A 201,076-nucleotide genomic window follows, 5' to 3' on the forward strand; every position below is an offset into this window, starting at 1 on the left:
AAATACCCGACGAAGAATCCGCTCGATGTGAACGATCCCGTGAGGAACATCCAGATGAACGCCAAGAAAAAGTTAATCAATAGTTGATAAGCCATCTGTATTTCACTCCTTTATCACGGCATCGATATAGATTTCTGGATTGACGAGCGGCTCGATCGCTTGTGTGATATACGGATGGATGGCTTCTGCCCCGAATCCGTATGCGACCGCAATGATGAGCAACAAGAAGACCGGCACAATCAGACGTTTCGTATATGGTACGAGCGGTCCGTCATACTCGCGCTTCGCTTCTCCCCAGAATCCGTTCAAGAAGATCTTCATGACCGAATAGAGGACGAACAGACTCGACAAGAGAACGAGGAGTGGTCCGAACAGCTCTCCTTCGTCCATCCCACCTGAGACGATCAATAACTTCCCGAAGAATCCACTGAGTGGTGGAATCCCTGCGAGCGAGAGCGCTGCGACGAAGAATGTCCATCCGAACAACGGGAAGCGGGTGATGAGTCCACCCATATCGCGTAGTTGACCTGATTTGGTGATCCCAATCATCATCCCGACGAGCATGAAGAGGACCGCCTTGATGATCATATCGTGAATCAAGTAGTAGAGCGACCCTTCAAGGGACGTCTGCGTGTTGACGGAGATCCCGTACAAAATGACCCCGACCGCAATCATGATGTTGTAGATGATGATCAGCTTCACATCGTTATAGGCGATGGCACCTGTCATCCCGATGAAGATGGTGAGGACAGCGAGCACCATGAGGAACGTCTGTAAAAACTCACCGTTTCCGTCAAAGAGCAACGTGTACGTTCGTAAAATCGAGTAGACCCCTACTTTCGTCAAGAGTGCCCCGAACATCGCGAGAATCGGAGTCGGTGCGACCACATACGCTCCAGGGAGCCAGTAATGAAGTGGGACGAGCGCCCCTTTCATCCCGAAGACGATGACGAACATCACACCGATGACGGTGATGACATCCGGGTTGTCGACGAGTGGGATTTTCATTGCCAAGTCCGCTAAGTTGAGGGTACCTGTGACGCCATAAAGCAAGGCGACCGACATGACGAAGAGTGCCGAGGCGATGATGTTCACGAGCAAGTACTTGATGGACTCTCGCAACTGGACGCCACGTCCACCGAGTACAATCAATACGTATGAGGACATCAAGAAGACCTCGAAGAAAACGAACAAGTTGAAAATATCACCTGTCGTGAAGGCACCGTTCACCCCGACGAGCATGAAGAGCATCGAGATGTACAAGTAGTTGCCTTCATATGAATCTGAGAAGTAGTGAACGGCGAACCACACGATGAAGAACGTGAGGAGAGTCGACGTCGTCACAAGTAGGGCTGACAACATATCCGATACGAGTGTGATCCCGAACGGTGCTTGCCAGTTCCCGAGGTTGAGGGTTTGAATCCCCTCCGTGGAGACCGTGTGCACGAGAAAGAGTGACACGATCGCCGTCATGGCTAAAGCTCCAAGAGCCATCCCACGCTGCAGCTGGACCCGTTTTGGCATGAACATCATGATGATGGCCGCAAGCGCAGGAATGACGATTGGAAAGACCGGTAAGTTAATCATACGATTCTGTTCCTTTCATTTCTTCCATATTGTCCGTGCTGAGCTCCTGATACGTGCGGTAGGCAAGTACGAGGAAGAACGCCGTCACCCCGAAACTGATGACGATTGCCGTCAAGACGAGCGCTTGCGGTAACGGGTCTGTGAATTCAGTCACACCGTCGACGAGGACAGGGGCTGCCCCTGTCTTCAAACCTGCTGTCGTCAAGACAAGAAGGTGTGCCGCGTGACTGAACAAGGCTGTGCCAATGATGATGCGTAACAAACTTCTTGAGAGAACAAGATAGACGGCACACATCGTCAGGACACCGATGATGATGCTAACGAAGATTTCCATTATTCACTCTCTCCAATCGTTTGTATAATCGTCAAGGTGATTCCGATGACTACGAGATAAACCCCTAAGTCGAACGCAATCGCCGTGTGAAGCGTCTGTTCGCCGAGAAGTGGTAAATCAAACTTCCCGTAAGCATGCGTCAAAAACGGACGGCCCAAGAATACCGAGTGAAGACCTGTTAAAAGTGCGATCAATAATCCCGTCGCCGTCATGAGACGGTAGTCGATCGGGAGAACGTTCGCGAGCGTCTTCGAATCAAATGCGAGTAGCAACAAGACGAGCGCCGCGGATGTCATCAATCCACCGATGAATCCTCCACCTGGTGAATAGTGACCGGCAAAGAACAAATCGATCGAGAAGATGACGATGATGAAGAAAATGATAATCGCGGCCGTCTGCAAAATGACGTCATTGACGCGTTTGCTGTTTTGCTTCATGTTCACCTTCTCCTTTCGTACGTCGTGTTGTTCTAAATTTAATCATCGTGTAGATCCCGAAAGCCGCAATTCCAAGAACGACGATTTCAAACAAAGTATCAAATCCACGGAAATCGACGAGGACGACGTTAACCATGTTTTTCCCTGCTGCAAGCTCATACACGTTCTCTTTGTAATACTCCGAGATCGAGGTGAGCGATTTGTTCGTGAGCGCCATGAAGCTGAGTAGCGTCACGGTCGTCCCGACGAGAACGGCCACGATGGCATTCCCGACTTTGAAACGCATGCGTACTTCCTTCTTGCTGATGTCCGGCATGTGGTAGAACACGAGCAAGAACAAGGCGACCGATACCGTCTCGATGACGAGTTGGGTCAATGCCAAGTCAGGTGCACCGAAGAAGACGAAGAACAATGCCACGCCATATCCGACGACCCCGAGTAGGATGATGGACGGGAGACGCGATTTCATAAAGAGAATCGCGAGCGCACCGAGCATGACGACGGCACCAAGCACATATTCATATGGTGCGATCTCTGCCAAGTTCTCGAACGAGAATTGGTACATGTCGAACCACCAGATGCTAAAGAGCATCATGCCTGAGAGGAAGACGAAAATATAGATTAAATACGACCGGATGAATCCAGTCATGTAATTGTCTTTGAAGCGATATGCTGCTTTATTTGACCAGACGAGCGTACCATCGTACATCCCGTTGAGTGTCAAACGATGCGGGATCCGATTGTAGATCCCCATCCATTTGCCCATTTGCCAGAACAACAGCGAACCGAGGAGAACGACCCCGATTGTCATGAAGAGCTCTGGCGTCAAACCGTGCCAGAAGTAAATGTGGACATCTACCTCTTGCCCTTGTGCGACGAGTGTCGGGTAGATCGACTCGACCGCCGGTTTGATGAGCGAGTTCGACAATACGTTCGGGAAGAACCCGAGACCGACAACGAGAAGCGCGAGGATGGCTGGTGAAATCAACATGCCGATTGGCGCCTCATGCGGTTTCTTCGGCAATTGATCGAACTTCGCCTTGCCCATGAATGTCCGTGTGAACAGCATGATGCTGTAGATGAACGTGAACACACTTCCAACGAACGCAATGACCGGGAGTAAGATCCCAATCGTATCGAGCGCGAAGAAATCGGCCGAGAACACTTTCGTCGTCGCCTTCAAGAACATCTCTTTACTCAAGAAACCGTTAAATGGCGGTAGACCTGCCATCGAGAGCGAACCGATGACGGCAATCGTGAACGTGATTGGCATGACAGTCATCAGACCGCCAAGCTTACGAATGTCACGTGTGCCCGTCTCATGGTCGACAATCCCGGCCATCATGAAGAGCGAGCCTTTGAACGTTGCGTGGTTAATCAAATGGAAAATCGCTGCAATCGTCGCGACCATAAAGATGTTGTCATCCATTCCGTCATAGTGGAGCGCAGCCGCACCGAGACCGAGGAGTGACATAATCAACCCGAGCTGACTGACTGTCGAGAACGCCAGGATTCCCTTCAGGTCGGTCTGCTTCACGGCATTGAACGAGCCCCAGAACATCGTGAACATCCCGACTCCGGCAATCGTCCATAGCCATACCGATGACTCTTGGAATACCGGGCTCATACGGGCCACGAGGTAGAGACCCGCCTTGACCATCGTTGCCGAGTGGAGGTACGCACTGACCGGAGTCGGTGCCTCCATCGCGTCAGGCAACCAGATGTGGAACGGGAACTGCGCCGACTTCGTGAACGCCCCGAGCAAGATGAGAATCATCGCGACGAGGAAGAATGGACTCTCAGCGATAACGTCAGAGTTTGCGATCATATCGCGAATACTGTACGAACCAATCATCGACTCGAGTAAGACAATCCCCCCGAGCATCGACAATCCACCGAATACGGTGAGAAGCATCGACTTCTGTGCGCCGTAGCGTGAGCGTTCTTTCTCATACCAGTAACCAATCAACAGGAATGATGAAATCGATGTGAGCTCCCAGAACATATACATGACAATCATGTTGTCCGAGAGAACGACCCCGAGCATCGCACTCATGAACATCAAGAGATACACGTAGAAATGCCCGAGTGACTCTTTGTCCTTATTCAAATAGTAAATGGAATATAGGACAACGAGTGCGCCGATCCCCGTGATGAGGAGGGCGAACAATAGACTGAGTCCGTCGACGTATGCCGTGAAATTGATCCCGAGGGACGGCATCCACGCAATCGTCTCTGTCACGACGTCCCCTGCACTCGTGATCGGAATGAATCCGGCGAAGTAGGTGACGAGCACGACCGGTACGATCAGGACGAACCAACCTGTATGAATTTGTTTCATCCCCCGAAACAAGAACGGGATGAACGGTGCCGCGAGGAGCGGCAACAAAATAGCTAAATGTAACAGCGACAAGAAAATTCCTCCTTCGAACAGAGTCGTACAATGGATTGAGCCGTAAAGTAAGGTCACTTGACTCCATCATGTCTTCCTCATGAGTATAGCGTAAATTTTCAGTCTGTTTCCATGATAAAAGCTTCCAGCTCGAGCGCCCCCTCGTTAAAATTCCGAATCTTTTAAATATGAAGGAAGCCGACGGAAATTCTTCAAAAAAAATTTTGAAATCAGACGATATGTATCGGATTTTTACGTACTTGAGGGTGTGCGGAATAACTTAACCTATTCCCTACTTGCCTGTCCTTTTCCTTCTTTTCCGGTCGACAAAACAAAAAAGCAGCCGATACAGGTCGGCTGCTACGCAATTATTGTGCTGTTGCGATAAACTCTTTCAATGCTTCTTTTGGTTGGAAGCCCATTGTTTTAGAAACAGGCTCGCCATCTTTGAACATCATGAGTGTCGGGATGCTTTGGATTTGGAAAGCACCTGCGACTTCAGGGTTTTCGTCAACGTCGAGTTTCACGATTTGGACTTGGTCGCCCATTTCTTGATCGAGTTCTTCGAGAACTGGCGCGATCATGCGACATGGTCCACACCAAGTTGCCCAGAAATCAACGAGGACTACGCCCTCTTTTACATCTTGTTCAAACGATTGAGTCGTTGCGTGTTTAATAGCCATTTGTAAAAACCTCCCCAATAAGATGAGAGAGCCCTGATACAGAACTCTCATGCAATTCATGTTCAGAGTATACCACGGAGGGTAACAACCCCAAAACGTTTTGCTTATTAGCTATTGACGAGGTGCTTGCGGAACTCTTCTGTCAACATCGGAACGACATCGAACAAATCGCCGACGATGCCATAATCCGCCACGCTGAAGATGTTCGCTTCTGGATCTTTGTTGATGGCGACGATGACCTTCGCGTTACTCATCCCTGCCAAGTGTTGAATCGCTCCAGAAATCCCGCATGCGATATAGAGGTCTGGTGTGACGACTTTACCGGTCTGTCCGATTTGAAGCGCATAGTCGCAATAGTCGGCGTCACATGCTCCACGTGAAGCACCGACCGCTCCTCCGAGAAGCTCTGCTAACTCTTCAAGTGGTTTGAAACCGTCTTCGCTCTTGACGCCACGTCCACCTGCGACGATGACTTTCGCCTCCGCCAAGTCGACTTTCCCAGTCGCCTTCCGAACGACTTCTTTGACGATCATCGCAAGGTCTTTCAATTCGACCGCTGGTGTTTCAACCGATACGCTCGCACCAGCTTGACGTGCAAGTGCGTCGATGTTGTTCGGACGGATCGTGAAGAACATGACAGAGTCTTTGAACTTCACTTTCTCGAACGCCTTCCCTGAGTAGATCGGACGAACGAATTCAGCGTCACGGCCAGTCCCTTCGATTGAGACGACGTCACTGATGAGTCCGGCATCGAGACGTGCCGCGAGTTTCGGTGCGATGTCTTTCCCGAGAGCTGTGTGCCCGAGAACGATCATGTCTGGACTTTCTTGCTCGATCAACTGACGGAGCACTTGCCCGTATCCGTCTGGCGTATAGTGTTTGAGGCGATCGTCTTCAACAACGAGAACGCGGCTTGCGCCATACTCCCCGAGTTCTTGCGCGAGTGATTGCACGTGATCCCCAATCACAACTGCCGTCACATCGTCTGTCAATTGCTTCGCCGCAGCGATGGCTTCGAATGATACGTTACGTAACGCGCCTTCACGCGCTTCTGCGAGTACTAAAGCTTTCATCTATGATCTCCCCCTTAAATGACTTTCGCTTCCGTGCGAAGAAGTTGTACGAGCTCGCTCACTTGTGTCGACATGTCGCCTTCAAGGATACGCCCTGCTTTCTTCTCTTCTGGCAAGAATCGTTCGATCGTCTCGATTTTCGCTTCGATTTCATCTTCATCGAGGTCGATGTCCATGAGTTCGAGTTCTTCGAGTGGTTTCTTCTTCGCTTTCATGATGCCTGGCAAGCTTGGGTAACGTGGCTCGTTCAACCCTTGCTGCGCCGTCACGAGAAGCGGGAGTGAGACTTCGATGACTTCCGTGTCCCCTTCAACGTCACGTGTGACCGTAGCCGTCGTGCCATCGATTTCAAGAGCTGTGATCGTCGTGACGTAGTTCATGTCGAGAAGTTCTGCGACACGTGGCGCGACTTGTCCGCTACCACCGTCGATCGCAACGTTCCCTGCGAAGATAAGGTCTGCGTCTTGTTCTTTCAAATATGTTGCGAGCACTTTTGAAATCGTGACGTGGTCCGCATCCTCCACATCGTCCTCGATCGAGATACGAACGGCTTTGTCCGCTCCCATCGCAAGCGCTGTACGCAATTCTTTATCCGCGTCTTCTGGTCCTACCGTGACAACCGTGACCTCTCCCCCGAGTGCGTCGCGTTTTTGAATCGCTTCTTCGACCGCATATTCGTCATACGGGTTGATGATGAACTCAGCGCCGTCTTCTTGAATTTCCCCATTCTCGAGCTGAATCGCTTCCTCAGTATCAAACGTACGTTTCAGCAAAACAAAAATATTCATGGTTGATCCCCCTTTAGTCAATTCTTCCCATCATTCATGAATCAGCATTCATTTTTTGAGCTAGTGATAGGGCTCACTGTTAAGTAAGCCCCTTCTTTAACATATGGTGTACAGATGGAAGCGTCGACATCAAGTCGTACTTGAAGCCGCTCGCCATCCAGCTCGTCACAACCTCATCGATTGTGCCGAAGATCATCTGACGGGCGAGTCGATAGTCTAAATCCTTGTCGAACTCCCCTGTCTCGATTCCATGTTTGACGACGGAATCGATCAAATTCAAGTATGGCTTGAGTACTTCTCCGATTTTTTGGCGAAGCACCAAGTTTGACTGTCGCAATTCGATTTGCGTCACGACGGCAAGGTCGTAATCGGCCGACAGTTGTTTTAAATGTGATTCAATCAACTGATACAATTGATCCCCGGCTGTCGTCTCGTTCCCGATTTGTTGTTTCGAGTAGTCGATGAACAGCCCCATCTTCGCTTGGAACAACTCGATCAAGAGATGCTCCTTGTTTTTGAAGTACAAATAGATCGTGCCGTCCGCGACACCCGCCTCTTTGGCGATGGCTGTCACCTTTGCACCGTGATAGCCATGATTGGCAATTACTTTGACCGCCGCATCAATGATTCGGTCACTTTTCGAAATATGATTTGTCATTAACCCCAAGCTCCTTACCGCTGCAGAAAAATGAATGATGGTTCATTCATTTATTATTCTATCATGCATACGCTTGGTGTCAACTGCTTTGTTTCACTTGTTTCGCCTTCTCTTCGTCGACGAGGACGCGGCGTAAAATCTTACCGACGAACGTCTTCGGCAACTCGTCACGGAACTCATACAGCTTCGGCACTTTATACGCCGCGAGTTTCTCACGACAATGCTTGTCGAGCTCTTCTTCTGTCACGCTCGACCCGTCCCGAAGAACGATGAACGCTTTGACCGTCTCACCACGATACGGGTCTGGGACACCGATACATACCGCTTCCTTGACGGCCGGATGTTCATAGAGCACTTCTTCGATCTCACGCGGATAGACGTTGAACCCACCTGCGATAATCATGTCTTTCTTACGGTCGACAATATAGAAGAAGCCGTCCTCGCCCATGTAACCGAGGTCACCTGTCGCGAGCCAACCATCTTTCAAGACGGCTGCCGTCTCCTCCGGTTTCTGCCAATAGCCTTTCATGACCTGCGGACCGCTCAGCATGATCTCGCCGATTTCCCCGATGTCCGCTTCCGTCTCTCCGTCTGCTTTTACTATTTTAGCAGAAGTATCCGAGAGTGGCGCACCGATCGAGCCAACGATTCGTTTATCCCACAAGAAGTTCGCATGTGTGACCGGGGACGTCTCAGACAATCCATATCCTTCCACGATGCGACCGCCGGTGATCTTCTCAAATTCCTCTTGTACTTCAATCGGAAGTGGTGCCGAACCTGAGATACACGCTTCAATCGAAGACAAGTCATACTTTTTCAGCTTCGGATTGTTCAAAATCCCAACATACATCGTCGGCGCGCCCGGGAAAAAGTGTGGCTTTTTCTTTTGAATCGTTTTCAGGACATCCGTCACTTCGAAACGTGGCACGAGGACGAGTTCATAGCCGTTCGTCACCCCGAAGTTTAGACAGCACGACATCCCGTAGACGTGGAAGAATGGAACGACACACAAGACGCGCTTCTCATCCCCGCGATTGTATTTATAGAATAAGTTCGTGATTTGGTCCGCATTCGCCGTCAAATTGAAGTGAGTCAACATGACACCTTTCGGAAGTCCTGTCGTCCCCCCTGTATATTGAAGAACCGCGACGTCTTCTTTCGGGTCGATTTCGAGCGGTGTGACCGGATTAAAGTCTTTGTAGTCTTTAAACGGCGTCGAGCCGGTCGTATCGATGACAATATTGTTCTCACGTTTCACTTTGATCGGGTACAGCTTGTTTTTCGGGAACGGTAAGTAGTCAGCGATACTCGTCGTAATCACGGTTTGAATCTCCGTCTTTTCACTGACGCGAAGCGTTTTCGGATAGAGCAAGTCGAGGGTGATGACGATTTTGACGCCCGCATCCGTCACGAGATTTTCGAGCTCTCGTTCCGTATAGAGCGGGTTCGTCTGGACGACCGTTCCCCCTGCATAGAGCACGGCATAGAACGAAATGACGTATTGAGGACAGTTCGGAAGCATGAGGCTGACACGGTCTCCTTTTTCGAGACCTTTCGCTTGAAGCATCGTGGCGAGTCGACGTGCGGCGTCATCGATCTCCGCAAATGTCCACTCTTTCCCGATAAAGGAGACGGCCGTACGATTCGGATAATCCTTTGCTGCGCGAGACAATGCCTCATAGAGCGGCTTTACCTCGTAATCAATCGACTGGGGCATACCTTCTGGATAATCTTGTAACCACGGTTTGTTCATCGCTGTTCCTCCTTGGAAATGAATACTCATTCAGTTAACTCTATTATAATGCTAAGAAAACGCTTTCATCTACCCTTTACCCGATAATTTTCAGAAAATATCAAAAAAAGCGATTGGATTTGTCATCCAATCGCTGTCATACCCGCCTAAAATAGGAATTATTCGAATTCAGCTGTTCAAGCTTCTGATTCATCAATTGTTGTAACTCATTTTCGTGACGAATGTTCGAGAAATTCGTTCCGAACCACGCCTCCATCTCTGGTCTAGAGAAGGCGTACGTCCGGTTCGGAAAGGCGAAGCGGACGATCTCAGCGTTCGGAATGAGCGTGAAGTAAGCAGCCGCATTCCGAATCGCCAGACGCTCTTGCTCCGCCCGTTCCATTCCTGGATCTTCATAACGGACGGTCAACCCATAAGGACGCTTCTTCGTCTGCAGCTCGACCGATTGATAGCATTCATGTAGCGGCAAGCTTCCGGCAATCCCGACGACGGCAGCATTGTCCCCGACTTTCGACCCTCTGTATTCAAAGGCGTCCGGTTCCGGATTCGTACAACCTGCCAGTGAGATGACGAGTACGAGCAACAGACAGAAGCGTTTCACGGATATTCCTCCTTACGATTTGAGTTTTAAGTTGAAGCGGTAGAGCAGGCGTTTTGCGAGTAGGTGTGCTAGGAAGGCACCAATCACAAAACCGACAACATACAACATCACGCTTTGCGGGTAAAAAATGCCGGAGAAGAACACTCCGCCCAACATTGCGAAACAAATGATGATGACGATATGGATGAGCCACAACCAGTTCGAGAACATGAAGAAGCGACCGTTGTTCTCTTGGGGTGCTTCCTTGAACATCCATAACCCAAGACCAAATGTGAGGACGATAAAGGCAATCGAACTGGACAAACCGATCGTAAGGAATTCTGTCCACTCTGAACGAGAATCAAAGATGGAATACATTCCTGTATTGACGATATTATTCAACGGTGACAGGATTCGCATCGGCACACTTTCAAATACCTCTTCAAAAAATGTATATGAGAAATTTGGAGAAAAAGCTATGACTGACCCTTGAATGAGGGCTACAATCCCCATCGGGAAGACGAGTGCGACGAACGTCCAAACGACTTGTGAGATGGACTCTCCACCAAACGATCCCATCCACAGCGAGACCGAGAAAAATGAGATTCCCGACAAGAGTAAGAAAACAATCAATCCGAGCACTTTGACCTCATTGCCATCAAGTAGGAAGAAATAGTCAGAAAAACGGATGATGAGGAACATTAGCGCCCCCCCGACCAATGTCGCCACAGTAATACCGGCCGCACCAATCACCCACTTCGATATGTAAAGCTGGGTACGGGTGTATGGCAACGACATCGAAAAGTCCGACATTTGGCTGTTTCGTTCACTTCCAATTAACACGGACGCCATGAGCGCACCGAAGATGACAAATAAGAAGATAACGACACCCATCGGGATGAGGGATTCGAGTCCACCGAGGTATCCGTAATCTGAATTACTATTGAAAAAGTCCTCGGTATTCATCGTCTCTACATCTTCTCGCAATATATCCGAATAGTTACTCGGATTCTCTTGCATGTCGCGAATCTGTTCCTCATACACCTGCATTTGCGTCCACACCGGCACCGTGAAGGCGACGATACCTAAGAAGACAAGTAAGATCCAAAGCAACGACACTTGTTTCCAATCTTTCTTCAACAACACTTTAGACGGCATGGGCTTCTCCTCCTAACTGGATACGGAATACGTCTTCGAGAGACATCGGGATCTCTTCGATGAGCGTCGGATTGTATGAATCGATGAACGCCTCGAGTTCTTCCGTGCGTTCTTTTGCCATGAACAACACGACACGTCCTGTCACGCTGATGATTTCGATATCTTTTCGTTCGAGCAACTCAACCGGGACATGGTCGTTGAAGACAACTTGCCATTTGATGCTGAGGGCACGCGCTTCTTCGAGCGACATGATCGCTTTGACACGTCCGCTCTCGATCATGATGATGCGGTCGGCGATTCGTTCGAGCTCATGTAACTGGTGGCTCGAGACGATAATCGAACAGTTCCGCTTCTCGACTTGGGCGATCATCAGTTTCAACACGTCTGACTTGGCGACGACGTCTAAACCGTCCGTCGGTTCATCGAGCAGATAGTATTTCGCTTGGACGGCGAAAGCGAGCGATAACGTGACGAGCGCTTTCTGTCCTTTTGACAGTTGGCGAATCTTTTTGTTCTCAATGTTGTAACGCGTCAATGTCTCACGGAAGGCGGAGCGATTGAACGACGGGTAGATCGACTCATACAAGTCTGTCGCCTCGTTCACCGTATAATGTTTGAGCGCATCCGCCGAATCCGGTACAAAGATGACATCCCGCTTCAATCCAGCGTCTTTAAAGATACTTTTCGTTCCATATAACACGTCACCCTGATCTGGGCGAATGATTCCGACCATCGTCCGGAGGAGTGTCGTCTTGCCGGCACCGTTACGTCCGACGAGCGCGATGATTTCTCCTGATTCGACGGTAAAGTCAATTCCGTCGAGAATCGTCTGACGGTCGATTTGTTTACTCAGTTGCTCAACTTTCAGCATTGGCTTCCCCTACTTTCTCATATTCGGTCCGCAATACGTCGATGGCTTCTTCTAATGGCACATTCGCATAATGGCAATCAATCGCGATCTTTTTGATCGATGCGATGACCGGTTCTCTTGATGCATCATCGTCTACCCAATCCTCAGAGACGAACGTGCCGCGCCCGCGTCGCATCTCGAGGAGTCCAAGTCGCTCCAGCTCCTGATACGCCTTACTGACCGTGTTTGGATTGATGACGAGGTCGGTGGCGAGTTCGCGCACAGACATCACCTTGTCTCCCGGTCGCAAGATACCGCGGATGACGAGCTCTTTCGTTTGATTGACGATTTGTTCATAAAGCGGTTCTGAACTCTTCATATCGATTTTGTATAACATGGGTCACACCCTCTCATAGTCAATGTTACTCTTTAAGTGTATTATATGTATTAGTACACGTAATTGCAATAGTGTTTTGAGGGCACTTTCAGTTTACAGGGAAATGGAAATGATTTGAATAAGACTTTGGACCGAGGTTTATCCTCAATATATAAGGTACATTGGGAAAGAGGTGACGAATAATAAATGAGCAACCATCAGAGTGAACTTATTATGAGTATTCGACATTTTCGAATGCATATAATAAGTAAAGTGAGCGAGGCAGTACGTCAAAACTCAATTGCAGTAAACCACAAAAAAAGCCATTACCTAAGATCTGAACTGAACCCTGAATGATAGACACTTGATAGAAAGTGCTCATTCAGTTTTTTTGCGTGCGAACGAATCGATATAATGAACCTATTCATTCAGGCGGGGGAACACATCAATGAGAAAAATCATCTTAAACGAACATTAGATCAGGCAGCTCAAGTGAAACCCGAACTTGGAGTCGATCTCGGACCGGTCGATCCAGTACGCGGGCGACTTTAAGGTACGGGATGTCCTTGAGAATCAGTAAGGAAAGAGTCCTTCTTCAGGCATCTAAAGACCATGTCGACCATCGACTATTACAATTGCGAACGAAAGCAATGGAACCTAAAAAGATGACCCTGGAGCAATACCGGGGTCATCTGATCGCCACATAGAATTCGAGACACTTTTTATTAAACTGTCCGCAAAACAGGGCTCAGTTCAATCCTTAGGTAATGGGTTTTTTTAAATATTTTAGATCTATTGGTATTATGAGTAACATCATTTTTTTATTGTTCCTCTTTGTTTTGAGATGTAGATTCAAATGGTTCAACATCTTTAATATACATACTTTTATACGATTTTAAATATAAAGGATAATCCTTTATTAATTTATTGCGAATAGGTTTGTATGAAAAAGTATGAACTTTTTTTATAGAATTTTCTAAATTATTGTCATCCATACGTGATAACATTTTTAAATAAAGTGAGTAAATTCTATTTAAATCTCTTAATTTATTGGACTTAAATGTGTTTGCCGTAAAATCACCTGCCTTCACTCTCTGCCAAGCAAATGTGGCTAACATTAGTCTCAACGCAAATTCATCATCAGAGATTTCTGTATTCATCCTCTCCTCCCATTTATCAAAGGTATTTTCATCATTTTTTCTAATTTTTTCATTACCCATCTTTTCATTAACTATGAAACAAATCATATGGTATTTACCATATGTATAAATTTTATGAACGTGTTTTTTTAATGTTTCCATTTGTTCATCATTCAATCGTGAAAGTGAACTAACTAAGTCTCTAATAAGGCTTATTTTCGTTGAGAATTTATCATTTAATTTCATAGCAAAATTTACAGGAAGGTAATATGCTTTAAAAACATCTATGTAGCTTTCATTACTTTCGATGTCATTATATTTTTCTTTCTCTTTAAATATATCTTCTGATGCAAAATACAAATTTTCTATTTGATCGTTCTCTTGGTCGTCATCATTATTACTCGAAATTTCTAATAAAGAATTTTTAGATTTGGATCTAGCATCCCCTGGAGCTGAACCTAAAAATGCCTTTAGTACTCGAGACAAACTAACTAGATGATATTCATTATGAATTATGGATTCACGCTCACCTCTTCGAATAATTCTAAATAAAAATCTATTAACTTCTGTATTGTTTTCGTTATTTAACTTAAGAGAGTTGATCGCATTAACGAATCTAATAAAGTAAGCAATATCTTCATTAGTAATGGGTTTTTGTCTATTTAAAGCTAAAGAGATTCGAGAAACATCATTGTAATATTTCCCTCGTTGTGTTTCTGCATTTTTAGTCTCGCTAACTCCTTCGACCGTTTGAGACTCATTAATTTCTTCCTGATCCTTCACTTGATTAACTAGTTGTGAAGCATTGCCCTCTATGTCTTCCTTCACTTCTTGATTTTCTATACCTACCTGAGAATTTAATTCATTCTCTTTATTGTTAACCATTTCTGTTTCAACAATTCTCAGTAATACTTCTGCTTTCTCTGATCTAGCGTGCTTACTTTTTAGTTCATCAATTTCGATGTTATTCAAACCTTCTTTATACTCAGTATCAAAACTGTAAAATACTTCAGAAGCACTCGTTATAGTTTGTGCTCCATTTACAACTGTAATTCTACTTGTTGACAAATTATTAATTGTTACTTTTTCTGGATGAAAAAATGAAATACCATCTTTGGGGACGATCAAAGTTATACCATTGTTTAGAAACCAAAAATCTTCAGGTTCATTTTTTATTGTATTTTGTATTGAAGCATCAACTTCGTTTTTATCTTCAATTTTTATTCTGAGATTACTCTCGAATAAGTCATCACCCATATCACCATAAATTTCGACAACATCTCTCAGTTTTGCAGTAATAATGTGACCTTTCAAATTACCATTTTTTACATTAATATAGTTTACTCTATTCGTAAAATTAATCGAATAGCTTTCATGTTTAGGAGTAATTACACTTGTAGTTATAATATTTATTTTTATTTTACTTTGAGCGCTTTTTTTACTTCTAAAATCCGTAAAAAAGCTTTCTTGAATTTCACTTTTATAATTTTCCATATATTTTTTTAGCTGAACCATTTCTTTTACACTCTCAGCTAATAAGTAAAGAGTGATTTCTCTTTTCTCAATATCAGCTGCTTTTAACGTTGTATATCCCTCATCAAATATATTTGAAATTAAATATTCTTTAAACTCTGCTATTAATTGTTTATACATTTCATTAAGTTTTTTCGGTTCATTATACATATTCCTATAGATTCCGAATATGACTCTGTCATTAATTACAGGAGCCTCAACAAATTTTTCATCCAAAAATTTTATGTCAAATTCTGTTGTTCTCTCATCAAACAATGCCTCTAGTTTTACCGACGTTTCAGTTTGCTCTTCTAAAACCTCAACATTATGTTCTTTAAACAACCTATGAATTTTATTCGCGATAGGTACAAAATCAGTTAATGATTCTTTCATGCTCTTAACTTCCCTTCATTAATATATTTTTCAAATTTAGACAAAGTAATCTTTTGGTTAGTGTCTTTGAATTTTGTGCCTAAGACTATAAACATAATTTGTTCATGAATTTTTTCGCTTCTTACTTTATAAGAGTTAATCAACTCTAAAATCGTTCTTGTCTCTTCTTGCCCAATATTTTCTTTTACTAAAATTAAATAAGAAGCATATATGTCTCTAGATGAGCGAACTATGTAATGTTCATACGCTTTAATATCTTCAAAATAAGGTTCCATATTATTTAGGTCTTTATCCTGTCTATAATAAGTATAGAGGTCTTGTTTGAAACGTAATAAGTTTAAATAGAAACCGTTAAGCATGAATTCAAACTCCGATTTGTATGATGGCATTTCATTAACTATCTTTCTGATCCTTTGCTTTATATCAAGAATTTGATTTTCAGGCTCAGGATAAATAAAACCTTGATGGATTCCAAATAAAGTTTTCAACTCTTCTCTTATGCTATTTTTATTTCGTCCATCGATTTTTATTATCACTTTGCTTATATTTTGAATAGGGAAAAACTCATTTCCTGGAAATAAGATAAACGCTCCTTGTTGCGCAATAATCCTTGAATTTTTTTTTGAATGATCGATTAATTTATGATTATAAATACTGATTGGCAGAGTATTATATTCCTGATTTTGGCATACGATATCTTCATATGTCTTGATTGCTGCGTCAGAACTTGTAGCAAAAATTTGTTCAGGAAAAAATATATGGACCACAGCCAAATCGTCTTCCTCATGATCTTTTTTCACTTTTTCCGTTGCAAAAAAAAGTGCTACTAACGCATTATAAGATACATCTAGCAATCGGCTTGGGAACCCTCCATGTTGAGCATCAATTGCTATTGAAAGATAATCTTTTTTCTTAGTAACACCTTTTGAAATCATTTCTTCAAATAAGGTTTTTTCAAATAAAGGTATTTTATTTACGTCTTCATTTCTAAATATATTAGGGGCACATGATGTTTGCTCATAATCCTTTTTTTCCCCTCTGTAAAGTATCAAAGGATCACTAAAAGGATATTTAATTTTGTATTCTTTAATTTTCTCGTTAACAAATTGGATATATTCGTGTACAGACTTAATCAGTGGTCTTTCCCCATTACTCACTCTTTAACCCCCTGCATAATTTCTATTTTTTTACATGTTAGTATCCATATTATCAAATTCTTCATACAACTTCTATATGAGTATTAATATGTGATTTTATTTATATCACGAAAAAACTGCATATTCACACTCTTTATTATCATAACCTTTCCATTATAGAGATTGTTTCACATTTTCCAATTATGCTACCTAAGGAAACGACACATAATTTCGGTGTCGTCTTTTTTTGAGTGTTTGACTTTACACGCATTCAAAAACATTGTATTGTTTGACAAGTCAACGATTGATAAGTCAATTGAGAAAGGTGGGACGCAATGGACCTACGTGAAATCAGCCGATTACTTTACCAAATCAAGTTGGCAGAACAAAATGTCGCATCATCGTTCGAACGGGAAACAGGATTCAGCCTTACGCGCTACGAGATGCTACAAGTCGTCAAAGAACGAGGCGTTTGTTCGCAACGCGTGATTAAGGAAGAAATGAAAATCGACAATGCCGCCATCACCCGACATTTAAAAATCCTCGAAGAAAAAGGATATGTCGTCAGAGAGCGGAACGCGGAGAACCATCGCGAGATGTTCGTCCGTGTGACAGAGAAAGCAGAGCAAGACCTAGGTCATTGCGAGCGAGACGAACAGACCAACCACCTCGTCTTAAAAGCCTTGTCCGCTGAAGAGATTCATCAATTATCCGGACTGCTTCAAAAATTGAACAGTCACACCTAAACAGAGAAAGAAGGAATTCACCAATGGCAACTACATTCGAAAACAATACATTCAAAGACGTTATGTTCGGTCGTAAATCAATCCGTGTCTACGACGAGAACGTGAAAATCTCACAAGAAGAGATGCTCGAGATGATTCAGGAAGCAACAACTGCCCCATCATCGGTCAACATGCAGCCATGGCGCTTCGTCGTCGTCGAAAGCCCAGAAGCGAAAGAGACGCTCAAGCCGCTCATCAAATTCAACACGCGTCAAAACGATTCGTCATCAGCGATGCTCCTTATCTTCGGTGACATGGAGTGCTACGAGTACGGCGAACAAATCTACGACCAAGCAGTCGCAGAAGGCAAAATGCCACAAGAAGTTCGTGACCAGCAACTCGGCGCGATCATCCCTTACTACAAAAACCTCTCGAAACAAGAGATGAACGACATCGTGAAAATCGATGCGAGTCTCGCAGCGATGCAATTCATGCTCACAGCACGTGCACACGGCTATGACACGAACCCAATCGGTGGTTTCGAGAAAGACCAGCTCGCAGAAACGTTTGGTCTCGACAAAGATCGTTACGTACCAGTCATGATCTTGTCTGTCGGGAAAGCGGCAGAAGAAGGTTACGCATCAGTCCGTCTTGACGCTCAAACAGTCACATCGTTCAAATAATTCAACACACAATCGGAGGAATCAACCATGATCTTAGTCAACGCCACATTCGATATCCAAGCATCACAACGCGAGAACTTCTTGCGTGACATCCAAGTCTTGATCGACTCATCAAAACAAGAAGCGGGCTGTGTCGGATATGACCTATACGAGTCAACGTCTGTCGAGAACCGTTTCGTCATGATCGAGAACTGGGAAGACCAAGCCGCTCTCGAGCAGCACAACCAAAACCCGGTCCTCATCAACTTCGCACAAAACGTGGCGAACTACGTGTCTGCGAAACCGGTCGTGCAAGTAGCAGCGGTCAACTAATATGTCGACGCTCACCCTTGTGCTCGGGACGCTCGTCGCCATCGAGTTCTTTTATATTTTCTATTTAGAAACGATTGCGACGGCCTCTTCCTCGACGTCACGTGTCTTCCGCATGTCGAAAGACGAACTGACGAGAGACTCGGTATCGGTTTTGTTCAAAAATCAAGGCGTGTATAACGGATTGATCGGGGTCGGGCTCTTATACGGGCTATACGTCTCCCCCAATCCGTTCGAGATTGTCACCATGATGCTGACCTATATCATTCTCGTTGCCCTATATGGCAGTATCACGAGTGACAAGAAGATTATCCTGACACAAGGTGGGCTCGCCATCTTGACGTTGATCTCGATGGTGATGTGATGACAGAAAAAGCGTTCGACCTGAGAAAAGGTCGGACGCTTTTTGTCATTTCAAATTCATCAACAAAAAACCGCCCTGACCGAAGTCAGAGCGGAATGGATGTCTTATAAGACAAAAATTGCTGCAGATACACCGACGACACCGACGAGCGCCATCGCATATACCGGCACACGTGGCATTTCGCCATTGTTGTCGAGTGCTTTCCCGAACATATAGAAGACGATCGGATGCACGAGGAAAGGCATCGAGAAGATGAGCGGGATAAGAAGCGATGCTTCCGTACCGAACATACCGCCTTGGACCGCTGCGAACAAGCCGAAGTGCGAGATTGCTGACGATTGTGCCATCGTCGTGTAATCAAAGGCAATCGTGCTGAACGTCAAGATGACGAGACCACCGAAGACGGCCATCATCTGCCATCCGAACGAGAACTGCATAAGTGCTTTTACTTCTTTAAAGTCTTCTCCGTTCGCTGCACGTAAGTTTTTCAACGCGAGCGCCGTGAGCGCGAGACCGATCAAGACGATGATGGCTGTAGGCCAAATCCAGAGCGCACCGTTATCGGCACTGACTGCGAGGATTGAGAAGACGAAGATGTGTCCGAAGAACGGAATGTTGATCATGATTGGCGCACGTTTTGCCGCCACTTGACCGAAGTCCCCAGCCGTACACGCACCTGTGAGACCACTGTGTGAAAGTGAACCTGCCATACCTGGCGCGAGGTTACGGATATGACCCGTACGAGCGAACCACATGATGAGTGCGATTCCACCGAACATCCAGAACAATTGACCGAAGAAACCGTACACGAGAATCGAGTTCATGCCTTCGATGGCGAACGCATCACCGATTCGTGAACCACCGACCATGAAGTTGGCAGCCAAGACGACCGGAATTCCTGCGAAGAGAAGCGCGCGGACAGTCGGTCCATACGTCCAGTTGTGGAAGATGGCACCGAGCGCCGACGAGATCAACATCGCAAAGAAGATTTGCGGAAGTGCGATAATCGGCTGAACTGCTGTCGCAATCAAGAACGAGACGAACAAGATGACAAGCAAGAGGACTGTCTCGATGACACCTTTTTGCATGTATACTTTCTTGTCCTGAATCTGTGCTTTATGGTCGATGAGTAAGAACGACACAGCGAGACCGAGGAGTGCGAGGATTGGGTAGTAAAGCGCAATCCCTTCTGCCGTACCTGGCTCGATTGCCATACGGAAGAACCCTTCCAAACCGACGAGCAAGAAGAAAGAACGAAGGATAAAGATGAACTGCGTACGTCCTGTTCCGAGGAACATTTCCTCTTTTGCAGGGACGACGATGTCCTCCATGTCGAGCTCTTGCTTGCTTAAGATTTTACGAAGTTCCTGTCCACCTACGAAGAACGAAACGACTAACGCGATGATCGTCGTCCGTGACAAGAAGTCGACGAGCGGGAATTCAGGAAGACCCGGTGTCGCGATGCCGAGCTCGACCATACCGAACCCGAGACCGAGACCGAAGATAACGATGACGAGGATCGGCGAGAAGCGCGTCCCAGCCACGACCATACGAGATAAAATGACCATCGGAATGATGAAGGCCATAAGCAACCAGAATTGGTTGATAAGTTGCATTTGAGATAATTGTTGTACAAGTTCCATTGACTAACCCCTAACATAATTTTTAGCACACAATATCGAAGTGTACAGGAATGAACATTGTGTGACAATAGGGTGTGATGTTTTGTAAACATTGAAAGCGGAACCAAGTGAAATTGGTCCCGCTTTCGTTAGTTATTGGATTGTCTGAGGCCCCAAATGCCTTTATTTCCTGTGGAATAAAAGAGATCTTCTTTTCCGGTAAAGCTCGCTGAATCGCTAGAATGAGCACGAATCTGTTTATTGACGTGCCCTTTCCAATCTTTATAACGATCGAGCTCGAGTTGATAGTACGATTTTTCGACATACGCATAAATGTCTTTCAAAGATGCCGTCCCACCGTGGTGTTGGAGGGCGAATTGGATTTTGCGTAGTAATAGGCGTTTCACTTCTCTCATCTCCTTATGTAATATAAAAAGCAATTATGTATACCTAATTTATCCATACCCTTTCTAAAAAAGTTACAGGTTTTTAGGTGTATTTCCTTTATAATAGGAATATAGACCTGAATATCTCATGTTTGGAAGAAAGGAAATCGATATGACTCAAAAGCGTTACTCAAGTGAATTAGAAATTTTAGAAGAAGTATCTTCTCATCATCAGTTATCACCTAGTCTCCTTCAAAATATTCTCACCACTTCAAAAGCTAATTATTATGGTGAAGCAACGTCTCCTACTAAACGCCAAAAAGAATTAGAAGAGGAACTGAAATATCTAATCAAAAAAGGGAACTCATTAACTCATTCCATATCATCCAATAAAAAATCTGGGTTAAAACTAGTTCGTATTCAATTAAATAATTACAAAACATACTTAAATTCTCAAACAATTAACTTTGATACTCATACAGATGATAAAAACATCGTTCTCATCGGTGGTTTAAATGGCGCTGGAAAAACAACCATTTTAAAAGCAGTTCGTTACTTATTATATGGCAAGCGCGGCATGACCGATACGGAGTTTCAACAACAGTTTACAAATACGATTAACAATTCATTCTTCGAACAAGGTGGTCGTGAAGCTAGTGCCTCTCTCGTTTTTGAACCTGGTGACGGTCATCACTACGAAATCAAAGTCGTTTGGCAATACAATAGTAAAAAACAAGTTGTATCTGAAAGCAAGACGTTCAGTAAGCGAACGATTGGTGCAGCTCGTCCAAAACGTAATGAACAGATTGGTTCACACAACGTGGATGATTTCAACCGCACCATTGATAAATTAATCCCATTTGAAGCTTCTCAATTCTTAATCTTTGATGGGGAAGAAATCAGACGCATTATTTCTTCTAGAAATTCTGCCGACTTTAAAGCGACAATCAGACGAATGAATGGAATGTCCTATTTCAATGAGTTAAAAGGTGACTTAGACAAAATCTATTCAAAGAAAGTCAACGAATTAGCCATTGCCCAAAAAAGTACCGAGTTGTTAAAATTCAACAAGAAAATAACTACACTCAAAGATCAATTACATGAGCTTACAGAAAAACGAAATAAAGCCGAGAGTCGAGTATCAACATATAATAATCAACTTGACCACTATAAAAAACTTCGAAACGAGAAGCTCATGCAGAACAATGAGTCGAGAGAACAATTCGTTTCATCCATGAGTTCTCTAAGAGCACAGCATACCCAAGTCTTGGAGCAAATTTCTAAGTTGTTTTTTGAGAAGGGGATTCCCTCATTTGCATCTAAAAAAATTGATGCTTTAAAAAAACGACTGACTATAGAACAACAATTTATATCTGACCAACAACGTGTGGAACAGATTTTAGCACCTTATCAGCAATTTATGTCTAAACTACTCTCAGAGCCAATTGACCCACCTTTAACTAAAGAACAACTGCATCAGGTTGAGGAAATTGGTAAGAATATTTGGTTATCGAAGGAAAATTATAAAGCGTCTACCACTTCAGAAAATCAACAAATTTGGCACGACCTTTCGCCAAATGACCGTAGACTAATTATGAATGTAGACGCATCTCGCACTAAGGAAATGATTATTGAACTGATTAAGAAAGAAAAGAATATTAAACATTCAATTGTTCAACTTCAGCAGAAAATTGATTTAGCCCCTTCTGCAATCAGTGTTGATGAAGAAGATAAAAAAATTCAAGAAATTACTGAGGTGCTCGGTAAAACTAAGAGCATTTATCTCAACATTAAAAAGAAAGAACAAGAGTGTATTCAAGAAATTCGTTCTCTGGAATCAAAGCTAAAAGGAACAAAGTCTACTGCAACCAATGCAATCGACTTAGCCGATGATGTACAGCTTTATGGAAAAATCAAAGAAGCAATTGATGAGTATTCAACAAAAGTACTAGATTGGAAAATTGATTTGATCAGTGAACAATTCGATCAGATGTTGAACAAACTTATGAGAAAACAAGATGAATTCGGTCGTGCTTTCGTTGATCGCCGTAAAATGATGATACGCATTGAAAATGAGCGCGGCGCTGAAATTTCAGTCGAAGAACGTTCAGCCGGTGAAATGCAAATTATCTCATCTGCATTTATTTGGGGAATGATTAAAGCAGCTGATTTAGATTTACCTATGATTATCGATACGCCACTTGGTCGTTTAGACAGCTATCATCGCAATAATCTAGTCGAACATTTCTATAAACATCTCAGTAAACAAGTTGTGATCCTCTCAACTGATACGGAAATCACTCCGGAATATGTAGAGTTGATGAAGGAATACACTTCAAAACAAATCATGTTGGATTATAACCAAAAAGAGAAATATACGCTTATTCGCGAAGGCTATTTCGAATTAGTGAAAGGATAAGATTATGGATTCTAAAGGAATTAAATTGTCACAAGTAAGTAAGAATCGAATCGATACCATCATTGGGCACATCGAACATTACGTTCCAAAAGATACTAGACCATTTGTTATTAAATTAAGTTTGATGCACGGAATTGAAAATCATTCCATTTCATCTGAACTCCCTACCGAATTGAGTTCAAGTGCATGGGAAATGGGCTCAATCATCAATGGGAATGACTATTTACTCGCTAAACATCTCATTATCAACGAGCTCCAAAAAGAAATCGATGACGAGAAAATTATTCGAGATCATATGAAACGCTTTATTGAATTAGGTGTAAAAGACATTGCTTCGTTGCTCGAATCAGATGATGCAATCTTTGAAGAAGAATTTTTAATTAAACTTCTTTCCGTATAATCTCAGCGATTCCGCTGAGATTTTTCTTACGAAAATTTCTATATTTTGTTGAGCTGTTCGCTTTTTTCATACGAACACTTATGTTAGACTTTTTGTATAAAAACATTGTATTTATTTAAAATTACGTACGTAATTTTAAATAAAGGAGGACATCTTATGGATCCTAATTTCAGCTACAATTTCCCGGCGTTACGAGGAAAACAGGCAGAAAAAGAATATTTCGTCGTTATGTGTCCATTAAAACTGATTCCAAAAATCTTCTTATTCGATGAAGAGGAAGTTCCACCACAATATCGCTCACAGCGAATTTTGAATAAATCTAGAGTTCCAGATATCACAAATTACATTGTAGATCAGTCTAAGGATTATGTATTCTCATCCCTTACAGCTTCCATTGATGGTGAAATTCAGTTCACTCCGTTTACAGATGAGCCAAACTTCAAAGATTTAGGCAAACTCTCAATAGCACTGGATTCCCGTTTTTTAATAAATGATGGTCAACACCGAAGAGCAGCGATTGAAGAAGCTTTAAAAATCATGCCTGAACTTGGGAATGAAACAATTTCTGTTGTATTCTTTCATGACGAAGGTCTAGAACGATCTCAACAAATCTTTTCAGATTTGAATCGACATGCTGTTAATACGACATCATCTATCGGTATTTTATATGATCATCGCGATCAGTTATCGCTCCTCACTAAAGAAATCGTTGAAGAGATTCCCTTGTTAAAACGGTATACAGAAATGGAGAAAACGTCCCTCTCCAAGAATTCACCCAAACTTTTAGCGTTAAATCATATTTATAATGCAAATAAACGACTAATTAATAAGAAAAAAGGTGCTCTTTTAACTGAAGAAGACGCATTTAACATTAAAACGTTTTGGCTAACGCTATGCAATAGTATTCATGAATGGGAGCAAGTATTTAATAAAGAAATCTCTCCTCGTGATTTGCGTATGATTTCAATTGCGGGTCAAGGTTTATTTATCGAAGCGGCGGCCGAAGTTGCGCGTTCTTTGATTGAACAAAAACCTGACACTTGGACAGCCTATCTTACAAAATTTAAAGATATTGATTGGAGCCGTTCAAACGAAAAAGATTGGAAAGGTCGTGCCTTTAACGAAAACGGCAGAATTTTAAAAAATAACTACACTATTCGATTGACTGCGATACGAATAAAATCGCTAATCGGCATCAAACTCACAAAAGAAGAGAAAGATTTCGATCAACAAAGATCTAGCATGAATGTATAATGACTGTTTTGGCACGAGAGGATGACAATTTATGACACAAGGTATTATTAGTAACTTATTTACTCAGCATGAAGGAGATACTGTTTCTAGACGCTCCATCGATTTGATCAAACGTGTTTATTTAAATGATACACGTCCATGGGTCGTCGGATTTAGTGGTGGAAAAGATTCTACACTAACGACTCAACTCATTTTCGAAGCGTTGCTAGAACTTTCACCAGAACAGTTGCACAAGAAGGTATTTATTATTTCTTCTGACACTTTGGTAGAAAACCCACTCGTCGTTTCAATGATTAATGGCTCTCTACACCGAATGCAAGAAGCAGCCTTAAAATACAATCTTCCTATTGAAACACAAAAAGTTAAACCACTTACAGAAAAAACTTTTTGGACAAATATTATCGGACGTGGCTATCCTACTCCTAACCAAACGTTTAGATGGTGTACAGATCGCCTTAAGATCGATCCTGCTAACCGCTTCATTAAAGATAAAGTGTCAAAATACGGCGAAATTATTATGGTACTTGGTGTCCGTTCATCTGAGAGCACGAGCCGAGGCCAATCCATAAAAGATCATGAGATTTCAGGTAGCGAATTGATGCGACACACATCACTAGCGAATGCTTATGTATTTGCTCCAATTAAAGAATTTGTTCTAGATGATGTATGGAGCTACCTTCTTCAAAACCCAGCTCCATGGGGAGAAGACCATCACAAGCTACAGAAAATGTACATGGATTCAAGCAGCGAATGTCCATTAGTCGTTGACCAAAACATTAAAGAAAGTGCTGGTTCTTGTGGGAATAGCCGTTTTGGTTGCTGGACATGTACGGTTGTCAATCAAGATAAATCGCTTACTGGTTTTATTCAAACTGGTGAACATGACTGGTTAAAACCATTATTGAAATTCCGTAATAAAATGGTGCTCATTCGTGACGACCGTTCTAAACGAATGCATAAACGAATGAATGGTGCCTTCTATTTATTAGAAGTTCAACATGAAGTCAAAGAAGATGGAATTCATATTGTTCAAAAGAAAAAAGGCGGTCGTGCTGCCACCTCTCATAAAGTGGTTGACCGCATTGAAGATTTGACTGATGAATCTGTTCTTGCCGTTCCTAAAACACAATTAAGTCAATTTATCGCAAAACACAATATTGACTTGAGTAAACCTGAAGAGTTTAATATTCAGTTTGTCGTTACCGAAACAAACGAAGATGGGCAATCTGTATACTCACACCTTGGTCTTGGTCCTTTCACACTAGCTACTAGAACTGAACTAATGCGCGATTTATTAATTTTACAACGTGATTTGAAAGTTCCAAATTCAGTCGAGTACAAATTAATTCAGGATGATGAGTTACGAGCGATTCGTCGCTTATGGCTCCGTGAAGGTGATTGGAACGATACACTACCAGATCTTTATCGCGAAGTATTCGGCGTCGACTTGGATTGGGAACATGATGATCGTCAGATTCTAACAAGTGACCAAGCGAATGATTTAGAACTTCTTTCTCAAAAGCATGGTCTTGATTTCAATATGGTTCAAAAACTATTTACAACAGCAAATGATTTTCTAGGTGTAAAGGTTAAACGAGGATTTAATAAAGATGTCGCTGCGCTATTGAGCCAAGACTATTTAACCCTTTACAAAGAGCAAGGAGTTTTAGAGAGAGATGAAGATTGAATCGATTGTCTTAAAGAATATTGGAGCATATAAAAATCAAACATTTGATTTTAAGAATGAAAACTCTAATAAAAATGTTATTTTAATCGGCGGGAAAAATGGAGCGGGTAAAACAACCTTTTTAAACGCACTTCGCACTGGATTATATGGTAGTCAGGCGTTTGGGATTAAAGCACCCACTCCATCCTACTTCAAAGAAATTGAGAAGTTAATCAATAGCGAAGTAAGAGATCAACGAGAAAGATATAGTACCACTAAACAAGTTTCAAAAATCCAAATTACATTTACAACAACAACGAATCAAACAACATCTCGCTATTTATTTGAACGATCATGGGGTATCGACGCTAAGAATATTAAAGAATACTTTAATATTTATCGTGATGGAAATACCTTTGCACTCGCAGAGAAGGATAAGAGTCAAGTCTATTCATTATTCTTAGAACGTACTCCCCTCTACTTGTTTAACGTCTCATTATTTGATGGAGAGACAATCAATCAAATCATTAATGAAGGAAAATTATCCGAATACCTAGATGATTTGATGAAAAGTGCATTCAAATTAGAGATTCCAGATCTATTAACGGAAACAATCGAATCACTTGTTCGTGATGAAACGAAATCGAAGTTATCTAAAGATAAATCAAAACGTTTAGATGAGCTTAAAAAACAACTAAATGAATCCGAGCAAGAAATACAAAGAGTTCAAATAGATAAATCTGAGCTTATTCAAAAAATTGAAATAAGCGAAGCAGAAATCACTGCTTTTTCTGACTCTCTACGGGCACATGATGTGATTAGTAAAGAAGAAGAGGCAACATTAAAAGAGAAGATAAGAAGTTTAGAACAAGAACGACAGAAATTAAAGCAGTTCACGTCAGACTTTTTCAGTGAGTACTATGCTTTTTCTATCAATCATCACTTGCTTGAAAAAGCTGCAGAACAGGTCGAATCAGAACTATTGGTAAGAAGTGTAGAAGATTTAGAAAAAGTCTTCACCGATGAGTTTTATAAAAATGTTTCGCGTAACTTAGGTGGGTCTGTACAACATGACTCACTGAAAAAGGAATTCAATGCTGCTTTAAAAACGGCAGTCCCGAAAACTGAAATTATTCACGATGCTTCATTCAGTTCGAAGGCAAAAGTTGAAAATATGATTTCTTCAGTAAACTCTCACTCTTCCTCATCTCTCTTGGCAAACATTAATCGCGATGACGAAATCATAGAGGAACTGAAGACATTACGAAGAAAACTAGTGATTCGAGAAGAAAATCATGCAGATTTTGAAAAACAATTTGAGGAATTGAATCAACTCAAAGTTAGTCATCTTCATTTGAACGAGCAGTTAGAACGTATTGTTAAACTTGAAGAAGAGCTCCAAAATCAGTACTCGATGTTAGTGGAAGAAAACGCCTCACTTCAACAAGAAATCGAGAAAATCACTTCAAAATCGAGCTTATTATCACAAAATGCGACTTCAACATTAGCTTTACTAGAAGACTTCAAACTACAACAACGTCATAAAGTTATTCGGAGTGTTGAAGAAAATGCGTTACGCATGTTAAAAACATTGATGCGTAAAGAAGATTACGTAGATAAGCTATCGATTCTACCTGAAGATTTCTCTTTAACTTTGTCATCTAAGGACCAGTCCCAAATTTCTGTAGCAACGCTATCTTCTGGTGAAAAACAAATCCTACTTCTTTCATTAATCTGGGCAATTTTCAAAGTTTCAGAAAATCAAATGCCATTTATCTTCGATACTTTGTTAGGCCGATTAGATCGAGATCATCGTTATAATATTTTGCGTAACTTACTTCCTAATTTCGGTGAACAAGTGTTAGTGCTATCTACAGACTCAGAGATTAGCAAAGATTACTATGACGTACTCAAACCATCGATTTCTAAAGAGTATAGTCTTCAGTTTGATAATAAACATTTAGAAACACGAGTCATTCCATCGTATTTTGAATTTGAAAACGCGCAGGTGAAAAACTCATGAACTACCGTCTTAAATTAACTGAACAAACGCATCTCTATTTTAAAGAGATTGCAAACTCAACTCATATCACACCAAACATCCTAGCTCGTTTCGCCGTTGGAATATCATTAAAAAACGAAAAAACTCCATCAAGCGTTAAAGGTCAACCCATTTCAAATTTTGAAATCAATCGCGCCACCTTAACCGGAGAACACGACGAGATGTTTAAAATGATGATTCTTCAACATGCTAAACACCATATTGAGGAAGAACGATATTTTCCAGATTACTTTAATGCACATATTACTAGAGGTGCCGAAGAGCTTTATCAAATATTCCAATTTTCTAGAAGTACCAATCAATTCTTAAGAGAGTTATTGGCTCTCCAGGAGGGATAACATGCTTTATCTAGACAACAGCTCAACGACACCTGTGTATCCAGAAGTACTTGAAGCGATGCTCCCCTATTTTCTTAAAGAGTTCGGGAATCCTTCGAGCAAGTATTATTCACTGGCAGAAAACTCTAAGAATGCTGTTGAACATGCTCGAGAACAGTTAGGTAAATTTCTTAACTGCTCTTCTACCGAGCTGTATTTTACTTCAGGAGCGACCGAAAGTAACAACTGGATTTTAAAGAGTGTAAGTTCATCCTTACCAGATCATCAAGTGATTACTACGGTAACTGAACATTCATCTAATTTGGAAATCGCAAAGTATTTGAATGAGCAACTTAACATTCACGTTGAATACTTGTCAGTTGATCAATTCGGTAGAATCAATTTTTCTGAATTAGAGTCTCTACTAAAAAAACGCCCTACTTCACTCGTTTCAATCATCTGGGGAAATAACGAGTTAGGATCATTAAATGACATTCAGAGAGCTTCTGAACTAGTTGCTCAATATGGTGCACTCTTTCACACCGATGCCACACATGTCGTCGGAAAGATGAGAATCAACCTGTCAGAACTGACGAACGTTCATTTCTTATCCGCTTCTGCGCATAAGTTCAACGGTCCAAAAGGTATCGGCATCGCTTATGTACAAAAAGATGAGGATGGTATTCCAAGAAAGTTGACACCTTTAATACATGGTGGTGGCCAAGAACAAGGCATTCGAGGTGGAACGTTAGCTGTTCCTCTGATTGTGGGAATGGGAAAGGCAGCAGAAATGCATCAAGCAGCTTTGTCCAAGAACATTAAAAAGTTAGAGAAACTTGAAGAGTATTTAGTTCAACTTTTAACTCGAAAATTTGGTTCGAACATACGATTTAATAGTGATCAGACGAATAAAATTCCGGGCATTGTAAATGTTCAATTCATTGGTATTAACAACGAGGTACTTGTAAAACAGTTAGCTCCTGTCATGGCAGTCTCAACTGGATCCGCATGCAGCTCCAGTAAACCAAGCCATGTACTTCAAGCGATTGGATTAACATTGGATGAAGTGCGATCTTCAATTAGATTTTCGCTATCAACAAAAATCGACCTTGATGATTTAAATATTTTTTTGGAATTATAACAAACCTGGACTGCATTTATAAATGCAGTCCAGGTTTGTAAAGTAGTTAAATAGAGGGATATTTCCATACATTAACAGATTCCTTCGCTAAGGAATTTTGTCGTTCGCCGATTTTCTGAAAATTCCATTCCTTATTTAAAGCTACTTCTTTAGGATAATATAACCCCGATTTAGTATAACAGCCTTTTTTATGTTCGAAATCTTTATTACTAGCACTTACGTTTAAGCTACTTTCAAGAATCAGTAAATTGCCTAACATAAATTTATAAGAATCATATCTATCGTCATTTCTTACATTGGACCACTCAGTCATTCTATTCACTGCTCTAGACAATTTTTTAGGCATTATATGTTCGACGTGTTGAATTGGACTATGATCTAGCGGCACAACGCCAGAAAGCTTTATTTTTTCGAATTCATACAACAAATAAAAAGCTAAATCATTACTTTTGGTGGAGAATCTTTTAAAATTTTCAATAAAGTCAGAATTAGGTGTCAATGTTGACATATATCGAATCATATCATCAATAGTTTGAATTTTCGTGACTATATCATCTGCTTCTGTAAATTCTGCTGGATTTCTAGGGTAACGCAAATATTTTGACATGAGACCAATTTCACGTTCCAGGTCACTAACAGTCTTACTTCCGATTGTAAAATATCTAATACAGAAAGTGATAAGCGAATCAAGGATTTTTTTGAATTCTTCTTCATCATTTCCGTATTTTACTGCAGCTGTTAATAACAAAGGATTAGCGTGTGAAACGTCAATTTTTTTAAAAATTTTTAGTTTCTCAGTAATATCATTTGACCAGTATTGTGTTCCCACTAAATTAACTCTAGCATACCACTCCGACTCCATGAGAAGACTATTTAAATATGTAATAGAATTTACAGATATAATATGCTTTGAAATTTTAGTGAATAAGTCTCTAGGTTTTACACTCCCATAATGAGAAGCGTAATGGAACCTAATAAAATTGGTTAGATTATCATCTTCTATTGTATTAATAATGTTATCCCATTTTCGTTTAATTTCAGCCATTCTAGTTGAATTATCTTCTCGTTTAAATAATTCGTTTTTTATTAGATCTGACTCAGAAAGGTCCTTACCTCTTTTATTTAAAGAACCAAAAATCACATACGCCATTGCCCGATCTTCTACAACAATCTTTAAAAAAGAAAAATACTGAGTTAATGCTCTAGTATATCCATTTAGTTTGTTTGTAAGTTTTTCTTGATCCAACTCTACAGGAAATTCAGTATTCAATTTTTCAACGAAGAAATCATGAGCTTTTTTTACTAAGTCTGCTGCTGAGCCTTCTCGTGGTGTATTCTTTTCATAGTATGCTTCTCTTTCTTTTTCGTTATTGCAAAGTAATACATAGTTTTGAAAAAATTCGTCTAGAGATTCATCTAAATTTAAATATGATTCAAATTCGTTTAGAGGCTCGCTAAATGTGTATATTTGTTCAATTGCATTTTTAATAGGCGTCATACTATGAATATCTTCAATTCTAAAAGTCAAATCTCTTAGTGCCTTCAAAAATATCGTCATAGTTGTTAATCGTTGTTGACCATCTACTACCTCAAAATAGTCATCCTTTTTAGTCAACACGATACCGCCTAAAAAATATGGTCTTGCCCCTAATCTTTCGGTGTAATTCTGATTTTCGTCAAATGAAAGTTTAAAATATTCAGTAAAGTCCTGCCAAAGATCGTCTAATTCAGATTTTTGCCAAGCATAGTTGCGTTGATGCTCTGGAATATAGTATTTTTTATGATCTCTTATAAAAAAATTTCTTATATTTACTGCCTTGGGTTCAAAATAATCTTCAATTCTCATTCGTATTCTCCTTTTCAGCTCTTAATTTCATAAAATATAATCAATCCACTTTTACAATTTAACACAAATTATAACATTTAACTTGATACTAAAATAAATTCATTAATGGGTAATTACATGGGATTAAGCTTATGGTTTAAATAAGTATATTCATTTGTTTATTCTAGTAATTATTTTTATATTATATGAATTCTATCCTCTCTATTTTCAATCATCTCTTCAAAAGACTGAGAAATTTTAAAGTAACTTTGAATGTGTAAAAATAAGACCAGCTCAAATAAAAAGAGCCGGTCTTTCAAATTCAAACCTTATTGGTTTTATACGTTTCAAGCATTTCTTCTCTTGGAATATCCTTTTTCCCATCTATAATAGATTGTCGGATTTCTTCAATCGAATACGATCCACCACTTATACCATACTGTTCTGGTAAATTAAGCAACAGAATATCATCATCAACTCGTTCAATAGATGAAGTTGTTTCTTCTGTTCTAAAAGAAACGACAACTCCTTTATTAAAGTATTCGGTTAATTCATTTGAAATCTCATACTCCCCTTTCATCAATCTTTCGATGACTGAGAGTCGATTCTGCTCGAAGTCATAATTTCTCTCTCTCTCGCTCCACAACTTTCCTTCAAATAGTTTTTTAGCATTTGCTAAGAACAGATGTGCAAAGAACATTCGATAGTACTGTTGAGAGAATGTAGTTTCTGTCTCACCCACACCCAATTCAAAATCGAAGAGAGATTTTGTGCGAACAACTTGGTTTCTAGCTTTATCTATGACATTACTCAAGTTTCTACCGATTTTCACTTCAATTGGATAGAAATGCATTTTTAACTTACCGTCCGTTTCCTGCATCCCGATCAAAAGTAAATCATCTGAATAACTACCTGATTTACCTAATGCTTTCACAGTGAAAGGTGAATTCGCGTGGTTTAACCCGATTGCTTTCGCTACACGCAAAATTTCCTCAAGGGAAATCGGAACCCAAGTAATATCATCAGTTGTGAACATCGCCAATGAATACTTGACGGCTGCCAACAAACTGAATTTCTCACGACTCTTATGCACGTTACGTGCCGTCTCATTACTAAGACCTTGTTGAATCATTGAAAGTAACCATTCTCCGTTGATGACGTTGAACGTTTGAATGATTTCTTTAATACTCTCATCCGTATTCAAATCCGGCTTCTCATGATTCAAGTAATCTTTAATCACTGCCTGATATTGTGCCGTTTTCTTCGTGACGGTAATAGCATCATATCGGTAAGAAGACGACTGATCATTATAATGAATGATAATCAATTCATTGTCTGGATTTCCTTGTTTAGAAGAAAAATAGCCTAAATCAACAGTAGGTTCAATTAATGTGACCCAGTGTGAGCTCTCATAAATATTTTGCAACTTATAGCCGTCGCGTGCATCTGTAATACTAGCCAGTGCTGTAACGCCATGTGCAAATGAGCTACTCCCGTTATCTTTCATGTGTACGTTTAATTCATTAAATGATTTGGCACATCGTAGTAACAAGTCTTCTTCTTCAATTGCATAACCTCGAAGACCGAACCCCATGCTAAACTGACCATCTTTGACTGTCGGTGCAAGTGTCGAGTACAAGCCGTTCATGGCGTTACCACTCTTGATATACTCCATTTTGTCTGTGATAACTTGTTCTTCACCACTCATTTTATAGAAACTAATATGAGCATAGTCAAAATCATTAAAGTGCTCATTTTGAATATGGTAGTGATTAATCAGCGACTGAATTTTCTCCGCTACTTCTTGAGGGGAGAGAATGAAGTTTTTAGGAATAAGAGCATAAAGATATTCAAACTGTTCCCAGTCATCGTCCATAAAGTCTTTTGCTGCAAATTGATCGAAAGCACTTCGGTATCGACCTGAATCGCAGTAAAGTCTAACTTCTACAGGAATGACTTCATCTCTGTTTTTTTCATAGCTGTCTTTTAGTTGTCGGAAAATCCATTCAACAATACCTTTTAGCACCATCTCATCATTACGAATTTCAATCACATTTAAATACAGTGGTGCTCTAGTGACTTGATTTTTCTGATTAAAGAGTGACGTAAAGTGATCGACAAACTGATTTAGCTTTTCTTTAACAACTTCGGATAGAAAGCGATCGGCTTCAGCGACAACAACCTCTTCTTTTGCTCGATACACCATCCATTCTGGCAAGTCTGATTGGGATTCTGCCTTGTAAGCTTTACCTTCAAACCATAGATATGGGGCAAGTGCATCGGCACGTAGACGTTTCAGTACACTTTCCGAGATTTCCTCTTCACCAAGTTGATCATTTAATTCTAACTGAAATGCAACATTCACTGGATGGAATGGAGTAAAGTAAACAATCTGTTCTTTTTGGTTGAACAGTACACCTAATCTTAAAATCGAATGCCCTACTTCAAACAATCGATCTGCTTCTTGAATCGATTCAATCGCCTTTACATACGCTTGAACGTAATTTAAAGCAACCCGTTTGTATTCATCGTCCCAGTAAGCTAACATTGGGACAGTTTTTTTAATTTTAAAGTAGTTTAAGAACAGATTGTACGCTTCTCTTAATTCATAATATGCTCCGAACTCCAAATCAATAGGACTGAGGACGCCTGCAGAAAGAACAGCAGTTTGCATACTTTGATTGACCCATTCCATTTCGTAGTCCAAAAAGTCTTTATACTCATTTTGTGGATAGTAAATTTGATTCTTCAAAATCAATTTTCCATCTGTACTAAGTACAATGGATGCTCGCTTTTCACGCTTTTCTTTATACAATCGGATATTTGGAATCGGGTGTGGCTTTGAAGCATCAACACTCAATTTAATACTAATTGGTTGTGATTCTCCAACAACTAGTTGCATAAACTGATCTTCTTCAAACAAATCCTGATCAAAGTGATACGTCACATTTGGTTCCTCTGACACTTTAACCAGAGATTGTTCTTGGAAAATAGGTTCGTGCGAGCCGTCCCCTAAGCGTAATTCGCCTTCTTTATTACCGAGAGTCAAATATTCGGTATCGTTCTCTTTTAAACGCTTCACTTCGTATGTTCCAGCATAGTCTTTAAGAACTTCACTAGAAAACGGGAAAATCATAATATTTAGCTCTGAGTACAATGTATTTTCATTTTTCACTTTATACTTCACAGTACATTGCGCAGTATTTTGAACTTGATTTGAAGTTAGTGTTAAATAAAGATTGTTCGTTCTCACATTCGAAGTTACTTCGAGTAACGGATTGCAATATTCAACTTTTACTTGCGACTGTTCTAAGCTTTTTCGAACACCTTTACCTTCTATGAGATATTTAAACTTTAGGCTGATTTCTTTTTCCTGAGACGGATTAAAAATTGCAATGTAACGTATACGTTTTCCTGTTTTAGTCGTTTTATGTGGTCGATCCCACACAGCTACTGAAGAGTGATCATTAACATTTGTCACTTCCTCAAGTTCAAATACTTTTTTATTTTTCTCTGCTTTGAGTTTGATTACTTCTTGTAATGTTAATTCATTCCAGTGATCATGTTTGAGTTTATTAACACCTTGTTCGTTAAACTTTTTCGGTAATTGTGCTTCAGTCGTTTCATTGAAATGACTCTCTTGCACAAACTCATACAAATCTCGGTTCTCACGAAGTCTTTCACGAATCTCTTTTTTGGAGGACGTCTGGATAAATGAATCAAGCTCCTGGTCGTGGAAGAACCTTAACTTTAGAAAATCTTTTTTTGAAAGTTCTGTTTTTTGCATGAGGGAGAGAATTTCTTCAAAATCAAAGAAAGATACTCCTTTAAATGAGTTAAACTCTTCTTCAATTTCCTTCAAGTGAAAATTAATCACTTCAACTAGTGCGCCCTTATTTTCAGACATTTGCTTAAGTTCATGCTTAAGTTCTTCTAAAATCTTTTGAGGGTTTAATGGCATTCCTTCTTTTTGAAGATTTGCTCCACCACCATCGATACTATCAAGTTGCCCGTGATAAATGACGAGTAGTGAGCGATTAATTCCTTCTTCTTCTTGTTCACTAACCAAATTTCGAAGTTTGACGAAGAAATCAGGTTGAATTCCTTCGCTTTGAGTAGCAATGATTAACTCACTTGTCCCGTAGTCGATCGTAATCGTTTCATATTCAGTAACTCCGTTTAACTTATATTCAAAAGCTTTAACCTGATCTTTCGCTTCCTTCTCGAGATAGTCTTTTAAATATTGAACATGACTCTCTTCCTCTAGTTGCAAATAATACTTATCTCCAGGCTTAGGCGTGTTTACTAAAAAATGGCCATTTATTTTTTTCGTGACATACTCATAAAATTGGTTTGACATACTGCGCCTCCCCACTATCGCTCTTCTTATCGATAACATTAATTTTTTCTAATAGTTGTAAAAGGGCAGTTGATGATTCGTTATCAAAGTTGATGCCTCTTTTACTTAATCTTTCTAATAGTTCTACAAATGTAATTCGGTCATTTTTACAACTCACAGCGCACATCAGAATTAACATCTCCTGATTCAGAGACAATACATATCCAAGACGCCCGCGACGCTTCGTAAAGTGCGATTTAGCAATATTTTTTGCATGATCTCCATAACGAGACTGTGCTTCTTTCGGAGTTGTCAGCTTCATCGCATTGAATAGTTGTTTAGCTGCTTCATTGAAAGATTGAGTTTCATTGACATTATTCTCTAACCCTGCATATGTGAGAATTCGTTCAGTCTGCATATCAATATCTTTCAAAAATTGAGCTTGGTCAGCATCACTAAGCATGTTGAAGTGTTGAAAAATTTCATCATAGGTCATGATTTTAGATTTTTCATTCTCTAATGATTGGTTAATAGAGTTACAACTTAACTGAGCCATCGTCAACTCATGAACAAATAAATTTTCACTCGCACTCGTCAGCAGTCCCATACCCGAGTTCATCGTTTTTCTTCTTGATGTAACAGTCGTTTCGTTATGAATTGTGTAGTACATTTTTGATGGATGATTCCAGTTAGACGTCTCAAAGTTATTAATCTTTATTGTCGTTTGAGAAACAATATAGTGTAAGTAATACTTCAATAAATTATTAATTTCTTTCAAAAAGTATTGAGGATGTTCTGCCAAATAGACAAAATCCTCACCTAATAGTTTTACTGGTAATGAAGAATAAAGTGCATGCTCTGCTTTATATTCTTTGTTCGTTAAATTCGGTAATAAATTTACAATCATTTTGTCTAACAAAGTTTCATTTTGGCCTGCTTTAAAAACCTGTTTAATTTTTTCGATTTGCACTTCATCTAAAGCATGTTGCGTCAAATCCGCTAGAAAAGTACCTAACTTCTTCTTCGTCGCAGGATTACCTTGGATGTACATGAACATACTTGGATGGGTAACGTTCAATCCTCCATCCCGTTGTAACAGTAATTCACTAAAGAAAGTATGAATTTCATCTTCATGCTCGGGTTGATTCTCGACTCGCTCTAATACACCTTCTAACAGATAGTCCGTATTGAAAGACTTAGCTGACAGTTCTACATTCAAAAGCCTTCTAGAATAAGCACCGATTTCCTTTTCCCAATCGGAAAGAGCGTTTTTTATTGAATCACTCTTTCCTGTTGTGAAAGGGAGTATTTGATAAAAATTCGAAGTTTGTCGCTTCGTGATTTTTTTCCGACTTTTGTCTAAGACAATGACTTGTTTTTCATCGAAAATTTTCTCTGGTAATAATCTCATTATTTACACCTGCTTTCACAACTTACAATTTATTAAATACGATTTTTTCTTCATTACTAAATGGATCTGCTTCTTGTTTTAAAACGAAGGTCTCTCCAGTTTGGACAACATAAATCAACACTTCTTCGTTATTTGTATTGTGTGTTCGAATCGCATTTGCGAATTCACTGAATCGAATGGCATCATCGAAATCAATCTTGGAAGGCTGATATCCTTGATCTATTTTTGAAATCAAACTGAACATCTTATAATCGATTTCTAGCTTAATTCTTTGTTTGCGCTCACCCACTGCGAATTGAATAAATAAAGAGTTTCTGAATTGAACCACTTGCTCTTCATTTTTTATCGCCATACTGATTGGATCCAATGTAAAACTAACTGGTTTTGCTATACGATAACGCTTTGAAATTTTTGCATTCGTATCAAACAAATATTTTTTTTGATCTTTTTTAAATCCAAACCATAACATAAGAGCATTCTCAAATTTCTCGTAGAGAGTTTTAAGTTCATATTTTTGACCAGTGTAATAAGCAAATAGATATTTTGAGAATGATTCAACCGTTGTCTGTGTAATATTCATTTCTCTCGGATTAGACAAATACAGCAGTCTTAGTAATGATTGTGTGTACTCGGTAACCAATTCACGATCTAATAGATCAAGTTCATATGTTTGACGAGTCAATTCGTCAAATCTAGAGATAAACCCACTCACATCTGACTCTAAATTGATTTGAAGAATGATTTGATCTATCTCTTCGGAACGAGAAGCAACCGGATCTTCATTTCTTAGCATGATTGATATAGGTGAGTCATTTTGAGCTGTAAATATTTTTTGATGAAGACCGTGAATAAGTAACGTCTCAAGTACAATTTTCTGTTTACTAATATTTGTCCAATTTCCTGGAATCATAATTTCGTATATTAAGTTAAAAAATTGGCGCATAGATAAAACTGCTTTTTCTTTTAAAAGAGAACTTGCGATTATGTTTACGAAGTTGCGTCTCATTTGTTGATTACCCATAAGTAAAAAATTGCGGTGGATAATCGAATCGATTCCTCTCTTCACATCTTCTTGATAGGCTAAATAAAATGGGTTTTCTTCATTTGGATCGAACATCTTTGATAGAATACTCATTAAGAAATTCGATTCTACGCCACCTTTAGTAAGTTCATACATTGGATAATCTGAGAAACTGACCATGGAAAAATGGTCATGTTGCATTGCTTGGGAAATCTCATTCTCAAAAATGCCTGATTGCTCAATATATGAAATCAATGAATTGAACGTGTATTGATTATCGAGTGAACTTGCGAAGTCATATAAAAACTTATGTAGAACGCCTAAGTTGATTGCCAACACAAACTCTTCTGAACCCTCATGTAAATGTTGATCAGAAAACGGAATTAACTTCTCAAGTAATGTTTCCATTGCAGTTTTACGCGGAGAAAGGCTTTCTGTCGCATCATTCCAGATTTTATTTTTATATCGATTCATTAATTCAGGTTCAGCCGATTGAAGATGTGAAAGAATATGCGATTTCCCATCTCCTACACTACCGATTAAAAGCGTTAACCGTTTTTGTGCAGGTTGTTGCAGCATCTGAATTAATCTATTTTCGATTGGACGTTCTACGTGTAAATATTGTTTTAAAGAACTTAATGGAAGTTCTGCACTTTCAACCGCCTCTTTTGAAGATTCATTTAGTCTGGACATCAGATTGTATAGATAGCTCTCATTATCTTTTTCAATTTGAGGTAAGAAATCAAATAGTTTATTTGATTCTTTTTTCTCCACAATTATTTCTTCAGTAGGTTGCTCTTTAGGCGAAACAGAACTGAGCGCTTTTAGTTTTTCCTCTAGTTGCGCTTCTAAGATTTTTAAAATATCATCATGCCCTCTATCATTACTTTTTTCAGCTGGATGAGTAGGAGGAGCGTATCTAGGTATAGATGGTGGATTTTCATAACTAAGGACGTACGATTCTACAATGTTATATAAACTCGACCAGATTTTCGGGAGAATTTCGTGTGCCTCTTTTGTGAATAATTCATGTGCCGCACTATTTCCGTTCCTACGGACATAATGAAGATCTGAAGCTAATTCGCGGTCAATGATTTCTTCAGATTGCAACAAACGAATGTTATCGTTTAAATTATATGTATTTTGCAAACCGCTCACTTCTAACCACTCATTCACGATTGCTTCAATCATTTTTCTGGCATTCAGAAGAGCAAAATCTGTTTCTTTAGAATAGTATTTATCTTCTACAATCTGTGCCAACTCTTCCGCTTTCGGATTAATTGGTTTTAGAAATGAGAAAAAGTATTCCATGTCATTCATTCCTTTCAATCACCTTGATAACTTTTTTATTAACTATATTCTTTATTATATCTATAATAAGGGTATATGGTAGGTTTTACCTACTCCTATATATGATAAAGGAGCTATTATATGGATTCAACAATTCTATTTCCTTCTTTACCTAAATGGTTTACACCTCGAGACTATCAAATTGACGCCATACAAAGATGGACAGAAAACGGGTATCACGGTTTGCTGGAAATGGCAACAGGAACCGGAAAAACGCTGACAGCTCTCACAGCCATTACAAAGCGCTTTGAGGAAACCCAACGTTTAGTAGTCGTCATTCTATGCCCTTATCAACATTTAGTAGATCAATGGGCAAAAGATGCCAAATCTTTTGGAATGGATCCAATTCTATGCTATGGTTCAAAATCTCAATGGACATCGCTCTTGTCCGGGAAAATTACTCAATATAATTTTAAAATAAAAAATTTTATATGCGTGATCACTACCAATAACACATTTAAAAATGCTCATTTTCAAGCTCATCTCAGTCGAATATCCGATGGTGGAATGATTGTTGCAGACGAGGCACATAACTTAGGTACAAAACAATCTCTTCAGTCGCTTCCACCAACATTCAAAAATCGATTAGCACTGAGCGCTACTCCAGTAAGACACCATGATGATATCGGAACGGAACAGTTATTAAATTATTTTGGTGGGTCAATATATAAGTTTACTTTGGAAGAAGCGATTAAAAAAGGGTTTTTGACAAAGTATTATTACTACCCTCACCTAGTCTCTTTAACAGAAGATGAACTGGAAATTTATCACGACCTTACGAATAAAATTTCGAAATTAATTAACCTATCTGATCAACAATCAATCGAAGCCACTGGAAATAACACTGGTGCATTAGAGATGTTATTAATTAAACGAGCTCGATTGATTAATTCAGCTCAACAAAAAGATATTTTATTGAAAAAACAGCTCAAAATGCAAGAAACTCTTAACCATACAATTGTCTATTGTGGCGACCATTCAAAGGATGATCAACGCCATGTAGATCACATTGCACAATTTTTACATGACGATTTGAACATATCAGCGAAAACCTTTACGTCAACTGAATCAAAAGAACTACGACAGACGCTATTAAAGGAGTTTTCTGATAATACGATTCAAGCACTTGTCGCGATCCGTTGTCTAGATGAAGGCGTAGACGTTCCTTCTGCTGAGACCGCTTATATTTTAGCTAGTACCACGAATCCAAAAGAGTTCATTCAACGTCGCGGACGAATTTTGCGAAAACATCCTGGGAAAGAATATGCTTATATTCATGATTACATCGTCATTCCACGCCCTTTAACAGAAATTGATTTACTAACTGACAAAGAATTTAATATTGAACGTCGATTATTGATGAATGAGCTAAAAAGGGTAAATGAGTTTGCATCAATATCCGAAAATCACTATCAAGCACTTCAGATTTTAAATCCGATAAAAGAGGCTTTCAATCTTGTCGACCTATAAACTAACGAGGGGTGATCACGATGAATCCAAATCAATCAAACAGTGAGAATGATGTTTATGCATTATTAAGCGAGTTATCAGAAACAGAACAGCAAATTCTCCAAAATATTATTCGTTTAGAAAAAGACTACTTAGATAAAGAAGGTTCATTTACTGCTGCACAATTACCTGATGAATTTTCTAAACTAATTAAAAAGGAGTACATCTGACATGATTCTTAAGCAAGTCATCATTGAAAACTTCCGTCAATACTACGGGCAGAATACAATTGAATTTGCACATGGATCAGGAAAAAATGTTACTGTCATCCATGGCGAAAATGGAAGTGGTAAAACAGCATTACTCACAGCTTTAATTTGGGGATTTTATGGACGAGAACTCAAATTACCGAATCCTGAGTCTATTTTTAATAACAAGGCTGTCCAAGAGAGCACGAAGAGTCAAGATGATTTGATAACAGCGGTACAAATTAAATTTGAACATAATGATTATGAATACGAGTTACGACGTATTCTACACGCAAAATTTGATCAAGATCACAATATTCTCAATCTACCTAAAAACAAGACAATCAATCAAAAAATCGAATTAACTAAACGTAATATCGATACTAATCAATCTACTAAAATCAAAGATATTTCATACGAGATCAATCGCATTTTGCCATATAAGTTGCATACATTCTTCTTCTTTGATGGTGAACGAATGGACCATCTAGGAAAAAAAGAGGCTTATACTGAAATTCGTGATTCAATCAAGCGAATGATGGGATTAGAATTATTTGATAATTCTATTGAACATTTAAGCAAAACCATTATCAAACTTCGTGATGAGGTATCCAAAAACGTCAAAAGTGAATTAAGTGATAAATATTTACGCATAAATCAACTTGAAGATGAAAAGATTAAAAAGAAACAGCAACTCACTGAGACAAAACAAGAACTTGCTGCTGCTCAGACTGAATTGAAAAGTATAGAAAATGCTTTACGCAATGGCGAAGAAACAAGAACTTTCCAGGTCACACGTGATCACTTAGTTGAGTCAATCAAAGAAACAAAAAATGCCTTTGATGAGAAATTAAAAGAGTTGAGAATCCTACTGTCTCGCTCAAGTCATTTAGCATTTTCAACCTTACCAATCAAAAGATTTCTGCGGATTGCGCATACAACTGACCAAGGTACGATTGAAAAATTGATTCATCCTGATTTGATTCCGACTTTACTCTCAAACGGAAAATGCTTATGCGGACACGAACTTGAAACGACGACAATCGCATCTTTAGAAGAAGTACAACAAGAGGTCTTAAATCTATCTAGTTCAAAAAATGAAATGGACCAACTTTATTTCCAATTAAGCGGATGGGAAGTTGCTAGAACTCATTTTTATTCGGAAATCAAACGACTCGTTGGAGAGCGTGAAGAATTGAGAGAAACACTCAGAGGTTTGGAAGAGGAGTTACGAGAAATTGAAGAACGTATGAAAGCCAACTCTCGTAATATCGAAAATTCATCTAATCTAATTGAAAGAGAATCATCAGTTCGGACTGCAATCGTAAAAGCAGAGGCGAATATAGAAAATTTAATCCGCTCCATTGACGACATCTCAAAAGAAGAAGATCTCTTAAATAAAGAAGTTAGTAAACTGACTAAAGCAGAAGAAAGACAGTTAAAACTCCAACTTGCTTTGGAGTCTGCTACAAAAGTAAAAAACACTTTGATTGGTCTATTAAAACTGAGAGAGTCTCAAGTGAAAACTGAATTGGAAGAAAAGATTAAGCTCACCTATTCTCAGTTATTACGAAAAGATTATCCAATCTCGCTTACTGATAATTACGAACTCCTCGTTTCAGATGTAAACGGAGGTAGTATCGGTTTATCACAAGGAGAATCACAAATTACGAGCCTTGCTTTTATCGGAGCCATTGTTGATTTAACACGAGAGTATAAAGACAAAGAAAAAGGCCATGCTTTAGATGAAGATTTGAAACTAGGAAATATTTTCCCTCTTGTAATGGATTCTCCATTTGGAGCACTTGATGCAGATCATCGGTCTCGTGTGGCAACGAATTTACCGAAGCTATCTGATCAGGTAGTTGTCATTGTATCTACTTCACAATGGCGTGGAGAAGTAGACGAAGCTATTAATCATCGGATTGGAAAGTCATATAAATTACTCAACTACACCAATGGAGATACAGGAGAATACACTGAGATTGCGGAGGTAATGTAATGGCAAAACGTTCTGTGCGTCGGGATAGCACACAAGATCATATGTACGCAACGTTAAAAGAAGATGCTCAACTATTCGAAACTTATAAAGATGCTTTTATGGCCGCTTTGCTGTTTGGTTATAGCAATGAACGAAGAAAAAAAGTAAAGCCAGGTCCTGAAATTTTGTTAGGCATTTTTTCAGAACAAGATTTACAACTCATGAAATTGATTATGCATTTAGAAAATACATTTGAACGGTTCTCAGTCGACAACGATTCTGAGGATGAATCAGAGGTGACACTCGAAAACTACGAGATTATCGAGGAATACGCTGCGGGAGGATTAGATGCTCTTTATCAAGAGCTAGAAATCTTCTTGAGCGATCCAGAGTCTGCACAAAATGCTTATTTAGATTTAATGATTGAATACGAAAACAAAAAGTTCAATACTGAAGATTTAATCAATGAACTTCCATTTAATTAATATTAGCCGCCTACAAATCAGTATAATAATGAGTTTGTAGGCGGTTTTTTCATTCTAATATTTCTTCCAAAAACAATCCTTTATCGAATCCACCTTTAAGCTCTCGCTTGTTTCTTCGAATTACTTCTAACTCCTCATAGGATGCACCATGCATTTTACCAATTGCATAAGCAAGTTCTAAGATATCGGCTAACTCCTCTAAGCATTCTTCATCAATATTCGCATCTTCATACTCTTTTAACTCTTCGTAGAGCTTTAATCTCGCTTGTTCAAAATGTTCAGCTTGATTCAAGTGTTTAACGATAACTTGTTTCCCTTCTGCCTGAATTATTTCGGGCACACGATCACGTACTAATTTATTATAATTCACATTCATTACCTCCTACTCTACCACCTCAAACGCCTTCACATAAGCCACATGATCCAACATCACAATCAACTCGTCCTCAAATTGCACGAATCCATCGCTCGCATGTCGAAACGATTGATAAATTGACTCTAATGCCTCATATCGCGTATCCGCTTCTACCATGTACGTCAGCACTTCCCCATTGACCAAATGGAATTCAATCTCGAATGTTTTCATCGGGTTCACTTCCTTTCGCTCCACTACGTATGTATTACTCTTTTCCCTATTTCGCGATTCAATGTACTGGAACGTTTTGCTTTAACCCCACTCCGGTTTGATTGCATCAATGATTAGAGAAGGAAACACAAGCTGCTCTCCTTGATTTCGAGGGTCGTACTTCTTGGACCGAAAGATGACGCCATCGTCTCCATCCCAATCCTGTTGATGAAATTTTCCATTCTCGTCGCAGTACTCAAGTAATTTCACTTCATAGCCAGCCGTTTCAAACAGACGGATGATGGATTGATAGGTATGGACAATCTTATGACTCGCAGCGGGATGATCTTTCGGACCAGGTCCGCCGACTTGGACAATCTGTTGATAAGACTCATCTGGAAAATATCCATCTGGTACCGCACAGCGAATATAACCTAGAGGCTTTAAGTAGTTTCGGCACAGTTTCGCTGCGGCCACCCCTTCTTCATACGTGAGATGTTCCCATACATGCTCGGCTAAAATTGCTTTGATTGAATGTACATCAAAACGATTTTGCCACGCAGGTTCGTCCAATATGTTTAATTCTTCTTCCTGTGTATGGATCCAACCTGGATTGTTGTTGTACTCCCCCGCTCCAATCACAAGCTTGATTTCATCCGACTTTCGATTCGAAGATTTCATCTGCCCCACTCCTTTTCAAACAGTCCTATGCACGCTTCCTATTCCATATATCTTTCAATTACTCCTTTTGAAACCAAGATAAAAATTCTTCTAGCTATCGAAAGGAAAGATTTTCCTCTAATCTGAAAATAGTCAGAATATTACGTACTCTTACATATTTTCACTACATTATAGTCAAAGGAGAGATTTTACGATATGGCCTATCACTTCACATGCGAACACTTAACGAAACAGTTTGATACGGGTGACGTCAAAACGGTCGCCTTGCAAGACATCAACCTCCGCTTCGAACACGGAGACTTCATCTCCATCATCGGACCGTCGGGGTCTGGGAAATCGACGCTCCTCAGTCTGATCGGTACACTCGACCGTCCGACAGAGGGCACCTTACTCTTCAACGACGAACCAATCTCGACGCTATCTGCGAAACAACTCGCGGATTTCCGATTCGAGAACATCGGCTTCATCTTCCAACAGTTCCACTTGATCCCGACGTTGACGGCGCTTGAGAACGTCATGTCCCCGCTCTTCGGACGAAAAGTCGATTACGACGTCCACGAACGCGCGCTCGAACTGTTGAAAGAGGTCGGTCTCGCTGACAAGGTCGATTCGTTACCGTCCCAACTGTCAGGCGGTCAACAACAACGTGTCGCCGTCGCCCGTGCCCTCATTCATCGCCCCAAATGGCTCCTCGCCGATGAGCCGACGGGAAACCTCGACACGCACACGGGTGACGTCATTTTTGACCTTTTGATCCGCTTGAATCGCGAGAACGGATGTGGCGTCCTGTTCGTCACCCATGACCCAGAACTCGCCGACCGGGCCAACCGAAAAATCGAGATGCGCGACGGGCAGGTCGTCGCTATGAGCGACGTCCATCATGCTTAAGTTCATCTGGAACTCATGGTGGCGGAATAAAGAACGATTCATCCTGCTCATGGTCGGGATGCTCATCGTCAGCACCGGGCTCAGCTATCTTCTCGGGGTGACCCAGGCGAATAACGGAACGGTCGTCAACGAGCTGCAAAAACGTTGGGACTCGTCTTATCACATCGTCGTCCGTCCGGAAGGCAGCCGAAGCGTAACGGAAGATTTGAACTTGCTCGAGCCGAACTATATGAGCGGACTCGAAGGCGGGATCACGCGCGAACAATACGAGACGATCCAACAAATTGCCGACATCGATGTCGCGGCACCGATTGCCATGATCGGGTCGACGTATTCGAGCTCGTTCACCCAAACGCATACGTTTGATAAAGCAGGACTTTATCGCCTCAAGATGAACACGCTCATCGATACGGGCATTGAAAAAATCAATGACTTCCAAGACTTGAAAGCCTACTTTTGGGTCGGCTGGATGCCGAACGGCGATTCCACCCACATCGGCATCGGTCCGACCGCCCTATATGAAGAATTCCCACTCGATTACGGGAGCGACGTCATGCTCGCAGGGATCGACCCGGTCGCCGAAGCGAAGCTCGTCGGGTTAGACGATGCCGTACAAACGACAGAGTTCAGTCGTTACTTCAATGAAGAGGATGTCCCAGAGCCTTACGATGAAGAAGTCACGACAATCCCGATTTTGATGAGTACAAAAGACTACGTCGATGCCTCGATCAACTACACCATCGAAGAAGTCGATGCCGATACGAGCGACGCAGAAAAATTCATCAATACGTATTTAGAGAACGGAAAAGAGGAATACCTGGATAGCTTGAAAGGGACAAAAGTTGCCTCATACGACTTTACAGCACAACAAATGCACGACAATATCACAAAACATATTTTAGAAGGAAAGCCACAGCCACAAGACCCTCGTCTCACGATGGAATATACGTGGATTGCCGAGAAGGCGTCACCCCTCGTCTACGAGGGCGTGACGAGCCCGTTCCCGAAACGTTGGCCGTACTCGTATCAAATCAAGCCGTTCCTCGCTGAGGGTCGCGTCGCTTATGGTCAAGAAAGTATGTATCGCAAGTCCAATTTATATGCGGAAGACATCAACGATGCACCAAAAGTAAGATATAACTACATCGGATTATTCGACCCATAGAAACTGAAGCTGTCAAAAGATCCATTGACGGAACTTCCGATGGAGACGTATTTCCCGGCAAGCGCCGAATGGGTCATGAACTCGAAAGACGAGCCTGTCAACCCACCGACGACCGTCAAACCGACGAATAACCCGTATAGCTTCTTGACGAAGCCACCTTCGATGTTGACGACACTCGACGCGGCGTTCGCCATCGCCGGTGACAAGGCCATCTCGGCCATTCGCGTCAACGTGAAAGGCGTGGACGTCTTGAACGAAGAGAGTGAAGCGAAGCTCCAAGCGGTCGCCAAGGAGATCGAAGACAAGACCGGTCTCATCACGGACGTCACGCTCGGGTCGTCTCCACAATACGCCGTCACCTATCTCCCTGGTTTAAAAGGAGAAAGTTCGCTCGGTTGGATTCAGCAGCCATGGATTAAAATCGGGTCGTCGATCACGATCTTCCAAGAAGCGAAACTCGGCTTCTCCGGCGTCGTCGCGAGCGTCATCCTCGTCGCGATGTTGTATGTGTTCAGCTCGAACATCATCATGTTGTACGCACGGAAGAAAGAGTTCGCCATCCTCTTGTCGCTCGGTTGGCGTCCGAGTCAGCTGTCGAAACTGTTATTTTTAGAAGCCACGATCCTCGGGTCGATGGTCGCGCTCATCTCGTGGATGATTCTCGGAACGTTCCTTTGGACAGCTGCCGGCTCGACTTCGATTACCCGTATCCTATTAATTGGCCTAGCTGGTCTCTTAATTTACTGGCTCGGGACACTCATCCCGATTCGACTCGTCCGTCGCATCAAGCCATATGAGACGATACAGTCCGGTGAAGTCTCAAAAGGACGCCGTCTCGGCCGCTCACGCTCGAGCGTCGGCATGAGCTTGAACCAGCTCGTGACGTATTGGCCACGAACGTTGTTGTCGATTCTCGCCATCGCTTTACCGACGAGTCTGTTCGGCTTCTTCTTGTTCGTCACGTTCCGCCTCCAAGGCGTCTTGTATACGACGTGGATCGGGGAGTTCGTGGCACTTGAAGTCGGGACGATGCATTACGTCGCCATGGGTGTCGCCTTACTGATTGCGATGCTCACAACGACCGAGATCATGTGGCAAAACGTCTCCGAACGAAAACCACAACTCGCCGTCTTGAAAGCGCTCGGTTGGCAGAATACGTCCATCCGTCGTCTCGTCTTGACAGAAGGTGCGTTGACCGGATTCTTCGCCGGACTACTCGGTGTGACGTTCACCATCATCATCGTCACGATCATGTATCAACAGTTCCCGACGTCAGAGCTACCATTCTTGTTTGCGACCATTCTCATCCCGGTCGTGACAGGTGTCTTAGGTGCATTGCTTCCTGCTGAGCGTGCGGTCCGTATCACGCCGGCTGAAGCGATTGGTGGGCATGTCATCAACCAAAAGCAAGTCGAGAAACGCTTCCGCTTCGTCCTCGGGACGACGGCGACGGCACTCGTCGTTGGAATCATCAGCTTGTTCGTCTTCACGTCACCAGAAGTCAAGCCGGTCACAGAAGAAGCAAAAGCGACACCAACCCCGACCGCACAGACGACGGGTGCAAAACAGGCTGATTTAAAAACAGATAAACCGAAAGAAGCTAAGGCTACCACACCAAAAGAAGATGACCTTCAAAAAATCATGGACCTTGGCACGTTCCAAACGTTTATCGGTGACCCGCGATTGAAGAAACGTGAATTCCAAGTGGGTGAACCCGTTTACGCCTCTCCGGACGGAACCGAGCCGGAAGACGGAAAACGATTCGTCAGCCTACCGATTACCTTGTATGACAAAGATAAGGGCTATGGTGGCTATGCGGACTATCGTCCGAACGGATTCCGCATGTACACGTCAGATGGCACAAAGTACAGTCCGGTCGACATGGTCAACCACAATAAGAAAGCGTTCCAAGGCGGCTTCCGTTACAAGCCAGGCGAGAAGTCCGAAATTGATTTAGTCTTCCTCGTTCCAGAGAATGAGAAGACACTCGTCTTGTTCGCTTCGAGTGATGCCATGCCGAAAACCTATACCGTCAAAATTGATGTCCCATAAACGAAACAACGTCGCCCCGGAGTCGAGGCGACGTTGTTTTTTATTCGGCTTTTTCCACGATTTCGACACGTACTCCCGTGTCCCCGACTTTTCCTAAGTCTTCTACGGTCGGGTCCTCATACGCCAGGACATGAAACTCTTGCTCGATTGTACGAATGACGTAATGGGAAAGTGTCCCCCGCTCGCTGTTCACTCGATTCGTTCCCCACTCTTCATGTACGTATGACATAAACGGGACGTCGTCAGCTTTACGATCGGGTGGTCGTTCCATAATCCTTCTTCCTTCAGACCGTGTTCTTCAAGCGTCCCCAGAAAGAGAGCGTACTGTTCGAAACGAATCCGGATGCGGTCACGCTCAGCGTTCCATGTGAGGAGCATCGTCGGGTCCGATGCCCCGAAGAACGTCCACTCGAGCGGATAATACGCTTCATTTTTCATTTGAAAGGATTCCGTATCGAGTACGTAATCCGTTGTCGTCATGAGATCATGTAGGTTAATCATTTATTCGCCCCCTCATCAAAAAGCGATGCCTCACGACATCGCTTTCTCTCAATAAAAGATATACCACAGTGCCGCTGCCACTAAGAACAGCCCGGCCCCGATGAACAAGATTTTTGCCAATCGTTCATATACCATGTCTTCACCTCACCAATGCCGCGCCGACGACGAGGGAGACCCCGATCGACAGCAAGAATGCCAACAACCCGACGGCGATATTTCCTTTTTGAATCTCGTCGTTCACCTTCAGCGTCGGTGTCAAAAATTCAAACAACCAATAGGTCGCGAGAAGCAACATGAAGCCGAATCCCCCACCGACAAAGATGTCGATCGTGCTCTCATGGTAGCTCTCGACGACACGGAAGATGTTGGCGAGACCGACAATCTTCCCACCTGTCGCCAAGGCGACGGCGATATTCCCTTTTTGAATCTCGCGCCAGTTGCTGTATGGCGTCGTCACCTCGAAGATGGCGAGACCGACAATAATCATCAGCCCTGCCATCGAATAGAGGCCGAACGACTCTAGCATAATCGCAAACGTTAACGTGCCCATTCCCCGACTCCCTTTATTTTAGTTCGACGACCGTGACACCGAGTCCACCTTCACCCATTCCACCTGGGCGTTGACTCTTCACGTGACGATGTCCTTTTAAAAATTCCTGTGTCGCTTGACGCATCGCCCCGGTACCTAGACCGTGGATGATGCGGACGTTGTCGTAGCCCGACACGAGTGCTTCATCGATATACTTATCCAGACGCATGAGCCCCTCTTCGACTCGGACGCCGCGAAGGTCGAGTTCAGACTTCGTCGAACTCTGACGCTTGAGCGAGCTTCCTTTCGACTGAAGCGGCTTCTCTTTTGATGGACCGATCTTCTGAAGGTCGTCCGCTTTGACGTTCACTTTCATGATGCCGACTTGGACGTTGTACTCGTTGTCGTTGATTTGTTTCACGATGTAGCCTTTTTGGTTGAACGTCGTCACTTTCACTTCTTCGCCTTTACTGAACGTACGTTTCTGCTGGGCTTTTTGTTTCACTTTTTGGATCTTTTTCTCTTGAAGCGTCGGTTTTGCCGACTCGAGCTCTTTCTTCGCCGCGATAATCTCATGCTCTTTGACAATGCCCTGCTCCCGGAGTTTCTTCAAGCGGTCGATGACCTCGTTCGCCTGACGCTTCGCCTGTTCGACGGCCTTCTCGGCTTTCGCCTCCGCCGCACTATACAAGTTGTCGCGCTCGCGCTCAAATTCGGTCATCTTCGCTTCGAACTCGGCCTGCTCCTCTTCAAAGTCATGACGTTTGACGATGAGCTCTTGCTCGAGCTGTTCGGCGCGTTGTTTCGCCGCTTCGAGTTCGTTGATCATCGACTCGACCGATTCAGCGTCACTACCGACGTGGCTCCGTGCCTTGTCGATGACTTGCTCGGACAGTCCGAGGCGACGGCTGATCTCAAAGGCGTTCGAGCGACCCGGCACGCCGATCAAAAGGCGGTACGTCGGGCTGAGCGATTCGATATCAAATTCCATCGAGGCGTTCATGACGCCTTCACGGTTATAGGCGTATGCCTTCAGTTCCGAATAGTGCGTCGTCGCCGCGACACGTGCCCCGCGACGTTTCACCTCATCGAGAATCGCAATGGCGAGGGCGGCCCCTTCTTGCGGGTCCGTCCCGGCACCAAGCTCATCGAAGAGGACGAGTGACATGAAGTCGATCTTGTCGAGCATGCCGACGATATTCGTCATATGCGAGCTGAACGTCGAGAGACTCTGCTCGATCGATTGCTCATCCCCGATATCGGCATAGACCGCGTCAAACACGGAGAGTTCCGTCCCGAATTCTGCTGGTACGTAAAGTCCTGACTGCACCATCAACTGAAGGAGTCCAATCGTCTTCAACGTGACGGTCTTCCCACCGGTGTTCGGTCCGGTGATGACGAGTGACGTATAGCCTTCCCCGAGCTCGACCGTGATCGGCACGACCTCATCTTTCGGGATGAACGGGTGACGGGCTTGTTTCAACTTGATCTCCCGATTGTCGTTCAACTTCGGCTCGGTCGCTTTCATCTCTTGCCCGTAGGCGACTTTCGCAAAGATGAAATCGAGTTCGGCCAATACGTCGAGGTTCGTCATGATCGCATCATGCACCCCACCGACCTCATTTGAGAGCGCACTCAAAATCCGATCGATTTCGGCGCGTTCCTTCAAGCGAACTTCTTGAATCTCGTTGTTGATCGAGACAATCGCTTGCGGCTCGATGAAGAGCGTCTGACCAGAAGCCGACTGGTCATGGACGATCCCGCCGAACGCTTGACGGTACTCTTGTTTGACCGGCACGACATAGCGGTCATTTCGAATCGTGACGATGGCGTCCGAGAGCATCTTCGCGTTATTGCGGAGGATGTTGTCAATTCGTGAACGGACGCTGCCTTCAAAACTTCGGAGCTGTGTCCGAAGTCCCCGAAGTTGTGCGCTCGCCGAATCTAGGACCGTCCCTTGGTCATCGATCGCATGACGAATCGACTGTTCGACTTCGATGAGCTTCGTCAACTTGTCCACATACTCATCAAGACGTGGAATCCGAAGCTCTTCATTGTCCTCGTGAAGCTTCTCAAAGAAGTTCTTCACTTGTCGCCCGCCGTACATGACAGCCGCGACAGCGAGAAGTTCACTCGTCGAGAGGACCGAGCCAATCGCGGCCCGCTTCACTTCAGCACGGACGTCCGTTAGTCCGCCGAGCGGGAGACGGTCACGGAGACGCACGACTTCGGTCGCCTCTTTCGTCACGTTCAAATTCGAGAGCACTCGGTCGTACGAGTAGTCCGGTTGCATCTTGAGCGCCAAATCTTTCCCGAGTGAGCTCGCCGCGTGTCCGGCAAGCTGTTGGCGCAATTTTTCATATTCTAATACGCGTAACGCGTGGTCCATCTAGCATGTTCCTTTCTATCGCTTCGCCGCGAAGAATGCCTTGGCGTCTTCAAACGAGAAGCAGTTAATGATATCCGTTGGTTCGAGATAGGCTTTCCGTGCGTGTAACACACCGAGCGCCATATCTTCCATCATATCTGGGTGGTGCGTATCGGTGTTGATCATCACTTTGACGCCTGCTGCCTTCGCTTTCTTCAGCGTCGATGCCGTCAAATCGAGACGGTTCGGGTTGGCGTTCAACTCGAGCGCCGTCCCCGTCTCTTTCGCGAGCGCGATCAACTTGTCCTCGTCAATCGGATAGCCGTCGCGGCGACCGATGAGTCGTCCCGTCGGATGCGCAATCACGTTGACGTATGGCGAACGGCAGGCGTTCTCGAGACGTGCCATGATTTCGTCGACGGATTGGTCCATCTTCGAATGGATCGAGGCGACGACATAGTCGAGCGTCTCTAAAAATTCTGGCTCATAGTCGAGCGTCCCGTCAGGACGGATGTCCATCTCGACGCCACGTAACACGTTCATGTCATGTGTTTTTGCAGCTTCTCGAATCTCCTCACCTTGTGCCTCGAGTCGCTCCTCCGTCAAACCGTTGACGAACGTCAAATACTTCCCATGATCGGTGATGGCCATCCACTCATAGCCGCGCCCTTTCATCGCCACGACAATCTCGTCAACGGTCAACTTCCCGTCCGACCAGACCGTGTGCATGTGTGCGTCGGCCTTGATGTCCTCGAGCGTGACGAGTTTCGACAAATCGTGCTCGAACTCGGCATGTCCTTCCCGAAGCTCAGGTGGGATGAACGGAAGACCGTACCGTTCGAACAGTTCTTCTTCTGTTTCCGGTTGCCACAGCCCATCTGCCGTCTCAACCCCATACTCTGAGATCGACTCGCCTTTCGCTTTCGCGAGTTGGCGCATGCGGACATTGTGGTCTTTCGAACCTGTGAAATGGTGAAGCGTTGCGGCGAATGCGCCAGGCTCGACCATACGGAAGTCGACCGACACCATCTCCTCACGCTCGAGAACGAGCGATACTTTCGTCTCGCCTGCCGCGATCACTTCATTGATGAACGGCAAAGCGAGGAGTTTTTCCCGAAGCGCGATCGGCTCCTCGGTCGCGATGATGAAGTCGAGGTCTTTACACGTCTCTTCGGCTCGGCGGAAACTTCCCCCGACCGAATGACGTAAGACGAGCTCTTCCTTCTCCAACACATCGTTGATTTCCTCGACGATTGGTCGCATGACCGCATATGCGAGTCGTTCCGGACGCGACTCAAGGTTTTTTGCTGCGGCGAGTAGCTTCTCGACACTTTTCGCTCCGAATCCCGGAAGCGATGCCGCCGTCCCGTCTTCAAGCACGCGGATGAGAGATTCTAAGTCGACGACGCCGACTTCACGAAGTTTGGCGAGTTTCTTCCCTCCGAGTCCTTGAATCTTCAAGAGCTTCATCAATCCGAATGGGATCTCTTCTTGCAGCGCTTCGAGCACTTCGCTACGTCCCGTATCGCGATACTCCTCGAGGACTGCTGCCGTCCCCTTCCCGATGCCTGCGATGGACGTCAAGTCGTCGATGTTCTCGAGCTCGAGATCCGTATTCTCTAATGCCGTCGCGGCCTTGCGGAATGCATTGATTTTAAACGGGTTCTCCCCTTTGATCTCCATATATTGCGCGATTTTCTCGAGCAACATCATCGCTTCTACTTTATTCATACGTTTCCCCCTCTTCACACAGAAAAGACCGAGACACAAGCACTAGCTTGCATTCCGGCCTGTCGTGTCACAACATCTTATTTGAAAACCAATCCGATAGATATGGCGTGTCTTGAATGATAAATGTCGCAAGCGACGAATTGTCGACGGCATTTTGAACGCCTGCCATCGGTACGAACGCAATTACCCAAAGGATGAAGAACGTAATGACATACGCCTCGAAGAAACCGAGGACTGCTCCAATCAATCCTTTTAATTGGCGCAAGATTGGCAAGTCCGTCAAGAAGTCGAGCATCGCCAAGATGAGATGCAAGACGAGTTTTGTGATGAGGAACAACACTACGAACCAAAAGACGTTGTAAAACGTCATCTCAATCCCTGAAAGCGAATTGAGGTCCAACACGCCGCCTGGGAGCGTTCCATCAAGCTGAGACGGATACGGGATCCAGAGCTTGAACGCTTCGGCTAAATCTTTATAGTATGTGTTGGCGACGAGAAAACTGATGATAAGCGCGACCCAATGGCCGAGCTGTAGAATCGCGCCACGACGGAAGCCGTTGACGATTCCAATAAACAAGAAAAACAGTATAAGTAGCGTAACCATGGATTGATTTATTCTCCCATATTTCGTTTAGTTTTGACGTGGTCGCTTGCGATTTGAATCGCAGCCAAGACCGCTGCCTGACGAGCATCTAAATGAGGGGATTGTTCACGAATCTCGCGGATCTTACTGTCGACCAAAAAGCCTACTTCCCTCACATGATCAGCGGGTTCTTCGCTTACGATCGTATAGTCTTGACCCGCAATGTGAATCGTTGTTCGTTGTAACTGCACGCGCACCCCTCCTTTACGTCTGTCAGAATTAATCATAACATCGTTTTTATATTAGGAAAAGGAGAAGCCCCTTCCCTTGATATGTACAACATTTTCTATTACCCTTCTATGAAGTTGTCAAACGTCTTTCTTCAGGAAAATTACAAGACATGGTGGCAACATTTCGTAAAATGTGCGAAAATATCAACTATTCAAACAAACAGAAAGGGTGATTGATTTGAAATTACGCATTGGCCTCTTAGGTCGCATCATCATCGCGATCGCTTTCGGGATTCTGCTCGGGAGCATCGTACCAGAAAGTCAGAACTGGATCGTTCGGACGTTTGTGACGTTCAACACGGTCTTCGGGCAGTTCTTAGGCTTCGCCATCCCACTGATCATTCTTGCTTTCATCATCCCAGGAATCGGGGAACTTGGTAAAGGAGCAGGAAAGTTAGTCGGACTCACAGCACTTATCGCTTACGCTTCAACAGTTGTCGCAGGAACGCTCGCATACTTTGCAACGAGCAACTTGTTCCCGCAAATTTTGACACGTTCGACAGAAGGAGCCGAAAACCCAGAAGAAGCCTTATTGAAAGGGTTCATGGAATTTGAGATTCCACCGGTATTCGGTGTCATGACCGCACTCATTTTAGCGTTCGTCATCGGGATAGGGATTGCCGCTATCGAAAGCAAGCGGTCACTCGACCTCGCCATGGATTTCCGCGATATCATCGAGCTCTTAATCAGTAAAGTCATTATTCCATTACTCCCATTCCACATCGCCGGAATTTTCATGAACATGACGTATGCTGGTCAGGTCGCTGAGATCCTCTCGGTGTTCTCGCTCGTCTTCGTCACAATCATCGTCCTTCATTTGACGATGCTCATGATTCAATATTCAATCGCAGGTGGTCTCAACAAAGAGAATCCGTTCAAGTTGCTCAAGACGATGATGCCGGCTTACTTCACAGCCATCGGGACGCAATCATCGGCTGCGACGATTCCCGTCACACTTCGCCAAGCGAAGTTGAACAACACGGACGAGGGTGTCGCCAACTTCGTCATCCCGCTCTCGGCAACGATCCACTTGTCAGGCTCGACGATCACACTCACATCGGTCGGTGTCGCACTCATGTACTTGAACGGCATGCCGATGTCATACGCGATCGTCCTCCCATTCATCCTCGCACTCGGTGTGACGATGATTGCAGCACCTGGTGTTCCAGGTGGAGCGGTTATGGCATCACTCGGATTGTTCGGCTCAATTCTTGGGTTCGACGCGACGATGCAAAGCTTGGTCATCGCACTCTACTTGGCGCAAGATAGCTTCGGGACAGCTACAAACGTCACAGGTGATGGTGCCATCGCAAAAATTATCCACTACTTTAAACACAACACGAAACTTCTCGACAACACATCGTCGAAACAAGAAGATATCGCATAAAGCAGAAATCAAAAACGGGCAAGCCATCAGGTTTGGCCGTTTTTGTCTACATTGATAAGGAGAGATACATATGGAATGGATCGAATGGAAAGACCCGAATCACTTCTCAGAACATGTCATGAGTACATTATTGAAGGAAGAGGCAAAGCACAGCCTGATGATCGGGGTATTGAATAACGTGATTCAAGGCGTTTACGAGACGTTTCATCAGTTCACTGTCGAGGAGGAAGGTGAACTTCTCGCCATCTTACAAGTGACACCACCACATCCGCTCCATTATATCGTCGTGGATTCGGAACGTGCGGTCGAACTCCCGTCCTTCATCATCCCGCACCTCCTCGAAGCAGACATCCCCTTCACCGAGGTCGTCTCAGAACGCAAACAAGCCGAACGGTTCGCGAAGGCGTGGCAAGAGGTGACGTCCGGGTCGAGCGAGCTGTTCATGTCTCAAGGGCTTTACCGACTCGACGACGTGAAAGACATCGAGATGGCGAAAGGCCACATGCGAGAAGCGACGGTCGCTGACCAAGCCCAACTCGAAGCCTGGTATAGCGCGTTTGAAGCCGAGTCGGGACTTCGCTCTTCGCCACCTGAGAAAGTCACGAAAGCCGTCCAGACGATGCTCGAAAGGAATGAAGCCGTCTTTTGGGAAGTCAACGGACAGGTCGTCTCGTGTGCGAAGCGGGCACGTCCGACTGAGAACGGCATCACCGTCTCGTTCGTCTATACGTCACCAGACTCACGTGGGCGAGGTTACGCACGCAGCCTAGTTGCAGACCTCAGCCGCCAGTTACTCGAGACGAAATCGTTCTGTGTGCTCTATACAGACCTCTTGAACCCGACGTCGAATAAAATCTATCAAGAAGTCGGTTACGAACAGATTATGGATTCTGCTTGGGTCCGACTCGCTAGATGAAACGAATCGCCTCCCCTATACTAATAGGTGGAGGCGATTTTTCATGGCTAGATTCCGTTTTATGTTTCGTGCACTCGGTGTGGCACTTCTTCTCTATATGTTGATCGTCGGTGGACAAAGCGTCCTCGATGACCCGAACATCGACACGTTATGGCTCAGTGTGATTGGTGCTGCACTCCTGACGTTTATCGCCTATATGGCAACAAAAAAGTGATCGACGCGTTCGTCGATCACTATCTTTGTGTTGATTAGAAGAATGATGCTGGGTTGACTGTGCTTCCCGCGCTCGATGAAGAGTACGAGTAACCACCACGGTGAATCTCGAAGTGAAGGTGTGACCCTGTCGAGTTCCCTGTGCTACCCATGCCACCAAGATTTTGACCTTGTGATACGCGTTGACCCGCTTTAACTGAAACTGAGCTCATGTGCGCGTATACTGTCGTCCACACTTGTCCGTTGATGACGTGTGCGATCATGACGTGGTTTCCGTATGCGCCACCCCAACCTGCACGGAGGACCGTACCAGTTTGTGCTGCATAGATTGGTGTACCGACTGGACCTGCGATATCAAGACCGTTGTGGAACGAATATCCGTTCGCACCGCTCGCTGCGCCCCATCCTTGTGAGAGGCGACCGCTTGCTGGACGTTGGAACATCCCGCCGCTCGCTGGTGCAGATGCTACAGGTGTTGATGTTGATGCGCTAGAACCACTGTTGCTTGAGCTTGCGCTTTGTTGCTTCTTAGCAGCTGCTGCTTCTGCCGCTGCGCGACGCGCTTCTTCTTCAGCACGGCGTTGTGCTTCGATTTCTGCTTGAATCGCTTGCTCTTGAGCTTTGAGCGTATCTTCCATCTCTTTTAGGCTCATGAGTTTTGATTCGAATTTCACTTTTTCAGCTTCAAGTTTCTTGATTTTCGCTGCGCGCTCTTTCATTTTTTGATCGAGCTCTTTTTGGCGTTTTTCAAGTTCTTCTTTTTGCTTCACGAGTGAATCGCGTTCTGCTTTTAATTCAGCTTGCGCTTTCGCAAGTTTTTCTTTCGTTGCTTCATATTCTTCGAAGATCTGTTGGTCGTTCTCTTGAATCGTACCAGCTGTGATCATACGTGTGATCAAGTCGCCGAAGTCTTTTGAACCGAAGATGAACTCAGCCCAGTTGACTGACGAGCCACCGTTCTTTTGCATCGTCGCCATACGGTCTTTCATGAGTTCTTCTTGTGCTTTCATTTTCGCTTCGTATTTTTTGATTTGCTCTTGAAGCTTTTGAATTTTTTCTTCAGTTGCACGGATCTCAGCTTTTTTCTGAGCGACATCGTTGATGACGTCTTGGAGTTCAGCATCTAACTTGTTGATCTCTTGTTGCTCTTTGCTGATCGCTTGCTCACGTGATTGAATCGAAGAGTTTGCTTTCGACTGTTCACTGCTATTCTTTTGTCGTTGTTCTTGTACTTTCTTCTGCTTCTCTGTAAGTGAGGCTGCATAAGTCGGTGACGTTCCGCCGATCAAGAGTGCGCCTAGAGTGACGGTTGCTGCAAATTTCTTCAAGTTACCCAATGTGCTTCCCTCCGCTGATTCCCGTGTATTTTTTATCTATAGTCGTTCAAGTATTTTCTATAAGACGAGTTGCGAAATTTCATTCGCTCTGTGACTCATTATAGCAATCTAAACCAAAAGTTATTTTACACTTATATTTCATTCGTATGACATTGACTCAATTTAGGTTTTATCGTGTAAAAAACGTGGGTATAGACAATATTTTATTTGGTTTGTTGTCACAAAATAGTTTTTAAAATAAAAAAAGCACTTTAAGAAAGCGCTTTTCAAATAATAACCTATATCATTTTTTGACTACCTTAATGCCACATAACCGGCTCGTTTCCCTCGTTTTCGTTTCGAACGAAGTAATAAGACCCCACCGATCAGCACGACTCCAGCAATCGCCCCGCTACTATCCAATAGGACATCTTGTAGTAACGGCGTCCGTTCCGGTGTCAAACTTTGATGATACTCATCAAAGATGGCGACCGTGTTGGCGAGCGTCCAAGCAAACAATAAGTTCAGACTAGCATGAAGGTTCGTTCTCGAAATCGCCTTGACGAACAATGCCCCTAGTGCGAAAAATGTGACGAAATGGGCCGCTTTTCGCATCAAGAACTCGATCAACCCGACTGTGCCTAACGCGTCGAGTGATACTTCTTTTCCTGCATAGTCAAACTCGACGTTCGCTAACGTCGGCTCGATCCAGCTCCAATTGAATCGCTCGAGTGGCGAAACGATGGACTGATCTGAGTAAGGTGTCGCACTCGAGAAGAATAATCCGATCAAAATGAGCGCTATCCATATAAATTCATTTTTTAAAAGTCGCATAACACCGTTCCTTTCTACAACGAGTTTCATTATACGGATTGTACAACACGAAATATGTAACAGCGACATCATGATTTCATAACAATTTGATTGCACACGACGCGTTCAAAGTCGTGACGCCGTTATTCTCTTGGTATACTAAAGAAAAAGGGGGAATGAACATGATCTATGATTTTCAAGCATTGGACATGAAAGGACAGCTACAACCGTTAGCTACATATAATGGCGACGTCTTACTCATCGTCAATACGGCGAGTAAGTGTGGGTTCACGCCACAGTTCGAAGGTCTCGAGTCACTTTACAACACCTATAACGGACAGGGCCTACAAATCTTAGGCTTCCCGTGCAACCAGTTCGGTCATCAAGACCCGGGCTCAAATGAAGAAATCCAAGAGTTCTGCCAACTCAACTATGGGGTGTCGTTCCCGATGTTCGCAAAAGTCGACGTGAACGGCAAGGATGCACATCCGCTCTTCACGTACCTCTCAAAAGAGGCGCCTGGACTGCTCGGTTCGAAGGCCATCAAATGGAACTTCACGAAGTTTTTAGTCGACCGTGACGGGAACGTCGTCGAACGCTTCTCGCCACAGACGACACCGGCCGAGATTGAGGATGCGGTTAAAAAGCTCATCTAACTCAAAAAGGATGGCTCCGAGAAGGAGTCATCCTTTTATCTAGGGGTAATAAAGTTAATCGTATAGAACGGGCTGTTCTCATCGTTATAGGCGAGCCCGACTGCGGCATGGCTGAATCGAGGTTGCATGATGTTCTCACGGTGCCCTTTCGAGTTCATCAGTCCCCAATGCGCATGGAAAACGCTCATCTGCCCCATGGCCAAGTTCTCTCCGGCCATCGAGTATGAGAGTCCAGCTTCATCCATTCGGTCGAACGGGTCACGTCCTTCCGGGTCCGTATGACTGAAGAAGTCGTTTTCCGCCATGTTCTGACTGTGCGCCCGAACGACCGGATAAAGTGGCTCGTAATCGGCGAGCGCGCTCAAGTCATATTTCTCACGGTCCCAGTTCATTAAGATTCGCATCAACTGTTCGTTTGCGACGGTCCCTTCTTCGGAAAGGTCACCGTAATAGCCGTCACTCGCCTCCTCCACTCTGCGGTCTACCGACAAGACCCCTTTCAAACGGTCATCGTCATGTTGGTCGAAGAAGAGCGTGACATATTGTCCGTCGATTGCAAATACCGAGAACGATGGATCGTCCGGGATCAAGTAGCGATTCAATCCTTTGTTATACGACGTCACCTTCTCAAAGCCGATATCCTCGACTTGGTCACGTGTCGTCTCATCGAGCACGAGACCACGATATGTGCTTCCCGTCTCGAACTGATAAAACCCTTTTTTCGCCCCGTCCTCGTCAATGAGTTCAAGACCCCGGTCCCCGCCACGTTCGACTAAATACCAGTCATGTCCGGCGTATTGACTCGTGAACCTAGGTGCATCCGTCGTACGTTCCGTCGCCACTTCAGACTCGACCTGAATGCTCGTCGGGGCAGAGACGTTTGGCATCTCATATTGCCAAGCCATATAAAGTCCAATCCCCATCAATAGGATGATCAATTTTCGAAACATGGCTCCTCCTTCCTTACTGCTCGCGCTGACGCTCCCCGAAATCGTGTAGTCTCGTCTTGATATCGGTAAGCATCTCCATATACGCGACATACGTCGCTTCGTCTATATTTAGCATACCACTGACTTGTAACGGCACATCCATTGCCTGCTCACGCAACGCGCTACCACGATCGGTCAAACGGACGACGACTTTTCGTTCATCGTCTGACGAACGACTCTTTTCGACATACCCGATTTGAATCAGTCGTTTCACGAGTGGGGACAGCGTACCCGAGTCGAGTGTCAGCCTCGTTCCAAGCTGACGCAAATCAATACCGTCCTCTTCCCACAAGACGAGCATGACCAGATATTGACTATATGTCAGGTTTAACGGTTCTAAAATTGGGCGATATAAACGGGTAAGCTCTTTTGAAGCGGTATACAGTTGAAAACAGATTTGATGTTCTAGCTTTAATGTTTGTTCCATACGTAATCCTCCGTACTCTTCTTTAGCCAAGCATATCACTTGCGAAACTTTTTGACTGCTCTATAATTTAAATTGTGCACAACTTAATTGTTTAAAATGAAATGGAGGAATTTAATTATGAAATCACTATTCACAGCATCAGCAACAGCAATCGGTGGCCGCGAAGGTCATGTGAAATCAACAGACGGCGTCATCGACATGGACGTCTCTATGCCAGGCGCGAAACACGTCGACGGTGCGACAAACCCGGAACAACTTTTCGCAGCTGGGTATGCGGCTTGCTTCGGTAGTGCCCTCAACCTCATCATCGGAAAAGAACGTGTGAAGACAGACGGATCGAGCGTCACAGGTCATGTCACATTGAACCAAAACGATGAAGGGTTCTTCATTTCAGTAGAGCTTGAAGTCGAAATCAAAGGTGTCGACCAAGCGACAGCAGAACGCCTCGTTGAAGAAGCACACCAAGTGTGCCCTTATTCAAAAGCGACGCGCGGCAATGTCGATGTGAAATTGACAGCAAAAGCAGCATAATCATCCATCCCGCTCGTAGGAGCGGGATTTTTTTTTGCTTCCCCTCATCGGTAGCGGTAAGATAGAGTCACAATTAAGAAAGGAGGGAGCACGGATGAAGAAACATAAGTCGACTTTTGTTTTTGTTGCACTCGGCATCTTGCTGTTCACGGCGACATATAACGGACTGACCGTTCAGACGTACGACGTCCCGTCTGAAAAGCTGTCTGCGGATGAATCGCTTCGTATCGTGCTCCTATCTGACCTACACAGCGCCTCATACGGCTATAAACAATCAATCTTAATCGATCGAGTCCGCGCTCAAAAACCGGACCTGATTGCCTTGCCGGGGGATTTGCTCGACCGCTATCGCTCCCCTGATCCTGCTTTCGAACTCGTCGAAGGCCTTGCCGGGATTGCGCCGATGTATTTCGTGACCGGCAACCATGAAATCGATCACTCTGACGACTACATTCGTCATGATGCCAAAAACGTATTTCGTTCTCATGGTGTGACCGTTCTCGAGAACGAATGGGAACCCATCACCATCAATGGGATCGAACTCGTCATCGGTGGATTAGAAGATCCGTTACGAACATATAATGAAAATATTTATGGAAGTTGGGAAACCGATGTCTCGACGGCGATGCAAGACGTCGACCCAAACGAGACATTCAACCTACTTCTCTCCCACCGTGCCGAAGAAGTCGACACGTATGCCGACCTACCTTTCGACCTCGTCTTGTCCGGACACGCTCACGGTGGACAAGTGAGGATCCCATATTTGTTGAACGGCTTGTTCGCCCCTGACCAAGGGTTTTTCCCGAAATATGCGGGCGGCCTCTATGAACACGAGACGTTCACCCACATCGTCGGACGAGGATTCAACTATAGCTTCAACGTGCCCCGCATTTTCAACCCACCAGAGATTGTGGTGATTGATGTACACGGCAAATAACGGACACTCGGGTGAGTGTCCGTTTTACTTACCAAATGATACGCTCCTCGCAACATTGTCGCTCCCGTTCGACCTGGACCGTCGAACGCTCGAACGTCCCGTATTTCCGAATCCGCTCTGTCACTTGTCGTAATACGGCCTGATCATCTGTTTCTTCTCCGATCAACACATGGCATGTTGCCGCATGTTCACTCGACGAGATCGACCAGACATGAAGGTCATGCACTTCCTTCACTCCCTCGACTTTGGCAATCTCTTCTTGCATCGCCCGGACATCGATTTGTTCCGGTGACCCTTCCATCAGGATATGAATCGCATCGCGTGTCACGCGATACCCGCTGATTAAAATAAGGATTGCGACAAATGCACTCGCAACCGGGTCCGCCCACGTCCATCCGAACGACATGATCAAAAGCGCTGCCGTGATGGCACCGACCGAGCCGAGTAAATCTCCGAACACGTGGAGTAACGCACTCTTCACGTTCAAGTTATCTTTTTCCCCACGCATTAAAATCCATGCGGCGAGGATGTTGACGAGTAGCCCGATGATCGCGACCACAAGCATTCCCCCACTCAAAATTTCCGGCGGGGCACTCAATCGTTGATACGCCTCAATTAAGATATAGATCGAGATGACGAGTAACGTCAGCCCGTTGATGAATGCCGCTAAAATTTCAAAGCGTCGATATCCGAACGTACGGTTCGGCGTCGCCGCCTTCGCACCGAATCGGACGGCTAGGAAACTGAGTCCTAAAGCCGCTGCATCCCCGAGCATATGTCCCGCATCGGATAAGAGTGCCAAACTGTTCGTCCATAGTCCGCCGATAACCTCGACGACCATGAACGTCGCAATCAACAGAAACGCGAGGAACAGGGCACGCTGATTCGTGGAATGATGATGGTGATGGTCGTGATCATGATGATGTCCCATAACTGTCGCCTCCTTCTACTTCTTATCTTATTCCATTTTACCAAAACATTCAAACGTCCATTTGAATGATAGATCAAAAAAAAAAAAAAAAACGAGAGAGTCACCTCTCCCGTTTCTGTCTCATTTACTTTCGAGGCGGACGCGCATTACGCCGCTATATGGGAACAGTTTCAACTGAACGGTCTCCCCTTCGAACCATGTGCCTGTCGCTTGCTCACTCGTCGCTTTCACGTCAGGGCTCACGATTGCTTGGCGATCCCAATCGATGGCGCGCACTTTCTGGTCCCGTACCATCAAGAAGAACCCGTCATAGAAATGGTACTCGTTCACTTGGTCACGCTGTACGGCAGTCGGGCTACCAAGCTCAGCGCGAACGGTCGCAACATCTTTTCCAATCCAGTCGAGGACGGTCTCCGAGGCGTTCGGGACGACTTGTTGCCATGCGGCGATCACTTCATCGTCCGACAAGGCTGAAGCATCCGTTGTCACACTCTCTTCCGTGACCCATCCCGATGTCCGTTCATTCAACTGCACTTTCACAAACCCACTGACCGTCTCCAAACGTTCGAAGCGATCGCCGAGGTCGGCCTCATAGACGACCGTGACCCGATCATCTGCGTATACTTTCGTATATGGTTGACCGATATAGACCTTATCTGCCGACTTTGTTTCGTCATCGGTTGGTTGTTCCGACTCGGAATCGACCATCTCGGTCGCAATCTCGTCTGATGTGGGCAACGCCGATTCTTGTTTCTTGTCAATCAAAGCCGCGAACGCGATGATGCCGACTAAAGCGAGTATCAATGCCACTGCCGTCGTCACTCGGAACACTCGCTTACGCTTTCGCGTCGTCGCGCGCGACAATCTTCCTCCATTCATGTTCTTCACTCCTACTCGATTCGATTCATTCCACTCGTTTCGTCAAATGGTAGGAGGTTTCCTACCTCATCAAAAAAATTCAAGTCATGATTTGTCAATTCGTCCATCGCTTGCACCATCCGTTCGACATCGATCGGCTCATCATTCTCCATATTCTCACGAATCCGAACCGTTTCACCGAGTTCAATCGTCCGCGATGTCAAGCGATGAAAGTAACGATCGTGCGTAATGAGCAACAATCCGCCTGGGTAAACGGACAACGCCGTCTCAATCTGTTCCCGTGTCGCCACATCCAAATAGTTCGTCGGCTCATCGAGTGCCAACAGATGCGCGTCAGAGAAATAAAGAATCAGGAAAGCAATCCGACACTTCTCCCCCATACTCGCCTCGTTGATGGGACGGTGCACTTCATCCCGCCGGAACAGGAAATGGGCGAGTAGCGTCCGGGCCTCCGTCTCCCCGATGTCACTATGGGCAAGCAACGCCTCGAGTAGCGTCCCCGTTTCCGGCAGACGTTCAAGCGTTTGCGAGAAATAGCCGATTTTTAGACGGGGATGTCGTTTGATGACACCCGAAAATGGCGCTCGTGCACCGATCAGCACGTTCAATAACGTTGTCTTCCCGCTACCGTTCGGTCCGATAATCGATATTCGCTCTCCTTTTTCGATTGAGAAGGAGAACGGTTCGTAGAACGGCTTACCATACCCAAACGTCACATCTTCACACGTCAGCCACGTCTTCGCTTCGAGTTCATCTGCCGCAAAACGGACGGAGATGGCCTTCTCTTCTTTTGGCTTTCGTGGACGATTGTCTTCGAGCTGTCTGAGCTTCTGTTCTCTCACCTTCATTTTGACGGCGAGATTGGCCGCTCCTTTTTGCGCACCTGGGCTACGGACACTGGCTGTCGCTTTCGCCTTCAAGTGCCACCCTTTGTATTGCGCAATCATATCGAGCAGTTCTGTCTTTCGGCTCACGTAACGGGCATGGGCTCGCTCGTCACGAAGGCGTTCGTCCTCTTTTTGCCGTCGATACGCCGTATAATTACCGGGATATCTTGTGACTTCTCCGTCCGACAATTCGAGGATGACCGTCGCGACATCGTCCATCAGTTGACGATCATGGGAGATGATGAGCACTGTCCCCTCAAACCGGTTCAACCATTTCGTGAGCCAGTCGATCGATTCGACATCGAGATGGTTCGTCGGTTCGTCGAGTAGGACGATGTCCACCTGTTTCATCGTCAACGTCGACAGTTGTGCCCGCGTCTTTTCCCCACCGCTCAAGTCGTTGATGTTTTGGTCGAGCTGACCGTCTAACCCGAGACGGGTCAACGCTTTCGTCGCCTCTTGCTCCAACATGTATACATCGAGCGACAGTGCCTGTTCATACGAGGCCATGACTCGCGCCTCATCACCAGAAAAGACATCTTCATAGAGGGCGTATCGTTCAGGATCGCTCCGCATCACCCATTCAAGGAGTGACATGTCCTCCGATTCAATCGTCTGCCGGACGAGCCCGACCTCGCCGTGACATTCGATCGTCCCGGCTTGTGGCTTCAATTCCCCTGTCACGAGTCGGAAGAGCGTCGTCTTCCCGCTCCCGTTCAGCCCGAATAACACAGCGCGCTCTTTCGTTGCGACCTCAAAAGAGACTGCTTCAAATAATGGTTTCCGGTCGTAGTCAAACCGAACTTGTTTCATAACTAACATTTGTTTCACCTCGCTTATTTTTCCGATACGCGATGAAACAAAAAACACCATCCGCTCGATCGGCGGTGGTGTGAAGGAATCCGTTCAAAAGGGGAAACGAAAGCTTTCCGTATTTGAAGAAGTGGACACACTTCACCCGTGACTGTTCAAGCGAACAGTGATGATTCGTCTCATCGTTGGAGTGAACGTGTCATTTTCATTGTACGGTATACCTCTCTTTCCTAAGTTACTGCCACCTTACCAAATTGAAAGCGGATTCGCAAGCACACACCCCACAATCTCCCATTTTTTCTACTCCTTTAGGCGGATGCGAGGCATGCCTCGTCGCGTTATGATGACACTATATTCGAACAGTGAGGTGATGCATGATGCGTCGACGCATCCTCGTTCCGAGTGCCGTCTTGGCGAGCGTCGGAACGTTTCTTTATACACGATTCAAGCGACGTCTCCCCCGCCCGCGCTTTAAATGGCCGGAACGTCCAGAACTGACAACCATTGATGAGACGCATGTGCAAGCGACGTGGATTGGGCATTCGACCGTTCTCATCCACTGGTATGGACTCAAAATTTTGACGGACCCTGTCTTCTCAAAACGGATTGGTATCCATTTGGGACCACTGACGATCGGCATGAAACGTCACACGGCTCCAGCCCTCTCCATCGAGGATGTCGGGCCGGTCGATGTCATCTTGCTGAGCCACGCCCATATGGACCATTTTGACCATAAAAGTCTAAAGCGGCTCATCACACGCGAGACGATCGTCGTCTCCGCCCCGGGAACGAGTCGACTGCTCCGTCGTTACCCGAGTCTACAGACACTTGAACTGCATCCGCATGACAAAGTAACCTTGGCGAACGGGCTAGATGTCCGGGCCATTCCCGTCAAGCATTGGGGTAACCGTTTCCCGTGGGACAAACATATGGGATACAACGGTTATTTGCTCAAATACAAAGGAATCCGGATGTTGTTTGCGGGAGACACGGCTTATACGGATTCTTTCAAAGGTCTCGCCGACCGCGAACCAATCGACCTCGCCTTCTTCCCGATCGGTGCGTATCAACCGGACTCGTTCCAAGAAGCACACTGTACTCCAGAACAGGCTTGGATGATGTACAAAGAGAGCGGGGCGAAGCGTTTCTTCCCGATGCATTGGGACACGTTCGTCCTCTCTTACGAGCCCGTCGAGGAGCCGTATCATCGTCTCGTCGCGGCCGCAAAATTAGACCGTGATCAAATTGTGATCAAGTCTCACGGAGAAAGCATCCGCCTGTAGTTTTTACTTTCCCTTCATCCAAAATTTCGGTAACGTTAGAGACGAGAGGGAGGGATTTCTTATGGAATGGACGACGTTAAATAATGATGTCAACATGCCGATGCTCGGGCTCGGTGTGTACAAGGTCGAAGACGGCGCAGTGACGGTCGATACGGTCAAGGCTGCGCTCGATGCGGACTATCGCTTGATCGATACGGCCGCGATTTATCAGAACGAAGAAAGTGTCGGGCAAGCACTTCGTGAAGCAGGTATTCCTCGGGAGGAAGTATTTGTGACGACGAAGCTTTGGAATGAGTTCCACGGGTTCGACGAGGCGCTCCAAGCGTTTCAGGATAGTCTCGACCGACTCGGTCTCGAATATGTCGATTTGTTCCTCATCCACTGGCCGATGCCCCGTTTCGGGAAGTTCGTCGAAACGTACAAGGCACTCGAACAGTTATATGAAGAAGGACGTGTCCGTGCGATTGGCGTCTCAAACTTCGAAATCGAACATTTAGAACAGATTATCCAATCGTGCTCGATTGTACCGGCAGTGAACCAGGTCGAGATCCATCCGTATTTGTCCCAAAAGGAACTGATTGCTTTCTGCAAACGATATGACATTCAAATTCAAGCGTGGAGTCCACTCATGAAAGGACGCGAAGCGCTCGAAGATGACACGATTGTGGAGATTGCGAACCGTCACGGCAAGTCACCGGCTCAAGTCATCTTACGCTGGCACTTACAAAACGGGGTCGCGGTCATTCCGAAATCAGTGACACCAAGTCGAATCAAAGAGAATATACAGGTATTCGACTTCACGTTGACGAATGAAGAGATGGCGGCAATCGATGCGCTCAACCGTGATGAGCGGACCGGCTCCGACCCGAAAGAGATGCATAAAATCCATTATTGAGGAGTGAATGACATGTTCAAAAAACTGGCTTCTGATTTGACTGGCTTCAGCGATATCGGTGAGGTGATCGACCCGTCCGACTTCGATAAGGCGGATGCGGATGATTACGTCCTTCACGAAGACAATGAAAAGATTTATTTCTTGATCAAGTCAAAATCAGATGAGTATTGTTTCACCAACTTGTCGATGATTCACCTCGATGGAACGAGCGCCATCAGTTCGAAGCGCGTCCTCTATCGTTATCCGTATGCCCACTATCCAATCAAACACGTCATGTTTGAGACAGCGGGCACAGTCGACCTCGATGTCGAAGTCAAATTCTCAATCGGCGACAAAGCGTACTCGATTGACATCAACAAAAAGCAAATCGAGCACGTGAAAGATTTGTATAAGGCACTCCTTGCCATTGAAGAGATCCAGCGGGAAGGTCGTCGTATGATGGAGTATGCGAATACGTCGCTCACACACTCGGTGTCGATTTTGAGCGGGCTCCGCGAAGGCGACATGAACGTACCGAACACGTTCAAGGAATTGAACGAGCACTCGTTCGATTGGCTACAACGTCATTATCATGAGTGGAACCGAAAAGACTTCGGTACAGTTTACGAGAAATATATCAATAACTAATGGATGGTGACATATGGACCTGATGTGGATCTTGATTCTGTTTGGCTTGTTCATGTTCGTGCTATTCACTGTATTCGTAAGCAGCGCACTTCAACTCTGGTTTAAACAGATTCATCCACTTGTCCACGTCACTGTAATGATAGGATTGATCTTTTTGTATGATCGCACCCTAGATCATCCACAACTTATATGGATCCTCGTGTTTCTTGTATTCATCAGCTATAGCGCGCCACTCTTAGTGAGGAAGCTATATGCTAAAGGTGAACGCATGGAACAAGAACGATCCAAGTAAAAATGTCCCCCAGACTCTCATGAAGGTCTGGGGGACATTTTATTTCTCATCGATCAACTGCTCGGCCAATCGTTGATACAAGTGACTCATATGCACGGCGGATGCGATGGCGAGCGACCGCTGCACATCACTCTCTTTTTCGAGCGATGCATGTAACAGCGTGTCCGCCTGGGCTTCAAACGCTTCTAGATTCTTCACTTTCTGCGCCTGATACGCCTCGTAGAAGTCCTCAAGTGAGAACGTCTCGTCCGACTCGTTCAGCGGACGGAGCGTCTCCTTGATGTCACTGATCGACAAGAGACCTTTCATCTCATAGATCAAACTGAGTAACATCAGATGTTCATTCGTATACTTTTTATTTTTGACAGGGTGAAACAACTTGCCCTTGGCATAGTTGTTGATCATCGTCTTCGTCAAAATCGTCTCATCCTCGTCCCGCTTCATCTTCCCATAATGCTGCTCGAATAATTGGATGACCTGGTCCATGTATAAATCGACAGTCGGCAATACGTCCCGTGGGAGCGTCCCTTCCGTTTCGGTAATATTTTTCGCTTTCATCCGTCTCACCTCACCTTCAAGTATAAAGAAAACTCTCATTTGTCGAAAGGTACACCTTGCTGTTTGTTCCTCTTCAGTATATCATGTAGTTATCGATACTACATGATGTGATAAGGAGTGTTTTACATGAATTCGATTTTCCGTGAACCGATTAACGCGCTGACGCATCTCGCGGGTGCAGTGCTCGCTTTCATCGCGCTAATTGCAATGGTCGTCAAAGCTTCCCTACTCGGCTCGCCACTTGCGATTATGGCTGCGATTCTATTCGGGATCAGCCTCGTCTTTCTTTACTTATCTTCAGGTCTTTACCATAGCATCATCGCCTCGCCGAACGTCATCGCCTTCTTCCGGAGAATCGATCATGCGATGATTTACGCGTTGATTGCGGGTACATACGCGCCGCTCACGCTACTCGCGCTCGAGGGACCGACGCGTTGGGTTCTCTTCGGAACGGTACACGCACTCGCCCTGTTCGGAATCATCTTTAAGCTCGTCTGGTTCCATGCCCCGCGTTTCTTATCGACCGCGCTTTATATCGGCATGGGCTGGCTGTCCGTCTTCTTTATCGGGCCGCTCCATGACGTGATTGGCAACGCCGGCATCTTCTGGCTCGTTCTCGGGGGTGTCATGTATACGATTGGTGGGCTCATCTACGGGTTCAAGCCGAAATTCGTCAACTGGCGAGGATGGGGCTTCCATGAAGTGTTCCACTTGTTCATCTTGTTCGGAAGCTTCGCCCACTTCGTCTGTGTGTTCTGGTACGTCTTTTAAGTCCTCCTCCTGGAGGGCTTTTTTTATGAGCCGTTTCCTGTACTTTGAATTCAAGATTTTCTACACTAGGGATAGGAGGGATTCACTATGAAAATTGAAGTATGGTCAGATTATGTCTGCCCGTTTTGTTATATCGGGAAGCGTCGTCTAGAAGAGGCGCTCGAACAGTTCCCACAGGCGGACCAAGTGGAAGTCGAATTCAAGAGTTTCGAGCTCGACCCGAACGCCCCAACGAACGATTCACGTACCATCTATGAGGCACTCGCGACAAAATATCAGATGCCGATCGAACAGGCAAAAGGTACGACTGCACAAGTCGCCGCCCAAGCCCGCGAAGTCGGACTCGACTATGATTTTGAAAACATGGTCGTCACGGGTACGCTCGATTCACATCGTTTGACGCATTACGCGAAGACGGTCGGTAAAGAAAAAGAATTGTCAGAAGCGTTGCTTCAGGCTTACTTTGTCGATGCTAAACACATCGGGAACCACGATGTCCTCCTGGACATCGCGACAAGCGTTGGTCTCGACCGTGACGCGGTACGCGACGTCTTGACGACGGACGTATATACGGAAGACGTTCGTGCCGAAGAGAAACGTGCAAGCGACCTCGGAATCACGGGTGTGCCGTTCTTCGTATTCGATAACAAATACGGGGTATCCGGTGCTCAACCGACGGAAGCGTTCACGCAAGTGCTCGAAAAAGTCTGGTCTGAGAACAATCCGACAATCCAAGTCCTCTCGAACGGTGCAACATGCACCGACGACAACTGTGATATTTGATTGATGAAGAAGCCGACATTCGGCTTCTTTTTTGTGGTATTCTCCATCCTACTACTTGATAATAGTGATTAGCATATAAGAATCGAGGACTACATCTATGTGGAAAAATCGGAACGTCTGGATCATCTTGACGGGCGAATTCGTCGCCGGTCTTGGTCTATGGCTCGGCATCATCGGGAATTTGGAATTCATGCAAGACCGTGTCCCGTCTGACTTTGTGAAGGCGGTCATTCTCGCCATCGGCTTACTCGCCGGGGTCGCCATCGGTCCGCTCGCCGGACGTTTGACCGACCAAGGATCTAAGAAGAACATCATGCTGATCTCTAGCGTCGTCCGGGCGCTTAGTGTGCTGTTCATGTTCGTCGCGATTGAGACGAACTCGGTCGTGTGGATGGTCGTCTTTTTGATCATTTTACAAGGATCGGCCGCTTTTTACTTCCCGGCCCTGCAGGCAGCAATTCCGCTCATCGTGAAGGAACGGGAACTCCTCGCCTTGAACGGCGTCCATATGAACGTCTCGACACTATCACGCGTCATCGGGACGGCGATCGCCGGTGTGCTGTTGACGCTCATCTCTCTTCGTAACGTCTATGCCCTCTCGCTCGTCGCCTATCTGTTGCTTGCCATCGCGACATTGTTCTTGAAGCTTGATGAGACGAAGACACCGTCAGCGAAGAAAGTCGATGCGAAGGCGTCGAGCGGATTCAAAGACGTCTTCCCGATCATCAAATCAATCCCGGTCATCTTCATGACACTCGTCATGACGCTCATCCCACTCCTCTTTATCGGAGGGTTCAACTTGCTCGTCATCAACATCAGTGAGTTGCAGGACTCGACGGCGATCAAAGGATGGATTTATACGGCCGAAGGACTCGCCTTCATGACAGGTGCCTTCATGATCAAGCGGATCGGAGAAAAGTTCTCGGCGTTCTCGATTTTGTTCTCGTTCTCGTTTTTGATCGGTGTCGCACAATTGATGCTGTATTTCGCAGATATTCCGTTCATGTCGATTGCCGCATTCGTCCTCTTCGGCTTTTCGGTCGGCTGCTTCTTCCCGACGGCCGTCACGATTTTCCAGACCCGGATGCCGAAAGAATATCACGGCCGCTTCTTCTCGTTCCGTAACATGCTCGACCGGATCGTCTTCCAAGTCGTCCTACTCGTGACAGGATTCTTCCTCGACTTGATCGGACTTCAGCTGATGGTCGTCTTGTTTGGGATCAGTTCGATCGCGATGACAGCCGCGTTCCTTGTGTATACGCGTAAACATAAACTGCATATCGAAGAAGACGCTTCTGAGAAGATCTCTTCGTAACAAAAAACAAGCGATGACCGATGTCATCGCTTGTTTGCGTCTTCGAGTTCTCGCCACCACGTCGTCGTATCATTCCGACCGTCGAGCGTGATGCGCTCCCCAATCTTTGGAGTGAGAACTACTTCTTTTGGTAAGAGGGACGCCATCTGTTCCGCCGGGTCGAACCAATCGTGGAACGACAGCGTGAACGCACCCCAATGGATTGGCATCATCTGATCGGCGCGTAGATCGCGAAACGCTTGTGCCGTCTCTTCCGGTTGCATATGGACGTCCGGCCAGCGCACGTCATATTGTCCGCATTCGAGCGCGGCGAAATCAAACGGTCCGTACTGTTCGCCAATCATCTTGAAGTGAGGTGCGTAGCCGCTGTCTCCGCTGAAGAAGAGACGATCCGTCTCACCGAGGACGACCCATGATGCCCATAGCGTGCTGTTCCGATCCGTCAGCGAACGACCGGAGAAGTGACGTGCCGGCGTACATACGAACGTCCAATTCCCGAACGTGTATGACTCATTCCAATCTCGCTCCACGATTCGCTCAGCACCGACACCCCATCGTTTCAAATGACTCCCTACCCCAAGTGGTACGATGAACATGGCAACCTTGTCTTTGATTGCAAGGATCGTCCCATAGTCGAGATGGTCGTAATGGTCATGCGTTAACAAGACGACATCGATCTCAGGCAAGTCCTCAAGGTCGAACGGTAAGTCTTCACTGAAACGCTCATTTTTGGCGAATGGGAGCGGCGATGGACTGCGTCCAAACATGGGGTCAACAAGCATCGTCTTCCCGTCCATTTGTACCATCAGTGCCGAATGACCGAGCCAATAGATTCTCGTGAAGCTCGAGCCCGTCTTTTCTTCGAAATCGATTGGCACGATCGGCAGACGTTCGCTCGGCTTACGCAGCGACGTCACGTCGCGATAGTCACGAGCCATCGACACCATGTCCTCCGCGGAAAAGTTCATCGGCGTCTCGTATTGATTGCGGAACTTTCCATTGACCTGGTTCGGGGATTGAAGTGATTTCGGTTTTCTTCCGAGTGGTTTGTACTGCGTCAGAATCGTTCCTGTGACAGCCGCCATTCCGACTAATGAGAGCAACATCGTCTTTTTCATCTGGATCCTCTTTTCTACAAGTTCGTTGCATTGATTATAGCGTGCATTTCTCCATCTGATATCGGTCAGTATGCAGATTCACTTATTTTTCAAAAAAATGGCGTGTTCTTGACTTAAGTCAATGTGCGCCCTTTATTGTCCTTATATGATAGAGACAAGATCATTTGAAAGGAGTTTTTCTCATGAACCATTCATCTGTCCGTTCACAGCGACGTGCCGCGTTATGGTCCGGAATCGCCCTCGTCCTCATGGCACTCGTCGCCTTTTTCGCGCAAGGATACGTCTATCAATCCCTCGTCATCGAAAATGAAGCGATGACAACGTATGAGAACTTAGTCAGTCATCCGACGCTGTTCCGTTTCGGGATCATCGGCTGGGGCATCATTGTCGGGCTTGACTTAATCGTCGCCTACGGGCTTTACCGTTTCTTCAAACCGCTCCATGTCACCTTCGCTCTACTCATCGGGACCCTTCGTCTCGGCTATACACTCATTCTCGCGTTCGCCGTCATCCGTCTCATCGAAGCCGAACGCCTCCTCGACACATCTGCTTCAGCTAGACAAGTATATGAAACAGTCACGTCATTTGAGGTCATCTGGTCTTTCGGCTTGATTGTATTCGGGCTTCACCTCGTCGCAGTCGGATGGATGGCAGCACGGACCCGACTCATTCCTAGAACGATCGGAATCCTGCTCGTCGTTGCCGGCTTCAGCTATACGGTCGTCCATGTCCTTTATCAATTCCCTACACTTGAGGACGTGGCGATTCTACTCGAACTCATCCTCATGCTCCCGATGTTCGTCGGGGAGTTGGCCTTTGCCGTATGGTTACTCGTGAAAGGAAGAACGCTTCCCATGCATGAACTCACTCGACAATCCGAAGGTGGCGCGTCGCCCGCTTCTTGATCCGACTGAGTGATTCCGGTGTGATGCCGAGATAGCTCGCCAGTTGATACTGAGGGACCCGATGGACTAAATCGGGTCTCTTCTCCATCAAGGTCTGATACCGTTCCTCTGGTGTGGACGACATGAATGAGGCGAACGCATCTCGCATCGTCCCCATGTCTTCTTGCATCATGTCACGCGTCATCGCCTCAAGGACGGGATTCTTCTCGTATTGTTCGTGCTCTGTCGAAAGTTCGCCGACAACGAGACAGCATTCCTCCAGACACGTCAACGAATAAGGGGACCGTCCATCTGTATGATGTTTCGTCAATATGGTGATACTCTGTTCTTCCGTGATGAAATCGACGGTATGCTCGTTCCCGTCTTCGTCGACTTTATATTGACGAATACAACCGCTCAGTACGAAATAACATTTGGTCGGGACGTCTCCTTGATGCAATAAAATCGTCCCTTTCGGAAATGTGGCAATCGGCACATCGGCCGTCAATCGTGCACACTCGTCATCACTCAAATCCGTAAAACGTTTCATGTATTGAATCAAGACGTCTTTCATCCCGTTCACTCCTTTTCAGGGAAACCAATCTAGTCCCTCAAGTATACCAGGTTTCATCATTCAAAAAGACCTGCCCACCGCTTTGGTGGGACAGGCCTTCAGTTTAAGACTTTTGCAAGATCTTAATGTCGTTGATGATGTCTTCAGTCGGGACATTTTGGAAACCAGGATATGCTTTGATGATTTTCCCTTCCTGATCGACTAGATAGAAATACGTGCCATGATCGACTTGTGTGCCTTCGTCAGGCTTTCGGACGAGTGCTTTGAAGTTCTCTTGGGCGAATGTCTGAATTTCATCTTGCGAGTAACCAGACAAGAACTGCCAGTCCGCTTTCGCAAGGTCATAGTCACTCATGAATGCTTTCATCTTCTCCGGAGTGTCCACGGTCGGGTCGACACTGAACGAGACGAACTGCACGTCTTCGACACCCTCTTCCTCGAGCGCTTCATTCAGCTTCGTCATGTTGTACGTCATCGGCGGGCAGACTGTCTCACAGCTTGTGAAGACGAAGTCCGCCATCCACACTTTCCCTTTTAAGTCGTCGAGGCTGACCATTTCTTCTTCTTGGTTCATGTATTCGAACGATTCGATTTCCCAGTTGAGTGGGTCCTCAATCTCTTGTCCACATCCTGCTAGGACGATGAGCACCGTCATCAAACTACCAATCCACCATTTCTTCACACGTTCCAACTCCTTATCGCTTTTTGACATTCCACATGAGGATCGTGATGAGCGTGAAAGCCGTCAATGCGAGAAACGGAATCGTGACGAATCCGAACCAGTTGATATATTGACCGCTACACGGAACACCTTGTGCACAAGGCTGAATTTCTGCAAATCCAGGCACTTTTTGTACCAAGTAATGGTAAAGTGAAACAATACCGCCTATGATAGTAAGCGGTAACACATATTTCCGCACCGCCCGATCGTCCGTGAAGACGGCGATTCCCAAGAGGATCGTCAGCGGATACATAAAGATACGTTGAATCCAGCATAGCTCACATGGCACAAACTCGCGAATCTCACTGAAATAGAGACTCCCAAGCGTCGCCGTCAATGCGACAAGCCAAGCGAGATACAGTCCATATTTTTCGAAAAATGACTTCATCTTATAAATCCTGCTCAATCAACTGCTGAATTTGTTCGTAATCGAACGGGTCCTCGAGCATCACACCGTTAATCATGATCGATGGTGTGAATTGAACACCGTTCTCTTTTACAAGACCGTCGTCCGTGCTCACTTTCTCAAGTACGGTCGAATTTTCACCGAGGTCTTGTTCGAGTTTTGCCAAGTCGACCGATGTCGTCTCGCCCGCGATTTCTTTCAACTTCTCGACCGTCACCCATGCGTTGTCGTGTTGTTGTGAAGCCGGCTGCGCGTCGTAGAGCGCTTTATGGAACTTCCAGAACGATTCAGGATCTTGCTCGTATACCGACTCAGACGCGAGTGAAGCTAAAATCGATTCCTGTCCGTGGAACAAGACGTTAATATAACTGAAGCTGACGTCTTCCTTGTCGAGATAGTCCGCTTTTAGTTGCGGGTAAATCGTTTCACCCCACTGTTTACACGATGGACATTTATAATCTCCGAACTCGACAACCGAGACTTTCGCGTCCGGGTCTCCAAGCGTCGGCTGTCCCTCGATTGACACGTGATCGCCTCTATCAGCAACTGGCGTCTCATCTTGATTGAGCAAGACGAACACCAAAGCAATCAATGCCACAGCGACGATGGTCAAGATGACCAATAATTGATTCTTTTTCATTCTCTTCACCTCTATCTATTTTGACTCGTCTTTCATTATAGCGGAAGCTCTTCCTCCTATCATGATATCGACTCGTTTTTCATAATTCTCTTTAATTCAAGCTTTAGGAGGTTTTTTTCGCATGATCAAATCTTTTACGATGCGCCTCGGACTCATTTTGGCGCTCAGCATTGCCACGCTCGTCTTTTTACTGACAATCGCACTCACATCCCTCATCAGTCACCGAGCATCTGACTCGCTCGAACAAGAAATTGGGGAACGCCTTTCGACGACGTCACATCAATTGGCGGATAAACTCGACTTTTATATGTGGTCACGCTATCAAGAAGTTCAACTCTTGCAGGGGCTCGATTTAGAAGACCCAGACGCGACACGACGACTGCTCGATCAAGTCCAATCGAACATCCCGGCATTCTCATGGATGGGTGTCACCGATGCGGAAGGAACCGTCGTCGCTTCCACGAACGGTATACTAGAAGAGGCGTCCATCGCCGAACGTCCGGTCTTTCTTGAAGCAAAAGAAAAACCATTTATCGGAGACGTCCACGAGGCGGTCCTTTTAGCTGAATTATTGCCGAATCCGACGGGGGAACCGCTTCAATTCGTCGATATCAGTGTCCCGCTATTCCAAGACGGGACGTTTCAAGGAGTGCTTGCCACTCATTTGAGCTGGGCATGGGGAAAAGAGGTGCTCGGACATTTCAATCGGACGCTCCATGAACAAGTCGACGATACGGACCTGTTCGTTGTCAGTGAGCGAGACAACGTGGTGCTCCTCGGTCCGGACGATATGGTCGGAAAACCACTACCCGTGTCGTTTACGGAAGGGGCCTCCGTGAAAGAATGGCAAGATGGACAGGAATATTTGACGGGCATGTCAATCGGGGAAGGTTATGACGAATACCCCGGACTCGGTTGGCGTGTCGTCGTCCGTCAACCGGCAGCGGTCGCGTTCGCACCAGTCGAGACGCTAGAGACGAGAATTTTGTGGATCGGCTTATTCGCATCGCTTGTGACGGCCGTACTCGGTTGGCTACTCGCTTCCATCGTGACGAGACCGTTGAAACGAATTACTGAAACGGCTTCGCTCATGGAGCAAGGAAAAGTAGACAAATTCCCACACCAATCTGGAATCGAAGAAATCGAGTCGCTCGCATTCGCGCTAGAATCGCTCGTCACTTCTCTCACCGAGTCTGAATCGGAACGTGTGCATTTCGAGCTACTAGCGAATCGTGACGCGCTGACCGGTCTTTCAAACCGTGTCGCCTTACGTGAACAGTTGAATCAATTGCACACTTCAAAAGAGCCATACGTTTTCTTTTATATCGACCTCGATGGGTTCAAGGCGGTAAACGATACATACGGTCATGCGGTCGGGGATGAGTTGTTAGTTGAAATCGCACAGCGACTACGAGTACTCAAAATCGATGACGTGTATCCGGTCCGATTGAGCGGCGACGAATTTTTCCTCATGTTCCCGAGACGTGATTGTTCGATGGAAGAAATTCATAAAATCGGTACGTCAGTCATCGATATCATTTCACAACCCGTGATGCTCGATCTCGCCTCGGTAAAGGTCGGGGCAAGCATCGGTGCATCGATTTGGTCGCCCCCTGAACCTCCCCACTTCGCCATCGAACAAGCAGACGATGCCTTGTATCGGTCAAAAGCGAAAGGGAAGCAGCGCCTTTCATTTCATGAGTCGTTCCAATGATTGTGGGCGCCCATTATAAAAAGGAGTTCAACTTGAACTCCTTTTTGTTTTACTCTTCGGTTTCAGATGTTTTGTCTTCTTGTTGCTCATCTTCCTCTTCTGGCATCGGCTCTAAGTCCATCGTATACACGTATTCCTCTCCAAAGTTATTCAAAATGAACAACTCTTCTTCCGCTCGCGTCGCGAGTCCGCTCGAGAAACCGATGACGGCGTACATTTCCTCTAGAAGAACGTCTTGCTCTTTGTCAATCTCATCAAAGATGGCTTGTTCCCATCGTTCGATGATTTGGCCGAGTTGAAGGTAGTCTTCCATTTTGATTTTATTTTTTTCGCGCAACAACTCCAAATAGTCTCGTATCTCTTTCAAATTGTCGTGCGTCATCGGGATGGCACCCGCTTTTTCCGTCGCCAAAATCTTTTGGTGTGTCATCAAATGCATCGCATCGACGAGATTCCCTTTGTTCAATTTTTTCGCATCGTCAAAGACAAGGCCCGTCGTCTCCTGCGGGTTGATGCGGCGCGTCACATTTTGACGTCGCCCGAGCGGGTCTTCTTCTTTGATGATGTCGATCAATTCAAGTGCACGGGTATACTCTTCTTTCGTCAAATTGTCTCGGTCGAGCTCATTTTGATTCGGTCCCATCCAATATTGATAGAACGCATATGTAGCCATGATCACTACAACGAAGACAAGTCCTATCCAAGGAAGCCATTTTTTCCATTTCATTTACGATTCACACCCTTTTCTTGATTCGCTCTATCAAGGATAACATATATGCCCTGACAAAAATTCCAATAAAAGGTTTTTGGGTTGACCTCATACAAAAAAGTACCCGCCCCTGATTTAAGAGCGAGTACTTCGTTTTCATCTTATGCTTCGAACAACAATTGTTCCGGATCTTCAATCATGTCTTTGATGTGCTTCAGGAATGTGACAGCCTCACGACCATCTACGATTCGGTGGTCATACGAGAGGGCAACATACATCATCGGACGGTTTTCCATCGTGTCTGCGTCGATCGCGACTGGGCGGAGTTGAATTGAGTGCATCCCGAGGATCGCGACTTGTGGTCCATTCAAGATTGGTGTCGAGAGGAGTGAACCGAATACGCCACCGTTTGTGATTGTGAACGTACCTCCTGTGAGGTCGCTCAAACCAAGCTTGTTGTTACGGGCTTTGTCCGCAAGGTGAAGGATGTCTTTCTCGATTTCACCGAAGTTTTTACGATCCGCTTCACGGACGACCGGCACGACGAGACCGTCTGGCGCCGATACGGCAATCCCGATATCGTAATATTTCTTCAAGACGATTTCATTGCCTTGGATTTCAGCGTTCAAGTAAGGCATGCGCTTGAGAGCGGCTACCGCTGCTTTCGTGAAGAATGACATGAAACCAAGTTTGACATCGTTGTCTTTCACGAACTTCTCTTGGCGACGTTTACGGAGAGCCATGACCGCCGACATATCGATTTCGTTGAATGTCGTGAGCATCGCTGCCGTCTGTTGTACTTCTACGAGACGGTTCGCAATCGTTTGACGACGACGTGTCATCTTGATGCGCTCTTCTTCTTTCCCACTCGCAGCCGGTTGTGGTGCAGGTGCTGCGGCAGCTGGTTTTTGTTCTTTTACAGCTGGTTTGTCTTCATGTTTTGACACGTCATGGACGTTGATGCGTCCCATCGGATCATTCGTTTGAACAGCTGAGAGGTCGATACCTTTCTCACGAGCGAGCTTGCGTGCAGCAGGTGTTGCGATTGGACCTTTACCAGGGCTCGCGACGTGCTCTTCACGTTTCTCCACTTTCTTACCTTCTTCAACAGACTCCGTTTTCTTCTCAGTCGGCGCTTCTGTTTTCGTTTCTGTCGCGTTTTCTGTCTTCGTCTTCGTCGCGACAGCCGTTCCGCCACCGGAACCTGAACCGAGACGTGCGATGACGTCACCAACTTGAACCGTATCCCCTTCTCCGGCAAGTTGTTCTTCTAACACACCCGCTTCGTCAGCTGGGACTTCGATATTGACTTTATCCGTCTCGAGCTCAACGATGGCTTCCCCTTTTTCAACTTGGTCGCCTGGCTGTTTGAGCCACGTCGCGACCGTTCCTTCCGTAATGGATTCTGCTAATTCAGGTACTTTAATTTCGACCACAATGAGTTCCCCCTTAACTTATTTACGATCTTTTTGGTATGTGCTCGTGCCTGCACCGCTCGAGACGACGTCACGAGAAAGTGCTTCACGGATGATGCGTGCTTGTTCTTGTTTATGGGCTGTCGGATTTCCTTCAGCCGGGCTCGAACGACGACGACGACCGATGTAACGAACGTCGAGTCGGTTCGTTGTGACTGCTTCAAGACGAGGCTCGATGTATGTCCAAGCCCCCATGTTTTTCGGTTCTTCTTGTACCCAGACGATTTCACGTGCATTCGGATAACGGCTGATGACGTCACGAATCTCGCGTACCGGGAACGGATAAATCTCTTCCACTCGGATAATGTGCAAGAAGTCGAGTGACTCTTCTGACTTGCCGACCGCTTCCGCGAGGTCGATCGCCATCTTCCCTGTGCAGAAGACGAGACGTTCGACTTTCTCCGCATGTTCACCGAGACCTGGCTGTTCAACGATTGGTTTGAAACTCTCTTCCGTGAACGCCTCGATTGGTGATGTCGCGAGCGGATGACGAAGCAGACTCTTCGGTGTCATGATGATTATCGGACGAATCTCTTCTTTTCCGAGCATCTCGGCTTGGCGACGGAGGATATGGAAGTATTGTGCCGCAGACGAAAGGTTTGCGACTGTCCAGTTTTTCTCCCCGGCAAGCGTCAAGTAACGCTCCATCCGTGCACTCGAGTGCTCCGGACCTTGTCCTTCGTAACCGTGCGGCAAGAGCATGACAAGCCCTGATTTTTGACCCCATTTCGCGCGACCTGCCGAGATGAACTGGTCGAACATGACCTGCGCAGAGTTCGCAAAGTCACCGTATTGTGCTTCCCATAAGACGAGCGTGTCTTGGGCGAACACATTATACCCGTACTCAAATCCGAGTACCGACCCTTCAGAAAGCGGGCTGTTGTAGACAGAGAACGAAGCTTTCGCCGTCGACAGCTGATGGAGTGGCGAGAACTTCTTCCCTGACTCGACATCGTTCAACATGATGTTCCGTTGGGCGAACGTTCCGCGCTCCGAATCTTGACCGCTCAAGCGAACCGGCGTACCGTCTGAAAGAATCGAAGCGAAGGCGAGCGTTTCCGCATGACCCCAATCGATTTTCCCACCTTCACCGAATGCGTCACGGCGACGGTCGAGTACTTTTTGAAGCTTATGGAAGACTCCGAAGCCTTCTGGCCAGTCAAGTAACTCTTCATTCAATTGCGTGAGGAGTTCGAGTTTCACGCTCGTATCGACTTTCGGGAATCCTTTATGGACCGCGTCCGGTAAGACGATGTCAGCATCCTCTTCTTCAGAAGGAACGAGGTCACGAGCTGCTTTAAGTGCCTCTTCGATTTTCTGTTCGATTTGTGCTTTTTCGTCTTTTGTCATGACGCCTTCTGCCTCAAGTTGCTCGGCATATACGTGACGGACAGACTGATGTCCTTTGATCGCTTTATAAAGAACCGGGTTCGTGTTCATCGGTTCGTCCATTTCGTTATGACCGTAACGACGATACCCAATCAAATCGACCAAGATGTCTTTATGGAACTTGGCACGATATTCACTGATCAGCTTCGCGACGGCGACACATGCTTCTGGGTCATCCGCATTCACGTGTAAGACCGGGATTTCATATCCTTTGGCGATATCACTCGCGTAACGTGTCGAGCGTGAATCGTTCGGGTCCGTCGTGAAACCGATCGTGTTGTTGGCGATGACATGAACTGTCCCACCTGTACGGTAACCCGTCAAATTCGTCATGTTGAGCGTCTCCGCGACAATTCCTTGTCCTGGGAAGGCCGCATCCCCGTGAATCAAGATCGAGGCTGCCAAATCATCGTGTTGAACAGCCGATCCTTTCTCAGAACGGTCATCTTGTGCAGCACGTGTGTACCCTTCGACGACAGATCCAACGAATTCAAGGTGACTCGGGTTGTTCGCCAAGTTGAGACGTACTTCTTTTTGTTGCTCGACAACTTTTCGGTCAAGACCGAGGTGATATTTCACGTCGCCTGACCAACCGAAGTTGATCCCAATTGATCCTTCAGACGGAATCAATTCTTTGTTCGGTGCGTGCTGGAACTCCGCAAAGATCATCTCGTACGGCTTGCCGAGTACGTGAGCGAGTACGTTCAGACGTCCACGGTGCGCCATCCCGATGTTGATGTGTTCAGACCCGCTCGAGATGAGTCCGCCGACCATCGCGTCGAGTAACGGCACCATCGCATCCAATCCTTCGATGGAGAAGCGTTTCTGTCCGACGTATGTCTTATGAAGGAATGATTCAAACAGTTCTGTCTCAGCCAGACGTTTGAACAATTCGATTTTTTCTTCTTTCGAGAAGGATTGCTTCAATGCACCTTGCTCGATTTGACGGCGAATCCACTTCTTCTCTTCCATATCGTCCAAATGGCGAAGTTCAATCGCGACCGTTCCTGTGTAGACGTCGAGCAAGTGACGGAATAATTCGAGGGCACTCGCGTTCGGTTTCGGTGCATCGTCCGAAAGAAGACGAGCCGGAATTTGTTTCAAATCTTCTTCTGTCAAATCGTAACGAGACAGCTCGAATAACTCTTGTTCCCGCGGATGATCTTTCAATGGATAGATATCAGCTGCCTTATGACCGAACGCACGGATATCGTTGACGAGGCGTGTCGCCGAGACGACTTTCTCCAAGTCAAACGACGGACCCGATACCGGTACTTCTGTCGGTGATGATTCTGGTGCCCCGTTCTCGTCGAAGTAACGACGTGTCTCCTCATCGACCGAAGACGGGTCTTCCAAATATTGTTCGTATAGTTCAATGATGTAGCCTAAGTTAGGACCATAAAATGCTTGCGATTTCTCGTGAACATTCGACGACTCTCCCATTGAATAAATCCCCCTTATCCATTCCTAAACGTCCAATCTGTGAACGCTTTCATTTTAACATGTAGCCCGAAGCAGTTCACTCTTCTCTTACCCTAGTGAACAAAACCAAATCTTGCCTCTTACGCTCAACTTCATACTACACCTTTCATGCGAGAAAGACCCTTACAAATTCACAATTCGTCCATACTATTTCGATAAGTTTTGCTTATCGATAAATTGTGTCTCAACTCATTTGTTTCAACAATTTCAAAAAAGATGAAACCTTATTTCATACAAGGCCGTAGAAGGGGTGTAGGAAGCACACTAAAACTTTTAAACAGAAAGATAGGTGACCACATGTTATCCGTACAAAATGTCCATAAGAAAATGGGAAAAGCAACGGTATTGACGAATGTCAGTTTTGATGTCGTCCCAGGTGAAATCTTTGGTTTCCTCGGGCCGAACGGCGCTGGGAAAACAACGACGATCCGAATCATTACAGGCCTCATGCCTGCAACACACGGTACCGTGACGGTCGATGGGTATGACGTCGCGAACAACCGCCAAGAGGCACTTAGTCGAATCGGAGCCATCGTCGAGAATCCGGCGTTTTATCCGTACATGACCGGTCGTGAGAACTTGATTCATGCCATGAACTTGATCCCGAACTTAAAGAAAGTCGATTTGAACGCACTTGGTGCGCTCGTCGGACTCGACGGAAAGCTCGATATGAAAGTCAAACAATACTCGCTCGGGATGAAACAGCGCCTCGGGATTGCCCGTGCCTTGTTGCATAATCCTAAAGTACTTATCCTTGATGAGCCGACAAACGGTCTCGACCCAGCCGGAATCGCCGATCTTCGAAATTACTTACGTCACCTCGCTGACCATCGCGGGATTGCCATCCTCATTTCGAGTCACTTGTTGAGCGAAATGGAATTGATCACGGACCGCTTTGCCATCATCGACCAAGGACAAATCAAGTCGGTGGAAGACGGACAGACGAAAGCAGATAGCGTCATCCTTTGTAAAGTCGCGAAAGAGCAGATGAGCGATGCGCTCGACGTCGCGGCTCTCGCTTTCGATGATGTGAAAATCATTCAACAGTCTGCCGAATCGTTCATCGTGCCACGTCAGGAAACGGATATCCCTGTCTTATTGAAACAGTTGATCGAGCGTGACATCGCCGTCTACCAGATCGGGATGAAGCACGAGTCGCTCGAAGAACAATTCTTGAAATTGACGAAAAAAGAAGGAGGTACAAACAATGCGTTCATTACTCAGCAATGAATGGATGAAGTGGCGTCGCACGATTAAACCTTACGTCGCCTTAGGCGTATACACCGCGATCATTCTCATCGTATACGCCGTATTGGCGAGCGGAAATGGTACACCGGAAGCGGCATCGTTCTTTGAATTCTCAACGATGGGCGCCATCGCCTTCCTCAGCATCTTTACCATCGTCTTCACGGCCGAGATGGTCGGGAATGAGCTGAAATTTGATACGTTGAAGCATCTCTTGATGAGTCCGTATTCTCGAGACCGCATCTTATTATCAAAACTCGTCATGTCCGTCCTCGTCATGTTGCTCCAATTCGTCTTTATCCTAATCGTCGCGTTCGGGTTCTCACTCACGTTAGACGGTTCTGTCACATGGGACGTCGTGCGACCAATCCTCATCAGCGTGAGTGGACCGATCTTCATCATCTTCTTGACGCTTATGTTCTCGGTCGTCTTCAAATCGGTCGGTGTCGTCATCGGTTTCACGGTGCTCGCGAACTTTGCCTCAAGTATTATCGGTGGTCTTCTCGTCGCCTGGAAACCTGAACTCGCAAAATGGATTGTCTTCTTGCATACCGACCTTTCGATTTATGACGTTAACCCTGAGTTTATGAAAGCGATGGACGCTACGATGGGCTTCTCGATCTTCTATGTCGCCCTTCATATCATCGCCTTCTATCTCATCACGGCCTTTATGTTCCGTAGCAAAACGTTCGCGGAATAAACATTCAATCCCTTTCATTCGATTCGTTCGAGTGACAAGGGATTTTTCTTGTATGATTTTGTAAGTGTGACTCTTCTCCTTCACCTTTGTCACACAACCTCAACATTCTGTCGGAAGCCGCTTCGGTGCATACGATATGATGAAGATAACAAGTTTGGAAAAGGATGTGACAACATGGCTCTCACGATTGGGTTAGCATTGCTCGTCTGTTTGATTGCACTCATTTTCACCATCATGGTCGGTCTCGGGAAAGACCGCTCCACGTATAGCCAAAAGAAGAGCTGGTCGATGGTTTCTTGGCTCTACATCATCTTGCTCCCTGTCTCGTTTATCGGACTCGGACTTCTCTATTATTTCATTACGAAGTAACGAAAAAAATCACGATGCCAGAATATAGGCATCGTGATTTTTTCATGCGATCAAGTCGCTCCAAATTTTAACGGTACTCGCTAAGATGAGTAACGCCAAAATCCATTGAAGTGCTTTTGTATTCATATTTTTCCCGACATTTGCCCCGATCGGCGCGGCGATTAGACTCGCGATGATCATGATGATAGCTGGCTCCCAAACGATTTGGTCGGTAATGATTTTACCGAACGTCGAACCAATCGACGAGATGAACGTGATAGCGAGTGAACTGGCGATTGCCATCTTCGTCGGGATCCGTAAGACGACAAGCATGATTGGCATGAGAATGAATGCCCCCGCTGCCCCGACGATACCAGCTGCGATTCCCACGATGAACGCTGAACTTGCCGCGATCACCTTGTTGAACTGCACTTGGTCGAGTGGCATGTCGTCCACTTGTGGTTTCGGCAAGAACATCATGATCGTCGCAATCGTCGCAAGGATGGCATATACGACATTAATCATCGTCTCAGATAAAATGGTCGACCCGTACCCTCCGATGAAGCTTCCGATCAAGACCGACACACCCATGTAAAGAATCAACTGCTTGTTTAAATATCCACCTTTACGATAGGCATAAATTCCACCGATCGTCGCAAAGAACACTTGAATGGCGCTAATCCCTGACACCTCGTGCGCGCTAAAAGCGGCAAATCCTAAAAGCGGTGGAATATACAACAACATCGGATATTTAATGATCGACCCACCAATCCCGACCATTCCAGAAATGAATGACCCGATAAATCCAATTAGAAAGATTGTAATGATAAACCCGAACTCCATATAGACTCCTCCATTATTTTCGTATTCTCTTCTTATTCAGAAGCTTCCCAAGCCATCATACCGCCAGACACGTCATAGATTTCCGTATAGCCAGCATCCTGTAATTGACTAGCAGCCTGGGCACTTCGGTTACCACTCCGACAAATGACGTAAATCGGCTCGTCTTTCGGATAGGGTAATTGCTCTGCATCTAATGAAGAAAGTGGTGCGTTCACCGACCCTTCAATATGCCCCCCATCGTATTCCGATACTTCGCGTACATCAAGAAGCGTTATTTCCTCGTTTTCCAATTTGTTTTGTAGAGTTTCAACGTCAATTTTCATAATTCCATCCTTTTCTGATGTGATTACAAAGATAAAAATTGCGATAACAGCCAAAGTTCCGACAAATAAGGAAATTTTATTCATTTTTCTCCCTCCAATTCTTTTCACTTGCGCTCATTATACCTTAGGGGGTATATTAAAGCCAACGAAACATTCTCGTTGCCAAAAACCTTAAACATGAAAAGGAGATCAAAGACTCATGAAGACGATTACGACTACTGAATTAGAAGCGCTACTTCAAGCAGACGACTCACTCAACCTCATCGATGTGCGAGAGGTGGACGAATTTGCAGGAGGTCACATCAAACAAGCGAAAAATGTACCACTTTCTGAATTCGGGGCGAAAGTCGATGAGCTCGATCGCTCTAAACCGATTCACGTCATTTGCGCAGCCGGCGGACGCAGCATGAACGCATCTGCTTATCTCGACTCACTCGGGTTCGACGTCACGAACGTCGACGGTGGGATGATGAGCTGGCAAGGCGAAGTCGAATAAACGATTACTTTACTCATAGGGGGAAATTAATATGCTATTACGTTATTTTTATGATGAGAAATTAGCACAAGCTTCATATATGGTCGGTTGCCAAATGACGGGAGAAGCGATTGTCATCGATCCGGCCCGTAACATCGAGCCTTATCTCCAAGAAGCGAAAAAAGAAGGCATGAACATTGTCGCAACGGCAGAGACGCATATCCATGCGGACTTTGTATCCGGTTCACTCGAACTCGCGAAGCACACAGGTTCGAAAGCCTATCTATCAGACGAAGGCGATGCTTCTTGGAAGTATGCATTCGCGAAAGAAATCGATGCACAACTCGTCAAAGAAGGCGACACATTCAAAATCGGTAACGTGACACTCGAAGTCATGCATACACCTGGTCACACACCGGAACACATCTCGTTCCTTCTTTATGACCGCAACCAGACACAACCGATGGGAATCTTCACAGGTGACTTCGTCTTCGTCGGAGATATCGGTCGCCCTGACCTTCTCGAAGAAGCAGCAGGTGTGAAAGGAACGACGGCAATCGGTGCGGAACAAATGTTTGATTCGCTCAAGAAGTTCATGGCGCTTCCTGACTTCGTTCAAGTTTGGCCAGGACACGGCGCTGGTAGCGCTTGTGGGAAAGCACTCGGTGCGATTCCAACATCGACGGTCGGTTACGAAAAAGCGACGAACTGGGCGCTTCAAATGACGGACAAAGATGCCTTCATCAAAGAGTTGACGACGGATCAACCAGAACCGCCGAACTACTTCGCCATGATGAAGAAAGTGAACAAAGAAGGCATTCAAGTGACGACAGATATCGCTCGTCCTGAAGTCGTCGGGTCGGACCGTCTTGATACACTCGTCGAAGAGACACAGGTCGTCGACACGCGTAAAGGCGAAGACTTCGCAAATGGTCACGTACCAGGGACAATCAACATCCCATACAACAATAAGTTCGTCTCTTGGGCTGGCTGGCTCGTCAACTTCGACAAAGACATCACGGTTATCGCAAGTGCAGAGAACGTTGATCAAGTACAAACCGATCTTCAATCAATCGGTCTCGATCGCCTTCGTTTCATCGTCCCTGTCGAAGAACTCGACGCATCACTCGCGACGGAAACGTATACGGACGTGACAGCAGAGGAAGCGATCGAAGCTGCCGAAAAAGGTGACGTGTTCGTCCTCGACGTTCGTAACGCGACAGAATGGAACGCAAGCCATTACGAAAAGGCAGAGCGTATCCTTCTCGGTAAACTCACACGTGATCACGAAGGGCTTCCGAAAGACCAAACGATTGCGGTCCATTGTGCATCAGGCGTCCGCTCACGCATGGCGGCAAGTGTCCTTCAATCGCTCGGTTACAAAGATATCCACAACATCTTGGGTGGCTACGGCGCGATGAAGACTGTCTTGAACGCTCAACAAATCAAGTAATGCTATACTGACAATAAATATGGCGCCCGCTTCGAGAGGGCGCCTTTTGTTTAGGAGGGAAAGACGTGGTCGCTATCGGTCCACTCAACATTCGTTTCGATTTACTCTTTTTTTTAGTAAGCCTTGGTATCCTCTACGGGATCTTCCGTTTCCTCGGTTTGACGAGTAAGCAACGTGAAGCCGTCATCGGTACATGGTTTTATGGATTTCTTGTCTGGAAAGGAAGCGCGATCGTCATCGGTCTGTTGACGACACGTGACCTATCGCTTGCCCTCTATGCTACAGGAGGCGTATGGTCTCAATGGATTGCGGCTGCTGTCGTCCTTTTGTTCGTCTATCGACTCGATCGAGACCTTTTAGGATATTGGATGCTGAGTGGGCTCCTCATCTGGCTCGGGATGACACTCGCGGTTCCGGTATACGGGACGATTTTGAATTTTTCCGACCAGCCGATTCATCTATGGAGCGCCGTCCTCATTCTTCTACTACTCGGAACGACGTGGCGATGGATGCATGCGCCAACGCGAGGACGCATTCTTTGGACCGCATTCGGCGCATCTGGCATTTGGCTGTTTCAGTCGTATACGGTCGGGCAGGTTCAATGGTGGATGATTGGGATTGTCTTCATCCTGTTCGGGCTTTCGCTCTATGTCGCTCGCCCTTCAAAGAAAGCGATTCAAGTGAGTATCGGTGTCCTCGTCTTGCTCGCGGTCGTGAATGCTGCCCTGCCGGAACGTACTACGCAAACTGTCACCACGGAGACGGCATCGACCGGTCTAAACATCGGGCAAATCCCCCCTTCGTTTGAGTTACAACGAACTGACGGGAGTACGTTCGACTTAGCGTCGCTACACGGCCAATACGTCGTCGTGAACTTCTGGGCGTCCTGGTGTCCTCCATGTCGCGCAGAGATGCCAGATATGGCTGCGTTTGCGAAAGAGCGAGACGACGTGACCATCGTCGCCGTCAACACGACGACGAGCGAACGTGACCCGGACAATGCCATCTCGTTCGTCGAACCGTACGAAGACGCGTTTACTGTCGTCTATGACCGTGACGGTCAAGTCGGGGATGCGTACCGAATTCAGGCGATGCCGACGACGTATGTGCTCGATGAATCCGGTGTGATCATCGCAAAACAATTCGGTGCCATCGACAAGAATTGGCTCAATGCCCAACTGAACTGAACATGACAAAACCGCCGACATTGATTTGTCGGCGGTTTTGTCATTGCTTCAAATAGCCTTGTGCTTTCAAGAAATCTTTGACGTCAAGACGCGTCGATTTTGACAACATGCGCCCCATCTGTCCGGTCCACGTATCCTTACGCGGGTTCGAGCCACGAACCATATAGTAATCGTGGATCAAGGCATCGTAATCGGAAAGTGATTGTTTGATCCGTTCCGGATTCGCCTCGTATGTGTTCTCATGATAAACATGTTGGAATGGCAAGCGCGGTTTTTGATCCTCGACTGAAGCCGGTACACCGACGGCCATCCCGAAGAGCGGAATGACCCGTTCCGGTAACCCGAGCACTTCTTTGACCGCAAAGAGGTCGTTCCGAATGCCGCCGATATAACAGATGCCGAGTCCCATCGATTCTGCCGCCACTGCCGCATTTTGTGAAGCGAGTGCAGCGTCAATCACAGCGACCAAGAGTTTCTCGTCAGTCTCAAGTGTCGCCGACACTTCTGTTTCTTGCAGTTCACCAATCACTTCATGGCGATGCAAATCCGCACAAAAGACGAAAAAGTGACCGTTCTCAACGACATAGGACTGGTTGCCCGCAATCTCGGCAAGTCGTTTCTTCTTCGCTTCATCGGTCACCCCGATGATGGAATAGGCTTGGATAAAGCTAGACGTCGATGCGCGTTGGGCGCTCTCAACGATGGTCTGGATTTGTCCATCTGTTAATGTCTCGTCCGTAAAGTCACGGACGGAACGGTGGTTCAATAATGTCTCAATCACTTCGTTCATACGTTCTTCCCCCTTTTTTCAATCTTGGCACAAGCTTTATGAATCCACAAATGAGAGGAATCTATCGGGCACATTTTGAAGGGGGACGCTCACTTCTTGTTTTCTTATGCTATCATTATAGACTACATAGAAAATACGGTAGCGTAACTTCGAATAAGGGGCGAGATATATGAAAAGAATACCATTTTACATTCCATTCCTGCTTGGGGTACTGCTCCTCTCCGGTTGTACGGATGCCGATGTGAGCGTCCCGACGTCGACTGAAGAAACCGTCGAAGAGGAACAGACACAAGAAAAACAGACAACCGAGACGCCTTCACCTGAACAGGAAGAAGATTTATTTGAAGGCTATACGAAAATCGAGGTCGATGGCGGTGATCAGTCCGGAACACGGGAAGCGAACGTTGTCGTCGATATCGGCTTCGGCGACCGAGAGTACTGGGCGTTCACGAACGAGCATGGTCAATTGATTCGTGTCATTGCTGATGAAATCACCCTCCAAGACGATGAGACCGAAGACGTCAATTCTTCTGGTCGTTATTATTCAGACGAGGCAAAGGTTCCGGGCGTCGAAGACCCGAACCTCGATGAAGGTCACATTATTGCCGATTCCCTCGGAGGTGTCTCGAATGCCTATAACATCACCCCACAAAACAGTGCACTCAATCGCTATGGGGATCAGGCGTTCATGGAAGACGTCATCCGAAAAGCAGGCGGGGCGAAAGACTTCGAGGCCGTCATCACCTATCCGAACACGACGACCCAGATTCCTTCCCGCTACCAGTACACGTATACCGTACGAGGCAATACAGTGACGGATACGTATGATAACGTGGACCCGGAGGAAGTGAACGAATCGCTCGGATTGACGGATGATTCGCCACCTGCAGTGACGACGGAGCCGGTCGAGGAACGAGAATTATCCGATATCGACCTTGACGGAAACGGACAAGTGACGATCAAAGAAGCAAAAAATGCCGGATTCGAGATGCCCATCACACGTGACCATTGGTTGTATCAGTATATGGACGACCGAGACGGTGACGGGATGGTCGGTGAATAACGACGATAGACGAGACGTTTCTCCATGTGAGAGGCGTCTTTTTGCATACAAAAAACCGCGGTACGTGACCGCGGCTACTCGTTTAGTTCGACATTTGGTTCAAGAATGGTGCAAGATCAACGTTCAACTCGTTTGAGAGACGCTCCCCGAGTTCGCGGTCTGCACGATAGAAGTTACAGATCAAGAGGAGAACCGTCTTCTCATGACGAACTTCTTTGATGTGCGCAACGAGGTTACGGATGAGCGCGTCCTTCTCTTCCTGAGAATAACGACGATATACCTCTCCAGCCTGACCAAAATCGTTTGTCTTCTCAATCTTCTGACGCCCCGTCACACCTGTGATCGGTTGCGGCGTCTCGATATAATCCGCATTCGGCTTCGGTGCATCTTCATAACGGTTCGGCTCATAGTTGACTGAACTCGTCTGTTGCTTGAACGGCATCGCTCCGTCACGCTGGTTGTTCGCGACTTGGGCAAACGGACAGTTGATCGGAAGTTGAAGGTAGTTCGGTCCGATGCGGTGACGTTGCGTATCCGAATACGAGAAGAGACGTCCTTGAAGCATCTTGTCTTCCGACGGCTGGATTCCTGGGACGAGAACACCTGGGTTAAAGCCGACAGACTCTGTCTCCGCGAAGAAGTTATCGACATTCTTGTTGAGTGTCATCGTTCCGACCAATTGGTACGGGATGACGTCTTCGAACCAATCTTTCGTCGCATCGAGTGGGTCGAAGTCAAAGTTGTCCATGTCCGCCGGATCTAAAATCTGTACGTACAGATCCCATTCCGGATAGTCTCCATTTTCAATCGCGTTGAACAAATCACGTGTCGCGTGGTTGAAGTCTTCCGCTTGAATTTTCGCAGCTTCTTCCATCGATAAGTTTTGAACACCTTGCTTCGGTACCCAGCGCATCTTTATGTACACCGTGTTTCCGAATTCATTCACCCATTTGAAAGAATGGACGGATGACCCGCGCATATGGCGATACGATGCCGGGATACCTTCATCACTGAACAAATGAAGAAGCATGTTCGTCGATTCTGGCGTGAGTGACATGAAGTCGAAGAAGCGGTCCGGGTCCTGAAGGTTCGTTTGTGGATCCGGTTTGAGCGAGTGAATCACGTCCGGGAATTTAATCGCGTCACGGATGAAGAACACTGGTAAGTTGTTTCCAACGAAATCATAGTTCCCTTCTTCCGTGTAAAACTTGACGGCGAAACCACGTGGGTCACGAAGCGTCTCTGGTGAACCTAAACCGTGAATGACGGTAGAGAAACGCGCAAAGACAGGTGTCTCTTGTCCCTCTTCTTGCAAGAATGCTGCTTTTGTATATCGTTTCATACTATTTTTTACAGTGAAGACACCATGCGCCCCTGCCCCTCTCGCGTGAACGACACGTTCTGGTACACGTTCACGATCGAAATGCGCTAATTTCTCAATTAGTTGGTAGTCTTCGAGAAGCGTCGGGCCCCGACGACCCGCAGTGATGGAGTTGGCGTTATCCCCGATTGGTGCGCCTTGGTTAGTAGTTAGTTGACGATGTTGATCCATATGATTGCCTCCCATTATTTATAATCATTACAATCTTGATATTAATAAAACATTAGAATGATTACAAATAAAAAGCTCGTGAATCACGAACTTTTTTTCATGTGTCTCTTTTGTTTGGATTTTTCACGTTGATGAAGGGTGACGACGAAAAATGCGGCGAGCACTCCTCCGAGTGAACCGGCGATGATGTCGACCATTGTATCGTCGTTCCCGTTCCCTTGCATCGTCGTGTTCAAAACGACATCAGATGTGAATTCATACATCTCCCAAAGCGCCGCTCCTGCCATTGAGAAGACGACGATATAGACGAATAAAAATCGTTTCGGAATCTCGGTCCGAATGTCGTCATCGAGCCGGGAGAAGAAGTCGAACCCTAAGAATGCAAGAAAGATACCACTCAAGAGATGAAGGAACGTGTCCCACCAGCCGTTTCCGTACAATCCGACGATGGACCCTAAATACTGTGAGGCAAACAAGAACAGGATATATGCTACCTTCATCTTGCTATCGAGTTCTGTTTTAAACGTCTTTTCAATGAAAAACGGGATGAGACCTGAGATGATGCCTGCCCCCGCCACACTCGCGTCGAACCATGATTCTTCAATGATCGATGTGACAAGCATGACCGCCATGAATAAGACGAATCCGAACTCAAGGATGCGTCCTTTCGTAAGCTTCATGATACTTCGCCTTCTTTCATTTAATTTATTCTCTATAATCTCTATTCCCGACTCTCAATCGTGTTCAACCTACACAATGGAAGTTCGATGACTCGATTGCATTAAACGAACATATGTTCTATAATTAATATTATGAATCCGAGGAGGAACTTGCTATGCCGATCAATCCGTATCTCAACTTTAACGGGAATTGCCGCGACGCCGTGAACTTCTATGCCAATGTGTTTAATCATGCCACTCCAGACATCATGACGTTCGGTGACCAACCCGGTCCAGATGGTCAACCGGTCCCGAGTGAAATGGCTGATCTCGTGTTGCATACCCGACTATCGATTCACGGCTCATCACTCATGTTCTCTGATGCCATGCCTGACGGACCGGTCAACTTTGGCGATAACGTCACGCTCGCCGTCGTCACGGATGACCTTGATGCCATCCATCGCGAGTTCGATGCACTAGCCGTGAACGGACGTGTCTTGATGCCGCTCCAAGAAACGTTTTGGAGCAAGGCGTACGGCATGCTCGAAGACCAGTTCGGTGTGCAGTGGCAGTTCAGCCACGAAGCGTAACGACAAAAATCCCCGATTCGTCAAGAATCGGGGATTTGCTTATTTCTGGGCTACGAAGAAGATACGCTCAGCATCCGCTCCTGGTGCATGTTCGGTGAAATCAGATGTAACCGATTTGACGTGGAACCCGGCACCAATCAACCATTGCATGTACTGCCCTGGTTCATACGTCCGTTGTTCGTGCGTCTCCTCGATCCGTTCGTACGTCCCGTCTTCAATCGCGACGAAGAACGTCAAATCATGAACGACCGAAAGCGGAGCTTCTCCCGGATCGGCAAACCAGATATACGAGCAGTCTTCCCCGTTTGACGCGTACGTCTTTTGGTTGAAGAGCGTCTGCATCTTATTCGGGGCATGGACATCAAAGATGAACAGCCCACCTGGTTTGAGTTGGTTGTAGACGGATTCGAACGTGTCAATCACGTCTGCCTCATCCTGAAGATAGCAAAGTGAGTCACAGAGGATCGTCACCGCATCGACCGGTTCCGGTAGTTCCAACTCACGCATATCTTGTTCCCAAAGCGGCAACTCGATTTCTGCTTCAAGTGCCTTTTCTTGTGCGACTTCGAGCATCGACTCCGATAAGTCGATCCCCATGACGTCGTAATGTTCGGCGAGGCGGATCGTCGCCGACCCTGTCCCGCATCCGACATCCGCGAGTGTCGCGCCATCTTCGACGTGACGACGCACGAAAGCGACCCACTCATCATACGGCGCGTCTTTCATCAACTCGTCGTATACATAGGCGAATCCTTCGTATGCCATTAGCCGACTTCCACTTCGACGTGCGGCGCGTCAGCCCACAATTTCTCTAGGTTGTAGTAATCACGGTCGTCGCGGTGGAAAATGTGGACAACGACGTTCTCAAGGTCAGCAAGTACCCAACGCGCTGTATCCATTCCTTCAAACTTATGAAGTGGCAAGTTATTTTCGCCAGCGACGTCTTTGATTTCACGCGCGATCGCTTCAACTTGTTTCTCCGAGTTCCCGTGACAGATGACGAAATAATCCGCAATTGGCGAGATACCTTCCATGTCGAGTACGACGATTTCCTCGGCACGTTTATCGTCAGCCGCTTTCACAATCAATTCTAATTCTTCTCTTGCAGTCATATTGACCCTCCTAAGGTGTATTCACAAAATCATTATACGTATCAATCGTCAGTGGAAAAATCCGCACCGACTTCTTCAATAAAAATTCAATCGTTTGGCGCAGTGTTGCGACAACCGCCGCTTCGAGCGATTGAGCTGCTTCTGCTCGCAGGCGATCAACTCCCGGGTAATTCCGATTCGGTTCGATGGCATCGGCCACAAATAGGATTTGATCGAGACGAGACATCCCTGGCTCTCCCGTCGTATGGTTCCGAATCGCAGAGAGCACCGCTTCATCGAGGTCGTATTGACGAGCCAGCAAGACGGCTCCGACCGGCGCATGCAACAACTCGTCCCCGTATTCAAGAAGAGCTGAATCCAGTCCTTCTTCGATGACGACTTGACGCATTTCTTCGGTGTCAACATATTTTGCATAGTCGTGAAGCATTGCAGCAAGACGGGCCTGTTCGACGTTCTCGCCGTACTGAATCGCCATTCGCTCCGCTGTCTCAACAACACCGAGCGTATGGATATAGCGTTTTTCCGGTAGCGTTCGTTTAATCAACTCGTGCGCTTCTTCAAACGTCATACAGCTTATGCTCCTTCACATACGTCTCGACCAAAGTCGGGACCAGATATTTGATGGACTTGCCACGCTTCGCCCGCTCCCGGATATCAGTAGACGAAATCTCAAGTTGCGGCATATCGATTGGACGAACGTCCGCCTTCTCCGGAATCAAGTAACGTGTCCCGGGACGGGCGACCGCACCGAACGTGACGAGACCGATGAGCGTCTCATAGTCGTGCCACGATTCGAGTGCGACGAGCGAATCCGCTCCAATCAAGAAGTAGAACGTATCGTCTGGATGCCGTTCAATCAACCGCTTCATCGTCTCTACCGTGTAAGACGGTTCACTCCGTTCAAACTCAATCAGGTTCAACTTGAAGTCTGACTGACCTTGAATGGCACGACGGGTCATCTCGATTCGATGGTCTGCCGAGCTGAATCCGACTTTATGTGGCGGAATCGCGGCCGGTAAAAACCAGACTTCATCGAGTTCAAGCTGTTCGCGAGCTTGTTCGGCAATCAATAGATGACCGAGATGCGGCGGGTCGAACGTGCCCCCCATCAAACCGATGCGGCTCATGGGAGTTTGATTTGGCGATTTTCTTTCTCAGTCGCCTCTTTGTATAAGACGATGACTTTACCAATAACTTGAACGACCTCAGCTCGTGTACCTTCTGACAACTCACCGGCCACGTCTTTTGGCGTGTCCATGCAGTTTTGAAGTACTTGAACTTTGATCAATTCGCGTTTCTCGAGTGCGTCCACGATATCTTTACACATCGCTTCGCTGACCCCATTCTTCCCAACTTGATAGATTGGTGAGAGATGGTGCGCTTCTGCGCGTAAAAAGCGTTTTTGTTTACCTGATAGCATAGTATATTATTCCTCCAATAATCCTTCGATTAACTTTTTTCCGATGGTTTCGTCCGGTTTCACGCCCGTCCATTTCTCGAACGAGAGCGCGCCCTGACCGACGAACATGGCAACACCTGTCACAATTCTTGCTCCGCGACGTTTCGCTTCTTGAAGCATCGGGGTGACAAGTGGACGATATATGATATCACAAACGACCGTGTTTTGTCGTAATCCTTCTAATGAAAGTGGTGTCGATCTCTCGTCCATCCCGACAGAAGTGGTCTGAATGATGACGTCATAGCGTGAGATGTCGACCTCGTCGAACGTCGTATAGGTAACGCCGAACGTGTTGGCGAGCTCTTTTGCCCGTTCAACTGTCCGATTGACGATTGATACCTGACGCGTCGGTAACGCCTGCACGATTCCACGTGCGGCACCGCCAGCACCGATGACAAGAACGTTCCCTGACCAATCCGTGAACGGCATCAATGCTTGGACGAGCCCGGCACCGTCTGTATTCGTTCCGACGAGGCGTCCGTCCCGCTTATACACCGTGTTGACGGCACCGGCCATCTTGGCAGCCTCGTCGAGCTCGTCGACATAACGAACGACCGCTTCTTTGTATGGGATCGTTACGTTGAACCCGTCCCATTCGCCTTCCTGCATCGCTTCGAACAGGCGAGGCAGGTCGGTCTCCATCGCGTCAATGGCCTCATAACGCCCGAAAAGCCCAGACGCCCTCAACCACTGCTCGTGCAGTTGGGGAGAGAGCGAATGAGCAATCGGGTGGCCGATGACAGCCAGATTCATACGAGCGCCTCGCGGAGTGTGACAGCGACGCCTTTCGGAGCCCAAGCCGCAATGCGACCGCCTTTACCATGAATCGCGACCCATCCGAGACCGCTAAACACGATGTCTGTCTTCACACCGTCTCGTAAACTGAATTCGTGGCGTACGAGTGGTGGTAAGATTTCGAGCGTCTTCTCGTTCGGAGGATTGAGCATCTTCCCAATATGCTGGTCATAGAGCTCATCCGCGCGTTCGAGTTTCGTACGGTGTGCTTTCAACTCATTCGACATATAGATGACGAACGAACGTTTATTGCCTTCCAAGTAATCCAAGCGTGCCAAACCGCCAAAGTAAAGCGTCTGTTGCGGGTTCAATTGGAATACGTGTGGCTTGATTTCTTTTTTCGGCGTGATCGTCTTCAAATCTTTCGCATCGACATAGTGTGCCATTTGATGACGGTTGATGATTCCTGGTGTATCGTACAAGTTCGCATCATCATCGAGCGGAATGTCGATCAAGTCAAGCGTCGTTCCCGGGAAATGACTGACGGTGATGATGGCTTCATCCTCTTCACCGAAACGTTTGATCACCTGGTTGATGAGTGTCGACTTCCCGACGTTCGTACAACCGACGACAAAGACGTCTTTTCCTTTTCGGTAATATTCAATCTTTTCAGCGAGTTCGTCGATCCCATGCCCTTTTTTCGCACTGATCAAATGGACGTCGATTGGGTTCAAGCCGAGTTCTTTTGCTTCAGCCTTCATCCAGTTCGCCATGCGATTCGGGTTGACGGATTTCGGCAACAAGTCCACCTTGTTCCCGACTAACAGTACCGGGTTCGAGCCGACAGAACGTTGAAGTCCCGGGAGCCAGCTGCCATTGAAGTCGAAAATGTCGACAATCTTAATGACGAGCGCCTCTTTTGAACTGATTCCGTTCAAGATACGTAAGAAGTCATCATCAGATAACTCGACGTCTTGGACTTGGTTATAGTGCTTCAATTTGAAGCAACGTTGGCAAATGACAATTTCTCGGTCAAGTGCCGATTTCGGTGCGTAGCCAACCCCGTTCGGGTCTTCCGTTTGGATGGCTACACCGCACCCAGCGCAATATCGTTTGGTTTCTTCCATAGTTGTACTTACTGCCGTTTAGGTTTCCCCTTCTTCATTCGCCGTAGCACCTCGCTGCTACTCCTGAAGCGTTAATTCCGACGCCTTGGTCGCCGTACATGGGCAGCCTCCTTCTTCCTGTGCGTTCGAGGTCTTATTCATCTTTTTTATGTGAATCTTCGGAACGTGAATGCATCGCCTCGCCAATTTTTTCAGCGACTGCGACTTTCGCCCGCTGTGCATCCACAGCAAGCTCTTCCACTTTTTTCGTGATCAATACATACTTCCCGCGACGCTTCATGTGCGCGAAGACAACCTTCTCAAGCATCCGGTTGAATTTCGTGACGAGTCCGTCCGTCTTGACGACCGGTTGTACGTGGATGACGTGGATACCGGCCATATTCGCACCGAGCACGTCCGTGAACAGCTGATCTCCTAAGAAGATGGCTTCTTTCGGCGAATAGCCGTATTTCGAGAGCGCTGCTTTGAAACCAGAAGGTAACGGCTTCTTGGCACGAGCGACATAATGAAGGCCAAGCGGCTCCGTAAACGTTCGTACACGGTTCTCGTTATTATTTGATACGACAATCACATCGAAACCGTATGATTTCACTTTTTCAAGCCACATCAATAAAAGCTCAGGCGCATGCGGGACGTCCCAGGCCACGAGTGTATTATCAAGGTCGGTCAAAATGACGCGTACCCCACGGTCTTTCAATTCTTGTAAGTCGATGTCAAACACAGTCGCGACGAACTGTTTCGGATAAAGTCGATTAAACACGTAAAATTCCTCCAATTAGCTAAACGATTCAACTACTTATACAAGTATTGATATCCCTTCTATGGTAAACGAAAACCGACCAAACGACTAGTCTATCGTTCGGTCGGAAGAAAATTGATACAAAATTAGTTGGTTTTGATCGTTCCGATGACGTCACCGAGTCGAACCGGACCCATTTTTTCACGGTCCATTTGAATCGTATCCTTCTCAAAACAAAGGACGACAGTCGAACCGAATGAGAAGTATCCTACTTCTTGCCCTTTATCGGCTTGATCGCCATCGAGCGTCCACTCGATCGTATTCACGTTCAAGGCACCGACCATGATATGTTCATACGTTCCAGCCGGGCTGTCAAATCGTGTCACACGACGGTAGTTGCGAGAGAGCGGTCTCACCGTCTCCGTCAACCCGATCTCGTTTACTGGCGCCGAGCGGTCCCCCAGTTCATAGTGACTGAGCACACGCCCCGAAAGCGGCGTATGGACCCGGTGATAATCGCGTGGGCTGAGGTAAAGGACGACGACCGTTCCGTCAGCGTAGCGTCTCGCTTCTTGTTGAGAACCGAGCAACTCCGCAAGCGTGTAAGACTGTCCTTTTACTTCAAAGCGACTATCTTCCGTAATCGATTCGATGACCGAGAGTTTCCCGTCACATGGTGAGACGAGTGTGTCGGCTGATTCATCAATCGTACGTGCCCCCGGTTTTAGGTGACGCGTGAAAAATGCATGAAGTGACGGATAGGCGTGAAGCGGCTGTTCCGCTTCCTCCACCGCAATGTCATACACTTTGGCAAACGACGGAACCAAGTGTCGACTCACGCTCGACTCCGCGAAGCGTTTGAGGCGCGTGGCAATCCAAGGCGAGGCGTTCAACTCAAATAACGTTTGATAAAAACGACGCTTCATTCCTCTTTTGCCTCCTCATTCTTAAAGAACGTCTCGTATTGTTGTTCAGAGACAGCACCTTCAATGCGACCGACTTCTTTTCCATCTTCGAATCGGATGATGGTCGGTGTTCCGTTGATGCCGTATGTTTCCCATACGTTATGGTCTGCCAAGTTGATCGATACCGCATCATATTCTTCGATGAGCGGTTCGACATATGGTTTTACTTGCTCACAATATTCACAGCCTGTTTGCCAGAAGTAAGCGACAACCTCGCCGTCCTGGTCTAACTGTTGCTGTAATTCATCTGCAGTGACGGCATTGACGGCTTCTTCTTCATTCGCTCCGTTTAAAAAGAACAACAGGCCGATCCCGATGACGATAATCGCTCCGATGATGGCGAACGTAATAAAATTCGCGCGTTTTTCAGGGTTTTTCATATGCATGATCCTCCTCTTATTGTTAGATAAAGAAAAAAGACTGACTCATGCACGAGTCAGTTTGATTGTAGACGGCTTACTTCTCTTGTGCAACGTCGCTGATTCCCATGTCTTGGTTTAAGACATCGAGAAGCGCAACGAAGATTGTGATGGCCACGCCAAATCCTGTCGCGAGCATCGCGTTGAACTCTACACCATCAACAGCAGAAATGATAAACACCGCTGTATTTGAGAGCACAATCGCCCAGATCAATGTCACTAAATAACGCATTGAACGTCCCCTCCATCTCACAGATGATTCGTAAAAATTCATACGACATTAGTATAGCATTGTTCGAATGGAATATGCGACTTCGATTGTATATTCTTTCCGTCAAATCAAAAAATGTGATACGGTCGTAGAAACATCATTGTGAAGAAAAGAGGATGACTGATGTCACGTTATTTAATCGCAGTTGATTTAGATGGAACGTTATTAAGAGATGATAAAACCATTAGTGAACGAAATCTCCGTGCCCTTCAAGCGGCACGTGAAGCTGGTCATGAAGTCATGATCGCTACAGGGCGTCCAAAGCGCCACTCCATCATGTACTATGAGCAGATGGGCTTGACGACACCGCTCGTCAACTTTAACGGTGCCCTCGTGCATCACCCGAAAGATGCGAATTACGCGGTCACACATCGCCCGATTCCACTCAAGACCGCACACGATATCATTGAAGAGGTCGCCGACACGAAAGCACATAACATCGTTGTCGAAGTGACAGACCACGTTTACTTCCAAAAGGACCCGCAAGAGTTCTACAGCCCGTATGCAGAACGTGCGCTCAGCGTCACGTCGGGTAACTTGTTGACGCATCTGCAAGATGAACCGACATCCCTGTTGATTCATGCGACAAAAGATCATGTGGCGCACGTCCGCTCCCAACTCGACGACATTCATGCCGAGGCGGTATTGAATCGTCAGTGGCGTATGCCCGAGCACATGATCGAGGTCATGAGCAAAAATACGTCGAAGGCACTCGGACTCCAGGAAGTCTCGAAGCATTTGAACATCGATCGGAAGCAGATCATCGCGTTCGGTGATGAAGAGAACGACCTCGAGATGCTCGACTATGTCGGGACGGGCGTCGCGATGGGGAATGCCATCGACCAACTGAAAAACGTAGCCAACGAAGTGACGGCTTCGAACATGGACGACGGGATTGCCCTCTTCCTAGAAGAACGACTTGGAATCAAGGTATAAGGTATAACGAAAGCACCGACTAGAACTCAATAATTATCAAACAGAGGATTTTCTTCCTGATTAGGAAGAAAATCCTCTGTTTTCGTATCCATGCATCCGCCGCATTTCGCACGCCGCTTTAGGTATCCGAAATCCCAGGCGTACAAATGTCATTTTCGTTCAGACACTCCGACTCCTATACTCAAAGAAAACGAATCAAATAGTCATCAAAAATTTTAGTCATCACAACAGGCGTATTCTTCAAATACACTTCGATTTGTTCAGCATTCGAAACAATCGGATTTTCATGTCCCTCATCTTTTGGAAAGTCAGAAATACCTTTGATGATCACACATTCGACATGATTCTTTTTGCAGATATATGCAATGGCACCTGCTTCCGTATCAGCAATTGTGACCTCATGTTCGTTCAACTCTACATAATCCTTCCACATCACGACAGCCCGGTCAGCCGTTGCAATCGTCCCCGTCAAGTAATCACTGCCGTAGTGAGAAAGTGGTATGTCAACGATGAAAGATTGTTTAATCAATGGTTCTACCTCTTTCACCGTACAATCATATTGCACGGCACGATGTGGCACGATGATATCCAAATGATTAAACGTATCATCTATTCCGGCACACGTTCCGGCAACAATCACTTTCGTTAAATCAAAACGAGAGATCATATACTGGTTCGCCCCTACTCCGTTCGCCTTTCGAACACCTGTAAAATAAAAAATCAATTCAGTATCATTTACCTTCTTTAGAAAAAAATCTCCGTACGGGTATGCACAACGTTCTTCACCATTCACTTTAAAGTAGTCTAATGTCGCTTCATATTCCCATTTCGTCGCAATGCTGACCCCAATCATCACGTATCCTCCCCCAACCATATCTGATGTCATATATATAGAATAACCCCTACTGCGTGAACAGTAGGGGTCTAGTTAGCGACGGAACGTACCTTCGACGTCCTCTGTCGGCAAGATATTGATCCAAACCGATGGGTCTGCATCTTTACAGATCCGTGTGATTTCACGCACCTCGTGTCGTTGCGCGACCATCATGAGCGTCGCCTTCTCGACTTTCGAGTACGTGCCGATTGCCGGCATGAGCGTGATTCCGCGGAACACGTGTTGATGCAATTCTTTCGTGACTTCATCCGGATGGTTCGTCACGATGAAGAGCGTCTGACGCTGCGTATTCGTGTAAATCTCATCGATTACTTTTGATGTCACATACAAGAAGACAATTGTGTAGAGCGCTGTCGGCCATCCGAACAAGGCACCTGCTGCGAGCGCGATCATCATGTTCATCAAGAAGAGGTAGACACCGACCGAGTTGTTCGTGAACTTCGCGAGAATCAACGCGACGATGTCAAAGCCTCCTGTCGAGGCCCCATAACGAATCGTAATCCCTGATCCGATTGCCAAAAGCACACCGCCGAACACAGCGTTCAAGAGCGGGTCGTCCGAGAGGAGCTGCGATTGCGGAAGCATACGAATGAACAACGTGACCGAGGCGACACTGACAAGCGTATGGATCATCATATTCCGCCCGAGCATAAAATAACTAACGACGAGCAGTGGTGCGTTCAGAATAAAGAACCAGAGTCCTTCCCCTAGTTCAAACGGTGTACCAGCAAGTAGTGCCGTCAAGATTTGGGCAAGGCCCGTAAATCCTGTCGAATAGACACCGGCTGGAATTAAAAATAATGTCATGGATAAGGCAACGAACAATCCTCCGATGATCGAGACAACCCCGATTCGTGTATGTTCTTTAACGGCTTCCGTCAAGCTTCAACTCCCCTTTCTCAAAATAGCTAAGAATCAAGATAACATAGATTATTCATGCTGCATACAGCAAATATGCAGGAATTCCGATAAGTTTTTCACACGAAAACAAGCCGACTGAGGTCGGCTTGTTCGTACGAAGCAATTGGTCACGCTTTCACTGTTTCGATTGTAATCGATTCATTTGCAGGAACCGTTACTGCATTTCCATACACCTGAAGTGTTACATCTGTACCACCTGTTTGTTTAATCGTCACTTGTTCACGCGATGATGTGACCGTCAAGTGATGACCACGCCAGAGCATGTTGAACGAGTAGCCGTTCCAGTCCTTCGGAATCATCGGGCTGAACGAGAGGTTATCCTCTTGAATGCGCATACCCGCGAACCCGTGAACGATTGACATCCATGAGCCGACCATCGATGTGATGTGCAAGCCGTCTTCTGTATCGTTGTTGTAGTTGTCGAGGTCGAGTCGTGCCGAACGTTGATACAATTCGACCGCCTTATCCTCATAACCGACTTCTGCCGCAATGATTGAATAGACACATGGTGATAAGCTCGACTCATGAACCGTGCGTGGCTCATAGAAATCAAAGTTCGCACGTTTCTGCTCGATGGTGAAGCGATCACCGAACGTGTAGAGTCCTTGAAGTACGTCCGCTTGTTTGATGAAGTTCGAGCGGAGAATACGATCCCACGACCAGTTTTGGTTAAGTGGAAGATGTTTTGGATCGAGATCCTTCACTAAGATTTGTTCTTTATCCATGAAGCCATCCTGTTGCATAAAGACATCTGGCACGAGGTCATCTTTTGGATAGTACATCTTCGTCTGGATATCTGCCCACTTCGCGAGTTCCGCGTCCGTGATGCCGAGCGTCGACACGAGCTCTTCGAGACGTGCAGGCTCCGCTTCTTTCAAGTAGTTGTACACTTCTTGCGTATATTCGAGCGTCCACGCAGCGATCAAGTTCGTGTACCAGTTGTTGTTCACGTTGTTGTCGTATTCGTTCGGACCTGTGACGCCTAGGATCATATACACGTCTTTGTGTGGTACAAAGTTGACGCGGCTAGCCCAGTAACGCGAGATCTCGACCAATACTTCAAGCCCGTATTGTCCAAGGTACGACTTGTCGCCTGTGAAGTTCGTGTAGTTGAAGATGGCATGGGCAATCGCACCATTACGGTGAATCTCTTCATGTGTGATTTCCCACTCGTTGTGGCACTCTTCCCCGTTCATCGTGACCATCGGGTAAAGTGCACCTTCCATACCGACATTCTTCACAGCATTTTCTTTTGCCTGTGGTAACTGGTTGTGACGGTATTTGAGCAAGTTCCATGAGACCTCTGGTTTGGTCGTCGCCAAATAGAAGTGGAGGCAGTATGCTTCTGTATCCCAATACGTCGCACCACCATATTTCTCGCCCGTGAACCCTTTCGGTCCGATGTTGAGGCGTGAATCTTCGCCCGTGTACGTTTGGTACATGTTGAAGATGTTGAAACGAATCCCTTGTTGCGCTTCGATATCTCCATCGATTCGAACGTCCGCATCTTCCCAGCGTGCGAGCCATGCTTCCGTTTGTTCAGCGAGAAGCGTCTCGAAGCCTTTCTCAAATGCCGCTTCGACTCGTGTCATCCCTGCAGACTGAAGGTCGTCAATGGCGTGGTCGCGGTTCGTCACGACAGATACATATTTATAGGCTGTCGCTGTTTCGCCGGCAGTCGCACTGACCGTGAATTTGTTCGCTACGAAGAGGTCTGTCGCTTCGAGTACTTCGCAACGAGCACCTTCTACATCGGCAATCATCGACGCCGTGACGTGCCAATCGAGTTTTTTCGTTTTCGTTGTCACGAAACCAAATCGTTCTTCGATGCCACTGTCAACCGGGAGCCAGAACTTCTCATCATAGTTTGAATCTTCGTTGACGACATCGCCGTCTAAGTACGGAGTGAATTCGATTTTCGCTTCATAGTTCACCGGTGTGACATTGTAACGAATCGCCAACACTTCTTTGTCAACGATCGAGAAGAAACGGACGACCTCTACTTTTGTCTCTTCTGTACCATTCATCAATGTGAACGTCCGTGTGAGGACACCACGCTGCATATCCAATTCACGTGTAAAATCTTTCACGTCCCATTTCGCCAAATCGACGGGTGTACCGTTGATGACGACACGTAGACCGATGACGTTTGTCGCATTCAATACTTTGGCAAAGTATTCAGGATATCCGTTCTTCCACCAACCGACACGTGTTTTGTCTGGGTAATAGACGCCCGCCACATAGAATCCTTGGTGCGTATCATTCGAGTAATCTTCCTCAAAATTACCTCGCATCCCCATGTGCCCGTTACCGAGCGATGTGATCGATTCAGCAAGACGGTTTTCTTTCGGGTGAAGACCTTCTTCTGTTACTTTCCATTCATCGACTGCAAACAATCGTTTCATCTGTCTGCCACTCCTTTTTCTCTACAAGGCTACCTTCGACGGACAACAAGTTCGTGCAACCGTTTGTCTATGAAAGCGCTGTATTTAATCTCACCTTTCATTTTACACAACTGAAGAAAGAATGCAATCGTTTGCATAAAACTTTTTCTTTCTTTTTTTCGTCACATTTTTAGACAAAAAAGACTGCCTCTTGCAGAGTCAGTCTCATCCAAACTTCACTTATGCTTTTTTTCGCCCTCACCGAACGCCGCATTCGCCTCATGACCTTCGAATAGAGCGCTCCGACCATCATTGAACCCCGTATCTGGTTCATCGATCACGAGCGCATATCCACCTTGTTTAATCTGTTCGTGTGCCTGATTCACCTCATCATCTGAAATGCCTAAGTCACTCAGCGCTTGTTTCATATCTTTACCTTGTGTATCGTCTTGAAGGTTGTCTAACCAAGACGTGTCACCGTTTTCCACGCTTACGTTCGTCTCCCGTTTGAGCACGTGGACAGCGTCTTCTTGTTCGGTCACGACATATAATTCTCCTTCATCGTAGCCATTTTCATTCAGTTCGTTAATTTTAGAAAGCAAACTTTCTTTCGTATCATATGTTCCAACAAATCGTCTCTGACTCATCTCAATCCATCCTTTCGATTTATCCATTCGTGAGTGATGTTCCCCACTTCAAAATGATTCAATCAATCGGATATGCAAAAAACGACCTCGCTCTCGCGAGATCGTCTAAACAATCAGGAATTCGATTCTAATGTCTCGGTTACCTTGCTCTTCTTCTGGCCACACGATTGGCGGACGACCAAATAGTGCGGGACGATGACGCGCTTCCCGTAAGGTGGCGCATTATCGCTGATTTGTTCAATCAAGCAGTTCGTCGCCTCAAAACCGAGACCGAAAATGTTGATTTCGACCGATGTGAGTGGCGGGTTCGAGTGCTCCGCGATATAGACGTTGTTAAAACTGACGACGGCTACGTCCTCTGGGATTTTGAGCCCCATCTCACTCAATGTACTGATGACACCGAGTGCCATCATGTCATCACTGACGACGACCGCGGTTGGCGGCTCTTCATTTTGAAGCAACTCACGAACGGCCTTCGCCCCGCCTTTTGTCATGAATTCAGCCCGTGCGATATAGTCTTCACTTACTGGAATGCCAGCCTCCATGAGAGCCGTCGCGTATCCGTTACGGCGATCTTGCGTCACAGCGAGTTTGTCCGATCCCCCGATGAAGGCAATGCGACGGTGACCTAGGTTATAGAGATGCTTCGTCACTTCACGACCTGCCAAATAGTTGTCCGTATCGACGTACGTAATCGAAGAAGCGTCCCCGAACGGCTTCCCGACCACGACGAACGGAAACTTCGTTTGTCGTAAGTATTGGACGACTTGGTCGTCTTCACGTGAATAGAGGACGATGACACCGTCGACGCGGCGTCCTTGTACCATCTCGATGACACCCGACAACACTTCTTCCTCTGTCACACCGGTCGTCATATAGAGTGAATAACCATTTTGGTGCGCTTTCGTGCTGATTCCTCGTAGCACTTCTGGGAAGAATGGGTTTTGGAGAGTCTTTGTCGCCGCGCTCGGCATGACGAGACCAATCGACTGTGTCGAGCGGTTGGCGAGACTTCTCGCATGGATGTTTGGATGATAACCGAGCTCTTCCATCGAGCTTCTGACCCGTTCTTTTGTCTTTTGACTGATTCTTGGGCTGTTGGCGATGACGCGAGATACCGTCGACGGCGCGACGTTCGCATGCTTCGCAACATCTTTAATTGTGATTTGCATGGTGTTCCCCCCTGCTTCCGTGAATTCAATTCGTGCCTTTCGGCCATTCATATCTTTATTTGCGGCGCTTCCACATGACCAAACCTGTCAAGAAAATCGGAATCGTGACGACGAGTAAGCCCATCATCCACGGATTTACCGATGATTCCTCGACGATGTAAGCGTTCGCACTTTCGCCAGATAGTTCAATTGTAAACGTTCCGCGTTGATCTGTGACCAGTTGTGAGAATAATAGACCGCGAAGTCTTGTATCTTCCCCGATTTCACTGACCTCGATCTCAATCTCTCGATCCTCACTGTTCATGTTGATCGCATATAATGCGACGTCATCTCCGTCTTTACGCTCAAAGACGGCCATCCCGTCTTCCGATGCAATCATGCGCTGTTCACCTGTCGCAAAGACCGGGTATTCCTCACGCATGCGGTTCATCGTTGCGACGTATTCATGTAACTCTTCATTTCCCGGGAATTCAGTCATCACTCGGTTCGCAGGATCGGCCCCGCCCGTCTGAGCATTCTCTGTTCCCTGGAAAACGATCGGCATACCCGGTGACGCATAAAGCGCGAACAACCCGAGGCGTAACCGTCGTTCCGCTGATTCCACACCACCGAGTTCGGCCATATGCATGAACCGTTCGACATCATGGTTATCGAGGAACGTCGCCATCTGGTTCGGGTCGTTGAAGAACGTTTCGGCATAACTTGCGGCAACATCGATTTCATCAACGTTCGCCTGCTGTTGCGTCATCGTTTTCGAGACACGATCATAAAATGTAAAGTTCGTGATACTGTTGAACCCGAGGTCGTCATACTGCGCGACGTATTGTGGGTCCGGGTCAAACACTTCGGCGAGTAAGTAAAAGTCCGGATCGACCGACCGAACACCTTCGACAAAGTCTTTCCAGAACGCCTTATCGACGTGACGGACTGTGTCGAGGCGATAGCCATCGATGTCGGTTTCTTCAATCCAATACTTTGCCGCATCAATCAAATACGATTTGACTTCCGGGTCTTCTGTTTTGAAGTCCGGTAAATCGAACAACCAATGCGTCTCGACCTGTTCTTGATCTTTCCAGAATACGATCGGCAGCTGTTCATGGAACCATTCCGGCTTTTCTTCCACCCACGGATGGTTTGGACCGACGTGGTTGACGACGAAGTCGAGAATAACTTTCATGTCTCGTTTGTGTGCCTCGTCGACGAGTTCCTGCAAATCCTCTTTCGTCCCGAATTGCGGGTCGATGTTATAAAAATCTTTAATCCAATACCCGTGATAGCCGTCTGGCATATTTTCAAAAACAGGTGTCAACCAAATCGATGTGAATCCGAGTGACTCGATATAATCGAGCTTCTCGATGACCCCACGGATGTCTCCGCCATGAAATGCTTTCGGGTCATCTTTGTCGACCTGCTCATTGTTATCCGGATTTCCGTCAACAAATCGGTCGACCATAATAAAATACATGCGTTCTTGTTCCCAAGTAGCAGCTTCCTTTGCACCGACGACGGTCGGAAACAAAAGAAGCGACAGGAGCACGAGCACGACGCCTCGCCTCATATCGCTTCCTCCTTTTACGAGTATTATCCTTTCGTACCACCCGCTGTAAGGCCAGAAACGAAGTAGCGTTGGAACATGAAGAACAAGATGACGATCGGAAGGGCTGAAAGAACCGCACCTGCCGCGAACAACGTGAAGTTGTTATCGAACTGTTTCGAAATCATGTTGTAAAGACCAACTGCCAATGTTTGTTTCTCTGGTGAACGAAGGACGAGCGATGCCAAGATAAAGTCGTTGAATGGTCCCATGAAGTTAAAGAGAGCAATCGTTGCGACAATCGGCTTCGCAAGTGGCAAAATGATTTGCCAGAAGATTCGGAGGTGACCTGCACCATCCATGCGGGCTGCTTCGTCAAGTTCTTTCGGAATCGTGTCGAAGTACCCTTTCGCCAAGTACGTGTTCATCGGAATCGCACCACCCGCATAGAGCAAGATGAGCGCTGTATGTGTGTCAAGAAGGCCGAGCATGTTGAGCAATACATAAATCGCGATGATCGCAACGAACTGTGGCACCATTTGAAGGACGAGGAACAAGACGAGTGAGTTCTTACGTCCGACGAAACGATAGCGTGAGAAGACGTAACCAGTGATCGTCACCAAGACGACAGAGAGTGCCATCGTGATGAAAGCGATTTTCAACGTGTTCACATACCATAAACTATAATCCGAAATTGTTAGGTCGAACAAGTTTTTATAGTGAACAAACGTCGGGTTCGATGGAATAATCGTTGACGTAATCGTACGCCCTGGGTTGAACGATGTTCCGACAACCCAAAGCATCGGATAGAGAATGATGATCGACGCAAGCGTCAAGATGACATACGAGATCGCCAAATTGATTCGTTTTTGTTTTTTCATATCAGATCATATCCTCGTCTTTGAAAGATTTTGTCCGACGGAATTGGATCACGGCAAGCGTCATGATGAAGAATGACAAGATAAGTGTGATCGCAGCCGCAAGTCCGTATTGCGGGTTGGCACCGAGAGACAATTTGTAAATCCAAGAAATCAAGATGTCGGTACCGCCGGCCGTTTGTCCAGGTACAGCAGGGCCACCGCCATTAAAGAGATAGATGATGTTAAAGTTGTTGAAGTTGAACGTGAACTGCGTGATCAAGATCGGTGCTGTTGCGAACAAGAGCATCGGCAATGTGATCAAGCGGAACTTATCAAAGATGGTTGCTCCGTCAATCGTCGCTGCTTCATATAAGTCACCAGGAATCGATTGAAGAACCCCTGTCATGAGCGTCATGATGAACGGGAATCCGAGCCACCATTGAATGAGAACAAGTGCTGTTCGTGTTGCTGTCGGATCGGTCATCCAGTTGACTGGGTCAAGACCGAGTGCCGGTAAGATCGTCGTATTAAACACCCCGAACGATTCGTTGAACATCGAACGGAAGATCAAGATCGTGATGAATGCCGGAACTGCCCAAGACAAAATTAAGATTGAGCGGAACAAGCGACGGAAACGTAGACCCTCTTGGTTCAAGAGCACCGCAAGGAAGATCCCGATTGCGATGACCCCTGTCGTTGAAGCGACCGTCCAGACAAGCGTCCAGCCGAGTACCCCGACGAACGTGTCACGGAAGATATCGATTTCAAAAATACGCGTGAAGTTCTCGAATCCGACCCATTCGACGAGTTTCGCTGGTGGTGCGTTGTTGTAGCGATAGTTCGTGAAGGCGATCAAGAACGTGAAGATCAATGGAAGAATAACTGTAAACACTAACAAAATGAGTGATGGGATTAACATTAAGTATGGGAATCCATGGTCACGCAAGTTGCGAAGTTGCATTTGGAACGATGGAAGGTTTAGATGCTGATCACGAGCGCGACCGACACGATAGGCGTCACGAATGTTCCAAACATAGAACGCGATTCCGAAGAAAAGTAAAATTAACGCGACAATCCCCTCGACCATCAAGAAGATGGAGTGGTCGTTACGAGGTCCTGGCACTTCACCAAGCGTGATCAATCCCCAAAGTCCTCCACGGTCACCTGGTCCGGCGCCCGCCCCTTTGAAAAATAGATCATAGTTTACGGCAAAATATGATACGACGACGATAAAGAACGCTACCGCTTTCGCGTATTGTTTATTGTATAACTGTCCGAGTCCCGGAATGATGGAAAGTAGTCCCGCGTTCCGAGCATGGTTTGTAGGCTTGTCCGGGCGTTGGTCCGGTGTTTTAGGGTTCGCAATTGCAGCCATCCTCAGTTTCTCCTTTCGATTTGAGCAAATCAATCAAGCAAACGTTTGCTCAATGCTAGAAAATGAGGGGGAACGCCATATGGCGCACCCCGTCATTTCAATTCCTTATTGGTTGTTTGCTTGGATTTGTTGTTCGATGACTTTCACTGCATCGTCTGCAGATTTTTGTGCATCTTGTTTACCAGTCGCTACAAGCTGAAGTGCTTGTGCCATTGGCTCCCAAACTTGTCCCATTTCAGGAATGTTAGGCATTGGGATTGCGTTTGTTGCTTGATCGAATACCGCTTTCGCAACTTCGTTCGACGTGATTGTCTCGTTCGACTCGAGTGCTGCTACTGGTGGGATCTCGTTGTATGCTTCAAACATTGCCAATGCGTTTTCTTCATTCGTCAACTCTTGAAGGAACATTTCAGCCCACTCTTGGTTTTCTGTGTAAGCTGAAAGGGCATATGTTTTCACACCCATGAACGTCTTGATTGGCTCACCGTTCGGAAGTGTTGGCATTGGAGCCGCTCCGAGGTTCACGCCTGCATCTGTGTAACCAGCTACAGCCCAAGGTCCGTTCATGACTGAATGAGCTTTCTTCTCAGTGAAGAGTTGGTCCATCGCCTGGCCGCCAGACTCACCGATCAATCCTTTAGGGAAGAGGCCTTCTTCGTACCATTTACCGATGTACTCGAATCCTTCAACTGCGCCTTCGTTGTTCAAACCGATGTCAGATGGGTCGAGTGCGCCACCGTCTTCTTTAAACACGTATCCGCCGAATCCAGCGACAACACCGTGTGCGAAGTAGAAGTTATCCCAAAGTGCGAGGAATCCGTATTGACCGTCAGCTTTTACATCGTTTGACAACTTGTAAAGGTCGTCCATAGATGCTGGAGCTTCAGACATCAAGTCTTTGTTGTACATGAGAACTGGTGTCTCAACTGATTTTGGATATCCGTAAGCTTGACCATCGAACATAACAGCTGATTTCGCAGCGTCTGTGAATGCATCAAGTGATCCTTCGTCAGCGATCGGAGCCAAGTGACCTTGGTCAGCGATTGTACCGATTTGGTCGTGTGGTACGAGAACGATGTCTGGACCTTTACCAGCTGGACCGTCAAGCGCGAGCTTGTCTTTTTGATCCGTCATCTGTACTTCGACGACTTCAACTTTTACGCCATGCTCTTCTTCGAACGCCTTCGCAACTTCTTTCGTTGTTTCAGACTTTTCGATGTCTTCCCAGATGACGATCTTTTCAGGTTTGTTCTCGCTTGAAGAACCACCTTCGTTAGAAGATCCGTTGTCTGTTCCGCCACCACATGCAGCAAGTGCACCGAATGCGAATACTGCTGTTGAAAGTCCTGCTACCATTTTTTTCATCTTCATGATGAAAAACCTCCCCAAGGAAATAGTATGGTCAGATTTGCGCAATCGCACGACCACGTCAATTTTAAAACTCCGCTACGAAATTGACATGGTAGTGAAAACGTTTGCATCCTCACCTCAATTTTTATTATACAATTGTGAAAGCGTTTTACAAGTCTTTTTTTACACTTTTTTTACGTCTGTTGACCCATTTATGTAATTTATAAAATATTGTTCATAATTCCTCACTTTTTATGAGTTTCAGCAATTGACAAAATGTAAACGCTTTATTACCCTTTGCTTGAGCAAACGTTTTCGCAACACCTATTCTCTTTGATTCACAGTGTTGTAAAATGATGTCATCCCCTATAAAGAAAGGAATGTTTTCCTTATGATGAAAGAAGCGATTTATCATCGTGCCATGTCCCCGTTCGTTTACAAATATGATCGTGAGACGATTCACATTCGTTTCCATACGAAGCGTGGCGATATCGAATCGGTCGATTTGATTTGGAACGACCCTTACGATTGGCATTCTGAAGACCCGGCGATGTGGAACTTTGATCCAGACAAACCGAGTTACTGGCGTACATACGAGACTCCAATGGAGAAAATCGGTTTCGACGACGCCTATGACTACTGGTTTATTGCAGTTAAGCCTCCATTCCGTCGCCTTCGCTACGGATTCCGTCTGAATGACGGACAAGAGACGGCCGTCTATACCGAAAAAGGATGGTTCGAGGAAAAACCACTCGATGATACGGGCTATTACTTCTGCGTCCCGTTCATCAATCCGGTTGATATCTTCCATGCGCCGTCTTGGGTGAAAGACACGGTTTGGTATCAAATCTTCCCGGACCGCTTCGCAAATGGAGATGCTTCACTCAATCCAGAAGGCACACTTCCATGGAACTCGACAGAGCCAACGATCACAAACTTCTTCGGTGGTGATTTCCAAGGGGTGATCGACCATATTGATCACTTGGTCGAGCTCGGCATTACCGGAGTCTACTTCTGTCCAATCTTTAAAGCGACGACGAACCACAAGTACGACACGCTCGACTATATGGAAATCGATCCACAGTTCGGGACGAAAGAGAAGTTCAAAGAGATGGTCGACCTCTTACACGACAATGGCATCAAAGTGATGCTCGACGCCGTCTTCAACCATATCGGATACCATCACCCGTGGTTCCAAGATGTCGTCGAGAACGGTCCGTCTTCTGAGTACCGCGACTGGTTTTATCTTCGCGACTTCCCGGTTGTCACAGAACCGAAGCCGAACTATGATACGTTCGCGTTCGAGAAGAACATGCCGAAGATCAATACGGAGCATCCAGAATTAAAAGCTTACTTATTAGATGTTGCCCGTTACTGGGTCGAAGAGTTCGGGATCGACGGGTGGCGTCTTGACGTCGCCAACGAAGTCGACCATGCGTTCTGGCGTGACTTCCGCAAGGCAGTTAAACAAGCGAACCCAGAAGCTTATATCCTCGGGGAAATCTGGCACGATTCGCAGCCTTGGCTACAAGGTGACCAGTTCGACGCTGTTATGAACTACCCGTTCACGAACGCGAGCTTGAACTATTTTGCGCTCGACCGGACGACCGCTTCTGAGTTCCGTAATGAATTGACGCGTGTCGAGATGATGAACACGATGAACGTCAACGAAGTCACGTTCAACTTGATTGACTCACACGACACACCACGTGCGTTGACTCGGGCGAAAGGTCATAAAGGAAAGTTCAAGCTTTTGATGACCTCGATGCTCACATATACTGGTAGCCCATGCATTTACTACGGAGACGAAATCGGACTCGAAGGCGAACAAGACCCAGGATGCCGTCGCTGTATGCCATGGGACGAATCCGTTGAAGACCGGAACCTCTTCCGCTACATCCAAAAGCTTATCCAGCTACGAAAAGATCATCCCGTGCTCGCAAATGCTGGCTCGTATCGTTTCAACTTGGTCGATGATGCCAACAACGCCGTCATCATCGAGCGGTGTTCGAAAGATGAGACGTACTTGGTCTACTTCAACAACTCGGATTCTACTTCGAAACTAAGTCCACTCGGTTATCGTGGCGCAGCCTATGACCTATTGCACGATCGTGATCTTGAATCACTCGAAATCGAGCTATCGCCATTCAGCGCCGCTATTCTGAAATTGAAATAATTTCGAAAATCACCTGATTTCTTCGGGTGATTTTTTTGTTGAAAATAATTTACCAAATCCCTTTCTTTTTCATTTCATAAGGAGTAAGATGACCTTTGACATTTTTATAAAACAAATAGTTAACAGAAAGAATTATAGAGAAAAGGGAGAATACACTACATGCAGACGAAACAAACGGAACAGCTCAGCCTGTTCAAACTGTCGTGGCCGATTTTCATCGAGCTTGCCCTCCATATGGGAACCGGGATCATCGCCACATTGATGCTCGCGCACTACTCAGACGCCGCCGCTTCGGCCGTCGGGGTCGCCAACCAAATTTTAAACGTGTTCTTGATTGTCTTTAGTGTGACGTCTGTCGGCGCGACCATCTTGATTGGTCAGGCCATCGGGGCAGGGCGCATGAAGAAGAGTCGGGACTTCGCCCGCTCCGCTGTCAGTTTGAATATGTGGCTCGGTGCAATCATGGTCGTCGTCATCTTCTTGTTCGGTGAGACGTTCTTACGCCTATTCGGTCTATCGGACGAATTGTTCGCACACGGTTTGTTGTTCCTACAAATTGTCGGCTTGTCGTTATTCACCGAAGCACTCATCATGGCGCTCAGCTCAATCCTCCGGAGTCACGGTATGACGAAACACGCCATGCTCGCAACGTTGTTGATTGATATCATCACTGCCGTCGGTGCCATCTTTGCCGTTACCGGCTTGTTCGGACTTCCGGTCACTGGTGTTGCTGGTGTCGCCTGGGCCATCGTGATTGCACGATTCGCTGCCATGATTCTGTTGTTCTGGCTCGTCAAACGGAAGCTTATGATCCGCTTCCCATTAAAAGAAGTGATTCGTCCGAAGAAAGACGACATTCAGTCGCTCCTCCAAATCGGCGTCCCTTCTGCTGGGGAGAACTTATCGTATCAGGCATCACAAATAATCATCACGGGATTCATCGCGACGATGGGCGAGGCTTCCCTTGCTGCTCGCGTATATGTGATGAACTTGTCGATGCTCGCTTTCTTGTTCACCGTCGCCGTCGCACAAGGGACGCAACTCCTGATCGCTCGAGATATCGGAGGCAAACGTTTCAAAGAGGCGTATCATCGCGCCGTCAAAACGTTGAAAATTGCCATGTTCGCCTCGTTCGTCGCCTCTCTTGGTTTGGCGGTATTCAGCGAGTCGCTACTTGGGCTGTTCACCTCAAACCCTGATATTATCGCGGTCGGCGTGCCAATCTTATGGGCAACGCTCATTTTAGAACCGGGTCGCGCCATGAACATCGTGTTGATGGGGTCATTGAAGTCCGTTGGGGACGTCCGTTTCCCGGTCATGATCGGAATCGCTTCGATGTGGGGCGTCGCCGTGGCGTTCAGTTACTTGTTCGGTCTTCAAATGGGACTCGGCATCCTCGGGATTTGGCTCGCCTTCTCTCTTGATGAATGGTTCCGCGGTTTCTTCGCGTTCCGCCGTTGGAAATATGGGACGTGGCAACAAAAAGGCTTCCAGTTCGAAGCAAAAACAACCACGTAAAAAAGCGGCCGCGGCCGCTTTTTTTATTTCATTAAGAATGCCTGCATCGCCTGGCGGTGAACGTCTGTGTCCCCACACTTCCGTTGCCATTCGATTTCCTCACTCAGTCCCTCTTCAAACGAAGCAGCTCGCATGAGCGCCTTCATCCCTTGGACGGCGACTGGTGATTTTGCAGCAAGCGTCTCCGCGTATGATGTCAATCGTTCCGTATACATCGCATCTTCCACGAGCTCTGTGACGAGTCCGAACGTATGCGCCGCTTCTGAATCGATGGTACTGCCACTCCATAACCAATCTAAAGCGAGATCGTCTCGCATGAGACGACGCAAGTGATATGGTCCGCCCGCATCCGCGACCAAACCGATTTTAATGAAGGCTGAACTGAACTTCGTCGATTTGGCGACAATTCGAACGTCTGCCGCAAGTGCCAAACTAAGCCCCGCCCCTGCGACGACGCCATGAATCCCCGCGATGATTGGTTTACGGCTCGAGAAAAGCGCCCGAACGAGTGGATGATACACATCTTCTAAATATTCCCCGTAATCTGCATCGCTCTCAATCGTTAAATCTTGCCCAGATGAGAATGCTCGCCCTTCGCCGACAAGGACGATGACGCGAACCGCGTCGTCCTGTTCAAATTCATCGATTGCCGTTTTCATTTCGCGAAGTAACGTCTCGTTCAAGGCGTTCAGCTTTTTCGGGCGGTTCAGTTTTAACCACCCTACCCCATTGTGTGTCGTCAATTGAATCGTCTCCACTTTCATTCCCCCTTTAAAATGAATCACTGTTCATTTCTTCGTCATTCCGTCAAACTCCTTCCTTTACTGAAAAGTTTTTTGAAGTTCAATTGCCGGGCAGTTGGTTGATTTGCTATTCTAAAAGGAGTCGGTCACGAAAGGATGAGTCAGATGCAACTGACAAACGCCGCTCGGCAACTAAAACAAAAGAAGATTCCGTTCACCTATCATACGTATGAAGTCGATGAGTCTGACGTCTCCGCCAAACACGTAGCGATGACATTGCAGAAACCGCTCGATGAACTATACAAAACGATTTGTCTCATGAACGAGAAAAAACAATACGCCTTCTTTCTCATCTCCGGAGAGCGTGACATCGATTTGAAGGCAGCCGCGAAAGCTTGGGGAGCGAAAAAAGCATCCCCTGTCCCGATGAAAGAGCTTGAAGCACTGACCGGGTATATCCGAGGGGGCGTCTCTCCAATCGGAGCGAAGAAACCTTTTCCGGTGTATTTACATGATGCAGCCAAAGAAAAAGAGACGATCACCATCTCTGCTGGGAAACGTGGCTATCAACTCGAGTTGAAGCCAGAAGATTTACTGCAATTCACAAACGGTCGCTGGTTTAGCCAATGACCTTACTGGGGGCAAAATTATGTGGAAAGAACGCATCCGTTCGTGGGTCCCAAACTCCTTTACGTTCGGAAACTTATTTTGTGGTGTCGTCGCAATTGTATACGCCGCACGTGGTGACTTTTCAAACGCCACACTGTTAATCATCATCGCGATGATGCTCGACAGTTTAGACGGGCGCCTCGCCCGTATGCTCGGAGTCGCTGGGGACTTTGGGAAAGAGCTAGACTCGCTCGCTGACATCGTCACGTTCGGTGTCGCACCAGCGATGCTCGCCTACTATACGTTTTTCATTGATTACGGCAATTATGGATTGTTTTTTGCGGCACTGTTCCCGCTATTCGGTGCATACCGTCTCGCCCGTTTCAACTTGTCTGCGACAAACGTTGCGGCGAGTTACTTCTCCGGTGTGCCAATCACGGCCGCTGGTGGACTTCTCGCTGTCATCACGACGTTCGGTGACCGCGTCAGCGAACTATTGACGCCAATTTTCTTTACAGGGCTCGCCCTTTTAATGGTCAGCCGCGTCCGTATCCCGAGTTTTAAAGATGTGCCATTGCCACGCCACTCCTTTATCATCACGATCAGCCTCGTCTACGTGACGTACATGATGTTCGCACGCTGGAAAGAGTGGCCGACGTTCTGGTTTATCGCGGTGCCGTTCTATGTCTTATTCATCGCCTTTTCGTTCGTGAAAAAACGGAAACGGATGGCCAATTAAGAGTCTCGTTCGACGAGGCTCTTTTTTCGTACATGCATTTGTTAGACGAAGACTCCGATGAGCTTTAGAATGAAAGAAGAGGTGATGGAATGAAAGTGTATCCGTTTATTTGGAAATGGTTTATTGTCTGGTATTTCATTGGGTTAATTTTGGTTGGGTTCGACCTGCTTCCGCCTTGGCTAGAGTGGGCAAACCCTGTCTTTTTATGGCTCGCCGGTGCGATTGGCGGAACCATTCTCTATCAAGGCGTGCGGCAAGGCGCCTGGATTGTCCCGTTTATTTTCTTTGGTTCAATCGCTGTCGAGACGCTCGGCGTGAAAACCGGGTTCCCGTTCAGTGAATACATTTATGCCGAGGCGTTTGGTCCGACGGTGTTTGGAGTCCCTGTCACAATCGGTGCGGCGTGGCTCGCCGTGATCGGTTCTAGTTTTGCCGCGGCCCGTCTCTTCACATTCCGTAACCATATTTTATGGCTCGTCCCGATTCTCGCGGTATGGCTCGATATGGCGATCGACCCGGTGGCGGCTAACGTGAAGGGGTATTGGGAATGGGCGAACGATGGGCTGTATTATGATATTCCGACCCAAAACTTTATCGGCTGGTTCGGACTCTCTCTCATTTTCTCATGGCTGTTACAACGCCATGAACGATCCGTCGATGCTTTATTCATCCGACATGGCGTGTACTTGTTCGTCATGCTTCACGCCTTGTTCGGCGTCACAGCCGTGAACGCAGGTCTCTATGGGATTGGTTTCCTTAGCATGTTGACGTCCGGGGTCATTCTGTTAGAAAGGAGAGGTCGCGATGATCGAGTCACACAAAAAGAGATGGTTCAATAACGTCTTCTCAACATTCGTACGAGAACGTCAGATTCGTCCGACGTTCCACAATATTTACATACGAACTGATGATATCCCGACGCCAGGATTGATTTTGAGTACACATAGTGCGTGGTGGGATGGGCTCGTCATGTATATGGTGAATGAATATTTTTTGAGACATGACATTCATGTATTGATGGACGAGGACGGTTTGCGCCGCTTCCCGTTCTTTCGTCACCTCGGCGCCTTCTCAGTAAAAAAGGGAAGTCTTTCCGACGTACGAGCTTCCCTCGCCTACGCGAATGAGTTGCTGACATCAGGCAAATCCGTATGGATATATCCTCAAGGTCGAGAAGTTCCACAAGAACAGCGACCTGTCGAAATCGAATCAGGAGCGACCCTTCTACTAAATGATCGCCCGATTCATTTATGCGCCATGTATTATGCATTCGAAAGCCACGCGGAACCCGTCGTCTATGTCCGATTCCGAAAGCACAACGTAACCTCGTCGACACGGAGAGGTCAGAAGCAGGAGATTGCGCAGGCACTTGAACAGCTGTATGACGACGTCAGAGATGACGTCATCACACGTTCGACCGCCTACACTGCCCTGTTTCGTTCGCGGCGTAACCTTGCCGAATGGACAGAAACGCTCGTCCGACTCGGGAGGAGGGAATCATGATACTTTGGATTGTGACCCTCAGTATGCTGCTCTTCACACTCATCAATCTAGCGTTTTTACGACCGCTCGCAACTCCTGGAAAAACACCTGCGACGGCCGTCTGCATCCCGATGCGGAATGAGTCTCGACATGTCGACCGATTGATCTCTAATTTACAAATGGCGATTCCGGAGAATACTCATGTCTACATTTATGAAGACCGCTCCGAAGATGATACATACGAAAGATTGAATCGCGCGATTGGGGACGATGTCCGATTCACCGTCATTCAGGGAGTCCCTTTGCCTAATGACTGGGCCGGCAAAGTCCATGCCTGTCATCAACTCGCATCACGCACGACTGAACCGTATCTCCTCTTTTTAGATGCGGACGTCACGATCGATTCGAGCTTTATTGCCCGCATGCATGCCACTCTCCGTCGCGAGCAGGCTGTCTTCCTATCAGGATTCCCCCAATTTCCGACAACGACATTTCTCGGGAAATTGTTGATCCCGATGCAACACGTACTCATCGCCCAACACCTGCCTTTGTTTTGGCGTAAAGTAAAACATCCAGCATTTGCGGCAGCGAACGGAATGAACGTACTCGTCGAGCGAAACAGTTACGAGGAAGTTGGTGGGCATGCCACGATCCGATCATCGTTAATCGATGACATCGATTTATGTCGGACGTTCAAGCGACATCGAAAAGTGACATCACTCGTTCAAGTCGCCCCGTTTATCTCATGTGATATGTATGAGACGAATGAAGAAGTATGGAGCGGGTTTTCAAAAAACGTATTCAAGGGAATGAATGAATCAGTAGGGCTTGCCTTGTACTTTTTGACGTACTACGGGATCCAGTTGACCGCCATGTTCGCATGGCTCGTTTCACCGAGTTGGCAAACAATCAGTGCGGCACTCTTCGTACTCCTCGCCCGACTTGCTGTCGATATGAGATCACATGGATCCGGTACATGGTTGCATCCACTCAGCTTAATCGCTTATCTGACCTTACTCGGGAACGCCGTCATCCGAAAATGGAGACGACTACCTATCACGTGGAAAGGTCGCCATTATTCTTAATCGAGCGTCTTATTTAAGGGGGACATATGTATGAAGCAAATTGTTGTCATTGGAGCCGGACTAGGTGGACTGAGCGCTGCCGTCACGCTCGCCACACATGGCTATGACGTCACAGTCATTGAAAAGAATGAACATGTCGGCGGAAAACTTATGCCCGTCATTACCGACGGTCATCGTTTTGACTTTGGTCCGAATACGATCACGATGCCAGATGTGTTCCGTTCCGTCATCCGAAACAGTGGTGCCAACCCGGATGACTATTTTGAATTGATCAAACTCGACCAACATACCGTCAATCATTATTCGGACGGCTCCTCGTTCACATTTAGCGCCGACCGGGCACAGCTCGAGGCGGAAGTGCGACGTTTAACCAATGATCAAATGAAGAAAAATCAATTACAGGCTTATTTAGACGAAGCGGACAAGTTATTCCGTATCGCGAACGAACGCTTCTTCACCCGCATGGAGACAAAATTAGACCCGGGTCTTTGGGCGGACATGGTAAAAGTGCACCCGCTCCAAAGTTTACACGCCCTTCATCAAAAGTACTTCAAAGACAAGCGCATCATCCAGGCACTTGACCGGTATGCGACATACATCGGCAGCAGCCCGTACGTGACGCCAGGAACGTTCGCGCTCATCGCGCATCTAGAATTAAATGAAGGCGTCTACTTCGCGAAGGGTGGCAACTGGAACATCGCGAAAGGGTTTGCGAAGCGAGCGAGTGAACTCGGAGTGACGTTCCGTCTCGGACACGAAGTGACGAAAATCGAGGTCTTGAACGGGAAAGCCCATGAAGTCGTCGTCGACGACAAAGAAGTCATCTCTTGCGATGCCGTTTTGCTCAATGGCGAGCTACTCACGCAGTATCCTCGACTTGTCGACGCGAAAGACCGTCCTTCTTTCCCGGTCCCGACACGCGACACCGTCGAACCGTCCATCTCTGCATTCGTCTTAATGATCGGACTATCGAAGCGATTGAACCTTGCTCACCATAACGTCTATTTCTCTGACGACTACAAGCGAGAATTCAAATCACTCTTTCAAGAAGAGCGCTATGCGGACGAGCCGACTATCTATATCTCCAATTCATCCGCAACCGATTCATCGATGGGCGAGGCTGGCGACAATCTGTTCATTCTCGTCAATGCACCTGCCCATTTGACTGACATCGATGCCGACACGTATGAGCATTTAATTCGTCGTCGGTTGCGCGAGTTCGGCGTGGACTGGGAAGATGAAGAGGTCCTTTTCCATCAACGTGTGACACCGCAAGATTTAACGCGTGATTTTTATGCATACTACGGTGCACTTTACGGTACGTCGGCCAATTCGAAAAAAGGGGCATTCTTTAGACCGGCAGCTCGGTCGACGGACGTGTCAAACATCTGGTTTGCAGGTGGTTCGACTCATCCTGGAGGCGGGAGCCCAATGGTCACGCTTTCAGGACAATTCGCGGCACGATCGATGTTAGAGGACATACCTCTGACAATATGAACATTTTGTGAACGCGAGTTTCGACACTTGTCGACAATTGAAAGACGTGATAATATCATATTCGAGTTCAAGCAGTTCTGTAACGTTTGTTGCACCTGTAGCGATCGAATGGCTTCCCCGAGCCTCATCGCGTTTTGAACTTGTCACACCCGAGAAAAAAGTGATGAGCGAGTTTCCCCACTCGTATCCCGTAGTTGAGACAGCTTGCGTATGATGTTCCCCCTTAGTCCATCAAGCATCCTGTTTCAACGAAGATGTCCCAACTGATTCATTCCCCATGAATCCCGGCACATCTTTAGGGCTTCATCACAAATCGATTCATTCATTTCCCCGATGAATGGATCACATAACGCTTACGCCACTTTTGGTCCCCCGCCAAAAGTGGTTTTTTTTGCGCAAAAAAACTGTAGACGCGAGGAGCATCTACAGTAGATTGGATGACTTATAATTTTGCTAACAACTTTCCTTTTTGTAAGGTCGATACGTATGCCCGTTTTGTGAAGACGTCATATCCGTTTGCTCGAGCTGCATCTAAAATTCCTTCATATAGAAGAGCTGCTGCTTGAACCGGTTTTCGACTGGCGAGCGGATAGAGGTGATGGGTCGTACGTGCCCGTTCATACAAGGACTCCGCGCGCTTCGCCAACGCCTCCCATAGCTCGATGAAGGAAGGTGTCACTTCACGTTGCTGTAACATCTCTTCACTTACGCCATACTGTCGCATCATCGTGCGTGGCAAATAGATGCGGTCTCTATTCAAATCTTCCCCGACATCTCGCAAAATATTGGTCAGTTGCATCGCAATGCCGAGGTCGATGGCGCCTTGTCGGAGCTGACGTTTCGTCTCGGCGTCTTGATTCGGGACAAGAATCGGGAGTAGCATCAGACCGACCGTACTCGCGGCATAATAGCTATACTGCTCGGTCTCTTCGAGCGTCTCATATCGTGATTTATGTAAATCCCACTTCATGCCTTCCGCTAGCTCAAAGAATGGATTGACGTCCATCTCATAGCGTTGCCATACATCTCGAAGGGCGACCCATAGCGCTTCATCCTGGTCATATCCTGCTAAAAAGCGATCGAATGCATGCAAAAACGACGCCAAACTCTCTTCTGGACGGTCTGATTCATCGACCGCATCATCAAGAGTCCGACAAAACGTATACACGGCCATGACCGCTTGTCGATCTGGTTTTGAGAGCAAAGAGAAGGCCCGATAAAAGGTCAACGAGCCTTTCTTCATGATTTCCTCACATTGACGATACGCTTCTTGTGTCGTCACGATGTATTGCCCCCATTTCTTCTTCCATTTTTTTCACAAGTAACTGTGAACCAATCATGACAATCGGCACGCCCCCACATGGATGGACAGATGCACCAACCGCATACAATCGCTCGATTTTCGGGAACGGTCTTGCCTGTGGCTTGAAGGCGGCTGATTGAGACAATTTTGGTGCAATCCCAAAACTTCCTCCTTCGAACAGACCAAATCGCTCGGCATCCATCGGTGTCCGTACTTTCATCTCGATGACACGGTCCCGAAAATCGGGTAATAGTGCCTCGAGTCTTCCTAATAGATGGTCAATCGTTCCTTGCGTCTCAAAGTCTTCTCGCTCCAATTTACGAGGTACCGGAACGAGGACATATAATACACTCGTCCCATTCGGCGCAAGTGTCGAATCAATCCGTGATGGATTGAACGTGTACATCGCCGGATACTCACTTAGTTTACCATCCTCAAAGATTGTTCGCATCGATCCCTCAAAATCATTCGGTAAATCGAATTGATGGACCGGCAAATCGAGTTCCCCGCTGACCGTGAAATAAAGGAGTAGCGTACCACTGGACGGTTCATACGTCTTCGGTGTCACGCCATCAATGAGTCGTTCCATAAGCGGAAAGTCACCGTTCACGACGACCGCGTCATAAGGCACGTATTCGTCATTGACCGTGACGCCAGTGGCTACACCGTTCGTGACGTGGACATGATTGACGGCCGCATTCATTACGAAATGAACACCTCGTCGTTTCAGCTCTTGTTCCATTTTCGCCGCGAGCGAGAAATATCCTCCTTTTACATACCAGACTCCCTCTTCTTGTTCACGATAAGGAATGAGTCCATATAACGAGGGGGTCGCATAAGGGTTCCCACCGATATAGAGCGTCTGTAAACTGTAGGCGACACGTAAGCGTTCGTCCTCAAAAAAACGTTTCATGTTCGCATGGGCCGTTTCATATGCTTTCAAGCGCATGAGGAGAAGCAATAGTTTCGGTTCGAACAACTCTGTTTTCGATGCATAACTGCGGTCTAAAAACGTATCGAACCCAATCCGATACTCTTCTTTCTTCTGCGACATATAATGACGGAATGCGTCCCCTTCGCCGAAAGTCCGCTCGATCTCTTCTGCCTGTCGCTCGATATCCCGATATTTATAGAACGATGTCCCGTCTTGATAGCGCAAACGATAGAGTGGATCGACTTCGAGTAATTCGACCTCACTTTCCGGTAGCCCCGCTTCCATCAACTGTTGCTTCAGTTTGCCCGGTAACAAGACGATCGTCGGACCTTCATCGACTTTCGCTCCATTTTCAAATTCAACATAGTTTAGTCGTCCACCGACACGCGCTTCCTTCTCGTAAATCGTGATGTGAAGTGAAGGGTTTCGTTTCGTCAATAAGAGGGCGGCGTAAAGTGTGCCGACCCCGGCCCCGACAAAGCTGATGTTCATCGGCCGACACCTGCCCGGTCACGCAACAAGTTCGTTGTGATGCGCGCTGATTCAAAGATGGTCGGAAGCCCGCTTCCTGGATGCGTCCCGCCACCGACGAGCCAGACGTTGTCGAGCTCTTCAAACTGATTGTGCGGACGGAAATACATCATTTGCGATAGATTATGACCCAAGTTAAAGGTTGCGCCTTCGTATACCCCGAACGTTTCCCAATCCTCAGGTGTCAACGTCTCCATCACCTCAATATGTTGGCGAATGTCTCGGTATGGTGACCGTGTCTCAAGGGCGTCGAGTACACGTTCTGTCATCGTTGGCTGCAACTCTTCCCATGGCAAACCGGATAAGTTGTTCGGTACCGGTACGAGGACGTATAGCGACGATTTTCCTGCAGGTGCGAGCGTCGGGTCGATGCGCGAGGCGTTTTGAACGTAGAATGAGAAATCCTCGCTCAGTTTCAACTCTTGCGTCATCTCTTTGACGTTCAACTCATAATCGTCTGCGAAGTGAATCGAATGGTGTGCCACGTCTTCATAGACGTGATCGAGCCCGAGATAAAGCATGAATGTCGAGCACGAGTAGCGTTTCTTCTTCAGTTGAGCCGGACTCCACTTCGACAGTTTGCCGTCTGGGACTAATGACGTCATCGCGTGAGCAAAGTCAGCACCAATCACGACTTCGTCGAACGCATAATGAACGCTCCCTGCTACGAGACCGGTCACTTTCTTGTCATCCATGAGAAGACGCTCTACTGGTTCACCTAAGCGAATCACGCCACCCTCTTCTTCTACGACCTTCGCCATCGCATAACAAAGTTGATTCACGCCTCCAATCGGATGATGAACCCCGTATGCATGCTCCATATAAGATAAAATCGAGAAACCGCCTGGACATTCCCAAGCGGACATTCCTAAATATTTTGCTTGGAACGTGAACGCATACTTCAACTCTTCGCTCGTAAAGTACTCGGATAAGACGTCATAAAGCGACTTCCCGATTGAAAGGAACGGTAACGCTTTGAGTACGCGTAATGAGACATAGTCGGTCAGTTTGTCATGCGCGGTTTGAAGAACAGGCATCAACTTGGAGAGCTTGATCGCCTGTTCGCTCATGAACCGTTCATATCCTTCCCCATTTCCCGGGAATTGTTCTTCGATGGCTTGATGCATCTGGTCACGATCAGTCGTCATCGAGAGATGGCGCGTCCCACGATCAAAATACAAATCATACATCGGTTCTAGCCGTTTCATCTCGACGTAATCATGTAAATCACGTCCCGTTTCTTCGAAGATCTCTTCTAAAATGTAAGGCATATTTAAAAATGTAGGTCCTCGGTCAAACGTGAACTCGCCTACTTGTAGACGTGACGTTCTGCCTCCTACAAACGGTTGTTTCTCAAATACGGTGACGTCTACGCCACGATTCGCTAGTAGCATCGCAGCAGCCAATCCACCGGGTCCTGCCCCTATTACGGCAACTCTTTGTTTCGACACACTCAACAACTCCCTATGTGAATAGTCTCTTATGCTTCTCTATCATTATAGAAATGACCGGAGACAAGTTCAATTTTGAATCGGTTGATTGAGCAGATTCTTGTTCCCTCGCTCGGCGATGACGATATACCAAGACCCTTCTGGAATGAACGGGATAAAGCGAATTTGTTCAAATCCGACTTCTTGCATTTGACGGCGCAATCGTGGAATGGTCGGGAGCGGATATAAGTTATCGTGAAGTGTCATGAAGGCATTGAATGCAGAAGCGAACCGTCCGCCGAGTGCCGTCTCCGCAAGTGGCGTCACAAGGACTGCGACCCCGTTCTCTTCTAAACGATTCCGAAGTCGTTCAAGCAGTTTGATTCGCTCCTCTGGTGAGAAATAATAGAGCATATTGTTCATCATGACCGCATCGAATTGTTCTTCTGTTTCCCAGTTCATGAAATCGGCGACTTCAAAATGAATATCGCCCCGTTCATCAAGAGACCGCGCTTCTTCGATAACCTCTTCCTCTAAATCGATCCCCGTCAATTCCCAATTCGGTTCGAGCGCTTGTAATTTACGTAAATAACCACCATGCCCACAACCGATATCAAGCATCGACCCGACGTTCGCCTGACGTAACAGTTGCTGTACGATCGGGAATGCGACCGTCTCGACGAGCGTCGATGTTTTCGCGACGACTTGACCGTGTTCGGCCCCATCAAACGTCTTTTGTTTCCCAGACTCTAAAAATTCTGGGTAAGCGATCAACGCAGGGATGTGAAGTTCCATCATCTCTTGGAGCATGAATCCGATGCTCCGCTCATCGTTACCAGACAACTGGTATTTTAATCCACGTGTCGGATAGTAGCGCCATCCCCTCTTCTTCAAATGACGCACTGCGACCCCAACTTCTAACCAACGCTCTAGCGCAAGTTGCGTCAACGGGCGTTTGAGTCGTAAATTCATCTCTGCCATACTTGCGCCACCTTGAAGTGCATCGAATAAACCAAACTTATATCCGATATAGCCGTGCCATAGTGGTAAAAATGATTCTGTTTGTTTCATCCATTTCCGTGCATGTAATACGCGTGTCCATTCCGTCATTTGTTGATCCATCGTTTCACCTCATCGTCATGATTACTGATTTTTTTATTTTCCCCTAATAATTTGTGTACAAACAAAAAATTCCCACTTCGGTGTGCGAAGTGGGAAAGTCTTATTGAATGAAGCTGTTGAAGAAAGATTGTCCGTATGGTAATGCGTAACCGATAAAGATTGTCACGAGTGCCAATACGATAAATCCGCCGAAAAAGGCGTTCGATGGTTTGTTCTTTTTCACTTTGACAAGTGTCATCTCACCGAAAATCAATGCCAGTAACCCGACTGTGATTTTCACGTGATAGAACGTGCCGCCTCCGTTCAATTGAAGGTAGAGATAAAGTCCTGTTCCGAATGCGATGAGTAACATGAGTCGAAACGCCATATGTGCGATCTTTCCACTCTTGTTGCCGTTCTTGTAACCAATATAGGCTACGGCAAATAAGATAAGTAACAAAATCCAGCTCGTGACGTGTGTGTGCAAGAATGCAATCAGTGGCATTCTAATGCCCCCCTTTATGTTGTTGTACAGTCTTCATTGTACACGAACCCTCTCCTGATTGGTCAAGCGAACGCTTTCCTAAAAAAAGAGCCATCCTTCGAGGATGACTCCATTCATTATACTGGTGTTGTCTCTGCCTCTTGGACAGCGTATTCATAGCTAGGAATTTCAACGATGAAGGTCGACCCCTCATGTTGAATCGATTCCACATGAATTTGACCGTTATGACCTCGGACGATTTCTTGACAGATTGGTAAACCAAGACCCGTCCCGCCGATCTCACGGCTGTCGGAATTATCGACGCGATAGAACTTATCAAATAATCGGTCGAGCGCGTCGCTCGGAATTCCAATTCCTTCGTCCTTCACTTTGATGGACACGATTTGCTCATGATGAGCAAGCTCTACCGTGATTTTTCCACCACGTGGAGAATACTTCACTGCGTTTGACAAGAGATTACTCATCAACTGCTTGAACTTCTGGCAGTCGACGAACAATTCGTAAGGACGTGCATCATCCGCAATCAATTCGAATTCGTGCTTCAAAGATGACGCTTCATAGAACGTCAACATGTCTCGGACGACCGGTTCGATATCGAGTTGTTCCCGGTCGTACATTTGACTACCGGATTCCATCCGCTGCACATCAAGGAAATCATTGACGAGATGCGTCAGACGTTCCGTCTCCGCATGGATTGTCTCTAAATATTTTGCTTGTTTCTCATTTGGTAACTGCTTTTTCACCATCAATTCTGTGAATCCGTAAATGGACGAGAGCGGTGTCCGCAATTCATGAGAAATCGTTGAGATGAATTCACTCTTCAATCGTTCAGCCTCTGTCTCACTTGTGATATCCCGGAAGACGAGAAGCGTCCCTTTCGATAGACCGCCGACAATAATCCGTTCAGCATACATCTGCAAGTTCATTTCACCTTTACGGATTGAGAAGCTCACACTGTCATGTGGGAAGTCTTCCGTGAACAATCGATTTGTATACTTCGTAAAGTCTTCTGCTTGGTCCACCGTTTCGACAAGGCGATTACGCCACTCTTCCCATGTTTCTTCTTCAAGGTCCTGTGTGCTGACGTCACTCAGTTCCGGGAACATTTCATAAAGTGGACGGTTGACGAATACATCATCTGTCGCATGTTCGATATAGACGACCGCCTCTCGAATCGAGTCGAGGATGCGTTCTGTCTTCCCTTTCTCGCGTTTCATCTCTTCGAATAGACGCATCCGTAAGAGCGAGAGTGAAAGCTGACGAGCGAACGACATGATGTCACCCATCTGTGTCTGTGTGAAACGGTCTTTATAGCGGACCAAATAGATGAACGCGATAATCGAATCGTCCGTCGGGTCATGGACCGGTACCGCCGTTTCGAACATATAGTACGGGTAAGGAAGCGGATGGTCGCTCGCAACTTGTTTCGCTGAGTGTACCGTCGTCTTCAACGTCATCGCCCGCGTTAACACAGAATTCTCACTATCGAGCAATTGACGGGACAACGTGTCATTCAAACCATGGCTCGTCACGCGGTACGTGCCCGATTCATCGACGAAGACGAGTGCACCGACTTCCGAGTCCGTAATCGTAACGAGTTTCTCGATAATCTCTGGATACGCCGTAAGCGAATCACGTGACGCTAACGTCTCCGTCAATTCGTTTCGGTAAGCGAGATGTTGTTCGTTTTGTTGAGTCTGCTCGAGAATCTCTTCAAGCTCTTGTTGCTGTGCCTGAAGCTCTTCTTGTTGGGCAATCAATTCTTCTTGTTGCGCCTGAAGTTCATGGTTCTTTTCAATCAAATGACGTTCGTTGTCACGAAGTGTCTCGGCCATCTTATGGAACGAGCGAGACATCGTACCAATCTCATCTTCTCGTTTCATTTGATCACTCAAGTCGACGATCTCACCTTTCAACAAACGGTTCGATGCGATTGAGAGTTTTGAAATCAAGCGTGTTTGACGACGAAGGAACGGTTGGACGAATAACAAAATCAATGCAGCGAATGAGGCAATACTCATAATCCACAAGAATTGAAGCATGTTATTGTTTTGGCGCCATTCCGCGTAGACCGCCTCTTTTTCAGAAGCCATCAATTTACGATAGTTTTCTAACGAGGATTCGACTTCATCAATCGGCCCTAAAATATCGATGCCACGCTCCGGATTAAATTGGACGACACCTTGATCAATCAATCGTTGCGCCGTCGGTAACTCGGCGATTGTTTCAGCATCGATAAACGTTTCCGTTACATCACCATCAAGCTGTGCCTGCGCATACTCATACGTCACCGGAATGATGACGTCGTAGTAAAAGTCATGGAACTGCTGCAAATCTTCTGCGAACAACTCACCTTGACGAGTAGTGACTTGCGTTTTAAACCAATTGATTTCTTGTTGGAACTTCGCTTCGTTCGCACTTGAACGTTCTAGCGACGCCGTATCACCAAACAAGAGATAGCCACGTGTGTCATACTGATCGGCCTGCCATTCATCCCAAAGCGTCGTCAAACGATTGACGCGTTCGTCTACTTGACGTAAACGAGCCTCATTCGCTTCGAGTCGATTCTCGATATACACATAGGTCAGAACCGATCCGACCAACGCGATGGCGAGGAACGAATAGAGGACGACCATGATGTCGCGCCCAAGTTTTTGTTTAAACCACCTTTTCACTTCACGATGCCTCCTATGATTTTGACAAGTTCAAGTGGGCTGAACGGTTTTGAAATGAAGTAGTCGACACCAATCTCATTCGCGCAATCACGGTCAGATTGTTGGCTTTTCGCTGTCAACATCATCACTTTCGTATCTTGTCGCCCTGGTAACTTCCTTACTTTTTCAATGACCTCAAGCCCTGTCATCCCGGGCATCATATGGTCCACAATCACCAAATCATATTCGTTCTCTTCAATCAATCGATAGGCCTCTACTCCATCTTGAGCCTCATCGATGTCATATCCTTCGTCTTCTAATGTATCCATAACGAGCATGCGTAGTACTTCTTCGTCTTCCGCAAGTAAGATTTTTACCATAATCGTTCCTCCATTTTTTATCCCATTTTTTTATTTTAACGGATTTGTAATTGTTACACAAAATAAAAAGACGTACGAAACTCATCTTCGTACGTCTTTTGCCTAATCGCCTGGCCGTAAAACCTATATTCTTCTTATACAACTTCTTTTTCAGCAAACTGACTGTTGTACAAATCTTCATAAAAACCACCGGCTTCAAGCAGCGACTCATGTGTCCCTTGTTCGATGACACGACCTTGGTCCATCACTAAGATCAAGTCTGCATCTTTAATCGTCGATAACCGGTGGGCGATGACGAAACTCGTTCGTCCTTTCATCAACCGCTTCATCGCCTGTTGAATCAAAATCTCGGTACGCGTATCTACACTTGATGTTGCCTCATCCAAAATCATTATCGGTGGATTCGCGAGTACCGCTCGCGCAATCGTCAGCAATTGCTTCTGTCCTTGTGAGATGTTATTCGCTTCTTCGTTCAAGACCGTGTCATATCCGTCCGGCAACGTCCGAATGAATGAATCCGCATGCGCCGTCTTCGCTGCGTTGACGATTTCCGCTTCCGTCGCACCCACTTTTCCGTAAGCGATGTTGTCACGGATTGTCCCATTAAAGAGCCACGTATCCTGTAAGACCATCCCGAACGTATGACGTAAATCTTCTCTCGACATGTGTCTCGAATCTTTACCGTCAATCAGAATCTCTCCACCGTTCAATTCATAGAAACGCATGAGGAGATTGATCAATGTCGTTTTCCCAGCACCGGTCGGCCCGACGATTGCCACTGTTTGTCCCGTCTTCACGTCGAGGTTCATGTCTTGAATAAGGAGATTGTCCCCGTATCCAAAGTCGACGTGACGGAATGCGACATTCCCTTCGGCCCGGTCTAGGCGATACGTCGTCACCTCTTTCACTTCTTCCTCTTCGTCTAACAACTCAAATACCCGTTCTGCTGCAGCGACCGTCGACTGGACGATGTTTGCGATGTTCGCTGTTTGCGTAATCGGTTGGGTGAACTGCCGCGTATACGTGATAAACGCTTGAATATCCCCGATCGAGATGCTTCGTTGTGTGACTAAAATCCCACCGACAACACTGATTAACACATAGCTGATGTTTCCGATGAACATCGTCATCGGCATAATGATCCCTGAGATAAATTGCGCCTTGCGCCCGGCATCATAGAGTTCTTCGTTCACCTCATCAAACTCACGGACAGCTGTCTCTTCACGCCCGAACGCTTTAACAACCGCGTGTCCGGTATACATTTCCTCCACATGACCATTCAATCGTCCTAGATGACGCTGTTGATCGGAGAAGTATTGTTGCGAACGTTTTAAAATCGGACGAATTGCAAAGATTGTCAGTGGTAATGACACAAGCGAGATGACCGTCAAAAGGGGGCTGATGGACAGCATCATAATCAAGATCCCGATAATCGTGACAATTGATGTAATGAATGACGTCACACTTTGTTGAAGCGTGCTCCCAATCAAGTCAATATCGTTCGTCACTCGGCTTAACGTCTCCCCATTTGAACGTCCATCATAATATTTAAGCGGTAGTCGTTCCAATTTTTTGTTGACGTCTTCTCGCAAATCATAAACGGTCTTCTGGGCAACGCCAGACATCAAATACTGTTGAACGTAATTGAATAGACTACTGATGACGTAAAGTCCTGCGAGCAAGGACAAGATTTGTCCGATTCTCGTGAAATCGATCTCTGCGCCCGGCACACCTGTAAATTTCGCATAGGCACCTTCAAAGAGTTCCGTGATGGCAATCCCCATGATCTTTGGACCAGCAATCATGAATACCGTACTTAGAATGGCTGCGACGAAAACCGCAATCAACGTGTTCCGTCGTGGTTTCAAATAGGCGAGCAGACGACGGAATGTGACTTTGAACGCCTTCGGCTTCTCACCCATCATCATCATATTCCCACCGCCAGGACCTCCTGGGCCACCATGCCCGCCATGAGTTTGTCGCGTCGTTGTTTGTTTCTCACTCATGCGATTTCCTCCTCAGACAGCTGCGACTTCACGATTTCTTGATATACCGCATTCGTCGCAAACAATTCTTCATGTGTACCGATTCCGGCCACACTTCCTTCTTCGAGTACGATGATGCGATCAGCATCCATGATCGTACTCACCCGTTGTGCGACAATCAATACGGTCGCATCTTTCGTTTCTTCTTTTAACGCCTTGCGTAACGCGGCATCCGTCTTGAAATCGAGTGCCGAAAAGCTGTCGTCGAATACATACAAATCTGGTTTTCGAACGAGCGCCCGGGCGATGGAGAGGCGTTGCTTTTGTCCACCCGACACGTTCGACCCACCTTGCTCAATCACAGATTCATATCGATCTGGCATCTTCTCGATAAAGTCGCTCGCCTGTGCGATCGATGCGGCATGTATGACTTCTTCGGTCGACGCATCGGCTTTCCCGTATCGAATGTTCTCTGCAATCGTTCCCGTGAACAGCAACGCCTTTTGCGGCACGTACCCGATTTTTGAACGGAGCTCTTCTTGCGATACGGCTTGAACATCGACCCCGTTCACACGAATTTCTCCAGACGTCACATCATAAAATCGTGGAATCAGATTAACGAGTGTCGATTTCCCAGATCCGGTCCCACCAATCACAGCTGTGACTTCACCCGGGTTCGCTGAAAAACTGACATGTGATAATGCCGGTTCCTCGGCACCGGGGTAAAAGAACGTGACATCATCAAACACGAGTGTCCCGTGCTCAGCATCCGCCGCTTTTGTGCCTTCATCAACTAGTGAAGGTGTCATCTCGAGCACTTCATTGATTCGGTTCGCCGATACCGACGCCCGCGGAATCATGATGAACATGACAGAAGCCATGACGAGCGCGAACATGATTTGCATGACATATTGAATGAACGCCATCAAATCCCCGATTTGCATCGCCCCGTTATCGATTCGGATGCCACCGAACCAAATGACGCCGACAACGGTCAAGTTCATGACGAGCATCATGACCGGCATGAGAAACGCCATGATTTGGTTGACTTTGATTGAGACATCCGTCAATCGCTCATTCGCCTCTGTCAAACGGACTTGTTCTTCTTTTTCACGATTGAAGGCCCGAATGACTCGAATGCCTGTCAAGTTTTCTCGGAGGACAAGATTCAAACGATCCAATCGCTTCTGTACTTTCTTAAAGAGCGGCATCGCTTTCCAAAAAATAAGGAAGATCGAGATGACGAGAAAAGGCATGGCGGCAACGATGACGAGTGACAACGTGGCATCTTTCGACGTCGCCATGATCAAACCACCGACAAACATGATCGGTGCACTGACGACCATCCGAAGCATCATGATAATGACTTGTTGGACTTGCGTGATGTCATTCGTCGTCCGCGTGATGAGCGAGGCTGTTCCGACACGGTCGAACTCTTCGAGCGAGAAACGCTCGACATGGTTAAAGACGCGTCTTCGTAAATCACGACCGAATCCCATCGCCGCTTTCGATGAATAAAAACTTGCCACGACTGCCGCGAGTGCCCCAAGTCCGGTCACACCGAGCATGATCCCACCCATTTGCCAAATATAGCCGGTGTCTCCTGTCACGACCCCGTTATCGATGATATCCGCCATTAATGTCGGTAAGAATAAATCTGCTAGCGACTGTGCGAACACAAATAACAAGACCATGAGGACGGCCCATTTATAAGTAATCAAACGTTTTAATAACTTAATCATGACGACATCCCCCTTCACAATCTGTGAATCCTTCATTTAATCCATCTGCAATCTGTTGATGGGCTTCAATCATATGACGATACGTCTCCTCATCTAAGTGAGACAAGATTTGATTCAACTGTTGTTCGGTCCCTTCCTCTTGTTGTTCAATCTCATCAATCAATTGTTTGCCAGATTGATCAATCGTCAATACCACTTCGCGGCGATTATCCGGATTGATGTCTCGTCGAATCAATCCTCTCTCCACTAGACCATCCAATGATTGACTCAACGTACTCTTCGGCATCCTTGTGCGCCGCACTAATTCTTTTTGTGTGATCGCACCCTGTTCATTCAACATCATCAGTCCATGAAGTTGTGGCAAGGTAAGGTCGTTTTGTTGGGCCGTCTGATGCATGAGGCGAATCAAGACGCGCTGTACGCGCCAAAACGATTTCATCATTTCCCGCGCTCTTGTTGCACTCATCTCGGTCATGCTACTTCACTCCTTATATCGTTCCGACTCGGATTGTTCTATATGGAACAATTACTTATATAAAATAAATTACTCCTCCGCCTCTTACTTGTCAACGATTTAGAATGTGAAAATGCACATAATAAAAAGAGCGATGTCATATAACTGACATCGCTCTTGGCTTGCTCTTTATGAGGTGGCCACTGTTACGATTTCTTGTAAGTCGAGTGAGTAAATAAGCGTCTGCTCGACACGAATATCCCAAATCGTCTCAATCGCTTCTCGGTACAGTTGCAATTGAATCGCGTAACGATCCCGAAGCCGTTGATGTGCGTCTTCACGGGATCCGGATAAATGAACGACGGTGTCTGATTTATAGTCCAACAGGATATAAGATGTCCCATCGAAATACAGACAGTCGATAATCCCTTGAATCAGTACGTCTTCATCGGTAAACTGCCCATCTGGGTTGACCCGTTCAGCCGGTACGGTATAGGTGAATGGCAGTTCTCGCCAAGCGGTACCCTGCTTGAGCGCCTCGGCGAGCGCCTGTCCGACCTCGGTACGGAAAAACGCCTCTACGTCAGGAATGGCGAGACGTGCCGTTTCAGCCTCGACCGGGCTAAGCATCCCTTGTCTCTCCCATTGATCGATTTGATCGACAATCGGTTGATTCGGATCAGCCATTTGGAAAATCAGATGTAACGTAGTCCCGCGTTCGGCACCGCTCTGTTTCACTTGACGCCATTTCGGCTCCCGATAAGGTGTATCGATTGGTCGAACCGGGTCTTCAAAGGCGGCTTGTTCCAGTTGCATCGCTCGTTTCAATTCCGTCACCGTTTGTTTCGCCGCCGTGCGTACGGCATCTTGAGCCGGATATGCATATGTCAATGCTTGGTGAATGGCATGAATCGTCGCTTCCTCATTTTGAATAGGGAAATCAATCGCTTCAAACTGTTGAACATGATGTAGCTGCGCCATCATCTCTTGTAGTGTCGCAACCTCCGCCAAATCAGCTTCACCAATCATACGGTACGTCCAAGAAGACGACTCATAGAATGTAGCGGCTGTAGTGAATCCGAACGATTCGATAAATGGCGAGGCACTTGGTAGACGTAAGAGTGCTGGCGCAATCCAATCCAAGTACGTTTTCGCTTCACGTCTCGCCTCACTCGCTAACAATTCTCCAGATTGTTCGACTTGTAGCCACTGTTGGAGCTGTTTGAGCGAATCCCCGACCGTTCCGACGAGAATCAATTTCTCTTTTGCCCGTGTCAACGCGACATAGAGGACACGCATCTCTTCTGCTTTCATCGTCGCGTCTAAATCTCGTCGAATCATCGCTTTCACGAACGTCTCCGCCTTTGTACGTGTCACGACATCGATTGCATCAAGTGAAATTCCATACTGCTTATGGAAAATGACTCGCTGTTTCTGATCGAGTGTATTGAACTGTTTTCCGAGCTGGGCGACAATCGTTACCGGGAACTCGAGACCTTTTGACTTATGCACAGTCATGATACGAACGACGTTTTCTTCGTCGCCGAGAGACCGCGCCTCGGATAGATCTTCCCCCGTATCTTGTAAACGGTCCATGACACGTAAAAAGCGATACAGTCCACGATAGCCGCTTCGTTCATAAGAGAGCGCGCGGTCATAGAGCGCCTTCAAATTTTCTTGGCGCCCTTTTCCACCAGGCAATCCACCGGAAAAGTCATAAAATCCAGTGTCGTTGAACAACTGTTGAATCAATTCGGATAAGCTATGATTGCGCGCATAGGTACGCCAGCGGGAAAGACGATCGAGAAAGTCTCCACACTTCACACCGAGCTCGTCATCATCATCCGCTTTCGCCTTCAGCGCCTCATAGAACGAATCTTCGGACTCGAGTCGGATTCGTGCTAGCTCACCATCATCGAATCGAAACATCGGGGAACGGAGCGCTCCGGCGAGCGGAATATCCTGAAGCGGGTTATCAATTACTTTCAAGAGAGCAAGAATCATGCGAATCTCTGTCGCTTGAAAATAACCGCCATCGGAATCCGTATAAGCTGGAATATTGTACTGAGTCAAAATGTCCATCAACTGCTCGACTCGTCCTTTTTTTGAACGGACGAGAATCACGATGTCCCGATACTCACAGTTCCTGAGTTGTCCCGTCGCTTCATCCGTCACTTTGAACGGTTCATCTCCAGACACTAGCTCTAAAATTCGGGTCGCGATGGCTCGTCCTTCGACTTCCTGTTTCGATAATTCACGACTCGCTCCGTCGACAATCATCAATTCGGGATTCGCTGGGATCGGTTCATACTCACGACCCGGAACGAGTTGAGCGGCCTCATCATAAGCGATTTCTCCGACCTCTTCGTCCATGAGCTGAACGAACAAGTCATTGATCCCATGAAGCACCTCTGCCCGACTACGGAAGTTTTGGGAGAGATCGATTCGTTTTCCCGTGTCCGCCTGTTTGAAGCGTGTCGCCTTATCGATGAAGAGACCTGGCTCCGCATGACGGAACCGATAAATGGATTGCTTGATGTCTCCAACCATAAACAAGTTCCCGATTTCTTCCCGTTCATTTGCGACAAGATTGATGATGGTTTCTTGAATTTCGTTCGTATCTTGATACTCATCGACCAGTACCTCGACAAAGCGTTCTTTGTACAGAGCCGCGACATCAGACGGTCCATCTTCCTGCCGTAAGATGGCGAGCGCATAATGTTCCAAGTCGCTGAAGTCGACGAAGGCTCGGTCGCGCTTCGCTTGTTCATATGCTTTTCCGAACGCACGAACCGTTTGGACGAGCGTCTTGACGAGAGGTTGTTGCATCGAGACGCTTTCCAATAAATCCGCCCCGCTGACACGTGCCTGCTCAACAGCCGCCGTCAATTTTTTCTTCGCTTGATCATACGCCGGTTTGAGCACCTCATGATAAATCTGGTGTTCCTCTTTTTTAGGAACGGATTTCATCGTGCCAAACTTCATCGCACGTGCAGCCGTCTCGAGTTCGCTCCAGACGACGGCTTCCCCTTCTAACTGTTCTAACGGGAAAATTGCCTGACGGATGTTTTCCGACTGGGGTTCATATCCTGCAACCCGAAGCTCCGCCTCAAGCTTCCGAAGATTACGCACCGCTTTTTCGATGTCTTGCCACAACATGTGGCCAAATTCGATGAGGATGGCTTCCCGATCCGGGTCATCTCCGAACGTATACATCGAAATGAGGTTATCTAAATAGGCGTCGGGGTCCGGAAGTGTACGGGCATAATGATATAGACCGAGAATGAGGTCTTCGATTTCACTGTCCCCGCGATCTGATGTGTAAGCATCGACAAGGGCGAAGAAATCTGTATCCTGCTTCCCGTACTCTTCTTCAAGCACTTCTTCTAACACATCATCTTGTAACAACACGAGATCTCGCTCTTCCGCAATCTTGAATGCCGGATCTAAGTCCAATAAATAGTAATTTTCGCGAATCACTTCTAAACAGAACGAGTGGATGGTTGTAATGAGTGCCCGGTTCAACATTTGTCGCTGTTTCCGGACATACTCATTCGTTGGGTCGTCACGCAACGCCTCTTCCAGCGCCTTTGCGATGCGTCGCTTCATTTCTGCCGCTGCCGCGTTTGTAAATGTCACGACGAGCATACGATCTGCCGTCAATTCATCTGCTTCATCGAGCAATCGGCTAGACAACCGCTCGACGAGAACTGCTGTCTTCCCCGATCCGGCCGCAGCCGAGACGAGGACGTGACTTCCCCTCGCTTCAATTGCGGCGAACTGGTCATTCGTCCATTTCACGGTCATCCCCTCCTAACTCCTGAAATACATCTTCTTTCTCTAACTTTTTCAATTTGCGAGGTTCATTCGAGAGCGCCTCGTCAAAATGACAGACACTCTGATACGGACATGTCTGACACGGTCGCCGTTCTTTATATTCGTACGGCTCTACGTCTATTTTTCCGTCATACATCTCCTCGGCACTCGATTTGACGACATCAAACGCATGGTCCATCAACTGTTCGAGTTGAGGCGGTGTGACGATTTTCTTCAACGTATTCGCGTCAGGCGTCCCATCTTTTTTATATTTGACCGGGATGACAATCGATTTTTTCGAAGATTCTTTTGCGGAACGGTCCATCATCTCCAAAATCTTCGGGTCGTCGACCAATAGCCCTTGCATCTGATAAGACTCCAACACTTTTTGTCGCGTCTCTTCATCAGAACCTGCCGGTGGTACGAGTGGGCGATGGACGTGGAAATACAGTGCCGCAGCCGGCGCCACGTTCTCTTTCGTCCATACCTCCGCCTGCTCAATCAACACTTTCAAATAAATGAGCATTTGCATCGCGAGACCGTAATAAATTTCCGCAAAATCGACTTCGCGCTTGCTCGACTTGTAATCAACGATGCGAACGTACAGCTGGTCATGAACCATTGCCGTGTCGACACGATCGATTCGACCAATGAGCTCACACGTCGCCCCATTCGACAACGTGAATGAGACAGGTGGAAACTGACCGCTCCCGAATGCAAGTTCAAACGCTTTCGGGTCGAAACCGTCCCGTTTCGACTGTTCAATCAATACCTCTGCCGTCTTGCTGACGACATCCGTCAATTTTTTCTTCAAATAGGCGTATCGGTTTGAACTCATCAGAATCGCATGTTGGATTTCAGGCGTCACAAGTTCTACCGCCTGTTCCGCTAAGTTCACACATTCATCTGGCGCCACGTCCCGCCATTCTTTTCCGTCCATCTTCACCGTCTGTGACATATGTTCAATCGTTCGGTGATAGAGGTTTCCGATATCCGGTGCTTCGAGTCGATACAGACGACGTTCTTTTAAACGCAATCCATAACTTGCAAAATGCTTGAACGGACACGCTTGGAACGTCTCGAGTCGCGAGACACTCGCCCGAATCGATGGCGTGTAAAGCGATTTGGCGACATCGTCGTCTAATGATTTCGGGATATTTTGATAAAACAAGGCGCTCGTCAACAATTGCAATCGCTCGCGACCGTCCGGATGTTTCAACAGTTCGTTATAGACGGCGAACCACATATCTTGAATCGGATAATGACGACTTAAACGCTGAAGTTCGAGAGCCGTGACCGCTGCTGTCTGGTTCACATTCGTCAAAAAGGCGAATTGGTCACGCGGTCGGTGTTCCCCGGCTTCAGCAAAATGGGTCTTGATGACGTTTTTATGGAGACGGGCCTTTAAATCCGCAATGAAGCGCGCCGGTTGAATCGCCTTACCTGTTCTATCGACGAGGGCATAACTAATGTAGAGACGCTCACTCGGTGCCGTCACTGCTTTATATAAGTAATACGTTTCATCATCAAACAAGTGCTCGGTCGCTTTTCCAGCACGCAGACCGTTCTCATGCATGAAATCCAAGTCGTGATCGGTCAATAGCTTGGACTGTGTCGTGACGAGAGGAATTTGATCTTCATTCGCCCCGAGCAAGAACACCACTTTCTTATCAATTAATCGACCACGGACGTAGTCCGTCACCGTCAATTGATCGAGTGAAGGTGGAATAAGCGCATAGCGAAGACTATCTAGACCCGTGTCCATCATCTGGAGAAACAGTTCCGTCGACAAAGTCTCTTCTGGAGCTGCCGCTTCTAACTGTTCGAGTAAATGTAAGACCGCGTCCCACACTTGGGTATGTTCACGTGCTTCGAGCAACTGCGCTTCTTCAATCGCTTCGTCACGCCAATGAGTCAGACAGTCCGATACACCGATTCGTTCTAAGAAGGCATACATGGCATGCGTGTAGGCTTGCATCGTCTTCGCCTGTTTCAAATCCGACAGCAAGGGATCAAACGTTTCGATGACGCGTTCCCGGTAGCGATTCAACTCCACTTCAACATCTAGCTCTTCACTCGTCAGTCGCGCTTCTTCTCCTGTACGACGACGTAACTGCCATGCATCGTGCCAATGGTAGTGTTTGATGCCACGTTCAATAACGAACGCTTCGAGGCGGTCGACAGACGTGCGTCGGTGCGTCGGGTCGAGGACGACGAGCTCCGTCTTCAATGCCCGAAAAACAGCTTCCTCCCGATAGCTACGCAATGCGATGTCGATGGTGGCTTTCAACAATTCAACGAGCGGATGGTCAAGCATCGGCTGCCGTTCATCTAAGAAGTAGGGCAGCCCCATCTTTTGTAACGCTTGTGATGCCAGGTCGCCATATTCATCGAGTGAACGCGAGATGAGCGCAATGTCTCGGTAACGATATCCTTCTTCACGCGTGAGTCGGATGACCTCGCGAACAGCCGCCTCCACCTCGACAGTCCGGTCGACGGCAGCGTGCAAGTCGACACGATTCTCCGTCCCGGTGTATGGCTCCGCCGTCATCTGGTCAAAGGTCGCCTCTAAATAACGAAGACTTGGATGTGTGTAGCGATATACGTTGTCATACGTTTTGTCGACCGATAGAAGTTGTCGTTCCGACAAGAGTTCCTTGAAGCGCATGAGCGTACGCTGTGTCGGTCCAAACAATGGATCCGGACGATACATGGATGAGGGATCAAGCGTCAACAACACATCGACGTCGACCTTTTCTGCAAGACCGACGAGGACGGCTAGTTCCTGCTCTGAAAACTCATTAAATCCGTCCACATATACATGGACTCCCGTCAAATCCGTCTCCGGTAACAGTTGCAACAGGACGTTGAAATAGTCCTCCGCGTGTAGCGACTTACCTTCCGTCATCTTCAAAAACCCTTCATAGATGATGGAGAGATCCTGTAACTTTAAGGCACGATGTTGCGCTTGTTCACTTAAGCGTAATAGATGCTCCGGTTCAACAAGTCCTCGCTTCAACATGGAAATCAATTGGTTCAACTCTTCATAAAATCCGAACTGGTTCATCGTTCGACGGAACAAGGTCAGCCGCTCCTCGCTCATCTCGACGACTCTCCGTAACAACAGATGCGTCCCCGTCTGATCTAAGAATTGGTCCGTTGCCACTCCCGCATCTCGCATCATTAAGAATGCGAGACGGCGCATCGACAGCACTTGGATCCTTGTCGAGCCGCGCAGACCGTCCACTGTAGCCATCTTCTTCTCCATCTCAAACGACATTTGGTCCGGCACGATCATATAAATCGTTGGTCCGCTCGGGTTCTGTTTTAAATCCTGAATGACTTGTTCAATCATCCGTTCACTTTTCCCCGTTCCCGATCGACCAACGTGAAAGGTTACTGTCATTTTAGCGAACACTCCTTCCCTTTTTTCTTCATTATGAACCATCTCCCTTCATTTGTAGAGGGAAACCTCCTCTTCACCCCACTAAAAAAAGTTATAGCCTGCATCGTTCCCATTTTTGTTCAAAATCGATTAGACTGAACGTATGAGGGGGAATGAATGTGAGTGCCTATGAACAATTTGGAGGCGAAAGCGGCGTTCAACAACTTGTTGACGCGTTTTATGACCTCGTCTATGCCGACCCGATTTTACTACCGCTATTTCCGGCAGACAAAGATCGGGTGAAACAACATCAATTTGAATTTCTAACCCAGTTGCTAGGTGGTCCAAAGTTATATTCGGAACGTCGCGGTGGCGGGAATTTAGCGATGATTCATCATGAGCATCCGATTTCTGAGACACATGCCGGGCATTGGCTCGGATGCATGGAGCAAGCGCTCAAGACGGTCGATGCGCCGGAATCAATCAAACGCCAACTCTTCCAGCGACTAATCATGTCGTCCTCGAATGTTGTCCGCGTTTGCTCGCATCATTTTGAGTAGTCACAACTATAAAAAGTGGGTATGATAGGAAAGTAAGTAAAGGAGGTCGTTTCACATGACAGAAGAAGAAAAAAAAGAAGTCGTCTCATCTGAGGAAGAGGGGACGGAAGAAAAAGAAGAAACGGTAGTCCTCGCCGACGCGCTTGATGAAGCTAACCAAGCAGCTGAAGCAGAAGAAGATGAGGACGATGATGAGGATCAGCCGGAAGAGAAGAACATGGATCACATCAAAGGCGTCTTCAACTTCGACCATGAAAATGGCCGTGAGTACCGTGTCGTCTTTTACAACGATCGCAAAAACTTAGTGTTCCGTGAACTTGGAAACGGCAAAGTCGAATTTGTCGGTCGTTTCTCGGACGACGCATACGATGAAGAAAATGAGGCAGAAATGCGTGAACTCGGGCAACGTGAACTCGAGCGCATTCTAGCTGAACGCTTCAAATAAAAAAATCGCCGAATTTTTCGGCGATTTTTTTTAGTTCTTCTTATTTCGTTTCTTTTTACGAAGTGCATACGCCACACCGGCAATCCCACCGACGACAGCAAGTCCAGCGACGACTGGGACGAGCACACGCTTCGTTGGAATCATCTCTTTCACACGCTCATAAGGCGTTGGTGTCGAGAACTCTAATTGTACGGCTGTATCACCGTGTCCATGCGCCCGCGCCTTACGTGACGCATCTGTGACGACCACACGCCCCGTCGTCCAGCGACGATTGCCGTACTCGTCTACGTACGGACGACGTACACGTTTCACGTCGCGTACCATCTTCCCACGCGCACGATCTGGTCGAACGACACGCTCACTGGACCAAGAGCGGCTTCCTGTCACACTATACGCAGGTCGTACTTTCCTACGATTGAGCCAAGTATATGAATCGTTCATCTTCAATTCCCTCCCATACTGTTCAAAACCTCTCTTCTAATTATACCCATACAACATCACCCAAAACATGTGACAAATGGTCCAAAAAAAGGTGTGACACCATTTAGGCGTCACACCTTCTCAAGATTCATTCTGTAAATGGTTTGTCCTTATGACGACGTTTCGCCAAAATCAGGTAATACGCCGGCACAAGCACGAGAGTCAACACAGTCGAGAATAGAATACCCGACACGATTCCGATCGCAAGCGGTTTGAAGAGCGGATCTTCTCCAAGTGCGACTGGTAAAAGGGCAACGACTGCCGTGAGCGCTGTCAAGAGAATCGGACGAATCCGAGCCCGTCCGGCCTCATATACAGCGGTTGTGACCGGTAATCCTTCACGAATGCGTTGTTCGATAAACTCGAACAGAACGACTGCGTTCCGAACGACGATTCCCGCAAGCGATACCATCCCCATTGATGCCATGAAACTGAACGGCGTCTGTGTCACGAACAATCCGACGACCGCTCCAGCAATCGCAAGGTAAATCGTGAACAACACGAGAAGTGGTAGCGACAATGAGTTGAACTGGAATGCGATAATCAAGTAAATCAAGAACAAGACGACGACGAACAATGTCGCAAGCTCTAAGAAGAACTCGTTTTGTGTGTCGCTCGCGCCAGTCTGGTCGAACGTAATTCCTTCATCCTCTAACCCAGACTTCGCATCTTCCAACACTTGCTCAACATCTTGCTTGAACGCATCTTCGTCCATGCCCTCACTCGCATAAATTTGGAGTGTGACCGAACGCTCCCCGTTTTCACGAGGGATTTGTTGGATTTGTTCCGTTGTCGTCTCCGTCACAAACGTGCTGAGTGGTGCAACAGGTGGACCTGCTTCCGTTTCGACAGGAACTAAAATGTCATCAAGGGCAAGTGCTTCGCGATTCGCTTCCGCATCGATGACAATTTTCACGTCACGCTGTTCTACCCCATCATCGAACGTGCCGATTGGAATACCGTCTGTGACGAGTCGAATTTGATCACTAATGGCTTTCGCCGTCACGCCCGCTTGTGCCATCTCCTCACGATTCAACTCGTATGTGAGGGTTTGGAACGGTTCTTTAATGTTATCGAGGACGATTGCGCCATCGATTTCTTCCAAGTCTGCTTTCACTTGGTCACGTGCAGCGACGAGCTGATCAATCGTTTCGCTACGCATCGTGAATTCGACAGGAGCCGATGCCGGCGGTCCTTGTTGTTGCGTATCTAAGAAGATTTCGGCGTCTGGATAGTCTTCACGCAACACGTTTGTGTATTTATCGATCAACTCGATGGCATCGATTTCTTCATTATCGACGCGAACGATGACTTGCCCTGTGTTTTCACCGGATTGATCGAGTCCACCCGTGAATAGACCAGGAAGTCCACCACCCGCAAAGATTGATGTTTCAACGACCCCTTCTTCTTCTTGGAATCTTGCTTCGATTTCTTCAAGTCGTGCTTCCGTCTCTTCTAAATCCGTCTGTACAGGTAACGTCACACTCGTCACCACTTCTGGACGGTTCGCCGCCGGGAAGAACTCAAACGGCGTGAGAAGAATCAAACCATATAGCGCTGTCGTGATCACGAAACCGACAATCCCGAACGTCCATGGACGTTTCGCGACGCTTGGCAAGAGACGGTCGGCATAGAAGTTGCTGAGACGATTGAGCGGTCCGCCGAGCCAACCCGGTTCACGTTTTGATACTTTCACTTCTTTTCGGTTCAAACGATACTGTGCAATCGGCACGAGCGTCAAACTGATGACCATCGATGCCAAGACAGAGAGCGCGAGCACCGTCGGTAAGGCACGGATGAAGTTTCCGTTCGCTCCAGAGAGCAAAGTGAGCGGAAGGAAGGCGAAGACGACCGCGAGTGTCGACGTGACAATCGAGCCCCATACTTCCTTCGTTCCACGAACTGCTCCGAGCATCGCAGAATCCCCGTTACGGTACCGTCGTAAAATATTGTCGTTGACGACAATCGCGTCATCGACCAAAATCCCCAGGGCGATGATCGCTCCGATAATCGAGATTTGGTTCAAATCGACCCCTGTGAACTGTAACGGGATCAAGGCAATCAAGAACGACAACGGAATTGCCAAACTGACGATGATTGAACCAGAGAACGTGAGACCAATCGTTGTCACAGCAATGACGGCGATGATCGCGATAATGAATTCACGCGTCAGTGATGAGAAGATTGCATCGACTGCTTTCGCCTGTTCATAATACGGGACGAGCTCAAACCCGTCTAAATCTCCAAGACCGTCTTCCACTACCTCATTGACACGGTCTTGCATCGTCGGAATATCCAAGCCTGATTCAATCGGTACAGTGATGGAAACTGCTGGTTTTCCGTCTAATGAAACGAGATCCGTCTCACTTTTCGCCGTCTCTTCGACCGTTCCGACATCTTCTAACAAGACGGGCTCTCTGTTAAATGAACCGACGATGACTTGCTCCATATCGTTTACATTCGTCAAGTTGTCGATTGCTAGTTGATAGATGCCTTCATCGGTCGATTGGCGACCGAGCGGTGTCGTTTTGTACTCTTCGTTGATGGCCGTCAACACATCAGGGAAGGCGAGCTGCCTTGCACCTAGTTGTTCGGAGTCGAGCGAGACGACATATTCCTGCTCCGGTAGCCCTTTGACGGTGACTCCAGTCACACCATCCGTTCGCAGAAGGTTTGATTCTAATTGCTCAATATCTGCACGAACGTCCTCGAATGATTCACGGTCATCTGCTGTCAATAAGTACGATGCGACAGGTAATTGACCGAGTGAATCATTGACTGTCGGTGCGAGTGCGTTTTCCGGAAGCTTTGGTGTCGCATCAGACAAAGCTTGGCGTACGTTCGCCTGAAATTCTGCCTGATCGGTTCCATCTGCATACTCGACCGTAATATTCGAGAACTCTGAAGCCGAAATCGACGTCACATTCTCTACGCCTTCTAGACTGCGTAGTTCTTCTTCTAACACGCCGGTAACACTTCGTTCAACCGTTTCTGCAGTTGCACCAGGATACGGTGTTTGAACGAGCACGATGTTGATTCCTGTCTCCGGAATCTCACGCTTAGGGAGCTGGAAGAACGTCAGCACACCTACGACGATTGCTACGAGAAGAAACACGATGACCAGTTTCCCTCGTTCAATCATTTTCTCAAAAAACATAAAAACCCCTCACTTTCGGAAGATGTGCAAATACACATATGATATCTCTTCTTCATCATAGAGGGGTTTCCCAGTGAATTCAATCCTTAAGCGTGTTGCAATGTGCTGTCATGGAAACGTTTTTGAAAAGCGTATGATAATTCGATTGACCGTTGTTTTTGCCTTGCCACTGTATGATCGGATACATGAACCTTGACCGACTCACCTGTCAAAAATTGAATAAGCGTCTGTTTTCCGTCTTTCTTGATTGATGTCACATGTTGAAAGTTGATCCACGCACAGTCTGGACTCTCCTTTGCAATCGTCGGAAAGAAGACCGCGTCAGCATGCCAATCCATCACGACAGGTGTCTTCCGATGTGGACCGAGGACATGACGAGCGGCTTCAATTCTGCCTTGAATACTCGATCCATAGTACAAACACGCATGTTCCAACAGATCGATGGGTGATCCTTTCATCCGGGTCACGCCTTCCGGCTGATACACGAGTGTCTCCGCTTCGCCAAACTCGTTAAATACAGGAATTAAAGCTCTCGTTTCATTGGTCAATCTACTCATCTTTTCATCCCCCATAACGTATGTAATGACTTACACGTCATTCATACCAGGATTCCGTACGTCCTGCAAATCGACTTTTTAACATTTCCCATAAAAAAACCAGCCGTTTTCTGGCTGGTTTTGAAAATCAAGTATTAGATTTTAAAGCATGGTTCGGTTTAAGTCGCGGAAAATAAAATCGTACCGCAGTTCCGTCCCCTGTATTTCGAAGGGAGACTTCCCCTGTGTGAAGTGTCACAATTCGTTGGACGATAAATAAGCCGAGTCCGAACTTTCCTTGTTTGCCTCGAGAGAACTGATGGAATAAGTCGAGGCTCTCATCAACCGGCGGTCCATCATTAAAGATGATGATTTCCACGCCAGACTCGTCCCGATTCAAGTCAATCCGAATACAAGTCTCCGCATAGCGTAGCGCGTTGTCGAGAACGTTCTCGAATGCGACCCGAATCTGTTCCCCGTCCCCGAGCATCTCTCCGCCTTCACCATTAATTTCCCAATCAAGCTGTCCTCTCAGTTTGAAACGCGCCACAAGAAGCTCCATCAATTTATCGAGATTGATCGGTTCAAGTTTCATCTCTTGCCCTTTGAAATATTCGAGCTTCGTCACATATAGCAAATCGACGACTTTCTTTTCGAGTCGAGATGCTTCTTCGTCAATGACCTCAGAAGAACCTTTCAAGTCCCCTGTCGGATAAATGCCATCCCCAATCGATTGGGCATATCCACGGATGACCATGATCGGTGTTTTCAAATCATGCGAAATGTTTTGAAGCAATGCCTGCTGTGCCAAATCCTGTTCTTTCAATTCTTTGCGCATGGCATCGATCGAGTGGGCCAGTTGCCCGAGCTCATCCTGACGATCCAATGGAAGTGCCGTCTCCCATTGACGATTTGAAATCTTCTCGACCGCCCGTTCCATCTCGACGATCGGCTTCGTCAATTGGCGAGACATGAGCAGTGCTGGGATGAGTGACAACAGGCTGATCACCCCAATGAGGATCGAGATGCGCCAATACAATGTTGATACCAACTCACGTCGGTACGCATCCCACGCATAGGAAGCTTGATATACGATTGTGCCGTCATATTCATTTTGACGAATGATGTAATAGACGTCTTCCCCATCAATCGTTGTCTGATATCGCTCGACTTGACCACTTTGGTTCAACGCTTCCTGATACATCCGGTTCGTCAATTCAAGTGGAGCCGATCCGTAGATGATTCGTCCATTCGGAAGAAAAATCAATTGGTTGACCGAACGTGACTCTTGCTGGCGCCGGTCATATTCAATCGGATTTTGCGGATAATTCTCTAACTCGTTCGTATTGCCCAAATAGTAGTCTACATCTCGTAGCGTCTCGTACACTTGTTCATCGATGAACTGGGTGATCGAAGAGCGAATCGTGATCAAAATCATAAGCGCGAGCGTCACGATGATGAGCAGGATGAGCACCCAAATCTTCCACATGAGACGCTTCGGTTTAAGTGCGTTCATCATGGTCTGACGAGACGGTAACCGATACCGTAAAGCGTTTCGAGCTCAAGCCGATGCAATTTCTTACGCACGCGGCGCACCAAATCATCGACGACACGGTCCGAACCGAAATAATCATTCCCCCATACCCCTTCGAGAATCTGTTCACGCGACAAGGCGGAACCAGGGTGTTCTAAGAAGAGAAGGAGTAAATCGAACTCTTTCGATGTCAAATCAATCTCTTCATCCCCGTGTTTGATGAGACGCTTGTCCGGATAAATCGTATACTCTCCGTACTCGATATGTTCGTTTGATTTCGATCCGTAGACACGGTCAATCAGCTTTTTGACGCGAATGACGAGTTCTCTCGGGAGAAATGGTTTGGCAATGTAGTCATCCGATCCCATCTCAAGACCAATGATTTTATCGATATCCTCATCCCGAGCTGAGATGAAAATCGTTGGCGTATTCGCATTGACGGCCTTAATTTGTTTTAACAATTGAAATCCGTCTAAGTCCGGCAGCATGATATCGAGCACCCATAAGTCTGGCTGGTCCGGAATGGCTTCTTGTGCGGATGTCCCGTCCGCAAATGAACGAACGTTGTATCCTTCCTGTTCTAGATACGTGACGAGCATTTTATTCAAGTTTGCTTCATCGTCGACTAAGTAGATTGTATACATTCAAGTCACCTCAACACGTTTTTTCTCATCATATCAAACAATTGTCGTGAAATGATGGGAAAGGTTTAGAGTCAAAGAAAAAGAAGGCAACGAAATTCGCACCTTCTTCAACGTACTGAATTTGTTCGTAACTGTTGCGCCAAAAACGCTGTGCCCCCACTAATCAACGCCAACACTCCACTGATCATGATGATTTCCATGATGTTCGCCTCCCGTTGATACCGATTCTCATTATCAACTTAAATATAGCATACATCCAGTTCATTGAATACAACAAAAAAAGTCCCGATTTGACTCGGGACTTCTCATCATTATGCTTTTACGTCGTATCCTTGTTCTTCGACTGCTTCTACCATCGCTTCGCGCGTGACAGAGTCTTGGTGAATCACGTCGACCCGATGCTCTTGGAGAGATACGGTCGCTGATTCGACACCGTTTAATTCATTTAATGCTCCCTCCACTGCAGCTTTGCAGTGATTGCATGTCATACCTTCTACTGTTAACGTTGTTTCTTTCATGATGATGATCCTCCTTGTGTTTTTAATCGTAATGCGTTCAAGACGACAGACACCGAACTGAACGCCATCGCCGCACCCGCGATCCATGGGGCAAGTAACCCCGCTGCTGCGACCGGTATGCCAAGACTATTGTAAGCGAGGGCCCAAAACAAGTTTTGACGAATGTTTTTCATCGTCAAGCGGCTCATATTCATCGCCCGACTCACACCTTCAATGTCTTGCCCTACAATTGTAACATCCGCCGCCTCGAGCGCGACATCGGTACCACTTCCGAATGCGATCCCGACGTCTGCTACCGCAAGGGCGGGTGCATCGTTCATGCCATCCCCTACCATCGCGACACGACCTGATTTCTTCAAGCGTTCGATTTGGTCCGCCTTCTCGACAGGGAGTACCTCGGCAATGACTTGGCGATGCGGAATCCCAAGTTCATCGGCAATCGCATAGGCAACCTCTTTCCGGTCACCGGTCAAGACGTACACCTCGCGTGTTTGACTGAGTGTCTGCACAACATCTCGACTTTTCGGCTTCAATTGATCTTGTAGTCCGAACGCCGCGACAATCCCACTCTCATCTGCGACGTAGACCGGGGTCATCGCTCGCATCGACCAATCTGGTAAGTCGAATCCGAGCTCCTCCATCATTCGAACAGAACCGATGATGAGCTCTTCTCCATCGACAATCGCTTTGACACCACGTCCCGCTAGCTCTTCTACTTTGGTTACGACACCGTCGCCGGGTTCACGACCGATCGCTGCAGCCAATGGGTGTGTCGATTGACGTTCTGCCATAACAGCACGTCGGAGCGACGCTTCATCTCCAAACGTTTCCACCACTTCAGGCGTACCGTTCGTCAACGTTCCTGTTTTATCGAAGACAACGATATTCGCTTCATTGAGCGATTCGAGTTGACCGCCACCTTTGAACAAGACACCTTGCTCTGCCGCTCGTCCGGTTCCGACCATGATTGATGTCGGTGTCGCCAAACCAAGCGCACATGGACAAGCGATGACGAGTACCGCAATCGATGCACGAATGGCCGTATCGATATCATTCAAGAGGAACGCCCAGACAGCGAAGGTGACGGCACTGATGGCTACGACGATCGGTACGAACACGCCAGAGATGCGGTCGGCCTGCCGTTGAATCGGCGCCTTATCCGTTTGTGCTTGTTCGACGACACGTACGATTTGAGCGAGCATCGTCTCTTTCCCGACACGTTCTGCCCGCATGAGGATTCGGTGGGATTGGTTGATCGTTCCACCAACGACCTCGGCATCTATCGCCTTCTCTAAAGGAATCGATTCACCGGTCAACATCGATTCATCGATGACCGTCTCCCCTTCGATAATCCGTCCGTCTACCGGAATCTTCTCACCCGGACGAACAACGAGAACGTCTCCCGCTTTGACAAGTTCGACGGCGACAGACCGTTCTTCTCCGTCGACAAAGAGAATCGCTTCCTTCGCTTGAAGCGATAACAGTGACTTCAATGCATCGGTCGTCTTCTCTTTCGCTCGTCCCTCTAACCATTTCCCAAGCAATACGAGCGTGATGAGAACGGCGCTCGTTTCAAAGTAGAGATGTGGATTCATCGGGTGCACAATCATTTCAAAGATGGAGTAAAAGTATGCGGCTGACGTTCCCGTCGCGACGAGTACATCCATATTCGCCGAGCCACTCTTCAAGCTCTTATACGCCCCTTGATAAAACTGCGCCCCAATCCAGAACTGGACGGGAGTCGCCAGAGCGAATTGCCACCACGGATTCATCAGCCATGGTGCATGAAATCCGAGTCCTGGGATGTGTGTCAGCATGACGAGGAGTAACGGCGCCGACAACAAGGCAGAGATGATGACTTTCCGTTGTAATGGACGCAAATCATGCGGTGGTGCCATCTCCACTTTCGGTTCAGCTCCGTATCCGATCTTCTCGATTCGGGCGATTAGCTCTTCTTCTGTGATCCCTTCATCGACACGGATTGTTGCCGTCTCGAGCGGAAGGTTGACGGTCGCTTCGACTCCGTCCATCTTGTTCAACACTTTTTCGATTCGTGCCGAACAAGCCGCACAGGTCATTCCTTGTATGGATAACTCAACGGTTTTCATGACATCCCTCCTTATTTTTTGATGCGGCTGACAATCGTCATCAATTCATCAATGTAAGGTTCCATGTCCTCCGTCTCACTCGCGTGAACCAAACACTTGCGCATATGACGTTCTAACAGTTGCATCTCGACTTGCTTCAACGCAGCTTGAATGGCTGACGTCTGTGTCAAAATATCGACGCAGTATCGGTCGTTCTCGACCATCTTTTGAATTCCCCGGACTTGTCCTTCGATTCGTTTAAGACGCTTTCCGAGTGCCTCCCGCTCAGCATCATCACGTGGAACGAGTGGTTGTTCATGCAAAAATTCATCCATGTTGATCACCTCACCCTTAATATACCCCTACCCCGTAATAGTGTCAAATGAAATGATAAAAAAGGGACGACTCGTAGTCACCCCCCTTTACTCAACTATTTTGAAACGCTTCGCTTTTTAAGACCGTACGTAAAATCTTACCTGTCGTATTTCGCGGAAGCTCTTCGATGATCTCAATATAAGTCGGTTGCTTATATTTCGCCAACTTCGTTTGTGTGTATGCACGAATGTCCTCTTTCGTCACATTTTCATGTTTCGTGACGACGAACGCTTTCACCGCTTCCCCTTGTTCGGCATCCGGCACACCGATTACTGCCGCTTCCACGATGTCAGGGTGTTGGTAAAGAACTTCTTCTACCTCACGAGGGTATACGTTATAACCTCCGACGATGACCATATCCTTTTTCCGGTCGACGATATAGAAATAACCGTCCTCGTCACGTCTCGCCAAATCTCCCGTATAGAGCCATCCGTCACGGAGCGTCATCATCGTCTCTTCCGGCAACTTGTAATATCCTTTCATGACGTTCGGTCCGCGTACAATCAATTCTCCGACTTCCCCGACGCCGACTTCTTCCCCAAGCTCGTCGACGACTTTGTTTTCGACGTGAACGATTGAAGGACCGATTGACCCAGCTTTTCGCTCACCGTGGAGCGGATTGAAACAAGTGACCGGTGACGCCTCAGAAAGTCCATATCCTTCGAGAATCTTACATTCGAACATCTTCTCAAACGACTCGAGCAATTGGACCGGTAAACTCGCCCCTCCTGAGACGAACACGCGTACATGTTTCAACGCAGACGTATAGGCCGGTACTTTCATCGCCGTCTGCAGCAAGAAGTTGTACATCGTCGGCACTCCCGCAAATAATGTCACACGATGCTTCGGCACTAAGTCGAACACATCTTGTGGTGAGAATTTTGGTAAGATGACAATCGTTGCACCACGAAGGAGCGGCGCATTGACGATGACCGTCAAACAGAACACGTGGAACATCGGTAATGCCGCCAACGCCTTATCTTCTGGCGTGATATCCAAATATTCCCCGATGGAGTGCGCATTCGAGAACAAGTTTCGGTGGGTCAATAAAGCGCCTTTCGGTTTTCCGGTCGTCCCACTCGTATAGAGGATAACAGCAACCTCTTCCTCGTCTACTTCGACGAACGTCCCCTCTGCTTCTGCGAACGCTTCCGCGAACGGAATAAACTCAATTTCGCCTTCCCGTTTCAATGCCGGTACATCGGCATATGGGACCGAGATGACGAGTTTTAGTTGTGGCAACTTCGAAAGTGCCGCCTCCGCCTGTGCGACAAGCGGTGACAATCCAACTATCCCTTTTACGTCTCCATCAAGCAGAATGTACGCCATTTCATCAGGCGTGTATGTAGGGTTGATCGGAATGACGACCCCTCCACGTGACAACACAGCGAAGTACGCAATCAAGAACGCAGGGCTATTGCCAAGAACGAGAGCGACATGGTCGCCTTGTCCAATCCCCTTTTGTTCAAGCGTCGATGCCATCGCCTTGACTTGCCCATAAAACTGTCCGTAACTCACCGTGTCTTCCCCAAACACGTACGCTGCTTTTTGCGGGTGAGCAGCCACTACTTCCTGCAGTGACTTGACTAAGTTTGCCATGGTAATCCCCCTTTAAATGAATGATGATTCACTTTTGAGCCATAAAAAAGAGCACGTTGTCCGCGCCCTTTTCAATTACTTCTATTGTACATGAAATGCTTCAATAAGAAAACGCTTCCAAAAAGTTCGTCTGTAAGTGATACAATCCCGTTCGACTTTGAACATGCACGAGCGCTTGAAGCGACTCGTCGTCCATAAGTAAATCATCAATCAATTTATGGTACGCCTGTTTTTTTGGTTCCGTCGTAGCTGTAATCAATAAGATTGCCTTCGCGTGAATCATTTCACCCGTGATCGTCTTCACCTCACACGGATGTAACAAGTGAAGGAGTGATATGCCGTCTCGTTTTGAGATGGAGACCGGAACATCGATGACAGCCACCGGAACGGCCACGTCACTCACTCCAGACGGAATAATCGTCTCTTGATCCAGAATCACTCGTATAAATGAAGAATCGACGATCTCTTTACGTTCCAACTCTAGTCCTACCGCCATGACAGCCCGTTCAAACGTCGCTTGTTCCGTCACCCACATACGACTTGCATCCATCCATTCACTGAGCCTCCGATACATCGTTACTCCTCCTATTTTGACCAGCCTCCACGAAAGCGCTTGCACAAATTATGATACGCCTTCTCCTGTCCCGGTGCAATCCGTAGCATCAACGTTCACGAAACTGCCAAACATCGAAAAAGTAATGCTATACTTTTTTAGTAATTTGTTTTAGTTAGATATATAACATTATAGTGGGGGGGATAACTTTGCTCGAAAAGCTTATTAATATCTTTGCATTGAATATCCAACATTTCGATTCTGTAGAAAATTCCTTTAGTTCGACTGTTTATCGATGTGTGCAAAATAATGGTGAGGTTGTATATATCAAAATCCCTTTCTCTAAAGTGAAATTGTTTCGTGAACTTGAAGCTTACCGACTTTTAGATGGTCACGTCCCAATCCCAAAATTACTAAACTATTGGACCGGCGATGAAAATTCAACTGGTGCACTATTATTAAAAGAATCAATGGGTGAGCAACTTTCCTTAGACTCATCGGAAACGATCGCTTTTCAGGTGGGACAAGTGCACGCTAAGATACACTCCATTCAACCGCCAGCCAATCACAAGAACACCTATATCGAAAATGTTTTTCAAGAGTGGCCACAATTTCTAGATCGTCAATTTTATGGTTTCGCCGTAGATGCAAGACCTTTGTTGGAAGAAGCATTATACAATAAAGCCATACATTCTTTTGAAAAAATGAAGATGAACCTTCCTGAACCAGATGGACCTAGTTTCATACACATGGATTTTAGACCGGGTAATATTCTCGTCACATCATCCGAAGTCTCAAGTTTAATTGACTTTGAAACAGTTCGTTTCGGTTCAACAGAAGTCGATTTCACTAAGATTTATCGCGATTATCTGAGTCATGACTCACAGTTATATGAAGCCTATCGAGAAGGTTACTCAAGTATTAGACCATTGATTGATCTCGAGCGCGTGCTTCCTTTTTATCGATTCACCGATGCGTTCAATAGTATCGGATGGTGTAATCGTAGAGGACTTGAACAAAATATAGATTTTTTCGAAAGAAACTTGAATATCCTTGAAACAGAGTTAAACTAACCTCTTATAAGTCATATGAAAAAAGGTTCTTCGGAAGTCCACTCCCGAAGAACCTTTTTCATTAACTAATCAAATCAACCAATTCCTCGAGCTCAACATTTCCGAAGTAATGTTTCAAATCGAGTTGCATCAATTGCTCACGGATTGCCGAGCGTTCGAAACGAGTTCCGACGAGCGCTTGTTCGACATCTTGGATGTCACCGACACCGAAGAAATCACCGTAAATCTTCGCTTCTGTGATCGTCCCTTTGTTGACGTTCAAGCGGACATCGATTGTACCGATTGGGAAGCGACGTTTCGACTCGACATCAAACTTCGGCGACTTCCCAAAGTTCCAGTTCCAGTTCGCATAACGTTCTTTCGAGATATCGTGAACAATTTCCCAATCCTCGTCACGAAGTACGTAACGCTCTGGCTGTTCGCCATCGTAAATCGAATGGAGCAACGCCTCGACGAAATGTTCCATCTCCATCTCACGCTCTAAAAATTCAGTGATGTTCGCCACACGGCTACGGACCGATTTGATCCCTTTAGAGCGCATCTTCTCTTCCGAGACGTTGAGCGAGTTGACGACCTCTTCAATGTTCGAGTTGAACATGAGTGTTCCGTGGCTGAACATACGTCCACGAGTCGTGAATTGGGCGTTCCCGCTGATTTTACGCTCTCCGACCTGAATGTCGTTACGACCCGTTAGTTCAGCCTCGACACCGAGGTTGCGTAACGCATCAACGATTGGTTGCGTAAACTTCTTATAGTTATTGAACGAGTTGCCATCGTCTTTTGTGATGAAACTAAAGTTCAAGTTTCCTTCATCGTGATAAACAGCACCCCCACCAGAAAGGCGTCGAACGACATCGATGCCGTTCTCTTCGATGTACTTCAAGTTGACCTCTTCTGACGTGTTTTGGTTCTTCCCAATGATGATTGATGGGCCGTTAATATAGAACAAGAAGTAATCTTCATGATCTACGTTCAAGTGTTTTAAGATATACTCTTCGACCGCCAAGTTAAGCTTCGGGTCGCGGATATCCGGATTAAAAATAAATTTCACAGTCTATTTCCTCCTAGTCGGATGTTCGTTACTCGTATTATACGAAACGAGACGATGCCTCGACAAATCTTTTACTCCCACTCACCTGTCATCACACGTTTCAAGGCGTTCGCCACCCCGTACTCGTCGTGACGCTCTGTGACATGGTCGCTGATGGCAATCAAGTCTTTGTGGCTGTTGCCCATCGCAATCCCTTTACCGGCCACTTTGAACATCGGGACGTCATTCAAGTTATCCCCGATGACGACGACTTCCGATAAATCGATGCCATAATGTTCAGCGAGTTTTGTCACACCGTTACCTTTATCTGCGCCATGTGCCATCACTTCGATGTTGTCATTACCTGAAGACGTGACGTACACCCCTTCGACTTGTGCTTCGATTTCTTTCCAAAGAGCCGTCATTTTCTCAAGATGGCTTGAGAACGCGATGAACTTGTAGACACGCCCTGCTTCTTCACGAATGAAGCCCTCGATGTCGTCGACAATCTTCACATCTTCATTGACGTAATAGCGATTCTTGAAGAATTCGTACATCTCAAGCGAGCGATCGTCACCATTCGCTTTCAAGTTTTTCATCGACGCTTCAATCAAGTCGCCACGGCTCGCCACAAGCCCAGCTTCCGTGTACATCTCGTAAAAGACGTCCGCATATTTGTCATCTTGATGAAGGACATCGATGACTTGGAGCGCCTCTTCGATCGTCAAATCGATTTCGTGAAGGACTTCTCCCGACGTGTCGAGCACGCGTCCCCCATTCGACGAAACGATTGGGCAAGAGAGTCCGACCTCGTCTAAGATTTGTTTCGCATTCACATAATTGCGCCCCGTCGCAATAGCAAATCGAATCCCTGCTGCTTCTGCTTCACGAACGATTTCTGCTGTCTCGTTCGCAATCTTGGTGTGGTTGTGCAAAATCGTACCGTCCATGTCTGATACAAAAAGTTTATACGTTGCCATCTTCCATCACTCCTTTTTCTCTTTCGCTTCTAACTATAACAAAAAGAGAGGGATTCGGAACAATCCGAACCCTCCCTTCATCAAATCTCAATTTTTTTCACGCAATGCCTTCACTTGTTCCCGCACGCTCTTCACACAGTCCGGCATCCCAATCCCGTCATAGGCAATCCCGGCCAAAATAACTCCAGGGTATACCCGGCTCATCTCAGCTCGGAGCGCTTTGACGCGGTCCGCATGAAAGACCGCATAAGGCGGCAATCCGTCACGAAGTCGACTGACGACCGTTTGAATCGGATCACGGTGAATCCGCATGAGACCACGAAGATCATGTAACGCCGTCTCGACAATCTCATCATCGGACGCTTCGACGATGTCATCTGCCCCCGGTCGACCTAAAAAGACTCGGAGGACGTGATATCCTTCCGGTACGGCATGTGGCCATTTCTGGTCGATGAACGTACACGCCGTAATCGTCACATCTGCTTCCTGACTCGTCACAAATCCTGTCCCGACGAATGGAAGCTCGATATCTTCTTCTTTAAAGACAAGTGAGCAAGTCGCTGTCGCATGCGGCTTCATCTCTGCCAAGAAGTCACTATCGACTTTCGGGAGGAACTGACGAATGAGGCGAGGTGGGACCGTCAACACGAGATGGTCCGTATCGATGTCTCCACGATTCGTAAAGAGGCGATACCCGTCCTCACGTTCGGATACTTGTTCGACGGAACAGTTCAACACGACCTCAGTTCGTTCCAATCGCTCAGCCAGGCGGTCCGTGAGCGATTTGAGTCCCCGTTTCAGCGAGGCGAACTGACCGACTTTCTTCGCACCAACTTCAGCGACCCGCTGTTCAGGACGCAAATGACGCATTCCTTCATATAAGTTCCCGTATTTCTTTTCTCCCTCGATGAACTGCGGGAATGTCGACATCGCGCTCATTTGATCGATGTCCCCGGCATAAATGCCAGAGAGTAACGGTTCAATCAAACGGTCGACAATCGGATCTCCGACACGCTCACGAAGATAGAGACCGAGCGAGACATCAGAGTCTGGCGCTTCCACATCGGGTGGCGTCAATAACATCTTCTTCAAGTCCTCATGCTCTTCTTCAGAGAGCAGTGTCGTTTCACGAAACGCGTTGACATCAAGTGGAATCCCCATCACTGTCTGTTTCGGGATTGGATGAAGCCCGTCATGATGGAGGACATAAGCCTGCCCTACACCGTTCCGAACGAGTTCATCACCTAAACCGACGTCTTCAATCAATTCTGTCATCGCTGTCTTTCGAAAGACGTACGAGTCCGGTCCGCGTTCAACCGCAAACTCGCCCGTCTCATACGTATCAATCTTTCCGCCGAGGCGATCCGTCGCCTCGAGCAATGTGATCGACACATCTTCCGGCAAATAACGCTCCGCATAAAAAGCGGCAGTGAGACCTGTGATCCCACCACCGACAATCGTAAATTTACGCATGATGTACAATCACGCTTTCCATTCGATCCGCGATGGCTTCGATGAAGCTTCGCTCTGCATTTGGCATAGCTGGACGAGCATAGTGAACTCCTAGGCGGTCACAGACGACTTTACATTCAACATCGTTGTCGAATAGTACTTCAAGGTGATCTGCGACAAAGCCGACCGGTGTATACACAAACGCTTCGTAGCCATGCTTTTCATAAAGTTCAGCCGTTAAGTCTTGGACGTCTGGTCCAATCCATGGATCTGGTGTGTTCCCTTCTGACTGCCAACCGACTTCAACGTTCGGAACACCTGTCGCCTGAGCGATTTTGTCTGCCGTCTCTTTCAATTGATCTGGATATGGGTCGCCCCCAGCCAAAATCTTTTCAGGAAGGCTATGTGCCGATACGATGAGGCATGCTTTTTCAGCCGGTACAGGCAAGTTTGCAAACGTTTCTTTGATTGCCTCTGCCCACCAGTTGATGAATTTCGGTTCGTCATACCAAGAATCAACTGAGCGGATGTCGATGCCATATTTCGCTGCTTCTTCATGCGCACGACCGTTATATGATTTGACGCTATATGATGAGTAATGCGGTGCCAATACGACCGATACCGCTTCTTTGATGCCGTCGTTCGCCATTTGCGCGACCGCATCCTCTACGAATGGTTCGATATGCTTCAATCCGATATACAGTTTGAACTCGATTTCACCTGCATGACGCTCATTCAAGATGTCACGAAGCGTCTCCGCTTGATCAATCGTGATTTTTGCGAGTGGAGAGACACCACCAATCGCTTCATAGCGTTCCGTCAAATCTTGGAGTGCTTCCGGTGACGGTTTGCGTCCGTAACGAATGTGCGTATAGTAGCGTTCGATATCTTCCGGCTTGTACGGTGTGCCGTACGCCATGACAAGTAGTCCGACTGTTTTCATAATTAGTTGCCTCCCATTTTTTCGCGTGAGTAGTCGTGAATGAATGCCGTCAGTTTGACGAGTACGGCCGGATCGACTTCCGGGAATACCCCATGTCCCAAGTTGAAGACGTATCCTGGCTGTTTCATTCCTTCATCTAAAATTTCTTTTACCTTCTCTTCGATGACCGGCCACGGAGCCAGTAAGAACGACGGGTCCAAGTTCCCTTGGACAGCCTTCGTGATGCCACGATCGCGCGCTTCTTGGACAGACAGACGCCAATCGAGTCCGACCACATCAAGTGGAAGGTCGTGCCATTCTTCGATTTGATGACTCGCTCCAACCCCATGCATGATGAGCGGGATATCGAGGGAACGCAATTCCTTGAAAATACGTTCCGTCGTCGGTTTGATGTAACGCGCGTAGTCTTTACGGCTGAGCGTCCCGACCCACGAATCAAACAATTGGAACGCCTGAATGCCAGCATCCGCTTGCGCCTTCGCATACGTGATGACCATGTCACCGAGTTTTTCCATCAACGCATTCCATACGTCTGGCTCTGCATACATGAGTGCTTTCGTACGATGGTAGTTCCGTGATGGACCTCCTTCAATCATGTAGCTCGCCAATGTGAACGGCGCCCCTGAAAACCCGATGAGTGGCACTTCAAGTCGTTCTCGTAATAGACGAATCGTGTCGAAAACGTATGAGATATCTTCCGGGTTTAACGGTTTTAAGCGTTCTACATCCTCCATTGTTCGATAAGGATTATCGATGACCGGACCAATCCCGCTCTTAATCTCGACATCCACACCCATTGATGGGAGTGGCGTCATGATGTCTTTATATAGAATGGCCGCGTCGACTCCGAGTTGTTTCACCGGAAGTTCCGTGACATATGCACAAAGTTCAGGATCATGCGTGATCTCGAATAGTGACCTCGTCTTTTTAATCTCTCGATATTCCGGTTGGTAGCGTCCGGCTTGGCGCATATACCATACAGGTACATAATCTGTCGCCTCTCCTTTAAACGCTTTTAAAATAGTATCGTTCATACGTCGCGTCATTCCCCTCTAAATTTCTCCTACACTCTTTTATTCTCGTGTTTGTGAACTCAAAAACATTATACAGAAATTAATTAGAATTATGCTAATGTGAAGCATTTTCATTGTGTTTTCTTTGTGTCATTTTTTTGTCGGAAATGTTCGGAATGCCGAATTCAATTGACCCCGAATCAAATCATCACGCTGTTTCGCCGATAATCGACGTTCGCGCTCTTTAATATCTTGAATCCGCCACCCATCCTCCAGCTTGGTCGCCACTTCAACTAAACGCTCCACGTCATGGAAGGAATATTTACGTGAACCACCTTTTGTTCGTTCCGGAAAGACGAGACCTTTTTCTTCATAATAGCGGACCTGACGCTCAGAAAGTCCCGTCAACTCTGTCACGACGCCCATCCCGATCACTTTCTTCGATTTATAGTCCATTCGCCCTCGCCCTCCTTAATAAAAAAACTATGTCAGATAATCTGACAAAATGCAATCCAACATCATTTTTTCGTTTTACACTGAAGTCAACTTTTGGAAAGCACCTAAGAAAAAGGAGGGCATGAACATGGAAGACATTCTCTATTATATGGACACGCTGTATGTACTCATCGCTGCATTGCTCGTATTGACGATGCAATTAGGTTTCGGATTACTCGAGACAGGGACGCTCCGGGCGAAGAACGCCGGGCACGTCGCGGTCAAACAAATTATCAGCCTCTCTGTGGCGGCACTCGCTTTTTGGGCGGTCGGGTTCGGCCTCTCGTTCGGTGACGGAACGACTTGGTTTGGGACAGAAGGATTCTTCTTAAGTGGATCGTTCACAAGCCTCGATTGGGCAAACGTCTCAATCGATATCAAATTCTTATTCCAGTTATCATTCGTTGCAGTTTCCCTCGCAATCGCTTGGGGCGGATTCGCGGAACGGGCTAAGCTTTCTGCCTACGTTCTCTTCGGTATCTTCTTCGTTGCCATCCTTTACCCAATCGTTGCACGCTCAGTATGGGCTGGCGGCATGCTTGGATCGATGGGAATGCAAGACTTCGCAGGATCAGCAGTCGTTCACCTTCAAGGTGGGATGGCAGCTCTCATGGCTACGATCATCTTAAAACCACGTCGCAAGACGGAATCACTTGCTGGTCATAACCACGTATTAACTGTTGTTGGTGGTCTCGTGCTTTGGCTTTGCTGGTTCGGATTCAACGCCGGTTCAACGATGTCAGTCGCAGATGGATTCTTCGGTTACGTAGCGCTGACAACAATGCTCGCAACAGCAGCTGGTGCGCTCGGTGCACTTGCCATCGTGATGCTCCATCGTAGAACGGCCGATATCCCGACGATCGTCAACGGTGTGCTTGGAGCACTCGTTGCAATCACAGCGGCTTGTGCGTTCGTAGAGCCGTGGGCGGCAGTCGTCATTGGTGCACTCGCATCGATCGCAACATATGGAACGAGCATCTTGATGGCGAAATATGTGGATGATCCACTCTGTGCCTTCTCTGTACACGGTGTGGCTGGGATCATCGGAACACTCGCACTTGGCTTCTTCGCTTCTCCTCGTCTTGTCGAGATCACGGGAATCGGTTCTGCTGGACTCTTCTACGGCGGCGGATTGACGCAACTCGGCGTACAGACACTCGGCGTATTGATCGCCATGGTCATCGCTGGTGGCGGAAGCTACGCTTTCTTGAAACTCCTTGACGTCACAATCGGTCTTCGTGTCACTGAAGAACAAGAAGATGTCGGTCTTGATATCGCAGAACACGGTGTATCGGCTTACGGTGAAGTCGAAGAAGCAACAGAGAAACCAGGACGCCTTCCGAAAATTCTCGGTTCGAGCGTGTCGGTTATGTCACCTAAGAAATAATACGATTTTCAATTGATGTGGGGCTTGGTCAACGTACTACGGTGACTAGCCTCTTTTTTTGTTCTATTCTTTTTTGAAAAAAGATACAATCAGATGGAGAAGCCAGCTCGTATATTTAATTGGAGGGATTGCATGTTGAACGCACTTGATTTCGCACTATTTCTACTCGCTTTTATTTCATTTATGATTTACTTTTTCGTCAAGTTTATAAGTCGTCCAAAAAGAAGATGAGTGACTGTTATCCTTTCAAGAAACATTCTTTCTATCCTTCATCACAAATGAAAGACGAACGAGGTCTCGTTTGAGCGACCTCGTCCGTCCGTTGTTTTAGAAAATCTACTCAATATATATTTTACACCAATCGTCTTAAATAATAACGAATGAGAACGATTGATAAGACAAGCCCTACCGCCGCATCCCACGTTGCACCAAATCCAATCGAGGCAAGCACGAGGACGATGGACTGGACGATGAGCAACCGCATCGCCCACCACGAATAGCCTTCGATCCGATCGTCCCGAGTAATCGGTAGCCATGAGACAATCGAGATCGCCTCTAACCGTTTAAACAGCGGAACGAGCTGCAACGCCGTCAGTCCGACGAATAGTGGCGTGACGAATCCGACGTACCACCCGCCTGACATCCACATGACGATGAGTGCCACCGCCGTCAGCCGCAGGATCAGGTCGAGTGAATCGTTCGAACGCAAAATACGAAGACCATATACGTAACGTGAAGCATCGACGCGTTGGAGTACTCTCTTTTCGAGAAGTTTTGTCAGCAGTCGTCGCTCCCGAACTTCTTCTTTTAAGGTTGGTAAGTCGACGAACCAGCTAATCACCCGTTCAAACTGTGCCCGACTCTTTTCCTCTAGCGCCAACCATTGTAGGAGCGGAATTCGCTCATTTCGCTTCACATGTAAAAGAATGAATGGCATAAAAGCCGGTACCCATGCCCACTGTGTCCAATCGATTAGAAGAAAAGCACCACTTACCATCGCGAATGGTACAATCATCCACCCGCTTACACCTTCCACTTTCGCCAATCGACCCGCAACTGACAGTAACGTCATCGTGATGACGAAAGACAACACTTCTAAGCTCGTATAACTCTCTGTACGCACGAGAAGTGGCAATAGCACGAGTAAGATGAGAAGCGCTCGTAATGTAGCAAAAACGACATTAAATAAACGAACACCCATCATATATGGACGAATGGTACCTAATTCAGGGAGTAGGAATACTTGGTCCGCCTCTTGGATGAATGTTCTCGGACGGTGACCGAGCGGAATCAGGATGAGCACCGCTGCGGCAATCCATGTCCCCGGAAACGTCGTATCAATTCGCTCTAAAAAGTTGTTGTAGACGAATGCCCCATAAATCAAGGTGAAATAAAGTGTAAACAATAGCCCTCCGTTCGCGACGTAGCGACTATATTTGACGACCTCTTCCATCCACTTGCCTAGTCTTGAAGTGAATCGATTCATGACGATCGTTCCTCCGAAGCAATCGCCTCTACATAAATATCATCGAGCGTCGCATCAGGTGATAATTGATACTTCTCTCGCAACTGTGCAGCTGTTCCGTTTGCGATGACGACACCTTGATGAAGGAAGACGAACCGGTCGCAATGTCGCTCCGCCGTCTCCAAGATATGGGTCGACATCAAAATCGCACAGTCTTGTTTGTATTCATCAAATAGTTGGAGTAACTGTCGAATCGCCAATGGATCGAGACCAACGAACGGTTCATCGACGATGAGGAGTGGCGTCTTCGTCACAAGAGCACATAGAATCATCGCTTTTTGACGCATCCCTTTCGAGAAGACAGACGGGAACCAGGTGAGTTGTTTTTCCATCCGCATCTCTTTTGCTAAGCGATTCGTCCGTTCGGTCAACTCATCAGGACTCACATCATATGCTCTCCCCATCAATTCGATGTGTTCTTGTAAGGTCAACGTGTCATATAAAATTGGGGTCTCCGGTATGTAACTCACTTTCTTACGATACCTTTTCTCTGAAGATTCTAATGTTTCTCCATCAATTTCGATTTTTCCGGATAGTGGTGACAAGAGACCCAAAATGTGTTTGATTGTCGTCGATTTACCAGCTCCGTTTAGCCCTATCAACCCAACGAGCTCCCCTTTATTTACTTCAAACGAAACGTCATGCAAAACTTGCTTACCGATATATCCGCCGTTCAATCGATCGACGTGCAGCATGAAAACCACACCTTTCATTTTCAACTTTTTTTCGTGGTATATGTTTTAAATGTTGTCACATGGGAATAATCTGAACTGTAAGGCATTTTAAAATAAAACATCAATACTTCCATTGTTCCACAAAATCGTTGGAAAGAACAATGGGAAAACAGAGGAAGGAGAAATGAATTATGGGGTTTATTCTTTATTTGATTATCGGGGGTATCATCGGTTGGTTAGCAGGATTAATTTTAGGTAAGGACGTACCAGGCGGAATTATCGGTAACATCATCGCAGGGATCATCGGTGCTTGGTTAGGTGGACTCATCTTCGGTGATTTCGGACCAATCGTAGCGGATATCGCGATTATCCCAGCGCTTATCGGTGCGATTCTTCTTATCTTGATCGTATCGTTCGTCATGAAATCAATGCGTAAAAAATAATTATTTATGTACAGGAGGGGCTTCCACAATGGAATGTCCCTCTTTTTTTCATTGAATCAATAAATACATCGCGCTATTCTTTTCAATAAATTGCTTCTCTGTCTCAAGACCAAAGAACGTGAAGAACGATTCGAAGAACGATTGTCCGTAATCCCACTCCGTGCCGAGTTGGTGCTCCGTCTTTTCTTTCGGTTCTCCGAGTAACGCAATCAAGTCGTCTGGTCGTTTATCAAGATCAACCATAACCGATTGCACGTCCCCCTCTTCAAACACGATGGTCAAACGTTCATAATCCCATTTCCCATCACGTTTCCCATCTGGTTCGCCTAACGTTTCTTGAACCTTCCGTTTTGATTGCCCGATCAATGAATCAATCGTTTCTAATGGATGACCGGTTTGCGCCTCGACCTCAATCTCAATGAGCTCTGCCCGCTTCAAATCAAATTGCCCCGCAATCGCTTCGCTCGATTCCGGCATGAGTGCATAATCAATCGATTCGGACGTGATCAATTGAATCGTTTCCGTTTCAGACACCGTCTCACCGTTTGCGACGGCGACCGCCTTCACATCATAGCTTCCCGGCATCCTCTCAAACGTGAATCGTCCGTTCGCCTCATCAATCCTTCCGACACGTTGGCCATCGACCCAAATGTTCGTCATCGGTACGTCCGAGGTGACGTCAATTTGTTGTGGCAATAATTCAATCCGATAATCTGAAAAGCCAAAACGCCCTTCACCTGTATCAATCAATCGAAACAGTCCTTCTGCCTCCATCCCTTTCGTCCGATTCGCACGATCTTGTGCGACTTCGGCGATGGCATCGCCACGGATGGATTTTTCATCGTTCAGCCAGCCCATAAACCGTAGTGCCTCTGCACGCGTCAACGCTTCTCCTTGATATTCTACTTTCTCCTCAAAGAAAGTACGGTCTTCCTCTAATAAGGCCTCTTTAAATGCGACATGAATTTTATCTTGCTCCGCCGCTGGCTTGTATCCATATATATAGAAGACAATAGCTCCGACTAAAATGGTGCTCACAGATAATGCGAGTACCGCTTTTGAATGACGTTCTTTTTTTCGACTTCTTGTATATGACATCTTTTCCCCTCCTTTCTATAGCACTTACCTCAATTATAAAAGGAATCAATCTCCCTTCCAATCGTTCTTGCGCCTGAATTTCCGTGGTATGATGAAACAGAAATGACTTTCAGAATGGAGGAATGAAGATGCATACCGATCCAACCTGTATCTTTTGCAAAATCGCTCAACAAGAAATCCCGTCGTATCGGGTGTATGAAGATGAGGCGGTCGTCGCTTTCCTCGACCTCTCACAAGTGACAAAAGGTCACACGCTCGTCATCCCGAAACACCACGCAAAAAATGTTTACGAACTGCCGGAAGAGGTCGCAGCGGACGTCTTCAAACGCGTCCCGACCATCGCCAAGGCGATTCAACGCGAAACGGGCGCAATCGGAATGAACGTTTTGTCGAACGCCGAAGAAGTTGCCGGACAAACGGTCTATCACTTCCATATTCATTTAATCCCGCGCTTCGGACACGAAGACGGATTCGGCGCAAAATGGATCACACAAAACGATGCCTTCACGTCTGAAGAACTCACAACGCTCGCATCGAACATTCATTCACAAGTATGAAACAGACAGAGACCCGTCAATCGATGACGGGTCTCTCTTTATGATTGATTAATGGAATCCCGATGACGCTTCCGCTCTTCTTCTAATTGCGCCCGCTCGACCTGAAGTTTGATCGCCACTTCATATAACTGTTGACGCGTTTTGACAGATGTCGCTTGTTCGAATTCTTTTCGTAATTCAGTTAGACGGGTATCTATTTCAAGCACACGTTTTTCTCGTATCGATTCTTCGCGTGCCTGTTCTGTTTGTTTCGACGCTTCATACCCCGCCTCGAGTGTGTTCATTATGGAGTCGGCCCAAGTGTCATCTCCCAGTTGTTTTGCAGCGAGATACAGGTCAAGCATATCATCTACCCAACGCTTCGCTTTCTCCACTGAGGATCACCTTCCTTTACCTGTATTTTAAAATAAAATGATTTTTCGGTCAAAAATGAATGTTCTGAAAAATTTTATTTGCGATATAGGTTTTTAATCACTCTTTTTTGGTAAAATAATATGAAAAGAATGTAATTCTGATTATCCGAGCTTGAGGAGGGGAATGAATTGTCGAGTCGCCAACGTCGAGATTGGATTGCTTTCGGCTTTGTTTTAGCATTTTTAGGAGTCGCCACATTTAAAAAATTGGCGAGAGGTACCGCAAATGATGCTGCTGCTCAACAACATCGAGCATCCACAATCACTACGCTAAAAGAACAATTTGGGAATGTGGCGAAACATGCATCGCAAGTTGCCGCCGCAGGTAAACTGCAAGGAAAAGAATTGACTGATCAAGTGAAAGCCGAAGTCGAACGCTATCAACAAGACATTCAGCCTTCAGTCGAGCGAATCCAAGGGAACCTTCAGGAACTCTCGAACGTACAGTCTGCTATGACTGACAACACCGTCAATCAAACACCGTAAGTGTTTGAGGTCATCGTCCGTCGTTTACTTTTGACTTTTTATCCGGAAAGGATGGATCGAGATGGAACACGAAAAAGAATTCACTGGCCCTGAGGCCATGCTCTATAGCCACAAAATCATTCAATTGAGTAAGGCTTTGTGGAAAACCGTCGAAAAAGACTGGCAAAACTGGATTAAACCATTCGATTTAAATATCAATGAGCATCATATCTTATGGATTGCCCACGCGTTAGGCGGCGCATCGATCTCTGAAATTGCAAAATATGGCGTCATGCACGTCTCGACCGCTTTCAACTTCTCGAAGAAGTTAGAAGATCGTGGATTACTTACGTTTTCTAAAAAGGAGACGGACAAGCGAAATACGTACGTCCAATTGACACCTGAAGGAGAATCGTTGTTGCTTGAAACGATTCACGCATTTGACCCGGAAGGAAACGGCGTATTCCGCGCCTCGCTCCCACTTCAAGAGCTTTACGGGAAGTTCCCTGACTTAACAGACATGACAGCGATCGTTCGTCGTTTATATGGGGACAACTTCATGGACATCTTTGCTGAAACATCAAAAATGATCACAGAAGAGGCAGGCAGACGTCCTGATGAGGATGAACTCAGTCAAGAAGCCTAACCTGCCGATAGAGTGGCTCTGTGACGTCTAACTCGATTCCTTGACGGACGCATGCCCCAAGAATCGTTTTAACGTCGAGCCTCAAATCTAACATGCCTACAAAATGGACGAGCAACGGCTCTATGGACGTAAATCCATAGCGCATTTGCTCGTTTTGTCGTGCCCGAATATCCTCAAGCAACTGATAAAACGCCTCTACGTCTTGCTTCGTCAAGTTCGCTCGAATCACTTCATATTCAAACGGACGGTCCGTCCAATCGACAATCTCGAGTAAGATCTTCATCTGATATGATAAATGCTCGACCTTCTCTTCTAGTGACACTACCCTCACCCCATCATTTCACATTCTATTACATCATTATACGACAGGATTGTGTGCTATGATACTGTACAGACAAGAGAACAGCTGTCATGATTAGGAAAATGTGATATAGTCGGACTTAGAAACTTTAAAGAATTATTAGGGGTGGAATACATGTCAAATGGAATGTCAAACGAACCAAAAAAGCAAGATAAAAAATTCTCAACCGGCGCTCTCGTCGGTGCATCGGCACTCGCACTCATCATCGGTGCTGGCGGTACGTATGCCGCAACAAACGCTGGTGGCGAATCAGACGATTCAGCAGTCGTCACATATAAAGGCGGCGAAATCACACGCGGTGAAATCGCGGACATGAGCTACGACCGCATGGTCCCACAACTTGCATTCCAAGAGACAATGAATGCACTTCTTGAAAAAGAATATGGTGACCAAGTCGAACAAGAAAAAGTAGATGAAGAGTTCAGCAAGACAGAAGAACAATTCAACTCAAAAGAAGAATTTGAACAAGCGATCCAACAAGCCGGCATGAGCGGCACGGAAGAGTTCAAAGAAGCACTTCGCGGACAAATGCTTGTCGACGCAGCAAAATCTGAACTTGTCGACGTGACGGACGAAGAGGTCGAAGCACAGTTCGCAAAAGAAAACGCGGAAGTGGAAGCTAGCCACATCCTCGTCGATACAGAAGAAGAAGCACAAGACATCATCAAACAGTTGAATGACGGTGCGGACTTCGCAGAACTCGCGAAAGAAAAATCAACAGATACAGGTTCTGGTGAAAAAGGTGGAGAGCTTGGTTTCTTCTCTACAGGTCAGATGGTACCTGAATTCGAAGAATATGCATTCAAAGAAGACGTCATCGGAAAAATCTCTGAGCCAGTCCAAACACAATATGGATTCCATGTCATCAAAGTGACAGACCGTAAAGAGAAGGACTTGAAGCTCGAGGACGAGAAAGATCGCATTCGTGAAGAGTTGGCAACAGAAAAATCTGCTTCTGTCGATGCAAACAAAATTTACGCAGAGTTGATTGAAAAATACAACGTTGACGTAAAAGACGCAAAAGCAGAGCAACAATTTGATGCTGTCAAAGAAGCAATTAAAAACGCAGACGAATCTTCAGAAGAATCGACTGAACAATAAGCATAAAGGGGCACTCCAGCAATGGAGTACCCCTTTTTTTTGATGAACTTCAATTATAACTTCGGGCGATAGAATGCACGATTATCGAGGGCTATGACACGTTCGGTGAACGCACCAGGTTCGACACCCTCGTACGCTTTTTCGAACATGTTCATGCGCGCATCGATGTTGTCGATGAAGAACAGCATCTCCGCTTCAGGGAGTTGTGGCGTGTTCGCCGATCCCCATTCCGGCTTCCCATGATGACTCAAGACGAGATGTTGCAACAACGTCGTCACTTCCCGGTCCGTCCCGAGCTCACGTGACACGACCTCGAGTTCAGATGACATGAGCGATAGATGACCGAGCAACTTCCCTTCAAGCGTGTATTCTGGCGTGATGGCATCCGACAACTCGATGACTTTCGCCAAGTCATGTAAGATCACGCCGGCAATCAACAAGTCTCGGTTCAATGACGGATACAGGTCACACATCGTATCCGCAAGCTTCAACATCGACATGACATGGAATGCGAGTCCTGAATAGACCGCATGATGATGTCGCACAGCTGCAGGATACGTGAAGTATGCCTCTTCGTGACGATTGACGACCTCTTCGACGAGACGGCGGATTTCATCGTGTTGAAGTGACGTGATGAACCCACGAATCGTCGTTTCAAGCTCCGATTTTGGAATCGGTGCCGATCGAACATATGGGGCGATATCTACTTCTTGCTCGATGATGGAAATTTGCTTCAACTTCAATTGCGTCCGCCCACGGTAGTCCATGACTTCGCCAGCCGCATGGACGATTTTTTTCGTCGCATATTTTTCTGTATCCGCACTATCCCATAACTTCGTTTCAATTTCGCCACTCTCGTCGCAAAGGATTAATGTTAAATAAGGCTTTCCGTTTCCGGCAAGTCCCTTATACGATTGTTTGATCATGACATACTGGTCTAGCGTGTCGCCCACTTTGAGCTGACCGATTTTTGTCGTCAATGAAAGCACCTCTCTCTTATTCAATACCTTCATCTTATCGAAACTTTGCCATAGATGCCAACATTCCCGTCAATTTGGGAATACTACTACTATAGCGAATTGGAGGAATAGATGATGCAATGGGATTGGTACACACGTCCTGAGGATTATGTGGAAGTGGATTCTAGATATGCTCTGGCTTATACGTATTGGCTGGAACAATTAACGACCGCAAGCGTCACAAAAATCGTGGTCGAGAATGGCTATATGTACGGCTCACTCACCCTCGACTACGAACAGTTAGAACGAGAACCTCAGAAGATCGGACATTATTTTATTGGTCCTGATTTTTTATGGACAATTGGATTTGATGATTTACATCACGAGTCGGTTCTCGCGAAAGCATGCAACTCACCAATCGAAGCGTTTTATGAACTACTCGCCGAACGGATGAACAATTACTTCCATGGGATTGATGAATTTGAAGAACGACTTCTCGTGGCGCAACGAGAAATGGCGGGACAAGTACCTGCCACGTTCATGAACGAGATTTTTGGGCTCCGAAGCGAGATTGAGCGTTGGTCTGACACTGTCACTCCTTATAAAGAACTCGTCATGGCAGGGCGTGAGGCCTTTCTCGATATTGATTTACAAACGTTAAAACCTTATCAACTCGCTGATTACCGAGTGAGCCGACTATTGACACTCATCAATCATTATCAAGGTGACGTCATCGCGATGACAGATCTCGCCTCGACACTCTCTAACTTTCGCGGGAATGAAATCATGAAGGCACTTACCGTCTTCACGGCACTCACGACTCCTGTCGTCGCGTTCGGTGCCGTGTGGGGAATGAACTTTAAAGAAATGCCTGAACTGGACTGGCCTCTCGGCTATGTATTCGCCTGGTTTGTGATTATTTTCTTCACCCTCATCATTCAAGTATGGTTGAAACGAAAGAATTGGATTGGATCACTGTTACAATTTCCGAATCAAACGACTTCACCAAGTGATCGAGTCAAACAAAAATCTAAAAAAACGAACAAAAGTTCGTTATAATAAAGAAAAGAGAATTGCACAGGAAAGGTGATGTTATGGAACGACTCATCATTCATGTGGACATGGATGCCTTTTACGCCTCCGTCGAACAGCGGGACCGGCCGAACTTACGCGGAAAGCCTGTCATCGTCGGAGGACCACCCCACAGCCGCGGAGTCGTCGCCACTTGTTCATATGAAGCGAGGAAGTACGGCGTACACAGCGCGATGTCATCACGTCGCGCTTTTGCGTTGTGTCCACATGCCACGTTTGTGAAACCACGCTTTCAAGCTTATCGCCAAGTTAGCGCTCAAGTCATGGACATTTTTAAGTCGGTCACCCCTCTCGTCGAACCGTTATCACTTGATGAAGCCTATCTCGACGTGACCGAAAATACGCTGTTGAGCACGTCCGGTCCCTATATTGCCCGATATATTTTAGGCGAGATTAAACGGCGTACCGGTCTCACGGCATCCGCTGGTGTCGCACCTTCAAAGTTTGTCGCGAAGATTGCGTCCGGTTTTGACAAACCGAACGGTCTTACCGTCGTACAGTCTGATGATGTCGCCGATTTTCTCGCTCCCCTTTCAATCGAAGCGATGCACGGAGTCGGAAAAGTGACAGCTCAAACACTTTATAAGAGTGGATACCATACAATCGGGGACCTCCAACAAGCTCGTCCCGAACAACTGAAAGCCATCTTTGGACACGATCGCGGACAACAATTATATGAATTGGCACATGGACGAGATACGCGTCCCGTCGTCGCCACACGGGAACGTAAGTCAATCGGGTCGGAGACGACGTTTGCGTTTGACATCGACGACCCAGAAGAAGTGTTCGAACGAGTCATTCCTGAGATGGAGGATGTCTTGCGTCAGCTCGACCGACGCGAGCTGAGCTGTCAAACCGTCACGATTAAATTAAAGACGAGTGAGTTCCAGGCTCGGAGTCATCAAATCAAATTAAATCATCCCACTCATGACCACGATGAAATCCGAAGACTCGCAAGGCGCCTTTTCGATGAGATGAACGTCACTGAACCCGTCCGCTTGATCGGACTGACCGTATCCGACTTGATTCCGCGAACCGAATCGACACGTCAACTGACATTCGACGAACTGACGAAACCTTCTCTTGAAGAATGAATGACCATTCATTAAAATAGAGAGAAAGGGGGTCATGTGATTGGAAACATACACAGTGACAGGATTTGAGAACGACGGCACGCTCGTATTGAATGAAATGTTCGAGGCAAGCGACGATCAATCAGCCAAACAACAAGGGCTCGATTTGCTTCGCGCCGCAGGTCATGAACATAAAGGCGCGCGCATTGTTCGCCGGGGGCAACTCATCTATTTCGAACGTTGCAAATTGCCGGGGAAATTGAAAGGAACAGCATCATAAGAAAAGGCAGACCAACATCAACGGTCTGCCTTTTCTTATTCAACTTGTAATCAAAATGGAAAGAGAAGAAGAATCATGAGGATTCCGACGATGCCGGTGAGCAGTTGCAACGGGACACCGACTTTGACGAAATCCATGAAACGATAGTCTCCTACACTAAATACCATCGCATTCGTCGGAGACCCGAACGGAGTCATGAAGGCGAGAGATGCTGAAATGGCGACGGCGATGACGAACGGGACAGGACTGACCGCCATCGATTCCGACAGGGCGATGGCGAGCGGGATAAACAAAATAGCTGTCGCGGTGTTCGAGATGATTTGACTGAGGACCATTGTCGCAAGAAATAAAACGACGAGGACCCAGGCAGGACCAAAACCCGCGAACGACTGTCCGATCCAGTCGACAAGCCACGCCATGACACCCGCTTTCTCCAGCGCCGTTCCTACTGGGATCATGGCCGCAATCAAGACGAGTGAAGACCATTGAATCGATTGATACGCAACGTCTAGATGGCGTACGGCTCCACTCATCACCATAGCAAGTGCTGCTAGCCAAACCGCGACGGTCGGGTCGACCCATTCAAACACGAACATCGTCATCATCATGACCATGATCACGCCAGCCGCGAGTTGATGATGACTCGACACCGTTCGATTCGCCACGTCCGTCACTCGCTCGTTCGAGAGTAGTAATCGTGTCTCTTGTTCAACTCGCTCTAAATCTTCCCATTTCCCCTGCACCATCAACAAGTCCCCTTGTTTTAGCGGCGTATCTTTCAGCCGCACTTGTGCAATTTCTTCTTGTGGACGGATGACACGCAAGACGTTCACATGAAATGCATTGCGCAGTTGACTCTCATGGAGACATCTCCCTACAAGTTGACTCGACCCTGGAACCGTAAACATGACGATGCCACCGGTCTTGTCATAGACGTTTGTTGCCTCGACCTTCTGAAAAGGGATGTGTTGTTGTTCGGAGAGGGAACGGACTCGCTGCTCATCCCCACTGACGAGTAACGACCCGGCACGTAATACGGTGTCGGCACGCGCGGTCTCGTAATGTTTCCCTATCCCTCTAATCCGTTCCTTCAACACGATGACACCGTCATGCGACCATTTCAAATCATTTAATCGTTTGCCAATCAGTGGATGCGACGCGTCGATCGACATGACATATACGTTCGGGTTAATCGATTCGATTGCTCCCCCTTCATCCCATTCTCTTGAACGACCTTGATCGAGCAAACGATTCCCGATCAGACGAAAGTACAGCAATCCGACAAACATCACGACTGCACCTATCGGAAACAACGAAAAGAAACCAATTGGCACATCGATTAGACCTCGCAGCGATTCAGCCGCGACAAGGTTCGGTGGTGTTCCAATCAATGTCATCGTTCCACCGATGCTTGAGAAAAAAGCAAGCGGCATGAGGTACCCTTTCGCAGATTGCTTGATTTGTCGAGTCATCGCCATGACGACAGGGATGAGCAATGCAACGGTCCCTGTGTTGGACATCACGCTTGAAAGAACGGTGACAGTTAACATGAACAAATAAAAAAGTCGCGTCTCGCTTCCATTCGCATACGGGATGAGCATGGAAGCCAACCGTTCAGCTAATCCAGAGTGAAACAATCCAGCTCCGACAATAAATAGCCCGGCAATCATCAAGACGACTGAGTTCGAGAACCCTGCCATCGCCTCACTCGGCGTCAGCTGCTCGGTCAGGACGAGACCGAGCAGTCCGATCAATGCGACCAAGTCCGCTCTTAGCCAGCCTGTTATGAAAAAGAGAATCATCACGACTAAAATGAGCACGGTCCACATGCCAGTTCACCCTTTCTCCACTATTTCATCTATGTTTATTATAAATATTATTTGAAAGCGCTTACTTTGTTGTTTGTGACAATCTCATCAACAAAAAAAGCGGATGGCTCGATTGCCATCCGCTCCTCACATCTTATTGAACTTCGTTTTCATTCACCATCGGGGCGTAAAGCTCCTCAAGTGGTTTCATGATAATTTTCGTTACTTCTGTAACGAGCTGGTGCATGCGTTGCTCTTCTTGCATGAGCTCCATGATCAATTCGTTCTGTTGAACGCTCATCATTTTCGTTTGCGCATCCATCATTTCCTGCTCAGAGATTTCCTCTCCTTGCATTTGCTTTTGTTGAAGCGTCATTTGGATGTTACGGAAGTCAGCGAACAACTGGTTCGCTTCCGCATCCGCATTGACACGATCGTATAAAGAAGAGAGTGTTGTGAACTCTTCAGAATCGCGAAGTGCTTTCTCCAATTGGTAAGCTTGGTCGTACAAGTTTGTTTGTGACATGTAACGTCCTCCTAAATGCTATTAGGGCGTGGCCATCACAAGATGGCAATCAACCCTTGAATCAACCCAATCATACCACCTAACAGCGCTCCAAGCCATGTTATTGCCCGGAACTCTCGTTTCGAGATCGATAAAACAATCTCTTCGAGGTATGATGTGTCGAGTGACTGAACCTGTTCCTGAACGATTTTATCGATTTTCAATCGGTCCATAATCGTCTCCATTTGATTCGTGAAGCGCTCAATGACAAGGGTGACACCTTGTGGGACGAGTTCGTCGACGACACGTGTTTCAATGGACTGCGTGTAAGACGAAACCGGTCGATTTAACAATTGCCCGATTGGCAAACGTGTGACGACTTGTTCTGTGATGCCATCAATGAGTCGTGCCTCTAAACGTTCATCAATCAACGTATCAACCGTCTTCTCACTGAATCGCTCAAATTCACGCGTGATCATCGTCGTCATACCGTCACGCGTCGACTGCCCTCGTAAGATGTTGACGATTTCTGGTCGGACCATCTCGACAAAGTTCATATTTTGAATAAAGCCTGCGATAAACCCGAGTCGACGCTGAACGAACGAATCGACCATATGACGAAGTTGTGCCTCGCCTTCAGGGGAATAAAAATACTCTTCCGATTTGACGAGAAGCGCCTCCACAATTTCAGGAATGACTGCCCGAACTCGGTCCATCCCTTCTTCTCCAAGCAATTCAAACAACTTCCGCTCTTTCACTTCAGCCACGACGCTCGCTAACTCGTCACGTAACTTGTCATCCGCCAACGTGAGGATGCGTGCCTCTGCGTTCGGGTAGAGGGGTTCTACAAGTTCTCGAACCGTTTTATCCGAGCGTAACATCGCTTGAACTTCTTGTTGCGCAAAGTGCGTAATATGCGTCGTCACTTGGTCATCCAATAATCGCTTTCGCATGCCTTCTGGTGTCAATAAGTGTTTGACGACCGTTTTCCCTAAGCTAGATGCTAATTCATCCCGACGTTTCGGAATGAGACCTGGTGTAAAAGGTATCCGGAACGAACCGATATATTTCGGTTCATGCGGTCGGAACAACATCTTGATGGCGAGAAAGTTCGTCACGCCCCCAATCGTCGCACCAATCACAATCATGAGTAAAATCTTTAATAACCCGTCCAAACTGCAAGCCTCCGATCTGAAATATGATACATTGTTGATGAGGTGATAGTATTGAATACGTTTGATCGTATTAAATCGATTTTTCCGACTGCTGTCCATCGGTCGGAAGATGCATCTGGTGACCTTGACTGGTTCGAGACGCAAGATGGTACCATATTTGGGCTCCCGACATTCGAATTGACCGAACGTGAACAGCAACTGCTCCGCATGTGGGCGACCCCGATCCTTCAGACCGACCCACATCAGCGAAAATGGCAAGAACGCCTTCAAGATGAGACGTATCGTCTTGACCAATCGTTTCGGCTCATTTCTCTCTCGCTTCAAGAAGCGGAAGAGGAAGCGTTCGAATCATTCATCAGTATCGTCCACGACTTCATGCCACATGCTGAAATCGTATGGATGACAACAAAACACATCGAACTCATCGAACGAGATTCATTTGTCGATCTCCAAGAGTTCGAGGACGTGTTGCGTGCCATTGCGAGTGATTGTTTCATCGAAGCACACGCGGTCTACAGCGAACGTTCACAAGGTTCTCTCGCTCTTGTGTATCGTCAACATCAACTGCTCATGCCATACGCTCGTCTGTCTACTAAAACTTACCCTGCTAGTCAATTATTATACCATTATTTACTACAAGAACAGGACTTAAAAGAGCGGAGTCACATTACCGCTCCACTCATGAAGATGCTCGATCTATCGACAATCGAATTGCTCGAGGCGTTATTCAGTAACTCGTTGAACGTCTCCCATACGGCGAAAGCACTTTTCATGCACCGAAATACGCTGAATTATCGACTCGATCGCCTCTTTGAGACGACCGGTTATGATGCTCGAAAGTTTTATGATGCGAGTCTCCTTCAACTCATGGTCACGTTGCACAAATCCGATTAACGGTTTTTGTGCAACTTGTCTATATTCAATGCAAGCGGTTTCATCATATAATCGTTCTTGTAAGCGCTATTATACACACACAGATTCTTTAGGAGGCTAACGACATGGCAGAAATTCGTTTAGAACATATTGATAAAATTTACGATGGTGGCGTCAAAGCCGTCAGCGATTTCAACTTACACATTAAAGACCGTGAATTCATCGTCTTCGTCGGACCGTCTGGTTGCGGTAAATCGACAACACTTCGTATGATCGCAGGTCTTGAAGAGATTTCAAACGGTGACTTTATCATTGACGGGAAACGAATGAACGACGTCGCTCCTAAAGATCGTGACATCGCTATGGTCTTCCAAAACTACGCGCTCTATCCGCACATGAGTGTTTATGACAACATGGCATTCGGCTTGAAGCTCCGTAAATTCCCGAAAGACGAGATTGACCGTCGCGTAAAAGACGCTGCTCGTATTCTCGGTTTGGAAGAGTACCTCGAGCGTAAACCAAAAGCGCTCTCAGGTGGTCAACGTCAACGTGTTGCCATCGGTCGTGCAATCGTTCGTGACGCAAAAGTCTTCTTGATGGATGAGCCGCTCTCAAACTTGGATGCGAAACTTCGTGTACAGATGCGTAAAGAGATTATCCAACTCCACAACCGTTTGGACACAACGACAATTTACGTTACCCACGACCAAACGGAAGCGATGACACTCGCTACACGTATCGTCATCTTGAAAGATGGTCTCATCCAACAAGTTGGATCACCGAAAGAAGTATACGATCATCCAGACAACATCTTCGTCGCTGGCTTCATCGGTTCACCTTCAATGAACTTCTTCCGCGGCACGCTCGCAGAAGGCAAATTCATCACGAACGGTGAAGAAGTCAACGTTCCAGAAGGAAAAATGAAGACGCTTCGTGACCGTGGCTATGTCGGAAAAGAACTCGTCCTCGGAATTCGTCCAGAATCAATCCATGATGAGCCAATCTACCTCGACTCACCAACGACGCACACGTTCAAAGCGCACATCGACGTCGCTGAGCTCATGGGATCAGAGTCTTACCTCTACGCAGAGCTTGGTGGACATCAGTTCACAGCACGTGTCGACGGTCGTTCGAACATCCACATGGGTGACGATGTCGAACTCGCACTCGATATGACAAAAGCACACTTCTTCGACGGAGAAACTGAACTCGTGATCCGTTAAGCCATACAAAAAGCCTCGATTCGTCTGAATCGAGGCTTTTTCTTATCGAATCGCGTAACGCTGTTCGAGTTTGTGTTGACCGGCTTGAATCAAGGTCGATAAGATCCAATAAATCGAAGCCGAGAACAAGAGTAACGGCATGACCAAATACGTCGTTGCTGCAATTTGGTCAGACACGTACGTTAACTCCTGAACCGCGATGACCGAACCGAGTGACGTCGACTTGATGATGTCGATGACCGAGTTCGAGACAGGCGGGATGGCGCGTGAAAGCGCCTGTGGGAAAATGATGTCTTTGAAACGCTTCATTTTCGGAATCCCTAACGCGACACTTGCCTCTACCTGCCCTTTATCGACAGAGTTGATGGCTGCCCGGAACGCTTCCGAGATATAGGCTGCAAAGTGGAACCCGAGTCCGAAGATGAGCGCCTGCATCCCACTCAGTTGCACGAACCCAGTGAGACCGACATACAAAATCAATAATTGAAGTAAGAGCGGTGTTCCGCGGAAGAACGAAATGTACGTCCGCGTGAACAACCGTACGATTTTAATCGGACTACTATGAAGTAGAGCGATGATCAGACCGAGCGCCAAGGCGAGAAGAATCGACAGGACACTGGCGATCAACGTGAGCTGGACGGCTTCAAGATAGACCGAACGGTTATCTATGACGGTCGTGATCAGTTCATTCATTGACTGATATCCTCACCGAAGTACTTCTCACCGATTTCCTGCATCGTACCGTCTTCTTTCATTTCTGCAAGTGCTTCGTTCAATTTCTCAAGAACGTCGCTATCTTGACGTGTCATGAACCCAGCTTCGCTCGTGTTGAAGATGTCACCGACTACTTTGACGTCATAGCCTGTTTTTTCAAGCTCTGTCAAGATGAAGAGACGGTCGTTCAATGCCGCATCAAGACGACCGACTTCGAGGTCTTGAAGCACTTGGTTCGCCCCTTTGTAGTATTTCACTTCGGCACCAGCTTCTTCCGCCATTTGCGCATAGACCGAACCTTGCGTCGATCCGACTAATTTGCCGTCGAGGTCGTCTACTCCTTGAATGTCGTTGTTATCCGATCCAACGATAACTTGAGCTCCCGATACTGCATACGGGTCAGAGAATGCGTACTTTTCTTCACGTTCAGGCGTGATGCTCATTTGGTTAGCAATCATGTCGATGCGTTCTGCGTCAAGTGCTGGAACGAGTCCTTTGAAGTCCATTGCCTCGTACTCTACTTTATAACCGGCACGTTCTGCCGCTTCGTTCAAAACGTCGATGTCATATCCCATCAATTCACCTTTATCTTTATATGTGAACGGTGGGTATGTCGCCTCTGTCCCGACAGTGATGACTGCTTCGTCCGCTCCACTGTCTGTTTCGTTACCGCAAGCCGCGAGAAGCCCGACTGAAGCTCCGATTGCGAGTACGCTTGTTAATGTTTTTTTCATGATGATTCCGCCTTTCCTATAATCCTTATATGATTACACGGTTTTAAACAATAACCTCATCATACTGGCGCGATGTCTTCATGTCAAACAAAAAACATCACCCTATCGCTAGAGTGATGTCTCCCATCAGTCGATGGCTTTTGCCTGTTTCATGACGTCTGCTTCAATCGCTTCACGTTTCGCCGTCGTCTTCTCGGCGCGATCCGCGTGTACACTGAAGTAAAACTTGATTTTCGGCTCTGTACCAGATGGGCGAAGGCAGAACCAAGACCCGTCCGCAAAGACGAATTTCAAGACGTTCGATGAAGGCAACTCGATGGCTTCAGACGTATTTGTCCGTAAGTCAGTTGCCACTTGCTTCTTATAATCTTCGAAACGAACGACTTCATACCCACCGACTTCTTTCGGTGGATTAGCACGGAACGCTTCCATCATTCGCCCGATTTGTTCGAGACCTGCTTTCCCTTTTAGCGTCATCGACTGTAATGACTCTTCATAGAAGCCATACTTCTCATAAATCGATTGCAACGCATCGTAGAGCGTCCGGCCGTTTTGCTTATGGTAGGCCGCCATCTCCGCTGCGAGTAAACAAGCTTGGACAGCATCTTTGTCGCGACAGAAGTCGCCAATCAAATAGCCGTAGCTTTCTTCATAGCCAAAGAGGAATTCATATTCACCTGACTCCTCATATTGTTTGATTTTCTCGCCGATGAATTTGAATCCCGTCAACGTGTTCTCAAGGTGTACGCCATAAGCTTTCGCGATCGCGGCACCGAGTTCTGACGTGACGATCGTCTTAGCGACGAAGCCGTTCGATGGGAGTGTTCCCGTCTCGCTCTTTTGTGAGAGGATATATTCCATTAAGAGCGCACCCGTCTGGTTCCCAGTCAAGACGAACCATTCCCCGTCACGCCCGCGTACCGTCAAGCCTACACGGTCCGCATCCGGATCGGTCGCCATGAGTAAATCGGCCCCGACACGATCTCCGTATTCCATCGCTAGTTTAAATGCAGCCTTTTCCTCCGGGTTCGGATAGCTGACGGTCGGGAAGGCACCGTCTGGTTCTGCCTGCTCTTCTACAATCGTCACATGGTTAAACCCATATGCTTTCAATCCTTCCATGACCGGACGACGTCCCGTTCCGTGGAGCGGCGAATAGACGATCTGAAGGGGGCTATCCTGTATGTCACGATGAATCCGAATCGACTGGAGCGCTTCCATATAAGCTTCATCGACGGATGGATCGACTGTGACGAGGAACCCCGTTTGGCGAAGCGCCGCCTCATCTTCAATCTCGATCTTCAACTCATCTTCAATCGCATTGACGTAACTGACGAGTTCATCCGCTTCCGCTGGCGGAAGTTGCCCACCGTCTGCTCCATACACTTTGAACCCGTTATATTCTGGCGGGTTGTGACTCGCTGTGATGACAATGCCACCGAACGCATTCAAATGACGTACGGCAAACGAGAGTTCGGGTGTAGCGCGCAAACTTGGGAACAAGTACGTCTTGATTCCGTTTGACGCAAGCGTCCGCGCCGCCTCCAAAGCAAACTCAGGTGAAAAATGACGAGAGTCATGGGCGATCACGACACCATGACGTTTCGCCTCTTCTCCTGAAGCAGCGATAAAGTCCGCAAAGCCTTGTGATGCTTTTCGAATCGTATACACGTTCATTCGGTTCGCACCTGGTCCGATTTCTCCGCGCATCCCGCCTGTCCCGAATTCAAGCGTCTTATAAAATGCATCTTCTAACGTCGTCTCATCCTTTGCGAGCTCATCAAGTTCCGCACGTAAATGCGGTGCTAGCCCTTCAAATTGATTCCAACGGTCATATGTTTGTTGCCATGTCATGATTCATTCCCCTTTCACCCTCAAAAAATTCAATCGAAGTACTCGCCAATTGCTTCCATCTTGTATACGATGAGAGTAACGAAACCTCGAGGTGATATTAATGTTTCCAACAATGCGTGCCCAAGAATTAAAACAAATCGTGCATACGAACTCGATTCGTTTCATCGATTGCCGATATTCACTAAACGACGCGTCCTATGGTAAATATGTCTACCGAAAGGGACACCTTCCGAACGCTGTCTTTCTCGACTTGATGGAAGACTTGTCCGGTCCGCTCGGCGAACATGGCGGACGTCACCCGCTTCCTTCAAAAGAAGCGTGGACGGCAACGCTCCGCCGCATCGGCCTTAATAAAGAAGATTTGGTCATCATTTATGATGACGGCTTCCCATTCGCAGCTCGTGCATGGTGGCTCTTCAAATGGGCCGGTCACGAACGGGTCGTTGTCTTAGAAGGCGGCATCCAATCTGGCATCACCTATTGCGGTGAGACTACGACGGACGTCCCAAACTATCCAGCGAGTGACTATACACCAGACTTCCGAGACGACATGATCGCGACACTCGAAGAGGTGAAAGCTGCCACAAGCGGCTCCCTCTATGATTCACGAACAGAAGACCGCTTCAACGGGTCACATGAACCGATTGACAAAAAAGCAGGTCATATCCCGAACGCGTTGCTCTGTTCTTATGCCGAGGCCATCACGGAGCTCGGTACATTAGAGGACTTTCACGATTTAAAAGAACTCTATAAAGACGTTCTTTCTGTCGAAAATCCAATCTTTTATTGCGGTAGTGGTGTGACCGCCTGTGTCAATATTCTCGCGCTACACGCCCTCGGTAAAGACGATGTTCGACTCTATCCAGGATCCTATTCTGACTGGATCAGCTATCCAGAAAACGAGGTCCACCCGTGACGGGTGGATCGTTTTTATTTTACACCGATTTTAATGTTATTCCAAAAAATCTTTATTTAACGCTCGTCGGTTTGATATTCCAGACCGCATTCGCATATTCCGTGATGGTCCGGTCACTTGAGAAGATCCCCGATTTTGCTGTGTTGACGATTGAGCTCTCTGCCCAACGCGAACGATCACTGAATACTTCATCGACACGTCGCTGTGCTCGCATATAAGAGACGAAGTCTTTCAATACGAGGAAGTCATCGTTATAGACGAGAAGTGAATCGAAAATCGACTGGAACTGATATTCGCCCACCTTATCGAACGTCCCATTGACGAGACCGTCAACCACATCTTTGATTTCTTGATGGGCGTGATAAATCTCCGCCGCATGGTATCCCCCGAATTTTTTATAGTTCATGACTTCTTGTGGGGATAACCCAAAAATAAAGATATGATCGTCTCCGACCGCGTCACGAATCTCGATATTGGCCCCATCTAGCGTACCGATCGTCAACGCACCGTTCATCATGAATTTCATGTTGCCGGTACCCGATGCCTCGTAGCTCGCCGTCGAGATTTGTTCGCTCAAGTCAGACCCTGGGAAAATACGTTCAGCCATCGAGACACGATAGTTCTCAAGGAAGATGACTTTGATGAATTGGCTCGCCCGCTTATCTTTATTGATTAAAGTAGCAAGCGCATTGATATAGCGAATGATTTCTTTCGCATAATGGTACCCCGGTGCCGCCTTCGCACCAAAAATAAACGTACGCGGGACCATCGTAAACGTCGGATCCGCTTGAATCTTCAAGTAAAGTGCATGGATATGAAGAGCGTTTAGAAGCTGACGCTTATAGGCGTGGAGACGTTTGACTTGAACATCAAAAATTGAGTGTGGGTCAACGGTTTCTCCCGTCTCTTCCTGAATGTAAGCAGCCAAATCAAATTTGTTCTGTTGTTTCACATCCATCACAATCTCTTGGAAACTCTTATCTTTCGAGACACCCATCAACTTCTCCAAATCGTTCGGATGCTCAATCCATGACGGACCAATCGCCTCCGTAATCGCATCAGACAATCGTGGATTCGACTTCAAGAGCCAACGTCGATGTGTGATTCCGTTCGTCTTGTTGTTGAAGCGAAGCGGGAACATCTCATATAAATAACGCATCTCACGCTGTTTCAAGATATCGGTATGAATCTGGGCAACCCCGTTCGTGGAATGCGAGCCAACGACGGCTAGGTTCGCCATATTGATGTGTTCATTCGACACGATTGCGATTTCACCCATATGTGATTCAAGATGAGGATAGTTGACTAATACGTCCCGACAGAAGCGTCGATTAATCTCTTCGATAATCTGATACACACGTGGTAATAGTCGTTGATACATCTCGACCGGCCATTTCTCTAACGCTTCAGCGAGGAGCGTATGGTTCGTGAACGACATGACGCTCTTCGTGATGCGCCACGCCTCATCCCAACCATATCCATGCTCATCCATCAAGATTCGCATCAGTTCAGGGATTGCGACAACCGGGTGCGTATCGTTGATATGGATGGCATAATGGTCCCCTAATTGTTTGAGGGATTTATTCCGTTTCATATAAGAAGCGAGCAACGATTGAATCCCTGCCGACACAAAGAAGTACTGTTGTTTTAAACGCAATACTTTTCCTTCATACGTCGTATCGTCTGGATATAAAAATTCCGAAATGGTCGCAATCGACTGCTTATGTCGCAACAAGTCTTTATACGTCCCTTTCGTTTTCTCCAAATACGCCTCATCGTCAAGTGGTGATTCGGCATTCCAAAGACGTAACGTATTCACGACGTCATTTTGATAGCCGATGATGGGCATGTCGTACGGCACTGCTCTCACGACTTCGTCTGGATGATGGACGACGCGCAACCGATCACCGATTTGCTTCATCTCAATCCATCCGCCGAAGTTGATGTCGACCGCTTTATCCTGACGTCTCGTCTCCCACATGTTCCCGTCACGTAGCCAGTTGTCCGGCAACTCGACTTGATACCCATCGACAATCTTTTGTTTGAAAAGCCCATACCGGTAACGAATCCCGTTCCCGTGACCAGGCAAACTGAGCGCGGCCAATGAATCGAGGAAGCAGGCTGCTAGGCGACCAAGACCTCCATTTCCAAGTCCCGGTTCTGGTTCTAGCTCTGTGATCTCCGTAAAGTCATATCCGAGGTCCTCGAGTCCTTCTTTGACGAGCTCTAACACGTCTAGACTCAACAAGTTGTTGTACAGGAAACGACCTAATAAAAACTCAAGCGAGAAGTAGATGACTTGCTTGCTATGTTTTTCTTCTTGACGGTCGCGCGTATGAATCCATTTTGGCATGGCCTGTTCGCGCACCATCGTTGCCAAGGTTTGATACACTTCCTGCTCTGTCCCATCTTCGATCGACTTCCCATTCAATGCGATGAATCGTTCTTTAAACGCGTCGACAAAGCTCTGTTTATCTGTGAACATAAATCAAGTTAGCTCCTTCCACTCATGCGAATAAATGATATAACTCACGATATTGCTTGGCGGATTGTTTCCAGCTAAAGTCCGCGGTCATCGCCTGATGGACGAGGGCATGCCAATTTTCTTTCTCATAGAAGACACGAATCGCTTTTTCGATTGTTGCCAACATTTCGTGAGCATTATAGTTCATGAACCCGAATCCGGTCCCTTCTTGTGTGAACTCGTTATACGGCTTCACCGTGTCACGAAGTCCACCCGTTTCACGGACAATCGGTAACGTCCCATAGCGCATCGAAATCAATTGGCTGAGTCCACAAGGTTCAAAACGTGACGGCATTAAAAAAGCATCCGATCCAGCGTAAATTAAGTGTGCGAGTTCGATGTCAAAACCGATATATGAGCCCACTTTCCCTGGATGTGCTGCTGTCATCTCGTGAACGATTCCTTCATATTCTGGCTGTCCGGAACCGAGAAATGCGAATTGGCATGGCAACTGACCGAGTTCTTCAAATACTCCGTTAATCAAATCGAGCCCTTTTTGGTCGACGAGACGGCTAACGAACCCGATGAGCATGACATCATCTCGAACCTCAAGACCGAGTCGTTCTTGTAACGCTCGTTTATTGGCGAGTTTACCTTCTTTGTACGTATCGAGGTTATACGTCTGTTCGATACGCGGATCTGTAAACGGATCGTTCGTTGCCAAATCGATTCCGTTTAAAATCCCTCGGACGTCGACCGCACGATGACGTAAGGCTCCGTCCAATCCTTCACCGTAATACGGTTCCATGATTTCGTCTCGATATGACGGGCTGACGGTCGTAATTTGATCAGAATGCACGATTCCGGCTTTCATGTAATTGACGAGACCATTATGTTGAATGCCTTCGGCCGTAAAATGTTCAGGACCGAACTGTAACAGTTCGCCGAGAATCTCTTCTGGGAAAATCCCTTGGTATTGCAGGTTATGGATAGTATAGACTGTGCGAATGCGTTGATACGCTTCAATATGTTGATAATGAATTCGTAAGAAGGCCGGTAAAATCCCTGTCTGCCAGTCATGGCAATGAAGGACATCAGGTACATCTTCCATCTTCCTAATCATTTCGAGAACCGCCCGTGAAAAGAAGGCAAAGCGTTCCGCATCATCAAAGTGTCCATATAAAACACCGTCACGTTTAAAGTAATACTCGTTATCGATGAAATAATACGTGATGCCATCTCGCTCTAATTTCAAGACCGCACCGAATTGCTTCCGCCAACCGACCGGAACGATCAGGTCGAACAAATATTCCATCTCGTCCACATATTCGTCAGCAATCGAGCCATATTTCGGCATGACGACGCTCACTTCTTCTCCTAAATCCGCCACCGCTTGAGGGAGCGAACCGACAACGTCGGCGAGCCCCCCCGTTTTCATGAACGGTGCCGCTTCTGAAGCAACATACCAAATTTTCATAAAATCCTCCTCACACCACTGTTCGTTTTGCGATGACAATCGGCTCGTCGATTGTACCTCGGATGACCTGTCCTCGTTTTACGACGACTTCCTTATCCAGGATTGCGTTTTCGACGACAGCACCTTCTTCAATGATTGACTTCGACGAGATGATTGAGTTTTTCACGCGGGCGTGCTTACTCACTTGAACACCACGGAAGAGAATACTGTTTTGAACTTCGCCATGAATCTTACACCCGTTCGCGACGAGCGCTTCATTCACTTTTGACCCTTTCAAATAACGAGTCGGTGGCTCATGCTTGATTTTCGTATAGATGTGCGGGAAGTCATAAATGATTCCTTCCCCACGAAGCAATCGCATACTTTCGTTATAGTACGAAAGCACCGAGTGGATGACCTGCATTTTCCCGACATAATGGTAGCCGTGTACATGCAAACGGTGGAGCTGAGGGCGAATGACACCGTCTAATAAATCGTATTCTCCTTTAGACGTCGCTTCGTCGACGAGACGCATAAAGAGATTTTTCGACATGACGATCGTTTCTGTATAAGCGTATTCATCATCTGGTGAAAAGCCGCGTTCTGACACGCCAACGACGCGATCATTCTCGCCGAGGCGGATTGGACGACAGTAGCCGCATTTCTGCTCATGCGTCGTATAGGCAAGCGTAATGTCCGCGCCCATCGACTTGTGATGCTCAAGCATGTCGTTATAGTCAATCGTCGTCAACACGTTCGAGCCCGTAATGACAACATACGGCTGCTTGCTGCGAATGAAATGTTCTCGGTGCATCGAGAAGTTGGCTAAGTCACCAAGATACGCTTCCCCGTCCGGCTTTAAGGCAGGTGGGAAAATGTGAAGTCCCCCTTGTGAACGGTCCAAATCCCATTCTTTCCCCGAGCCGAGATGGTCCATCAATGAGCGGTACTTGTCTAACGTGAAAATCCCGACTTGACTGATGTTTTGTGTGATCATATTCGTCAACGTGAAATCAATCAGACGATAGCGCCCCGAGAATGGAACCGCTGCTAAATTACGATGACCTGTGAATTCTGGAAACAGACCTTGCTCCGTTCCTAAGTTAATGACCCCTAATAAATCGTTCGTCAACAGTAACGCCTCCTTGCGTCGATCTTTACTCGTTTCAAACTCTTTGTTTGAAGACGGTTCCGCTTTCAATGTTTTCGTGTGGTTCAATAACAACGATTTCACCACCCGGCTCACCGACTGTCGCGCCGTCTTCAATGACTGCACAGCTTGCGACAATGGCTCTGTGAATTGTTACATCTTTCCCGATTCTAGCTCCCGGCATGATGACCGAGTCTTTCACGAGCGATCCTTCTCCGACACGAACGTCATAGAACAAGACCGAATGTTGAACTTCCCCTTCGATATGACACCCTTCATTGATCACAGACTGCTCGACGCAGGCATCTTTACCGATATATTGTGGTGTCTGATTCGGATTGACCGAATAAATTTTCCAGTTCGGATCATACAAATCAAATGGTGGTTCTTCTTCTAACAGATCCATGTTTGCTTCCCAAAGCGATTGAATGGTTCCGACGTCTTTCCAATATCCTTTGAATTTATAAGCGAAAACATCAAGTCCTTGGAGAAGTGTGTTTGGAATGATGTTCTTCCCGAAGTCAAAGCTTGACGTCTCATCCTCCGCATCTTTAATCAAATGCTCACGCAAGACACTCCAGTTGAAGATATAAATCCCCATCGATGCCAAGTTGCTCTTCGGCTCTTCAGGTTTCTCTTCGAACTCATTGATGCGTAGGTCATCCGCCGTGTTCAAAATCCCGAAACGTGACGCTTCGTCCCACGGTACTTCCATTACGGAGATTGTCACATCAGCTTGTCTTTCTTTATGGGCTTCGAGCATCTTCTCGTAGTCCATCTTGTAGATGTGGTCTCCTGACAGAATCAAGACATAATCTGGCTCATAAGCGTCGATATAGCTCAAGTTACGATAGATCGCATTCGCTGTCCCTTCGTACCAATTTTTCCCCGACTGTGCTTGGTAAGGTGGAAGAATCGCTAATCCCCCATTGCGACGATCTAAATCCCATGCCGTCCCGATTCCTAAGTAACGATTCAATTCAAGTGGCTCGTATTGCGTCAACACCCCGACTGTTGTAATTCCAGAGTTCGTGCAGTTTGACAATGGGAAATCGATAATGCGGTACTTTCCGCCAAAATGAACGGCAGGCTTCGCCGTTTTTCGCGTGAGAGGCCCCAATCGTTTTCCTTCTCCTCCCGCAAGGAGCATTGCAACCATTTCTTGCTTCATAAATAATAAGCCTCCTCAAAATCGTAATATACAACCTCTTTTACCCTTTTTCGCTCTTTCCTAAAGTATTCCTTCTCGAATTATTATATGATAACGTTTACATTTTTATTTTTTTGTAAATTTGACGATATAATGAATAGAAAGAGGTGAAACGATGAGAGCTTGGATTGGAATCTTATTTTTTGCGGGACTATTAGCGACTTCCTTGACACTCGCAAATGCATTGAAAGAAGAAATCAAAAAGACTGATGAAATCTTATCTTGGGGACAAGAGCTGGTGTCAGCCCAACCACTCTCGTCGAAACATGCCATCACGCTCGCTTACAATGGCGGCGAACAGCAAATTTACTTGGCAGGACGCAGAAATGATGTCTCACCCAAGGCATTGCCCGAACACATTCAAGAAGCCATTATGATCATCGAAGACCGAAAATTTAACGCCCATCCCGGCTACGATTTGAGCGGGATTGCCAGGGCATTTATTAATAACGCAAATGAGACATCTGTTCAAGGTGGAAGTACCATCACCCAACAGCTCGCACGAAATGTTTACCTTACTCATGAACGGACATATGAGCGTAAAGTAAAGGAATTATTGATCGCACGAGCGCTTGAAGAAAACTATAGCAAGAAAGAAATATTAACCGCTTATAGCAATGTTATTTTCTTCGGACATAACGTATATGGGATTCAATCTGCGGCCGATACATACTTTTCGAGACCGCTCGCCGATCTAAACTGGAATCAACTCGCCTACTTATTGACGGTACCGAATAACCCGTCACTCTATGACCCGCTCAATCCATCAGATGCATACTTCGAACGAAAAGATCGGATTTTGACACAACTATTTGAAGCAGGTGTCATCTCAAAGAGTGCCTATGACCAATATTATGGTGTGCACCTAGAGGCTTCTTACCGAAATCAAACGATTCAATATCCGGATTATATGGATACGGCCGTCCGCGAGGCGATTCAGTTAGTCCGTTCACGGTATGACTTGGATGACGCCGAAGCAAGAGACTATTTATCGACGCATGAAGCGACGATCGAGACATACTTATCGACAGCCAAACAGACGAAAGCAAAAGCCGTGATGAGTCAACTTCCATCCGGGTTGAACGGAGGATATACAGAACTGACACCTCAAGGACGAATTGTGGCGATGGTCGATTCAGAAATGACACAAGTCGGTGAATTTAACCGAGCGACTCAAGCCTATCGTCAACCGGGTTCCGCGATCAAACCGATTCTCGTGTTCGCCCCGTTCATCGAAGAGACTAAGGCAACGCTTGATACAATTCTCGATGGTCGACCGACATGTTACGGTTCCTATTGTCCTGGGAACAGTCACGACCGTGTGTTAGGCGATGTGTTATTGAAAGATGCAGTCGCCTACTCCTACAACACGCCAGCCTTGGCGGCTTTTTCGGCAATCGATCAGCGACGTGCCTACGAGACGGCTGACATGATGTTCAGTCAATGGGATGAACAGAACGAAAACTTAGCGAGCGCGCTCGGTGGGCTCACACAAGGTGTCTCTCCGAAAGAACTTGCGGCCGCTTACACACCGTTCTTAAACAAAGGTGTCTATACATCCGGTCATACGATTAAACAAATCACATTCAAATCTGGTGAGCCCGCACTGACGCCTATTTTGAAAGAAGAGGCAGTCTGGTCTCCCGATACCATGAACGTGATGAAGAAGGCTTTATCGACCGTCACGACGTACGGAACGGGACGTTACGCGAGTAAAGTGAAACGTGATTACGAATACCTTGGAGGAAAGACAGGCACGACGAATGACAATAAAGATATGTGGTACGTCGGATTAACAGATCAAACCATCACGGCGATTTGGCTTGGAGCCGACAAGCCTCGTCCGTTCCCTGAACTCGCCAACCGAGCTTATCCAGCGATTGTCTGGACGGAGGCACATTGATTAAAAAGAGTCAGCCGTTTTTTCATCGGCTGACTCTTTTTGTCATGGTCTCATTCGCTTTTTGATCTACGTTCGACTTGCATCCGATAATCTCCCCACTGTTTCATTAATTCATCGTGGTGGATGAGTTTCCATGGATTGAAACGAACTTGACCATGCTTGTTGAAGTAAAGGTTTTGCCGAATGCAGTAACTAGCATGAACGAGCTGTCCTCCACCATCCCAAAAGGTGAGGACGTCATCCGATTCCGGAATAACATCCGTCACGGTTTTATAACCGCTAAACTGAATCGTTTGCAGAAACGTCTCCGGATGAATCCACTGATGAATCATCCATTCGTTTTGTGTGGCGGCGAATAAAGTCGCCGCAAGACAGTTATCCCCATCACGAATCGGAAATGTGTTCGCATATGTAGCGAGATAGGCGGGAATACGTTCGTCACATCGCTCCCCTTCCCACATATCCCATTCTTTCGCATAGCGATAGATCAGCGAATGACGGGTTTCCGTCGAAAGCTCCTTCCAGTTTGACTCGTGTAAGACAATGAAACATTGCCCATCCTTCTCGACAACCGCGTCATCAGATAAGCCGTTCCGTTGCTCGATTGTAAGTGGTAACACAAGCCCGCGATTCGTCGCCACCTGATATTCCAGCAAACGGGTTTTTACGTCCTGACGTAAGCGATCAATCGAAACAGATGGGACATGGGCAATGTATGTCACACCCTCTCCCATCATCCATGTCACATAGGCGTTCGAAAGATATGGACTTTTATAAGTTGGGTGACGGGAAAACTCTTGCCTCGGTAGAATGAGGGAATCACTCGGCAAATCTTCAAGAAAAGTTGAATCTACCCAGTATAACGTCTCTTCTGGAACAAATGATTGACACCACGCCTCTATTTCATCAAAGGTCGGCTCAAATAGCTCTCTCATAAGATGATATCCCCAACAGAATTAAAGAGCCGCAGAATCGACCACCCTAATCCACTGATCAATGTCGCCCACATGACTCCTTGCATGAGCAACAATCCAATTGCACGCGGAACGGACATCGACTGGCTCACTTGCCAGACATAGTAAAAGAGATACATTAGTAGCGTGCAAACGAGGACTGCGATGACCGCAAGTAATGTATTTAAAAACAGAAAACTGATCCCCGAGCCGATGAGGAAGATGATAGCTCCAGGTTTCAGACGATGGAGCGATGTTCCGTTTGTTTCTCTCGCAAAAAAAGCGAAGCCGAGTTGATTGAACGTATCGGCAACCAGCTTGAGTGCACTAAACAACATAAAGAATATGGTGAAGAACACGACCAATACGAACACTTTCGTCTCTTGCACGGATAACAGTTCGATAATTTCACTATATACGCCAATTTGATTCAGCCACTGGATCACATACTCGGACGTTGCAATCGCAAGTGACATGGAAAACAAAATTATTCCGATGAGTGGTGCATAGCTCAGTAAGTACACATTCGTTTTCATGTTCCTTCTCCAATTTCACAGTAATTTCTTATATTCAGTGCAATTCTACTACCAAGTATATTATACTATTTATAGTTATGGAGATTAAAAGGGGGATTTTTGGATGGGCCTATTATTGATGGTTGGAATCAGCGTCGTCTTCCTCGCAGCGATTTTGACAGCTGGATATAACCGTAAACCTGAGGGTAACGAATAAGAGCCGGGATTCTTACGAATCCGGCTCTTTTTTATTTCAACCCTGCATATCCTTGTTGGCGTAGAGCCTCATAAACAATGATGGCAGCTGTATTCGACACGTTCAATGAACGGACGAGATTCGATTGTGGAAGACGGATGCACCGATCTAAGTTGTTCTCGATGACTTCCATCGGCAAACCTTTCGTTTCACGACCGAAGACGAAGAAATAGTCACCTTCTACGTCCGAAACGTCTAAATCACTCGGATATTGTTCTCCATACTTTGTGATATAAAAGAATTCGCCGTCCGGATGCTTTTCCCATAGTTCCTCGATCGAGTCATGATAGCGTACATCGACAAATTGCCAGTAATCTAATCCCGCACGCTTCAACATTTTATCATCTGTCGAAAAACCGAGCGGACGAATTAAATGGAGGACCGAGTTTGTCGCCGCACACGTACGTGAGACGTTCCCTGTATTTGCTGGTATTTCTGGTTGAAACATTACGACATGAATCGCCATAGTTCATTCCCTCACTTTTTCATTTCTAATTCAAGAAGACGTTGTTTTTCAGACAATCCTCCTGCAAAACCGACAAGTTTCCCACTGCTTCCAATTACCCGATGACACGGAAACAAAATCGGTAACGGGTTTCGATTGAGCGCTTGCCCGACCGCACGCACTGCTTTCGGTCGACCGATTTGTTCCGCGATTTGTTTATATGTCCGCGTCTCCCCGTATGGAATCGTCAACAGCGCATCCCATACTTCCTGCTGAAACAGCGTCCCGTTCATTTCGATGAAAGTACGATCCGATGCATCCAACCCATCCTGTTCGACGCGCATCATGAGGTCCCGTAACCAGTCAGGCGCTTCCTCCGTCGGTTCGTGCGTGGTGAACTCAAGAGCGGTCAGCTTACCTGCTGCGTTTAATTTATACACTAACGGTCCCCATTTAGACGACACGATCTTCATGTGCCCACTCCTCTCGATAGATGCGAATCTCTTCATGTACCATGTCAGAGGCTTCATTTCGTTCAATCTCTTCAAAAATCGATTCGGCATCGGGACCAAGAATCGCACCGATTGCCCATACCGCAGTCGCTCGCATGTCTTCACGTTCATCGTTTTGGATGAACTCACGTAAAATCGGAATCGCGGATGGTTCACGATAATGTGCGAGTGCCAAAATCGCATTTCGCTGAATCGGTTTCTTTCCACGCCATGCACCAGATAAGTGTCCGAATTTTTGTTTGAACTCTCGGTTACTCAATGTCAAGAGCGGCTCTAAGAGCGGTTTGACGATTTCTGCTTCCGGTAACAGTTCTTCATGGTGACGCCAATCCTTTTTACGGTTGTACGGGCAGACTTGCTGGCACGTATCACATCCGTATAAGCGACCTCCGAGCTTCGAACGAAACTCTCGTGGCATCAACGTTTTCATTTGTGTCAAATAGGCGATACAACGTTTCGCATCCAGTACACCTGGCTCCACAAGGGCCGTTGTCGGACATGCCGTCATACATTTATTACAATCGCCACACCCATCTTCAATCGCTTCGTCTGGCGGCAAATAGACATCTAAAATCATTTCCCCCAAATATAAATACGATCCCTTTTCAGGTGAGATGATGGAGCAGTTTTTTCCGCTAAAACCAATCCCTGCCCGTTCGGCGACGGCCCGGTCTACGAGCTCACCCGTGTCGACCATTGAACGCGTGCGAACACCAGGAACCAACTCTTCAATGTACGCTTGAAGCTGCTCTAATCGATTGCCGACGGCGCGATGATAATCCAGTCCCCATGAGGCTCGGGCGAATAGCCCGCGCCGCTCTCCGGCGACGCTCCGTGGTGCATCCTTCAACTTACTTGGATACGCGATTGCGATCGCAATGATTGATTGTGCTTCTTCAAGTAAGAGCTCCGGGTTTGTACGCTTCTCTAGGTCGGGCTCTTCAAACCCAGAGGCAAACCCTTTCTCTTGCTGCCGAATAAGTCGCTGTTTCATGACGATGAACGGATCAGCCGTTGTCACTTTCAACTCGTCGATCCCGATGGTTTCGGCATACTCGAGGATTTGTTGTTTTAATGTGTATGGGTCCATTCCGTTCACCTCCTTTATATATTTTCGCATACAAAAAATCTCTCCGCCACTCGGCAGAGAGATATGAAGCGGGTGAAGAGAATCGAACTCTCGTCATCAGCTTGGAAGGCTGAGGTTTTACCATTAAACTACACCCGCATGAAATATTGTTGTCGTTCAAGCGACTATAGTTAATATACACCTATACTATTAAACTGTCAATAAGTATTCGTAAGTTTTTCTAAAATCATTGAAAAAAATATTTCGATATATCTTAATTGTTAGTTTGATGCCTGAACAAATAAGGATTCCAATGGTGTGATCACACGAAATGCCCGTCCATGCCCTTCTGTCTCAGCATACGTCAACTCCGTTAAGCGTCCTGATTGATACATGTCGACATGAAGGTAACGGTCTTGAATATTGTTATAAATATGGAAGACGTCTCGCGTTTGTCCGATCCGCCTCACTTGCTCTAATAGATTTTCTTTCACAGGACGTGGCATCTGATTCGCAACGTGCGTATGGAAGATGCACAGTGTCTCTGTTTTAGGAATACGTGTCGTGAGTTCTTGTAATATAGACACGCCATCTCCTTCAACGAGTGTCACCTTGTCAAAATCGACTTCTTGTATGGTAGCATCGAGCATTTGACGGCGCGTTTCATGCTCCGGCCAAATTAATGCATTCATCCACGACCGTTCTGCTTCGTCCTTTAAATCAATTACATTCAAGTCTATACCGAGACGTGTACCGATATCGAGCGGAATTGTCGCCTCGAGATGGAACGGTTCTTTCGATTCAACGCTTACTGAAATATTTACAGATGAGGCATTTGTCGGATCAAGCGGAACGTCATTATACTCATAGGCATACTGATCAACAAAAAGTTGGAGGCCTGCGCTTGTTCCGATTTCGAGTAAGCCGAGTGGCAACTTCGTCTGTTGTTGGATTCTCATAAAAATCGGATATAAATACGAGCAACGCTGAATCTCATTTGTTTGGACAAGTCGCGTCATGAGTCGCTTGCGAATCTCAGCTTCATATGTATGACAAAACGTCAGAAAAAAAAGGAAATACATCGTCAGGTTGTTTTGGATTCTTCGTCACGCTCAGATAATACATAGCTAGTTCATCGGATTGGTGTTGAAGTACTAACTCATGAACAGCTCCAAACAACAGGTTCGGCACCGGTTGTCCATCAGGTATCTCCTCACACAGAGACAATAGCCATTCATTTTCAGCGACTTCTCTAGCTAATATCTCATACAAGCGACTTGATCCTACACATTCGTTGTCAGCAAATCGGATGAAGCGTTCTACGATCTCTTTTTGGTTGATGTTATTCACCCCTGTTTCTACACTCTAAACCATTCGATTAAAATGATCACTTACCCTGCAAATTGAACACAAAAAAGACCCTAACCTCAGTTAGAGTCATACGGATACCGGTGGTCGGAGTCGAACCGACACTCCAGAGGAACACGATTTTGAGTCGTGCGCGTCTACCAATTCCGCCACACCGGCATATTATGTTGGAGGCGCCAGTCGGAATCGAACCGACGATAGAGGAGTTGCAGTCCTCTGCCTTACCACTTGGCTATGGCGCCAAAAAGTCATTGGAGCGGAAGACGGGATTCGAACCCGCGACCCCGACCTTGGCAAGGTCGTATTCTACCACTGAACTACTTCCGCAAAATGGCTGGGCTGGAAGGGATCGAACCTTCGCATGTCGGAATCAAAATCCGATGCCTTACCACTTGGCTACAGCCCAATAATAATGGGGCGACTGAAGGGAATTGAACCCTCGAATGCCGGAATCACAATCCGGTGCGTTAACCACTTCGCCACAATCGCCATGATTAAATTAAAAACAGGGGCAGCAGGAATCGAACCCGCGCTGACGGTTTTGGAGACCGTAGTTCTACCGCTAAACTATGCCCCTAAGTGGTGGGGGGGGGCGGATTCGAACCGCCGAACCCGAGGGAGCGGATTTACAGTCCGCCGCGTTTAGCCACTTCGCTACCCCCCCACATATGGTGGCTTTGGACGGAATCGAACCGCCGACACAAGGATTTTCAGTCCTTTGCTCTACCAACTGAGCTACAAAGCCATATGTAGTCTTGATTTTTTAAAAATAAAAATGGCGGTCTCGACGGGATTCGAACCCGCGATCTCCTGCGTGACAGGCAGGCATGTTAACCCCTACACCACGAGACCGGACATTAATTGCGGGGGCCGGATTTGAACCGACGACCTTCGGGTTATGAGCCCGACGAGCTACCAGACTGCTCCACCCCGCGACGATATAAAATTAGATGGTGACCCGTACGGGATTCGAACCCGTGTTACCGCCGTGAAAGGGCGGTGTCTTAACCGCTTGACCAACGGGCCATGTTTGAATTTTGAAAAACTGGCGGAGAGCAAGGGATTCGAACCCTTGAGACGGTTTTGCCGCCTACACGAATTCCAATCGTGCTCCTTCGGCCACTCGGACAGCTCTCCAAAAGAGAAAGTGGCTCCGCAAGTAGGATTTGAACCTACGACCTACCGGTTAACAGCCGGTTGCTCTACCACTGAGCTATTGCGGAACGATCTTGCCTGG

The 201,076-nt window shown here is 46.7% G+C and carries 191 protein-coding genes and 14 tRNA genes (1 of these 205 running past the window's edge); 66 read left to right on the top strand and 139 right to left on the bottom strand.

Annotated features, from left to right (window positions below; genetic code table 11):
• The 14 genes from KNO85_RS09575 to KNO85_RS09640 form a co-directional block, all read right to left on the bottom strand.
• Positions 1 to 95, bottom strand: the beginning of a protein-coding gene (locus tag KNO85_RS09575; protein ID WP_214789435.1) for a Na+/H+ antiporter subunit E. The gene continues 391 nt to the left of window position 1, outside the view; 95 of the gene's 486 nt are visible here — the first part of the coding sequence; the start codon lies at positions 93 to 95; its stop codon lies off the left edge, out of view.
• Between the two features lie 7 nt (positions 96 to 102).
• Complete coding sequence (locus KNO85_RS09580; RefSeq protein ID WP_214789436.1) at positions 103 to 1,587, bottom strand: Na+/H+ antiporter subunit D; 1,485 nt, start codon at positions 1,585 to 1,587, stop codon at positions 103 to 105.
• The gene (locus KNO85_RS09585; RefSeq protein ID WP_015881093.1) at positions 1,580 to 1,921 is read right to left on the bottom strand and encodes a Na(+)/H(+) antiporter subunit C; all 342 of its coding nucleotides are present in this window, start codon (positions 1,919 to 1,921) and stop codon (positions 1,580 to 1,582) included. Before KNO85_RS09585 ends, KNO85_RS09580 begins: the two co-directional genes overlap by 8 nt.
• Positions 1,921 to 2,358, bottom strand: coding sequence for a Na(+)/H(+) antiporter subunit B (locus KNO85_RS09590; protein WP_214789438.1), 438 nt, complete (start codon positions 2,356 to 2,358; stop codon positions 1,921 to 1,923). The genes KNO85_RS09585 and KNO85_RS09590 overlap by 1 nt, the downstream gene beginning before the upstream one ends.
• A complete protein-coding gene (locus KNO85_RS09595; protein ID WP_214789440.1) occupies positions 2,330 to 4,771 on the bottom strand; it encodes a Na+/H+ antiporter subunit A in 2,442 nt (813 codons plus the stop codon). Before KNO85_RS09595 ends, KNO85_RS09590 begins: the two co-directional genes overlap by 29 nt.
• Positions 4,772 to 5,118: 347 nt before the next feature.
• Positions 5,119 to 5,433 (bottom strand): thioredoxin, encoded by a 315-nt coding sequence (gene trxA / locus KNO85_RS09600; protein WP_015881090.1) that lies wholly within the window; start codon positions 5,431 to 5,433, stop codon positions 5,119 to 5,121.
• 107 nt (positions 5,434 to 5,540) lie between these two features.
• Complete coding sequence (locus KNO85_RS09605; protein WP_214695236.1) at positions 5,541 to 6,506, bottom strand: electron transfer flavoprotein subunit alpha/FixB family protein; 966 nt, start codon at positions 6,504 to 6,506, stop codon at positions 5,541 to 5,543.
• 14 nt (positions 6,507 to 6,520) lie between these two features.
• Positions 6,521 to 7,294 (bottom strand): electron transfer flavoprotein subunit beta/FixA family protein, encoded by a 774-nt coding sequence (locus KNO85_RS09610; protein WP_214789442.1) that lies wholly within the window; start codon positions 7,292 to 7,294, stop codon positions 6,521 to 6,523.
• Between the two features lie 79 nt (positions 7,295 to 7,373).
• On the bottom strand, positions 7,374 to 7,952 hold the full coding sequence (locus KNO85_RS09615; RefSeq protein WP_214789444.1) for a fatty acid metabolism transcriptional regulator FadR: 579 nt from the start codon (positions 7,950 to 7,952) through the stop codon (positions 7,374 to 7,376).
• Between the two features lie 79 nt (positions 7,953 to 8,031).
• Entirely contained in the window at positions 8,032 to 9,705 is a 1,674-nt protein-coding gene (locus tag KNO85_RS09620) for an AMP-binding protein (protein WP_214789446.1), read from the bottom strand.
• A 136-nt stretch (positions 9,706 to 9,841) separates the two neighbouring features.
• Positions 9,842 to 10,306 carry a DUF4825 domain-containing protein gene (locus KNO85_RS09625; RefSeq protein WP_214789449.1) on the bottom strand — a complete coding sequence of 155 codons (465 nt, stop codon included), beginning with the start codon at positions 10,304 to 10,306 and terminating at the stop codon, positions 9,842 to 9,844.
• Positions 10,307 to 10,318: 12 nt separating this feature from the next.
• On the bottom strand, positions 10,319 to 11,443 hold the full coding sequence (locus KNO85_RS09630) for an ABC transporter permease subunit (RefSeq protein WP_214789452.1): 1,125 nt from the start codon (positions 11,441 to 11,443) through the stop codon (positions 10,319 to 10,321).
• On the bottom strand, positions 11,433 to 12,314 hold the full coding sequence (locus tag KNO85_RS09635; RefSeq protein ID WP_214789455.1) for an ABC transporter ATP-binding protein: 882 nt from the start codon (positions 12,312 to 12,314) through the stop codon (positions 11,433 to 11,435). The genes KNO85_RS09630 and KNO85_RS09635 overlap by 11 nt, the downstream gene beginning before the upstream one ends.
• Positions 12,301 to 12,690 carry a GntR family transcriptional regulator gene (locus KNO85_RS09640; protein WP_074032742.1) on the bottom strand — a complete coding sequence of 130 codons (390 nt, stop codon included), beginning with the start codon at positions 12,688 to 12,690 and terminating at the stop codon, positions 12,301 to 12,303. The genes KNO85_RS09635 and KNO85_RS09640 overlap by 14 nt, the downstream gene beginning before the upstream one ends.
• Before the next feature lie 393 nt (positions 12,691 to 13,083).
• On the opposite strand from KNO85_RS09640, the gene KNO85_RS09645 reads away from it, so the two are divergent.
• Positions 13,084 to 13,221, top strand: a complete 138-nt coding sequence (locus KNO85_RS09645; RefSeq protein ID WP_214789458.1) for a hypothetical protein — start codon at positions 13,084 to 13,086, stop codon at positions 13,219 to 13,221.
• Between the two features lie 269 nt (positions 13,222 to 13,490).
• Here the strand turns inward: KNO85_RS09645 and KNO85_RS09650 are convergent, their stop codons facing one another.
• Positions 13,491 to 15,713 (bottom strand): AIPR family protein, encoded by a 2,223-nt coding sequence (locus KNO85_RS09650; protein WP_214789461.1) that lies wholly within the window; start codon positions 15,711 to 15,713, stop codon positions 13,491 to 13,493.
• Positions 15,710 to 16,870, bottom strand: coding sequence for an FRG domain-containing protein (locus tag KNO85_RS09655; protein ID WP_214789464.1), 1,161 nt, complete (start codon positions 16,868 to 16,870; stop codon positions 15,710 to 15,712). The genes KNO85_RS09650 and KNO85_RS09655 overlap by 4 nt, the downstream gene beginning before the upstream one ends.
• A 314-nt stretch (positions 16,871 to 17,184) precedes the next feature.
• Here KNO85_RS09655 and KNO85_RS09660 point away from each other — a divergent pair, with 314 nt between their 5' ends.
• Genes KNO85_RS09660 through KNO85_RS09675 form a run of 4 tightly spaced genes read left to right on the top strand, consistent with a single transcriptional unit; the run spans position 17,185 to position 18,930 of the window.
• Complete coding sequence (locus KNO85_RS09660; RefSeq protein WP_214789466.1) at positions 17,185 to 17,595, top strand: MarR family winged helix-turn-helix transcriptional regulator; 411 nt, start codon at positions 17,185 to 17,187, stop codon at positions 17,593 to 17,595.
• Positions 17,596 to 17,618: 23 nt separating this feature from the next.
• On the top strand, positions 17,619 to 18,257 hold the full coding sequence (locus tag KNO85_RS09665; protein WP_214789469.1) for a nitroreductase family protein: 639 nt from the start codon (positions 17,619 to 17,621) through the stop codon (positions 18,255 to 18,257).
• A gap of 27 nt (positions 18,258 to 18,284) precedes the next feature.
• Positions 18,285 to 18,569, top strand: coding sequence for a putative quinol monooxygenase (locus KNO85_RS09670; protein ID WP_026826548.1), 285 nt, complete (start codon positions 18,285 to 18,287; stop codon positions 18,567 to 18,569).
• A 1-nt stretch (position 18,570) separates the two neighbouring features.
• Positions 18,571 to 18,930: a DUF1304 domain-containing protein gene (locus KNO85_RS09675; RefSeq protein ID WP_214789472.1), complete on the top strand. Its 360-nt coding sequence runs from the start codon at positions 18,571 to 18,573 to the stop codon at positions 18,928 to 18,930.
• Positions 18,931 to 19,034: 104 nt separating this feature from the next.
• Here KNO85_RS09675 and KNO85_RS09680 read toward each other — a convergent pair whose 3' ends face one another.
• Positions 19,035 to 20,573: a hypothetical protein gene (locus KNO85_RS09680; RefSeq protein WP_214747869.1), complete on the bottom strand. Its 1,539-nt coding sequence runs from the start codon at positions 20,571 to 20,573 to the stop codon at positions 19,035 to 19,037.
• Between the two features lie 128 nt (positions 20,574 to 20,701).
• Positions 20,702 to 20,959, bottom strand: coding sequence for a hypothetical protein (locus KNO85_RS09685; protein ID WP_015881071.1), 258 nt, complete (start codon positions 20,957 to 20,959; stop codon positions 20,702 to 20,704).
• Between the two features lie 151 nt (positions 20,960 to 21,110).
• On the opposite strand from KNO85_RS09685, the gene dndD (KNO85_RS09690) reads away from it, so the two are divergent.
• From dndD (KNO85_RS09690) to KNO85_RS09720, 7 genes are all read left to right on the top strand, one after another.
• Positions 21,111 to 23,357: a DNA sulfur modification protein DndD gene (gene dndD / locus KNO85_RS09690; protein WP_214789478.1), complete on the top strand. Its 2,247-nt coding sequence runs from the start codon at positions 21,111 to 21,113 to the stop codon at positions 23,355 to 23,357.
• Between the two features lie 4 nt (positions 23,358 to 23,361).
• Entirely contained in the window at positions 23,362 to 23,757 is a 396-nt protein-coding gene (locus KNO85_RS09695; protein WP_214789481.1) for a hypothetical protein, read from the top strand.
• 156 nt (positions 23,758 to 23,913) lie between these two features.
• A complete protein-coding gene (gene dndB, locus KNO85_RS09700) occupies positions 23,914 to 25,011 on the top strand; it encodes a DNA sulfur modification protein DndB (RefSeq protein ID WP_214789484.1) in 1,098 nt (365 codons plus the stop codon).
• Between the two features lie 31 nt (positions 25,012 to 25,042).
• The gene (dndC, locus tag KNO85_RS09705) at positions 25,043 to 26,698 is read left to right on the top strand and encodes a DNA phosphorothioation system sulfurtransferase DndC (RefSeq protein ID WP_214789487.1); all 1,656 of its coding nucleotides are present in this window, start codon (positions 25,043 to 25,045) and stop codon (positions 26,696 to 26,698) included.
• Positions 26,688 to 28,700: a DNA sulfur modification protein DndD gene (gene dndD / locus KNO85_RS09710; protein WP_214789489.1), complete on the top strand. Its 2,013-nt coding sequence runs from the start codon at positions 26,688 to 26,690 to the stop codon at positions 28,698 to 28,700. Before dndC ends, dndD (KNO85_RS09710) begins: the two co-directional genes overlap by 11 nt.
• Positions 28,697 to 29,077: a DndE family protein gene (locus tag KNO85_RS09715; protein ID WP_214789491.1), complete on the top strand. Its 381-nt coding sequence runs from the start codon at positions 28,697 to 28,699 to the stop codon at positions 29,075 to 29,077. The genes dndD (KNO85_RS09710) and KNO85_RS09715 overlap by 4 nt, the downstream gene beginning before the upstream one ends.
• Position 29,078: 1 nt before the next feature.
• Positions 29,079 to 30,197 carry a cysteine desulfurase family protein gene (locus KNO85_RS09720; RefSeq protein ID WP_214789493.1) on the top strand — a complete coding sequence of 373 codons (1,119 nt, stop codon included), beginning with the start codon at positions 29,079 to 29,081 and terminating at the stop codon, positions 30,195 to 30,197.
• Positions 30,198 to 30,243: 46 nt separating this feature from the next.
• Here KNO85_RS09720 and KNO85_RS09725 read toward each other — a convergent pair whose 3' ends face one another.
• The 4 genes from KNO85_RS09725 to dptF form a co-directional block, all read right to left on the bottom strand.
• Positions 30,244 to 32,043, bottom strand: coding sequence for a DUF262 domain-containing protein (locus KNO85_RS09725; protein ID WP_214789495.1), 1,800 nt, complete (start codon positions 32,041 to 32,043; stop codon positions 30,244 to 30,246).
• A 301-nt stretch (positions 32,044 to 32,344) separates the two neighbouring features.
• Positions 32,345 to 36,382: a DNA phosphorothioation-dependent restriction protein DptH gene (dptH, locus tag KNO85_RS09730; protein ID WP_251130615.1), complete on the bottom strand. Its 4,038-nt coding sequence runs from the start codon at positions 36,380 to 36,382 to the stop codon at positions 32,345 to 32,347.
• Positions 36,363 to 37,772: a DNA phosphorothioation-dependent restriction protein DptG gene (dptG, locus tag KNO85_RS09735; RefSeq protein ID WP_214789498.1), complete on the bottom strand. Its 1,410-nt coding sequence runs from the start codon at positions 37,770 to 37,772 to the stop codon at positions 36,363 to 36,365. Before dptG ends, dptH begins: the two co-directional genes overlap by 20 nt.
• A 22-nt stretch (positions 37,773 to 37,794) precedes the next feature.
• Positions 37,795 to 40,113 carry a DNA phosphorothioation-dependent restriction protein DptF gene (dptF, locus tag KNO85_RS09740; protein WP_214789500.1) on the bottom strand — a complete coding sequence of 773 codons (2,319 nt, stop codon included), beginning with the start codon at positions 40,111 to 40,113 and terminating at the stop codon, positions 37,795 to 37,797.
• A 111-nt stretch (positions 40,114 to 40,224) separates the two neighbouring features.
• Between dptF and KNO85_RS09745 the strand changes: the two genes are divergently transcribed.
• From KNO85_RS09745 to KNO85_RS09760, 4 genes are read left to right on the top strand one after another with little or no spacing between them, the layout of a single operon-like run.
• Positions 40,225 to 41,613, top strand: coding sequence for a DNA phosphorothioation system restriction enzyme (locus tag KNO85_RS09745; protein ID WP_214789502.1), 1,389 nt, complete (start codon positions 40,225 to 40,227; stop codon positions 41,611 to 41,613).
• Positions 41,614 to 41,633: 20 nt separating this feature from the next.
• Positions 41,634 to 41,822: a hypothetical protein gene (locus KNO85_RS09750; RefSeq protein ID WP_214789504.1), complete on the top strand. Its 189-nt coding sequence runs from the start codon at positions 41,634 to 41,636 to the stop codon at positions 41,820 to 41,822.
• 1 nt (position 41,823) lies between these two features.
• Positions 41,824 to 43,842, top strand: a complete 2,019-nt coding sequence (locus KNO85_RS09755; protein WP_214789506.1) for an AAA family ATPase — start codon at positions 41,824 to 41,826, stop codon at positions 43,840 to 43,842.
• Positions 43,842 to 44,306, top strand: coding sequence for a hypothetical protein (locus tag KNO85_RS09760; RefSeq protein ID WP_214695173.1), 465 nt, complete (start codon positions 43,842 to 43,844; stop codon positions 44,304 to 44,306). The genes KNO85_RS09755 and KNO85_RS09760 overlap by 1 nt, the downstream gene beginning before the upstream one ends.
• A gap of 49 nt (positions 44,307 to 44,355) precedes the next feature.
• Here KNO85_RS09760 and KNO85_RS09765 read toward each other — a convergent pair whose 3' ends face one another.
• From KNO85_RS09765 to KNO85_RS09775, 3 genes are all read right to left on the bottom strand, one after another.
• Complete coding sequence (locus tag KNO85_RS09765) at positions 44,356 to 44,682, bottom strand: nucleoside triphosphate pyrophosphohydrolase (protein ID WP_214789508.1); 327 nt, start codon at positions 44,680 to 44,682, stop codon at positions 44,356 to 44,358.
• A 6-nt stretch (positions 44,683 to 44,688) separates the two neighbouring features.
• The gene (locus tag KNO85_RS09770; protein WP_214789510.1) at positions 44,689 to 44,892 is read right to left on the bottom strand and encodes a hypothetical protein; all 204 of its coding nucleotides are present in this window, start codon (positions 44,890 to 44,892) and stop codon (positions 44,689 to 44,691) included.
• An 81-nt stretch (positions 44,893 to 44,973) separates the two neighbouring features.
• The gene (locus KNO85_RS09775) at positions 44,974 to 45,552 is read right to left on the bottom strand and encodes a class I SAM-dependent methyltransferase (protein WP_214789512.1); all 579 of its coding nucleotides are present in this window, start codon (positions 45,550 to 45,552) and stop codon (positions 44,974 to 44,976) included.
• 195 nt (positions 45,553 to 45,747) lie between these two features.
• Here KNO85_RS09775 and KNO85_RS09780 point away from each other — a divergent pair, with 195 nt between their 5' ends.
• Genes KNO85_RS09780 through KNO85_RS09790 form a run of 3 tightly spaced genes read left to right on the top strand, consistent with a single transcriptional unit; the run spans position 45,748 to position 49,657 of the window.
• The gene (locus KNO85_RS09780) at positions 45,748 to 46,440 is read left to right on the top strand and encodes an ABC transporter ATP-binding protein (RefSeq protein WP_214789514.1); all 693 of its coding nucleotides are present in this window, start codon (positions 45,748 to 45,750) and stop codon (positions 46,438 to 46,440) included.
• Positions 46,433 to 47,605, top strand: a complete 1,173-nt coding sequence (locus KNO85_RS09785; protein ID WP_214789516.1) for a hypothetical protein — start codon at positions 46,433 to 46,435, stop codon at positions 47,603 to 47,605. The genes KNO85_RS09780 and KNO85_RS09785 overlap by 8 nt, the downstream gene beginning before the upstream one ends.
• A 39-nt stretch (positions 47,606 to 47,644) precedes the next feature.
• Positions 47,645 to 49,657, top strand: coding sequence for an FtsX-like permease family protein (locus KNO85_RS09790; protein WP_214789518.1), 2,013 nt, complete (start codon positions 47,645 to 47,647; stop codon positions 49,655 to 49,657).
• Between the two features lie 40 nt (positions 49,658 to 49,697).
• Here the strand turns inward: KNO85_RS09790 and KNO85_RS09795 are convergent, their stop codons facing one another.
• The 7 genes from KNO85_RS09795 to zapA all read right to left on the bottom strand — a co-directional run bounded on the left by KNO85_RS09795 (position 49,698) and on the right by zapA (position 55,620).
• Complete coding sequence (locus KNO85_RS09795) at positions 49,698 to 49,850, bottom strand: hypothetical protein (RefSeq protein ID WP_214789521.1); 153 nt, start codon at positions 49,848 to 49,850, stop codon at positions 49,698 to 49,700.
• Positions 49,847 to 50,158 carry a hypothetical protein gene (locus tag KNO85_RS09800; protein WP_214789524.1) on the bottom strand — a complete coding sequence of 104 codons (312 nt, stop codon included), beginning with the start codon at positions 50,156 to 50,158 and terminating at the stop codon, positions 49,847 to 49,849. The genes KNO85_RS09795 and KNO85_RS09800 overlap by 4 nt, the downstream gene beginning before the upstream one ends.
• A gap of 139 nt (positions 50,159 to 50,297) precedes the next feature.
• Positions 50,298 to 50,708, bottom strand: a complete 411-nt coding sequence (locus tag KNO85_RS09805) for a DUF350 domain-containing protein (protein ID WP_214789527.1) — start codon at positions 50,706 to 50,708, stop codon at positions 50,298 to 50,300.
• A gap of 13 nt (positions 50,709 to 50,721) precedes the next feature.
• Complete coding sequence (locus KNO85_RS09810; protein ID WP_214789529.1) at positions 50,722 to 53,076, bottom strand: endonuclease MutS2; 2,355 nt, start codon at positions 53,074 to 53,076, stop codon at positions 50,722 to 50,724.
• Positions 53,077 to 53,091: 15 nt separating this feature from the next.
• Positions 53,092 to 54,786 (bottom strand): DNA polymerase/3'-5' exonuclease PolX, encoded by a 1,695-nt coding sequence (polX, locus tag KNO85_RS09815; RefSeq protein WP_214789531.1) that lies wholly within the window; start codon positions 54,784 to 54,786, stop codon positions 53,092 to 53,094.
• A gap of 67 nt (positions 54,787 to 54,853) precedes the next feature.
• Positions 54,854 to 55,390, bottom strand: a complete 537-nt coding sequence (locus tag KNO85_RS09820) for a CvpA family protein (protein ID WP_074032727.1) — start codon at positions 55,388 to 55,390, stop codon at positions 54,854 to 54,856.
• A gap of 8 nt (positions 55,391 to 55,398) precedes the next feature.
• Positions 55,399 to 55,620 carry a cell division protein ZapA gene (zapA, locus tag KNO85_RS09825; RefSeq protein ID WP_015881047.1) on the bottom strand — a complete coding sequence of 74 codons (222 nt, stop codon included), beginning with the start codon at positions 55,618 to 55,620 and terminating at the stop codon, positions 55,399 to 55,401.
• Positions 55,621 to 55,837: 217 nt separating this feature from the next.
• On the opposite strand from zapA, the gene KNO85_RS09830 reads away from it, so the two are divergent.
• The 3 genes from KNO85_RS09830 to KNO85_RS09840 all read left to right on the top strand — a co-directional run bounded on the left by KNO85_RS09830 (position 55,838) and on the right by KNO85_RS09840 (position 58,176).
• Positions 55,838 to 57,046 (top strand): dicarboxylate/amino acid:cation symporter, encoded by a 1,209-nt coding sequence (locus KNO85_RS09830; RefSeq protein WP_251126498.1) that lies wholly within the window; start codon positions 55,838 to 55,840, stop codon positions 57,044 to 57,046.
• A gap of 70 nt (positions 57,047 to 57,116) precedes the next feature.
• Positions 57,117 to 57,962 carry a GNAT family N-acetyltransferase gene (locus KNO85_RS09835; RefSeq protein WP_214789535.1) on the top strand — a complete coding sequence of 282 codons (846 nt, stop codon included), beginning with the start codon at positions 57,117 to 57,119 and terminating at the stop codon, positions 57,960 to 57,962.
• A 43-nt stretch (positions 57,963 to 58,005) separates the two neighbouring features.
• Positions 58,006 to 58,176, top strand: coding sequence for a hypothetical protein (locus tag KNO85_RS09840; RefSeq protein ID WP_214789537.1), 171 nt, complete (start codon positions 58,006 to 58,008; stop codon positions 58,174 to 58,176).
• Positions 58,177 to 58,210: 34 nt separating this feature from the next.
• Here the strand turns inward: KNO85_RS09840 and KNO85_RS09845 are convergent, their stop codons facing one another.
• Positions 58,211 to 59,512 carry a murein hydrolase activator EnvC family protein gene (locus KNO85_RS09845; protein ID WP_214789539.1) on the bottom strand — a complete coding sequence of 434 codons (1,302 nt, stop codon included), beginning with the start codon at positions 59,510 to 59,512 and terminating at the stop codon, positions 58,211 to 58,213.
• A 294-nt stretch (positions 59,513 to 59,806) separates the two neighbouring features.
• Positions 59,807 to 60,325: a VanZ family protein gene (locus tag KNO85_RS09850; protein ID WP_214789541.1), complete on the bottom strand. Its 519-nt coding sequence runs from the start codon at positions 60,323 to 60,325 to the stop codon at positions 59,807 to 59,809.
• A 161-nt stretch (positions 60,326 to 60,486) separates the two neighbouring features.
• Here KNO85_RS09850 and KNO85_RS09855 point away from each other — a divergent pair, with 161 nt between their 5' ends.
• The gene (locus KNO85_RS09855) at positions 60,487 to 60,960 is read left to right on the top strand and encodes a glutathione peroxidase (protein ID WP_214789543.1); all 474 of its coding nucleotides are present in this window, start codon (positions 60,487 to 60,489) and stop codon (positions 60,958 to 60,960) included.
• Positions 60,961 to 60,995: 35 nt separating this feature from the next.
• Here the strand turns inward: KNO85_RS09855 and KNO85_RS09860 are convergent, their stop codons facing one another.
• On the bottom strand, positions 60,996 to 61,910 hold the full coding sequence (locus KNO85_RS09860; RefSeq protein WP_214789545.1) for a CAP domain-containing protein: 915 nt from the start codon (positions 61,908 to 61,910) through the stop codon (positions 60,996 to 60,998).
• A 13-nt stretch (positions 61,911 to 61,923) separates the two neighbouring features.
• The gene (locus tag KNO85_RS09865; protein ID WP_214789547.1) at positions 61,924 to 62,376 is read right to left on the bottom strand and encodes a MarR family winged helix-turn-helix transcriptional regulator; all 453 of its coding nucleotides are present in this window, start codon (positions 62,374 to 62,376) and stop codon (positions 61,924 to 61,926) included.
• Positions 62,377 to 62,493: 117 nt separating this feature from the next.
• Between KNO85_RS09865 and KNO85_RS09870 the strand changes: the two genes are divergently transcribed.
• Both KNO85_RS09870 and KNO85_RS09875 read left to right on the top strand, forming a co-directional pair.
• Positions 62,494 to 62,907, top strand: coding sequence for an organic hydroperoxide resistance protein (locus tag KNO85_RS09870; protein WP_074032719.1), 414 nt, complete (start codon positions 62,494 to 62,496; stop codon positions 62,905 to 62,907).
• Positions 62,908 to 63,001: 94 nt separating this feature from the next.
• Positions 63,002 to 63,844 carry a metallophosphoesterase gene (locus KNO85_RS09875; protein WP_214789549.1) on the top strand — a complete coding sequence of 281 codons (843 nt, stop codon included), beginning with the start codon at positions 63,002 to 63,004 and terminating at the stop codon, positions 63,842 to 63,844.
• Between the two features lie 28 nt (positions 63,845 to 63,872).
• On the opposite strand, the gene KNO85_RS09880 is transcribed toward KNO85_RS09875, so the two are convergent.
• From KNO85_RS09880 to abc-f, 3 genes are all read right to left on the bottom strand, one after another.
• Positions 63,873 to 64,775, bottom strand: a complete 903-nt coding sequence (locus tag KNO85_RS09880; RefSeq protein WP_214789551.1) for a cation diffusion facilitator family transporter — start codon at positions 64,773 to 64,775, stop codon at positions 63,873 to 63,875.
• Positions 64,776 to 64,895: 120 nt separating this feature from the next.
• Positions 64,896 to 65,654: a hypothetical protein gene (locus KNO85_RS09885; protein ID WP_214789553.1), complete on the bottom strand. Its 759-nt coding sequence runs from the start codon at positions 65,652 to 65,654 to the stop codon at positions 64,896 to 64,898.
• An 11-nt stretch (positions 65,655 to 65,665) separates the two neighbouring features.
• The gene (abc-f, locus tag KNO85_RS09890) at positions 65,666 to 67,363 is read right to left on the bottom strand and encodes a ribosomal protection-like ABC-F family protein (protein WP_214789555.1); all 1,698 of its coding nucleotides are present in this window, start codon (positions 67,361 to 67,363) and stop codon (positions 65,666 to 65,668) included.
• A gap of 368 nt (positions 67,364 to 67,731) precedes the next feature.
• Here abc-f and KNO85_RS09895 point away from each other — a divergent pair, with 368 nt between their 5' ends.
• The 3 genes from KNO85_RS09895 to KNO85_RS09905 all read left to right on the top strand — a co-directional run bounded on the left by KNO85_RS09895 (position 67,732) and on the right by KNO85_RS09905 (position 70,159).
• Positions 67,732 to 68,637, top strand: a complete 906-nt coding sequence (locus KNO85_RS09895; RefSeq protein WP_251130616.1) for an MBL fold metallo-hydrolase — start codon at positions 67,732 to 67,734, stop codon at positions 68,635 to 68,637.
• A gap of 61 nt (positions 68,638 to 68,698) precedes the next feature.
• Positions 68,699 to 69,532, top strand: coding sequence for an aldo/keto reductase (locus KNO85_RS09900; RefSeq protein ID WP_214789559.1), 834 nt, complete (start codon positions 68,699 to 68,701; stop codon positions 69,530 to 69,532).
• Between the two features lie 12 nt (positions 69,533 to 69,544).
• Positions 69,545 to 70,159 carry a PH domain-containing protein gene (locus tag KNO85_RS09905; protein WP_214789561.1) on the top strand — a complete coding sequence of 205 codons (615 nt, stop codon included), beginning with the start codon at positions 69,545 to 69,547 and terminating at the stop codon, positions 70,157 to 70,159.
• Positions 70,160 to 70,490: 331 nt separating this feature from the next.
• Here KNO85_RS09905 and KNO85_RS09910 read toward each other — a convergent pair whose 3' ends face one another.
• Complete coding sequence (locus tag KNO85_RS09910; RefSeq protein WP_214789563.1) at positions 70,491 to 71,009, bottom strand: DUF1836 domain-containing protein; 519 nt, start codon at positions 71,007 to 71,009, stop codon at positions 70,491 to 70,493.
• A 126-nt stretch (positions 71,010 to 71,135) separates the two neighbouring features.
• Between KNO85_RS09910 and trhA the strand changes: the two genes are divergently transcribed.
• From trhA to KNO85_RS09925, 3 genes are all read left to right on the top strand, one after another.
• The gene (gene trhA / locus KNO85_RS09915) at positions 71,136 to 71,780 is read left to right on the top strand and encodes a PAQR family membrane homeostasis protein TrhA (protein WP_214789565.1); all 645 of its coding nucleotides are present in this window, start codon (positions 71,136 to 71,138) and stop codon (positions 71,778 to 71,780) included.
• 87 nt (positions 71,781 to 71,867) lie between these two features.
• The gene (locus KNO85_RS09920) at positions 71,868 to 72,563 is read left to right on the top strand and encodes a DsbA family oxidoreductase (RefSeq protein ID WP_214789567.1); all 696 of its coding nucleotides are present in this window, start codon (positions 71,868 to 71,870) and stop codon (positions 72,561 to 72,563) included.
• 97 nt (positions 72,564 to 72,660) lie between these two features.
• A complete protein-coding gene (locus KNO85_RS09925) occupies positions 72,661 to 73,878 on the top strand; it encodes an MFS transporter (RefSeq protein ID WP_214789569.1) in 1,218 nt (405 codons plus the stop codon).
• Between the two features lie 23 nt (positions 73,879 to 73,901).
• Here the strand turns inward: KNO85_RS09925 and KNO85_RS09930 are convergent, their stop codons facing one another.
• A complete protein-coding gene (locus tag KNO85_RS09930) occupies positions 73,902 to 74,996 on the bottom strand; it encodes an MBL fold metallo-hydrolase (protein WP_214789571.1) in 1,095 nt (364 codons plus the stop codon).
• A gap of 182 nt (positions 74,997 to 75,178) precedes the next feature.
• On the opposite strand from KNO85_RS09930, the gene KNO85_RS09935 reads away from it, so the two are divergent.
• A complete protein-coding gene (locus tag KNO85_RS09935) occupies positions 75,179 to 75,901 on the top strand; it encodes a DUF4386 domain-containing protein (protein WP_214789573.1) in 723 nt (240 codons plus the stop codon).
• Here KNO85_RS09935 and KNO85_RS09940 read toward each other — a convergent pair.
• The 4 genes from KNO85_RS09940 to KNO85_RS09955 form a co-directional block, all read right to left on the bottom strand.
• Complete coding sequence (locus KNO85_RS09940) at positions 75,861 to 76,454, bottom strand: Crp/Fnr family transcriptional regulator (protein WP_214789575.1); 594 nt, start codon at positions 76,452 to 76,454, stop codon at positions 75,861 to 75,863. The genes KNO85_RS09935 and KNO85_RS09940 overlap by 41 nt on opposite strands.
• A 103-nt stretch (positions 76,455 to 76,557) precedes the next feature.
• Entirely contained in the window at positions 76,558 to 77,145 is a 588-nt protein-coding gene (locus KNO85_RS09945) for an SCO family protein (RefSeq protein WP_285800886.1), read from the bottom strand.
• Positions 77,146 to 77,149: 4 nt separating this feature from the next.
• A complete protein-coding gene (locus KNO85_RS09950; protein ID WP_214789577.1) occupies positions 77,150 to 77,563 on the bottom strand; it encodes a disulfide oxidoreductase in 414 nt (137 codons plus the stop codon).
• 1 nt (position 77,564) lies between these two features.
• Entirely contained in the window at positions 77,565 to 78,221 is a 657-nt protein-coding gene (locus KNO85_RS09955; protein WP_214789579.1) for a DsbA family protein, read from the bottom strand.
• Between the two features lie 121 nt (positions 78,222 to 78,342).
• On the opposite strand from KNO85_RS09955, the gene KNO85_RS09960 reads away from it, so the two are divergent.
• Positions 78,343 to 79,935 (top strand): diguanylate cyclase domain-containing protein, encoded by a 1,593-nt coding sequence (locus KNO85_RS09960; RefSeq protein ID WP_214789581.1) that lies wholly within the window; start codon positions 78,343 to 78,345, stop codon positions 79,933 to 79,935.
• A gap of 49 nt (positions 79,936 to 79,984) precedes the next feature.
• Here the strand turns inward: KNO85_RS09960 and KNO85_RS09965 are convergent, their stop codons facing one another.
• The 3 genes from KNO85_RS09965 to KNO85_RS09975 form a co-directional block, all read right to left on the bottom strand.
• Entirely contained in the window at positions 79,985 to 80,662 is a 678-nt protein-coding gene (locus KNO85_RS09965; RefSeq protein WP_214789583.1) for a DUF6241 domain-containing protein, read from the bottom strand.
• 143 nt (positions 80,663 to 80,805) lie between these two features.
• Complete coding sequence (gene odhB, locus KNO85_RS09970; protein WP_214789585.1) at positions 80,806 to 82,080, bottom strand: 2-oxoglutarate dehydrogenase complex dihydrolipoyllysine-residue succinyltransferase; 1,275 nt, start codon at positions 82,078 to 82,080, stop codon at positions 80,806 to 80,808.
• Between the two features lie 18 nt (positions 82,081 to 82,098).
• Complete coding sequence (locus KNO85_RS09975) at positions 82,099 to 84,951, bottom strand: 2-oxoglutarate dehydrogenase E1 component (RefSeq protein WP_214789587.1); 2,853 nt, start codon at positions 84,949 to 84,951, stop codon at positions 82,099 to 82,101.
• A 336-nt stretch (positions 84,952 to 85,287) separates the two neighbouring features.
• Between KNO85_RS09975 and KNO85_RS09980 the strand changes: the two genes are divergently transcribed.
• The 3 genes from KNO85_RS09980 to KNO85_RS09990 all read left to right on the top strand — a co-directional run bounded on the left by KNO85_RS09980 (position 85,288) and on the right by KNO85_RS09990 (position 87,304).
• Positions 85,288 to 86,220, top strand: coding sequence for an ABC transporter ATP-binding protein (locus KNO85_RS09980; protein ID WP_214696054.1), 933 nt, complete (start codon positions 85,288 to 85,290; stop codon positions 86,218 to 86,220).
• Entirely contained in the window at positions 86,198 to 86,935 is a 738-nt protein-coding gene (locus tag KNO85_RS09985; RefSeq protein ID WP_214789589.1) for an ABC transporter permease, read from the top strand. Before KNO85_RS09980 ends, KNO85_RS09985 begins: the two co-directional genes overlap by 23 nt.
• A 174-nt stretch (positions 86,936 to 87,109) precedes the next feature.
• Complete coding sequence (locus KNO85_RS09990; RefSeq protein ID WP_214696058.1) at positions 87,110 to 87,304, top strand: hypothetical protein; 195 nt, start codon at positions 87,110 to 87,112, stop codon at positions 87,302 to 87,304.
• Positions 87,305 to 87,346: 42 nt separating this feature from the next.
• On the opposite strand, the gene KNO85_RS09995 is transcribed toward KNO85_RS09990, so the two are convergent.
• Together KNO85_RS09995 and KNO85_RS10000 are read right to left on the bottom strand one after the other, a co-directional pair.
• A complete protein-coding gene (locus KNO85_RS09995; protein WP_214789591.1) occupies positions 87,347 to 88,126 on the bottom strand; it encodes a sulfite exporter TauE/SafE family protein in 780 nt (259 codons plus the stop codon).
• A gap of 32 nt (positions 88,127 to 88,158) precedes the next feature.
• On the bottom strand, positions 88,159 to 88,533 hold the full coding sequence (locus KNO85_RS10000) for a rhodanese-like domain-containing protein (protein WP_251130617.1): 375 nt from the start codon (positions 88,531 to 88,533) through the stop codon (positions 88,159 to 88,161).
• A 115-nt stretch (positions 88,534 to 88,648) separates the two neighbouring features.
• Here KNO85_RS10000 and KNO85_RS10005 point away from each other — a divergent pair, with 115 nt between their 5' ends.
• From KNO85_RS10005 to KNO85_RS15005, 3 genes are all read left to right on the top strand, one after another.
• A complete protein-coding gene (locus KNO85_RS10005) occupies positions 88,649 to 88,945 on the top strand; it encodes a rhodanese-like domain-containing protein (RefSeq protein ID WP_214789593.1) in 297 nt (98 codons plus the stop codon).
• A 31-nt stretch (positions 88,946 to 88,976) separates the two neighbouring features.
• Positions 88,977 to 90,377: an MBL fold metallo-hydrolase gene (locus KNO85_RS10010; RefSeq protein WP_214789595.1), complete on the top strand. Its 1,401-nt coding sequence runs from the start codon at positions 88,977 to 88,979 to the stop codon at positions 90,375 to 90,377.
• Between the two features lie 65 nt (positions 90,378 to 90,442).
• On the top strand, positions 90,443 to 91,564 hold the full coding sequence (locus KNO85_RS15005) for a TlpA family protein disulfide reductase (RefSeq protein WP_214789597.1): 1,122 nt from the start codon (positions 90,443 to 90,445) through the stop codon (positions 91,562 to 91,564).
• 40 nt (positions 91,565 to 91,604) lie between these two features.
• Here KNO85_RS15005 and nfsA read toward each other — a convergent pair whose 3' ends face one another.
• Positions 91,605 to 92,354, bottom strand: coding sequence for an oxygen-insensitive NADPH nitroreductase (gene nfsA, locus KNO85_RS10020; protein WP_214789599.1), 750 nt, complete (start codon positions 92,352 to 92,354; stop codon positions 91,605 to 91,607).
• A gap of 169 nt (positions 92,355 to 92,523) precedes the next feature.
• Between nfsA and KNO85_RS10025 the strand changes: the two genes are divergently transcribed.
• Positions 92,524 to 93,417, top strand: a complete 894-nt coding sequence (locus tag KNO85_RS10025; RefSeq protein ID WP_214789601.1) for a DNA/RNA non-specific endonuclease — start codon at positions 92,524 to 92,526, stop codon at positions 93,415 to 93,417.
• 82 nt (positions 93,418 to 93,499) lie between these two features.
• Here KNO85_RS10025 and KNO85_RS10030 read toward each other — a convergent pair whose 3' ends face one another.
• Positions 93,500 to 94,969, bottom strand: a complete 1,470-nt coding sequence (locus KNO85_RS10030) for a catalase (protein ID WP_214789602.1) — start codon at positions 94,967 to 94,969, stop codon at positions 93,500 to 93,502.
• Positions 94,970 to 95,052: 83 nt separating this feature from the next.
• Positions 95,053 to 95,649, bottom strand: a complete 597-nt coding sequence (locus tag KNO85_RS10035) for a DUF2238 domain-containing protein (RefSeq protein WP_214789604.1) — start codon at positions 95,647 to 95,649, stop codon at positions 95,053 to 95,055.
• Between the two features lie 155 nt (positions 95,650 to 95,804).
• Here KNO85_RS10035 and KNO85_RS10040 point away from each other — a divergent pair, with 155 nt between their 5' ends.
• Positions 95,805 to 96,218: a VOC family protein gene (locus KNO85_RS10040; protein WP_214789606.1), complete on the top strand. Its 414-nt coding sequence runs from the start codon at positions 95,805 to 95,807 to the stop codon at positions 96,216 to 96,218.
• Between the two features lie 39 nt (positions 96,219 to 96,257).
• On the opposite strand, the gene KNO85_RS10045 is transcribed toward KNO85_RS10040, so the two are convergent.
• From KNO85_RS10045 to KNO85_RS10095, 11 genes are all read right to left on the bottom strand, one after another.
• Positions 96,258 to 96,983, bottom strand: coding sequence for a class I SAM-dependent DNA methyltransferase (locus KNO85_RS10045; protein ID WP_214789608.1), 726 nt, complete (start codon positions 96,981 to 96,983; stop codon positions 96,258 to 96,260).
• Positions 96,983 to 97,330 carry a ribosome silencing factor gene (gene rsfS / locus KNO85_RS10050; RefSeq protein WP_214739453.1) on the bottom strand — a complete coding sequence of 116 codons (348 nt, stop codon included), beginning with the start codon at positions 97,328 to 97,330 and terminating at the stop codon, positions 96,983 to 96,985. The genes KNO85_RS10045 and rsfS overlap by 1 nt, the downstream gene beginning before the upstream one ends.
• A 10-nt stretch (positions 97,331 to 97,340) precedes the next feature.
• A complete protein-coding gene (yqeK, locus tag KNO85_RS10055) occupies positions 97,341 to 97,898 on the bottom strand; it encodes a bis(5'-nucleosyl)-tetraphosphatase (symmetrical) YqeK (RefSeq protein ID WP_214789610.1) in 558 nt (185 codons plus the stop codon).
• Positions 97,888 to 98,457: a nicotinate-nucleotide adenylyltransferase gene (locus tag KNO85_RS10060; RefSeq protein ID WP_214789612.1), complete on the bottom strand. Its 570-nt coding sequence runs from the start codon at positions 98,455 to 98,457 to the stop codon at positions 97,888 to 97,890. The genes yqeK and KNO85_RS10060 overlap by 11 nt, the downstream gene beginning before the upstream one ends.
• Entirely contained in the window at positions 98,454 to 98,750 is a 297-nt protein-coding gene (yhbY, locus tag KNO85_RS10065; protein WP_214789614.1) for a ribosome assembly RNA-binding protein YhbY, read from the bottom strand. Before yhbY ends, KNO85_RS10060 begins: the two co-directional genes overlap by 4 nt.
• A 6-nt stretch (positions 98,751 to 98,756) precedes the next feature.
• Positions 98,757 to 99,542, bottom strand: coding sequence for a shikimate dehydrogenase (aroE, locus tag KNO85_RS10070; RefSeq protein ID WP_214789616.1), 786 nt, complete (start codon positions 99,540 to 99,542; stop codon positions 98,757 to 98,759).
• A complete protein-coding gene (gene yqeH, locus KNO85_RS10075) occupies positions 99,539 to 100,651 on the bottom strand; it encodes a ribosome biogenesis GTPase YqeH (RefSeq protein WP_015880995.1) in 1,113 nt (370 codons plus the stop codon). The genes aroE and yqeH overlap by 4 nt, the downstream gene beginning before the upstream one ends.
• Before the next feature lie 133 nt (positions 100,652 to 100,784).
• On the bottom strand, positions 100,785 to 101,411 hold the full coding sequence (locus KNO85_RS10080) for a YqeG family HAD IIIA-type phosphatase (protein ID WP_214789618.1): 627 nt from the start codon (positions 101,409 to 101,411) through the stop codon (positions 100,785 to 100,787).
• Positions 101,412 to 101,536: 125 nt separating this feature from the next.
• Positions 101,537 to 102,316 (bottom strand): phosphatidylserine decarboxylase, encoded by a 780-nt coding sequence (locus KNO85_RS10085; RefSeq protein WP_214789620.1) that lies wholly within the window; start codon positions 102,314 to 102,316, stop codon positions 101,537 to 101,539.
• Positions 102,313 to 102,735 carry a thioredoxin family protein gene (locus KNO85_RS10090; protein ID WP_214789622.1) on the bottom strand — a complete coding sequence of 141 codons (423 nt, stop codon included), beginning with the start codon at positions 102,733 to 102,735 and terminating at the stop codon, positions 102,313 to 102,315. Before KNO85_RS10090 ends, KNO85_RS10085 begins: the two co-directional genes overlap by 4 nt.
• 76 nt (positions 102,736 to 102,811) lie before the next feature.
• The gene (locus KNO85_RS10095; protein ID WP_074032676.1) at positions 102,812 to 103,006 is read right to left on the bottom strand and encodes a YjzD family protein; all 195 of its coding nucleotides are present in this window, start codon (positions 103,004 to 103,006) and stop codon (positions 102,812 to 102,814) included.
• A 162-nt stretch (positions 103,007 to 103,168) separates the two neighbouring features.
• On the opposite strand from KNO85_RS10095, the gene KNO85_RS10100 reads away from it, so the two are divergent.
• The gene (locus tag KNO85_RS10100; protein ID WP_214789624.1) at positions 103,169 to 103,981 is read left to right on the top strand and encodes a Cof-type HAD-IIB family hydrolase; all 813 of its coding nucleotides are present in this window, start codon (positions 103,169 to 103,171) and stop codon (positions 103,979 to 103,981) included.
• Between the two features lie 181 nt (positions 103,982 to 104,162).
• Here the strand turns inward: KNO85_RS10100 and KNO85_RS10105 are convergent, their stop codons facing one another.
• From KNO85_RS10105 to KNO85_RS10145, 9 genes are all read right to left on the bottom strand, one after another.
• Positions 104,163 to 104,834: a 5'-methylthioadenosine/S-adenosylhomocysteine nucleosidase family protein gene (locus tag KNO85_RS10105; protein ID WP_214789626.1), complete on the bottom strand. Its 672-nt coding sequence runs from the start codon at positions 104,832 to 104,834 to the stop codon at positions 104,163 to 104,165.
• A 75-nt stretch (positions 104,835 to 104,909) separates the two neighbouring features.
• Complete coding sequence (locus KNO85_RS10110) at positions 104,910 to 105,758, bottom strand: YitT family protein (protein ID WP_074032674.1); 849 nt, start codon at positions 105,756 to 105,758, stop codon at positions 104,910 to 104,912.
• Between the two features lie 146 nt (positions 105,759 to 105,904).
• Positions 105,905 to 108,202, bottom strand: coding sequence for a glycoside hydrolase family 65 protein (locus KNO85_RS10115; protein ID WP_214789628.1), 2,298 nt, complete (start codon positions 108,200 to 108,202; stop codon positions 105,905 to 105,907).
• 215 nt (positions 108,203 to 108,417) lie between these two features.
• The gene (locus tag KNO85_RS10120) at positions 108,418 to 108,855 is read right to left on the bottom strand and encodes a YflT domain-containing protein (RefSeq protein ID WP_251130618.1); all 438 of its coding nucleotides are present in this window, start codon (positions 108,853 to 108,855) and stop codon (positions 108,418 to 108,420) included.
• Between the two features lie 86 nt (positions 108,856 to 108,941).
• Positions 108,942 to 110,000 (bottom strand): LacI family DNA-binding transcriptional regulator, encoded by a 1,059-nt coding sequence (locus KNO85_RS10125; protein ID WP_214789630.1) that lies wholly within the window; start codon positions 109,998 to 110,000, stop codon positions 108,942 to 108,944.
• A 55-nt stretch (positions 110,001 to 110,055) separates the two neighbouring features.
• Complete coding sequence (locus KNO85_RS10130) at positions 110,056 to 111,558, bottom strand: alpha-amylase family glycosyl hydrolase (RefSeq protein WP_214789632.1); 1,503 nt, start codon at positions 111,556 to 111,558, stop codon at positions 110,056 to 110,058.
• Between the two features lie 23 nt (positions 111,559 to 111,581).
• Complete coding sequence (locus KNO85_RS10135) at positions 111,582 to 112,415, bottom strand: sugar ABC transporter permease (protein WP_214789634.1); 834 nt, start codon at positions 112,413 to 112,415, stop codon at positions 111,582 to 111,584.
• Position 112,416: 1 nt separating this feature from the next.
• Positions 112,417 to 113,769 (bottom strand): sugar ABC transporter permease, encoded by a 1,353-nt coding sequence (locus tag KNO85_RS10140; RefSeq protein ID WP_074032667.1) that lies wholly within the window; start codon positions 113,767 to 113,769, stop codon positions 112,417 to 112,419.
• A gap of 105 nt (positions 113,770 to 113,874) precedes the next feature.
• Positions 113,875 to 115,140: an extracellular solute-binding protein gene (locus KNO85_RS10145; protein WP_214789636.1), complete on the bottom strand. Its 1,266-nt coding sequence runs from the start codon at positions 115,138 to 115,140 to the stop codon at positions 113,875 to 113,877.
• 370 nt (positions 115,141 to 115,510) lie between these two features.
• Between KNO85_RS10145 and KNO85_RS10150 the strand changes: the two genes are divergently transcribed.
• Both KNO85_RS10150 and KNO85_RS10155 read left to right on the top strand, forming a co-directional pair.
• On the top strand, positions 115,511 to 117,295 hold the full coding sequence (locus tag KNO85_RS10150) for a glycoside hydrolase family 13 protein (RefSeq protein WP_214789638.1): 1,785 nt from the start codon (positions 115,511 to 115,513) through the stop codon (positions 117,293 to 117,295).
• Between the two features lie 159 nt (positions 117,296 to 117,454).
• Positions 117,455 to 118,813, top strand: coding sequence for an MATE family efflux transporter (locus KNO85_RS10155; RefSeq protein ID WP_214789640.1), 1,359 nt, complete (start codon positions 117,455 to 117,457; stop codon positions 118,811 to 118,813).
• Between the two features lie 23 nt (positions 118,814 to 118,836).
• On the opposite strand, the gene KNO85_RS10160 is transcribed toward KNO85_RS10155, so the two are convergent.
• Entirely contained in the window at positions 118,837 to 119,577 is a 741-nt protein-coding gene (locus tag KNO85_RS10160) for an enoyl-CoA hydratase/isomerase family protein (RefSeq protein WP_251130619.1), read from the bottom strand.
• Positions 119,578 to 119,721: 144 nt separating this feature from the next.
• On the opposite strand from KNO85_RS10160, the gene ybaK reads away from it, so the two are divergent.
• The 6 genes from ybaK to KNO85_RS10190 all read left to right on the top strand — a co-directional run bounded on the left by ybaK (position 119,722) and on the right by KNO85_RS10190 (position 124,968).
• On the top strand, positions 119,722 to 120,186 hold the full coding sequence (gene ybaK, locus KNO85_RS10165; RefSeq protein ID WP_214789645.1) for a Cys-tRNA(Pro) deacylase: 465 nt from the start codon (positions 119,722 to 119,724) through the stop codon (positions 120,184 to 120,186).
• A gap of 19 nt (positions 120,187 to 120,205) precedes the next feature.
• Complete coding sequence (pssA, locus tag KNO85_RS10170; protein WP_214789647.1) at positions 120,206 to 120,904, top strand: CDP-diacylglycerol--serine O-phosphatidyltransferase; 699 nt, start codon at positions 120,206 to 120,208, stop codon at positions 120,902 to 120,904.
• Between the two features lie 89 nt (positions 120,905 to 120,993).
• The gene (locus KNO85_RS10175) at positions 120,994 to 121,743 is read left to right on the top strand and encodes a carotenoid biosynthesis protein (protein ID WP_214789649.1); all 750 of its coding nucleotides are present in this window, start codon (positions 120,994 to 120,996) and stop codon (positions 121,741 to 121,743) included.
• Positions 121,709 to 122,407, top strand: coding sequence for a lysophospholipid acyltransferase family protein (locus KNO85_RS10180; RefSeq protein WP_214789650.1), 699 nt, complete (start codon positions 121,709 to 121,711; stop codon positions 122,405 to 122,407). Before KNO85_RS10175 ends, KNO85_RS10180 begins: the two co-directional genes overlap by 35 nt.
• Complete coding sequence (locus KNO85_RS10185) at positions 122,404 to 123,471, top strand: glycosyltransferase family 2 protein (protein ID WP_214789652.1); 1,068 nt, start codon at positions 122,404 to 122,406, stop codon at positions 123,469 to 123,471. The genes KNO85_RS10180 and KNO85_RS10185 overlap by 4 nt, the downstream gene beginning before the upstream one ends.
• A gap of 30 nt (positions 123,472 to 123,501) precedes the next feature.
• Positions 123,502 to 124,968: a phytoene desaturase family protein gene (locus KNO85_RS10190; protein WP_214789654.1), complete on the top strand. Its 1,467-nt coding sequence runs from the start codon at positions 123,502 to 123,504 to the stop codon at positions 124,966 to 124,968.
• A 442-nt stretch (positions 124,969 to 125,410) separates the two neighbouring features.
• Here the strand turns inward: KNO85_RS10190 and KNO85_RS10200 are convergent, their stop codons facing one another.
• The 12 genes from KNO85_RS10200 to addB all read right to left on the bottom strand — a co-directional run bounded on the left by KNO85_RS10200 (position 125,411) and on the right by addB (position 145,209).
• On the bottom strand, positions 125,411 to 126,250 hold the full coding sequence (locus KNO85_RS10200; protein ID WP_214789658.1) for a phytoene/squalene synthase family protein: 840 nt from the start codon (positions 126,248 to 126,250) through the stop codon (positions 125,411 to 125,413).
• Positions 126,219 to 127,697 (bottom strand): phytoene desaturase family protein, encoded by a 1,479-nt coding sequence (locus tag KNO85_RS10205; protein WP_214789660.1) that lies wholly within the window; start codon positions 127,695 to 127,697, stop codon positions 126,219 to 126,221. The genes KNO85_RS10200 and KNO85_RS10205 overlap by 32 nt, the downstream gene beginning before the upstream one ends.
• Positions 127,694 to 129,187 (bottom strand): phytoene desaturase family protein, encoded by a 1,494-nt coding sequence (locus KNO85_RS10210; RefSeq protein WP_214789661.1) that lies wholly within the window; start codon positions 129,185 to 129,187, stop codon positions 127,694 to 127,696. The genes KNO85_RS10205 and KNO85_RS10210 overlap by 4 nt, the downstream gene beginning before the upstream one ends.
• A 69-nt stretch (positions 129,188 to 129,256) precedes the next feature.
• Positions 129,257 to 130,288: a class I SAM-dependent methyltransferase gene (locus KNO85_RS10215; RefSeq protein ID WP_214789663.1), complete on the bottom strand. Its 1,032-nt coding sequence runs from the start codon at positions 130,286 to 130,288 to the stop codon at positions 129,257 to 129,259.
• 100 nt (positions 130,289 to 130,388) lie between these two features.
• Positions 130,389 to 130,772: a YisL family protein gene (locus KNO85_RS10220; protein ID WP_214789665.1), complete on the bottom strand. Its 384-nt coding sequence runs from the start codon at positions 130,770 to 130,772 to the stop codon at positions 130,389 to 130,391.
• 116 nt (positions 130,773 to 130,888) lie between these two features.
• Positions 130,889 to 133,447, bottom strand: a complete 2,559-nt coding sequence (locus tag KNO85_RS10225) for a sensor histidine kinase (protein WP_214789666.1) — start codon at positions 133,445 to 133,447, stop codon at positions 130,889 to 130,891.
• Positions 133,444 to 133,806, bottom strand: coding sequence for a response regulator (locus tag KNO85_RS10230; protein WP_074032651.1), 363 nt, complete (start codon positions 133,804 to 133,806; stop codon positions 133,444 to 133,446). The genes KNO85_RS10225 and KNO85_RS10230 overlap by 4 nt, the downstream gene beginning before the upstream one ends.
• A gap of 134 nt (positions 133,807 to 133,940) precedes the next feature.
• Positions 133,941 to 135,812 carry an ABC transporter ATP-binding protein gene (locus tag KNO85_RS10235; protein ID WP_285800887.1) on the bottom strand — a complete coding sequence of 624 codons (1,872 nt, stop codon included), beginning with the start codon at positions 135,810 to 135,812 and terminating at the stop codon, positions 133,941 to 133,943.
• Positions 135,809 to 137,533: an ABC transporter ATP-binding protein gene (locus KNO85_RS10240; RefSeq protein ID WP_214789668.1), complete on the bottom strand. Its 1,725-nt coding sequence runs from the start codon at positions 137,531 to 137,533 to the stop codon at positions 135,809 to 135,811. The genes KNO85_RS10235 and KNO85_RS10240 overlap by 4 nt, the downstream gene beginning before the upstream one ends.
• The gene (locus KNO85_RS10245; RefSeq protein ID WP_214789670.1) at positions 137,526 to 138,008 is read right to left on the bottom strand and encodes a MarR family winged helix-turn-helix transcriptional regulator; all 483 of its coding nucleotides are present in this window, start codon (positions 138,006 to 138,008) and stop codon (positions 137,526 to 137,528) included. Before KNO85_RS10245 ends, KNO85_RS10240 begins: the two co-directional genes overlap by 8 nt.
• Positions 138,009 to 138,176: 168 nt before the next feature.
• On the bottom strand, positions 138,177 to 141,794 hold the full coding sequence (gene addA, locus KNO85_RS10250; RefSeq protein ID WP_214789672.1) for a helicase-exonuclease AddAB subunit AddA: 3,618 nt from the start codon (positions 141,792 to 141,794) through the stop codon (positions 138,177 to 138,179).
• Complete coding sequence (gene addB, locus KNO85_RS10255; protein WP_214789674.1) at positions 141,772 to 145,209, bottom strand: helicase-exonuclease AddAB subunit AddB; 3,438 nt, start codon at positions 145,207 to 145,209, stop codon at positions 141,772 to 141,774. The genes addA and addB overlap by 23 nt, the downstream gene beginning before the upstream one ends.
• Before the next feature lie 152 nt (positions 145,210 to 145,361).
• On the opposite strand from addB, the gene KNO85_RS10260 reads away from it, so the two are divergent.
• Together KNO85_RS10260 and KNO85_RS10265 are read left to right on the top strand one after the other, a co-directional pair.
• Entirely contained in the window at positions 145,362 to 145,748 is a 387-nt protein-coding gene (locus tag KNO85_RS10260) for a truncated hemoglobin (RefSeq protein WP_251126009.1), read from the top strand.
• Positions 145,749 to 145,803: 55 nt separating this feature from the next.
• The gene (locus tag KNO85_RS10265) at positions 145,804 to 146,193 is read left to right on the top strand and encodes a hypothetical protein (RefSeq protein ID WP_214789678.1); all 390 of its coding nucleotides are present in this window, start codon (positions 145,804 to 145,806) and stop codon (positions 146,191 to 146,193) included.
• A 30-nt stretch (positions 146,194 to 146,223) separates the two neighbouring features.
• Here KNO85_RS10265 and KNO85_RS10270 read toward each other — a convergent pair whose 3' ends face one another.
• The 10 genes from KNO85_RS10270 to KNO85_RS10315 all read right to left on the bottom strand — a co-directional run bounded on the left by KNO85_RS10270 (position 146,224) and on the right by KNO85_RS10315 (position 157,697).
• Positions 146,224 to 146,634 carry a hypothetical protein gene (locus tag KNO85_RS10270; protein ID WP_015880958.1) on the bottom strand — a complete coding sequence of 137 codons (411 nt, stop codon included), beginning with the start codon at positions 146,632 to 146,634 and terminating at the stop codon, positions 146,224 to 146,226.
• Between the two features lie 127 nt (positions 146,635 to 146,761).
• The gene (locus tag KNO85_RS10275) at positions 146,762 to 149,830 is read right to left on the bottom strand and encodes an efflux RND transporter permease subunit (protein ID WP_214789680.1); all 3,069 of its coding nucleotides are present in this window, start codon (positions 149,828 to 149,830) and stop codon (positions 146,762 to 146,764) included.
• A gap of 86 nt (positions 149,831 to 149,916) precedes the next feature.
• Positions 149,917 to 150,387: a competence protein ComK gene (locus KNO85_RS10280; protein ID WP_214789682.1), complete on the bottom strand. Its 471-nt coding sequence runs from the start codon at positions 150,385 to 150,387 to the stop codon at positions 149,917 to 149,919.
• Positions 150,388 to 150,514: 127 nt separating this feature from the next.
• On the bottom strand, positions 150,515 to 151,855 hold the full coding sequence (locus tag KNO85_RS10285; protein ID WP_251130620.1) for a sensor histidine kinase: 1,341 nt from the start codon (positions 151,853 to 151,855) through the stop codon (positions 150,515 to 150,517).
• 26 nt (positions 151,856 to 151,881) lie between these two features.
• On the bottom strand, positions 151,882 to 152,544 hold the full coding sequence (locus KNO85_RS10290; RefSeq protein WP_015880954.1) for a response regulator transcription factor: 663 nt from the start codon (positions 152,542 to 152,544) through the stop codon (positions 151,882 to 151,884).
• Between the two features lie 311 nt (positions 152,545 to 152,855).
• A complete protein-coding gene (gene copZ / locus KNO85_RS10295) occupies positions 152,856 to 153,062 on the bottom strand; it encodes a copper chaperone CopZ (protein ID WP_214789686.1) in 207 nt (68 codons plus the stop codon).
• Entirely contained in the window at positions 153,059 to 155,170 is a 2,112-nt protein-coding gene (locus KNO85_RS10300; RefSeq protein ID WP_214789687.1) for a heavy metal translocating P-type ATPase, read from the bottom strand. The genes copZ and KNO85_RS10300 overlap by 4 nt, the downstream gene beginning before the upstream one ends.
• A gap of 11 nt (positions 155,171 to 155,181) precedes the next feature.
• Positions 155,182 to 155,484 carry a metal-sensitive transcriptional regulator gene (locus KNO85_RS10305; RefSeq protein WP_214789688.1) on the bottom strand — a complete coding sequence of 101 codons (303 nt, stop codon included), beginning with the start codon at positions 155,482 to 155,484 and terminating at the stop codon, positions 155,182 to 155,184.
• 91 nt (positions 155,485 to 155,575) lie between these two features.
• Complete coding sequence (locus KNO85_RS10310) at positions 155,576 to 157,123, bottom strand: long-chain-fatty-acid--CoA ligase (RefSeq protein WP_214789689.1); 1,548 nt, start codon at positions 157,121 to 157,123, stop codon at positions 155,576 to 155,578.
• 100 nt (positions 157,124 to 157,223) lie between these two features.
• On the bottom strand, positions 157,224 to 157,697 hold the full coding sequence (locus KNO85_RS10315; RefSeq protein WP_214789690.1) for a PTS sugar transporter subunit IIA: 474 nt from the start codon (positions 157,695 to 157,697) through the stop codon (positions 157,224 to 157,226).
• A gap of 188 nt (positions 157,698 to 157,885) precedes the next feature.
• Here KNO85_RS10315 and KNO85_RS10320 point away from each other — a divergent pair, with 188 nt between their 5' ends.
• The gene (locus KNO85_RS10320; protein WP_214789691.1) at positions 157,886 to 158,749 is read left to right on the top strand and encodes an aminoglycoside phosphotransferase family protein; all 864 of its coding nucleotides are present in this window, start codon (positions 157,886 to 157,888) and stop codon (positions 158,747 to 158,749) included.
• Positions 158,750 to 158,810: 61 nt separating this feature from the next.
• On the opposite strand, the gene lplA is transcribed toward KNO85_RS10320, so the two are convergent.
• From lplA to KNO85_RS10350, 6 genes are all read right to left on the bottom strand, one after another.
• The gene (lplA, locus tag KNO85_RS10325; RefSeq protein WP_214789693.1) at positions 158,811 to 159,800 is read right to left on the bottom strand and encodes a lipoate--protein ligase; all 990 of its coding nucleotides are present in this window, start codon (positions 159,798 to 159,800) and stop codon (positions 158,811 to 158,813) included.
• A 71-nt stretch (positions 159,801 to 159,871) separates the two neighbouring features.
• Positions 159,872 to 160,759, bottom strand: a complete 888-nt coding sequence (locus KNO85_RS10330; RefSeq protein ID WP_214789695.1) for a Cof-type HAD-IIB family hydrolase — start codon at positions 160,757 to 160,759, stop codon at positions 159,872 to 159,874.
• A gap of 87 nt (positions 160,760 to 160,846) precedes the next feature.
• Positions 160,847 to 162,232 carry a protoporphyrinogen oxidase gene (gene hemG / locus KNO85_RS10335; RefSeq protein WP_214789697.1) on the bottom strand — a complete coding sequence of 462 codons (1,386 nt, stop codon included), beginning with the start codon at positions 162,230 to 162,232 and terminating at the stop codon, positions 160,847 to 160,849.
• Positions 162,225 to 163,154 (bottom strand): ferrochelatase, encoded by a 930-nt coding sequence (gene hemH, locus KNO85_RS10340; protein ID WP_214789698.1) that lies wholly within the window; start codon positions 163,152 to 163,154, stop codon positions 162,225 to 162,227. The genes hemG and hemH overlap by 8 nt, the downstream gene beginning before the upstream one ends.
• A 2-nt stretch (positions 163,155 to 163,156) precedes the next feature.
• Positions 163,157 to 164,200, bottom strand: a complete 1,044-nt coding sequence (hemE, locus tag KNO85_RS10345) for a uroporphyrinogen decarboxylase (protein ID WP_214789700.1) — start codon at positions 164,198 to 164,200, stop codon at positions 163,157 to 163,159.
• A gap of 117 nt (positions 164,201 to 164,317) precedes the next feature.
• A complete protein-coding gene (locus tag KNO85_RS10350) occupies positions 164,318 to 164,623 on the bottom strand; it encodes a MerR family transcriptional regulator (protein ID WP_074032630.1) in 306 nt (101 codons plus the stop codon).
• A gap of 121 nt (positions 164,624 to 164,744) precedes the next feature.
• Between KNO85_RS10350 and KNO85_RS10355 the strand changes: the two genes are divergently transcribed.
• Entirely contained in the window at positions 164,745 to 166,049 is a 1,305-nt protein-coding gene (locus tag KNO85_RS10355) for an ammonium transporter (protein ID WP_251130621.1), read from the top strand.
• A gap of 352 nt (positions 166,050 to 166,401) precedes the next feature.
• On the opposite strand, the gene KNO85_RS10360 is transcribed toward KNO85_RS10355, so the two are convergent.
• Positions 166,402 to 167,535 (bottom strand): ABC transporter permease, encoded by a 1,134-nt coding sequence (locus KNO85_RS10360; RefSeq protein ID WP_214789704.1) that lies wholly within the window; start codon positions 167,533 to 167,535, stop codon positions 166,402 to 166,404.
• Positions 167,532 to 168,269, bottom strand: coding sequence for an ABC transporter ATP-binding protein (locus KNO85_RS10365; RefSeq protein ID WP_251130622.1), 738 nt, complete (start codon positions 168,267 to 168,269; stop codon positions 167,532 to 167,534). The genes KNO85_RS10360 and KNO85_RS10365 overlap by 4 nt, the downstream gene beginning before the upstream one ends.
• A gap of 170 nt (positions 168,270 to 168,439) precedes the next feature.
• Between KNO85_RS10365 and KNO85_RS10370 the strand changes: the two genes are divergently transcribed.
• Positions 168,440 to 168,691, top strand: a complete 252-nt coding sequence (locus KNO85_RS10370) for a GlsB/YeaQ/YmgE family stress response membrane protein (RefSeq protein WP_214789707.1) — start codon at positions 168,440 to 168,442, stop codon at positions 168,689 to 168,691.
• Between the two features lie 48 nt (positions 168,692 to 168,739).
• Here the strand turns inward: KNO85_RS10370 and KNO85_RS10375 are convergent, their stop codons facing one another.
• The gene (locus tag KNO85_RS10375; protein ID WP_214789709.1) at positions 168,740 to 169,789 is read right to left on the bottom strand and encodes a hypothetical protein; all 1,050 of its coding nucleotides are present in this window, start codon (positions 169,787 to 169,789) and stop codon (positions 168,740 to 168,742) included.
• A gap of 128 nt (positions 169,790 to 169,917) precedes the next feature.
• On the opposite strand from KNO85_RS10375, the gene KNO85_RS10380 reads away from it, so the two are divergent.
• Positions 169,918 to 170,346 (top strand): HIT family protein, encoded by a 429-nt coding sequence (locus KNO85_RS10380; RefSeq protein ID WP_214789711.1) that lies wholly within the window; start codon positions 169,918 to 169,920, stop codon positions 170,344 to 170,346.
• Between the two features lie 38 nt (positions 170,347 to 170,384).
• On the opposite strand, the gene KNO85_RS10385 is transcribed toward KNO85_RS10380, so the two are convergent.
• Complete coding sequence (locus KNO85_RS10385) at positions 170,385 to 170,720, bottom strand: hypothetical protein (protein WP_214789713.1); 336 nt, start codon at positions 170,718 to 170,720, stop codon at positions 170,385 to 170,387.
• 168 nt (positions 170,721 to 170,888) lie between these two features.
• Between KNO85_RS10385 and KNO85_RS10390 the strand changes: the two genes are divergently transcribed.
• Positions 170,889 to 171,245, top strand: coding sequence for a hypothetical protein (locus KNO85_RS10390; protein WP_214789715.1), 357 nt, complete (start codon positions 170,889 to 170,891; stop codon positions 171,243 to 171,245).
• Between the two features lie 61 nt (positions 171,246 to 171,306).
• Positions 171,307 to 171,870: an HTH-type transcriptional regulator Hpr gene (locus KNO85_RS10395; RefSeq protein ID WP_015880933.1), complete on the top strand. Its 564-nt coding sequence runs from the start codon at positions 171,307 to 171,309 to the stop codon at positions 171,868 to 171,870.
• On the opposite strand, the gene KNO85_RS10400 is transcribed toward KNO85_RS10395, so the two are convergent.
• Positions 171,854 to 172,192, bottom strand: coding sequence for a YhaI family protein (locus KNO85_RS10400; protein WP_260569789.1), 339 nt, complete (start codon positions 172,190 to 172,192; stop codon positions 171,854 to 171,856). The two genes, KNO85_RS10395 and KNO85_RS10400, sit on opposite strands and share 17 nt — an antisense overlap.
• Positions 172,193 to 172,345: 153 nt before the next feature.
• On the opposite strand from KNO85_RS10400, the gene KNO85_RS10405 reads away from it, so the two are divergent.
• Complete coding sequence (locus KNO85_RS10405) at positions 172,346 to 173,332, top strand: peptidylprolyl isomerase (protein WP_214789719.1); 987 nt, start codon at positions 172,346 to 172,348, stop codon at positions 173,330 to 173,332.
• Between the two features lie 53 nt (positions 173,333 to 173,385).
• Here KNO85_RS10405 and KNO85_RS10410 read toward each other — a convergent pair whose 3' ends face one another.
• A complete protein-coding gene (locus KNO85_RS10410) occupies positions 173,386 to 174,345 on the bottom strand; it encodes an HD domain-containing protein (protein ID WP_214789720.1) in 960 nt (319 codons plus the stop codon).
• Positions 174,346 to 174,426: 81 nt separating this feature from the next.
• Between KNO85_RS10410 and KNO85_RS10415 the strand changes: the two genes are divergently transcribed.
• Genes KNO85_RS10415 through KNO85_RS10425 form a run of 3 tightly spaced genes read left to right on the top strand, consistent with a single transcriptional unit; the run spans position 174,427 to position 176,736 of the window.
• Entirely contained in the window at positions 174,427 to 175,350 is a 924-nt protein-coding gene (locus KNO85_RS10415) for a CorA family divalent cation transporter (RefSeq protein WP_214789721.1), read from the top strand.
• 35 nt (positions 175,351 to 175,385) lie between these two features.
• Entirely contained in the window at positions 175,386 to 176,477 is a 1,092-nt protein-coding gene (gene dinB / locus KNO85_RS10420) for a DNA polymerase IV (protein ID WP_214789722.1), read from the top strand.
• Positions 176,478 to 176,517: 40 nt separating this feature from the next.
• The gene (locus tag KNO85_RS10425; RefSeq protein WP_214789723.1) at positions 176,518 to 176,736 is read left to right on the top strand and encodes a YhzD family protein; all 219 of its coding nucleotides are present in this window, start codon (positions 176,518 to 176,520) and stop codon (positions 176,734 to 176,736) included.
• A 50-nt stretch (positions 176,737 to 176,786) separates the two neighbouring features.
• On the opposite strand, the gene KNO85_RS10430 is transcribed toward KNO85_RS10425, so the two are convergent.
• The 3 genes from KNO85_RS10430 to KNO85_RS10440 form a co-directional block, all read right to left on the bottom strand.
• On the bottom strand, positions 176,787 to 178,565 hold the full coding sequence (locus KNO85_RS10430) for an SLC13 family permease (RefSeq protein WP_214789724.1): 1,779 nt from the start codon (positions 178,563 to 178,565) through the stop codon (positions 176,787 to 176,789).
• Positions 178,566 to 178,698: 133 nt separating this feature from the next.
• Positions 178,699 to 179,070 carry a YlbF family regulator gene (locus KNO85_RS10435; RefSeq protein WP_074032614.1) on the bottom strand — a complete coding sequence of 124 codons (372 nt, stop codon included), beginning with the start codon at positions 179,068 to 179,070 and terminating at the stop codon, positions 178,699 to 178,701.
• 35 nt (positions 179,071 to 179,105) lie between these two features.
• Entirely contained in the window at positions 179,106 to 180,224 is a 1,119-nt protein-coding gene (locus KNO85_RS10440) for a DUF445 domain-containing protein (RefSeq protein ID WP_251130623.1), read from the bottom strand.
• A 42-nt stretch (positions 180,225 to 180,266) separates the two neighbouring features.
• On the opposite strand from KNO85_RS10440, the gene KNO85_RS10445 reads away from it, so the two are divergent.
• Positions 180,267 to 181,118 carry a PucR family transcriptional regulator gene (locus tag KNO85_RS10445; protein WP_260569865.1) on the top strand — a complete coding sequence of 284 codons (852 nt, stop codon included), beginning with the start codon at positions 180,267 to 180,269 and terminating at the stop codon, positions 181,116 to 181,118.
• 104 nt (positions 181,119 to 181,222) lie between these two features.
• The gene (locus KNO85_RS10450) at positions 181,223 to 182,320 is read left to right on the top strand and encodes an ABC transporter ATP-binding protein (protein WP_214789726.1); all 1,098 of its coding nucleotides are present in this window, start codon (positions 181,223 to 181,225) and stop codon (positions 182,318 to 182,320) included.
• Between the two features lie 42 nt (positions 182,321 to 182,362).
• On the opposite strand, the gene KNO85_RS10455 is transcribed toward KNO85_RS10450, so the two are convergent.
• The 3 genes from KNO85_RS10455 to KNO85_RS10465 form a co-directional block, all read right to left on the bottom strand.
• Positions 182,363 to 183,013 (bottom strand): amino acid ABC transporter permease, encoded by a 651-nt coding sequence (locus KNO85_RS10455; RefSeq protein ID WP_015880920.1) that lies wholly within the window; start codon positions 183,011 to 183,013, stop codon positions 182,363 to 182,365.
• Positions 183,010 to 183,768, bottom strand: a complete 759-nt coding sequence (locus KNO85_RS10460; RefSeq protein ID WP_214789728.1) for a transporter substrate-binding domain-containing protein — start codon at positions 183,766 to 183,768, stop codon at positions 183,010 to 183,012. The genes KNO85_RS10455 and KNO85_RS10460 overlap by 4 nt, the downstream gene beginning before the upstream one ends.
• A 126-nt stretch (positions 183,769 to 183,894) precedes the next feature.
• Positions 183,895 to 185,622 (bottom strand): phospho-sugar mutase, encoded by a 1,728-nt coding sequence (locus KNO85_RS10465; RefSeq protein WP_214789730.1) that lies wholly within the window; start codon positions 185,620 to 185,622, stop codon positions 183,895 to 183,897.
• A gap of 100 nt (positions 185,623 to 185,722) precedes the next feature.
• Here KNO85_RS10465 and KNO85_RS10470 point away from each other — a divergent pair, with 100 nt between their 5' ends.
• A complete protein-coding gene (locus tag KNO85_RS10470) occupies positions 185,723 to 186,538 on the top strand; it encodes a sulfurtransferase (RefSeq protein ID WP_214789731.1) in 816 nt (271 codons plus the stop codon).
• A gap of 52 nt (positions 186,539 to 186,590) precedes the next feature.
• On the opposite strand, the gene KNO85_RS10475 is transcribed toward KNO85_RS10470, so the two are convergent.
• Genes KNO85_RS10475 through KNO85_RS10490 form a run of 4 tightly spaced genes read right to left on the bottom strand, consistent with a single transcriptional unit; the run spans position 186,591 to position 192,779 of the window.
• Positions 186,591 to 189,023, bottom strand: a complete 2,433-nt coding sequence (locus tag KNO85_RS10475) for a glycogen/starch/alpha-glucan phosphorylase (RefSeq protein ID WP_214789733.1) — start codon at positions 189,021 to 189,023, stop codon at positions 186,591 to 186,593.
• A gap of 22 nt (positions 189,024 to 189,045) precedes the next feature.
• Entirely contained in the window at positions 189,046 to 190,479 is a 1,434-nt protein-coding gene (glgA, locus tag KNO85_RS10480) for a glycogen synthase GlgA (protein WP_214789735.1), read from the bottom strand.
• Between the two features lie 10 nt (positions 190,480 to 190,489).
• Positions 190,490 to 191,683 (bottom strand): glucose-1-phosphate adenylyltransferase subunit GlgD, encoded by a 1,194-nt coding sequence (glgD, locus tag KNO85_RS10485; protein ID WP_251126761.1) that lies wholly within the window; start codon positions 191,681 to 191,683, stop codon positions 190,490 to 190,492.
• Complete coding sequence (locus KNO85_RS10490; protein ID WP_214789737.1) at positions 191,625 to 192,779, bottom strand: glucose-1-phosphate adenylyltransferase; 1,155 nt, start codon at positions 192,777 to 192,779, stop codon at positions 191,625 to 191,627. The genes glgD and KNO85_RS10490 overlap by 59 nt, the downstream gene beginning before the upstream one ends.
• A gap of 154 nt (positions 192,780 to 192,933) precedes the next feature.
• On the opposite strand from KNO85_RS10490, the gene KNO85_RS10495 reads away from it, so the two are divergent.
• The gene (locus KNO85_RS10495; protein WP_214789739.1) at positions 192,934 to 194,721 is read left to right on the top strand and encodes a transglycosylase domain-containing protein; all 1,788 of its coding nucleotides are present in this window, start codon (positions 192,934 to 192,936) and stop codon (positions 194,719 to 194,721) included.
• A 50-nt stretch (positions 194,722 to 194,771) separates the two neighbouring features.
• Here the strand turns inward: KNO85_RS10495 and KNO85_RS10500 are convergent, their stop codons facing one another.
• The 21 genes from KNO85_RS10500 to KNO85_RS10595 form a co-directional block, all read right to left on the bottom strand.
• Positions 194,772 to 195,656: a hypothetical protein gene (locus KNO85_RS10500; protein WP_214789741.1), complete on the bottom strand. Its 885-nt coding sequence runs from the start codon at positions 195,654 to 195,656 to the stop codon at positions 194,772 to 194,774.
• Positions 195,653 to 196,210, bottom strand: coding sequence for a DUF5366 family protein (locus tag KNO85_RS10505; protein WP_214789743.1), 558 nt, complete (start codon positions 196,208 to 196,210; stop codon positions 195,653 to 195,655). The genes KNO85_RS10500 and KNO85_RS10505 overlap by 4 nt, the downstream gene beginning before the upstream one ends.
• Positions 196,211 to 196,437: 227 nt before the next feature.
• Positions 196,438 to 196,911, bottom strand: coding sequence for a tRNA (uridine(34)/cytosine(34)/5-carboxymethylaminomethyluridine(34)-2'-O)-methyltransferase TrmL (gene trmL, locus KNO85_RS10510; RefSeq protein ID WP_214789745.1), 474 nt, complete (start codon positions 196,909 to 196,911; stop codon positions 196,438 to 196,440).
• 11 nt (positions 196,912 to 196,922) lie between these two features.
• Positions 196,923 to 197,363: a methylated-DNA--[protein]-cysteine S-methyltransferase gene (locus tag KNO85_RS10515; protein ID WP_214789747.1), complete on the bottom strand. Its 441-nt coding sequence runs from the start codon at positions 197,361 to 197,363 to the stop codon at positions 196,923 to 196,925.
• Positions 197,344 to 198,492: a tRNA epoxyqueuosine(34) reductase QueG gene (gene queG / locus KNO85_RS10520; protein ID WP_214789749.1), complete on the bottom strand. Its 1,149-nt coding sequence runs from the start codon at positions 198,490 to 198,492 to the stop codon at positions 197,344 to 197,346. Before queG ends, KNO85_RS10515 begins: the two co-directional genes overlap by 20 nt.
• 67 nt (positions 198,493 to 198,559) lie before the next feature.
• Positions 198,560 to 198,630, bottom strand: a tRNA-Gly gene (locus tag KNO85_RS10525).
• A gap of 122 nt (positions 198,631 to 198,752) precedes the next feature.
• Complete coding sequence (locus KNO85_RS10530; RefSeq protein WP_251130624.1) at positions 198,753 to 199,490, bottom strand: DUF2332 domain-containing protein; 738 nt, start codon at positions 199,488 to 199,490, stop codon at positions 198,753 to 198,755.
• Between the two features lie 22 nt (positions 199,491 to 199,512).
• Positions 199,513 to 199,821, bottom strand: a complete 309-nt coding sequence (locus KNO85_RS14925; RefSeq protein ID WP_260570026.1) for a DUF2332 domain-containing protein — start codon at positions 199,819 to 199,821, stop codon at positions 199,513 to 199,515.
• 96 nt (positions 199,822 to 199,917) lie between these two features.
• Positions 199,918 to 199,998, bottom strand: a tRNA-Leu gene (locus KNO85_RS10535).
• A gap of 9 nt (positions 199,999 to 200,007) precedes the next feature.
• Positions 200,008 to 200,081 (bottom strand) — tRNA-Cys (locus tag KNO85_RS10540).
• Between the two features lie 10 nt (positions 200,082 to 200,091).
• Positions 200,092 to 200,166, bottom strand: a tRNA-Gly gene (locus KNO85_RS10545).
• A 4-nt stretch (positions 200,167 to 200,170) separates the two neighbouring features.
• Positions 200,171 to 200,245 (bottom strand) — tRNA-Gln (locus tag KNO85_RS10550).
• Positions 200,246 to 200,252: 7 nt separating this feature from the next.
• Positions 200,253 to 200,328 (bottom strand) — tRNA-His (locus KNO85_RS10555).
• Positions 200,329 to 200,345: 17 nt separating this feature from the next.
• A tRNA-Trp gene (locus KNO85_RS10560) sits at positions 200,346 to 200,416 on the bottom strand.
• Between the two features lie 3 nt (positions 200,417 to 200,419).
• Positions 200,420 to 200,503: transfer RNA gene (locus tag KNO85_RS10565), tRNA-Tyr, on the bottom strand.
• Between the two features lie 5 nt (positions 200,504 to 200,508).
• A tRNA-Phe gene (locus KNO85_RS10570) sits at positions 200,509 to 200,584 on the bottom strand.
• A 31-nt stretch (positions 200,585 to 200,615) separates the two neighbouring features.
• Positions 200,616 to 200,691 (bottom strand) — tRNA-Asp (locus KNO85_RS10575).
• 9 nt (positions 200,692 to 200,700) lie between these two features.
• Positions 200,701 to 200,774 (bottom strand) — tRNA-Met (locus tag KNO85_RS10580).
• A 16-nt stretch (positions 200,775 to 200,790) separates the two neighbouring features.
• Positions 200,791 to 200,865: transfer RNA gene (locus KNO85_RS10585), tRNA-Glu, on the bottom strand.
• 20 nt (positions 200,866 to 200,885) lie between these two features.
• Positions 200,886 to 200,976 (bottom strand) — tRNA-Ser (locus KNO85_RS10590).
• Between the two features lie 11 nt (positions 200,977 to 200,987).
• Positions 200,988 to 201,062: transfer RNA gene (locus KNO85_RS10595), tRNA-Asn, on the bottom strand.
• Positions 201,063 to 201,076: the final 14 nt, after the last annotated feature.

It is taken from the genome of Exiguobacterium sp. s124, assembly GCF_018617485.1.
GTDB classification, from domain to species: Bacteria; Bacillota; Bacilli; order Exiguobacteriales; family Exiguobacteriaceae; genus Exiguobacterium; species Exiguobacterium aestuarii.

Excerpts from the sequence above, each read along its gene's own strand:
- KNO85_RS09580 (WP_214789436.1), bottom strand. The coding sequence starts at position 1,587 with ATGATTAACTTACCGGTCTTTCCAATCGTCATTCCTGCGCTTGCGGCC.
- KNO85_RS09585 (WP_015881093.1), bottom strand. The coding sequence starts at position 1,921 with ATGGAAATCTTCGTTAGCATCATCATCGGTGTCCTGACGATGTGTGCC.
- KNO85_RS09590 (WP_214789438.1), bottom strand. The coding sequence starts at position 2,358 with ATGAAGCAAAACAGCAAACGCGTCAATGACGTCATTTTGCAGACGGCC.
- trxA (WP_015881090.1), bottom strand. The coding sequence starts at position 5,433 with ATGGCTATTAAACACGCAACGACTCAATCGTTTGAACAAGATGTAAAA.
- KNO85_RS09605 (WP_214695236.1), bottom strand. The coding sequence starts at position 6,506 with ATGAAAGCTTTAGTACTCGCAGAAGCGCGTGAAGGCGCGTTACGTAAC.
- KNO85_RS09610 (WP_214789442.1), bottom strand. The coding sequence starts at position 7,294 with ATGAATATTTTTGTTTTGCTGAAACGTACGTTTGATACTGAGGAAGCG.
- KNO85_RS09615 (WP_214789444.1), bottom strand. The coding sequence starts at position 7,952 with ATGACAAATCATATTTCGAAAAGTGACCGAATCATTGATGCGGCGGTC.
- KNO85_RS09620 (WP_214789446.1), bottom strand. The coding sequence starts at position 9,705 with ATGAACAAACCGTGGTTACAAGATTATCCAGAAGGTATGCCCCAGTCG.
- KNO85_RS09630 (WP_214789452.1), bottom strand. The coding sequence starts at position 11,443 with ATGCCGTCTAAAGTGTTGTTGAAGAAAGATTGGAAACAAGTGTCGTTG.
- KNO85_RS09635 (WP_214789455.1), bottom strand. The coding sequence starts at position 12,314 with ATGCTGAAAGTTGAGCAACTGAGTAAACAAATCGACCGTCAGACGATT.
- KNO85_RS09640 (WP_074032742.1), bottom strand. The coding sequence starts at position 12,690 with ATGTTATACAAAATCGATATGAAGAGTTCAGAACCGCTTTATGAACAA.
- KNO85_RS09645 (WP_214789458.1), top strand. The coding sequence starts at position 13,084 with ATGAACCTATTCATTCAGGCGGGGGAACACATCAATGAGAAAAATCAT.
- KNO85_RS09650 (WP_214789461.1), bottom strand. The coding sequence starts at position 15,713 with ATGAAAGAATCATTAACTGATTTTGTACCTATCGCGAATAAAATTCAT.
- KNO85_RS09660 (WP_214789466.1), top strand. The coding sequence starts at position 17,185 with ATGGACCTACGTGAAATCAGCCGATTACTTTACCAAATCAAGTTGGCA.
- KNO85_RS09665 (WP_214789469.1), top strand. The coding sequence starts at position 17,619 with ATGGCAACTACATTCGAAAACAATACATTCAAAGACGTTATGTTCGGT.
- KNO85_RS09670 (WP_026826548.1), top strand. The coding sequence starts at position 18,285 with ATGATCTTAGTCAACGCCACATTCGATATCCAAGCATCACAACGCGAG.
- KNO85_RS09675 (WP_214789472.1), top strand. The coding sequence starts at position 18,571 with ATGTCGACGCTCACCCTTGTGCTCGGGACGCTCGTCGCCATCGAGTTC.
- KNO85_RS09680 (WP_214747869.1), bottom strand. The coding sequence starts at position 20,573 with ATGGAACTTGTACAACAATTATCTCAAATGCAACTTATCAACCAATTC.
- dndD (WP_214789478.1), top strand. The coding sequence starts at position 21,111 with ATGACTCAAAAGCGTTACTCAAGTGAATTAGAAATTTTAGAAGAAGTA.
- KNO85_RS09695 (WP_214789481.1), top strand. The coding sequence starts at position 23,362 with ATGGATTCTAAAGGAATTAAATTGTCACAAGTAAGTAAGAATCGAATC.
- dndB (WP_214789484.1), top strand. The coding sequence starts at position 23,914 with ATGGATCCTAATTTCAGCTACAATTTCCCGGCGTTACGAGGAAAACAG.
- dndC (WP_214789487.1), top strand. The coding sequence starts at position 25,043 with ATGACACAAGGTATTATTAGTAACTTATTTACTCAGCATGAAGGAGAT.
- dndD (WP_214789489.1), top strand. The coding sequence starts at position 26,688 with ATGAAGATTGAATCGATTGTCTTAAAGAATATTGGAGCATATAAAAAT.
- KNO85_RS09715 (WP_214789491.1), top strand. The coding sequence starts at position 28,697 with ATGAACTACCGTCTTAAATTAACTGAACAAACGCATCTCTATTTTAAA.
- KNO85_RS09720 (WP_214789493.1), top strand. The coding sequence starts at position 29,079 with ATGCTTTATCTAGACAACAGCTCAACGACACCTGTGTATCCAGAAGTA.
- KNO85_RS09725 (WP_214789495.1), bottom strand. The coding sequence starts at position 32,043 with ATGAGAATTGAAGATTATTTTGAACCCAAGGCAGTAAATATAAGAAAT.
- dptH (WP_251130615.1), bottom strand. The coding sequence starts at position 36,382 with ATGTCAAACCAATTTTATGAGTATGTCACGAAAAAAATAAATGGCCAT.
- dptG (WP_214789498.1), bottom strand. The coding sequence starts at position 37,772 with ATGAGATTATTACCAGAGAAAATTTTCGATGAAAAACAAGTCATTGTC.
- dptF (WP_214789500.1), bottom strand. The coding sequence starts at position 40,113 with ATGAATGACATGGAATACTTTTTCTCATTTCTAAAACCAATTAATCCG.
- KNO85_RS09745 (WP_214789502.1), top strand. The coding sequence starts at position 40,225 with ATGGATTCAACAATTCTATTTCCTTCTTTACCTAAATGGTTTACACCT.
- KNO85_RS09750 (WP_214789504.1), top strand. The coding sequence starts at position 41,634 with ATGAATCCAAATCAATCAAACAGTGAGAATGATGTTTATGCATTATTA.
- KNO85_RS09755 (WP_214789506.1), top strand. The coding sequence starts at position 41,824 with ATGATTCTTAAGCAAGTCATCATTGAAAACTTCCGTCAATACTACGGG.
- KNO85_RS09760 (WP_214695173.1), top strand. The coding sequence starts at position 43,842 with ATGGCAAAACGTTCTGTGCGTCGGGATAGCACACAAGATCATATGTAC.
- KNO85_RS09765 (WP_214789508.1), bottom strand. The coding sequence starts at position 44,682 with ATGAATGTGAATTATAATAAATTAGTACGTGATCGTGTGCCCGAAATA.
- KNO85_RS09770 (WP_214789510.1), bottom strand. The coding sequence starts at position 44,892 with ATGAAAACATTCGAGATTGAATTCCATTTGGTCAATGGGGAAGTGCTG.
- KNO85_RS09775 (WP_214789512.1), bottom strand. The coding sequence starts at position 45,552 with ATGAAATCTTCGAATCGAAAGTCGGATGAAATCAAGCTTGTGATTGGA.
- KNO85_RS09780 (WP_214789514.1), top strand. The coding sequence starts at position 45,748 with ATGGCCTATCACTTCACATGCGAACACTTAACGAAACAGTTTGATACG.
- KNO85_RS09785 (WP_214789516.1), top strand. The coding sequence starts at position 46,433 with ATGCTTAAGTTCATCTGGAACTCATGGTGGCGGAATAAAGAACGATTC.
- KNO85_RS09790 (WP_214789518.1), top strand. The coding sequence starts at position 47,645 with ATGGAGACGTATTTCCCGGCAAGCGCCGAATGGGTCATGAACTCGAAA.
- KNO85_RS09800 (WP_214789524.1), bottom strand. The coding sequence starts at position 50,158 with ATGATTAACCTACATGATCTCATGACGACAACGGATTACGTACTCGAT.
- KNO85_RS09805 (WP_214789527.1), bottom strand. The coding sequence starts at position 50,708 with ATGGGCACGTTAACGTTTGCGATTATGCTAGAGTCGTTCGGCCTCTAT.
- KNO85_RS09810 (WP_214789529.1), bottom strand. The coding sequence starts at position 53,076 with ATGGACCACGCGTTACGCGTATTAGAATATGAAAAATTGCGCCAACAG.
- polX (WP_214789531.1), bottom strand. The coding sequence starts at position 54,786 with ATGAATAAAGTAGAAGCGATGATGTTGCTCGAGAAAATCGCGCAATAT.
- KNO85_RS09820 (WP_074032727.1), bottom strand. The coding sequence starts at position 55,390 with ATGGTTACGCTACTTATACTGTTTTTCTTGTTTATTGGAATCGTCAAC.
- KNO85_RS09835 (WP_214789535.1), top strand. The coding sequence starts at position 57,117 with ATGGAATGGATCGAATGGAAAGACCCGAATCACTTCTCAGAACATGTC.
- KNO85_RS09840 (WP_214789537.1), top strand. The coding sequence starts at position 58,006 with ATGGCTAGATTCCGTTTTATGTTTCGTGCACTCGGTGTGGCACTTCTT.
- KNO85_RS09850 (WP_214789541.1), bottom strand. The coding sequence starts at position 60,325 with ATGCGACTTTTAAAAAATGAATTTATATGGATAGCGCTCATTTTGATC.
- KNO85_RS09855 (WP_214789543.1), top strand. The coding sequence starts at position 60,487 with ATGATCTATGATTTTCAAGCATTGGACATGAAAGGACAGCTACAACCG.
- KNO85_RS09860 (WP_214789545.1), bottom strand. The coding sequence starts at position 61,910 with ATGTTTCGAAAATTGATCATCCTATTGATGGGGATTGGACTTTATATG.
- KNO85_RS09865 (WP_214789547.1), bottom strand. The coding sequence starts at position 62,376 with ATGGAACAAACATTAAAGCTAGAACATCAAATCTGTTTTCAACTGTAT.
- KNO85_RS09870 (WP_074032719.1), top strand. The coding sequence starts at position 62,494 with ATGAAATCACTATTCACAGCATCAGCAACAGCAATCGGTGGCCGCGAA.
- KNO85_RS09875 (WP_214789549.1), top strand. The coding sequence starts at position 63,002 with ATGAAGAAACATAAGTCGACTTTTGTTTTTGTTGCACTCGGCATCTTG.
- KNO85_RS09880 (WP_214789551.1), bottom strand. The coding sequence starts at position 64,775 with ATGGGACATCATCATGATCACGACCATCACCATCATCATTCCACGAAT.
- KNO85_RS09885 (WP_214789553.1), bottom strand. The coding sequence starts at position 65,654 with ATGAATGGAGGAAGATTGTCGCGCGCGACGACGCGAAAGCGTAAGCGA.
- abc-f (WP_214789555.1), bottom strand. The coding sequence starts at position 67,363 with ATGTTAGTTATGAAACAAGTTCGGTTTGACTACGACCGGAAACCATTA.
- KNO85_RS09895 (WP_251130616.1), top strand. The coding sequence starts at position 67,732 with ATGCGTCGACGCATCCTCGTTCCGAGTGCCGTCTTGGCGAGCGTCGGA.
- KNO85_RS09900 (WP_214789559.1), top strand. The coding sequence starts at position 68,699 with ATGGAATGGACGACGTTAAATAATGATGTCAACATGCCGATGCTCGGG.
- KNO85_RS09905 (WP_214789561.1), top strand. The coding sequence starts at position 69,545 with ATGTTCAAAAAACTGGCTTCTGATTTGACTGGCTTCAGCGATATCGGT.
- KNO85_RS09910 (WP_214789563.1), bottom strand. The coding sequence starts at position 71,009 with ATGAAAGCGAAAAATATTACCGAAACGGAAGGGACGCTCCCACGGGAC.
- trhA (WP_214789565.1), top strand. The coding sequence starts at position 71,136 with ATGAATTCGATTTTCCGTGAACCGATTAACGCGCTGACGCATCTCGCG.
- KNO85_RS09920 (WP_214789567.1), top strand. The coding sequence starts at position 71,868 with ATGAAAATTGAAGTATGGTCAGATTATGTCTGCCCGTTTTGTTATATC.
- KNO85_RS09925 (WP_214789569.1), top strand. The coding sequence starts at position 72,661 with ATGTGGAAAAATCGGAACGTCTGGATCATCTTGACGGGCGAATTCGTC.
- KNO85_RS09930 (WP_214789571.1), bottom strand. The coding sequence starts at position 74,996 with ATGAAAAAGACGATGTTGCTCTCATTAGTCGGAATGGCGGCTGTCACA.
- KNO85_RS09935 (WP_214789573.1), top strand. The coding sequence starts at position 75,179 with ATGAACCATTCATCTGTCCGTTCACAGCGACGTGCCGCGTTATGGTCC.
- KNO85_RS09940 (WP_214789575.1), bottom strand. The coding sequence starts at position 76,454 with ATGAAAGACGTCTTGATTCAATACATGAAACGTTTTACGGATTTGAGT.
- KNO85_RS09950 (WP_214789577.1), bottom strand. The coding sequence starts at position 77,563 with ATGAAGTCATTTTTCGAAAAATATGGACTGTATCTCGCTTGGCTTGTC.
- KNO85_RS09955 (WP_214789579.1), bottom strand. The coding sequence starts at position 78,221 with ATGAAAAAGAATCAATTATTGGTCATCTTGACCATCGTCGCTGTGGCA.
- KNO85_RS09960 (WP_214789581.1), top strand. The coding sequence starts at position 78,343 with ATGATCAAATCTTTTACGATGCGCCTCGGACTCATTTTGGCGCTCAGC.
- KNO85_RS09965 (WP_214789583.1), bottom strand. The coding sequence starts at position 80,662 with ATGAAATGGAAAAAATGGCTTCCTTGGATAGGACTTGTCTTCGTTGTA.
- KNO85_RS09975 (WP_214789587.1), bottom strand. The coding sequence starts at position 84,951 with ATGGGAGAGTCGTCGAATGTTCACGAGAAATCGCAAGCATTTTATGGT.
- KNO85_RS09980 (WP_214696054.1), top strand. The coding sequence starts at position 85,288 with ATGTTATCCGTACAAAATGTCCATAAGAAAATGGGAAAAGCAACGGTA.
- KNO85_RS09985 (WP_214789589.1), top strand. The coding sequence starts at position 86,198 with ATGCGTTCATTACTCAGCAATGAATGGATGAAGTGGCGTCGCACGATT.
- KNO85_RS09990 (WP_214696058.1), top strand. The coding sequence starts at position 87,110 with ATGGCTCTCACGATTGGGTTAGCATTGCTCGTCTGTTTGATTGCACTC.
- KNO85_RS09995 (WP_214789591.1), bottom strand. The coding sequence starts at position 88,126 with ATGGAGTTCGGGTTTATCATTACAATCTTTCTAATTGGATTTATCGGG.
- KNO85_RS10000 (WP_251130617.1), bottom strand. The coding sequence starts at position 88,533 with ATGAATAAAATTTCCTTATTTGTCGGAACTTTGGCTGTTATCGCAATT.
- KNO85_RS10005 (WP_214789593.1), top strand. The coding sequence starts at position 88,649 with ATGAAGACGATTACGACTACTGAATTAGAAGCGCTACTTCAAGCAGAC.
- KNO85_RS10010 (WP_214789595.1), top strand. The coding sequence starts at position 88,977 with ATGCTATTACGTTATTTTTATGATGAGAAATTAGCACAAGCTTCATAT.
- nfsA (WP_214789599.1), bottom strand. The coding sequence starts at position 92,354 with ATGAACGAAGTGATTGAGACATTATTGAACCACCGTTCCGTCCGTGAC.
- KNO85_RS10025 (WP_214789601.1), top strand. The coding sequence starts at position 92,524 with ATGAAAAGAATACCATTTTACATTCCATTCCTGCTTGGGGTACTGCTC.
- KNO85_RS10030 (WP_214789602.1), bottom strand. The coding sequence starts at position 94,969 with ATGGATCAACATCGTCAACTAACTACTAACCAAGGCGCACCAATCGGG.
- KNO85_RS10035 (WP_214789604.1), bottom strand. The coding sequence starts at position 95,649 with ATGAAGCTTACGAAAGGACGCATCCTTGAGTTCGGATTCGTCTTATTC.
- KNO85_RS10040 (WP_214789606.1), top strand. The coding sequence starts at position 95,805 with ATGCCGATCAATCCGTATCTCAACTTTAACGGGAATTGCCGCGACGCC.
- KNO85_RS10045 (WP_214789608.1), bottom strand. The coding sequence starts at position 96,983 with ATGGCATACGAAGGATTCGCCTATGTATACGACGAGTTGATGAAAGAC.
- rsfS (WP_214739453.1), bottom strand. The coding sequence starts at position 97,330 with ATGACTGCAAGAGAAGAATTAGAATTGATTGTGAAAGCGGCTGACGAT.
- yqeK (WP_214789610.1), bottom strand. The coding sequence starts at position 97,898 with ATGACGTTTGAAGAAGCGCACGAGTTGATTAAACGAACGCTACCGGAA.
- KNO85_RS10060 (WP_214789612.1), bottom strand. The coding sequence starts at position 98,457 with ATGAGCCGCATCGGTTTGATGGGGGGCACGTTCGACCCGCCGCATCTC.
- yhbY (WP_214789614.1), bottom strand. The coding sequence starts at position 98,750 with ATGCTATCAGGTAAACAAAAACGCTTTTTACGCGCAGAAGCGCACCAT.
- aroE (WP_214789616.1), bottom strand. The coding sequence starts at position 99,542 with ATGAATCTGGCTGTCATCGGCCACCCGATTGCTCATTCGCTCTCTCCC.
- yqeH (WP_015880995.1), bottom strand. The coding sequence starts at position 100,651 with ATGGAAGAAACCAAACGATATTGCGCTGGGTGCGGTGTAGCCATCCAA.
- KNO85_RS10085 (WP_214789620.1), bottom strand. The coding sequence starts at position 102,316 with ATGAAGCGTCGTTTTTATCAAACGTTATTTGAGTTGAACGCCTCGCCT.
- KNO85_RS10090 (WP_214789622.1), bottom strand. The coding sequence starts at position 102,735 with ATGAAAAACCCTGAAAAACGCGCGAATTTTATTACGTTCGCCATCATC.
- KNO85_RS10095 (WP_074032676.1), bottom strand. The coding sequence starts at position 103,006 with ATGCGTTATTTAGTGACATTGATCTGGGCGATTGTGCTCTCAAATACA.
- KNO85_RS10100 (WP_214789624.1), top strand. The coding sequence starts at position 103,169 with ATGTCACGTTATTTAATCGCAGTTGATTTAGATGGAACGTTATTAAGA.
- KNO85_RS10105 (WP_214789626.1), bottom strand. The coding sequence starts at position 104,834 with ATGATTGGGGTCAGCATTGCGACGAAATGGGAATATGAAGCGACATTA.
- KNO85_RS10115 (WP_214789628.1), bottom strand. The coding sequence starts at position 108,202 with ATGAAACGATTGTTTGCAGTCGATGAATGGAAAGTAACAGAAGAAGGT.
- KNO85_RS10120 (WP_251130618.1), bottom strand. The coding sequence starts at position 108,855 with ATGGATAAATCGAAAGGATGGATTGAGATGAGTCAGAGACGATTTGTT.
- KNO85_RS10125 (WP_214789630.1), bottom strand. The coding sequence starts at position 110,000 with ATGCAAATCACAATTAAAGATGTTGCGAAGCATGCGAACGTCGCGCCG.
- KNO85_RS10130 (WP_214789632.1), bottom strand. The coding sequence starts at position 111,558 with ATGAGGCGAGGCGTCGTGCTCGTGCTCCTGTCGCTTCTTTTGTTTCCG.
- KNO85_RS10135 (WP_214789634.1), bottom strand. The coding sequence starts at position 112,415 with ATGAAAAAACAAAAACGAATCAATTTGGCGATCTCGTATGTCATCTTG.
- KNO85_RS10140 (WP_074032667.1), bottom strand. The coding sequence starts at position 113,769 with ATGGCTGCAATTGCGAACCCTAAAACACCGGACCAACGCCCGGACAAG.
- KNO85_RS10145 (WP_214789636.1), bottom strand. The coding sequence starts at position 115,140 with ATGAAGATGAAAAAAATGGTAGCAGGACTTTCAACAGCAGTATTCGCA.
- KNO85_RS10150 (WP_214789638.1), top strand. The coding sequence starts at position 115,511 with ATGATGAAAGAAGCGATTTATCATCGTGCCATGTCCCCGTTCGTTTAC.
- KNO85_RS10155 (WP_214789640.1), top strand. The coding sequence starts at position 117,455 with ATGCAGACGAAACAAACGGAACAGCTCAGCCTGTTCAAACTGTCGTGG.
- KNO85_RS10160 (WP_251130619.1), bottom strand. The coding sequence starts at position 119,577 with ATGAAAGTGGAGACGATTCAATTGACGACACACAATGGGGTAGGGTGG.
- ybaK (WP_214789645.1), top strand. The coding sequence starts at position 119,722 with ATGCAACTGACAAACGCCGCTCGGCAACTAAAACAAAAGAAGATTCCG.
- pssA (WP_214789647.1), top strand. The coding sequence starts at position 120,206 with ATGTGGAAAGAACGCATCCGTTCGTGGGTCCCAAACTCCTTTACGTTC.
- KNO85_RS10175 (WP_214789649.1), top strand. The coding sequence starts at position 120,994 with ATGAAAGTGTATCCGTTTATTTGGAAATGGTTTATTGTCTGGTATTTC.
- KNO85_RS10180 (WP_214789650.1), top strand. The coding sequence starts at position 121,709 with ATGATCGAGTCACACAAAAAGAGATGGTTCAATAACGTCTTCTCAACA.
- KNO85_RS10185 (WP_214789652.1), top strand. The coding sequence starts at position 122,404 with ATGATACTTTGGATTGTGACCCTCAGTATGCTGCTCTTCACACTCATC.
- KNO85_RS10190 (WP_214789654.1), top strand. The coding sequence starts at position 123,502 with ATGAAGCAAATTGTTGTCATTGGAGCCGGACTAGGTGGACTGAGCGCT.
- KNO85_RS10205 (WP_214789660.1), bottom strand. The coding sequence starts at position 127,697 with ATGAACATCAGCTTTGTCGGGGCCGGGGTCGGCACACTTTACGCCGCC.
- KNO85_RS10215 (WP_214789663.1), bottom strand. The coding sequence starts at position 130,288 with ATGGATCAACAAATGACGGAATGGACACGCGTATTACATGCACGGAAA.
- KNO85_RS10220 (WP_214789665.1), bottom strand. The coding sequence starts at position 130,772 with ATGCCACTGATTGCATTCTTGCACACACACGTCACGAGCTGGATTTTG.
- KNO85_RS10230 (WP_074032651.1), bottom strand. The coding sequence starts at position 133,806 with ATGGTAAAAATCTTACTTGCGGAAGACGAAGAAGTACTACGCATGCTC.
- KNO85_RS10235 (WP_285800887.1), bottom strand. The coding sequence starts at position 135,812 with ATGAGTGAGAAACAAACAACGACGCGACAAACTCATGGCGGGCATGGT.
- KNO85_RS10240 (WP_214789668.1), bottom strand. The coding sequence starts at position 137,533 with ATGATTAAGTTATTAAAACGTTTGATTACTTATAAATGGGCCGTCCTC.
- KNO85_RS10245 (WP_214789670.1), bottom strand. The coding sequence starts at position 138,008 with ATGACCGAGATGAGTGCAACAAGAGCGCGGGAAATGATGAAATCGTTT.
- addA (WP_214789672.1), bottom strand. The coding sequence starts at position 141,794 with ATGACCGTGAAATGGACGAATGACCAGTTCGCCGCAATTGAAGCGAGG.
- addB (WP_214789674.1), bottom strand. The coding sequence starts at position 145,209 with ATGACAGTAACCTTTCACGTTGGTCGATCGGGAACGGGGAAAAGTGAA.
- KNO85_RS10260 (WP_251126009.1), top strand. The coding sequence starts at position 145,362 with ATGAATGTGAGTGCCTATGAACAATTTGGAGGCGAAAGCGGCGTTCAA.
- KNO85_RS10265 (WP_214789678.1), top strand. The coding sequence starts at position 145,804 with ATGACAGAAGAAGAAAAAAAAGAAGTCGTCTCATCTGAGGAAGAGGGG.
- KNO85_RS10270 (WP_015880958.1), bottom strand. The coding sequence starts at position 146,634 with ATGAACGATTCATATACTTGGCTCAATCGTAGGAAAGTACGACCTGCG.
- KNO85_RS10275 (WP_214789680.1), bottom strand. The coding sequence starts at position 149,830 with ATGTTTTTTGAGAAAATGATTGAACGAGGGAAACTGGTCATCGTGTTT.
- KNO85_RS10280 (WP_214789682.1), bottom strand. The coding sequence starts at position 150,387 with ATGAGTAGATTGACCAATGAAACGAGAGCTTTAATTCCTGTATTTAAC.
- KNO85_RS10285 (WP_251130620.1), bottom strand. The coding sequence starts at position 151,855 with ATGTGGAAGATTTGGGTGCTCATCCTGCTCATCATCGTGACGCTCGCG.
- KNO85_RS10290 (WP_015880954.1), bottom strand. The coding sequence starts at position 152,544 with ATGTATACAATCTACTTAGTCGACGATGAAGCAAACTTGAATAAAATG.
- copZ (WP_214789686.1), bottom strand. The coding sequence starts at position 153,062 with ATGAAAGAAACAACGTTAACAGTAGAAGGTATGACATGCAATCACTGC.
- KNO85_RS10300 (WP_214789687.1), bottom strand. The coding sequence starts at position 155,170 with ATGAAAACCGTTGAGTTATCCATACAAGGAATGACCTGTGCGGCTTGT.
- KNO85_RS10305 (WP_214789688.1), bottom strand. The coding sequence starts at position 155,484 with ATGGATGAATTTTTGCATGAACAACCACTCGTTCCACGTGATGATGCT.
- KNO85_RS10310 (WP_214789689.1), bottom strand. The coding sequence starts at position 157,123 with ATGGCAAACTTAGTCAAGTCACTGCAGGAAGTAGTGGCTGCTCACCCG.
- KNO85_RS10315 (WP_214789690.1), bottom strand. The coding sequence starts at position 157,697 with ATGTATCGGAGGCTCAGTGAATGGATGGATGCAAGTCGTATGTGGGTG.
- KNO85_RS10330 (WP_214789695.1), bottom strand. The coding sequence starts at position 160,759 with ATGGCAACGTATAAACTTTTTGTATCAGACATGGACGGTACGATTTTG.
- hemG (WP_214789697.1), bottom strand. The coding sequence starts at position 162,232 with ATGCGTAAATTTACGATTGTCGGTGGTGGGATCACAGGTCTCACTGCC.
- hemH (WP_214789698.1), bottom strand. The coding sequence starts at position 163,154 with ATGAAAACAGTCGGACTACTTGTCATGGCGTACGGCACACCGTACAAG.
- hemE (WP_214789700.1), bottom strand. The coding sequence starts at position 164,200 with ATGACGCGACGTATGAACGATACTATTTTAAAAGCGTTTAAAGGAGAG.
- KNO85_RS10350 (WP_074032630.1), bottom strand. The coding sequence starts at position 164,623 with ATGGACTATAAATCGAAGAAAGTGATCGGGATGGGCGTCGTGACAGAG.
- KNO85_RS10355 (WP_251130621.1), top strand. The coding sequence starts at position 164,745 with ATGAACATGGAAGACATTCTCTATTATATGGACACGCTGTATGTACTC.
- KNO85_RS10360 (WP_214789704.1), bottom strand. The coding sequence starts at position 167,535 with ATGAATCGATTCACTTCAAGACTAGGCAAGTGGATGGAAGAGGTCGTC.
- KNO85_RS10365 (WP_251130622.1), bottom strand. The coding sequence starts at position 168,269 with ATGCTGCACGTCGATCGATTGAACGGCGGATATATCGGTAAGCAAGTT.
- KNO85_RS10370 (WP_214789707.1), top strand. The coding sequence starts at position 168,440 with ATGGGGTTTATTCTTTATTTGATTATCGGGGGTATCATCGGTTGGTTA.
- KNO85_RS10375 (WP_214789709.1), bottom strand. The coding sequence starts at position 169,789 with ATGTCATATACAAGAAGTCGAAAAAAAGAACGTCATTCAAAAGCGGTA.
- KNO85_RS10380 (WP_214789711.1), top strand. The coding sequence starts at position 169,918 with ATGCATACCGATCCAACCTGTATCTTTTGCAAAATCGCTCAACAAGAA.
- KNO85_RS10395 (WP_015880933.1), top strand. The coding sequence starts at position 171,307 with ATGGAACACGAAAAAGAATTCACTGGCCCTGAGGCCATGCTCTATAGC.
- KNO85_RS10405 (WP_214789719.1), top strand. The coding sequence starts at position 172,346 with ATGTCAAATGGAATGTCAAACGAACCAAAAAAGCAAGATAAAAAATTC.
- KNO85_RS10410 (WP_214789720.1), bottom strand. The coding sequence starts at position 174,345 with ATGAAGGTATTGAATAAGAGAGAGGTGCTTTCATTGACGACAAAAATC.
- KNO85_RS10415 (WP_214789721.1), top strand. The coding sequence starts at position 174,427 with ATGCAATGGGATTGGTACACACGTCCTGAGGATTATGTGGAAGTGGAT.
- dinB (WP_214789722.1), top strand. The coding sequence starts at position 175,386 with ATGGAACGACTCATCATTCATGTGGACATGGATGCCTTTTACGCCTCC.
- KNO85_RS10430 (WP_214789724.1), bottom strand. The coding sequence starts at position 178,565 with ATGTGGACCGTGCTCATTTTAGTCGTGATGATTCTCTTTTTCATAACA.
- KNO85_RS10435 (WP_074032614.1), bottom strand. The coding sequence starts at position 179,070 with ATGTCACAAACAAACTTGTACGACCAAGCTTACCAATTGGAGAAAGCA.
- KNO85_RS10450 (WP_214789726.1), top strand. The coding sequence starts at position 181,223 with ATGGCAGAAATTCGTTTAGAACATATTGATAAAATTTACGATGGTGGC.
- KNO85_RS10455 (WP_015880920.1), bottom strand. The coding sequence starts at position 183,013 with ATGAATGAACTGATCACGACCGTCATAGATAACCGTTCGGTCTATCTT.
- KNO85_RS10460 (WP_214789728.1), bottom strand. The coding sequence starts at position 183,768 with ATGAAAAAAACATTAACAAGCGTACTCGCAATCGGAGCTTCAGTCGGG.
- KNO85_RS10465 (WP_214789730.1), bottom strand. The coding sequence starts at position 185,622 with ATGACATGGCAACAAACATATGACCGTTGGAATCAATTTGAAGGGCTA.
- KNO85_RS10470 (WP_214789731.1), top strand. The coding sequence starts at position 185,723 with ATGTTTCCAACAATGCGTGCCCAAGAATTAAAACAAATCGTGCATACG.
- KNO85_RS10475 (WP_214789733.1), bottom strand. The coding sequence starts at position 189,023 with ATGTTCACAGATAAACAGAGCTTTGTCGACGCGTTTAAAGAACGATTC.
- glgA (WP_214789735.1), bottom strand. The coding sequence starts at position 190,479 with ATGAAAATTTGGTATGTTGCTTCAGAAGCGGCACCGTTCATGAAAACG.
- KNO85_RS10490 (WP_214789737.1), bottom strand. The coding sequence starts at position 192,779 with ATGAAGCAAGAAATGGTTGCAATGCTCCTTGCGGGAGGAGAAGGAAAA.
- KNO85_RS10495 (WP_214789739.1), top strand. The coding sequence starts at position 192,934 with ATGAGAGCTTGGATTGGAATCTTATTTTTTGCGGGACTATTAGCGACT.
- KNO85_RS10500 (WP_214789741.1), bottom strand. The coding sequence starts at position 195,656 with ATGAGAGAGCTATTTGAGCCGACCTTTGATGAAATAGAGGCGTGGTGT.
- KNO85_RS10505 (WP_214789743.1), bottom strand. The coding sequence starts at position 196,210 with ATGAAAACGAATGTGTACTTACTGAGCTATGCACCACTCATCGGAATA.
- trmL (WP_214789745.1), bottom strand. The coding sequence starts at position 196,911 with ATGGCGATTCATGTCGTAATGTTTCAACCAGAAATACCAGCAAATACA.
- KNO85_RS10515 (WP_214789747.1), bottom strand. The coding sequence starts at position 197,363 with ATGAAGATCGTGTCGTCTAAATGGGGACCGTTAGTGTATAAATTAAAC.
- queG (WP_214789749.1), bottom strand. The coding sequence starts at position 198,492 with ATGGACCCATACACATTAAAACAACAAATCCTCGAGTATGCCGAAACC.
- KNO85_RS10530 (WP_251130624.1), bottom strand. The coding sequence starts at position 199,490 with ATGACGCGACTTGTCCAAACAAATGAGATTCAGCGTTGCTCGTATTTA.